This is a genomic window from Erwinia sp. L03-1, from assembly GCF_058686115.1.
Genome location: NZ_CM178762.1, coordinates 2,067,250 through 2,297,255, shown reverse-complemented (window position 1 = coordinate 2,297,255; position 230,006 = coordinate 2,067,250). Strand labels below are relative to the sequence as shown.

The window sequence follows — 230,006 nt, the reverse complement described above, 5'->3', positions numbered from 1 at the left end:
GGCTCACCGCAGCGAAGAGCTGGGCGAATTCCTCGATCACACCTGGGTCGATGGCTGGCTGCGCGAAGTGTTCAGCCAGCAGGTGGCGAAAATCGAACAGCGCCCACAGGTGAATGTCCGCACCGCCCTGCGCGAGTTTGAGTATCAGGCGCACTACCTGAATATCCTCCATATGTTGGGTCATCAGCTGGTGCTGCCCGAACTGAAAATCAGCGCCGCCACGCTACAGGAACCGGCGATTTCGGTCGATCTGATTCTGGATGTGGGTAACTCTCACACCTGTGGGATTATGGTGGAAGATCACCCTGACGATCCTCAGGGACTGAAGCATACCTACGAACTGCATCTGCGCTGCCTCAGCGCCCCGCATCAGGTCTATAACGAACTGTTCGAGAGTCGCGTGGAGTTCGCTCAGGCCAGCTTTGGCAAACAAAATTTTTCGGTGGAGAGCGGGCGCGATGACGCCTTTATCTGGCCGTCGATCACCCGTGTCGGGCGCGAAGCCAGCCATCTGGCGCTTCAGCGGCTGGGGACTGAGGGCGCTACCGGCATCTCCAGCCCACGTCGTTATCTGTGGGACGAAGAGATCTACACGCCGGGCTGGCGCTTTAGCCGCACGCCGGGCAGCGCGGCCCAGGAGCCACCGGCCACCGCCATCCCGCTGACCAGCCTGGTCAATGACGAGGGCCAGCCGCTCTATAACCAGCCGCTGGAAGATCGTCTGCCGGTCTTCTCGCCACAGTACAGCCGCAGTTCGGTAATGAGCTTTATGCTCACTGAGCTGCTGGCTCAGGCGCTGATGCAAATGAACAGCCCGGCACAGCGGCAGAAGATGCTGCATAGCAGTGCCCCACGCCAGCTGCGCAATATTATACTCACCCTGCCCTCCGCGATGCCGAAGCCCGAGCGTGAAATTTTCCGCCGCCGCATGCACGAAGCCATTGCGCTGGTGTGGAAATCCCTGGGCTGGCACCCGGCTGACGATGATTTCAGCAGCGCCGCCGATAAGGCGAAAAGCAAGGTGCCGGTGCCGGAGGTGCAGATGGAGTGGGATGAAGCCACCTGCGGGCAGATGGTCTATCTGTATAATGAAACTCAGGTGAATTTTGGCGGGCGCGCCGAGGCTTTCTTCATCAGCATGGCACGCCCTGACCGCGCGCGGGCAGCCGACGAAGCCCCAGGTAAAACGCTGCGTATCGCCTCTATTGATATCGGCGGCGGTACCACCGATCTGGCGATCACCCAGTACCGTCTGGATGACGGCGTGGGTAATAACGTAAAAATTATGCCGCGCCTGCTGTTCCGTGAGGGCTTTAAGCTGGCCGGGGACGATATCCTGCTGGACGTGATTCAGCTGTATGTGCTGCCGGCGCTGCAAACCGCGTTCAAACAGGCGGGCATGGCTAATCCGGAGGGCGTAATGACCCGGCTGTTCGGTCATGAAGGTCGTCTGGACGGTCAGTCAACGCTTCGCCAGCAGGCCACCCTGCAAATCTTTATGCCGGCGGGCCAGGCGATTCTGGAAGCCTATGAGCGCTTCGACCCGCTGGAGCTTAACGCAGAGGTTGATGCGCGCATTGGCGAGCTGCTGGCCCAGCCGCCGACGGCGAAGCTGCTGGACTATATCAATCGCGAGATCCAGCGTGAGCTGCCGGGCGAAGCGGAGGAATTTGATATCCTGCGGGTGCCGCTGGTAGTGAAACTCAGCGCGCTGCATGCGGAATTTCTCTCCCAGGGGATGAATATCACCCACAGCCTGCGCTCGATGTCCGAAGTGGTGGCGGTCTATGACTGTGACGTGCTGCTATTAACCGGCCGCCCATCGCGCTTCCCTGGGGTACAGGCACTGTTTCGCCATCTCCAGCCGCTGCCGGTCAGCCGCATTCTCTCACTGGACGGTTATCACACCAACGACTGGTACCCCTTTAATAAACAGGGGCGGATAGAGAATCCAAAATCAACCGCGGCGGTTGGTGCGATGCTCTGCCTGCTGTCGCTGGATCTGCGCCTGGCTAACTTCTGGTTCAAAGCCGGTGATTTTCAGCCTTACTCTACCATCCGCTATCTGGGCATGCTGGACGGCAGCGGCGCACTGAGCAGCGACAACGTCTGGTACGCCGATATTGACCTGGACGATGAATCCTTTACCCTCGATCCCCGTCAGCGCTTCCAGGTGCGCGGCACCCTGACGCTGGGCTTCCGCCAGCTGGATAATGACCGCTGGCCTGCGTCGCCGCTCTATTCCCTGACCATCGCCGATCCGCTGCTGGCGCGCAGCGTGGCCGGTGATAAAGTATTGAAAATCAGGCTGGCGGCAATAAAGGGGCCGGATAACGCCGCCCCTGAACGATTTGAAATCGCTGAAGCCACGCTGGATGACGGTACGCTGGTGCCGCCCGAACATCTGCGGCTGAAGTTAAATACCCTGGCAAACAGCGGTGCGGGCCTGACCCATTACTGGATTGACAGCGGGAGCGTATACAAGAAATGAAACCGTTAACGCCTAAACAGCTGGCGGCGCAGTTTGGAAAAAAACTGGATGCCATTACCCATGGAATTGACCTTTCAACTGAGTGGCTGACGCGCGCGCGCGAAATGTCTCCGCGTCTGGATATGGAGGCTGACCGGCTAAATGTCAGCCTGCGACGTCAGCATAACCGGGCCTCCGCCCTTGCCGCAGCGGCGGAGAAAGAGTGTGCGATAGGTTTTTTTGGCCTGTCACAGGCAGGCAAGTCCTGGCTGATTAACGCCCTGGCGGCCAGCGAAAAAGGTCGGCTGGAAATTGCCTTAGGGGCCGCCACGCTTGACGAAACGCTTCTCAATCCCCAGCAGCAGACCGGTACGCTGGTGACCCGCTATACCGGGCAGCAGGTGGAGGTGGATAACGGCTGGCCGGTGAAGCTGGCGTTACTCAACGAGGAGGCGCTGGTTAGCATTCTGGCCGATGCCTGGTCCCGCCGCGCAGGTGAGCAGCCGATCCGCATGGATGAAGCACAGATCGGTGAACGTCTGCAAACGCTGTCGATGTCACGACAGCCAGCAGAGACTGACGGCATGAGCCGCAATGATGTTGTTGCCCTGTGGGATCGGCTGTCGGCCAACCCGCTCTGCGTCAATAAGGCGCTGGAAACGCATTTCTGGCCGCTGGCGATTGATCTGGCTCCGATGCTGAGCGTCGACGATCGCGCGCGTCTCTTTTCGCTGCTGTGGGGCGAAGACAGCGAGCTGACCGCCCTTTACCGTCAGCTGGCGCATGTGCTGCATCACCTCTCCTGCGCGCCGGATGTCCTGGCGCCGCTCGCCGTGCTGGACGATCCTTCGGTCACTCTTCTTAACGCTCAGGGGCTGCGCTACTTTAATACCGCCAGCGATCCGGTGATTGAGGTCGTACCGCAGAAAAAGGGTCGCGCGCTGAAGCCGGTCAACGTGGCACTGTCAGAGCTGACCCTGCTGGGGCGTGAGGTGCGCCTGCCGTTCTACAGCGCACCGCGTGAAACGCTTTTCGAGCAGGTGGACCTGCTGGATTACCCCGGATTCGAAGAGCCAGCTGTTCTGCCAGACGACCGGCACCATGAGCTGGCGCTGCGCTTCCTGACCGCCAAGCGCCCTTACCTGCTGACCCGTGCCGCTGAGCACCAGGATATCTGCCTGCTGATGGTTTGCAGCGCGGTCGGACAGCGCGCGGATACGCCCAGGGTGGGCCGCATACTGGATAACTGGGTTAAGCAGACTCAGGGAGAAAATGCCCAGGCGCGCAGCGGGCGGAAACCTGGACTGATCTGGGCGCTAACGCCCTTCGATCAGCGTATTACCCACGGTCAGAACTATGACGCCGCCGTCCAGCGTTATGTCGGCAACCCCGGCGACGCCTGGGGGGCGATGCTGGCAATGGATGAGAAAGGCATCGGGCGTATGGCAGGCTGGCTGGTAACCGAAGTCCGCCGCGACAGCAAGCTGGCACGACTGCAGGCGCAGCGCGAGGAAGTTCGCCGTGAGCTGACTGACAATCTGCTCGGCCGCTGGTTCCAGGCTTCGGATAAAGAGGAGCCGGAAGCGCGTCTGCGCGTGGCGGAAACGCTGCTTAAGGCATTGCAGTCGCGCACTGGCGTACATGGCGAACTGCTGGAGCGCCTGCTGCCCGACCGCGAAACGCTGCGCCACCTTTTCCTGCAGCAGCAGCGTCCGGCCCGTCGCGCGCAGTCCGACGCGCTTATCCCCAGCGCTGACGATCCCTTTGGCATTGGCATGAGCATCGACCTGCTCAGCGACGATCCTCTGCCCGGCCTGCTTAATTCCGCAGACGTGCCGCCCGCTGATGAGCCGGAAACGGAGTTTGCCCGCCGGGTTTACCTCCACTGGATCAATCTGCTCCGCCAGCTACCCGACAGCAACCAGTTGCTGGCGCTGCTGGGGGTCAGTAAATCCACGCTGGAAATGCTGACCAGCGAGCTGATAACCGCCAGTATCAGGCTCGATATTGAAGCCTCTCTGGCTACCCTGCTCACCGATCAGGACGCATCAGGCACGCCAGCCGAGATGATAGCCGATCGTCAGGTATCCCGTGCGCTGAGCGTGCTGGGTGATTTTGTTGCCTGGCTGGGCTTTCAGCACGTCGCTGAAGCAGAACGCCCGGCGAGCCGGATCAATCGCGGGCAGAAAATTTTCGCCAAACCGGAAACCCAGACCGCCAGCCTTGGCCCCGGCCAGCGTCTGACCCGACTGGCGCTCAAGCCCAATAATCACGCGGCCTACTATATCTATGACTGGCTGGTTGGGCTGAATGAAACCATTATGCAAAATGCGGGCTGGTCTGCCGCGCGCGAAATAAGCAGCACGCACCGTGACGAGCTGGCGGCTATTTTGCAGAAGATCGGGGGTTAACAGTATCTGATAGCTTTCGATGGATAAGCGGCTAACGATATCTGATAGCTCTCGATGGATTAGCGGCTAATGATATCTGATAGCTCTCGATGGATTAGCGGCTAACGATATCTATTATCTCTGCAATGGACAGGTTGTTAACGACTGTTGTCAGCAACAGCGGCCCGCTTCGGGCCGCTTATCTCACCGCCCCCCGACGGCAATTCTGGCGGCCGCAGCCAGCACGTCCTTTCGGCTGGACGCATCCTGGCGCGGCTGGGTAAAGTAGGTCACCAGGATTAGTGGGGCGCGGTTTTCAGGCCAGATAACGGCAATATCATTGGTGCTGCCGTAGTCGCCACTGCCGGTTTTATCCCCCACCGCAAGGAATTTATCATTGTGCCTTCCTTCATGGTCATATTTTTATCCCAAACTGAAACTGAGCCTGAAACTGAAACTGAGCCTGTGCGTGCGCCTGACCTGGGATCAGGGCTTACCTGTTCTCAGCTCCAGTTCCCCTTCCAGCGCCACCTGCGCCTCACGCATGACCGCAACGGCGGCATCAAACCGGGCGGCATGCGGATGTGCAGCCAGATGGTGAAGCGTGATGCGTACGGGCAGTGCGATGCTGCCGGTCAGCGCGTCCCATAACGCATCCAGGTTAGCGCCAAAGCCCTCTTCCAGGGCAAATTTAGCGGCGAACTGACGGTAGAAGTCATTCATATCCGCAATGGTACGAAAATCAAAGCTGACGCTTTTCATCTCACTTTACCTGCTCAAAATGGCGATAATGATCGCGGGTGACGTAGATCAGCCCGTCGCTGGAATAGAGCATACGATCGCTGCCGCGACGGCCACACTGGTAGTTAACGTCGGCTTCAAACCAGCGCCGTCCCTGCCCGTCTGGCAGGCGCCCTTCGCGGTTAGAAAAGCGATCGCCCCCGATGGCCCGCCCCGGCAGTGCTTCACAGAGGTTACCTCGTGCAGGATCCCATCCCTGACGCCTGGCATCACTTTTTTTCAGGTACAAGGGCGGCAGCCGCTGGTGCCGCTGCAGGTAGTCCGCCACCCGCTGCTGCTGCGTCAGTACGCTGATGTCATCACGGAGTGACGTACTGGCTTTACTGCCCGCAGGGCGCCTCTCCTGAGAGGGGTGTGAGCCATGTTGGTTGGCGACCGGGGTTGTAGCAGGCCGGTGAAGCCCGACGGCGGTCGCTGCTATGGCTAAAATAGCCGCAATAATCAGTTTTTTATTCATTGTGAAATCTTAACCTGAGCAAATAATTGTCGTCTATATCTTTTATTCTGCGTCGGGTTTCTTCCGGTATTCCGTTAGCGGGGTAAAAACTGGCGGCTTACCCCGCCCCTTACTCCAAAAAGATGGCCTGTTTTATCCTTTCGGTGAATACGTCGCACCGACCACAGTGTATTTAACAATAAAGAAGGATGCCGTCATAAAAGCCAGTAAGCTTCACATAGTTATGTTTGGTTTATCATAAAAAAGCACCACATTATTTTACGCTAACCAGACATCAGGGATTAACTATCATTACTTACTGATGATCAATCATTACTCACTCATCACTCATCACTCATTACTCATTAATGATTAATCACTATTGACCACAAGATAGCAGTAAATATCGCCAGCCTGGCGAATCAGAGACCTTTTATTATTGAAAGAAGTTGATGTTAATTACTGTTATTTTGGCATCCTATTATAACGCCTCATTAATGGAAGAAAAAAGACGGCTAACTATAATTCAGTAACACAAATAAACTGGATAACATATTATGAATAATACCTCAAAAGCCCTCTCCGTATTGCTGCTATCCGGTTCGTTTCTCTCTGTAGCCCATGCTGTTGACAGAAATATCTTATGGGATAAAGTGCACAATCAGTGTGAGCCTCAGTATAAGGCAGACGGAAAATATACCCCCTGTAGCCTGGTGGATGAGCATGATGGCTACGTTATTTATAAAGGTGACAGCGATAAATACCAGTATCTGCTGCTGCCGACGAAGCAAATAACGGGCATTGAGGATGAACAGCTGCTTGCAGACAATCAGCCTAACTATATTTATCTTTCATGGGAGGCTCGCGATCTTGTCGCGGAAAAAACTGACAGAAAAGTCAGGGAGCAGGATATTTCACTTACCGTTAACTCGCTTAATACGCGTTCACAGGATCAGCTTCATGTCCATATTTCATGCCTGGCTCAGCCTGTACGCGAAGCGCTGGACCGCATGGATGTTAAAAATATCGACAATGACTGGCACGTCTTTCCTGAACCGCTCAAAAATTATACCTTTAATTATAAAAAACTAGCATTTTCTGAGCTAAAAAATAGAAATATTTTTAAAGATGTCAGTGACAAGGTTGCAGCGGATGGCGGTGAACTACAATATTCTACCTTCGCAGTTGTCAATCTTGATAGTGATAACTTTATGATCCTCGAAGCATCGGGTACATTAGAAAAACGCATTGGCGCAGAAAAATTGCAGGATCATACCTGCGCACTGGCGCAATAACGTCTTATCTGCCTCAGCGTCTTGCGATACTGAGGCAGATAAAACTAACCGCCGCTTCTATATCAGCCGTGCCTGGCGTAGTTCACTTTTCAGGTAGGCGTAATAGACCGGCGCGGCCACTACCCCAGCCAGCCCAAAGGCAGACTCAAAAACCAGCATCGCCAGCAGGATCTCCCAGGTTTTTGCATTGATGCGGGTGCCAAAAATGCGCGCGTTAATAAAATACTCCAGCTTATGCACCACGATCAGGAATATCAGCGCAATCAGCGCGGCCTCCAGCGAAATCGACAGGCCAATCAGGATAATCACCGTATTCGAAATCAGGTTGCCAATTATTGGCAGCAGCCCGGCCACAAAGGTTAACACCACGACCGTTTTCGCGAAGGGAAAATGCAGGCCAAACATCGGCAGTAGGCCGAAAAGGAAGCCACAGGTCAGCAGCGTATTGACCAGTGACACCTTGATTTGGGCAAAGACCACGTTATGAAACGATGCCGCTAGCAGCGTCAGACGCTCAAGGAGCGCCTGCTTGAGCGGAGCCTGATGCGCATCATCGCTACTGACCCGCAGGGAAACGATCGCCCCCAGCAGCATGCCGATCAGCATGGTGGCGAAGGTATGGGCGGCGGTACGACCAAAGGTTTGCACCACCACCAGATGTTCCCGCAGCCAGGTCACCACCTGATGCTGGAGCTCATCAATATCGGCGGGAAGATAGCGGGTAACCACCGGCGACAGCGTGCGCTGTGCGTCCTCCAGCAGCTTGCTGGCCGCTGCGTGGAAAGCCGCGGGATTCTGGAAGTCATGCAGCAGATAACCAATCAGCTTGGTGATCCCCAGCGCCAGCCCAAGCACCACCACCAGCGTGAGGGAAAAAATAATGATCCACCGCGCCAGCGGACCTTTCACCAACCTCTCCACCCAGGGGGTGAGCGCCAGCACCGTTTCATAAACGATAAATCCGGCGAGAAAACAGGGCAGCAGCCGCAGCGGAAAAATCATAAACAGCGCGATAAATACCAGGATATAGCTGGCGGCCTGACACAGCCCCCGTTTATTCAGTTGAGACATCTCCATGACGCTTCCTGTCTGAAATATTAAAAATCCGATGTAATTCAGACAGTATACAATGTCCGCTGCATTTTGCGGCCGATTTAACGACGATGCGCCAGCGAACGAACCACGCGGTCGCCAAGCATCTGCACGCCCTGCACCAGCACGATCAGCACCACTATCGTGCCGACCATCACCTGCTGGTTAAAGCGCTGGTATCCGTAGCGGATCGCCAGGTCGCCCAGACCGCCTCCCCCGATCACGCCCGCCATTGATGAGAAGCCAATCAGCATCACCAGCGTCAGCGTAATACCGGCCACTATGGCGGGCAGTGCCTCCGGCAGCAGCACCTTAGCGATCACATGCCAGTGGTTGCCTCCCATGGCGATAACCGCCTCCGTCCGTCCCTTTTCAACCTCATCCAGCGCGTTCTCAACGATACGGGCAAAAAAGGGAAAGGCGCCCAGTGCAATGGGCACCACCGCCGCCGTACTGCCCAGGGTAGTACCGACCACCAGGCGGGTAAAGGGGATCAGCGCAATAAGCAGCACGACGAAAGGTAAAGAGCGCCCAATATTAACCAGCGTGCCCAGTACGGCATGGATCCAGGGCAGCGGGTAAAGACCGTTGCGACGGCTGACAAATAGCAACACGCCGAGCGGCAGGCCGATAAGCAGAGTCAGGCCGCCCGCCAGGCCAACCATATACAGGGTTTCAAGCGTTGCCTGCCCGAGCAGAGCAAAAAAGCTGTCCCATTCCAGGCTAATACGCATAGCGTGCTTCCCTCGTCGTCCATACCTGCTCCTGACCAAACGTCAGCCCGTGGCGGCGCAGAAAAGCCTGCTCATCATGGCCACCCTGTAGCAGAGAGTCACGCAGCGCTGACCGGGGATCCATCAGCAGGTCTCGCAGCGCGCCCTCTTCCACCAGACGCCCCTTTTCAAGCAGGGCCGCGCGATCGCAGACGGCTTTCACCACTTCCAGCTGGTGGGTGATCATCACGATGGTCAGGCCAAACTGCTGATTGATCTGCTTCAGCAGGGCCTGCACGCTTTGGGTGGTTTCCGCATCGAGCGCACTGGTCGCCTCGTCGCATAACAGATAGTCGGGCCTTGCTGCCAGCGCCCGGGCAATGCCGACCCGCTGCTGCTGACCGCCGGAAAGCTGGGAGGGAAACGCACGGGCTTTTTCATTCAGCCCCACGAGGTCCAACAGCTCCGCGACGCGCGTCAGGCGCTGTCTGCGCGACATGCCCGCAATTTCCAGCGGTACCGCCACGTTGTCAGCGACGTTACGGGAATGAAGCAGATTGAAGTGCTGGAAGATCATGCTGCTGCGCTGCCGCTGTCGCCGAAGGTCCCCGGGCGTGAGCAGAGTGATATCCTGTTCGTCGAACAGGATCCGTCCTGAATCAGGTCGTTCCAGCAGGTTCAGACAGCGGATCAGCGTACTTTTTCCGGCGCCGCTGCGCCCCACAATGCCGGTAATTTCCCCCTGCCGCAGCGTCAGTGATACGTTTTGCAGCGCCGGAGTTAACGCGCCCGGATACTGTTTTGACACCCTGTCGAGTCTGATCATTGCGGCTGTCCCGTAACCGGGATCACCGATCCCTTATAGTTTTGGCGGATAAATTCGGCCACCTGCTCTGACTGCAAATCCTTTGCCAGGCGCTTGATACGCGCATCCCCTGCCAGGGCAGGCGTGGTGACCAAAATGTTGGCATAGGGATTATGCTGCGAACTTTCCAGACCGAGCGCATCTCTGGCTGGCACCAGGCCGGCCTCCAGGGCGTAATTACCGTTGATCACCGCCAGGTCAACATCGTCCAGCGCCCGGGGGATCTGCGGTGACTCCACTTCCAGGATCTTCAGATGTTTCGGGTTGCTGGCGATATCCTGCGGCGTTGCCTGATTTTTTGCCGGGTCGTCATAGCCTGGCTTCAGTTTGATCAAGCCCTCTTTTTGCAGCAGGTAGAGCGAACGGCTGAGATTGGTGACGTTATTTGGCACCGCAACGCTGGCATTATCGCGCAGTGCGCTAAGGGTTTTAATCTTGTGGGAGTAGATCCCCAGCGGCTCAATATGTACGGTCGCCGCAACGCGGAAGGTCTGTCCCAGCGCCTTCTCCTGCTCGCGCAGATAGGGAACATGCTGGAAATAGTTAGCATCCACGTCGCCGTGTGCCAGCAGTTCATTGGCGTTGACCCCGCTGGTCAGCTCAATCACTTTCAGGTTGAGGGAGGGGTCGATTTTTTTCACATAGTTCAGGATCTCCGCATGGGGAACCGGATCGGCTGCGACCCGCAGCGCCTCCTCCGCCTGAGCGGTAAAGGAGAGAGAAATTAACAGGGCGAGCCCGCTGAGGCTAACGGCGGCGTGGCGAGTCATAGAGAAGGCTCCTTATGCGATCGGTTTGACGAAGGTTGCTCAATGGGTTGATCAATTTTTTGCGTCAGCAGGTCGCCATACCAGCGGGCTGCGACGTCAGGGTGCGAACGCAGGCGGCCCTTCAGATAATTCCAGCCCACCTCCCGCAGCAGCGGATTGAGCGGATCGCTGGCCGGGCCATGCGCCAGCTGACTGAGCTGTTCGTTCAGCTGATAAACCGGTACGGCGCCGTCCAGCTGGGCACCGAGGAAAAACGCGATCGACAATCTGTCGCTACCCGTTGCGGGGGAAATAACGCGATGGACGGTAGCGCGCAGGTAGCCGTTAGTCGCCAGCTCCAGCAGTTCACCGATGTTAACCACAAACGCGCCGGGCAGCGGCAGCGCATCCACCCAGCGATTCGGCTCAACCTCCACCTGAAGCCCGCGCTGGTTATCCTGCAGGAGGAAGCTGAGAAACCCGGAGTCTTTATGTGCCCCAACGCCCTGCCCGCTCTCATCACCCGTCCTGCCGGGATAACGGATCAGCTTAACGTGTTCATTGGGCTTTTCACCATACAGTCCGTCGAAGGCGTCACCGGGCAGCGAAAGGGCTTCGGCAAAGGCGCGCAGTAGCCGCAGCGACATGCGGGTCATCTGCTGCTGCCAGGCCTGTAGCTCCCTTTGCAGCTCGGGCAGCGCTGCCGGCCAGAGATTGGGCCCCTGAAGTCGCTTCCAGCCCGCTTCGCCTGGGGCCAGCGGCAGCGCTTCCCGCTCGGCGCCAATATCAAACTGCTCGCGCCAGTCGGGCTGGCTGCGGGTGATTTCCGATCCCGCACGGTTGTAGCCGCGAAAGTGCGGGGAGTGGATCATCGCGACCCGCTCTTTTTCCTCATCTGGCAGCGCAAAAAAGCGCCGTGAGAGCTGCTGGACCCCGGCGGAGAGCGCGGGATCGACGCCATGGTTGATCAGGTAGAAAAACCCTACTTCCCGTGCGCTCTGACTCAGCCGATCGAGGAACGCCTGCTGCTGCTCCGCCGAACCGTCAAGATGGGAGAGATCCAGAATAGGTAATGACGTGACGTGTTCCACTTAACCTCCAGGAGATAAACCTGCCTGAGATGGCGACCATCGCCATTCAGCCGCTGACTGACAGGCACTATTGCGGTTTTTAACGTCGGGATGAAATATGAAATACAGCAATGATTAACTGATAGCTGAATAAGCCCAGTCAGGTGAGATTTCCCCCGCTTGACAGCGATTGAGGGCTGGCCTAAGCTTGCGGAATATTAACTAACTAACTTAGCGATCTAATCAGGCCGCATCGAAACTGAGGAAAACCATGCACCACGAGGTTAATCACGAGTCCTTGCCAAATGAAGATCCGCGTTCGATGCCCGTAGCAGGCGATACGATTGCCCAGCAGCTGCAGAGGATCGCTATTCTCACGCGTGATGCCGCCGCAGAGCTGGGCAACGCAATGGGGATCAATCAGACCGACCTGGCGCTAATGGAGCAGCTGATCGCTTCGGGGCCGCTCTCTCCCAATGAGCTTGCCCGCCGGCTTTCCCTTACTACCGCGGGAATTACGCTGGTCATTGACCGGCTGGAGCGTGCCGGGCACGTGGCGCGCGAGCGGCAGCAAAGCGATAAGCGCCGCGTGCTGGTACGCCCCATGCAGGCTTCCGTGGCACAAACTTACCGCCATCTCGTGCCAATGCTCACCGGGCTGGAGGCGCTACTGAGCACACTTTCACCTAACGATCGCACAACGATAGATCGCTTTCTTGCGCAGGTTATCGCCGTTTATCAACACAGCCTGCCAGCCCTGACAAAAAAGGAAAAACGATGAACGATACGCGCAGGATCCTGATCACCGGTGCCAGCGTTGCGGGCCCCACGCTGGCCTACTGGCTGTCGCCCGCGCGTCGGGCGACGCGCCAGATATGAGGTGGTTCAATGCGCCCGGCGAGTTATGCGTCTGCCTGCGTCCTGACAACCTGGGCACCACCCGTGCACTGCTGTCATTTCAGGAACCACCGGGTGGCTATGAAAAACTTTCAGCGCACGAGCAGAAAAGTGTGCTGCGGGAAAAGTTTGGCCATTCAGGCTGGGAGACACCGCGCGTACTGGCCGCGCTTGATGACGCAGACGATCTCTATTTTGACCAGATTTCACAGGTTAAAATGGATAGCTGGTCAAAGGGAAGAGTAGCCCTGGTCGGTGATGCCGCATATTGCGCCTCCCCCATTCGCGCGCCGGGATTGCCTTCGGCTATGCCGTACTGCGTATGGCAAACGCCCCCTTATTCAGGCCGCTGCTGGCAAAGTTTCTGACGCCCAAAGCCGATGCCATTGTGCTGCCCGACTATGATATTAACCCTACAGGGAGCGCTCAGGCACAAACCTGAACCTGACGACGCCAGGCACCGGGAGACTGGCCAAACTGACGTTTAAAACTGCGGTTAAAGGACTGCTGAGAGTCAAACCCAAATGAAATCGCCACGTCGAGGATAGGTTCCGCGCCCCGTGCAAGTCGTTCGGCTGATTTTTTCAGGCGGCGTGCGCGAATGTATTCACCCAGCGCGTAGCCGGTGTGCTGTTTAAACATCCGTTGCAGGTGCCATTTGGAGTATCCTGCACGTTCGGCAACGGTATCAAGATCCATTTTCCCTTCGATATGGGTATCGATCCACTTAACGAGATCGTTAATAAAATCATCGTGACTCATTGCTTTCCCCTTCTGGTTTTTTGTTTTCACTCATGCGTCAGAGCTGAACTCCCTCAGAGACGCGAGTAAAAGGTAACTTTAACGAATGCACTTAGTTACGGTAAAGGAGAGGTCGCCTTAATGCAAGTTTAATTGTTGCATTAAATGCGATCGGCAGCGCATGAGGATCTGACGTTTAGGGGCATGAGCTAAACCTGTTGAGAACAGACTTATTGTGTTTCACCAGCCAGACAGCCAATACCTCAAAGGCCGCACAACGTTAGCAGTGCGGCCTGGAGATGGAGAGGGAGATTGAGATGGAATGGTTGCGGAGCGGGCCTCAGATAGCGACATCTTCGGGGTTTGTCTGCAACTCGCAGCTGCCTTCAGGATGACGGCTGTCGCGCGCATGGATCTCTTTTAATGCATCCGCTACCGTCCATTTGGCGAGTACGTCAAGCGAGGCCTGTTCAGCCTCGCGCGCCAGTTCTTTAAAGAACCAGCAGGCGTTGGCACTCACCAGACAGCGGGCCGATACCTCAGGTCGTCCTGCCAGCAGGGGTTTGTCTTCCAGCACCGAGGTATAAATATCACAGAGCGAAATCGCTTCTGCGGGTCGACCCAGGCGAATAGTCCCTGAACGACCCAGCGTCGACACGATAATGCCATCGCGGGTCAGAGGCACCATCATCTTGCGCACGAAACTCGGGTTAGCCTCAAGCCCCATGGCCAGAATTTTGCTGGTGCTGCGTTTACCTTCCCGCTCTGACTGGGCCACGCAGAGCACCATTTGTAAGGCCGTAGGAAAACGAATATCAAGCATGTTCAGATCCTTGCTTTCAGCTGCCTTTGGGTAAATCGACAGCTCATCATAAAAAGCATTAAAAATCAGTCGACTATAATTAACTACTTGCTGTTAATATAACAAATATTGTTGCATTTTAGAAGACACACGCTTAGCGATTACTGCTTTCCCCGTTATCACCCTGAAAAACAAGCGGTTATAAACCCTGCGCTGATTTCTCACTGAGATACTGATAAACCACCGAGAGATCTTTTTCACCGTAGCCTGCGTCAACCGCCTCCTGCCAGACGTCAGAGATCGTATTTAGCCCCGGCAGTGCGCTTTTTTCGGCAGCCGCAAGTGCAAGCCGGGCATCCTTCAGCGCCCAGGTGAGATGCATTTGGGGTTCGTAACGGCCTTCCCTGATCATCTCCAGTTTGCTCTTAACGTAAGGTACGGCCAGCGGCCCCCCGTCCAGCACTGACCAGAAGTCATCCGGGCTAAAACCAAACTCTTTCGCCATCTGGGTACTTTCAGATAGCCCCTGCACCATGGAGATAAGCCAGGCATTCACCACCAGCTTCATTCGGGATGCCGCGCCGGCCTCGCCCAGCCATTTGGTGCCTTTCGCGATGGCGGAGAAGACGGGTTCAATGGCGGCGGCGCGCTGACGATCGCCGCTGGCCAGCACCACAATCTGTGCATTTTCGGCCGGCGTTTTAGTCCCGGATACCGGCGCGTCAAGAAACACGATATCCCGCCGCTGCTCCGCGAAGGTTGCGATCAGCCTGTCGGTGCACGCAACGCCGACAGTGCCCATCTGTACCACTATTGCACCCTGCCTGAGCGCTGGCTGTGCCTGTTCCAGCGCACTTTCTGTGGCGTCGGCGTCAGCCAGCATCACGATGACCACGTCGGCCTGCCTGACGGCTTCCTGTGGACTGTCTGCCAGCCGCAGTCCGGCGCTTTGCAGATCCTCCCCACGCGATCGGGTGCGATTCCAGCCCGAGGTGGTAAAGCCATTTTTCAGTAAATTAGCGGCGAAGGCATGGCCCATCGCGCCCAATCCCAATACCGCAACAGAGGGACGTTGATTCATCAGATGACATCCTTATGTTTGAAAAGAGGGTAACCCACGCGGCGACCCCAGTTTCCAGGGTAGCGTAATGCGCCATGAAATACCCGGTTTGCACCGAAAAACCTCCCCGGAGATTTGGTAAGCGGGTGTAAACAACAGCAGGGTAAACTTACGCTCAACAAACCCTGCGTGGGGGCAAGTGTGTTTTTATTGTTGAGGTTCGGTTAATGCCGCGCGTGGTTGAATGCGAGCATTCGTCAGACAGAGCACAACTCGTGAGCCAGAATAAATCATGACCGATCAACCGCTAACTTTGTTATCCGCACGGCCCGACCGTGGCAGCGACCTGTTTTTCTCTCTTGTTTCCGGCGGTTTTCGACCAGGAAAATCCTGGGATAAAGGCATTTTCCGTGCGAAGTTTTTATGGCGCTCCTGCTTCCACCCGGTACTGACGCTGAAGTGGCTCGATCGCATCGCCAGCGATCCGCTGATTGCCGGGCTGCTGAAGGTGCAGGATCGCCTGCCAGGTAAAATTCATCGTCCCTATCTTGCCATACAGTTTTCAGCGGCTGAGCGCTTCAGGGCGATCAACGCGCACTACACCTGGGTTAAACAGCTGCAAAATGCCGACCTGCGCCAGGCGCTGAGTACGCGCGACAGCACCCTCATGTGCAGCTTTAGCGGTAAAGAGGGTGACGCTTACAGCATTACTCTCGGCGGCGGCGTGAAATTTGACAAGGAAGGAGAAGCCACGCTGTCACTGCTGCGTGAGGGGACTGCGCTGGCCCGCATCACCTTCTCGGTGGTTGACTACGCGCAGCAGAAAACCCTGTTTATCGGTGGCCTTCAGGGGGCAGACAGCCACATTCCTCACGAGCTGATCAGGCAGGCGACGAAATCCTGCTATGGCCTGTTTCCCAAACGTCTGCTGCTGGAGGCGCTGCAGCTGATTTTTACTGCTAACGGCATTACACGCATCCTGGCCGTCAGCGATAAAGGACATATTCATCAGAGCGCCCGCTACCAGCGTAAGAAGCGAGGCGTTTTTCTGGCCAGCTACAGCGAGTTCTGGCAGTCAATTGGCGCAGAGCCGGTGACGCCCCTGCTCTTTGCCCTGCCGTTGCGGCTGGAACGCAAGCCGGAGAGCGAGATCGCCAGTAAAAAGCGCGCCGAATATCGCCGCCGCTATGACCTGCTCGATCGGCTCCAGGCCGGACTGCTCAGTTAAGGCTCTCCACGCCACAATAAACGCGGTTATCGCCCCGTTAAATAACGGACAGCGGGGGCGATAACCGACGTCTCTTTCTGTCCAACGTCCCCGCAATATACTCACTTTCTTATCGCCACCCTTCCGCCAATATCCTGCTGGTAGAATTCCAGAACCTGTCTATACTCTTTATCCTGTTGTTCTCAGCGTTTTATTCGCTATTTAAAGGCATTACGGAGGGAATACAATTCAGGAGGGCGTCAGCTTGTCCGGCACCGGGTTGTTATTCTGATTTACAAAAAAGGTAATATTTTGATGTCATCTGACAGATAAATAAAACACAATATGCGCTCTTTTTCTTGATTTCGTCACAACGAAATTAACTTTCTACCAACAAGTCGTTTACCTCAATGCAATCAATTACCGTTTCACGTAAAACGGCATGGCTACGCGTCATTATGTTAGCCATTGCTGCATTCATTTTTAATACTACCGAATTTGCTCCGGTTGGCCTGCTGTCCGATATCGCCACCAGCTTCTCAATGAAGACGGCGCAGGTGGGGCTGATGCTGACTATCTACGCCTGGGTGGTGGCGCTGATGTCGCTGCCAATGATGCTGTTGACCCGGCAAATTGAACGACGCCTGCTGCTAACCTGCATTTTCACGCTGTTCATTGCCAGCCATATTCTCTCTACCTTTGCGTGGAGCTTCAATATTCTGGTGGTATCGCGTATCGGAATCGCCTTCTCACACGCGATATTCTGGTCAATTACCGCCTCTCTGGCGATTCGCGTGGCACCGGCGGGGAAAAAGACGCAGGCGTTAAGCATGCTGGCAACAGGGACAGCGCTGGCTATGGTACTCGGACTGCCGATTGGTCGTCTGATTGGTCAGTATCTTGGCTGGCGTATCACCTTTGGGATCATCGGCATTGTTGCGCTGATCACCCTGCTGTGCCTGATTAAGCTGCTGCCGAAGCTGCCAAGCGAACATACCGGATCGCTTAAGAGCGTGCCGATGCTATTTAAGCGTCCGGCGCTGGTGGCACTCTATTTGCTGATCGCCGTAGTGGTGACCGCGCATTATACGGCCTACAGCTATATAGAGCCGTTTATTCAGGGCGTTGCCTCAATGGGGGATAATTTCACCACCTTCCTGCTGCTGATATTCGGTGCGGCGGGTATCCTGGGCAGCATATTGTTCAGCTCGCTGGGCAATAAATATCCGGCCACGTTCCTGCTGGGCGCCATCTTCCTGGTGTCGGCCTGTATGCTGAGCCTTTATCTGGCCGTGACCCACAGCGTGGCCATCTCCATTCTGTGTATCATCTGGGGCATGTCGATGATGATTATTGGCCTGGCGGTGCAGGTCAGGGTTCTGGCGCTGGCACCGGATGCAACCGATGTGGCCATGTCATTAATGTCCGGGATTTATAATCTCGGCATTGGCGGCGGTGCCCTGCTGGGTAATCAGGTCAGCCTGCATCTGGATATGGTCAATATCGGCTATGTGGGCGGCGGCATTGGCCTGCTGTCGCTGCTGTGGTGCGCGTGGAGCATGAAGCGCTACCCGCAGCTGCGCATTAACGGTTAATCCTTTCCTCTTTTGTCCGGGACAGGGTGTTACGTACCACCCTGTCCCGGTCAACTCCCCGCCTGTGCGGGCATGACTCCCCCTTAGCGTTATTTGATATCGACACCATAGAAGATATGCTTACCGAAAGGGTCAATCTGATAGCCGCTGACCTCTTTGCGCACCGGCTCAAAGATTGTCGAATGAGCAATCATTACCGCAGGGGCCTGATCGTGCATAATCTGCTGGGCCTGACGGTACAGCGCGATGCGTTTGTTATGATCGGGCTCCACGCGGGCTTCGCTAATGAGCGTATCGAAAGGCTTATAGCACCACTTTGAAGAGTTAGAGCCGCCGTTGGCCGACGTACAGCTGAACAGCGGGCCAAAGAAGTTATCGGGATCGCCCGTCGCCGTCGTCCAGCCCATCAGCGCGGCCTGATGCTCGCCATCCTTCACCCGTTTAAGATATTCACCCCATTCAAAGCTGACGATATTGGCTTTAATGCCAATTTTCGCCCAGTCTGCCTGAATCATCTCCGCCATCCGGCGGGCATTAGGATTATAAGGCCGCTGAACGGGCATCGCCCACAGATCAATCGTCGTGCCGGGCGCGATGCCCGCCTCTTTCAGCAGCGCTTTGGCCTTTTCGGGATCGTAATCATAATCCTTAAGGTCCTGGTCAGCACTCCAGACACCGGGTGGCAGCAGGTTTTTCGCTACGGTGCCGCTTCCCTGAAACACCGCATTAATAATCGCCGTTTTATCTATCGCCATCGTTAACGCCTGACGCACCTTCACATTGTCCAGCGGCGGTTTACGGGTGTTAAACGCCAGGAACCCGGTGTTCAGCCCGGCCTTCTGCATCAGGGTAATATCTTTGTTTTCGCCGATGCGTTTCAGATCTGCCGGATTGGGAAACGGCATCACCTGGCACTCATTTTTTTCCAGCCGTGCGTAGCGTACCGACGCATCCGGCGTAATGGAGAAGATCAGCCGATCCAGTTTTGCTCTGCCCTGCCAGTAGTCAGGAAACGCCCGGAAAAGAATGCGTGAGTCCTTCTGATACTGCACCAGCTCAAAAGGTCCGGTGCCGATCGGATCGCTGTCCACCTTCTCCGGCGTGCCGGCCTTTAACATCGCATCGGCGTATTCCGCCGAGAGCATTGAGGCAAAGTACCACGCCAGATCGGCAAGAAAGGGGGATTCAGCATGTGCCAGCGTAAAGCGCACGGTGTTATCGTCTACTTTCTCAATACTTTGGATCAGCGAACCCAATTCCAGGCTTTCAAAGTTGGAATAGACGCCGTTTGAGACGTTATGGTAGGGGTTTTGCGGATCTTTCTGTCGCATAAACGAGAAGATCACATCGTCGGCGTTAAAGTCGCGTGAGGGCCTGAACGCTTTGTTGCTCTGAAACTTGACCCCTTTGCGCAGGTGAAAGGTGTAGATCCTGCCATCCGGGCTGATGTCCCAGCGGTCCGCCAGGCTGGGGATAAGCTCGGTAGTGCCCGGCTTAAAATCGACCAGTCGGTTGTAAATGGGCACCGCGCTGGCATCCACGCTGGTGCCGGAGGTATAGAGCTGGGGATTGAAGTTTTCTGGTGACCCTTCTGAACAATAGACCAGCGTTTTCGCCGCAGCGCCCGAGGCAGCGGCCAGCGCCAGCGCAGCAACGGCCGCTCTCAATACCGACTTTTTCATTTATACCCTCTCGTTATGATTTTTTGTCCCTGACGCAACAACAATCCACTGACTGAGTTAATTACTGATAGAGCGGCAGCAGGCTGGCTTTGTTCAAAAGCCAGGCCGCGAGATTTACTGTACCAAAAGCGATGACGGTAACGATGATTATTTTTTCCCACCGGCTGTGCGCCACGCCCGGCGCGAATTTCTGCCGGGCCTTAATCGCCAGGAATGCGGGGATAAAAACAGCCCAGACGGTCGCCAGCAGGCCCGCATAGCCTATGGCGGCAAGGAAACCGTCGGGAAACCACAGCGAGGCCAGCAGCGGCGGTAAAAAGGTCAGCGCGCAGACCTTCAGCCGTTGCAGAAACGAGCGCCCCAGTTTTAACCGGTCGGCGATGAAATCAAACAGCCCGGAGGTGACGCCGAGAAAAGAGCAGAGAACGGCAAAATGAGAAAAAACATTCATCAGCAGCTGCAGCCCACCCGCCGGAAGGTGGTTGTGCAGCGCCTCCAGCAGGGCCTCAATATCTCCCCCCTGGGCGATAATCGCCGGAAATTCAGCGCGGGGCAAATTTCCCATCGTCGCGGTCAGCCAGAACAGGTAGATAACCAGCGCCAGCGAGGTACCAAAAATAAGGGCTTTCCCTACCTGCCTGCGATCGCCCGCGTAGTACTGATTCAGCCCCGCAATATTGCCGTGGTAGCCAAACGACGCGAGGCAGAATGGCACCACGGCTAATACGTAGGGCCAGTAAGCGGCAGAGGCCCCTTCACTGTTAAGGAGTACCGGCAGTTGTACCTGCATCAGTAAGCCGCCGAAGAGGATCACCAGCAGTACGATTTTGGCTAACAGACAGAAGGTCATCAGGCGGCTAACCTCTTTCGTTCCCAGACAGACCACCGCCCCCACGCAGCAGGTCAGCAGTATCTTCGCCTCGCCCTGGGTAACCGCCAGGCCCGCCAGGTTTAACGAGTGCTGATAGACCGGACCGCTGGCGGATATATAGGCATAAGTGAGGATACCGAGCACAAACAGAATGCTGATCGCGTTAATCGCTGCCCATCGTCGGCCCAACAGGTCGCGGGTAAGCGTGTTGTAGCCTTCACCGGGCTTGTAATAGCGGGCAGCCTTCAGAAACAGCAGACCTGAAAAAAGCATGCTTGCCCAGCTGCCCAGCAGGACTAAAACCGACCAGCCAAACCATGCCCCGGCCATCACCACCGGCAGGGTAAACATGCCCGCCCCCACTACCGTGCCGCAGATAATCATGGCACCCCACCATACTGAGGGGCGATGCGAGGAAACGGCCGAATCTGTCATATAGAAACCTTAGTGAAATTAACTCTTTGTCACCTGGTACGCAGGCAGGCGTATCCTGCCACAAAAAGGCTTTGGGGATAAGGTTTGATTCACCAGGGTATGACTGATGACGTATCGCCTGTGGCAGGGAATGACAGACTGTGAGTGCGCGAGCACAAGGGATGAAAGGCGTGTAGGCAAGATAACGTGGTGAATGACGTGAAGGGAGCTAACCCCGCCGGGACGGCGGGGAAATGAACCTGACGGGCAGTTAGTTCAGCTTATAATCCAGCGTAATTTCAGCGCTAATCAGCTGAGACACCGGACAGCCCTGCTTGGCCTGATTGATGATTTTATCAAACGTTTCGCTGTCGATACCCGGCAGTTTAACCTGGCTTTCCAGCGCAATTTTGGTAATTTTGAAGCCGTCACCGACTTTATCCAGTGAGACATCCGCCACGGTATCAATGCTTTCAGGCACATAACCTTCGTTGCCCAGCATCAGTGAAAGCGCCATGGAAAAACAGGCCGAATGAGCGGCACCAATCAGTTCTTCAGGGTTAGTACCGGGTTTGCCTTCAAAGCGAGTATTAAAACCATAAGGCTGCTCTTTCAGCGCACCGCTTTCGGTGGTGATGGTGCCTTTGCCTTTTTTAATATCGCCTTCCCAGTGTGCCTGCCCTTTCTTATGAATGGTCATGATTATCCTCCTGTGTGTTTATCAATGGGATTCAGTATAGTAGCTTCTCAGCACTTCGCTCGGGCCGGGCTTGCAAATGGCCGTTCTTTGACCATTAATTAGAGGGTGGTGACAGGAAAGCCATTGAGGTGGCCGCCGATTCGGTTAATCCGTATCACGAAGAGGGCGACTTCGGCGTGTGCTGAATTCACCTTCCCCCGTTTTCACTTTCCATTAATCCATAAGGGAGTGCCAAATGCCGCAGCGCCTGGCTGAACAGCTCACCACCCGATTTTATCGCTACCTTGCCGTCACCAGCCAGAGCAATCCCGCGGCGACGACGCTGCCGAGCACGCCCGGACAGCATGATATGGCACAGCTGCTGGCCAGCGAGCTACGGACGATGGGCCTGCGGGACGTTGTTATCGACGAATTCGCCACGGTCACCGCCGTTAAGCCCGGTAACTGCCCGTCTGCGCCGCGCATCGGCTTTATCACCCATATTGATACGGTTGACGTCGGCCTCTCGCCTCATATTCATCCGCAGACGCTGCGCTATGAGGGCAAGGATCTCTGCCTGAACGCCGGGCAGGATATCTGGCTGCGCCGGGAGGAACACCCGGAGATCGAGGCTTATCAGGGACAGGAGATTATTTTCAGCGACGGCACCAGCGTGCTGGGCGCGGACAATAAAGCGGCGGTCACGGTGGTGATGACGCTGATGGAAAATCTGCAGGATGCGCTGCATGGTGATATCGTCGTCGCCTTCGTGCCGGATGAAGAGATTGGCCTGCGCGGCGCTAAGGCGCTGGATCTGGAGCGCCGCTTTAACGTTGACTTCGCCTGGACCATTGACTGCTGCGAGCTGGGCGAAGTGGTCTATGAGAACTTCAACGCCGCATCGGCTGAACTCCTGTTTACCGGGGTAACGGCACATCCCATGTCCGGTAAAGGGGTGCTGGTTAACCCTCTGCTGATGGCCCTGGACTATATCAGCCACTTTGATCGCCACGAAACACCAGAGCATACCGAGGGGCGCGAGGGTTACGTGTGGTTCAACGAGATGACCGCCAACGCCAGTGAGGCACGGGTGAAAGCGTCGATTCGTGACTTCGACCTTCGTGCCTTTGAGCAGCGCAAGCAGACGATGGCCGACATCGCAGCACAGATTGCCGCACAGTATCCCACGGGCGAGGTCAGCCTGCATATCAGCGATACCTATAGCAATATCAGCAACGCGATCGGGGAAGATCGGCGGGCGATCGATCTGCTGCTGACGGCGCTGGAACAGCTGGATATTGTCCCTAAAATCACCCCGATGCGCGGCGGCACCGACGGGGCCGCGTTATCCGCCAAAGGTCTGCTGACCCCTAATTTCTTCACCGGCGCGCACAACTTCCACTCAAAGTTTGAGTTCTTGCCGGTGCCCTCCTTCGTCAAATCATACCTGGTCGCGGAGAAGCTCTGCCTGCTGGCTGCTCAGAATAGCCGTTGATGCCTGGACATCCCGTTGGAAACCCCGGCTTAACCCCGTCAAACCGGGTTATTTCACCGCAACATCAATGCCGGGGAAGAACGTCGCCGCCAGACGGGTAACGGTACCCTCAGCCTGCACCTTGCCGATGGCCGCATCCAGCTGCTGTTTTAGCCTGGCGTCGTCTTTGCGCAGGCCAAATCCTATGCCGACACCCAGTATCTGCGGGTCTTCCACCGGTTTACCCGCAAAGCCATAGGCCTGGCCCTGAGGCTTATCAAGAAAGCCGGACTGACCCGCGGCTGACATCACCAGCGTACCGTCCAGGCGGCCCGCGAGCAGATCGTTATAGACCTGATTCTGATCCTGATAAGCGGTTATGGTTACCCCCTGCGATTCCCAGTGTTTCCTGGCGAAGGTTTCCTGTACGGAACCCTGCAATACGCCGATCGTTTTGCCCTTTAACGTCGCAACGTCAGGCGCCAGCCCTGCCCCTTTGCGGCCGATCAGCTGGCTGGGAATACGATAGATCGGGCGGGTAAAACCAATGCTTTTTAACCGCACCTCGGTGATATTCATCGCCGAGTTGATCGCATCAAACTTCCTGGCCGCCAGCGCCGGGATCAGCGCGTCAAAGCTGCTTTCCACCCAGCTACAGGAAAAATTCCCCGCCTGGCAGACCGCTTTTCCCAGTTCAATATCAAATCCCTGTAATTCGCCCGCCGCGTTGCGACTCTCGAACGGGGGATATTCCGACTCCAGACCAAACCGCAGCGTATCCGCAGCGGCAGACATCGAGGCGAGCAGGCCCGCAACCACAAACAGTGCATTCAGCTTCTTCATCAACTTCAACTTCCCCTGATAGTTATTAGCGCGGCTTTACCTGGCACAGCGCCTGGGCGCCCGCGCGCAGTGTGGTTTCATCTTTAGCGAACGAGAGACGGATTAATTTATTATCGGTGCCGTCGGTATAAAAGGCCGAGAGTGGGATGGTCGCCACGCCGTTTTCGACAATCAGCTTTTTGACCATTTCACTGTCCGGCAGGTCACTGAATTCTGCATAGCTTGCCAGCATAAAAAAGGATCCCGCCGACGGCAGCAGGCGGAAAGGTGACGCCTTCAGCAGCGAAGCCAGCAGATCGCGCTTGTGCTGGTAAAACGCCCCCAGCCCCAGATAGTTATCAGGGTGACGAAGGTACGCTGAAAAAGCCACCTGCATGGGTGTATCCGCAGCGTACATCATAAACTGGTGCACCCTGACCAGCTCCGTCATCAGCTCGGCGGGCGCCAGGCAGTAGCCCACGCGCCAGCCGGTAACGTGAAAGGTTTTCCCGAAGGATGAGACGATAACGCTGCGCTGCGCCAGTTCGGCATGGGTTGCCATGCCCTGATGCTGGCGCCCATCGAAGAGGATATGTTCATATACCTCGTCGGAAAGCACCACGATGTCGGTATGGCGCAGGAGCCGCGCCAGCTGGTCGAGATCCTCACGGCTGAGCACCTGGGCGCTCGGATTGTGCGGCGTATTGATAATAATCATGCGGGTGCGCGGCGTGATAGCTGCCTGCACCTCATCCCAGTTAATCGTAAAATCAGGCAGATGCAGCTTCAGCCCAATCGGCGTAGCCCCCTGCAGCCGCACCACCGGGGCGTAGCTGTCGAAGGCCGGCTCGAAAAAAATCACTTCGTCTCCGGCGTGGACAAGTCCGCCGATCGCGGCGTAAAGCCCCTGACTGGCGCTGGCGGTAATCAGCACTTCGCTGTCGGTGTCGTATTGCTGCCCATAGAGAGTCTTAACCTTGTCGGCCAGCGCCTCCTTTAGCGACAGCAGCCCGGTCATCGGCGCGTACTGATTATGTCCCTGCTCCATCGCGCGGGTCACACTCTCAATCAGTGCGCGATCGCAGGGAAAATCCGGCGCGCCCTGCGAGAGATTTATCGCCTTATGCTGCGCCGAAAGCTGGCCTATCACCGAGAAGATGGTCGTACCGACGTCCGGCAGTTTCGATCGCTGAGGTACGGCTGAGAGGATAGTCATTAACGCTCCGGTCACTGAGAAAAACGCGATGCTTTATTCAACGTGAGGACTCTTGAGCCGACAAGCGAATTGTTGTCATAATAGCCATGACTTTTCGACATTGCTCAGAGACGCCCTATGCCCCGTCGTCCGCTGCCGTTAAACGCCATTCATACCTTTATTGTGACTGCACGCCATCTTAATTTGACCCACGCGGCACGGGAGCTCTGTATTACCCAGGGGGCGGTGAGCCGTAAAATAGCCGCGCTGGAGAACTGGCTGGGGTTCCCACTCTTCGAACGCCACGCCCGTGGGCTGAGGCTGACCGTGCAGGGCAGCAGCCTGCTCCCCTCTTTCAAAAGTGGATTTGAACAGATCGCCCAGGCCGCTGAGCAGGCCAGTACCCGGCATACGACCCTGCGCCTTAAGGCGCCCACCTGTGCGATGCGCTGGCTGGTACCACGGCTGGTGGCGCTGGAGCAGGCCCGTCCCGAACTCCATGTGGCGCTGACCACCACGGTTGACCACGGCTCAGGCCTGGGACATTTTGATGCTGCGATCCTTTACGGCGCACCGTCGGTGGCGGGCTACCGTCTGTTTGACGAGGTGCTGACACCGGTGATGGCCGCCAGTTTACTGCCCGCAGGCGGCCTGTCGTTCGAAGATTTAACCCGTTTTACCTTTCTGCATCCTACCGCCGATGGCCGGGACTGGGCGCTGTGGCTGGCCGGGCGGCGTCAGGCGCTGATGATGAAGCGCAACCAGCATTTCGACACCATGGATCTGGCGATCGGTGCGGCGATCCAGGGGTTTGGCGTGACGATAGCCGATATCACGCTGATCCAGTCCGATCTGGCGATGGGCCGACTGGTGGCACCCTTTCGCGAAACGGTGAAGACGGGCGCGGTCTACAGTCTGATCCAGCGCCCGGAGGAAGAGGCACCACCCCAGCTTGCGGAAGTGGTGGCGTGGCTGTGTCAACAGCCTTAGAAAGAGACCCACTCATCGGCGGCGGCCACTGACCTGGCGGCAGAGACGGGCTTCACCGGCGTGACTCTGACCGCCGGCGGCGCGAGACGGTCGTCATCCGTTCCGGCAGAAAGCCGGAATCGGGAGACGGAGAGCGTCAGCTCCTCGGTCTGGCGTTCCAGCGAGCTGGCGGCGGCAGAGACCTGTTCAACCAGCGAGGCATTCTGCTGGGTGACGCTGTCCATTTCAGTAATGGCGGTGCCGACCTGTGAGATCCCTTTGCTCTGCTCTTCCGAGGCCGAGGCGATCTGTTTCATGATCTCCGTGACTTCGGCGACTGATTTCAGCATCTCATCCATGGTACTTCCGGCCTCGCCGACCAGACGTGATCCGCTGTCGATGCGGCTCACGGAGTCTGCGATCAGCGTTTCAATCTCCTTCGCCGCACCTGCGCTGCGCTGTGCCAGATTACGTACTTCGCTGGCCACAACGGCAAAACCACGCCCCTGCTCACCGGCCCGCGCGGCTTCGACGGCGGCGTTCAGCGCGAGGATATTGGTCTGAAAGGCAATACTGTTGATCACGCTGGTGATTTCTGCGATTTTTTTCGAGCTGTCGGTGATGCCTTTCATGGTGGTGACCACATCCGCGACCAGCCTGCCACCTTTCACGGCGGTAACCGACGCGTTCTGCGCCAGTTCGCTGGCCTGGTGGGCATTATCGGCGTTGAGCTTCACCGTGGCCGTCAGCTGTTCCATGCTTGCCGCCGTCTCTTCCAGCGCCGCCGCCTGCTGTTCGGTTCTCGAGGAGAGGTCGTTATTACCGGAGGAAATTTCCGTCGCGCCGCGATAAATACTGTCGGTGCCCTGGCGAATTGCGCTAACCGCGTTACGCAGGCTCTCCTGCATCTCTCGCAGAAGGGGCACCAGTTTACCGACGCAGTTACGGCCAATATCGTCAATGGGCTGGCTCAAATCGCCTTCGGCAATCTGCCGAAAGTGCTGGCGAATGCCCTCCAGCGGACGCACCAGAATATTGACGAGGTAACGGTCAGTAAACAGCAAAATTAGCAGACCAATAATGACGGCCAGAACAATGACCGTTTTGGTTACCCTGGTCAGATGATCGACCGTGACGCGGGTGATATCCAGCTTTTCCCCGGCCGCGACGTTAAATTTGTCCACGGTTACGCCAAACCCGCGGCTCAGTGCCGGCGTGACGCTGGCAGCATGACGACGAAATTCGTCCAGAGACGGCTGCTGGGCGAGGTGCATCTGCGGCAGAACGCCCTCATCCAGCAGCTTCTGCCAGCTGGCGATCACTGTGCTGGCGCAGGCCGGGCTGAGGGGGCCTGGCGCTTCGGCTTTGAAACTGGCAAGCTGCGCCGCCATGCTGTCGAGCGCCTTCTGCGCGGAAGCCATATCTGCGGCGGCGGAGGCACTGCCAGCCTGGCGTGACTCAATGGCGCGGGTAAGGCGGGTGATAAAGCGGAAATACTGGTCGTTACCCTTACTGAGGGTGGTCATCTGGTTTACCAGCAGGCGATCGACCTCATTTCCCTTGCCTACCGAGCTGAGGGAATAGACGCTGTACAACCCGACCCCCAGCCATAACAGGCAGAACAGGCCGAGCACCCACAGCATAACGCTTCGGACGGTAAAGTCTTTTAACAGTCTCATAACTTCTCCAACGCTAAAGGAATACTGAATCCTTTGTCCCAGGCTGAGGGACGCATATCTTCTTTTATCGGCACGTCAGAGCAAAGTATGAGTTAATTTTCTATATGGGTCAGAACGTTAGCTGCCCTGATAATTTGTTAAATGACTGTAGTTAAAGTTGTTTATTCATGGAAGGTTACACTCAGCTAATGAAAACCTGTTTTAAAAAAGTGGCTGTTTTGTTAATTGATTATTCATCCAGACGCACCATTCTGCTGACCAGCAGGCGAAAGAGCTGAGTGCGCCGCCGCATAAATCGCGTCTCCAGCCGGATGACGCTGCGTCCCTGCTCACCAAAGCGCATGATCTCATCCTGCCCGGGCTGCCAGGCGGGCCAGGTCACCTCACCGGAAAGCGTCTGAGTGGAAGCGGATGCATCGCGGGCGAAGCGCAGCCAGTATTCGCTGACCTTTTGCGCGAATGCGCGGTCGGCGTCGCTAAAAGGCGGCTCCTCGCTCTGCGCTGAAAGCGGCGTGAGCGTATCCATGGTGTAGGGGATTTCATTGCCATGTGCGGTGCCGTACGGATAGATCTCCCGGGCGTTTTCTGAGACGTAGTCAAAGTAGTAGCGCCATACGGGTGCCCCCCGTCGATGCTGTGCCAGCGCGGCGATGTGTCCCATAGTGGTGAAGGTCATATCACGCGCAACCTGGCGGCCCAGTTCGCTGTCGTCACTGATGCCGCTGTAAAGCAGGCGGATCATTTTTAACCGCAGCCCAATGCGCTGCGTTTTGCGGATATCGGCAATCACCTTTGCCGGATCGAGCCCAAAATAGCTCAGTACGCTGGCTTCATCGCTGTTGCTGCCGATCATTAACGGCAGCCTGTGCTGGCGGGCGGCACTGAACACGTCCAGCATCGGCACGGGCAGCACCCGATCGCCCGCTATCGCCACCGGCCCGCTTCCCATTGCGCCGTCCAGCTGATAAAACGCTTCCGCCGGGAGCGCGCGCAGCTGCTCCGCCGTGGCATCCTTTAATTTAAAATGGGCGGCCACCGCCACGCCGTTCTTCAGCGCCTTTTCGCGAGGCATATCGGCAAGCGTGTAGGCACTTTGCGCAATTCCCTTATGGAATAACCCAGTTGTCAGCGGAGAGGCAAACAGGGTAAGCACGCTCCGCGCACCGGCAGATTCGCCAAAAACTGTGACGTTGTCACGGTTACCGCCAAAGGCCGAGATATTGCGCTGCACCCACTGGAGGGCGGCGATTTGATCGAGCAGACCGAAGTTGTTAACGTTTTCGCCCGCCTGATACTCCTTATCCAGTGCCGGATGGGCAAAAAAACCCAGATGGCCGAGTCGGTAATTGAGGGTCACCACCACCATGCCGCGCGCGGCCAGCGGCTGGCCACTGTAGGGCGGCAGCCCGCCGGAGCCGATAGCGAATCCCCCACCGTGGATCCACACCATTACCGGCAGCGCAGATGGAGGCGTCAGGTCGGGTGTCCAGACGTTTAAATAGAGACAATCCTCGCTGAGTGCACCCGGGTCCCCGCCACCGATGGCCGAGCAATAATCACGATTCTGCCAGCTGGCGTTGCCCCACTCCGTCGCATCGCGCTCGTCCTGCCAGGGCTGGACCGGCTTAGGGGGTTGCCATCGTCGGACGCCCACAGGAGGAGCAGCATAGGGTATGCCGCGAAACACAATAACATCGTCCTCCTGCTCCCCTTTCAGCCGGCCTTCCGCCGTCTCTGTCCTTATATAACGCGCGTTTTTCATTATCTCACCTGTAACAAGTCTGCCGACTAGTATTTGCAGACCCAGGACCAAAGTCCACTCAAGCGCGTTATTTGCAGATTATGCTTAAACGCCGGTACGGGCGCAGGCTGGCATTACCTTTCTGCATCCTGACTGACCGGCCGGGTAAGACCGCAGCGCCCCAGGCTCTGCTGCTCGCGCTGCTGGTACAGGGAGAGTTCATCAGCCACTGCGGCCCCCAGAGCGGCTTCAAACACCTCGCGTTCAGATCGTCCCCTAGCCTGCACGCGGGCCTGTTCACCGAGATTCGACTGGAAAATTCCGGCCGCACTGACCGGCAGAAAGTCCTCATAGACCATCGGAGTGGCAACAACCAGGCCGCGATCGATCAGTTCTTCAGGGTCTGCGTCAGCGGCTATCGCTGCGGGACTGGCCTGGCCTTTCTCGGTCAGTGCCCAGTTAAACCATGCCAGCCCCTGCTGGCGGAGCTTACGTGCATCATCTGGAAAAGCAGTGAATGCTGCGGTCAGGCGCTGTTGATGCGTGACGTTGTCACTGGAAGTGCCCGCTTCCTGCAGTAATCTGTCGTAAAGCGCCCGTCCTTTAGCGGTTAGCGCCACACCGCGCTGTTCGATCTCGCCAAAACGCGCGGTATGCGTGCCCGCGATGCGATCGGTAAAGTTAACCGGTTCATCCAGCGCTTTAAAGCTGGTCTGCCGAAGCAGCAATCCCACACGCCGTGTCGGCGGGCCTTCAATAATTGCTTTGGGGCTGATCCCCACTTCCGGCATCCGTGCCTGCACGCGATCGATATCCAGCGTGCGCGGCGTAAGGTGGTTAATGTGGCAGCCGGGGAAACAGACAACATCGGCAATTAACCGATGCTGCTGGCTCAGCGCCTCATAGGTGTCGCTATCAACGGTTGTTTGCTGATGCCAGCGGAACGTCTCCAGCGATTCGTGAATAAAGGCCCTGGCCTGCGCCTGACTGAAACCACCCTGCCGCTGGTGCAGGGCAATCAGCTCACGACAGTCAGCGGTGAAAATATCCCGGGCGGCGAGCACCTCTGTGGCTTTTGCCCGCAGATGCGGATCGTCAATCAGATCCAGACGCAGCAGCGAGGTAAATAACCTGAAGGGATTGATACTGAGCGCGCGATCGTCGATGGGCCGGAAGGCCGTTGAATGCACCGGCACGCCGGCCTGGGAGAGATCGTAATAGCCGACCGGGAACATACCCATAATGGCGAACAGTTCACGCAGCGTGGAAAGCTCCGCCGCCGTGCCGACGCGTATTGCGCCGTGGCGCTCTACGCTGAGACGGGAAAGCTCCCCGGCTGCGGCGAGCTGAGTTTTCAGCGCCGGATCCTGCTCCAGCACCTCACTATTCACCTGCGCGACCAGCTTCAGCAGCGTGCCGTACTGTGGCACCTCCCGCTGATACATGTCCGACATCGCGCTGGCGAACCCGGCGCGAATACTGTCTGCTGAAACCCATGAGTCTGCCATCGTCTGACCTTTTCTGCTGCGGGAATGCGCTCAGATTACTGGAAACTCAGCGGCGCAGAGAAAAAAATGAGCAAACTGTGATCCGGCAAGGCTAATCGCGACGATAGCCATAGCGGTATTTTGCCAGCAGCATCAGCGTGGTCAGCAGCGCCGGGAGGGCCAGACTGGTAAATACCTCGGTGATATGCCAGCCGATCGCCAGCATCTGCGCCCCAACAAAGGCGCTGAGAATGGCCCCCATGCGCCCCACTCCATGCATCCAGCTGGACCCGGTTGCCCGGGCATGGGTAGGATAGTAGCTGGCAGAGAGCGCATTCATTCCGGTATTGGCACCGTTCAGGCAAAAACCGCTGCCGAAGGCGACCAGGCTCAGCGTAAGCGTATGCGCGGGCACATAGCCAATCGCTACCGTGGCGATAGCACCGACGAAGTAGATCGCCGCCAGCGCCAGATTGGCATTGAAACGGTCCATCAACCAGCCCGCAAACAGCGAGCCAAGCGTCCCCCCAGCCTGGTATACGGCGGTCACCAGCGCCGCCTGCGTCACCGTCATTCCCATGTCTTTTATCAGCGTCGGCAGCCAGCTGCCGATCAGGTAAACCAGAAACAGCCCCATAAAGTAGCCGCACCACAGCATAGTGCTGCCAAACAGGTAAGGTCGCGTCAGTACCAGACCGACCGCGCCCCGGTCAGGCTTTTTTTCACCGCAGGCAAAGTGGCTGTCCGGCCCCGTTGTTCCCGGCGCCATCTGCTCGACAATCTGGCGGATCAGCGGCGCAGGCGCCTGGCGGGCGAGCAGGAACTGCACCGATTCCGGCAGCCACTTCAGCAAAAAAGGAACGATGGCTAACGGCAGCACGCCGCCCAAAATCAGTACCGCGTGCCAGCCAGCCGTGGGGATAAGCCAGGATGCGGCAAAGCCGCCTGCTGCCGCACCGAAGGTGAAGCCACAAAATACGACGGTGATCAGAAATGCGCGCCTGCGCGCCGGAGAGTATTCTGCGACCAGGGTGCCCACATTTGGCATGGCCGCGCCCAGGCCAAGCCCGGTAAGAAAGCGGAACAACATCATCTGCTCAGGATTGTTCGCAAACGCCGTCGCCAGCGTTAGCAGGCCAAAAAAGAGCACGCTGCTAATGATAATCACCCGGCGGCCAAAGCGATCCGCCAGCGGGCCTGCCGTCATCGCGCCCAACGCCAGCCCCACCAGCGCGGCACCAATCACCGCTCCCAGCTGTTGGGTGCTGACGCCCCATGCCGTTTTCAGCGCGGGGGCAATAAATCCCATCAGGGCGATATCCATGCCGTCCATCGCCACGACGGCAAAACTGAGCAGGATAATGCGCTGCTGATAGCGGCTTAAGCTGCTTTCATTAATCAAGGTTCGTACATCAATCGCGGCGGTGCTCTCCACGTTATCGCTCCCTCGTTCCGGCGGGTCACAATCGGCTGGCGGTGACCCCAAAAAAGTGCCGGCTATGATAACGGATTGCGCGCGATTTCTCCTGGATAAATAGGGCCATTTTGTGTGCAGTAATACTCGTCGGGAATGGAAGGCCAATCGCGCAAGAAACCACGTTAGTAAGTCAATTCTCTGATTCGTCTACAAAAAATTTAGATTTCTTTGCCATCGCTGACAGTTCAGTTTTGTCAGTTATTTCGTGTATACTCGCCATGAAGTATCTGCAAGTTTTAGGGATGAAAGGTGGAATGCTATGAAAGTGAGTGAAACTGCATTGCTGGAGTCAGGATTTAGCCATGCTGATCTTCAAAAAATCAAAAATAACGTGGAAAGTTATGGCGGAACTCTTGAAGAAGCGGTCAATGATCTCGCCCGCCGATTTAGTACGTTGCTCTGGGTCACAGGGGTATGTATTGTTGTTTTTCTATTACTGGTTGCTTTCACTTCACCCATCAGAGTAATGGCGGGAGGGCTGGCGATTATCGTTGGAATCACCATCATGTCATTTGCTCAGCCCCCGAAACTTTCATACAAATCCTGGCGTTACCGGAAAATCTTCAAAGGTTAACTATTGCCACTATCTGTCGTAAGAAGGTCGAAAATCACTTTTGCTTTCACACCGTAACCAACAATCTTCATTGTTAATTTGGGGCGGCTCATCGTTTCTACTTTGCGATAATAGTCCCGCGGCATCCATCTAAATAATCTCCATGCCCCCGGTTTTCGTGCCAGCCCCAAAATACTATAAGCACTCGCCCCCAGAGTGACCCCGTTATAAAAAGGGCTCCGTTTGGGAAACGGAAAATATTGTACGCTAGGACTAAAATTTGACCATCTCGATACGAGAGAACCGCTACCTGAGCGGCTTCTCGTATTCTGAGGGGAATCTCGATACTGCGCACCACTCAAACGATCTTAAGAAGATTATTCTGAATCTTTGATCTTAATAGTATATGTTTTATCAAATTCCCCGCCTGTCGCTACATTAGTGCCAAACAATCCGCCTGATACTCGTATGGTGACGATCCCCTGCTTTACTGGTACTCCCTGAATCCTGACGCAATTGTGAGCAGGAGAATCATTACAATACCTTAAAGTTAATCCTGTATCGGGGGGAATTATTTCACCTACGAATCTTTCTTTCCCACTAGAATCTAAAGATGATACAGCGCCACCATTTATATTTATTTCACTGGCATACGGCGTTCCTACTATAGCATAGTTAAGTGAATTACCATCAGGAGTAACATCAGCATGTAAAGTACATGCTGATACTAAAAATGAAATATAAATAACAGAAAATATCCTCATGGCTATTTTAATGGTTTGAAAACCATCCCCCCGAAGAATCTATTGATAAAAAATTGCAAATCTTTTTTCTGTTTAATCCAGTTAGCTGACCTTCCCCAGGAAAATAATTTTAAATTAACATACCCATTATCATCCTGTGTTACAGAACCATCCCATACAACCCAGTGCGTAGGTAATGTCGTGTTGTTTGTACTACCTTCAAGCAGTCCATCATTTATTAATGTCACGACTTTATGGCCTTGCTCTACATACTTATTTAAATCTCTGATTCCCTGGGCGCCTGCCTGAGTGATTCCTACATTACTGAACACCTTTTCATAACCGGCCTTTTCAAACCATTCCGTTAGTGTTTGCCACATTGTGATGCCAGCAACTGGAGAATCAAGAGCATCAAAGCTCAGCATGGTATTCTCTGAATCCCTGAGTCCAGCCAGTGTCATCCAGTCAAGCCCTAAGATCCTTGGCTGACCTCCACTTGTATAAAACATACCTGAAGGGTGTTTACACCCTTCGCCAGGGGAGATTGTCAGTGCACCTATTTTAGTCTTTCCATACCGCCATAGTTCCCTGGCAGCTTGTGCATATACATCAGGACGGTCCATTTGAACACAGTAAAAAAATGCAGCAGGTCCACATACACTTGCCCTATCCTGATAAGGGTAAGAATAATGATAAAATCTGTCGTTTATCTCAGATTCAATTTTGTTTTTTTCAAAAGGGTCTCTGGGATTACCAATGGAGTATTCTTTCGCAATAAACGGTCGTTCAGGAATGGTGATTTTTATCTGCTTTGTTTCGCCCCCCTGACTTTCAGGCTTCATTGTCCCTTTTGACTCAAAATAACGGGGGTTTTCCCGCTTCACCGGAGACCAGGCTTTGCCTGATGTAAATTCTTCCAGCGTGTACATCTTAGTGAACGGAACAGGCGTTACACAGTGCGTGTGTAACATGATTTTCCGGTAAAGCTTCATTTCCATAATATAAATGGTCGAGAGTAACTCATTTATATTTCCGGTCATGTGACTCTGTGTTTCATAATTACCCAGAAACGGCTGTTGTTTCACATCCACCAGAGGATATTTATTCCTGCTGGAGTCCATGCGATAAATGCACAGGTCATACAACAAAGAATCAGCCGGGACATTAGAGTTAATACGGGTACTGAGGTGGTAAACAGCCATCATTAATCCATTAATATATGCAGGTTAATATTTTCAGCGGATTCAGCAAAATGACACTCTGTCATCCCCTGGTTATCCGTACTCCCCGTTTCGGTGTGGCCTTCCGGGAATATCAGAACGTATCGGCAATCCACCATCAGCCTGCCGTCATCATCGGCACACTGAAAACGAAGGGTGTTACGTGAAGAAGGTTGCTGTGCCGGCTGGCTCTGTGCGCTGACAATTTTTGCCGTTGACGGATTTCCCGCCGAAGTTCGTTCCGGTCGCACATCCACAGCGTACTGGTGAACCATCGACGGTTACGGCCCGTCCTTGTGGGTTGGTCTGCCGGAGATCGCCGGAAGCAATCACTCCTGGCTGCCCGCACTTCGGGCAGAGTGACGTTTTATCGCCCACGTAGAGCTTTCGCCTTCCGTTCACCGACCAGCCCTGACTCCCGGCATAACAGACTGCCCCTGTTGACGTTTTATCACCATCAAGCCCGGAGTTTTTGCCGTGCACACCGCTCCATCTGTTGTCTGACATACATGTTTTCCTCAGTCCGTAAGAATATGCAGGCTGATATCGTCTGCCGATTCGGCATAATGCCATCCAGTAACCCCGTGCTCATCGGTAACGCCAGCTTCAGAGCGTCCGTCCGCGAACATCAGGGTATAACGGCAACCGGCCATTAGCTGCCCCCCGTCACCGGCGCACTGAAAGCGAATACAGTTCTGGGCGCTGGAGTCCTGAGCTTGCTGTGCAGTAATGGAGGTATGATGGGTATTGCGGGAGGTCAGGGTACCCGGCATCGTGCTGGTATACTGTGTGGCAGAGCCGAAAACGTAATGGTCCGGGCAATGGCATAATACTCTGTCACCCGTGGCAACATAAGCCCGCCCTTCTTCGGCCCAGTCCTGAGCCGAAGCCAGAAGTTCAAAGTAGCCATCACATTTACTGCATGATGCCTTGTCACCGGTCCGGGCTATTGCTTTATTTCCCTCAAACCAGGTCGCAGTGGCAGAAATGATTTCCCCATAACTTGTTTTGTCGCCCAGGCAGGCCAGTGCTCTTGCCATTATTAATCCCTCAATATATAAGCGGTTATACTCATCGGCATCATACAGCAATCACGACTTAACCAAAATCACTCGCTTCTGATTGTCGGTACAGCGCCTGAATGCGGCATATCTGGGAAGGGCTGTATCCCGTTGCATCCGCTGTGTCCCTGATACTGAGTTTCTTGACCTGCCGGTAGTACAGGACTTTCTGATGCCGTTCCTGATCGGCCTGTTTTCCCCGGTACTTACCCAACGTATGGGCCCGTTCGTTTCCGTTGGGCAGGCGATCCTGGATGCACGCAACGCAGGCGAAGACCCTCTGTCTGCTGTTGAACAGATATTACCGTGGGAAAATTTTGCCGCCAGCCTGGAGGAAACCCGACTCCTTGCACCTAAGGATAATTTCGGACCACTTCATCTTATTACCGAAAAATTCAGCACGCTGCGTAAATATTCTTCCCGGTTGTTATCGGCGCTGCAACTGAGGGCCACTCCGGCCGCCTTACCACTTAATAATGCCCTTGATACTATCCGTGAGATGTACCGTAAACAGCTAAGAAAGGTTCCTTCATCGGCACCGCTGGATTTCATTCCTGAGAGCTGGAAAAAGATGGTGGTCACTCCCTCAGGTATTGACCGACAATACTATGAAATTTGCGCAATGAACGAGCTCAAGGGGGCACTGCGGGCCGGTGATATATGGGTCCGGGGCTCCCGGCGCTACAAAGACTTTGATGACTATCTTATGCCTGGCGACGATTTCGAAAAGTTATTAAATAATAACCAGTTAAATTTACCTGTTGAAACAGAATGCGGGGCTTATCTTAAGGCGAGGCTGACGCTACTGGCCTCCCGGCTTGAGGAAGTTAATGCAATGGCCGCCGCCGGGGATCTTCCCGATGTGGATATTTCAGATAAAGGTGTAAAGATCACCCCGCTGGATAACAGCGTTCCTTCAACAGTCTCACCACTGGCTGACCTGATTTACAACATGTTGCCGCACCCCAAAATTACAGAAATACTGTATGAAGTTGAACGATGGACAGCCTTCACGCGTCATTTTACCCACCTGAAGAACCCGCTTACCCGCCCGCAGGATGATCGTTTGTTTCTCACCACCATCCTGGCGGATGGCATCAATCTGGGGCTGACTAAAATGGCAGAGTCCTGTCCGGGAACCACACGGGCTTCGCTGGAAAATATGCAGGCATGGTATATCCGTGATGAAACGTACTCTGCTGCACTGGCCGAACGGGTTAATGCCCAGAAGTCACGTCCGCTGGCGGTATTATGGGGAGATGGTTCAACCTCATCTTCTGACGGCCAGAATTTTCGGATTGGCAGCCACGGCCGCTATGCGGGTCAGGTTAATCTGAAGTACGGTCAGGAGCCGGGGGGTCAGTTTTATACCCATATTTCTGACCAGTACAGTCCGTTTTACACCAAAGTGATCAGCCGTGTTCGTGATTCCACCCACGTACTTGATGGCCTGCTGTATCACGAAAGTGATCTTGAAATCACGGAGCATTACACCGATACGGCAGGTTTCACGGAACATGTTTTTGCGCTGATGCATCTGCTGAGGTTCGCTTTTGCACCAAGGATCCGGGATCTTCACGACAAACGGTTATTTATTCAGGGGAAGGCTGATAAATATCCAGCTCTATAGTCTATTATTTCCACAACCCGACTGAATATCAAAGAGATAGAAACCCATTGGAATGAAATTCTGAGGCTGGCGACCTCAATCAAACAGGTAACGGTGACCGCTTCTCTGATGCTGAAAAAACTGGCCAGCTATCCGAAACAGAATGGACTTGCCAAGGCGCTGAGGGAAATTGGCCGTATTGAGCGAACTTTGTTTATGCTGGACTGGTTCCGCGATCCAGCATTGCGTCGCAGGGTTCAGGCCGGTCTGAATAAAGGAGAAGCCCGGAATGCCGTTGCCAGAGCCGTCTTCATGCATCGTCTTGGCGAAATAAGGGATCGAGGTCTGGAAAACCAGAGTTACCGGGCCAGCGGACTGACGCTGATTACCGCCGCGATCACATTGTGGAATACCGTATATATAGAAAACGCCATTAACCTGCTGAAAAAAAAGGGGCTACATCTCAATGAGCAATTGTTGTCACACTTGTCTCCGCTGGGCTGGGAGCATATTAATCTGACTGGAGACTTTATCTGGCGAAACAATAAAAAAACTGGCTGAAGGGAAGTATCGTCCTTTGCGGCCAGTTGATGTCAGTCAGTACAAAAAATCATCGTAACGTACAATATTTTCCGTTTCCCAAACGGAGTCCTAAAAAGCCAGCCCTGTTTTCGGACTGAATCCCATAAACTGGGCTGTTTGCATCACGGAATCTGCAACAATTCCCTGTGAATGTCTGTAGCCCGTCGGCTGTGTAAAATTGATTGTTTCCTTAGATAAACCGTTAATTCCGTCAACAATTAAGACCGCACCGGCCAGCATTCCTATCGGACCCATTGTGGATAACATCACAAAACCACCGAAGAGCACCACGCCTGATAGCACTACATTTACCGCCGAAATCACATACCCGACAATCTTATTATTTTCCCGGACAAACTCCACTTTGGCATAAAGTTTCGCTACTTTCGTGCGCAGCATTCGATCCTGCTCTTCAAGATTCTCGGTCTCTGCCCTAAGGTTTTTTATGCAGGCCATGCACTCTTCATCAGACTTTGCGCGTCGTACGGCGGTGAACTGCTGCTCTACAACCTCTTTTATTTCCTGGACAAATTTCATCCGGGTCAGCCCGTCTCTGAGATTGAAAGCAGACAGCGTATTAGCTGTATTGATAAGCTTTCTTGCCTCAAGATTAACCATTGTTTCGGCCCAGGCTTTATTTCTTCCGCCAGAGCGCATCATATCAAGCAATGCCGCATCCATTTTTTTTCTCCCTGTATATACATCGCTGATGATACCCCTTGTCAGACCACAGATGCGGTTAAACAAAGTGACGCCTCGTCGCCGTATGCACGTTAATAACGCTTTTCGGTGACTCTGTCGTCCTGTCAATCAGCGGCTGCGTTTAGCATGACGCTCACGATTATCCAGGCGCGCACGTTCACTTTTACGCAGCGCCACGTAGCAGGCCCCGCTTCCGCCGTGCTGAACCTGTGCACTACAGAAACTCTGGACGTTTTCAAACTGCTGCAGCCAGCGTGAGAGAAAACTGCGCACAATATTGGCATGAGAGGTCGTATTCCGGCCTTTACCATGAATAATTAACAGATTGCGAATATTGTCCTTTTCCGACTGGCACATAAATTGATAGAGCGACTGACGACAGGATTCAACCGGCTGGCGGATGAGATTCAGGCTGGCTTCAGGGCGATACTTCCCCTGGCGCAGCTTGTCCAGCACGCCCTGCTGGATCCCCTCGGCTTTATATTCCAGCGGGGTGATAAGCGGCAGCAGATCGTCCAGGCTGTCGATCAGCGGATTATCTGGCGTGTCGTCCTCGGGCGATCGCGGAGGAGTGAGCGTGGGAGCTCGTAACCAGAGAACATTTTCACCGTCACTCAGCGGCGTAACGTCGCCCATTGCCTCTCTGAACAGCGCGTTATCATCAGGATGTGTCATGGCATGCCTCCGATAGGGTCAGCGTGAGGCGGAGGGCGACTCACGCGGAAATGACTGCCGGACAAGTTTAGCAAATCTTCCCGGCGAGCGTCTTTCCCTAATCCTCTGCCGCGAGGGCAAATCTGGCGCTCTCTTCGTCCGTCACCAGGCCTGATATCCATCCCCCTTTCAGGACGGCGCGGATTGCCCGATGCTTCTCCTGCCCGCCGGCAAAAGCGATGACGCTGCGTGAGGTAGCGGAGGTCAGCCTGACGCTGGTGAGCCGCGCATCCAGATCGCTGCTGACCCGCTGTCCGTCCTCACCGATGAAATGCCCGAGCATTTCGGCGGCAACCTGCTGTTTTTCCAGCATGGCAACCTGCTCGTCGCTGATAAAACCGTCGACATTGAGCGGACAGCCTGGCGCAACCTGCCCGATCCCGACATAGAGCACATCCGCCTGCGCGGCTTTCTCGGTGACCGTACGATAGATCCGGTGGTTGCACCACAGCGCGCGATCCTGTTCGCTATCGGCGTAGAGTGGCGCGGGCAGAATAAAATAGCGTCCCTGCGTTTTCTCTGCCATCCACAGCGGCACGTCGTAGCGGGTACAGGAGCCATCGCTGGCAATCGCGCCAATCAGCGAGACGCAGCTGTGTTGCGGACGATCGAACAGCGGCAATTCATCAATGGTGGCGCGCAGCGTTCTGCCCGACCCCACGGCGATGGTCTGTGGTGTTTCGAGCTTTAATGTCTGCCCCATCACCTCCGCCCCTGCCACGGCAATCATCTGCTGCAGCCCCTCTGCCCCTGCGCCTGACGAGGGCACCACCTGACAAAAATCGAGTGTGAAGCGCGTTTTAAGGCGCCCGGCCAGCGTCATACAGTCTGCGACCGGATGCGCAATGGTGACGCTTACCAGTCCCTGCTCGCTGGCCATGGCGACCAGACGCTGCGCCACCTGGCGGGAAACACCCAGCCTGTCGGCAATCTGATGCTGGGTTTCCCCCGCAACGTAGTACAGCCAGGCGGCCCGGGCAGCCTGGTCCAGCTTCCTGTCATGCTTGCTCATGAGTGTGCTCTGCAATGTTTTTCTAAGCTTACTCTGAATAATTGCCCAGCTTCCGGGCAAAAGCAAATTGTGTGATCGGTTCCGCAGACATCAGCTCAGTTTCACAGCAGTCTATAGCATATCAGGCAAAAGCTCATGGTGAGAGCAAATGCCCAATTAACAGGAGAGTATGATGACTGCTTCAACCCATTCCGTCTGGATGCATATCGGTGCTGGCTCTTTCCATCGCGCCCACCAGGCCTGGTATCTCCACCGCCTGCGCGAACAGGGGGATAAAGCGTGGCATATCGCACTGAGTAACATTCGTGACGACGCCGTTCCGCTGTTGACATCGCTGACCGCGCAGCAAGGGGAGTATGTGCTGGAGACCGTGACGCCGGAAGGGGATCGCGCCTACGAAAAAATCAGCTCGATCAGAACCATTGTCCCCTGGGACGCTGAGCTGAAAGGGATGATTGCTCAGGGGGCCGATGCGGCAACGCGCGTGATTGCCTTTACCGTGACGGAGAGCGGCTACTATCTGGATAACGATCATCAGCTTGATGCTCAGCATCCCGATATTCAGGCTGACCTGCAGGGCGAAGCGCGTACCCTGTATGGTGCGCTGACCCGCGTGCTGCTGGCGCGTATGGCCGCGCACGGGGATCCGGTCACCCTGCTGAACTGTGACAATCTTCGCCATAACGGTGAGCGCTTCCGCCAGGGCTTTTTGACCTTCCTTTCGCTGCGCAAAGAGGAAGCGCTGTACGCCTGGGTGCGTGACCAGACCACGTCGCCCAATACTATGGTCGATCGCATCACTCCTCGCCCGACCGACGATATCGCACCGCGCGTGCTGAAGGCCACCGGCTTTCGCGACAGCGCACCGGTGATGGCCGAGTCGTTTATTCAGTGGGTAATCGAAGATGATTTCGCTGCGGGCCGCCCGGCGCTGGAAAATGTCGGCGTCGAACTGGTGGACTCGGTTCTGCCCTGGGAAGAGGCGAAAATCCGTATACTGAACGCCAGCCACAGCTGCATTGCCTGGGCAGGCACGCTGGTGGGGCAGCTCTGCATCCATCAGAGTACGCAAACCCCGGAGATCAAGGAGATGGCGTGGGAGTATGTCACGCAGGATGTTATCCCTTCGCTTCTGCCCAGCCCGCTTGACCTTGAAGAGTATCGTGATGTCGTGCTGGCCCGCTTTGCGAATCCCTGGATACGTGACACCAACCAGCGCGTGGCGGCAGACGGCCTCTCTAAAATACCGGGCTTCATCACCCCCACGCTAATGGAACGCTACGCCAGCGGCGAGACGCCGCGTGCAACCGCGGTACTGCCCGCCCTGTTCTTTCTTTTCCTCCAGCGCTGGCACGCTGAGGCACTCCCGTATGCCTATCAGGATGGTGCGCTCAATGCGCCCGAACTGCATGCCCTGCTGAGCCGGGAAGATGCGCTACAGCGTTTTGCCAGCGATGAGACGCTGTTTGGTCCCCTCGCCCATAAAGCGGAATTTGCCACCCTGCTACAGGACACCGTAACCAGCCTGACCGACTGGGCAAAACAGCCCCAGCCGGTAAGCGACGAGGGGGTCGATTATGTATCTGGGAATTGATGCCGGTACCTCGGAAATCAAGACGCTGGTGATTAACGATCGGGGCGACGTGGTTGCCACCGCCGGGGCCAGGCTGAGTGTCCAGCGCCCTCATCCGCGCTGGTCAGAACAGGATCCGGCACAGTGGTGGCAGGCGACTCAGCAGGCGATAGGTGAACTGCGGCAGAAAGTGGGCGACGAGTGGTCGCAGATACGTGCTATCGGCCTGTCGGGCCAGATGCACGGTGCCGTGCTGATGGACAGAGAGAACCGCGTGCTTCGCCCCTGTATTTTATGGAACGACACCCGCAGCGCGGCGGAGTGCGCGGAGCTGACGACGATGGCCCCTGACCTTGCGGCTGTCGCGGGCAACCTCGCCATGCCCGGGTTTACCGCGCCTAAGCTGCTCTGGGTGGCACGGCATGAACCGCAGATCTTCGCGCAGACCGCCAGCGTATTGCTGCCAAAAGACTATCTGCGCTGGAAAATGTGCGGTGAAAAAATCAGCGACATGTCCGACGCCGCAGGTACGCTGTGGCTGGATGTGGCCAGACGTGACTGGTCAGACAGCCTGCTGGCAGCCTGCGGTCTGACGCGTGACCATATGCCCCGCCTCGTCGAGGGATCGCAGCCGGCCGGTAAGCTTAAGGCTGAACTGGCTCGAAACTGGGGACTGAGCGAAGAGGTGATTATAGCCGGAGGCGGCGGTGATAACGCCGCCAGCGCGGTAGGCATTGGCGCAGTAGAACCCGGAGATGCTTTTATCTCGCTGGGAACCTCCGGCGTGCTGTTTGCCGTCAACGATCGCTTTCGGCCGAATCCCGCCTCTGCGGTCCATGCCTTTTGCCATGCTATCCCGGACCGCTGGCATCAGATGAGCGTGATGCTGACCGCCGCCAGCGCCCTGCGCTGGCTGTGTGATTTGCTGGGTGCATCTGAAACGACGCTGCTCTACGAAGTGGCGACCTTAAGCCTGTCCGAACAGCAGATCGCCCCGCTATTTCTGCCTTATCTTTCGGGCGAACGCACGCCGCATAACGATCCCGATGCCACGGGTTCTTTTCATGGCCTGACGCACAGTACGCAGCGCGCCGCGCTGGCCTATGCCGTGCTGGAGGGCGTGACCTTTGGCATGGCCGACGGCATGAAAGTGCTGAGCGAAGCGGGCACCTCGCTGGAATGCTGTTCCCTGACGGGCGGCGGCGCCCGCAGTCCCTGGTGGGCACAGCTGATGGCCGACGTGTTGGATCTTCCCATTATAACCCACCAGGGCGGTGAAGCGGGCGGCGCGCTCGGTGCCGCGCGGCTGGGCTGGCTGGCGGATGGTGGGGAACAGACCACCGTCTGCCGCAAGCCGCCGGAGCTGAAACGGTATCTGCCCGATGCGGGACGCCAGGTGGTGCTGCGCAAGCGCCTTGCTCACTTTCGCCTGCTCTACCAACAACAGCGCGAGGCCCGCGCACTCGGTTTCTAAACTCTACCCGGCCGCCATGTCCGTCCGGGCCCTGCATGCATCAGAGGAATTATTATGAAATCAGAAAAACACTGGTTCGGACTGCCGCTCTCTCTGTTCTGGGGCTATATCGCTATAGCCGTGTTTATGAGCGGCGACGGCTTTGAGATGGCCTTTCTGTCCAAACATATTACCGATATGGGCTTTACCCCGTCTCAGTCGGCGCTGGTCTTTACCCTCTATGGTGCCGCAGCCGCATTGGCGGCGTGGAGTTCCGGGGTGGTGGCTGAAATTATCACCCCGCAGCGCGCCATGCGTATCGGCTTTTTCCTGTGGGTGATCATGCATATTTTGTTTATGACCCTGGGGCTGGGAATGCGCAACTATCCGCTGATGCTGCTGTTTTACGGCATTCGCGGCCTGGCCTATCCGCTTTTTATTTACTCATTCGTCATGCTGGTCGTACAGAACGTACCGAAGCACCGGCTCTCCTCCGCGATGGGCTGGTTCTGGGCGATGTATTCTATTGGTATTGGCTGCGTCGGTAGCTATCTTCCCAGCTTTACCATTCCCTGGATGGGCGAAACGGGTACGCTGTGGTTTGCCATTGCCTGGGTGGTCGTCGGCGGCCTGATGGCGATGTTTTTGCTGCGTAACGTCGGGGGGGAAAGTGAGAAGGCTAACCTTTCCACGCGGGAAAAACTCACCGAGCTGTCGCGGGCAGTGACCATCCTGTTCACCAATCGCAATATTTTCCTTGCCTGTCTGATCCGCATCATTAACACGCTTTCGCTGTTCGGTTTTGCGGTGATTATGCCCCTGCTGTTTGTTGGCAGGCTGGGCTTTACCATGTCCGAGTGGTTGCAAATCTGGGCGGTGTTCTTCTTCATCACCATTTTCACCAATATCATGTGGGGCGTGCTGGGCGAATACATTGGCTGGATCCGCCAGGTACGCTGGTTTGGCTGCCTTGGCTGTGCGATATCGAGCCTGGCCTTCTATTATCTGCCCGTTACTTTCGGCCACAACTATTGGGTGGCGATGATACCCGCCGTGATGCTGGGCATTACCGTGGCGGCATTTGTGCCGATGACGGCCGTTTTCCCGGTGCTGGAACCAAAGCATAAAGGCGCGGCCATCTCGATTTATAATCTTTCAGCAGGTCTCAGTAATTTCCTTGCGCCAGCAATCGCTTCGCTGGTGCTGCCTTTCTTTGATATCGTCGGCGTGGTCTGGACCTATACCGGTCTCTACCTGTTTGCCGGGATTTTGACGCTGATTATCCGCGTCGAGCAGCCCGCACGCATATCGGCAAGTCAGGAGTCAAAAGGCTATGGCGAAGCCATTCCGCTACAAAACAAGTAGTCCTGCATTGAATCAGTAAGTTACGTAAAGGGATAGCCTGACTATGGGCTATCCCTTTTGCTTTATGTGGCTAAAACTGCTCTGATGAGTTCCTTTTTGTAACTAAAAAATGTTAAAATTGACCTTAGTCAATAATCAGTCGAGCGTATCACTATGATCCCTGAAAAGCGTATTATCAGCAGGCGTATTCAGTCTGGCGGGTGTGCAATTCACTGTCAGGATTGCAGCATCAGCCAGCTCTGTATCCCCTTCACGCTGAACGAACACGAGCTCGATCAGCTGGATAACATCATTGAACGCAAAAAGCCGATCCAGAAAGGCCAGACCCTGTTTAAGGCAGGCGATGAGCTGAAATCGCTTTATGCTATTCGCTCAGGGACAATCAAGAGCTATACCATCACCGAACAGGGTGACGAGCAGATCACCGGCTTTCATCTGGCGGGTGACCTGGTAGGTTTTGATGCCATTAGCATGGGCGAACACCCCAGCTTCTCTCAGGCGCTGGAAACCGCCATGGTGTGTGAGATCCCCTTTGAAACGCTCGATGACCTCTCCGGTAAGATGCCCAGCCTGCGTCAGCAGATGATGCGTCTGATGAGCGGCGAAATTAAGGGCGATCAGGAGATGATCCTGCTGTTGTCGAAGAAAAATGCCGAAGAGCGCCTCGCTGCGTTTATTTACGGCCTGTCGCGCCGCTTTGGACAGCGTGGTTTTTCGCAGCGTGAGTTCCGTCTGACCATGACCCGCGGTGATATCGGTAACTACCTGGGACTGACGGTAGAAACGATCAGCCGCCTGCTGGGCCGCTTCCAGAAGAGCGGTATGCTGGCGGTAAAGGGTAAGTACATTACGATTGAAAACCACGACCTGCTGGCAGAGCTTGCCGGCCAGAGTCGCGCTATCGCCTGAACCTTCGTCGGGCTGGCCTGCCAGCCCGACGCCCTCTTAGCCTGGCGACGCCTCAGGCTTATGATTATTTGTTATAATATTGATCCCGCTGTAACTTTTAACTTCTTCCCCTGACCTGATTAGGCTATCTTTAAGCTGACACGCTCAGTGTATGGAGAAACCGTTATGGCTAAGTATCAAAACATTCTCGTGGCTATCGATCCTCAGCAGGACGACCAGCCCGCGCTCCGACGTGCTGTCTATCTTAATCAGCGCCTGGGAGGTCGTATCACTGCCTTCCTGCCAATTTATGACTTCTCCTACGAGATGACCACGCTGCTCTCTCCTGATGAACGATCCACGATGCGCCAGGGCGTGGTAAGCCAGCGAACCGAATGGATACGTGAACAGGCCCGGGCCTATCTGGATGCCGGGGTCACGATTGATATCAAGGTCGTCTGGCATAACCGTCCCTTTGAGGCGATTATTCAGGAAGTGCTCAACGGCCATTACGATCTGGTCCTGAAAATGACACATCAGCACGACAGGCTCCAGTCGGTGGTCTTTACCCCAACCGACTGGCATCTGCTGCGTAAGTGCCCCTGCCCGGTGTGGATGGTGAAAGACCAGCCCTGGCCGGAGGGCGGTAAAGCCGTGGTTGCCGTGAACCTCGCCAGCGAGGAGCCGCATCACGACCCGCTGAATACCCGGCTGGTGAAGGAGACGCTGGAGCTGGCAGAGATGGTTAATCATACCGACGTCCATCTTATTGGCGCCTACCCCGTTACGCCGATCAATATTGCTATTGAGCTGCCCGACTTTGACCCCAGCGTATATAACGATGCCATTCGCGGCCAGCACCTGCTGGCAATGAAGGCGCTGCGCCAGCAGTTTGGCATTGATGAAAAGTTTACCCACGTTGAAAAAGGTCTGCCGGAAGATGTGATCCCCGGACTGGCAGAGCAGCTTGACGCAGGCGTAGTGGTACTGGGCACCATTGGCCGTACCGGGCTGTCAGCGGCCTTTCTCGGCAATACCGCTGAACAGGTTATCGATCACCTTCGCTGCGATCTGCTGGCAATTAAACCCGATGGCTTTGTGTCCCCTATTGAGCTGGACGACGATTCGGACGATTAAGGTACGGGAAGAGGCAGGATAAGAGCGGTGTGGAACAGATCAGACGCTTCAGATCTCAGAGGCTAATAAAAAGGGAAATGCTTAAGCATTTCCCTTTTATTTCCGGCTTAACAACCTTGTTAAGCTGCTGTGATGCGTTAATACGCAGGTAAAGTGGTTAAATGCATCCACGCCAGGTGAATGCATCCCGCACCCTGCCCGCTACAGCGCTTTCAGAATGGCTTCTACTGTGGCTTTAGCATCGCCGAACAGCATCTGCGTATTCTCTTTAAAGAATAGCGGGTTCTGCACACCGGCATAGCCGGTATTCATCGAGCGTTTAAACACCACCACATTATGCGCCTTCCACACCTCCAGCACCGGCATCCCTGCAATGGGGCTGCGAGGATCGTCCTGCGCAGCCGGGTTTACCGTGTCGTTAGCGCCAATGACCAGCACCGTGTCGGTATCGCTGAAATCGTCGTTGATCTCATCCATCTCCAGCACGATGTCGTAGGGGACGCGCGCTTCAGCCAGTAAAACGTTCATATGACCCGGAAGGCGGCCCGCTACGGGGTGAATACCAAACCGCACCTTCACGCCGAGGGCGCGCAGCTTAGCGGTGATTTCAGCTACCGGGTACTGGGCCTGCGCCACGGCCATCCCGTAGCCGGGGGTAATAATGACCGTGCTGGAGTTTTTCAACAGCTCAGCGGTGCCCTGCACGTCGATTTCACGGTATTCGCCTTGTTCGTCGCTTTCACCGGTTGAGCTGCTGTCAGTACCAAAGCCACCCGCAATCACGCTGATAAACGAACGGTTCATCGCTTTACACATAATGTAAGAGAGGATCGCCCCGCTGGAGCCTACCAGCGCCCCGGTGACAATCAGCAGGTCGTTGCTAAGCATAAAGCCTGCCGCCGCTGCCGCCCAGCCCGAGTAGGAGTTCAGCATTGACACCACTACCGGCATATCTGCGCCACCGATGGAGGCCACCAGATGCCAGCCGAAAGCCAGCGCAAGCAGGGTCATTACCACCAGCGCAAAGCCCTGCGTCGCCGTGCTGTCAGTGCGCACGAAGATAATCAGCAGGCACAGCGATACCACCAGCGCCAACAGATTGAGCTTGTGCCGGTGAGGCAGCATCAGGGGACGTGAAGAGATTTTGCCCCGTAGTTTGCCAAACGCCACGATTGAACCGGTGAAGGTTACCGCACCGATAAAGATGCCAATAAAGACTTCGGTAAGATGAATATTTTCCAGCACGGTATCCATGCCAGGGGCATGATCGAGGTAGCTGTTAAAGCCGACCAGCACCGCGGCGAGACCCACAAAGCTGTGCAAAATCGCCACCAGCTCCGGCATCTCGGTCATTTCAACCTTCTTCGCCAGACGGATCCCGAGGGTGCCGCCAATAATCATCGCGACGATGATCCAGCCCACGCTACCGCTGTCCGGCCCCAGTATGGTTGCCAGCAGCGCAATGGCCATTCCGCTGATGCCGAACAGGTTCCCCTGTTTGGACGTTTCATGTTTCGACAGCCCGGCAAGGCTGCATATAAAAAGAATTGCGGCAACAATGTATGCTGCAGTCACTAATCCGCCAGACATTGATTATCCCTTAGTTCTTACGAAACATTTTCAGCATGCGCTGAGTGACGGTGAAACCACCGAAGATATTTATGCTGGCAATCAGCACGGCGATAAAGGAGAGGAAGCTGACCCAGCCGCCGTGTCCAATTTGCAGCACCGCGCCCACCACAATAATGCCCGATATGGCATTGGTGACGGACATCAGCGGAGTGTGCAGCGCGTGGCTGACGTTCCAGACCACGTAGTAACCGACCACGCAGGAGAGCGCAAAGACGGTAAAGTGCGAGAGGAATGCCGGAGGCGCCACGTTGGCAAACCAGCCAAACAGGATAATGGCCAGGGCAAAAAGCGCATATTTACGCAGCGGAGACGCGGGCTGTGCTTCCTCCTTTTCCGGCGCGCTGGCAGCGGCAGGGGCGGCTTTCGGTGCCGCAGAGACCTGAATCGGCGGTGCAGGCCAGGTCACTTCCCCCGCGCGGATCACCGTTACACCGCGAATAACCACGTCGTCAAAATCGACGTTAATTTCGCCGTTTTTCTCTTTACAGAGCAGCTTGAGCAGATTCACCAGGTTAGTGCCATACAGCTGGGAGGACTGGGTGGGCAGACGGCTGGGCAGATCGGTATAGCCGATAATCTTCACGCCGTTGTCCGTGGTGATAACCCGATCGGCAACGGTCAGCTCACAGTTACCGCCGGTCTGGGCGGCAAGGTCGACGATAACGCTGCCGGGCTTCATCAGGGCGACCGTCTCAGCGGTGATCAGCTTTGGTGCAGGCCGGCCTGGGATCAGCGCCGTGGTGACAATAATATCCACCTCTTTTGCCTGAGCGGCGAAGAGCGCCATCTCAGCCTTAATAAAGGCTTCGGACATCACTTTGGCATAGCCATCGCCGCTGCCGGCCTCTTCCTCAAAATCGAGCTCGAGGAATTCGGCGCCCATGCTCTGGACCTGTTCTTTCACTTCCGGGCGGGTATCGAAGGCACGAACGATGGCGCCCAGGCTCCCTGCGGCGCCAATGGCGGCCAGACCGGCCACGCCTGCGCCAATAATCATGACTTTGGCGGGCGGCACCTTACCGGCGGCGGTGATCTGCCCGGTAAAGAAGCGACCAAACTCATGAGCCGCCTCGACAATGGCACGATAACCGGCAATATTCGCCATCGAGCTGAGCGCGTCCAGCGACTGCGCACGCGAGATGCGCGGCACGGCGTCCATTGCCATCACGGTGACATGACGGGCCGCCAGCTTCTCCAGCAGGGCCGGGTTCTGCGCAGGCCAGATAAAACTGACCAGCGTACTGCCCTCACGCGTTAGCAATATCTCTTCGTCGTTTGGCGCATTCACCTTAAGCACGATGTCAGCCTGCCAGGCTGCGTGCGTATCACCAAGGGTGGCACCGGCGGCAACAAAGGCAGCATCATCAAAGCTGGCCAGTTTGCCGGCCCCGTTCTCTACCACAACGCTGAAACCCAGCGCCAGCAGCTGCTCAACCGTCTTCGGCGTGGCAGCGACTCGCGCTTCGTTGGGCAATCGTTCTCTGGGTATTCCGATTAACATAATATTCCCTTTCATCAACAATGGGGATGATGGTGAGTTCGGTCAGTCATGGCCCGCAGGCCATAAAAGGAACTGTATCAAACTGTTTATAAACTACTGAAATTATGTCCCGCGATCCAGCCAGTACCCGAGGGTTTCTGATGATTTCATATAAAAATTCAGAGGCAAGTACGAAAAACGCTATTTACCGACTGAATTTACGCGTTTATAAGGCAGACTGTGCTGGCTTGCCCACGATTAGATCGTAAATTTAACGTCTAAAAAATAAGATTTAACAATGAATTAACCTGATTACCGGTAACAATTACCACTATTTGCGGTAAAGCCCGTTTGAGAAGGGGGATTTTACCTCGCGCTCTTATTATTATTTTAGAGGGAGAAGCCCGCGATGCGCTTTCGCTCAAAATGGCTGAGACAGAACGTATTATTACATGCAATAATCGGCTGCTAATCTGTTACACATCAAGAGTCCAGCACGTTTTTGTACTCATTTTTTGCGTAAGGCGAAGGATTATTTCTATGAAGCTGAAGAACACCATTCTGGCATCAGCCCTGCTGTCGCTCATATCATTAACCGCGCATGCGGCACAGGAGCTGACCCCAGAAAAGGCAGCCTCGCTGAAACCATTTGACCGTATTGCCCTGTCGGGTCGTTTTAATGCGATCAATGAAGCCAGTGCAGCCGTCTCAAAACGTGCTGATGAACTGGGCGCTGCTTCCTATTTTATTCAGGGAATTAACGATACCAACGGCAATGGCGGTAACTGGCGCGTCGTGGCGGATCTCTATCATGCAGATGCACCGGTTGCAGTTAAAAACAGAGACCGCATTATTAACGGCGTCCGTGAGCTGACCAAATCTGAAGCCTACCGGCTTGAGCCCTATGACACCGTTTCCATTAGCGGCTTCTATCGCAGCCAGCCCGATGTAAACGATGCCATTACCAAAGCAGCCACTAAAAAAGGCGCGGCCTCGTTCTTTATCGTCCGCCAGGTCGACGCGAACAGCGGTGGCAATCAGTACATAACGGCCTATATCTATAAGAAAGATGCGCCAGCCCGTCGGGTACAGTCTCCGGATGCGGTGCCAGCGGACTCTCAGGCAGGTAAAGCCGCCCTGGCAGCAGGAGGCGCAGCCGCTAAAACCGTGCAGATCCCAGGCGTTGCCTCTTCTGAAACGCCAAGTAACAAGGTTGGCCGTTTCTATGAAACCCAGTCATCTACCGGCGAACGCTATACCGTCAGAACCCCGGAAGGTAAAAGCGTACAGGAAGTGAGCGCCATTACCGCCGCACAGATGCAGCCCTATGACAGCGTCACCTTCACCGGCCACTTCGGTACCCCGACTGAAATTTCAGAAGCGGTAGGCCGTGCAGCGATCGCTAAAGGGGCGAAGTATTATCACATCACCCGCCAGTGGTCGAATCAGAGCGGGGGCAACCTCACCGTGTCGGCCGATCTGTTTAAATAATCTCATCAGGTAAAGACGGCGGCGGCGCCGTCCTTACTTTTTATTGCATAATTTTCGCATCTTTTATGCATAAAAACGCACCTTTCACCCCCGGTCTCATTGCATCTCCCCTCCTCACTCCGTAAAATCGCCAGCCAGTTTCAGATGAAAACGCCGTTTTTGCTGCGCGCAGGTCGCTCAAAATCGCAACATCAGGCTGAACATGGTTTTTTATTCTGCTATTGGGACGATTTTTTGGACAAAAAATTAGGTCTTACCGCCCTTACGGCGCTGGTGCTCAGTTCAATGCTCGGCGCTGGCGTATTCAGCCTGCCACAAAATATGGCGGCCGTAGCCAGCCCGGCCGCGCTGCTGATTGGCTGGGCGATAACCGGCGTGGGAATTATTCTGCTTTCCCTGACGCTACTGCTGCTTACTCGCATCAAACCGGAACTGGACGGCGGCATCTATACCTATGCCCGGGAGGGCTTTGGTGAGCTGGTGGGCTTCTGCTCCGCCTGGGGATACTGGCTGTGCGCGGTTATCGCCAATGTCTCCTATCTGGTGATCGTCTTTTCAGCGCTGAGCTTTTTCACCGATTCGCCGGGACACGTCGTCTTTGGCGATGGCAATACCTGGCAGGCGGTGCTGGGCGCCTCCCTGCTGCTGTGGCTGGTTCACTGGCTGGTGTTGCGCGGCGTGCAGACCGCGGCCAGCATCAATCTGGTGGCAACCCTGGGCAAACTTGTCCCGCTGGGGCTGTTTATCGTGCTGGCGGTGGTGGCGTTTAAGCTTGACTGTTTCAGGCTGGATTTTAGCGGCATTCAGCTCGGCAAGCCGGTCTGGCAGCAGGTGAAGGACACCATGCTGATTACCCTGTGGGTCTTTATCGGCGTTGAAGGGGCGGTGGTCGTTTCTGCGCGCGCGCGCAACAAAAAAGATGTGGGCCGGGCAACGCTGCTGGCGGTGACAACCGCCCTGCTGGTCTACCTGCTGGTGACACTGCTCTCTCTGGGTATTGTGCCCCGTGCCGAGCTGGCACAGATGCGTAACCCTTCGATGGCGGGCCTGATGACGCGGCTGATCGGTTCCTGGGGAGACGTGGTCATTGCCGTCGGGCTGGTGGTGTCCGTCTGCGGCGCCTACCTGAGCTGGACGATCATGGCGGCCGAAGTGCCTATGCTGGCTGCCGGACAGGGCGCCTTTCCGCGCTCGCTGGCGAAGCAAAATGCGCGTGGTGCGCCCTCTGCCTCACTCTGGCTCACCAATAGCAGCGTACAGATTTGCCTGATCCTGATCTGGCTCACCCATTCGGATTACAACACCCTGCTGAATATCGCGTCTGAAATGATTCTGGTGCCCTATCTGCTGGTGGGAATGTATCTGATAAAGGTCTCTCGATCGCTAAACAGGCCGATGGTGACCGCCATTGCCGTGGGGGCTACGGCCTATGGCATCTGGCTGCTGTATGCCTCTGGCCCGCTGCATCTGCTGCTGTCGGTCGTGCTGTACGCTCCGGGCGTATTGCTGTTTATATTCGCCCGGCGTGGCGGTCGCGCGGGGAAAAATCTTAACGGCATGGAAAGGATGGCCATCGTGCTGCTGATGGCAGGTTCAGCCCCTGCCCTGTGGACGCTGATGCATTAATGGGAAAAGGCGGGCACCCTTACCGTTAAGCAGTCATTCTGCTGGTTAAGGTTAAGCGGTTTGACGTACTCCATACGGATCGCGTCAAGCTGCTGATCGGACAGCGTATAGGGCAGCAAAATATCGAAGGCACTGATATGCTGTTGTTCAGCAAGGGTTATCAATCGGGCGATGTTAATTTCGTCACTGACCTGGGTAGAAATGATCTGTAACGCCAGGGCCTTAAGTCTTTCAGAAGGCGCCCTGGGCAGATCGGGCGAGTTTTTCGTCACCATGCCGAAGATAGGCATCACGCCATAGATGGCATCGACGAAGCTCCAGCGTTTTTTACAGGATGCGGAGAGAAAATCCGTATAATTCAGGCAGATATGGTTACCGTGCAGCGCAGAAACCTGCTCTTTATCCGACACCCTGTATGCTCCTTTCTCTGGTACGTGTTATCCGATAAGTTGTCAGAACAACCCTGCTAATATAATGGCATATTTTAAGGCGGATATACTATATATCCAGCATTATTTAGCAGCGGGTAATAGTAGTCACGGTAAACATTGGGTAATCTTACTTTCCCTCTTCAGATAAAAAAACCTATGAACAGAATAGTATTTGTTGAAGACGATCAGGACGTTGGCGAGCTGATTGCCGCTTACCTTAACCGTCATGACATCGAGGTGATTGTGGAAAGCCGGGGCGACCGCGCCGAAGCCACTATCGCCGAGGCCAACCCTGACCTGGTGATGCTGGACATCATGCTGCCGGGCAAGGATGGGATGACGCTGTGCCGCGATCTGCGTACCAGCAAGATTTGGTCAGGCCCCATTGTGCTGCTGACGTCGCTGGACAGTGATATGAACCATATTTTGTCGCTCGAAATGGGCGCCAATGACTACATTCTGAAGACCACCCCGCCCGCCGTTCTGCTGGCGCGCCTGCGGCTGCATCTGCGTCAGGCGGGTGTGTCCACCCAGAGCGACGATATTGCGCCGGCGCAAACCGGTCAAAAGGCGCTGCGCTTCGGCACGCTCTCTATTGATCCGCTAAACCGACAGGTGATGCTCGGCGGCGAGATTGTCGCCCTCTCTACCGCCGACTTTGATTTACTCTGGGAGCTGGCTACGCACGCGGGTAGTACGCTGAACCGCGACGCCCTGCTGAAAACGCTGCGCGGCGTCAGCTATGACGGTATGGATCGCAGCATTGACGTCGCCATTTCCCGCCTGCGCAAAAAGCTGCTGGACAGCGCGACGGAACCCTACCGAATCAAAACGATTCGTAATAAAGGATATCTGTTTGCACCACACGCCTGGGATGCAGAATGAAAAAGCTTTTTATCCAGTTCTATCTGCTGCTGTTCGTCTGCTTTCTGGTGATGGCGATGCTGGTTGGCCTGGTCTACAAATTTACCGCTGAGCGGGCCGGGCGCGAGTCGATGGATGATTTGATGAAAAGCTCGCTCTATCTGATGCGCAGTGAGCTGCGGGAGATCCCGCCGCGCGACTGGAACAAGACCATTGATAATCTGGAGCTGAACCTGTCGTTTAAGCTGCATATTGAGCCGATGAGCAAATATCAGCTCGACCCGACTACCCTGCGCCGCCTGCGCGCCGGTGAAATCGTGGCGCTGGATGATGAATACACCTTTTTGCAGCATATTCCGCGCAGCCATTACGTGCTGGCCGTCGGCCCGATCCCCTATCTCTTTTTCCTGCATGAGATGCGCATTCTGGATATCGTGCTGCTGGCCTTCATCGGCATTTCGCTGGCGCTGCCGGTGTTTATCTGGATGCGGCCACACTGGAAAGACATGCTGCGGCTGGAGTCGGCCGCACAGCGCTTTGGTCAGGGGCATCTGGATGAACGCATCCATTTCGACAGCGCCTCCAGCCTGTTGAGGCTGGGCGTGGCCTTTAATCAGATGGCGGATAACATCAACACGCTGGTTGCCAGTAAGAAGCAGCTGATTGACGGGATTGCCCATGAGCTGCGCACGCCGCTGGTGCGGCTGCGCTACCGGCTGGAGATGAGCGATAATCTGACCGATGCCGAGGCGTCGGCGCTAAATCGCGATATTGGCCAGCTGGAAGCGCTGATCGAGGAGCTGCTGACCTACGCGCGGCTCGATCGTCCAAAGGTGGATTTAAATTTGCAGTCGCTGGATCTCGCTGAGTGGCTGGCTGAACGTCTTGATGATATTCGATCCGTTCATCCTGAGGTGGAGATTGAGCTGGATACGCCACAGCGGCAAAACCACGGCGTGGCTGATGCCCGCCTGATGGAGCGCGTTCTGGATAACCTGGTGAATAACGCGCTGCGCTATGCCGGTCAGCGTCTGCGCGTCGGGCTGTGGTTTGACGGCAATACCGCCTGTCTGCAGGTGGAGGATGACGGTCCCGGTATTCCTCCTGACGAACGGGAGCGGGTATTTGAACCCTTTGTCCGCCTTGATCCCAGCCGCGACCGCGCGACGGGCGGCTGTGGCCTTGGGCTGGCTATCGTGCACTCGGTCGCACAGGCATTTGGCGGCTACGTGGTGATTGATGCCAGCCCACTTGGCGGCGCCAGCGTTCGCTTTTGCTGGCCCGTTGATCTACCCTTATCGCCTCCCCGCGCTGCCTGACGGCGCCTGTTGATAGCAAGGAATCCCATGTCCAGTGCCTATGAGAATCTGACAAAAACCTTTACCCGCCTCTCCCGCTTTGGCCATCTTTCTGCCATCGCCGGATGGGATATGATGACCATGATGCCGCCGGGCGGCAGTGCCCCACGCGGTGCCGCACTGGCTGAGCTAAGCGTCCTTCAGCATGAAATCCTGACCGCAAAGCAGGTGGGGCAGTGGCTGGATGAGGCCGAACAGACCCCGCTCAACGATGTCGAACAGGCCAATCTGTTTGAGATGCGCCGTGCATATCAGCAGGCCGCGCTGCTTCCCGCCTCACTGGTAGAGGCTAAATCCATCGCCGGTTCGCGCTGTGAACATGCCTGGCGTCAACAGCGTCCTGCCAATGACTGGCAGGGTTTTGCTGAAAATTTACAGGAGGTGGTCAGGCTAAGCCGCGAGGAAGCTGAAATTCGCGCTCAGGCCAACGGCTGTTCCCGCTATGATGCGCTGCTGGATATCTTTGAACCGGGTATGACCAGCGCCAAACTGGATAAAACCTTCGGCGACATCAAGAGCTGGCTGCCGGACCTGCTCCAGCGCATCGTTGAAAAACAGTCGCGGGAGCAGGTTGCGGTGCCGCCAGGCCCGTTCGCCGTCGAGTCGCAGAAGCACCTTGCTCTGGCAGTAATGAAACAGCTGGGCTTCGATTTCAACGCTGGCCGCCTGGATGTCAGTAGCCATCCCTTCTGTGGCGGCGTTCCCGAAGACGTTCGCATTACCACCCGCTACAACGAAAACGAGTTTATCAGCGCGATGATGGGCGTGATCCACGAAACCGGTCACGCACGCTACGAGCAAAATCTGCCGAAGCAGTGGGCAGGTCAGCCAGTCGCCCTCGCCCGCTCAACCGCTATCCACGAGTCGCAGAGCCTGTTTTTTGAGAAACAGCTGGGACGCAGTGCCGGGTTTCTCAGCCTGCTGCTGCCACACGTTAAGCAGCTGCTGGGTGACGGGCCTGCGCTGGAATCCGCAAACTTTATCGCCCTGAATCAGCGGGTGAAGCCGGGGTTGATTCGCGTCGATGCTGACGAGGTGAGCTATCCCGCCCACGTCATCCTGCGCTATGAGATTGAGCGCGCGCTGATTGCGGGTGAGGTTGAGGTCGGGGATATCCCGACCCTGTGGCAGGAAAAAATGCAGGCACTGCTGGGACTGGATACCACAGGGAACTACCGTGACGGCTGTATGCAGGATATTCACTGGACCGATGGCGCCTTTGGCTACTTCCCCACCTATACGCTCGGCGCAATGTACGCGGCACAATTGTTCCAGGGCGTTAAAAAAGCCCTGCCGCAGGTGAGCGAGCTGATCCGCGAGGGCAACCTCCAGCCGGTATTTGACTGGCTTTCACAAAATATCTGGCAGCACGGCAGCCGTTTCAGTACCCGGCAGCTGATTGAAAATGCCACCGGAGAAGACCTTAACCCACGGTGGTTCCGTGAGCATCTGGAAAATCGCTACCTGAACGGCCTCTGAGCCTTGAGTTAAGCGGCCACCGCAGTCGCGGTGCCGCTTTGTTCACACCTGCCGGGTTTTAAAGTGGCTGTAAACCACAGGTTTCGATACTGCTGCTGCTTCTGCAAGATGCCCAAGCGTTAATGCATCGGTCCCCTCGCACTTAATAATCTGCCTAACGTGCCTGCCAGATGCCCATAAATGGCATATATGGCGGTGTTAGGCGCAGCTATTTCGTTTGTTAGAATGTGTAATAGATGTCAGAATTAACAGATAAATTTTATCTGTCATCTACTACGCGAACTCAAATTGAGCAGGACTAACCATTTTAAGTGACGCAAAGATAAATGATTTATTAAATCGTATATCTTACACGCCAAAAGATAAAATTCACTCAATCGATTTATTAAATGAATTTCCTTCTGCTTTGCGAGTCGCCAGCCCCTCAATTTCCGCACGCCGAGACTGTAAGTGTGAATGACTTGCTATGTTGGGCATGAATTTATAATACTCCATTAGTTAACTGTTACAATGAAACTACTAAAGTATATAGATATCACTATATTTATACGAATTTCTTTCAAAAAACGCTCTAATTTACTTTACAATAAAAATGAACATTTGCAGATTATAAATGTGTTTTCCGCATCAATGCCGTAACAGACAGGATACTCTACACAGCTTTCTTGTCTTCCAAAATTTTATAAAGCATGTAACGGACAAGACTAAGTGTCTGTTGCGACACAGTTTTTCCTGTGAAGCTTCAAGCTGATGAGTGGGATCTTGCTTTCACTAACCAACGGCGGTGAAAAAATAACCGAATGAGAATAGCACTTCAACTTACCACCGCCCGTATTCTGGGAACCTTTCTGACAGATTTAACCCATACTTTTCCGTCACTCCAGCCTCGCGAAGTAGTGCATCCAAACTTTTGCCATTGCTCTTCTTTAACTTTCTGCCCCGGAACAGACAGAAATATCAGCTTTTCCCTCCTGATAAAAAATAAGGCTTTCTGGACAAATAATCTTTTTATAAAAGCATACTAAAGATTTATATGTGACAGTGGCAATTTCTTCATTATTCCTTCTTCATACTGCAAAGGACGTTTCCCATGCCCATTAATAGACCCAACCTAAAGCTAAGCTTCCCTCCTTTGAATGTTGTTTCTGTTTATAGTGGTGAGCAGATACTCTCTACAAATGAACATCTAAAAAATAATTTTAATTCCTTGCACAACCAACTGCAGAAGATGCCGATATCCTACTTTAAAGAGGCGCTGGATGTGCCTGACTATACATGGATGCGCCAGAGTGGTTTCTTTGCTATGAACCAGGGGTTTCGGCTGAATAACGATAGTGACGATGTTTTCATCCATGCTCGCCGGGAATCTCCACAGTCTCAGGGCGAATTTGCCGGTGACAAGTTCCACATCAGTGTGCTGAGGGATAGGGTGCCACAAGCATTTCAGGCGCTGTCCGGATTGCTGTTTTCTGAAGACAGTCCGGTAGATAAGTGGAAAGTGACCGATATGGAGAAGGTAGATCTTCAAGCCCGTGTGAGCCTGGGCGCTCAGTTCACGTTGTATATAAAACCAGATCAGGGGAACTCGCAGTATAGTGCGTTCTCTCTCCACAACATACGGCAATTTATAAATTGTCTTGAATCCAGACTATCCGAAAAGGAGTTTATTCCAGGACAGCGCCCTGAATCAGACGTTTATTCTGAAAATTGGAAATATCTCAGTTATCGTAATGAACAACGAAGTGAGCGCAATGGTGGTGAAATGCAAAGTCAGGCTTTACGTGACGAGCCGTTTTATCGTTTGATAACAGAGTAAGTGCCGCTTTGGTTCATAGTGGTAACATGCTCATCAACAACGTAATCGGGCCCGCTATGCGGCCATGGCGTCGGAAAAAATATATTGCACGCATGCCACAGCAAAGAAAGCTGGCCGTACTCACCGCATTCGTTAGCTCAGGAGACAGTAACGCTGGATGAAGCGGTTGATATGCTCGATATGTTGATACTGGGCATCACCGCGAGGCGAAGAAAACGGGGCAGAAAAAACGGCTCAGGGCGCATCAGTGGGATGAGATGATGCGAACCGCAGGTTCACTGAAGCTGGGTACCATTCACGCTTCAGAATGCATTCGCTCACTGCTGAAAAGCTCACGGCCGTCAGGGTTGGCGCAGGCCATCATGGAGGCCGGGCGGCCCAACAAGACGCTGTATCTTATTAATTATAGTAATGATGAGGATTATCGTTCTCGGACCCTGATGCAACGCAATCGTGGAGAGGGCCGCCACGCCGTAGCGCGGGCCATTTGTTACGGTCAGCGCGGAGAGATTAGAAAGCGCTATCGTGAAGGGCAGGAAGATAAACTGGGCGCACTGGGGCTGATTACTCACACAGTGGTACTGTGGAACACACTTTATATGCAGGAAGCACTGAGCTGGATGCGCAGTCATGGAGAAGAAACAACGTATGAGGTCATGGCCCGATTATCCCCACTGATGCACGGGCATATCAATATGCTGGGGCCTGCCCCTACGCTGCCCTGGTACAATGCGTACAAGCCCGTTGTACAATCCGTTACACGCCGATACCAATCACTCACTGAAAGCCTTCGTCCCTTCTCATATAGTTCTCCTACCGGCCCCGCAGTGGGCTGACATGTGAACTAACATTTGAGGGTTTTGCAATGAAAAAATTATTTGCTCTGGTTGTAGCCGCTGCAATGGGTATGTCTTCAGTTGCTTTCGCTGCTGAAACCACAACTGCTGCACCAGCCAGCACCACTACAACTGCTGCTGCAACGCCTGCTGCAACTACCGCTGCACCGGCTAAAACGACCACCACGACTAAGCATCATAAAAAACATAAAAAAGCGGCTAAGAAAGCTGTAGCGCAGAAAGCTCAGGCTGCCAAAAAAGTTCACCACAAGAAAGTCGCTAAGAAAGCTGTAGCGCAGAAAGCTCAGGCTGCTAAAAAAGTGCACCACAAAAAAGTGGCTAAAAAATCTGTAGCGCAGAAAGCTCAGGCCGCTAAAAAAGTGCACCACAAAAAAGCGGCTCACAAAGCTGTAGCGCAGAAAGCTCAGGCTGCTAAAAAAGTTCACCACAAAAAAGCAGCTCACAAAGCTGTAGCGCAGAAAGCTCAGGCTGCTAAAAAAGTGCACCACAAAAAAGTGGCTCACAAAGCTGTAGCACAGAAAGCTCAGGCTGCTAAAAAAGTGCACCACAAAAAAGTCGCTAAAAAAGCGTAATTTGTCGTGCGGGAGCCCGCTCCCACTCAATACTGACTCACTAAAACACCCGGATCCTCCGGGTGTTTCTTTCTGGAGTATCGGATGATGATTCGTCGCTACTTATTCGAAATTATCCTGCTGACGATGATTGCCTGCGGTGTTGTTGCCGCCAGCTTCTATCTCTGACTCCTGTAGCGTGCTGATATTCCAAATTAATTTCCCTTTTAAGCCACTATCCGTCTATAGTTACTACTGTTACGTGGTACTAACCTCACAATAATTCTCCATTCAGAGAGAGACATGCGCCTAACTGCTGCCTTTTTAATCGGATGTTTCGCCTTTTCGCTCTATGCCCACGCAGACGATGATGACGGGCTTAATGAAGCTGACGTCAAAACCCTCTTCTTCGGTAAAGACGATCGTAAACCCGTTGATAACGCTGCAAGCCAGCCGTGGGAAGCCATCGGCCAGCTCGAAACCGCCAGCGGTAATCTCTGTAGCGCCACCCTTATTTCTGCCCACCTGGCCCTGACGGCCGGCCACTGTCTGCTGGCCCCGCCCGGTAAAATCGACAAAGCCGTCGCCCTGCGCTTTATTGCCAATGGCAAAGGCGGCTGGCGTTATGAGATCCACGATATTGAGGCGCGTGTCGATCCCGCCCTGGGTAAGAAACTGAAAGCGGATGGCGACGGCTGGATTGTTCCCTCTTCTGCCGCCCCCTACGACTTCGGGCTGATTATCCTGCATAATCCACCGTCCGGAATCACGCCGATTCCCCTCTTTGACGGCAGCCGTAGCGACCTGACTGCCGCCCTGAAGCAGGATGAGCGTAAGGTGACGCAGGCAGGCTACCCCGAGGATCATCTCGATGCGCTTTATGCCCATACCGACTGCGCAGTCACCGGCTGGGCGCAGAAAAGCGTTCTCTCGCATCAGTGCGATACTCTGCCGGGGGATAGTGGCTCCCCGCTGTTGCTGAAGGTGAATAATGCCTGGCAGCTGATTGCCGTGCAGAGCTCTGCACCCGCGGCAAAAGACCGCTATCTTGCCGACAACCGCGCAATTGCCGTCACCGCTTTCCGCGACAGCCTTGAAGCGCTGGCCCAGTAGTGTGCATCAATAAAAAAACCTCTCACATGAGAGGTTTTTTTTGCCTGCGGCTCTCTTTAACGGCGTTTCGCCGTCTTTTGCTGAAGCTAAGCTTACGTTTACGGCGGGTGCCTGATGCGTTAGCTAGCCGCCAAATACCAGTCTGGCGCTCTGCGCACCGGCATATTCTGTCGTAAACTGTTTCGCCTCCTGCGCGGTTTTCACCACATAAGCGTAATTAGAGGAAGGCGTCCACTTGCTCGGCGGCGACGTTTTATTCGGCAGCGCGGGATAACTTCCGCTGTCGGTAAAGGTTCCGGTGCCTTTATCATCAAGCATGCCATTTTTTTCACTACCGGCACCAAAGTAATTCGCTTCGGAAACAATTTTTGCCCCCGTAGCAATAGTGAACCCCAGCGCGAAGTTATTAATATAGTTATTGTAAAAATGATAGTAACCGTACCTGGCCAGGCCGGGCGCACGGGTATAAACATTTTCAAAATGGCAGTGGCAGACGGTCAAATGCGGAAAGCCGTCATAACCCGTCTGGTCATCAGCCGGCCAGCCAAAAATCAAGCCATAGCGATGATTCTTAAACAGGCAGTTACTGACGGTAGCCCAGTCCGCTTTCGCGCCAATATACAGCAGCTTATCCGTGCTGTGGTCACTGTCGGCCCACTCATGACCTTCCCAGGTAACGTGGTCGATCCAGTATTTATTACCATGGCAGAGATAGAGCTGAATATCATCGTTTTGGTTAATCTCACGGCTGTGCTGCAATACCAGATTCTGAAAAATAATATTCCCGGAGGCTTCCGTGCTGCGGAAATGAATATTATTAAGCGTGCGGTTTTCATACGAGCCAACGAGGGTTTTATTTGCCCCCAGATAAACTTTTGTCAGGCTGTCTGCCCGAATATTACGGTTTAACACCACCACGCGCGGCGTTGTATCCTCCAGCGCCTTCTGTAACTGATCCAGTGTTTCAACATAGACTACTGAACCTGCCCATCCACCGGTCACACCTTGTGCTTTAGCAAAACCGCTAATCCCCGCTAATTTGCTATCCGGATAACTCATATTACTCTCCTTTCATTAATGGCCCCTAAGGGGATCTCCCTTAAAGTTATAGCCCTAACGGTAGAGAGCAGGCCAGTTATTTCTCGCTTAATTGATTAATTTGACTTAACTAATTAAAGGCAACCCCGCAGGGTTGCCGATCAGGATGAAATGTCATCCATCGCCTGCTGGATACGCTTCTCCGAGACCGGATACGGCGTTCCCAGCTGCTGAGCAAAGTAGCTTACGCGCAGCTCTTCTATCATCCAGCGGACGTCTTTCACTTCCTCATCATCGCGCCGGACTTCAGGTAATTTGTTGTACCAGCTGCTCCAGGCCTGCTGAATTTTTTCAACCTTCAGCATTCTGGCGCGATCGCTGTGGGGATCCACCGGCAGCTTTTCGAGACGTCGCTCGATGGCGTGCAGATATCTCAGCGTATCAGAGAGCCTTTTCCAGCCATTTTGCGTCACGAAACCGCGGTAGACCAGGCCGCCCATCTGCGCCTTGATATCCGAGAGCGCCAGCGCCATGGTCATATCCACCCTCCCCTTAAGCTTTTTGTTAATGGTAAAGACGGAGGTCAGGATCTGTTCAACCTTGCTGGCGATATCCACCACTGTATCATTCAGCCCGGCGCGCACCCGCTCATGAAGCTGGCTGAAGGCCTCTTCCTGCCAGGTCGGACCGCCGAACTCCGCAATCAGCCGGTCAACGCCGCAGGAAATGCAGTCGTCAATCAGCTCCAGTACTTTACCGTAGGGGTTGAAGTAGAGTCCCAGCTTGGCTTTGTTGGGCAGTTTCTCATGCAGGTATTTCACCGGCGAAGGGATATTGAGCAGCAGCAGCCTGCGCTGACCTCGCCACATCGCCTTCTGCTGGGCATGCTGGCTGTCAAAAAGACGAATGCCGACGCTCTCCTTTTCATCCACCAGCGCTGGCCAGGCTTTCACACTGTAGCTGCCGCGTTTCTGCTCGAAGTGGTCCGGCAGGTTGCCGAAGCTCCAGCTTTGCAAACCGCTCTGCTCCAGTCCGTCATCCGCCACGTCCGCCAGCGTTTCCTGGACCTTGCCCTTCAGCGCATCCTTAAGCTGCGTCAGGCTTCGCCCTTCACCCAGCTTACGATTTTTTTCATCGACCACCCGGAAGGTGATTTTCAGATGATCGGGTACCTGGTCCCACTGCCAGGCCTCACGATCGATGGTTATACCGCTCATGCGGCGAAATTCGCGCTCCAGCGATTCCAGCAGCGGTAACGCCTGCGGGGTGGCACGTCCCATAAACGCATCGGCGTAGTTAGGGGCAGGAACAAAATTTCGCCGCACCGGTTTCGGGAGCGACTTGATCAGCGCCACCACCAGCTCGCGTCGCAGACCGGGGATCTGCCACTCGAAGCCCGCCTCTGTGACCTGATTAAGCAGCGGCAGCGGAATATGCACCGTCACGCCGTCGGCCTCCTGGCCTGGCTCAAACTGATAGGTCAGCCGCAGGCGAAGATCACCCTGCTGCCAGATATCGGGATAGTCCAGCTGGCTGACGCCGTCGGCGCCCTCCTTCACCAGCATCTCCCTGACGAAATTTAGCCGCTCGGGTTCTTCCCGGCTGGCCTGCTTCCACCAGCTGTCGAAGTGGCGCGCAGAGACAATATCATGGGGGATACGGCCGTCGTAAAACGCATAGAGCGTTTCATCATCTACCAGAATATCGCGGCGACGCGATTTGTGTTCCAGCTCTTCCACCTCCTCGCGCAGCCGCAGATTAGCCCGGAAGAAAGTATGGCGCGTCTGCCAGTCGCCCTCGACCAGCGCATGGCGAATAAACAGCTCACGCGACAGCACGGGATCGATCGGGCCATAGTTGACCTTGCGCGCGGCAACAATCGGCAGTCCGTAAAGGGTAACCTTTTCGCTGGCCATCACCGCGCCCTGAGCCTTCTCCCAGTGCGGCTCGCTGTAGCTGCGTTTGATCAGATGCCCGGCGACCGGCTCAATCCACTCCGGCTCAATGCGCGCCGCAATGCGTCCCCACAGGCGGCTGGTCTCAACCAGTTCTGCCACCATGGTCCACTTGGGCGGTTTTTTAAATAATCCCGACCCCGGGAAGATGGCAAAGCGGGCGTTACGCGCGCCGGTATACTCCTGTTTGTCTGCATCCTTCTGCCCCAGATGCGAGAGCAGCCCGGTGAGTAGTGCGGTGTGAACGCTGCGAAAATCACCCGGCTCGGTATTGAGCGGGATCCCCTGCTCGCGCACAACCTGACGCAGCTGGGTATAGATATCCTGCCATTCACGTACGCGCAGGTAGTTGAGATAGTCGGTCTTGCACAGGCGTCGGAACTGGCTGGAACCCAGCGCCTTTTGCTGCTCCTGAAGGTAGTCCCACAGGTTTACAAAGGAGAGGAAGTCAGAATCCTTGTCGGCAAAGCGGCGGTGTTTTTCATCGGAGGCCTGCTGCTTATCAACCGGCCTTTCGCGCGGATCCTGAATGGATAACGCCGAGGCGATGATCATCACTTCGCGGGTACAGCCGTAGCGCTGCGCTTCCAGCACCATTTTTGCCAGCCGGGGATCGACCGGTAGCTGCGCCAGTGAGCGGCCTGATGAGGTCAGCTTATAGTGCTGATTTTCGTTCTGGGTAATTGCCCCCAGCTCTTCAAGCAGTTTGACGCCATCCTGAATATTGCGTTTGTCGGGCGCTTCCACAAACGGGAAGGCGCCGATATCGCCAAGCCCGAGCGCGGTCATTTGCAAAATAACGGATGCCAGGTTGGTGCGCAAAATTTCCGGGTCGGTAAAAGCCGGACGGCTGAGGAAATCATCTTCCGAATAGAGCCGGATGCAGACCCCTTCCGACACGCGCCCGCAGCGGCCCATACGCTGGTTTGCCGAGGCCTGCGAAACCGGCTCAATCGGCAGCCGCTGTACTTTCGTGCGAAAGCTGTAGCGACTGATGCGTGCAGTACCGGGATCGATAACGTATTTGATCCCCGGTACGGTCAGCGAGGTTTCAGCGACGTTGGTCGCCAGTACGATCCGCCGTCCGGTGTGCGACTGAAAGACCCGGTTCTGCTCGGCGTTAGATAAGCGGGCAAAAAGCGGCAGAATTTCCGTATGCGGCAGATCGCGCCGGTTCAACGCCTCCGCCGTGTCGCGAATTTCACGCTCGCCGCTCATAAAGATCAGAATATCTCCACGGCTGAGCTGGCCCAGTTCATCGACGGCATCAAAAATCGCCTGTAGCTGGTCACGCTCGGTGTCTTCTGCGTCCTCAACGATGGGCCGGTAGCGCACCTCAACCGGCCAGGTGCGGCCCGTAACCTCGATTACCGGTGCATTATGGAAGTGTCGCGAGAAGCGCTGAGGATCGATGGTGGCCGAGGTGATGATGACTTTCAGATCCGGACGCTTAGGCAGTAATTCGCGCAGGTAGCCCAGCAGGAAGTCAATATTCAGGCTGCGCTCGTGCGCCTCATCAATAATGATGGTGTCATATTGCATCAGCAGCCGGTCCTGCTGTATTTCCGCCAGCAGGATCCCGTCGGTCATCAGCTTGACCTGAGTCGTGTCGCTGACCTTGTCGTTAAAACGGACCTTATACCCAATACAGCCGCCCAGCGTGGTTTCCAGCTCGTCGGCAATACGGTCGGCGACGGTACGTGCCGCCAGGCGACGCGGCTGAGTATGACCAATCAGGCCGGTGATGCCCCTGCCCAGTTCCATACAGATTTTGGGGAGCTGGGTGGTTTTACCCGATCCCGTTTCACCCGCGACAATCACTACCTGATGATGACGGATGGCTTCTGCAATTTCGTCCTTTTTCTGACTGACCGGCAGATCTTCCGGGTAGCGAATAGCAGGCGTCGCCGCGCGTCGCTGGGCGATTTTCTGTTCAGCCTGGGTAATTTCAGCATCCAGCGCGTCGGCTAAGGCTTGCTGAGCGCTGGCCTCTTTCATTTTTTTTGCGCCGTTGAAGCGCTTTTGCAGACGCTGGCGATCGCGCAGCATTAGCGAATCGAGTCGCGGCAGCAGAAGTGCCAGCGCTGACTGAGGATTTTCTGACATAGGATTTACACGCTCATTCTGTTGCCGTTGAACCGGTCAACAGCGGACTAATCAGGTTAAAAATTTTGCGTAGTGTAGCACAGACAGGCACTTAGCCATTGTCCGTACGTGGTTTGCTTGTTCAGTAATTTCGAACGTTGACCTCAGAATATTGCACTATCCCTGAGGGAGGTTTGTCCATAGAGTGTATGTCATTGAGCGGAAGGTGTTCCGCGTATCACACAGGAAATTATCATGAGCAATGTATTAGTACTGAAATCCAGTATTCTCGCCGGTTATTCTCAGTCTAACCAGTTGGCCGATCATTTCGTTGAAGAGTGGAAAGCCGCGCACGGTAGCGACACTGTCACCATTCGCGACCTTGCTGCGAATCCAATCCCGGTGCTGGATGGCGAGCTGGTCGGTGCGCTGCGTCCTTCCGATGCTGCACTGACCCCGCGCCAGCAGGAAGCGCTGTCTTTGTCTGACGAGTTGATTGCCGAGCTGAAAGCGCATGACACCATTGTTATTGCGGCACCGATGTATAATTTCAATATTCCTACTCAGTTAAAAAACTATTTCGACCTGGTTGCCCGCGCGGGCGTGACGTTCCGCTACAGCGAGAATGGTCCTGAAGGCCTGGTGACAGGTAAGAAGGTGGTGGTTATTTCCAGCCGTGGCGGCATCCACAAGGATACCCCTAGCGATTTGCTTACGCCTTATCTGAAGCTGTTCCTTGGTTTCCTGGGCATGTCCGACGTGAAGTTTGTTTTCGCCGAGGGGATTGCATATGGTCCGGAAGTGGCAACTAAAGCCACGACTGACGCGAAAGCCGTGCTGGAAGAGCTGGTGACCGCATAATTTTTGTTTATGCTGTTGCGGTGACCGATATAGCCCGGTGGACAATTCCCATGTCCACCGGGCTTTTTCTTTAGGGGTAGTCTTCTGTTCGGCTGGGGGCATGTCAGTTGTGCAGGCTGGAATTTCTGCTGTGTCGGTGGATAATCCCTGTGGTTAACGTTGGGTTGTGGCGGCTGGAATTCCTGCTGTGCCGGTGGATAATCCCTGCGGTTAACGTTGGGTTGTGGCGGCTGGAATTTCTGCTGTGTCGGTGGATAATCCCTGCGGTTAACGTTGGGTTGTGGCGGCTGGAATTCCTGCTGTGCCGGTGGATAATCCCTGCGGTTAACGTTGGGTTGTGGCGGCTGGAATTCCTGCTGTGCCGGTGGATAATCCCTGCGGTTAACGTTGGGTTGTGGCGGCTGGAATTTCTGCTGTGTCGGTGGATAATCCCTGCGGTTGCCGGTGGGTTGTGCAGGCTGGAATTTCTGCTGTGTCGGTGGATAATCCCTGTGGTTAACGTTGGGTTGTGGCGGCTGGAATTCCTGCTGTGCCGGTGGATAATCCCTGCGGTTGCCGGGCGTCGCAGCTACAGGCTCCGCGTGGTGCCTTTGGCTCCGACTCCGGGCCGGACGGCCTGGTCGCGAGCGGGCATCCCTGCCCGCCGCTCCCTGAGTGCAGCATCCCTGCTGCCCTCGCCTGGCCCTCCGTCTTCGCCGCAGCGCTGCGGATTGCCCGTCACCCGCAGGGATTATCCACCTCTCAGGCTGCTGAGCTGCTTTCAGTAAAACTGCTTGTCTGTCCGCAGGCTTCTGGGCTGCTTCCAGTAAAAACTTTTAGCTCTCCGCCTGTACGTGAGTGCTTTCAATAAAACCGCTTGTCTATCCGCAGTTATCATCAGCACGACGTCCAGTTAAGCCCTAATAACATTCAGGCTTTTGAGCTGTAGCAATGCTCATCCATTTTCTTATTTGCAGAGTTCTTTCTTTTAAAACTTGCCGAAAGATCTTGTGTAACCCCCGAAACCGCCGTTACCCGCAGCCAACACAATGTAAATGGAGCCGGCGGGTGGGGCCCGGTGACAGGCATCCCGCAGCGCTGAGCGCAGAGAGGAAGACCCGGATGGGCCAGCAGGGAGGCTGGCACAAGGGCATGTCGGGACAGGGATGTCACGTCATGCCCGGTCCGAAAGGTCGACGAGCGGAGCGAAGGAACCATGCGAAGCGCGGCGCGAGGACCGCCAGGCACCGGGCCCCATCCGTTGGCGACTACACCAGGCCTTTAGCCAGCCAGGCAACACCCGTAGGCGACAACACTGAGCCTTTAGCGCACTGTGCACAACCCTCAGGCTATGGCCCTGAGGCTTTGGCAAGGAGGTTGTCTTATTTGCAGAGTTCTCTTTGCTTTAAACCTGCCAAAGAATCGCCTGTAACCCCCGAAACCGCCGTTACCCGCAGCCAACACAATGTAAATGGAGCCGGCGGGTGGGGCCCGGTGACAGGCATTCCGCAGCGCTGAGCGCAGAGAGGAAGACCCGGATGGGCCAGCAGGGATGCTGGCACAAGGGCATGTCGGGACAGGGATGTCACGTCATGCCCGGTCCGAAAGGTCGACGAACGAAGCGAAGGAACCGCGCAACGCGCGGCGCGAGGACCGCCAGGCACCGGGCACCATCCGTTGGCGACGGCACCAGACTTTAGCCAGCCGGACACCACCCTAGGCGATATGCTCCAGTCACCACCGGAATGGCACACGATTAAGGTGTTTTCTGTAGCCACTGCCCGTTAATCCCACGAACATATTCGCCCGCAGCGGCCCTGTCGACCAGCTTCATCCCGGCAATACGGGCAACCTCTTCCGTCGTCAGACCGTTTTGCCGGGCCAGCATCAGATATTGCTGACTGCGTCCCTGATTAATACGCTCAACCAGTGCCAGCGTATCCGCATCCTGAGCTCGCGGTGCGATATAGCCGGACAGCGTCTCACCTACCCGACCCTGCTGACGCCCCTCGCTCAACGTCAGTGCCATAGCCGCCGTCGGCAGCAATAGCAGGCAAATCAGCATAGTTCTTAACCTGCCCATCATGCCCCCCTCAAAACAAATCACTCTGATTTTTTAACAGTGCCTCAACGTCTTTATCCACCTTGATATGGATCTCATGCTCAATTTTGACGTTCATATTGATGGTAATCGGCTCTTTTGGCGCAGCGATCTCAATACGGGGCGTACAGCCGCTGAGCAGTAGCGCAGCGGCGGGCATCAGCAGGCTAATGCGTTTCATCAGATTTTTCCTTGTGCTTCGGCAGTGTGGCGTTATCTTCCAGCCATGACTGCACGTTATCGCCAAAGCGCAAACTGCGCCAGAGCTGAAACAGGTTTTCCTGCTGCGTATAGTTAAGCGACACGCGCTGATTTTTATCGCTAAAACGACTGGTACCGTTAACCTGCGCCCTGAAGGTCATCATCCCGAGGTTATCCAGATCCAGCGTGGCCCAGCTGCGTGAAATTTCCATATAACGTAACCAGTTCATCGCCGCCCCTGCCGCAATATTGTTGTTGGAAATCGTATCCGCAAAGTCCTTATCCATCCGGACCGTCAGCGGACCGCTATTGGCAATCCAGCCGTCCTTAATCAGCCAGCGGGGATGACTCAGCCACAGCGGCAGCGCGCCATTAATATGCCCGGACATCGCAATCTGTTTCGGCTTTATCGCCGTGACCAGCTCGCTGACGCTGATATTTTTAATGCGCAGCGTCGCGGCTTCATGCTGCGGCATCTGCAAACTCTCCATGCGCAGCGTCCCCCCCAGAATATCCATGCCGACGTTACTCAGGCGCAGCGGCTGTTCTTCGCTCCAGGGGTAGCCGCCCTGGAGATCGGCAGTGATATTTTGCAGGGTAAACTGATTTTTAATCGCTTTGATACGAAGAGAGACCGGTCCTTTTGCGCCGAAATACCAGCGATCGACCTTCAGCCTGAACGGCAGGGAGAAATCGACGCCGCTGATGTCGTTATCCGGCAGTGAAACGCTCCCGTTGCTCACCACCCAGTGACCGCCCGCCTCAAGGCCGCTATCGCTGGCAGCAGAAAAGGCCACCTGCGCCCTGAGGGTGCCGGAGCGGATCTTCATTTTCAGGTCGTTACTCAGCAGCGGCTGGAAGACCGCAAGAGGCTGCGTTGGCCACCAGGCCTGACCGCGCAGATGGGCACCATCCCAGCGGCCCTGCAAGCGCACCGGGCCAATTGCCTGCGCCTGAAGCGTGCCGCGATAGAGAAAAGAGGCCGGATCGCGCCCGCTGACGTTAAGCGCCAGCGTGGCGGGCGGCAGGTAACCGCCGCTACCAAACAGCGTCTGCCGGGCGCTCAGACTGAGCGCACCAGCAAAAGAGGGTTTAGCCCGATCCCAGCGCAGCGGCGAGGTTAAGGTTAGTCTGGGTGCGTGAACGTTGACGCCGCCATAACGGATCCGATCGAAGCCGGTGGAGAGTGACGTCAGTTCAATCAGCGTCTCCTGCCAGCGCCCATTTCCGTTCACATCCCAACTGGCCGACAGCGGTACCATTTTTCCGTTGCCCCAGTAGCGCCACTGCCACAGGCCTTTATCCGGCCAGAAGTCCGTCGCGCGGCCATCCAGATGCAGTCTGAACCGCCCCATTTGCGGATCGTGGGCGCTAAGGATCGCCTGTAAACGCCCATCAACTCCCGCTGAAGATAGGGTGACCCCGGCCAGCGGCCAGCGTGCCTCGTCAACCTCCAGCGTCGGGAGTAGCCGCCCTCGCATGCGCAGCAGCGCCCCCGGGCTGAGCCAGAGTGCGGGATCCAGCAGCGGGCCACGCACTTCACCCGGAAGACCTGCATAAAATTGCAGCTGGGCCAGCTTGCTTTCGCCAGTTATCCTGAAGGATAACGCGCTGTTAACGAGGTCGAGGTGGCCCGGCCCGAGCGTCAGTACCACGTTGCCCTTCCCTCCGCGTCCCTGAGTCAGGACGTTCAGACGCCCGGTAATTTCCGTTGCCGCCAGCCCCTGTTGCCAGTGATTCAGGCTCAGGGCCACGCCGCCGGAAAGCGGCTGGGAAGCCCAGGGCCAGCGCCACTGTCCGTGAGTTATCTGCACGCTGTCGGCGGAAACCTGCCAGGGTAAGCTGACCAGCGGCGTCTGGTTATCCTTCGCCGTGACCAGCAATTCACCCTGCTGCTGCTGCCAGTTCAGCCTGACTGTCAGGGGATCCGGCACGCCCTGTAGCGTCAGGTTAGCGCCAAGCTGCCCCTCCTCTGGCAACGTATTGGGGATGACAGGAAGATGCAGAGTGCCGGAAAGCTGTACCGGTTCAGGAATGCCGGGGGCCTGAAAGGTCAGCGCATCGACATTCAGGCGGTTGCCTTCCAGCCTCGCCTTAAGGGACAGCGCGTCACCGCTGTATGTGATTTGCTGGCGATCGCCATCCAGGCTAAGGCGCAACGCGCCAGCCAGATTTTGCCACGGGGCGATCGAGAAATGATCAACAGAAACCTGCGCCGAAGGCAGCATCGCCTGCCAGGCCACCAGCGTTCGCGGCGCGGCGTCGGATTTTCCGTTGGGTAACCGATCGAAACATGCGCTGTCGATATTGACGTCGGCGGCATCGAGCAGCCAGCGACCCTTTCGCTTGCTCAGCGAAACATCACGCACGTTAGCCAGCACGCACTGCCCGGCCAGATAGCGTATACCCGGCAGGGAAAGCGCGCCCTTATGCCAGCCTGGCCGTCCGTCCAGCGCCACGGACGTTCCTGCCGGAAGCCAGACTCCCGCCAGCCGCGGCAGCCAGTGCGTAATGGTCAGCATCAGTCCTGCCAGCAGCAAAACGACACTCATTACTGCTGCGGTTAAAATTTTCCAGCCCCGGGTCATGGCAATATAAAGTCCGTTTATTTCGACAGGTTAAGTGAGCTAAATGATGGCACGTTAAGCCCGGATGGAGAAGTTTTTCCCCGAAAACAGGCCAGGCAGCCGTGATATTTACCGCAGCTCTGGTAAGGGTCGCAGCCTGATATCAAATCTTGTTAAGATGTCGGTTGATGAAATCCCTTCGGCATAGCAGGAGAGCAATCGTGAAAATAGCGGTGTACAGTACCAAACAGTACGACAGGAAGTATCTGGAGCAGGTCAATAAAAGCTATGGCTATGAACTGGAGTTTTTTGACTTCCTGCTCACCGAACGTACTGCTAAAAATGCCACGGGCTGCGATGGCGTTTGCATCTTTGTCAATGACGATGGGAGCCGCGCCGTGCTTGAGGAACTGGCCGGGCTGGGCGTGAAATTCGTCGCGCTGCGCTGTGCGGGCTACAATAATGTCGATCTCGACGCCGCCAACGCGCTGGGTCTGCACGTGGTTCGCGTTCCCGCTTATTCCCCGGAAGCCGTTGCAGAACACGCGGTAGGAATGATGATGACGCTTAACCGCCGTATTCATCGTGCTTATCAGCGAACCCGCGACGCTAATTTCTCACTCGAAGGGCTGATTGGCTTTAATATGCATGGCCGTACCGCCGGCGTTATCGGCACGGGTAAGATTGGCCTTGCCACGCTGCGTATTCTTAAAGGCTTTGGTATGCGCCTGCTGGCGTCCGATCCCTGGCCAAATCCGCTGGCGCTGGAGATGGGCGTAGAGTACGTGGATAACGCCACCCTGTTCCGTGAAGCAGACGTTATTTCGCTCCACTGTCCGCTAACCCCAGAAAACCACCATTTGCTGAATATGTCGGCATTTGAAAAAATGAAAGATGGCGTGATGATCATTAACACCAGCCGGGGCGGGCTGATTGATTCCCAGGCGGCGATTGATGCACTGAAATTGCAGAAGATAGGCGCATTAGGTATGGATGTGTACGAAAACGAACGCGACCTGTTTTTTGAGGATAAATCGAACGACGTTATTCAGGACGATATTTTCCGCCGTCTGTCAGCCTGCCATAACGTGCTGTTCACAGGCCATCAGGCATTCCTGACGGCGGAGGCCCTGACCGGCATCTCGCAAACGACGCTGCAAAATATCAGTCAGCTGGCCGCAGGGGAGTCCTGCCCGAACGCGGTAACGGCATAAATCATTCGGCCAGCGCCTAATGGATTATCCGCTCCGCCTGCTCCATCCCGGCTCATCGCCCCGCTTAACGCGCGCAGGTTCCGCCAGCCAGTGCGCTTTCATTACAGCGTCGTCCATTTGCCAGCTGGCACATGGCGACGGCAGAGCCATCAAGCTGACGCGAAAGAGCCAGCGTGCCACCCGCACTGGAGCAGGTGCTGGCAGCCAGATCGGACATCACGACTTTAGTGGGGACATGGGCGCTGGTTGCCTGCTGTGGCGGTTCATCATTGCTGTCGCTGCTACAGCCTGAGAGCACGAGAGATGCCCCCAGCAGCAGTAAAGTCGCTGCTTTCATTATCCACTCCGGGTTGGTATTTATGCGGTTTGCCAGCATAAGCCAGGATCGTATGTGGGTCGATAGCTGTCACGAATATTTACCATTTAATAATCACAATAATAGCAATAGCCTGCGTTCTTATTTTATAAAAAAAGGCGTGTAACAATGAAAGATGACAATAAATCAGAAGGATAGCCTGTGTTAATGGATCTGTTATTACGTATCGCGCTGGCCGGTGCACTGGGTGGATTAATTGGGCTGGAGCGCCAGCTGCGGGCTAAAGAAGCGGGTCTGCGGACGCATATTTTAGTGGGTATCGGTAGCGCCATGTTTATGATCGTTTCTAAATATGGCTTTGATGACATAATTATGCAGGCGCATATTGGTCTGGATCCCAGCCGTATTGCCGCTCAGGTCGTCAGCGGAATGGGTTTTTTGGGCGCCGGGACTATTATTATTCAGAAGCAGATCGTTAAGGGGCTGACGACTGCCGCCGGTCTGTGGGTCACCGCCGCGATTGGACTGGTCATTGGGAGTGGTCTGTACGAAATCGGTATCTATGGCACGCTGCTGGCACTGGTGGTGCTGGAAACGTTCCGCAGAATTAGCCACTGGCTTATCGGCCGCCATCACACGCTGGTGTTTCATCTTAAACCGAAAAGCGTTCCAATGGTGCTGATTGTACTTGAGAAAGAGCGCGTCAGGACCGGTCAGGTGTCCATTGTGAACCGGGATATCGAGACCGGACTCTGTGAGATGACGATTGACGTGACCCTGTCACGAAAAATTGCCCCACACCAGATTTATAATTCACTACTGGAAATTAAAGGCGTGCATTCGGTTGAAATGCATTAGCCGTGACGTAAAAGGGATTATCATGGCCGTTTAGTCCGGCCAAATTTGCAAGCAAACGTATGGAGAACAGAATGAGCGATAAAAATATTCTTGTTGTAGCAAAATTCACTGCCAAACCGGGCAAGGCTGATGAGCTGAAGAAAGTCCTGACGCACGGAGTGAAACCTGCCCGGGCAGAAGCGGGATGCGTTCATTACGATCTTTACCGCAGCGTTGAGGACGGTAACGTCTTCCTTTTCCACGAAACCTGGAAGAACGAAGAGGCCGTCAAAACCCACGGTGAACAGCCGCATTTCAAAACCCTGATGGCCGATGCTGAACCGCTGCTGTCAACGCCACCTGCCGTACACCGCGTGTAAAAGGCATTCTGAACGCGGCCAGTCGTTCATCCGGCTGGCCGCAATAAAAATCAGAAGGCGGACTTCAGCAGCACGGCACGACAGGATTTACCTTTGATCTTCACCTGCTGGAGCTGCTTCATCGCCTGTCGTGCACTGTCATGACGAATAGCCACATAGGCGTGGGTAGCGGCGATATCAATTTTTCCTATCACTTCACTCTTCAGGCCCGCATCACCCGTCAACGCGCCCAGGATATCTCCTGGACGTATTTTGGCTTTACGCCCGCCGTCCAGGCACAGGGTAGCCATTTCGGCTGGCAGCGGCTGTGAAGCGACGGCTTTGAGTTCAGCAACGCCCTTCCAGCTCAGCTTCTGCTGTAAAAAATCCTCGAGCGCATGGGCGCGGATCATCTCATCCGCAGCCACAAAGCTAATGGCGCTGCCCTGCTCGCCCGCACGGGCGGTACGACCAATACGGTGAACATGAACTTCCGGGTCAAAGGAGAGTTGATAGTTCACCACCATTTCCAGTGATTTGATATCCAGACCGCGCGCGGCCACATCGGTTGCGACCAGCACGCGACAGCTGGCGTTAGCAAAGCGGATCAGCACCCGGTCGCGGTCGCGCTGTTCAAGATCGCCATGCAGGGCCAGAGCGCTAATCTCTTTGCTCTCCAGCGCGTGAGCAATGTCATCGCACTCGCGTTTGGTATTGCAGAACACGACGCAGGAACGCGGCTTTTTATCGCTTAACAGGCCAATGAGCGCGGGCAGTTTCTCGCGCGGGCCTGCCTCGTAAAATACCTGTTCGATAGCCGGTAGATCGGAGACCACATCGGTTTCGACGGCCAGCGGATCGCGCTGGATACTCTGGCTGATTTTCGCCATGTCCTGCGGCCAGGTGGCTGAAAATAACAGCGTCTGGCGCTCAGTTGGGCAATAGCGGATTATCGTATCGATATCCTCGCGAAACCCCATCTCCAGCATCCTGTCCCCCTCATCCAGCACCAGCGTGGTGACCTGCCCCAGCTTGAGCGTTTCACGCTTAAGATGATCGAGGATACGTCCGGGCGTTCCCACCACAATGTGTGGCGCGTGCACCAGCGAATCGCGCTGGGCACCCATCGGCTGCCCCCCGCAGAGCGTGAGGATTTTAATATTTGCGGTAAAACGCGCCAGACGGCGCAGCTCTTTAGCGACCTGATCGGCCAGTTCGCGCGTAGGACATAGCACCAGTGACTGGGTAGTAAATTGCGTCACGTCTATACGGTGCATCACACCCAGGCCAAACGCAGCGGTCTTACCACTGCCGGTCCTCGCCTGGGCGCGCACGTCGCGCCCCGCCAGGATCGCCGGCAGCGACGCGGCCTGGATAGGTGTCATGCTGTGATAGCCAAGCTCGGTCAGATTATCGATCTGGCTGGCTGGCAGGGAAGTCAGGGTTGAAAAAGCAGTCACAAGTTACTCTCTGATAGAAACCGACGGGCGTATTGCCGCAGAGTGTACCAGAGAACGGACGATGGCGGTTACTGGCGGATGCACTAACGCGCAGCAGGCGATAAGCGACAGGATGCGCCGTGAATTAACGATGCAGGGACGGTAAAAGTAAATAATTGGCGCTGGCTTTCGCCGCTGTAATCCGTACCATACTCGCCACAACGACGCATGCCGGAACCGATGAACTCTAACGAAAAGATTTCATTGCTGAGAGAAACTGGCAAAATAAGCGTAATGCCCCCCATTTTGAATCTGAGCCGCTAAATTATGCACCAACATCAAGACAATACTAAGAAAGAGCAATACAACCTTAATAAGTTGCAAAAGCGTCTGCGCCGCAACGTTGGGGAAGCGATTGCCGATTACAATATGATTGAAGAAGGCGACCGCATTATGGTGTGCCTGTCGGGGGGTAAAGACAGCTATACGATGCTGGAAATACTGCGCAATCTCCAGCAAAGCGCGCCGGTCTCTTTTTCCCTGGTAGCCGTTAACCTCGATCAGAAGCAGCCAGGTTTCCCGGAACATATCCTGCCTGAGTATCTCGACAAGCTCGGCGTGGAGTATAAGATCGTCGAAGAGAATACTTACGCCATCGTGAAGGATAAAATTCCCGAAGGCAAAACCACCTGCTCACTCTGCTCGCGCCTGCGACGCGGCATTCTCTACCGCACCGCCACCGAGCTGGGCTGTACCAAAATCGCCCTGGGCCATCATCGCGACGATATTTTACAAACGCTGTTTTTGAATATGTTTTACGGCGGAAAAATGAAGGGTATGCCGCCTAAGCTGATGAGCGATGATGGGAAGCATATCGTTATACGCCCGCTGGCTTACTGCCGTGAAAAAGACATTGAGCGTTTCGCCATTGCCCGCGAATACCCGATTATCCCCTGTAATCTGTGCGGCTCCCAGCCTAACCTCCAGCGTCAGGTGATTGGCGATATGCTGCGCGACTGGGATAAACGCTATCCCGGACGCATCGAAACCATGTTCAGCGCGATGCAGGACATTGTGCCTTCGCATATGGCCGATACGTCGCTATTCGATTTTAAAGGGATTCAGCACGGTTCAGAAGTGGTGGACGGCGGCGATCTGGCATTCGACCGCGAGCCTGTGCCACTCAGGCCTGCCGGCTGGCAGCCGGAGGATGAAGAGGACGCCCCGGTTCGTCTCGATGTCATGCAGATCGGATAAGGCAGTCAGGCGCTGGTTATGCTAACGGCCGTTGAGCAGCCTGATGCTGCTCAACGGCCAGTCCCCGGTTACATATGCGGGGGTGGGTCCAGAATCGGATCGGGATCGCCCGGGGGTGGATCAGGCATCGGCTGAGGCGTCGGGAACGGCTCAGGGATGGGCACAGGGTCGGTAGGGATAGGGTCAGATGCGTGCGGAGTGTCCATAACGTTTGCAGTTAACATGTCTTCCTCCTCAGTCTTGGCTTGAATACTAAGCATAGGCACCATCTGACACAGTAGCAAACGGTCAAAAAAAAGCCGACTATGCGTCGGCTGTTATGAATCAAATGTGCTATGCAGTAATTCAAATTTGGAAGTAGTACAATATGGAGCGCAGCGCCCATCGCTTGACGCTGCATTCACCTGCGAAACAGAGTTTGCCTCCGCTGAACCGATTTTGTATTGATATGGATCAGGTTTATTTTCGCTTTAGCGACCTTTACGCCCCCTTCCCTACAGCCATTTACGCTGGCGTAACCACACAGCAACACCCAACACCAGCAACACTAACAACAGGCAAAACGCGCCGAAACCGTAATGCCAGCCACCGCCGGGGATACCGCCAAGATTGACACCGAACAGCCCGGTCAGGAACGTGGTAGGCAGGAACACCATCGCCAGCAGCGACATGGTATAGGTTCGGCGGTTCATCGACTCAGCCATCACCGTACTGATTTCATCAGAGAGCACCGCCGTACGCGCCAGGCTGGCGTCCAAATCATCCAGCCCCCTACCCAGCCTGTCTGCGATATCCTGCATCCTGCGGCGATCGTCGTCGCTCATCCACGGCAGCCGCTCACTGGCAATACGCGAGAACACATCACGCTGCGGAGCCATGTAGCGACGCATGATAATTAACTGTTTGCGGATGAGCGCCAGTTCGCCGCGCGGCGGTACCTGCTGATCCACTACTGCATCTTCCAGATCGATAATCTTATCGTGCAGCTGTTCAATAAACTCGCTGGTATGATCGTTAAGCGCGTCGCAGACCTCAACCAGCCAGCTTCCGCCATTCACCGGTCCGTTACCGTTCTGGAGATCGGTCAGCACCTCGTCGATGGCATAGACCTTGCGCTGCCGGGTTGAGACAATAAGTCTCTCATTGATAAATACCCGGATCACCACCAGCTGATCGGGGCGAGACTCGCTGTTCAGATTAACACTGCGCAGGGTAATCATCGTGCCATCGCCAAGCCGGCTGACGCGAGGGCGCATGCTGTCGCCACCCAGCGCATCGCGGACGGAATCCGGCAGCAGCGGCGTGGACAACAGCCAGTCGGCACTTTCCCGGTGGGTGTAATTCAGGTGTAACCAGCAGGGGCGATCGCTTGCTAATACGTCTTTATTATCGATGGGGATCAGCCCACCTTTGCCGTCCAGCTGACACGCAATAATTGCGTCCGTAACCTGTAATGACTTACCTGCAATAACGTCCACGGCGGCTCCATTTTAAGGACAATCAGTGCGGTACAGTCTAGCCTGCCGCCGGGTCGTTGCAAAATGGTTAAGGTTACTCAGCCGTTAGAAACCGTGTCATTCTGCAAACCCGCCCTGCGCCAGGTTAACCCTGTTGACTGGCTGCATCGTTCAGCCTGAATTGCGCGACGGCATAGTCAGCGATCGCCCGATCCTGCTCACTGGTCCCGCCGCTGATACCAATCGCCCCCACCACCTGTTCGTTGACGATTAACGGATTCCCGCCTGCAAAGACGATGACTCTGCCATTCAGGGTATTATTCACACCGTACAGCTCGCCGCCCGGCTCAGCATCTTTTTTCAGCTCCTGGGTCGCTTTACCAAACAGTGCGCTGGTGTAGGCCTTGTTAATGGCATGTTCAATACTGGGTAGCTGCGCGCCATCCATTCGCATATGGGAGATTAAAAAACCTGAGGCATCTACGATGGCAATATTGCTCGGTGACGCAATGTCTTTCGCCTTATCTATCGCGATATCCGTCAGGCGCCGGGCCTCGTTTAAATCAATGTTATTTTTTACAATCATGTCATTCCCCCTGGTGGTCGTGAAAAATCATACTGCACAGTATGAAACAGCTTTTAGCCTGGTAGAAACCGCGTGCTAATTCAAGCAGATGGCTGGGATATTTATCTCTCTAACTAAGCGTAGATATATTAATAAGTGGAATAAGGATGCAGCAAGAGTTATTGCGGTGACGAGCATATTCAGAAAGGATGATATTTACAACGCGGTAAAAAACGCTGGCACATTATGCCAGCGCTGCCGTTATTAGCGAGAAATTTCACTAAAGTGGTGTTCATCATAGGGTTCGGTAAGAAACGTATTAACCACATCGTTAAAGGCAATCCAGTGTGGTGTTTTCTGATGCTCACTCAGTACATCTTTACCTGACCAGAGTTCAATTAATGCATAGTGGTTTTTATTATTTTCATTGTTCCACAGCTGATAAAAATGGCAGCCCTCTTCTTTGTTAGACTCGACGACCATATTATTCAGTACGGCAAGAAATTCCTGCTTATTTTCCGGCTTAACTTTAAAGAATACATTAAGTGTAATCATAGTAATTTTCCCTTGTGCAAGTGAATATGGCTGATTTCTTGTGAAGCAGAGAAGGTTACTTGACCCAGTGAATTCCTTAAAGTAACTTGTTTTCAATAGATCGTTTCACTAAATGGAAAACCTATGAAACTTCGTTCGGCTGAGGCCTTTTGTCGCGTGGTCGAGCTGGGAGGGATAGTGCCTGCGGCCGAGGCAATGTTCTGTGTCCCCTCAAATATCACCAAAATGATAAAAGAACTTGAAAGCGAGCTCCGGGAGCCGCTGTTTGATCGTTATAAAGGCAGACTCAGCGTCACCCCTTTTGGCAAGCAGTACTATCAGGATGTCAGTCAGCTGCTTGAACTCTCTGATAAAATCCACAAAAAGCATCAAAAAGGCGCTGACGTGTCTACGCTGACCATTGGCGCAATAGATGTGGCTATCGACTTCTGGTTACCCAGGCGGGTTGTGGGTTTTATGCAGGAAAACAGCCATATTCGGGTCAACCTGATCAACGCCTACTCGCGAGTGCTGGAAGAGAAGCTGATCAATCGTCAGCTGGATATGATCTTCTCTGACGGACCGATTCTCAGTCCTGAAGTCACCAGCGCGCTGGCATTCGAAGAGCGGCTGGTACTGGTTGGACACCCGGAAAGGGTCAACGCTTCCCCCATCCCGCTATACAGTTTTGGCAAAGAGTGCCTTTACAGCGATATGGTCGAACGCTGGCATGCCGAACAGCCAGCGGGCAAATACCAGATGACGCAGATGGAAAGCTATCAGACGATGCTTTTACTGGCGGAGAACAATTTTGGCATCGGCTTTATTCCCGAGCGCGTATTGGGGGAGCGTGCAGCGGAGAAGGAGCAATATCAGCAGGCATGTATTTCCTGTAATGTCTATCTCGCGTGGCACCGGTTTATAAAGCACAAATCCGTGGCCACTATGCTCGATTATTTACAGGTGGAATATTGAACACTTTGTGATAACGCCCACTAATTTAACCTGCGCCACGCGGATGGTCAGTGCTGAGGTCTTAGAAAAGGCATCCTGGTGACGCTCGTTATCGCCTGCTTAGCGGATAGAGAAAGGTCCGATTTGATTCAGAATCACAAAAATTTTTTTAGTCGTTTTTTGCAAGAAAATTATATACGGATATGATTATATTTAAAATCACCAAACAATTTATAATTTAAGGGAGTTGAGTTATGGGCTTATCACCTAACAGATCTTTTCTGCATGCTTTCTATATTAATAGGTATGGATCCCCATCAGAAAGCAATGCATTAAATGGTAATAAAAACCACAAAACAGCAGATTTTTCCTCCCGTTGTATATCGGTCGTTCAGAGATCTGATATCTCCTTTATTAGTAAAACTGAAGGCCAACACGTTGACAATCGTCATGAAGGGATTAGAAGAGGTGCAATCCAGCAGGAATTAGATAAATTTCCTCAAAATGCTACAAAGGAAGAGATTAAAGAATTGATTACAAGAGGGTTACCTTCTCGCAGACATTTCATTTTCTAATCAATAATTACCCCTGAGCATCAGAATGCACTGATGCTGATGTAGTAGCGTATTCATCTGCATGCTCTGGCGTATGTGCTTATTACAGAGCACATATCATCAAAATCGCTGATTTAACTTATACTGCTTAACTTCGCGATCTCTTGTCTTTCCCTGGTTTCTCATCGGTATCGTCCCTGTTTGGGATGATACCTGGATTGCCTGCTACACATCTTTTATAGATGCTGCGTACCAGCCGATCATATTCACCAGAATACGCAGGAATCGCAGTTTACACTCTTAAGATGGGGAAGCCGCCGCTCCTTTTATGCATAAACGGGCGGCGGCTGGCTGACAGGCGATCGTTCGGATAATCAACCATCAATACTAATCGTGTTGATGTGTTTGATACTCAAAGGGGAAATTGGACCTTCAACTTGCACCTCATCTACAGCGAGATAGTTGGAATGTATCGCATCTTTAGCTAACGCCAGAGCTTCATCCTGTGGAATACCCAATTCTCGAATAGCTAAATAACTGCGCTTAATAGTAGATCACTGAAGGGAACTCAATCCGGTTTGAGCGATCTGATCAATCGCCAAACATCACAAATCATCACAACCGGACTGAGTTATGCCGATCATAGCACCGATACCCAATAATGAAAGACGCCAGATGGAAAAAATTGTCCATAAAACAACAGATAAAAACCATTCCAGACGCCTTATGGCCATGCTGATGTTGCATCGTGGTGAATCGCTCAGTTATGTCGCTAAAACCCTGTGTGCAGCGCGTTCCTCTGTCGGTCGCTGGATTAACTGGTTCACATTATTTGGTATCGAAGGTCTAAAAAGTCTTCCGGCCGGACGTCAAAAAAAGTGGCCAGTGGAAGCGATGTTGCGCATGCTTGATTTACTGATTCAGCGCTCTCCTCAGGACTTCGGGTATCTGCGGTCACGGTGGAGCACCGAGATGTTAACGATTGAACTTAATAAGTTATTTAACTCAACGTTGCATCCTGGCTCAGTTCGCCGTTGGTTACCCGGGGCGGGAATTGTCTGGCGAAGAGCGGCTCCGACACTGCATATTCGCGATCCTCACAAAGAGGAAAAACTGGCAGCGATTGATGAAGCATTAGAAAAAAACTGCGCTGACCATCCGGTCTTTTACGAGGATGAAGTGGATATCGATTTGAATCCCAAAATCGGCGCTGACTGGCAGAAAAAAGGGCAGCAAAAACGTATACCTACGCCGGGAAAAAATGAAAAGCATTACCTTGCAGGAGCCCTTCATGCGGGAACAGGCCGGGTGGACTACGTCAGCGCGACAAGTAAGAACTCAGGTTTATTTATCAATATTTTACGTAAGTTGAAAAGCACATACCGCAGTGCAAAAACAATTACGCTAATCGTTGATAATTACATCATTCACAAGAGCAAAAAAACGTTGAAATGGTTGAAGGATAATCCGAAATTTATTGTTATTTATCAGCCAATTTACTCTCCGTGGATAAACAAAATAGAGCTCTTATGGTTGGCCTTGCACGAAACCGTCACGCGCAATCATCGCTGCAAAACAATGTGGCAATTATTGAATAATGTCAGACAATTTATGGAAGTCGCTTCACCTTTCCCTGGCAACAAACACGGGCTAACGAAAGTGAAGCGGTATTAAGCGCAGTTATTTAGAAACGAATGATGTGATTTTTCCTGAAAGCATATTAAACCTTGTCCTTTGATAGAGGTACTACCTTTATATATCTTTCAGCGGCCAAAGATATAAGAAACCGCCTCTTTATATGCTGCTTTTGGGAACGATTGGTTTTCATCTCTGCAAGAAAGAACCACAGTTCCCCGCATGCAAGAGAGGATGTTACCAGCTGGCGACATACGAGTGTTGAATGGCTACCAGTAGGCGCGCATTTTACCAGCGATCAGCAGGCAACATTTAGGAAACGAATGCCGCAGTTTTGGTGGCGGCTGTTATCGCGTAAGCTGCTTCTTTGAAATAAAAGTACGCTTCCACGATCTGCTGCCAGATTTCTGTTTCTGCGAGCCGTTTTTCTACAGACTGAAAATCGGTATTGCTCAGAATCACCTCGTTTCGCTCACCCGGAGACTCCAGTACATAACCGTCAGGGATTCGACGGTCTGCTGAACCTGCTACCCGGGCAGATGCCCGGTAAAAAGTTTTGATACACGCGCCCTTTTGTGCAGGGCAGACAGGATAACCTGTTCCGGGATCCGCATATTTATTCCTTATGGTTACGAGAAAGCGTCCGGTAGACCGTTGGCCGCGAGACTGAAAATAACTCAGCCAAATCGCTAATCGAGTACTGCCCGGTTTCATGCATCCGGCACAGCTCTTTCTGTTGTTTCTCAGACAGTTTGGGTTTCTTCCCCCGCAGTTTTCCTTTAGCCTGCGCAATAGCCATACCTTCCCGGGTTCGCAGGCGTATCAGATCGCCCTCGAACTCAGCAAACGTCGCCAACACGTTAAAAAACATTTTCCCCATCGGGTCTTCCGGATCGTAGAGGCAGGCTCCCAGCGCCAGCTTCACGCCCCTGGCCTGTAATGCATCCGCAATTTCACGCGCATCAGGTACCGAGCGCGCCAGACGGTCAAGTTTCGGTACAACCAGGGTGTCACCACGGCGCACCGCGGCCAGCGCCTGATCCAGCCCAGGTCTTTGCCGGTTTGACCCTGTCAGTCCTTTGTGGGGTTTGACGGTCAATGATGTAAAAAACCACGTTAGTGAAGTAACTACCTGATATGGAAGAAACTTTCAACCATCAACCCATGTGAACATTTTATTGTTCTAAGCCAACGTTAAAGTCACCATGTCAGAATAAAATGCGGAATTTACCATTCTAAAAAGGATATACAGATGCCAATTCCTGCTTACATGTGGCTTAAAGATGATGGTGGCGCAGATATTAAAGGTTCTGTTGATGTACAGGATCGTGATGGAAGTATTGAGATAATAGGATTATCGCACGGTCTGTCGCTGCCGGTTGATCCGGCTAACGGAAAAATTACGGGACCGCGTCAGCATTCTTCCATGTTAGTGGAAAAGGAAATTGACAGTTCATCGCCTTATCTGCAACGCGCCGTAGCAACAGGACAGACACTAAAAAGCGCCGAAATTCGCTTCTATCAGATCAATCATGCCGGTCAGGAAGTCTGTTATTACATCATCGCACTGGAAAATGTGAAGGTGACGGGGGTTAATACCTCCGTACCAAATGTAAAAACATCCAGCTCACAGCTCAATCACATCGAAAATGTCAGCCTTCAGTATGAGAAAATCACCTGGCGGTATGTCGATGGTAATGTGCAGTTTTCTGATGCATGGAATGAAAGGCCTACCGCATAGTAAAATGCGCAATACGTCGCTTTCAGGGGCGCATTTTCTTATCAAAACGAAGCTGTTTCCTGATGAGAAAAAATACTTTTGATAGAAACAAATACAGCAATACAGTTAATACCAGTGTTGTTGAAAAATTAAGGTAAAAGTAAACGTTATCAATATCTTCAGCAGAAGCGCTTTTTCATGGGTAATGTCCTCATCGTTCAATGATAAACATTACTAGCATGGCGATGGATTAACCAGAGGGAGCAGGTCAACATCTCATCAGCATTTCTGCTGCTGCAACCCTTTAAGCTGTGCCAGACGCTGGCTGGCATGTTTTTGCGCAAGGCTTTTTGCGACGCCATTGCCAATGCCAAAATCCCCAATAAAGCCCAGCACCGTCAATCCGTTAAACTCGCCCGTTTTATTAATTTCCGCCTGAACCTGCTCCTGTTTGGCAAGCTGATCCTCTGTACCCTGACAATCAAGGGTGGTTGCCTGAACATTGCTGACCGGCGGTGACGACGGATACTGCTTAAGGGCACAGCCGGAAAGCAATAACAAAGCACATAGCAGAGCGGTATTACGGGCCATAGATCACCTGAAGGGAGCGGGAGGATGTGATAGCAACGGCTTTATTATCTGCTGGTTCCGGCAGCATGATGCGGTGAACAGTTCATCAATTCACCGCTAATTGTCACCATAGGCCTGCGCATGGCTTCCTGAGTCTAAGGCCACCCTGCCGTCAGCGGCCATACGACGCAATGTTCACCGTGCTTAGTGCTTAGTGCTTAGTGCTTAGTGCTTAGTGCTTAGTGCTTAGTGCTTAGTGCTTAGTGCTTAAGAATATAGAGTTCGCGGCTATAGGCCACATCTTCAGGATTATTAACAGGATAACCTTTCACCCAGGGCTTAATCAGGCGGCCATTGGTGTACTGATAGATCGGCGCAATGGGGGCCTGGTCCGCAATAATTTGCTCCGCCCGATTATAGTCACTGCTGCGGGCCTCGGCGCGCGTCTCCTGGCTGGCCTTATCCAGCACCGCGTCGTACTGCTTATCGGAAAATTTAGCAATATTTCCACTGTGGCTGGAGGTCAGCAGGCTGAGGAAGCTCGAAGGTTCATTATAGTCCCCCACCCATGAGGCCCGGATAACATCAAAATTGCCGCTGTTACGGCTGTCAATATAGGTTTTCCACTCCTGATTTTGCAGCTTGACGCTGACGCCCAGGTTTTTCTTCCACATTGACGCCACGGCGATGGCAATTTTCTGGTGGTTTTCGGAGGTGTTATAGAGCAGCGTCAGATTCAGTGGATGAGTGGGGCCATAGCCCGCGGCTGCCAGGAGCGCCCTCGCCTGCATATTCAGTTCAGCCTGAGTATGCTGCTGCAAAAATCCCGGAACGGGTTTAAATCCGGCGGTCACGTCCGGCGTAAAATGCCAGGCGGGTTTCTCGCCGGTGCCTAATACCTTTTCAGCAATAATGGTGCGGTCGATGGTCCATGACAGCGCCTTGCGCACGCGCGGATCTGCGGTCGGTCCTTTGGTGGTGTTAAACGCGTAGTAGTAAGTTCCCAGCTGATCGGGCGTATAGACCTCATTGGGGATCTCTTTTTTCAGCAGGCCATACATATTTTTAGGAAAGGATTCGGTGATATCAATATCATTCGCCCGGTAGCGCTTGGTGGCGCTTGACTCTTCATTAATCGGCAGGAATGTCACTTTCGTCAGCAGCGAGTGCGCGTTATCCCAGTAGCTGTCATTACGTACCAGCACCAGCTTTTCATTCACTACCCGCTGCTGAAGCTTGTAGGCACCGTTGCCAACCAGATTTTCTGGCCGCGTCCAGTTTGCCCCGGCCTTTTCAATCACCTTCTGCGGCACCGGGAAGAGGCTGACGCTGGCGGCCAGGCTGGGGAACCAGGGAACCGGCCTGTCCAGCGTCACTTTCAGACGATGGTTGTCCAGCGCGGTTACGCCAAGCTTATCCGGTGAAAGCTGGCCTTTAGCAATTGCCCCGGCATTTTCAATACCCGCCAGTCCGGCAAACCAGGCAGAGTCGGAGGCAACAGCCGGATCAACCAGCCGCCGCCAGCTGTAAACAAAATCCTCTGCCGTGACAGGGTCACCGTTAGACCAGCGCGCGTCATTCCTGAGCGTGAATATCCAGCTTTTATTGTCGGTGGTATGCCACTGTTCTGCGACACCGGGAACAATCTTCCCCGACGCATCCTGATTGGTGAGGCCTTCGAAAAGATCGCGGATAACCTGTATTTCAGGCAGGCCGACGGCTTTCGCCGGATCCAGCGAGGCCGGTTCATCTTTGATATGACGCACAATCTCCTGTCGTTCTGCCAGCACCGATCCGGGCGGCACGACCGCCGCACAGAGAGAGAGATTAACGGCCAGCGCAGCGGCAGCGAGGGTGAAGCGGGAAAGTTTCCTCATCAGAGCACCTTTAAACGATCGGGGTCGATTCGACAGGACGGGCGTATGACAGCACTTTAACGCAAATAGCTGATTGAAAAACAGCATTTTTCGCACCCCCGATCGCGGCAGAGGGCGTCGCCGCGTACAGCGCTTTTGTTCGCCCGGTTTTTGCGCTAGTTTGAGGGAAATTATTCCGGAGCCAATACTATGTCTTTGAAACATCCACGACCACGGCGCGGCAAGCTGGATGCTGAGTATAAGATTTATGGCACCTCAGTGCTGGGTGCCCCGCTGCTCTGGTTTCCCGCTCCCGCTGCGGATAGCGCCAGCGGGCTGATTCTGGCCGGCACGCATGGCGATGAAAACGCCGCAGTGGCCACGCTGTCCTGCGCGATGCGGACGCTGCAGGAGACGCATCGCCGACACCATGTGGTGCTGGCGGTGAACCCGGACGGCTGCCAGCTGGGGCTGCGTGCGAATTCACGCGGGGTGGATCTGAATCGTAATTTCCCCGCCGCTAACTGGCAGCCGGGCGAGACGGTTTATCGCTGGAACAGCGTGGCAGAAGAGCGCGATGTCCTGTTGTCAACCGGCGACCATCCGGCTTCAGAACCTGAAACGCAGGCCCTGTGCGACCTGATTCACGCACTTAACCCGGCATGGATTGTCACGCTGCACGAGCCGCTGGCCTGCATTGAGGATCCTCACACCAGCCTGCTCGGACACTGGCTGTCAGAACGAATGGCGCTGCCGCTGGTTACCACCGTTGGCTACGCCACCCCCGGTTCGTTCGGCAGCTGGTGCGCCGACCTGAATCTGCCGGTGATAACCGCCGAACTCCCGGCAATATCCGTTGATGAAGCCACGGAAAAATACCTCGACGCGATGGTGGATCTGCTAAGCTGGCGTTCCTGACAACGTAATGCGCCCGCAGCTGAATTGCAGGGCTGGCTCCGCATCCGCGGCCAGCCAGGTAGGGCCATCGAAATCAACGTAGCGGGCGGACAGGACCAGCGGCAGCGCGGCGTTGATTGCCCGTGAGGTGCAGAGCATACAGCCGAGCATAATCTCAAATCCTTCCGCCTTTGCGGCCTCTGTCAGCGCCAGCGCCTCGGTCAGGCCACCGCTTTTATCCAGCTTGATATTGACCATTTCGTAGCGCCCTCTGAGCGCGGGCAGGCTCTCACGCGAGTGACAGCTTTCATCGGCGCAGATGGGTAGCGGATGGATAAAGTTTTCCAGTAGCGCATCTTCGCCAGCGGGGAGCGGCTGCTCCAGCATCACCACGCCGAGGTCGGCCAGCAGCTGACAGCGTGCCGCCAGGCCCTCTGCATGCCAGGATTCATTGGCATCGACGATAAGCATCGCATCCGGCACGGCCGTGCGCACCGCTACCAGCCTTTCGGTGATCAGCTGGTTATCCATTTTGATTTTTAACAGTTTTGCCCCGTTCTGCCACAGCGCCAGCGCACCGCTGGCCATCATCTGCGGCGTATCAATGCTGACGGTCTGCGCCATGGCGACCTGCTGCGGCATCTCTGTACCGGTAAGCTGCCAGAGTGACCGCTGCTGCTGGTTTACCTGTAAATCCCACAGCGCCGAGTCAATAGCATTGCGCGCCGCGCCCGGCGGCAATACCTGCTGGAGCGCTTCACGCGTCATCCCCTGGGCCAGTGCGTCCGTCAATCCGACGATCTGCGCCAGCACGGAGGCTTCGGTTTCGCCGTAGCGTGGATAGGGCGTACATTCACCGATCCCCCTGACGCCCCCCTCCTCCAGCTCAACCACCACCACCCCTGCCTCACTGCGCGCGCCACGGGCAATCACGAACGGCGTATGTAATGGCCAGCTTTCTGGATATACCCTGACTGTTCTCATAGACGGATCCTTGAAGGGAGTGAAATTCCCTGTTATGCCAGTGTGTGGCAAAACACCGCTCACAGGCCGGTTATGCACCGGCCTCGTTTTTACTGCGGGGGCGCGTTACCCGCATCTTGTTTGGACGTTGCATCCTCCTCGCCACCCGCTCTTTTCTGGCTCAGACCATATTCACGAAGTTTATTCGCTATCGCAGTGTGGGACACGCCGAGCCGTTTCGCCAGTTTACGCGTGCTGGGATAATTGAGATAAAGGCGGGTCAGCACTGAACGCTCAAACCGGCTGGTGATCTCATCCAGCGACCCCTCGATGGCCTCATCCCCCAGCGGCATATCCAGGGCAAATTCAGGCAGCATGATATCCTGTGGCCGCAGCTCATCCCCTTCCAGCTGCGTCAGGGCGCGGTAAAGCACATTTTTTAGCTGGCGAACGTTGCCAGGCCAGGTATAACGGCTGAGAAAGGCGCTTAGCTGTGGGGAAAGCGTCGGTCTGGCTACGCCCTGTTCGTCCGCAAAGCGGGCGACAAACAGATCGGTTAACGGCAGAATATCCTGCGCGCGCTCGCGCAGCGGCGGCAAATTGAGCGTCAGCACGTTCAGGCGGTAGTAGAGATCTTCCCGGAATTCGCCGCGCTGTACCATTTCCGTCAGGTTCTTCTGCGTGGCGCAGATTACCCTGACGTCAACGTGAACTTCGTGCTCTTCACCGACGCGGCGGAAGGTGCCATCGTTCAGAAAACGCAGCAGCTTGGTCTGCATCCGGGGCGTCATTTCGCCGATCTCATCCAGCAGCACTGAACCGCCGCTGGCCTGTTCAAAGAAGCCCTTCTTGCCTTCAAGCGCATTCAGATAGGCCCCGGCGGCATGGCCAAAGAGTTCGCTTTCGGCCACATCATCCGGCAGGGAGGCGCAGTTGAGGGCCAGGAAAGGCTTTTTGCCCCGTGCACTGCGCAGATGGCAGGCCCGGGCCAGCATGTCCTTACCGGTGCCGGTATCGCCAACGATCAGCAGGGGCGCATCCAGCATCGCCAGCTTGCGGGCCTGATCGATGACCTGCCGCATTTTCGGGTTTACCGCCACAATATGCTGAAAATCGGTATCGTCATTGACCTTCAGGTTCTGCAGCTGCTGGCCCATTCTCGCCGTAGACTTGAGCATCACCACAGCGCCAGCAGGCTGGCCCGCGTGGTTATTATCTTCAGCGGCATAAATGGGCGTGATCTCCATCAGGAAGTCTCGTCCCTGGATCACCACATGCAGCGCCTGCGGCTTGTCGCTTTCATTTTCCAGCCAGCGCTGGAAGTTAAAACCCGGGATCAGCGCACCCGCGCCTAAACTGCGCATTTTCGCTTCGTTAAGGGCGAACAGCCTTTCAGCCGCCGGGTTAACCCGTTCGATTTTGCTTTTCAGGTCGATAGAAAAAACCGGTTCCGGCATCGCAATCAGCAGTGCGCTGAGCGCACGGTGCTCGCGTTCAGACGGCAGAAACGCCACCGTCTTCACGTCGGTTACGCTCGGAATGCGACGGATTTCAGCCATCAGCTGGCTGAAGGACTCAAAATCGACCGGGGAGAAATTAAGGTATATGCGCCCGATAGAGGCTATTTCGATACCGCGAAGATCAATGTTGCGATCCACAAGCAGATCGAGCAGCTCGCGGGTCAGACCCAGCCGGTCCTGACAAAAAACTTCCAGACGCATGCGTGATAACCTTTATTTATAATGGGGCATTCCAGGTGGCGTAGTGCCGATAATACCTTATGATCCTTAACGTCAGAAGTGTCTGGAAGGAAAAGTTGACAGGTTGCAGGTTATTTTTCCGGATTTTTCCGCAGCGTCTCTTTCAGTTCGGTAATCAGATCGCGTCGGAAGTCGCCGAGCCGTGGCTTATCCCCCGCCATCCAGGGCAGCGGCCGACAGAGCTCCATGGTTTTAATGCCCAGCCTGGCGGTCAGCAGGCCCGCACCAATCCCCTGGGCGGCCCGGGCAGAAAAGCGGGCGGCAAGATCCTGTGACATCCAGTCCATCCCGACTTCTCTCACCAGCTCTGACGCGCCGGCAAAAGCAATGTTGAGCATTACCAGCCGGAACAGACGCAGCCGGCTGAAGTAGCCCAGCTCAATGCCATACAGCGTGGCAATGCGATTAACCAGCCGCAGGTTGCGCCAGGCAATAAAGGCCATATCGACTAACGCCAGCGGGCTGACGGCAATCATCAGCGTTGATTCGGCCGCGCTGCGGCCAATTTCCCTGCGCGCCTGGCGATCCAGCTCGGGCTGGACCATGCGGGCATAAAGCCCGACGATTTCGCGGTCGTTATTGGTTTCATGCAGGGCACCCCGCCAGCGTTGCAGCGCGGGATGCTGACGGGTCAGGCCCGCCTGGCGCGCCAGTCTCTCGCAGAATTCACGCCCTTTACCCATGCCGTGGCTGGCCAGCAGGCCGCGCGCGACATCCCTTTCCTCCGCGCGTTCACGCAGCCGGTAAAGCCGACGCCATTCGGTCACCAGCGATCCAATGCCCGCCAGCACAATCATTCCCCCCGCCACGCAGCCGCCCATCGCCACCCACTCCTGCTGGAGCCATGCGGTATGAGCCCACTGCGCCCCCTGAGCCACCAGGCTGACGGCGAATATTCCCAGCCCAACCCGCACCATTTTTCGCCACAGGCTGCGTCGCGGGCGGAGTGCGGCCTCCACCACCTGCTCACCCGCGCTCTCCTCTTCGGGTTCGGAAAGGGGATCCTGCACGGTGAAGGTGGAAATCCCCGGCTCAAATGCCCGGGCGGGTTGCAGCACAGAGGCCCTGTCAGCGGCTGAGACATCCGGCTGGAACCCGCACGCGGGATCCTGTTCCGCCCCTGTCGTGGGTGTAAAATCAATACGCGGTTTGAGCGGGGTGGTCATCGCAGCTTATCTCCCAGTAGAAATTCCAAAGCAGAGTCCATACGGATATGCGGCAGCGGGCGGTCCCTGTCGATCGACTGAGGCCGGAACTGTTCGAAATGAAAGCCCTGCTGCTGCCAAAAAGCCTCGCCCGGCAGGCGCGGCGGCACCTCGCCCGGAAAAACCGTGAGCGGCGCGTTATCGTTTAGCCGGTGACCCCGCAGCGCCGGAAAGCTCTCTCCCTGATGATCAACCAGGCCACTTTCGGTTGCCTGCACGGCGGCCAGCGCCACACAGTCGATGTCAATGCCTTCAAAGGCTGCATTTTGCCGTGCGTCCTGCACCAGCTGCTCCAGCAGCGAAACCAGATTGGCATGCTGGCTGGTGGTGACATGGTCAGATTTGGTCGCGGCAAACAGCAGTTTATCAATAACCGGTGAGAACAGGCGGCGAAACAGCGTACGCTGACCATATGAGAAGCTTTGCATCAGCTGGGTCATTGCCAGCCGCATATCGTTAAAGGCTTCGGGACCGCTGTTCAGCGGCTGCAGGCAATCCACCAGCACGATCTGCCGGTCAAAGCGCAGAAAATGATTTTTGTAGAATCCCTTCACCACATGCTGACAGTAGTAGTGAAAGCGGGCTTTCAGCATGGCGTAGTTACTGCCCGCCCCGGCCTGTGTCAGGGTGGAGTCATCCGCGGCATCCGCCTGCGGCCAGGGGAAGAACTGTAGCGCGGGCGCACCCGCCATCTCTCCCGGCAGCACAAATCTGCCCGGCTGGATAAAGTGCAATCCTTCCTGCTTGCATCGCAGCAGATAATCTGTCCAGGCGGCGGCGATTTCTGCCAGGCGGTTTTCGTCAGCGGGGGCCAGCGGATCAAGATCGGCACACAGCGCGCGCCATCGCGCTGACCACGCCGCCCGCGACCCGGTAAGCATGTCGTTCATCTGCCGCGACCAGCTGAGATAATCCTGCGCCAGCATGGGCAGATCCAGCAGCCATTCGCCGGGATAGTCGACGATTTCCAAAGTGAGCGTTGCAGTGTCGGCAAAATGGCGCAGGAGTGACGCGCGGGAACGGTAGCGCAGCGCCAGACGCACTTCGCTGACGCCTCGCGTTGGCGTTGGCCAGTTGGGCGGCGTGCCATAAAGCTGCGCCAGGCCTTCATCATAGGTAAAACGCGGGATGCCCATATCCCGCTGCGTGATGCGTTTGACTCCCTGTAGGCGCCCTTCCCGCACGGCGGTAAAGAATGGCAGTCGCGCACCGGCGTTAACGTTAAGCAACTGATTAATCAGAGACGTAATAAAAGCCGTTTTTCCGCTGCGGCTCAGGCCGGTAACCGCAAGGCGCAGGTGGCGATCCGTTCCCCGACTCACCAGCGAAAGTAATTCACTTTGCAGTCGTTTCATCCAGGTGTAAGGACCTCTGTTAACGGGTGTATTGGCGTGATTGCGTCACCCAGTGTAGCAATTTATGGCGGGTTCATGCCCTCAGGGTTTATTCCAGCGCGCCGTGGCGTGACGCATCATCCGGCGCAGGAGAGGTTCCAGTGCCCAGGCCAGCACGATTTTTAGCGGGCGGCGCGCAACAGATTTGACCGCCCAGCCGGCCAGGCCCGCAGGGCCGTAGCTCATCGCACCGAGCAGCATAAATTTACCAGCCTGCTTTAAAACGGGTCTGGCGTGACGGTTAAAAGTCTGATGAACATTACGCAAAGGGTGTCTCCAGAATTATATCGGGCCCGGATGCGAGCCCGCGTGAACAACGGGATTAAAGCTGACGAAACCGACTGCGAACGCTAAAGGTTTCTGAGGTCACATAGCGTTCCATTTCGCGTAGCGGTAGCTCGACGCCGCGCAGTTCGTTCTGCAAATCATCGAGCAGTTCGCGCGCGCAAGGCCGGGGTTGCGCGCCAGTCGCCGCGCTGTCCGGCTTTTCATCAAGCAGGAAGGCCAGCGCAAAATAAGCGATAGCGGTGAAGATAAAAACACCGAAGAAAAGCGACAGCACCACCATCACCCGCACCAGCTGCACCGGTATATCCAGAAATTCAGCCAGGCCCGCGCAGACGCCCTTGATCTTACCTCTGGCCGGAATGCGGTACAGCCTGCGGCCTTTAAACGTCAGGTTAATCATGGCTGCCTCCAGTTAGGATGCTCCGCGTTAAGGATCTCTTCCAGCGTCTGAATGCGCTCGCGCATCCTTTTGGCATCAGCCGTGAGCTGCTGTAGCCGCTGGACCTCGCTCTGGGACAGTTCAGCACCGCCATTCTGACGGTTACTGTAGTGCAGCCATAACCAGACCGGTGCCACAAACAGCATAAAAATGGTTAAAGGTATGGCCAGAAATAACGCGCTCATTCACTCTCCTTGAAACAGTTATCCGATAGCTGACGTGGGCACCCACAGGGGTGCCATTCAAAGACTTATTCGCCGCGGTTCATTTTCGCTTTCAGCGCGGCCAGCTGCTCGCTGATTTCGTCATCGGCGTGCAGGTCGGCAAACCGCTGGTCGAGCGTCTGCTGCTTGCCAAAGCTCTGGCTTTCGGCTTCCGCTTCCATATGGTCGATGCGGCGTTCAAACGACTCAAACCGCGCCATCGCCTGATCGATTTTACCGCTGTCCAGCTGGCGACGCACATCGCGAGAGGACGAAGCCGCCTGGTGACGCAGAGTCAGCGCTTTTTGACGCGCGCGCGTTTCGCTCAGCTTCTTCTCCAGCTCGCCGATCTCGCCCTTCAGACGTACCAGCGTCTCATCAACCTGCTCCGCTTCCCGGCTCAGCGTCGTGACCAGCTCTGTCAGCTTCTGCTTTTCGATCAGCGCCGCGCGGGCCAGATCGTCTTTCTCTTTGCGCAGAGCCAGCTCGGCTTTGTCCTGCCAGTCGGCCTGCTGTGTTTCCGCCTGCTCGATACGACGCGAGAGCTGTTTCTTTTCTGCCAGCGCACGGGCAGAAGTGGAACGGACTTCAATCAGCGTGTCTTCCATTTCCTGAATCATCAGGCGAACCAGCTTCTGCGGATCTTCCGCTTTTTCCAGCAGAGAGTTAATGTTGGCATTCACGATGTCAGCAAAGCGAGAAAAAATACCCATAATTACACTCCTCATTAATCTGTTTATCAGGCGCGGTGCGCTCTGTTATCTAATTCAATTCCCGTGCCAACTTTTATCTTACTGATTTACCACAAAAAGATTACTTTACACCCTGGTAAGGTAAGTTTAAGGTGGTGTAAATCACTAACAGATGGTGAATTTCATGAGCGAATTTAACGATACCCTGCTGGGCGAGTCGAACAACTTTCTTGAAGTGCTGGAACAGGTTTCGCGTCTTGCCCCGCTGAACAAGCCGGTGCTGGTGACCGGGGAGCGCGGAACCGGCAAGGAGCTGATCGCCAGCCGCCTGCACTACCTCTCTGACCGCTGGCAGGGGCCATTTATTTCGCTAAACTGCGCGGCGCTGAACGAAAACCTGCTCGACTCCGAGCTGTTTGGTCATGAGGCGGGCGCCTTTACCGGTGCGCAAAAGCGCCATCTGGGCCGCTTTGAGCGCGCAGACGGAGGAACGCTGTTTCTGGATGAGCTGGCAACGGCCCCGATGCTGGTTCAGGAGAAGCTCTTGCGGGTGATTGAGTACGGACAGCTGGAGCGGGTCGGTGGAAGTCAGCCGCTACAGGTCAGCGTCAGGCTGGTCTGTGCTACTAATGACGACCTGCCCCTGCTGGCGCAGCAGGGAAAATTCCGCGCGGATTTGCTCGATCGCCTCGCCTTCGATGTGGTACAACTGCCCCCGCTGCGCGAACGCCGCAGCGATATTCTGGTCATGGCAAACCATTTCGCCATACAGATGTGTCGGGAACTGGGACTGATGCTTTTTGCCGGATTCACTCAGCACGCACAGCAGACGCTGCTGGCGTATCACTGGCCCGGTAATATTCGTGAGCTAAAAAACGTGGTTGAACGCTCAGTATACCGCCATGCAGAACCCGACCAGCCCCTGGATGATATTATCCTCGATCCTTTTCAGCGGCGTTCCTCCGCGCTCACGGCACAATCAACACCGGCGGCTGCGCCGCAGCTACCCACCCTGCCCGTGGATTTGCGCCGCTGGCAGAATGAACAGGAAAAAGCGCTGCTGGAAAAAGCCCTGGTGGAGTCCCGCTTTAACCAGCGCCGGGCGGCTGTGTTGCTGGGGGTAACCTATCATCAGCTGCGCGCGATGATGAAAAAGCACGATATAAATGGCGAGAAACAGGCCGTTGTTCAACCTTAACCCAGAGAAACACCGATGAACCTGAAGTTAATTCCACCCGTTATTATCCTCGTTGCGGCCGTCGCTTTTATGTCGTGGTTTTTAGCCAGCGGCGCTTTTGCACCTGGAAGCTAAAGTTCCATACCCCGCGCGCGGCGCTGAGGTCATTTCTAAAATGCATAACGTGCTTATTTTTGCGCCATTTTAAGACAATGATATCTATTTTGTTTTAACCCTGTAGGCTGTGGTCATCAGTAAGCGAGGGATTGGTACTGAGTGAATTTTGGATAACCCCTTTTGTAATGCTTGCTGCCCGGTAACGCGGGCCTTTTTACATTAACCCCGAATTGAACAAGCGGGATACTCCTACTATCCTGCAAGTGGAAATAAGCCCGCCTCGTGCGGGTTTTTTTTCGTCCTCCGGCATCAAATGACAGCAAAAAAAAGCCCGCTCAAGGCGGGCTGAAGTATTACTGGAAGCAATGTGAGCAATGTCGTGCTCTTCTTCAGTAGAGCCACCGTCGAAGCGCATTTGAATAGTAATCATTCTCACTACTGTCTGTAAAGCATTTTGTTGAGAATTTTTCTCATTACCATAGCAACCCTGGGCGTATTGGCAGCCACCCGCCGGGCGTTGGGTTAGGCGTTTAGGCTCAGGGAGGTTGAAAAAGCGCCAGTTACGAAAGCAAACTTTGGGCGATACGGGAGAGTGCGATACACTCTGATTATTGCCTGATTTTCAGATGACCTATGCGCACACTCATCCCGACCCTACTGACCGGACTGGCTCTGCTGGCCTCCGCCTCTGCCTGCTCCGCCCCGCCGGGCGATATTCGCCAGAGCGGATTTGTCTACTGCGTCAACGGCGCGGTAACCACGTTCAACCCGCAGCTGGCCAGCGGCGGACTGGTCGTGGATACGCTGGCCGCCCAGATGTATGACCGCCTGCTGGATGTCGACCCCTATACTTACCGGCTGATCCCCGAGCTGGCGGAAAGCTGGGAGATACGGGATAACGGTGCCACCTACCGTTTTCATCTGCGCCATAACGTCCCGTTTCAGAAAACCGCCTGGTTCACGCCCACGCGCGCTATGGACGCTGACGACGTGGTTTTCAGCTTTCAGCGTATATTCGATCGCCGTTCGCCCTGGCATAACGTTAACGGGGGCAGCTATCCCTATTTTGACAGCCTGCAATTTGCCGATGCGGTTAAAAGCGTGAAAAAGCTCGATCGGAACACCGTTGAAATCCAGTTAAAAAATCCTGACGCCTCTTTTCTCTGGCATATGGCCACCCACTACGCCCCGGTGCTGTCGGCAGAGTATGCGGAACAACTGACGCGCGCAGACCATCAGGAGCAGATGGACCGTCAGCCGGTGGGCACCGGGCCTTTTATGCTCAGTGATTATCGTACCGGACAATATATTCGCCTGGCGCGCAATCCTGATTACTGGAAGGGGCTGCCGCGCATGGCGCAGGTGGTGATTGATATGGGCGCGGGGGGCACCGGACGGCTGTCGAAGCTGCTTACCGGCGAGTGCGACGTGCTGGCTTACCCGGCGGCCAGTCAGATTTCCGTGCTGCGCGACGATCCCCGCCTGCGGCTTACGCTGCGACCGGGGATGAATATCGCCTATCTGGCCTTTAACACCCGCAAAGCGCCGCTGGACCGCCCGGACGTACGTCAGGCGCTGGCGCTGGCGATAAATAATGAACGCCTGATGGAATCGATCTATTACGGTACGGCGGAAACCGCCGCCTCAATCCTGCCGCGCGCCTCCTGGGCCTATAATAATGATTCGCGGGTGACGGAATACAATCCCGGTAAGGCGCGCGAGTTGCTGAAAGCACAGGGCGTGGAAGACCTGCATCTCACGCTGTGGGTGCCCTCGGCTTCTCAGGCGTGGAATCCCAGTCCGTTAAAGACCGCCGAGCTGATTCAGGCCGACCTGGCGCAGGTTGGCGTGACGGTGACTATCGTCCCCGTTGAAGGCCGTTTTCAGGAAGCCCGTCTGATGGAGATGAACCACGATTTGACGCTGGCGGGCTGGGCAACCGACAGCAACGATCCGGACAGTTTTTTTCGCCCGCTGCTGAGCTGTGCGGCTATAGGATCGCAGACGAATTATGCGCACTGGTGCGATGCCGCGCTGGATGACGTGCTGCATAAGGCCCTGCTCTCCCAGCATCTTTCATCGCGCATCGACTACTACGCTCAGGCGCAAAGCATGCTGGCAAAATCTTTACCGGTGCTGCCGCTGGCTTATTCTCTCCGTCTGCAGGCCTACCGGGCCGATATTCACGGTCTGATACTGAGTCCCTTTGGTAATGCGTCGTTTGCCGGCGTTCATCGCGATAAGGCTGGGGAGAAATAATATGGTAATTTACACTCTGCGAAGGCTGGTGCTGTGGCTGGTGACGCTATTTATGCTGACGCTGGTGGGCTTTAGCCTGAGTTATTATACCCCGCATGCCCCGCTACAGGGCGCCTCATTTAGCGATGCTTTTGTGTTCTGGTATAAAGGGCTTTTCCAGCTCGATTTCGGCGTGTCGAGTATCAACGGCGAACCAATAGGCCCGCAGATACGGGAAGTGTTTCCGGCCACGCTTGAGCTCTGCCTGCTGGCTTTTTCACTGGCCATGCTGATTGGTATTCCACTGGGCATCGCCGCAGGCGTCATGCGCAATAAATGGCAGGATAAGCTTATCAGCGCGATTGCACTGCTCGGATTCTCCCTGCCGGTGTTCTGGCTGGCGCTGCTGCTGACGCTCTATTTCTCGCTGAATCTCGGCTGGCTGCCCGTTTCAGGGCGGTTTGACCTGCTTTACCCGGTCAAAAATATCACCGGCTTTGCGCTGATTGACGCCTGGCTTAGCCACTCCCCCTGGCGGCATGAAATGATGATCAGCGCGCTGATGCACGCCATTCTGCCGGTGACGGCGCTGGCCGTCGCGCCAACTACCGAGGTGATCCGACTGCTGCGCATCAGTACGCGTGAGGTGATGGAGAAAAACTATATTAAGGCCGCCGCCACCCGGGGGCTGTCGCTGATGACCATTATCCGGCGTCACGTGCTGCATAACGCGCTGCCACCGGTTATACCCCGCCTGGGACTGCAATTTTCAACCATGCTGACGCTGGCAATGATCACCGAAGTGGTATTTAGCTGGCCAGGTCTGGGCCGCTGGCTGGTGGATGCCATTCGCCAGCAGGATTACGCGGCTATCTCTGCGGGCGTAATGACGGTGGGTGGACTGGTGATCACCGTTAACGTTCTGGCGGATATTCTCGGTGCTCTCACCACGCCACTTAAGCATAAGGAGTGGTATGCCCTCAGATAACATTTACGACGAGAAGCGGTTACCCAGTCCGCTTCGCCACACCTGGGGCCTGTTTTACCGGGATACCACCGCAATGATCGGCTTTTATACCTTTATTGCGCTGCTGCTGGTGTGCATCTTTGGCCGCCTGCTGGCTCCTTACGGTCTCGACCAGCAGTTTCTGGGCTATCAGCTGATGCCGCCCTCCTGGTCGCGCTATGGCGATGTCTCATTCTTTCTCGGCACCGACGATTTGGGTCGTGACGTGCTGAGCCGTCTGCTGAGCGGTGCCGCCCCCACCGTGGGGTCGGCGATTCTGGTGACCCTGCTTGCCGCCGTCTGCGCCATGGTGCTGGGAGTGATGGCCGGCCTGACCCGCGGGCTGCGATCCGCCCTGCTTAATCACGTGCTGGATACGCTGCTCTCGCTGCCCTCCCTGCTGCTGGCAATTATCGTGGTGGCCTTTATGGGACCACGGCTTGAACATGCGCTGCTGGCGGTGTTTCTGGCGATACTGCCCCGGCTGGTTCGCGCCATCTATACGGCGGTGCATGACGAGCTTGAGAAGGACTATGTGGTCGCGGCCAGGCTGGACGGGGCCACCAGCATGAATATTCTTCGCCATGCGATTTTCCCCAATATCCTTGGACTGCTGGTGAGTGAATTTACCCGCGCGCTGTCGATGGCGATCCTGGACATTGCCGCACTGGGTTTTCTCGATTTAGGTGCGCAGTTGCCCTCACCTGAATGGGGCGCGATGCTGGGTGATGCGCTGGAGTTGATTTACGTGGCCCCCTGGACAGTGATGCTGCCCGGCGGCGCCATTATGCTGAGCGTACTGATCGTCAATTTGCTGGGTGACGGCATCCGCCGCGCCATTGTATCGGGAGTTGAATAGATGCCGCTGCTCGATATTCGTAATCTGACCATTGAATTTATCACCGCTGACGGACCGGTGAAGGCCGTGGATCGCGTCAGTATGACGCTAAGCGCGGGCGAGGTTCGCGGGCTGGTGGGCGAGTCCGGTTCCGGTAAGAGCCTGATAGCTAAGGCGATTTGCGGCGTAACCCGCGATAACTGGCGCGTAACCGCCGATCGTATGCGCTTTGATGATATCGATCTCCTGCATCTTTCTCCGCGCGAGCGTCGCAAAATCATCGGCCACAATATTTCGATGATTTTTCAGGAGCCGCAGTCCTGCCTGGATCCCTCTGCAAGCGTTGGACGTCAGCTGGTGCAGGCCATCCCCGGCTGGACGTGGAAAGGCCGCTGGTATCAGCGCTTTCGCTGGCGGCAGCGCCGGGCCGTTGAGCTGCTTCACCGCGTGGGGATTAAAGACCATAGCGAGATTATGAGCAGTTTCCCCTATGAGCTGACCGAGGGCGAGTGTCAGAAGGTGATGATTGCCATCGCGCTGGCGAACCAGCCGCGGCTGCTGATTGCGGATGAGCCAACCAATGCTATGGAACCGACCACCCAGGCGCAAATTTTTCGGCTGCTGTCGCGGCTTAATCAGAACAATAACACCACGATACTGCTGATCAGCCACGATCTTCAGATGCTGAGCCACTGGGCTAACCGCATCAATGTGATGTACTGCGGCCAGACGGTGGAAACTGCGTTGAGTCCCGATCTGCTCGATACGCCGCACCATCCTTATACCCAGGCGCTGATCCGCGCCATGCCGGACTTTGGCCGCGCGCTGCCGCATAAAAGTCGGCTGAATACGCTTCCCGGCGCGATCCCTTCGCTTGAACATCTGCCGATCGGCTGTCGGCTGGGTCCTCGCTGCCCCTATGCCCAGAAGACCTGCATTCAGACGCCGAGGCTAACCGGGACGAAAAGCCACCTGTACGCCTGCCACTTCCCGCTCAATATGGAGAGTCCGTAATGGTGGATACGCTGCTTGAAGTGCGCGCGCTGAGCAAAACTTACCGCTACCGTACGGGCCTGTTCCGGCGTCAGCACGTTGAGGCGGTAAAATCCGTCAGTTTTACCCTGTCTGAGGGGCAGACGCTGGCGATTATCGGTGAGAACGGCTCGGGGAAGTCCACTCTGGCGAAAATGCTCAGCGGCATGATTGCGCCGACCGCTGGCGATATTATTATCGATGACCGGCCGCTGGAATACGGCGACTATGGCTATCGCAGCCAGCGTATTCGCATGATATTTCAGGATCCCTCTACATCCCTAAACCCGCGTCAGCGCATCAGTCAGATTCTGGACTTTCCCCTCAGGCTCAATACCGATCTCTCAGCCGAAGCGCGCGAAGAGCGCATTATCGCTACGCTGCGCCAGGTGGGCCTGCTCAGAGATCATGCTGCCTACTACCCCCATATGCTGGCGCCCGGGCAGCGGCAGCGCGTGGGCCTGGCGCGCGCGCTTATCCTTCAGCCGAAGGTCATTGTCGCCGATGAGGCGCTGGCCTCGCTGGATATGTCGATGCGTTCACAGCTGGTTAATCTGATGCTGGAGCTACAGGATAAGCACGGCATCGCCTATATCTATGTGACCCAGCATTTGGGGATGATGAAGCATATCAGCGACAAGGTGCTGGTCATGCATCAGGGAGAAGTGGTGGAGCGCGGCAGCACCGCGGATGTGATGGCCAGCCCGCTGCACGACCTGACCCGACGCCTGATTAGCAGTCACTTTGGCGAAGCCCTGACCGCCGACGCCTGGCGCAAGGATCGCTAACCTCATTATACCTTTACGCTATTAATTAGCACCGATTGGTCTTTGGTTCACTTCTCCCGTTGCGCCAGGATGATTCTGTTCTTCAGGCCCGGTCAACGCGTTTTGCCGCCTTTCACCCTTTCGCCGGGCCGGCTAACTTGAAAAGGAATGACCATGGAACAGCGCCGTTTTTCCGGCAACAGTCACTGGTATCATGAAACACAGTCCACGCTCACGTCGCAGGCTGCCCCGCTGGTGCCTGAAGCGGCCGATATCGAAGACAGATTTTTGCTAGGCCTGGCATCAGCCTGCACGGGTGAATTACAGGAGACGCTGTTCCTGGCGCAGCCTGCTCTGCTCGCTTCCCGTGAAATGTACGATGTGCTGCTTCCCCGACAGGTCACGACCAGCCTGACGCACACCCTGACGCTGTATGACCGGCTGAGCACCGCGCTGACCGTCGCGCAGGTTACCGGTATTCAGCGTCTGTGTAATCACTACGCTGCGCGGCTTAATCCGCTGCCTGGCCCGGACTCCTCGCGCGAAAGTAATCATCGCCTGACGCAAATAACGGAATATGCCCGCCAGCTGGCCAGCCAGCCCACGCTGATCACCCCCGCTACGCTTATGCGCCTGGATGAGGTTGGCCTGACGGCACCGGATATTATCACCTTCAGCCAGATAATCGGCTTCGTCAGCTACCAGGCTCGCGTGGTGGCCGGTATTCACGCGCTGCTGGCGCGGCCAGTTTGCTGGATCCCCGGCGTGAACATACCCGCGGATGCGGACCCCTTTTTACCCGGCGACCGCTGGCAGCCGCAGCTGTCGCCTGTCGAGCTGCGCTATGCGTCCGCGCGGCAGCTGGAAGCGTTGACCTTTTGCCAGCCACAGGCGGTGCTGAAGGAGAGCGCATGGCTTTTAGCGCATGACGCGTCGGCACTTTATGGCTGGGGCAGGTTGTTTGGCGCGCTGGAAGCGTCGCTTGATACGCCGGAAGGCGCGCTGGCGGCGGCCGTGGCGGCGAGGATTAACGGCAGTGCAGCCTGTTTCTACCGCTATCCGTCAGGCGCGCTGCGTGATGCGTTGCAGCAGGGAACGGATCGGGCAATATCGGCAGCAAACGACGAAGAGCGGGCCATCATTCAGGCGGCGGCTCAGCTCACCCGCTCGCCCGAGCGCTTGAACGCCGCTCAGATCCAGCCGCTTAAGGCGCAGGGGTTCACGCCTGGCCTGATGCTGAACATTTTTATGAGTACGGCGCTGGCCAGCTGGAACAACCGCCTGATGCAGTCACTGGGCACGACCGCCTGACCAGCCGCGTACCTCATCAAAAAAGTGCTGTGACAGCGGTGTCGCCCTGCCCGGCTCCGCAATCACCACTGCGGCCTGACGGGCCATCGGCTCTATAACCAGCCTGCGTCGTTGCAGCTCGGGGGTCATTTCCGCAAGCAGGTGTCCGCAGGGTGAAATCAGCGCGCCCAGGCCAACCTGGGTGGCCTGAACCAGCTGAAAAACCGAGGTGGTTTCCAGTATCACCCGCAGGCGGACGTCGGCTTCGCGAAAGTGGCTATCCAGATAGCGCCGAAAATAGCGCGTCTGCTCGGCAAGGCAGAGGGGGATTCCGGTCAGTTCGCCGAGCATCAGCGCCTCGTCACCCACCAGCTGCGGGAAGTGTTGCGGGTGGAAGACCACTTCCACGCCTTCATCCTGTAATGAGATGGCCTGAAAATGCAGCTCACGCAGGGTCGCAGGCTCAAAAAAGCCAATGCCGACATCAACGGTGTGGCTGTTAAGCGCATCCAGCAGCTGATCGGCACTCAGCACCGCCACCCGGTAATCAAGATCGGGATAGCGGTCGCCAATGACTTTCAGCATCAGCGGCAGCGAGAGGCTGCACTGCGGCACCACGCCAATACGCAGCGTACCGTTTACCCCGTGCTTAAGGGATTCCACCTCCAGTTTAAGCCCCTGGTAAACCGACACGATCTCCCGCGCCCAGACCAGCACCCGCTCGCCTTCGGCGGTGAAGCCATCAAAGTTGTTGCTGCGGTTAATCAGCGACAGTTCCAGCTCCCGCTCAAGGTTTTTCAGGCGCATCGAAAGCGTGGGCTGACTGACAAAACTGGCCTCTGCGGCGCGGCCAAAGTGCCTTTCGCGCTCAAGGTTGACCAGGTAAATAAGCTGTTTTATATCCATTATTTTTTAATATCACGTCATTAGGTACAGTCAGCGGGGTAATCATGTTGACGCTGAGCCGGATGCGGGAAGTCCTATACTGACACAGCGTCCCATGTTTCAATGGTGTAAACAACCGCACTCTTTTCCTGGTTTCAGATCCATTCAGGTGACGCCGAGTGCTGTTTTGACCTCGTTGGCGATGTTCTCAACCTGCGGACCGTAAACAACCTGTACGTCATGATCGCTGACGCGCTTTACGCCGTTTGCCCCGGTCGTTAGCAGGGTTTTGTCATCCACCTCCTGCATCGCTTTAACCCTCACCCGCAGTCGGGTAAAGCAGCAATCAATATCCTCTATATTGGCTTCGCCGCCCAGCCCGCTGATAATGATCCGCGTGCGCTCTCCGGCATCGGAGATAGCGGATTGTTTATCCTCCTCTTCCGACTCTCTGCCGGGGGTTTCGACCCGCATGCGCAGAATAATAAAGCGGAAACCGTAGTAATATACCGGTATATAGAGCGCGCCCAGCACCAGCGTCCACCACCACTGCGTTTTGCTGCCGCCCAGCACCCCAAAGACCATCAGATCGATGGCACCGCCCTGTACGTTGCCAATCATCAGGTGCAGCACTGACATCAGCATAAAAGAGAGGCCGCTGAGCAGCGCGTGTAGCAGGTACAGCACCGGGGAGACGAAGATAAAACAGAACTCCAGCGGTTCGGTAATGCCGGTGGTAAACGAGGTCAGCGCGCCTGCCAGCATCAGGGCCTTTACCCGCTGTTTGTGTTCAGGGCGGGCGCAGTGATACATCGCCAGCGCGGCCGCGGGCAGTCCGAACATCATGACCGGAATTTTGCCCTGCGCCAGAAAGCGGGTGGCGCTGCGTATCGCGTCATCGCTGAGGCTTTGCGGATGCGTAAGGGAGTAATTAAAGATATTCAAAGCCCCTACCAGCGTCTGATTATCTACCTGAGCGATACCGCCTATAGGCGTGAAACGCACGGTTTCATTAAGAATGTGGTGAAGCCCGGTGGGGATCAGCAGCCGCTCGCTGCTGCCATACAGAAATGCGCCGTACTGACCGCTTCGGCCAATCAGTGCGCCAATCCAGGCTATCCCGGAACCTATTGTCGGCCAGATCCCAGCCAGCAGCACCCCTGCCAGTGGCAGAACCAGCACGGTAACGATGGGCACCAGCCGCCTGCCGCCAAAGAAACCGATGGCCATCGGAAGCTGCGTGGTATAGAAGCGGTTATGGAGCGCCGCCGTCAGCAAACCGGCGATCACCCCGCCGAGCACGCTCATATTATAGGTAAAGATGCCCAGCGTTTCGGTGTACTCCGCCGAGGTCATCAGCGCTTCGGTCTGCGTCATCCCCTTTGCCTGAAGGGCTGCGGCCGTGGTGGTCGCGGCGGTCAGCCCCTGCGCCGCCAGTGTGGCACTGATGCCAACGTGCATAGCAATAAAACCGATCACCGCGGCGAACGCGGCGGTGGGCTTTTCGGCTTTCGCCAGACCAATGGCGCTGGCCACGGCAAAAAAGAGCGGCAGGTTAGCAAATAGTGCGCCCGCCACCTTACGAATAAAGCCGATCAGCAGTTGAGGGAGGGGCCAGCTGGCAAAGGTTTCGTCGGTTACGGCCGGATTTTGCAGGGCAGCCGCCAGGCCGAGGAAAATACCGGCGGCCGCAATCACGGAGATGGGCATCATCAGCGCCTTCCCGAAGGCGTGGATTTTGCTGGCAAATTCTTTCATAGGTCCCTCAACGCGTCGGTGAGAAAGCCTAATTATTAGCCAATTCGCCGGGCGGGAACGGTTTGCTCATAGTTTTATGGCGCAATGTTTGAGTCCCATCACGCTTTCGCGATAAACATTAGCTATCGCACCATTAAACCAATCAATTAGACAATTTTTTTACCTGAATGCAGACTTATCCCATAAAAGAAGCAATAGTTTATTAACATCCTAAAAACATAAATTAAACCTGCGAAGCCATATGAAATTTAAAACTGCAATCAAGCCCTATGAGGCAGCTGCCGGCGGTTGGGGATCTCTTGAAGCCACCACCCGTTTCGTCTTCGACAGCAAACAAGTTCTGAAAAACATGCGCAACCTGATGCGCATGAACAAAGCGAAAGGCTTTGACTGCCCGGGCTGTGCCTGGGGTGACGATAACAAAAGTACCTTCAGCTTCTGTGAAAACGGTGCCAAAGCGGTAACCTGGGAAGCCACGCGTCGCTTCATTGATGCCCGTTTTTTCGCCCAGTACAGCGTTTCCGCCCTCTATCAGCAGAGCGACTACTTCCTGGAGTACCAGGGTCGCCTGACCGAACCGCTGCGCTATAATCGTCAAACCGATCATTACGAACCCATTAGCTGGGATGCGGCCTTTGCGCTGATTGCCAAACATATTCATGCGATGGACAATCCCGATCAGATGGAGCTTTATACCTCCGGTCGCGCCAGCAATGAAGCCTCATGGCTGTATCAGCTCTTTGGGCGCCTGCACGGCAGTAACAACTTCCCTGACTGCTCCAATATGTGCCATGAGGCCAGCGGTACCGGCCTGAAGCGCAGCATTGGCGTGGGTAAAGGCACCATCCTGCTTGATGATTTTGACCATGCCGACGCGATTTTTGTCTTTGGTCAGAACCCCGGCACCAACCATCCGCGTATGCTGCACAGCCTGCGTCATGCGGCCGATCACGGGGCAAAAATCGTCACCTTTAATACCCTGCGCGAGCGCGGCCTTGAGCGTTTTGCCGACCCGCAAAAACCGCTGGAAGTGGTGACCAGCAAAGCCGGATCCATTAGCTCCACCTATTACCAGCCGAATCTCGGCGGCGATATGGCGGCCATACGCGGCATGGTCAAAGCGCTGAACGAAACCCATAAGGCACTGATTGCCACTGGCGCAAAAGGGCTGTTTGACGATGTGTTTATCAACGCCAAAACCGAAGGTATGGAAGAGTATCTGGCGGTGGTTGAGTCGACCGAATGGACACAGATAGAGAAGCAGTCCGGGCTGACTGAGCAGCAGCTGCGTGAAGCGGCAGCCATTTATCAGAGTGCCGATCGGGTTATTTGTACCTGGGCGATGGGGATCACCCAGCATAAACACTCGGTTGATACCGTTCGCGAAATCGTTAACCTGCAGTTGTTATTTGGTCAGCTGGGTAAAAAAGGCGCAGGCCTCTGCCCGGTTCGCGGTCACAGTAACGTGCAGGGCAACCGCACGATGGGGATCGATGAGAAACCCTCTCAGGCTTTCCTGGACAGTATGGCAAAGCACTTTGATTTTGAGCCACCTCGCGACGCTGGCCACAATACGGTTGAAGCGCTGGAAGCTATGCTGCGCGGCGAAGTGAAAGTGCTTATCGCCCTCGGCGGAAACCTTGCGGCCGCCGCGCCGGACAGCCCGCGTACCGAAGAGGCGATTCGCCGCTGCGGCCTGACCGTACAGATCAGCACCAAGCTCAATCGCAGCCACCTCTGCCCCGGTTCCGAAGATGCACTGATCCTGCCGACGCTGGGTCGTACCGAACAGGATATTCAGGCGACCGGCCCCCAGTTTATTACCGTGGAAGATTCATTCAGCATGGTTCACGCTTCCGAAGGCGTGGGTAAACCTCTGGCAGACACCCAGCGTTCTGAAACCTGGATTGTCGCCGGTATCGCGCAGGCGGTGCTCGGCAGTGAAAAAGTTGACTGGCAGGCGCTGGCGGGCAATTACAACCTGATCCGCGACCATATCGCCGCCACCATTCCGGGTTTCGATGATTTTAACGCGAAGTGCGACATCAAAGGCGGATTCTATCTGGGCAATGCCGCTGCTGAGTTCCGCTTTAATACGCTGCACAACAAAGCGCAGTTCAGCCCTGCCAGGCTGCCGGACTCACTGTTCCCACAGCTGGACGGCGTTGAGGTGCCTTTTACCCTGCAAACGCTGCGGTCGCACGATCAGTACAACACCACTATCTACGGGCTGGATGACCGCTATCGCGGCGTTTACGGTCAGCGTGAGGTGCTGTTTATCCATCCGGATGATTTGGCGGCGCAGGGACTGTCGGCAGGCGACAACGTCGATATCGAAACGCTGTGGAATGACGGCATTACCCGTCGCGTCAGCGGCTTTAAGCTGGTGCCTTACAATATTCCGCGTGGCAACCTGGCGGCCTACTATCCGGAAACCAATCCGCTGGTCCCTCTCTCCAGCTTTGGTGACGACAGCGGCACGCCGACCTCGAAATCAGTGCCGGTCAAAATCAGCCTTTCCGTGGTGAAAGACGCGCTGCGTATCGCCTGATCCCTGCCCCATCCTTCATCAATCTAAGCCGGGTCTCCCGGCTTTTTACTTGCCGCGAGCCGGTTAATCGCGTAAAACTGTCTGCCGCTCTTAGGCCACGAAAACTGTTGAGATTATGTTCCAGGATAACCCGCTGCTCGCGCAGCTCAAAGAGAAACTCCACTCCCAGACGCCGCGTGTTGAAGGGGTGGTAAAAGGCACGGAAAAAGGCTTCGGCTTTCTCGAAGTAGACGCACAGAAGAGTTACTTTATTCCGCCGCCTTTTATGAAAAAGGTGATGCATGGCGACCGCATCAGCGCGGTGATCCAGACCGATAAGGATCGTGAAGTTGCCGATCCCGAAACGCTGATAGAGCCATTCCTGACCCGTTTTGTTGGCCGCGTACAGAAGAAAGACGATCGGCTTTCCATCATACCTGACCATCCACTGTTAAAAGACGCCATTCAGTGCCGCGCGGATCGCAGCGTCCAGCATGATTTTCAGCAGGGCGACTGGGCCGTGGCCGAAATGCGCCGCCACCCGCTGAAGGGCGACCGTACCTTTTACGCCGAGCTGACGGGCTTTATCACCACCGCCGACGATCATCTCGCCCCCTGGTGGGTCACCCTGTCACGCCACAATCTGGAACGCGAGGCGCCCGAGGCGACCGCTGGCGAAATGCTGGATGAGCAGCCTGAGCGCGACGATCTGACCGCGCTGGAGTTTGTCACCATCGACAGCGCCAGCACCGAAGACATGGATGATGCGCTCTACGTGCAGGAAACGCCGGAAGGTGAGCTGCTGCTGACCATCGCCATTGCCGATCCGACCGCTTATGTGGCTGCCGACAGTGAACTGGATACTATCGCCGCACAGCGCGCATTCACCAACTACCTGCCGGGCTTTAATATTCCGATGCTGCCGCGTCAGCTCTCTGACGATATCTGCTCGCTGCGCCCGCATGAACGCCGTCCGGTTCTGGCCTGCCGCGTTCGCGTTGCCGCAGATGGCTCGCTGGGTGCGGATATTCACTTCTTCGCCGCCTGGATCGAGTCCAAAGCCAAACTGGCCTATGACAATGTCTCTGACTGGCTGGAAAATATCGGTGACTGGCAGCCAGAAACGGATGAGATCGCGCATCAAATTCGTCTGCTGCACCGCCTCTGCCTGGCACGCGCCGAATGGCGTCAGACCCATGCGCTGGTGTTTAAAGATCGCCCTGATTTCCGCTTCCTGCTGGGTGAGAAAGGCGAAGTGCTGGATATCATCGCTGAACACCGCCGTATTGCTAACCGTATTGTCGAAGAAGCGATGATCACCGCCAATATCTGTGCGGCGACCGTACTGCGCGATAAGCTGGGCTTCGGCGTTTATAACGTCCATCAGGGCTTTGATGCAGCCGGTGCTGAGCTGGCGGCCAACGTGCTCGATAACCACGGCGTGAAGGTTGACCCACTGGCCATCGCTACGCTGGAAGGTTTCCGCGCCCTGCGCCGCGATCTGGATGCGCAGCCGACGCAGTTCCTCGACAGCCGTATCCGCCGTTTTCAGTCGTTTGCTGAGGTCAGTATCGAACCCGGTCCCCATTTTGGCCTGGGCCTTGAGGCCTATGCCACCTGGACCTCACCTATCCGTAAATATGGCGATATGATCAACCATCGCCTGCTGAAGGCGATTATCAAAGGCGAAAGCGCCCCACGCCCTCAGGACGCGATAACGGTGAGAATGGCCGAGCGTCGGCGTCAGAACCGCATGGCTGAGCGCGATGTCGGAGACTGGTTATACTCGCGTTTCCTGCAAAGCGCTGCCGGTACCGATCAACGCTTTAGTGCGGAGATTATTGATGTGTCACGCGGCGGTATGCGCGTGCGGCTGACCGACAACGGCGCGGTTGCCTTTATCCCTGCCCCCTTTATTCACGCGGTGCGTGATGAGATGGTATGCAGCCAGGAGAACGGCACCGTTCAGATCAAAGGTGAAGTTGTTTACCGCGTCACGGACGTGATTGCAGTGACGATCGCTGAAGTGCGTATGGAAACGCGCAGCGTCGTGGCCCGCCCCGTCGCATAACCTCCTTCAGGTGGGATAGCTTCTTATCCCACCTGGCTCACCCGCTGACGTAAAAACCTGCCTCATCACCCGGATGCCCATCTGATAACGTAAAAACTTCCTCATCACCCAGATGCCATCTGATGACGAAAAAAACCTCCCCTCCTCACACTTCTCCGCCGATTCACTTTCATTAACAAACAATTACATTACCTTAAGATTCTGTGCCCCCTTCTTATGGTTGCTGCAAGGAGTTATGTGATGAGAAACGTCAAAACCGGCGTGATATGGAGTACGGTGGCGGTGATCGGCGCTGGCGCGTTTGCCATGCTGGCATTAAGCCGTGGTGAACATGTGAACGCACTGTGGCTGGTGGTGGCCTCGGTGGCCTGCTATAGCATCGCCTGGCGATTTTATAGCCTTTTTATCGCCAGGGATATTTTTGAACTGGATGACCGCAGACGGACGCCTGCCGAGCGCCATAACGACGGTCTGGACTATGTGCCCACCAATAAATGGGTACTGTTCGGTCATCACTTCGCCGCGATTGCCGGGGCCGGGCCGCTGGTTGGTCCGATTCTGGCAGCACAAATGGGCTTTCTCCCTGGGACCCTTTGGATCCTGGTCGGCGTGATGCTGGCCGGTGCGGTGCAGGACTTTCTGATCCTGTTTATCTCAACCCGGCGCGATGGCCGCTCACTGGGTGAAATGGCTAAGCAGGAGCTGGGGGCCTTTGCGGGCGTGGTGACCATGCTGGGCGCGCTGGGCGTGATGATTATTATTCTTTCCGCGCTGGCGCTGGTCGTGGTGAAGGCGCTGGCGAACAGCCCCTGGGGGCTGTTTACCATTGCCGCCACGCTGCCGATCGCACTGCTTATGGGCATCTATATGCGCTATATCCGACCGGGTAAAATCGCAGAGGTGTCACTGATTGGCTTTGTGCTGATGATGGCCGCGATTATTTATGGCGGCGATGTCGCGCGGCACCCTACCCTTGGCCCCTTCTTTACCCTCGAGGGGACCACCCTGACCTGGGTGCTGGTAATCTATGGCTTTATCGCGTCCGTTCTTCCCGTCTGGCTGCTGCTGGCGCCGCGTGACTATCTGTCAACCTTCCTTAAAATTGGGGTGATTGTCGGGCTGGCGGTGGGGATTGTTTTCGCCATGCCCGAAATGAAAATGCCCGCCCTGACGCAATTTACCGATGGCAGCGGGCCGGTATTTTCAGGCAGCCTGTTTCCCTTCCTGTTTATTACCATCGCCTGTGGCGCCATTTCTGGGTTCCACGCGCTGGTTTCCAGCGGCACCACACCGAAGCTGGTCGAGCGTGAAAGTCATATCCGCTTCATTGGTTATGGTGCAATGCTGATGGAGTCATTTGTGGCGATTATGGCGCTGATTTGTGCCTCCGTTATCGAACCCGGCGTCTATTTCGCCATGAACTCGCCGTCAGCGCTGATTGGCACCACGGTGGAAACGGCCTCGCAGGCGATCAACGGCTGGGGCTTTGTCGTCACGCCAGAAGTGCTGAATGGCATCGCCCGCGATGTGGGTGAAGGCTCGATACTTTCACGGGCAGGTGGCGCACCGACCTTTGCCGTCGGTATGGCGCATATTATCACCGAAGTATTCAACAGCCGGGCAATGATGGCGTTCTGGTATCACTTCGCTATTCTCTTTGAAGCACTGTTTATTCTCACCGCCGTCGATGCCGGTACCCGGGCCTGTCGTTTTATGGTGCAGGACCTGATTGGTACGGTAGTCCCCGCCCTCGGTAATAATCGCTCATGGCTCGGTAACATTGCAGGCACCAGCGTTGCCGTTGCCGGATGGGGCTTCTTTGTTTATCAGGGCGTTAAAGACCCACTGGGCGGGATAAACACACTCTGGCCGCTGTTTGGTATTGGCAATCAGATGCTGGCCTCCATGGCGCTTATCCTCGGCACCGTGGTGCTGTTTAAAATGAAGAAACAGCGCTATGCGTGGGTGACCCTTCTGCCAACGGCCTGGCTGCTGATCACCTCAATGACCGCGGGCTGGCAGAAAATTTTCCATCCCCTGCCTAATATTGGTTTTCTGGCGCAGGCGCGTAAATTCTCAGCGGGCATTGAGAATGGCACGGTTATCGCTCCGGCGAAAACGTTAGCGGATATGCAGACGATTGTGTTAAGTAACCAGATTAACGCGGCGCTTTGCGCCTTCTTTATGCTGGTGGCGGTGACGATGCTGATTGCCGCCTTTTTTGTGATCCGCCGTGCACTCAACAATGCCCACCCGACCGTTCACGAGAGCGATACAACACGACGAAATGAGGCCAGCCATGTCTGACAATACTACGCGTCTTACTGCCGGGCTGTTTATATCCCGGCTGACACAGACCTTCAGATTGATGGTCGGGGTACGGGACTATGGGGGGTATCTGCGTCATATGCAGCAGCAGCACCCTGATTTAACGCCTATGACCGAGAAAGCCTTTCACCGCTACTGCATTGATGCCCGCTATCCGGGTAAAGGCGGCGGTTCCGGCAGGTGTCCCTGCTAACGTTGCCCCGGCATTTCACCCGGTGCATACAGGTGCGTCCCCCGAGCGTCGGCTCGGGGGTTAACCTTGTGATTTCCCTGTCCGGTAGTACCATCATGACCTCGCATTTTTAAGATGCCCTTGCGCGCAATCCAGCGGGCCATATTAGTTTCGTCGTTCATCTTCACTTAAGAAATATATTCATTATTCAGCTTGTGATTGTGCAGGTTGACGAATACTGTTGCTAAAATAATAAGATACAGCTGCATGGCATGCTTTAAGGAGATGATTAAATGACCGATGATTACGGGCAGTCGTTATTCTATACCCGGTTTGGTACTACAAGCCCTCATTGGCGTTTAACTTCCGACAGCGATGCGCTCAATTTCGCCGAAGACGAAACCTCTTCCACTCACATCGCTGTGGCGCTCACGCCGGTTCAGGCCAGGCTGCTGCGAGGAATGACCGTGATAACCTCCAGCGTGAATCTGACCCTTTCTCTCTATGGCGAAGAGATCCCGATGCATCTGGTGGGCCGCAAGGTTAACCGCTCGGAGTGGGCGGGGAGCGCATCGGCATGGGGTGATACCTCTGCCGTGGCGCGCGACCTGTCGTTAGGACTCTCCTTCGCCGAGCAGGTCGTCTCTGAAGCAAACTCGGTGATTGTTATCCTCGATCAGCGTGGAAATATTCAGCGCTTTAACCGCATGAGTGAGGAGTATACCGGCCTGAAAGAGCAGGAAGTGATTGGCTGCAATGTCTTCCAGCTGTTTATGACCCGCCAGGAAGCCGCAGCGTCAAGACGTAACATCAGCGGATTTTTCCGGGACGGTAGCTCCTATGAGGTAGAGCGTTGGGTTAAGACCAAAAAGGGCCAGCGACTGTTTCTGTTCCGCAATAAGTTTGTTCATAGCGGCAGCGGCAAGAACGAAATCTATCTTATCTGTTCCGGGACGGATATTACCGAAGAGCGCCGTGCACAGGAGCGTCTGCAGGTGCTGGCCAATACGGATACCATTACCGGCCTGCCCAATCGCAATGCTATCCATCTTGCTATCGGCGACGCGGTAGAGCAGCGTGGCAACAGTCAGGTGGGCATTGTTTATCTGGACCTGGACAACTTTAAGAAGGTCAATGATGCCTATGGGCATATGTTTGGCGATCGGCTGTTACAGGCCGTCTCCCTTGCCATCCTCGGCTGTCTGGAGACCGATCAGACGCTGGCCCGTCTCGGTGGCGATGAATTTATTGTGCTGGCGCTTAACTCAAGCCAGTGCGCGCTGGAGGCGATGTCAGAACGCATTCTTGAGCGCCTCAAGCTGCCGTTCCGTATTGGGCTGATTGAAGTCTATTCCGGCTGTTCAATCGGGGTGGCGGTCAGTCCGCAGCACGGCGACGACCGCGAGAGTCTGATACGCAATGCCGATACCGCCATGTATACCGCCAAAGAGAGCGGGCGCGGCAAGTTTTGCATCTTCTCCACGGAGATGAACCAGCGGGTGTTTGAATATCTCTGGCTGGATACCAATTTGCGAAAAGCTCTCGAGCAGGATCAGCTTATCCTTCACTATCAGCCAAAGCTCGACGCGAATGGCCGGGTCTCAAGCGTGGAGGCGCTGGTGCGCTGGCAGTCACCAGAGCGAGGCCTGGTACCGCCAGGCAGTTTCATCTCCTATGCCGAAGAGTCAGGGCTGATTGTCCCCTTAGGCCGCTGGGTGATGTTGAGTGCGCTGGCACAGACGCTCCGCTGGCGGGAACAGGGCATTCATCTGCGCGTTGCGGTGAACGTTTCGCCTCGTCAGCTGGCCGATCAAAGCATCCTGGTCGATTTCAAACAGGCGCTGGAACAGGCGGGGTTGAGTCAAAGCCCGATCGATATTGAACTGACCGAAAGCTGCCTGATCGAAAATGAAGAGAAAGCGCTGTCGCTGATGGCACAGTTTAAAGCGCTGGGCGCAGAGGTACATCTGGATGATTTTGGCACCGGCTATTCGTCGCTTTCACAGCTGGCGCGCGTGCCGATTAACGCAATTAAACTCGATCAGAGCTTTATTCGCGATGTGAACCATCAGCCGGTGTCGCAGTCGCTGGTTAAAGCCATCGTCGCCGTTGCCAGGGCGCTGGATCTCAGCGTGATTGCCGAAGGGATTGAAACAAAAGAGGAAGAGGAGTTTGTTATTGCCAGTGGAGTGGATGGGCGTCAGGGCTTTCTTTACGCTAAGCCAATGCCCGCTAACGAACTCGAGCACTGGCTTAAAGCGCATCTAAATAATTAGCTTACCTTTCTCAATGCCTGGGCGCTGTGGCGATTTTGTATCAGGACCAGACGTTCCATATAGGCAAGGTCTTTGGGCTCCATGGTGAAGGCAAAATCGACCCAGTCTTCGGTGATGTCCATCAGCTCAGCACGCGATAATTGCAGTACGCGCTGGCGGGCTTTCAGCATCGCCCTCACCCCGTTAAGTTTTGGCCGCAGGACGTCAATAAAGGTGCGGGTAGCCTGGTAGCCTTCCCCGGGTTGAAAAACTTTATCGACCAGCCCGCGCTCTGCAAACCACTCGGCGCTGTGGGACTCTCCCTCGCAGATTAACTCCTCCGCCAGCTTCATGCCGGAGCGGCGCGCCACCAGTGAATATCCCCCCATTCCCGGGAAGAGGTTGAAGGCAATTTCAGGAAAGCCCATCCGCGCGGTGTCCTGTGCGAGGATGAAGTGGTGCGCCAGCGCGGCTTCAAAGCCGCCGCCCAGCGCGCTACCCTCAATCATTGCGATACTGACTGCGCCGGTATCGAACCCCCTCGCGGCGGCATGGATACAGTCTACGCAGGCCCTGGCATAGGCGCGCAGGGCTTCACGGCGTCCGTTTTTAATGCACTGGGCGAAGAAGTTGAGATCGCCGCCCGCATTAAACATGGTCGGCACCAGCGAGCCGGTAACCCAAAAATCGATCGGCAAACCTGAACGCTGGGCGGCATAGCTGAGATTCATTATCTCTTCAATAAGCTCATGGTTAAAACTTGGACGCGGCTGCGCCCGTAGCATCATCCACATCGTACGGCGGCCTTCTTCGTAGTACGCGGAAAGCTGGGTGGTTTGTCCAACTTCACTAAACAGCCTGCAGGTAGTTTGATTAATAACGGTCATGGTATTTCCTCTGTTTATGGGTGTGCTCAAATGCGGTTCAAGCGTAATCCAGAGGGACTGTTCTCTAAACGGGTATCTGATTTTTAAGATAAAACAGAGGGGGCATGACGCAGGCTGTCAGCCGCGTGCGTGACCAGCGGTGACAGCAATTTTAGGGGGGGGGGGAATGCGAATGTTACTTAAGCATCGTTGAAAGAATTACTTTTTCTGACCATAGGTGGCATTACTACCGTGCTTGCGCAGATAGTGGCGATCCAGAAGAGGCTGCGGCATTGCCGGGAGTTCAGGCGAAAGCTGCTGGCTGTAAATACCCATATAAGCGACCTCTTCCAGGACCACCGCAGAGTGAACCGCCTCCTCCGCCGTTTTACCCCAACAGAACGGCCCGTGCGAGTTAATCAACACGGCGGGGATGGCCAGTGGATCGAGCTGCCTCTCCCTGAATGTTTCAACGATCACCTGCCCGGTTTCCCACTCATAGCGCCCCTGAATTTCGCTGGTGTGCATCTGTCGGGTACAGGGAACCGCGCCGTAGAAGTCGTCGGCATGCGTGGTGCCCCATGCGGGAATATCCCGTCCCGACTGGGCCCAGATGGTGGCATGACGTGAATGCGTATGGACAATTCCTCCAATTTGTGGCCAGGCCTGATAGAGCGCCCGATGCGTGTCCGTATCTGAAGATGGCCGTTTGCTCCCCTCGATGACTTCGCCCGTCAGTATGTTAACCACCACCATATCGTCCTGGGTCATTGCACCATAGCTAACGCCCGAGGGCTTAATCACCATCAGCCCGGATTCACGGTCTACGGCGCTTACATTCCCCCAGGTGAATACCACCAGGTTATGACGCGGAAGGTCGAGATTCGCCTCCAGCACCTGCTGCTTGAGTTGTTCTAACACTTTCTTCTCCCATCGCGTTTCTTTTTATTTTCATTGTTCCCGGCGATGACGGGTATGGAGGTAACGGCTGGATGTGCGGCAGAAACTGGCTGTCGATCTCTAATTGTGATAATTCAGTTAAAAATGTAGCGCCGAAGGAGCGGCTGGCAGGGTCGCGTGGTGCTAAATAAGATTTTTTACCTTTCGCCCCGCCCCCGCCGGGTTATAATTAATGTCAGCAATAGAACCAGGAGTGATAGTTAGCTATCTAATCTTTTAGATGCAGGCACTGCCCCTCGCTTACTGCTCGTAAAACAGTGAGAAGTTGATTATGCGGTTTGTTTCTTTTTAGGAAGATAAATCGCTAATAATTATGCTGAGAGCGGGCCAGAAACGCAGGTTGAACGCTATACTTAAGCAGAGTTCCCTGTAGTAGCAATTTTGGAGAAGTAATTATGTCTATGACCGCAAAACGCATTTCCGCCGCCGTGCTGGCCGCCACGTTAGTCCTGTCACTGAGCGCCTGCTCACACTGGTCAAAGCGCGATCGAAATACAGCACTTGGGGCGGGTGCAGGCGCAATTGGCGGTTCTGTTCTTTCCAATGGTAGCGGTTTAGGTACCCTTGGCGGGGCCGCAGTAGGTGGGGTTATCGGCCATCAGATTAGCCGTTAATTTCGATACTAATAAATAAGACTATAGCAGCACATCCCTGCCAGGGCCGCAAATACTCGCGGCCCTGACTTTTGACATCAGCCACCCACCAGCTTTACCCTCATTCCCTTTGCTTCCAGCAGCGTTTTTATCAGGTCACGCTTATCGCCCTGGATTTCAATAATGCCGTCCTTAACCGCACCACCGCAGCCACATTTTTTCTTTAGCTCCGCGGCCAGCTTATCCAGATCGCTATCCGTTAAATCCAGCCCGCTTATCATGCAAACGCCCTTCCCCTTTCTGCCGCTGGTCTGCCGCTGAATGCGGACAGTACCGTCGCCCTTAGGGCGCTGGGGAGCCGCTTTCGGCGCATCAATGCGGCCCGTTTCGGTTGAATAAACCAGCCTGTTTTCGTTATCAGCCATTATGCCTCCTGTAATGAAGCCTGAATCGCGGCAAGGGTGGCCGCCGGATCCGGGGATTGCGTGACGGGGCGGCCGATGACCATATAATCAACACCTGCCTGCTGTGCCTGCTGGGGCGTCATAATACGGCGCTGGTCGCCCGCTGCGCTGCCCGCCGGTCTGATACCTGGCGTCACCAGCTTAAAGGCGCTCCCCAGCGTCTGTTTAAGGCGAACCGCTTCGTGCGCAGAACAGACTACGCCATCAAGGCCACACTGTTGCGTCAGACGCGCCAGCCGTTCGGCATGTTCAGCGGGCGACAGCGTGATACCCAGCTCCCTGAGATCTTCCGTGTCCATGCTGGTGAGCACGGTAACGGCAATCAGCATGGGGGCATCTTTGCCGAAAGGAACCAATGCTTCGCGGGCTGCCGTCATCATACGCGCCCCACCGCTGGCGTGTACGTTTACCATCCAAACGCCAAGCTCGGCGGCGGCGGCCACCGCGTGCGCCGTGGTGTTGGGGATATCATGAAACTTGAGATCGAGGAAGATCTCAAAGCCGCGCTGCTGAAGGTCCCGCACCAGTTGTGGTCCAAACAGGGTAAACATCTCTTTGCCTACCTTCAGGCGACAGCTTTTGGGGTCAATCTGGTCAACGAAAGCCATCGCGCTGTCAAGACACGCGTAGTCTAATGCCAGCAAAATCGGAGAACCCGCTATCTGAGGTGAATGCATGGATATACCCTTTTAAGTAAAGCACCAGCGGTGCAGGCGAGAAACGGCATGCATTCTACCTGTGGCGCCGGAAAATTCACAGTTCCCTGCTCAGTTTTCCCTTTTCTCCCCTGCCAGACTGGGCAAACGCCGGGGGTTCTGAAACCCCTGATGGCAAACTTTCAGTATGTTGTAACTAAAATACGGTGCGGATCCGGGCCGGTAACGCGGGCTGCGTTACTGGCCGTCAAGACCGCGAATAGGCTTAACCGAAGACCAGGCACGGCAGGATGGGCAGTGCCAGTAAAGTGCATGGGCGGTAAAACCGCATTTATGACAGCGATAGCGTGGCTTGGTGCGGATTTGCTCTCCGACCATATCGCGCAGTACCATCAGGCTCTCTTTCGCCCTGCCGTCTTCCGCTTCGTGCAGGTGATAATCCATCAGCCGGTGGAAGCCCCGCATGGTCGGATGCCGTTGTAGCTGCCGATTGATATAAAGCTGCGCGACCTCTCCCCCTTCATCTTTCTCAATAACATCGGAAAGGTAGAGTTCGGCAGCGGCCCCGGTATTCTCTTCTACGCAGCGCTTAAGGTAGTCAACCCAGTCATTCTGCTTATCCAGATGCTGGTAGCAGGTTTGCAGCATCTCCAGCGTTTCGCTGACCAGCTCTTTATCCTGCTCGATCACACGCTGCAAATGGCCTACCGCTTTCGCATATTCGCCCCTGGCCATATGGATGCGGGCCATCATTATCGACACGCGCGCGCACTCGCGATCGGCCGACTCTCCTTTACGCAACAGCGTCATCGCCCGGTCGAGATCGTCACTGCCCATTGCCTGCAGCGCAAGCTCACAGTAAAAGTGGGCGATCTCCAGACGTTGCTTATCTTTCCCCAACTTAACCAGCCGCTCTGCCACCTCAATGGCTTTGCTCCAGTCGCTGGTCGCCTGGTGGATAAGCAGCAGCTGCTGAAGTGCACCAACGCGAAAATCGGTTTCATCCACCAGATGACTGAACATCTCCTCGGCACGATCGTAGAAGCCGGCCGCCATATAATCACGCCCAAGCTGCTGAATGGCCAGTAGTCGCTGGTCGTAAGTCAGGGAAGCGCTTTCCATTAGCGACTGGTGAATGCGTATGGCCTTATCCACCTCGCCGCGAGAGCGAAACAAATTGCCCAGCGTAAGGTGGGCTTCAACCGCTCCGCTATCCTCTTTAAGCATGTCCAGAAAGAGATCGACGGCTTTGTCCTGCTGATTTGATAACAGAAAGTTTACGCCCGTAACGTAATCTCGCGACAGGCGGCTGGCTTCCTGTTGTTTATCCTGCTGCGCACTCCTGCGCCCCATATACCAGCCATAAGCGGCGGCAACGGGTAATAACAGAAACAGCAGTTCCAACATAAAAAATTATTCCTTAACAGCGGGGACGGGTGACACTGTCACGATTTCTTCTGCCTGACCCAGCTGCTGCTGCAGACGTTTAACTTTACGCTGAGAGTGAGCCAGTGACACGCGTACCCGCAGCCAGAAAAGACCGCATATTGCCCAGCCCAAAATAAAACCGGCGGCAAACAACGTCGCTAACAGCGTGGATACCCGATATTGACCCTGCGCTAACAGATAGTTAAAGGTCACCGTCTGATCGTTGTGAGCACCCAGGGTAATGGAGATGATAAAAATCACCAGTACCAGTAAAAAAATCAGCAAATATTTCACAGTCCGTCCTTTAAGCTGGTGTTATCCAGCTGAATTATGCCAAAAAAAATGCCCTGTTGCTTGTCTGATGCGTCGGGAACCGCATTGACCATGAAAACAGGCCCTCAGCATGCTGTAGATATGGGGCCTGCCGGGGTAAACTCAATTACTGTCTACTGTCGCTCGCGCTTTGCGATCTCTTTTTGCTCATGCACCGGCACGGTTAGCGGGCCACAAAAGCGCTGCACCAGCCACGTGGCCAGCATCACCAGCAGCCAGCTGATTACCGTTGAGGTGATAAGATCGCGCGGCCAGTGCATTCCCAGCGCCAGCCTGCTGCCCATTACGCCCACCGCCCAGAGGATAATCACCGCGACGGTTACCCTGTGCCGCCTGGGCCACAGCAGCCCTACCGCCAGTAAGGCCCATGTGGCAGCAAACATCGTATGCCCTGACGGAAAAGCATAGCCCGTTTCAAACGCCCAGTGTCGCTTAAGCCACTCCGGGAGCCGTGTATTCTGGCGCATTGCCTCGGTCACTACCGCGCTGCGCTGCCTGCGCGTTTGCTCGTAGAAGGTTTTTTCATTCAGGCCCTGACTCTTCTCCAGCCACAGCACGTAGGGGCGAGGCTCCTGAATCTCCCGCTTAATAAAGGTCTTGGCGTACTGCCCTACCAGAAGCGAGGCAGCAACGATCAGTAACAGCACCACTGCCGGTTTAAGGCGAAACCGTAAGCACCAGAGAAACCATCCACAGAGCAGGAGGCTGGTCAGCGTTCCCCAGGGGCTGGTGACGGTTTCCGTAAGCCCGAATAGCAGCTTGTAGCCTGAGCCCATTTCTACCGGCTGCCACCGCCAGCTCGAAAGCCATACGCCAACCGGCATAATCAGTAATAACAGCGCACCCAGGGTGATGCGTTTGGCGATACTAAACATAGATTCCCTTAATCGTTGCGGGGCTTACACTACTTTCTGCTGAGAATATGATGAAAAATAATAACATACTGGGCCGGAACCTGATAATTGTGCGGTATAACAGCGATCGCATTAACTCATTCACTTTACCGACACTGATTGTGGCAAAATAGCGAGATTAATGAGTGTCAGACTGCTGACAGCACGCTACCATGATGATAGCGCAACACCTGAAGATTCTGGAGAATCACATGCAGCTTAAGAGGGTGGCAGAGGCCAAACTGCCCACGCCATGGGGGGATTTCCTTATGGTAGGTTTTGAAGAACTGGCAACGGGCCATGACCACGTTGCTCTGGTTTATGGCGACATTACCGATGGCGAAGCGGTACTGGCCCGCGTTCACTCCGAGTGTCTGACCGGCGATGCGCTGTTCAGCCTGCGCTGTGACTGTGGTTTTCAGCTGGAAGCCGCGCTGAATCACATTGCGGAAGAGGGGCGCGGCGTACTGCTGTATCACCGCCAGGAAGGGCGTAATATCGGTTTGCTGAATAAAATCCGCGCCTATGCCCTACAGGACAAGGGTTACGATACGGTTGAAGCGAACCACCAGCTGGGGTTTGCCGCCGACGAGCGCGATTTCACGCTGTGTGCAGATATGTTCAAACTGCTTGGCGTGCGGGAAGTGCATTTGCTGACCAATAATCCCCGTAAGGTTGAGATCCTGAGTGAAGCCGGGATTAATATTGTTGAGCGTGTCCCTTTAATCGTGGGACGCAACCCCGAGAACGCCCACTACCTTGATACCAAAGCCGCTAAAATGGGGCATCTGCTGTCAAAAGAGTAATTAATGCATATTGAGATGCCCTTATAAAGGCGCAGGCAGGTACGGGTTTCCATACTGCCGGCTATTACCACTGCACAGCACCCCTGTACGGCGTCAGAAGCGGGTATACACCCGCTCCTTACCGGTTCCAGCATCGCTCTGCGAGGCCCCCTCTCTGTCAGTATCCGCCGGCCTGCTTAAGCCCCGACCCAATACCCTGGAGCGGACCGTCGCCGTCAGTTGAGCATATTGCGGATCACGTAGTGCAGGATACCGTCATTCTGATAGTAGGTCAGTTCGTTACCCGTATCAATGCGACAGCGCGCGTCAAGCGTCTCCTGGGTACCGTCGGCGCGGGTTAGCGTGACACTCACCTGCCCGCCCGGTTTAAGGGCGCTCAGATTTGCCACATCAATCTGTTCGTCTCCGGTCAGGCCCAGCGTTTTGCGCGTCACCCCCTGCGGAAACTCCAGCGGTAAAATTCCCATACCGATAAGGTTAGAGCGGTGAATACGCTCAAATGACTCAGCGATAACCACTCTAACGCCCAGCAGACGCGGCCCTTTAGCTGCCCAGTCCCGGCTTGAACCCGAGCCGTACTCTTTACCGGCAATGACGGCCAGGGGCGTTCCCTGTTGCTGATACTTCATCGCCGCATCGTAAATTGACAGCTGCTCGTCACCCGGCACCAGACGCGTCACGCCGCCTTCGACTCCCGGAACCATCTCATTACGGATGCGGATATTGGCGAAGGTGCCGCGCATCATCACTTCATGATTACCACGACGGGATCCGTAGGAGTTGAAATCGGTGCGTTCTACGCCGTGCTGCTGCAGATAGCGCCCTGCCGGGCTCTCCGCTTTGATGCTACCGGCCGGGGAGATATGGTCAGTCGTCACCGAATCACCCAGCATGGCAAGGATTCTGGCGCCCCGAATGTCTTTGACCGGCTCTGGTTCCTTGCCCATCTCATCGAAAAATGGCGACAGTCGAATATAGGTTGAGCCTTCATCCCAGTCATAGGTTGCCGCCTCGCTGACCTTAATCTCCTGCCATTCGGGCGTCCCTTCAAAAACTTCGGCGTATTCTTTATGGAACATGGCGGTGGATACCTGCCCGACCGCCTCTGCAATCTCCTCGGGCGATGGCCATATATCCTTCAGGAACACCGGCTTACCCGTTGTATCCTCCCCGATGGGATCCGTTTGCAGATTGATTTTCATATTCCCCGCCAGCGCGTAAGCAACGACCAGCGGTGGCGATGCCAGCCAGTTGGTTTTCACATAGGGATGAATGCGACCTTCAAAATTACGGTTTCCGGACAATACCGCACCCACGGTCAGATCCCCTGCCCTGATGGCATTTTCCACCGCATCAGGCAGCGGGCCGGAGTTGCCGATGCAGGTCGTGCAGCCGTAGCCGACAAGGTTAAAACCAAGCTTATCGAGATAAGGCGTCAGTCGGGCAGCCGCCAGATAATCTGATACCACTTTCGATCCGGGCGCGAGCGAGGCCTTCACCCACGGCTTTCGTTTCAGTCCGAGGGTAACCGCCTTTTTAGCCAGCAGGCCGGCTGCCATCAATACGCTGGGATTCGAGGTATTGGTACAGGATGTGATAGCAGAGATCACCACCGCCCCATCATCCAGCTGATGCTCTCTGCCGGTCTGGCTGTCGGTATAGGTCACGGGCTGGTGTTTTTTCACCGCCTGATTGACTTCCAGCTCATTGCTGGCATTAAACGCCTCGGGTACATCACCAAGCGATACCCGGTCCTGGGGGCGTTTAGGGCCGGCCACGCTGGCCTCAACCTCATTCATATCCAGCGCCAGCGAACTGGTAAATACCGGCTCATCGCCCCTGTTACGCCACAGGCCCTGAGCTTTAGCATAGGCTTCAACCAGATCCACCTGATCGGCGCTGCGCCCGGTCAGGGTCATATAGGCGAGAGTGACATCATCTACCGGGAAAAACCCGCAGGTTGCTCCATATTCCGGGGCCATATTGGCAATGGTGGCACGATCCGCCAGCGGCAGATCGTCCAGCCCGTCGCCATAGAATTCAACAAATTTGCCGACCACGCCGTGCTTGCGCAGCAGCTGGGTTACTGTGAGCACCAGATCGGTAGCGGTAATGCCAGGCCTGAGCTTACCGGACAATTTAAAACCGACGACATCGGGGATAAGCATCGAAACCGGCTGTCCGAGCATGGCGGCTTCTGCTTCAATACCGCCCACGCCCCACCCCAGCACACCCAGCGCATTAATCATGGTGGTATGGGAATCCGTCCCCACCAGCGTATCCGGCCAGGCAAACTCTTCGCCGTCCTGCGTTTCATGCCAGACGGCCTGCCCTAGATACTCCAGATTTACCTGATGGCAGATACCCGTTCCGGGTGGAACCACGCTAAACTTATTGAACGCCTTTTGCCCCCAGCGTAAAAACACATAGCGCTCGTGATTACGTTCCATTTCCAGCCGGACGTTTTCCTCAAAGGCATCATCATCACCAAAGCGATCGACCGTGACCGAGTGATCGATGACCAGATCCACCGGCGTTAGCGGATTCACCTTCGCCACATCACCGCCCAGGCGGTTAACAGCCTCACGCATGGCGGCAAGGTCGACGACGGCGGGAACACCGGTAAAATCCTGCATTAACACGCGCGCGGGACGATAAGCAATCTCACGGTCCGCATGTGCATTTTTAAGCCAGCCAGCCAGCGCGGCGATATCGTCAGCGGTCACGGACTGGCCGTCCTGCCAGCGCAGCAGATTCTCTAACAAAACCTTGAGGGATTTGGGCAGACGCGAAAGGTCGCCAAGCTCTTCAGCAGCCCGGCTGAGGCTGTAGTAATGGTAACGCTGGCCTTTTACATCCAGCTGATCCTTACTTATTTGGTGTAGGGTAGACGACATCACTCCTCCTTTGTTTCACTCTGACTATAACCCGAGTATTTACAGGGTCAGATTTAAACATAGTACATACATCAGGTAACGTTCTGATAACAACACCAAATGACAAGCACTGAAACAATCTGAAGAAACAAAAACGCCCCGCGGACAAAGTCAGCGAGGCGTTTCTATTAAAGAGGGCGGAGCAATTAGCGCGTACTAGCGCATTATCATTCCCATCCAGACGAGGCTCGTCCAGAATAAGGCGGAAAAGGTCCAGGTGGTAAACCAGGTCATTTGCGTTAAATTCATATTTGCCTCACTCAGGTCGGAAAATGCCAGTCAGTTTGAGCTTAAAAAAAGTTGCCGGTAAAATGTCATTTAGATGATTTGCTTACGCATCCCGGCAGCACGGCATCACTCTGTCATAATAGATGCTTACCGCTGACGTTGAGGCTAACTCTCTGTATTAAAAAAATGAGTTAAAAAATAAAAAATGAGACGGTTTATTATTTGTTTTCGTTGTCCATCATCATTTCAATAAACTGACGCTGCGTATCCGTCATCTGCCATGATTCAGGAATAATAACCTGATCGAGTGAAGGGGCTTTGCAATAGGTTTCGTTTACCTTTCTGCTCTGCTGCGGATGGTGGTTCGCTGACCGTAGCTGCATGGTTATCCCCAAATACGCCAAATCATGAATACTACAGCGATCCAAAATACCGCTGATCCCGCAAAAATCGCCAACCAGGCCTTGCGCTTCAGATTGCTGTTACGCTGAACCTTGAGGGTCTTATGCCCGAATTCGGGTTGTACAGATAATCTCGTAGCCATAGTTTTTGATAATCACTCTCATTGAAACGATTGTTTGGACCAATCAGAAATTAGGATGAATCCTAAACATTTTACGGAATGAAATCCAGTAATTTTTATTGAACAAAACGATTAACGGGATTTATCAAAAAACACCGGGTTTCATCGTTGCCTTTAATGAAACTAAAGTAAATTAATTAACGCTTAAGCCAAATAAATCGTCTTAAGTGATAATTTAGATCCATTTATTACTATAAAAAATTTTGTTTTTTCTTTTTAAGTGCCATCTGACGCCATTCCTGACAAAAAGTATGATAATCAACATGGCCTTTCGCAAAGGCAGTTAACAGAAAATGTGTTCTGTTTCTCATTTAATGAATAACAATGAAAAAACATGTGAACCATGTTTTGTTTATGGAAAATAATAAAAAGGTTTCAGCGATGTTAACAATAGTTGAAGGTTATCGAAGGGATCAGGCCCATTACGTGGGCCTTGACATAACACAAATTATGGCGTTGGGGATCACCTGGCGGGGAGTTTAATGTCTTTGAACATGGCTTCAATGTCTTCATTCGAGCGCAAACCGACGGCAGTATCGACCACATCTCGCGTCAGATGAGGGGCAAAACGCTGAATAAAATCATACATATAGCTTCTCAGGAAGGTGCTTCTTCGAAAGCCTATCTTTGTTGTACTGTATGTAAAGACATCGGTTGCCTCAATGCGAATGAGGTCAGGGTCTGATACGGGATCTACCGCCATGCTGGCGATGACCCCTACGCCCAGTCCCAGTCTGACATAAGTTTTTATTACGTCAGCATCGGTCGCAGTAAAGACGATACGCGGCACCAGCCCTGCCCGATTGAATGCGGTGTCCAGTTCTGATCGGCCCGTAAATCCGAAGGTATAAGTGACCAGCGGGTATTCGGCCAGTTCCTCAATGGAGATTTTCGTTTTACCCGCCAGAGGGTGATCGGGGGTAACGACGATTGCGCGATTCCAGTGATAGCAAGGCAGCATGATTAAATCGTCATACAGGTGCAGGGCTTCGGTGGCGATGGCGAAATCCGCATTGCCTTTCGACACGGCCTCTGCAATCTGTGTGGGCGATCCCTGATGCATATGTAATGAGACGCGTGGGTAGCGTTCGATAAACCCTTTGATCACATTGGGCAGCGCGTAACGAGCCTGTGTGTGGGTGGTCGCGACATAGAGTGACCCTTTATCCGGCCAGGTGTGCTCACCCGCCACGGCCTTAATCGCATCCACTTTTGACAGGACTTCCCGGGCAATACGAATAATTTCCTGTCCTGCCGGGGTGACCTGAGTCAGATGCTTGCCGCTGCGGGCGAAAATCTGGATGCCAAGTTCGTCCTCTAACATGCGAACCTGCTTACTGATACCGGGCTGGGAGGTGTATAGACCCTCAGCCGTTGAAGATACATTGAGGTTGTGATTAACCACCTCAACGATATAACGCAGCTGCTGCAATTTCATTTGTTATTCCATCCAGGGTTGAAGCCCGCGCGCCGGACACAGGTAGAGGTTGTAGCGCAATGGGCTACAGCCAGCTGATGCCGGTCTAATGCTTTATAATAATAAGAAAGGCGTTATCTATAACAACTATATCAAATATGGTCAGGATGTATAGCGCAGGAGAGGGGTAGTAGATGGGCCAGCAGCGTGCTGGCCCAGATCGGATTACTTCTTACTGGCGGTCGTCTTCGCTGATTTTACATCAGTTTTGGCCGACGTTTTCGCAGTTGTTTTAACTGCAGCTTTTGCCGTCGCTTTGATAGCCGGTTTGGCCGTCGCTTTCGCTGCGGCTTTTGTGGCTGCCTTAGCGGGGGCTTTGGACGTTTTCGCAGCTGTTTTTGCCGCAGCCTTCTCAGCCACTTGCCATTTGCCGTCTACATAGAATGCAGACCAGCCCGTGGCTTTGCCGTCTACGTCCGTGCTGACATACTGCTGCTTCGTTTTGCGGCTAAAGCGCACCACGGACTTATTGCCATCGTCGTCCGCGACGGGCGCATCGGCCAGATAACGTAATTTCTCCGGCAGGCGGTCACGAAACCGCTGAAGCTCTTCAACCTGCGGCGCGCGCGTTTCCCGTGATTTAGGGAAGGTGTTCGCCGCAAGGAATACGCCAGCCGCTCCGTCGCGCAGCACGAAATAGGCATCCGACTTCTCGCACTCCAGCTCCGGCAGAGGAACGGGATCCTCTTTCGGTGGCGCCACATCACCATTTCGCAGGATTTTACGGGTGTTTTTACATTCGTCATTCGTGCAGCCCATGTACTTACCGAAACGCCCCATTTTAAGGTGCATTTCAGAACCACATTTCTCGCACTCAACCACCGGACCATCATAGCCCTTGATGCGGAATTCGCCCTGCTCGATTTCATATCCGTCGCAGCCTGGGTTATTTCCGCAGACGTGCAGTTTCCGATGATTATCAATCAGATAGCTGTCCATTGCCGTTCCGCACTTCTCACAGCGACGACGGGCGCGCAGCGCATTGGTTTCAGCATCATCACCCTCGAGAATATTCAGGACTTCATTCTCAGGGATCAGGTTAATGGTCTGCTTGCAGCGCTCTTTTGGCGGCAGGGCATAGCCCGAGCAGCCCAGGAATACGCCGGTGCTGGCCGTGCGGATCCCCATTTTACGTCCGCAGGTCGGGCAGTCGATTGAGGTCAGGACCATCTGATTCGGCTGCATGCCGCCCTCTTCCGGATCCTTATCGGCCTTTTCCAACTGTTGAGTAAAGTCGGCAAAGAAGGTATCCAGTACGCCCTTCCACTGCGCTTCATTATTCGCGACCTGGTCCAGGCTGTCTTCCATATGCGCGGTGAAGTCATAGTTCATCAGCTCGCGGAAGTTCTCCTCCAGTCGGTCGGTAACGATTTCGCCCATTTTTTCCGCATAAAAGCGGCGGCTTTCAGCGCGAACATAGCCACGATCCTGGATGGTGGAGATGATGGAGGCGTAGGTTGAAGGACGGCCAATACCGCGCTTCTCCAGCTCGCGTACCAGGGATGCTTCGCTGAAACGTGCCGGTGGCTTGGTAAAGTGCTGAGCAGGCTTAAGCGTCTTCAGGTTCAGCGCTTCACCAGGTTCAACCGGCGGTAACGTCCGCTCTTCGTCACCTTTACGCAGAGCGGGCATGACGCGAGTCCAGCCATCGAAACGCAGGGTGCGGCCACGCGCTTTAAGCTTAAAATCGCCAGCAGTAACGGTCAGTGTGGTGGAGTCGTATTGCGCAGGCATCATCTGACAGGCAACGAACTGGCGCCAGATGAGCTGGTAAAGACGCTGTGCATCAGGCTCCATATCTTTCAGCTGTTCGGAGTGAATGCTAACGTCTGAGGGGCGAATCGCTTCGTGCGCTTCCTGTGAGTTATCTTTGCTGGTATAGGTATTCGCCGCTTTCGGCAGATAACGGTCGCCAAACTCACTTTCAACGTAGCCACGCACCATGCTTATCGCATCCTGGCTCAGGTTGGTGGAGTCCGTACGCATATAGGTAATGTGACCCGCTTCATACAAACGCTGCGCCATCATCATAGTCTTTTTCACGCCGAAGCTCAGGCGGGTACTCGCAGCCTGCTGCAGCGTAGAGGTAATAAAGGGCGCACCGGGTTTGCTGCTGGTCGGTTTATCCTCGCGATCGGCGACAACATAGCGCGCTTTTTCCAGCAGGCTAACTGCCGCCTGCGTCTGCTCGCCGTTCACCGGTCGGAACGGTTTATCATGCTGATGGGTAACTTCCATCAACAGATCTGTGCCTTTTGGGGTGCTGAGATCGGCATGCAGCTCCCAGTACTCTTCCGGGACGAAGGCTTTAATCTCGCGCTCGCGCTCCACCACCAGACGGACCGCCACGGACTGTACGCGTCCGGCTGACAGACCGCGAGCCACTTTTTTCCACAGCAGTGGAGACACCATATAGCCCACGACGCGGTCCATAAACCGGCGGGCCTGCTGGGCGTTAACGCGGCTGATATTCAGTTCGCCCGGCTTTTCAAATGCCTGACGAATCGCATTTTTTGTAATTTCGTTAAACACCACGCGGCTGAAGCGTGAGTCATCGCCACCAATCACTTCCCGCAGGTGCCATGCTATGGCCTCCCCTTCGCGGTCAAGGTCAGTTGCGAGGTAGATATGGTCAGCGTTTTCCGCAAGGGATTTCAGTTCAGAAACCACCTTCTCTTTACCCGGCAGGATTTGATAATTCGCTTCCCAGCCGTGGTAAGGATCGACGCCCATACGGCTTACCAGGGCCGTTTTTTCGTCCTTTTTGACCTTCTTAGCCGGTTTACTGGTTGTAGAGTCAGCGCTCTTTTTAACCGTTGAGCCACTGGTCGGCAAATCACGGATGTGACCAACGCTGGATTTCACCACGTAGTCATTGCCGAGATATTTATTGATCGTTTTGGCTTTTGCCGGGGACTCAACTATTACGAGAGCTTTGCCCATATTTACCTTTACCTGTTTAAAACATCCGAGTGTAGACGGTGCCGTGTGCCCATAGGCAATAGCATTGCGTTAAGGTCGGGTAGAATCAAGGCTACCCCGTGAGTATTTGTTCCTTCACCTCTTCCTGTTCAGGCTTCCAACCTGCTGATTAACGACACCTTTTACAACCTGTTAAGCGCATTCCTAACAAAGCGTAAAGTCTCATTTACGCCCGGAACCTGAAACGCCCACACTGTACCTGATAAAATTTGATACGCAACTTAATTAGCATCTGCCCGCCATTTACGCCAGGAACCAGGGAAAAAAGCACAACATTGCGCAGACTCTGTCCTGATCTTGCGGTAGAGGTCATACCGGACGTAAACTAATCTCTGTGAGCGTGACTATAAAGGAGAGAACTCGATGAAACAGACTGAATCAATCGATCGTGTCCCACTGCTACAGTTGGCAAACCAGATGATTGCCGACCATGAGAATTATTTTCCGGGTATGGAAGCAACGGACGTTGAACAAAATGGTGATTTGCTTATTTTTCGCGGGGACTACTTCCTGGATGAACAGGGATTGCCTTCTCAAAAGAGTACGGCAGTGTTTAACGTCTTCAAATTGCTGGCGGTAACGCTTTCTCCGCGCTATCACCTGAGTACCTGACGCCCGCAGCGCGGGCGTCTCCGTTCTTACAGCAGCGGCCTGTTGCCACGCTGCCACAGACGCAGCAAAAGACGCTCGGTGCTGCTGGCCGCGCTTTGCGTGAAACGGTCCATCATTTTTTTGCGCCGCGTGAAGCGTACATTAATTACTTTGTGGCTCTCCAGGCGATCGATGATCAAATCATCGCTGGTGCCGATGGCGTCAATTAACCCATTCTCCAGCGCCTGGGTGCCGAACCAGTGTTCGCCCGTCGCAACCCTGTCGATATCCAGTGAAGGACGCATCTGATGAACAAACTGTTTAAACAGCAGATGCGTTTCATTGAGATCCTCCTGAAACTTCTCGCGCCCCTGCTCGGTATTCTCACCGAAAAGGGTCAGCGTACGCTTATACTCGCCCGCCGTATGCAGCTCCACGTCAATCTCGTTACGCTTTAGCAAACGGTTGAAATTGGGGATCTGCGCGACAACGCCGATTGAGCCAATGATGGAAAAGGGAGCCGCCACAATGCGATCCGCCACGCAGGCCATCATATAGCCGCCGCTGGCGGCGACCTTGTCAACCGCGACCGTCAGGCGAATGCCCTTTGCGCGCAGGCGTTGCAGCTGTGAGGCAGCAAGACCGTATCCATGCACGACGCCGCCCGGGCTTTCCAGCCGAAGCAACACTTCGTCCTGCTCTTTGGCGACCGCCATTACTGCCGAAAGCTCTTCACGCAGGGAGCTAACCTCATGTGCATCCATACTGCCTTTAAAGTCAACCACATACAGGGTGGGTTTGGCCTCTGTCACTGCCTGGCCCGCGCCTGCCCGCTGTTTAGCTGCTTTCGCCTCCTGCTTGTCCTTCTTTTTTTGCGCCTTGTGCCATAGCTTTTGCTCATGAGGCTCCATCCCCGCCAGCATCATTTCATCCTTCATTTGCCGATAGTTTTCATCCAGGTGTACTATCTTTAGCTGGCCGCTTTGCGCGCGCTTGCGCATCATCAGGTTAGTGATAATAATGGCAATAGCGGCAATCGCCACCACCACGGTGACCGTTTTGGCCAGAAAAAGCCCATAGTAAGAGAGTAATTCCACTCATTCCGCCTTGTTTAACATCATATTTAATCAATCGCTAGTGTAGCTGAGACACACTCCGTCGTCGCCAAAATCCTGGTATTAACGCACGCATTCGTTGCTGCTATCGTTGAACCTAAGGGGGTTTTAAGGCATAAAACACATTCATATCCAGGTGGAGAATTCACTTTTTACTTTCCGCCGCCTTATTTTCGCCAGAGGAATTTTCATGGACTACCACCCCAGCGCCAGGTTGCTAACCGATCGTATCATTCTTGTTACCGGCGCCAGCGACGGCATTGGCCGCGAAGCGGCAATCACCTACGCCCGACATGGTGCACAGGTTCTACTACTGGGACGTAATCCACAAAAGCTTGAGGCCGTCGCCGGGGAGATTGCCGCACTTGGCCAGGCCCCCGCCAGCCTGTATGTCCTTGATTTAGATAAGGCTACACCAGGATCCTGCCAGCGGGTTGCCAGCGAAATCAGCCAGCGCTACTCCCGACTGGATGGTGTACTGCACAATGCTGGCCTGCTGGGCGATATCGTCCCGATGGATAAACAGGATCCGCAGGTCTGGCAGCAGGTGATGCGGGTGAACGTTGACGCCACCTTTTTTCTGACTCAGGCACTGCTGCCCCTGTTGTTAGTCTCCCCAGGTGCTTCCCTGGTGTTTACCTCCTCCAGCGTGGGACGTCAGGGCCGTGCAGGATGGGGTGCCTATGCCGTATCAAAGTTTGCCACCGAGGGCATGATGCAGGTGATGGCCGAGGAGTACGCGCCTGAGCAGCTGCGAATTAACTGTATTAATCCGGGTGGGACGCGTACCGCAATGCGTGCCAGCGCCTTCCCTCAGGAGAATGCCGGTAAGCTGAAAACACCCGCAGATATTATGCCGCTCTATCTTTATCTGATGGGCGATGACAGTAAAGGCGAAACCGGCATTAGCTTCGATGCTCAGCCGGGCCGCAAACCTGGCGCGGCTGAGTGATGGCTGAGGATCGCCATCAGCAGCGTCAGCAAAAGCTAAAGGAGAAGGTAGATGCCCGGATAGCGGCAGCTACGAAGGCGCACGGTATTCTGATGGTTTTCACCGGAAACGGTAAAGGCAAAACCACGGCCGCTTTTGGCACAGCCTGTCGGGCAGCCGGTCACGGCCTGCGCGTAGGGGTTATCCAGTTTATTAAAGGTGAATGGCCAAACGGCGAACGTAACCTGCTGGAGCCACACGGCGTGGAGTTTCAGGTGATGGCAACCGGATTTACCTGGGATACACAGAACCGAACCACAGATACCCTCGCCTGCCAGCAGGTTTGGCAGCATGCAAAACGGATGCTTCAGGATGAGACGCTGGATCTGGTGGTTCTGGATGAGCTTACCTATATGGTGAGTCTGAGCTATCTCTCCGCAGAGGAGGTGGTGGCTGCGCTGCAAGGGCGGCCTTCCCAGCAGAATGTCATTGTTACCGGCAGAGGCTGTCACCGTGAAATCCTTGATGTCGCGGATACCGTGTCCGAAATGCGACCGGTCAAACACGCCTTCGATGCAGGTGTTCAGGCTCAGCAGGGGATTGACTGGTAAACAGCATCTTTGCGCGGTGTTGCAACATCTGGGATGTCGCCTACGGATGGGGCCTGGTGTTGCAACAGTCCGGGGTGTCGCCTACGGGTGGGGCCCGGTGCCTGGCGGTCCTCGCGCCGCGCGTGGCGCGGTCCCTTCGCTCCGCTCGTCGACCTTTCGGACCGGGCATGACGGGACATCCCTGTCCCGACATACCCTTGTGCCAGCATCCCTGCTGGCCCATCCGGGTCTTCCTCCCTGCGCTCAGCGCTGCGGATTGCCTGTCACCGGCCCCCACCCGCCTGCTCCTTTTATACTGTGTTGGCTGTAGATAAACGAGGTTCAGGGATTACAGAAAACCTTGAAGGCAGGCAAGCCCTGCGATTGTAAGAATTATCTTCACATTAAGAGTAAATGGAGAGAAGGAAGCGGCGACCGTTTTAACTAAAAGTAAGCCAGGGCCCTATACGGAAAAATGGTTTTATTCATAAAAGCGACTGTAAAGCCTGGCAGGTGGACAATCCCAGCGGGTGACGGGCAATCCGCAGCGCTACGGCGAGGACGAAGGGCCAGGCGAGGGCAGCAGGGATGCTGCACTCAGGGAGCGGCGGGCAAGGATGCCCGCTCGCGACCGGGCCGTCCGGCCTGGAGTCGGAGCCAAAGGCACCAGGCAAAGCCTGGCGTGAGGACGCCCGGCACCCGCAGGGATTGTCCACCGCAACAGCAGATATCGCCGCCCGGCACCCGCTGGGATTGCCCACCGCAACAGCAAATATCGCCGCCAGACAACCGCTGGGATTGTCCACCGGCATAGCAAATATCGCAGTCTGCACATCTGACCGATAAATACTGAGTTTGCTGACTGGCACAGCGGATATCGCAGTCTGCACAACCGACCCGCGTATCCGCTCTTAAAGAGAGTCGAAGCCAGCACGCAGCGCGTGAGCGCGCGCGGCGCACCGACACAGCGGATATCGTATCGACTTAGCGGCTGTTATTTCTGGTGCTACTCTTCGCCGGCTTACCAGCAGGACGACGGCTACCGCTGACCTGGGTATGACGCTTAACCGCGCGGCGAATCTGATTAGCCTTAGTGCGACGACGATCCTTTTCTACCGCTACCTTGCTGTTAATTTCCGGAGGCAGACCGACCAGCTCACGCAGATAGTTAGTGGGAGCCAAATCCAGCTCCGTCCATCCACCGCGGGGCAGCCCTTTAGGTAAATTGATATCACCGTAGCGGGTGCGAATTAATCGGCTCACCTGAACGCCGACGGACTCCCACAGACGACGAACCTCACGGTTACGGCCTTCGGTCAGCGTCACGTTATACCACTGGTTGATACCTTCCCCACCGGAAAACTTAAGAGTCTTAAAGGCGGCAGGACCATCCTCCAGCTGAATACCACGACTAAGCTGCTTGATCTTGTCATCATCGATCTGACCGAACACGCGTACCGCATATTCCCTTTCCACTTCACGACTTGGATGCATCAGGCGGTTAGCCAGCTCACCATCTGTAGTGAACAGCAGCAGGCCACAGGTATTCACATCCAGACGCCCTACAGCTATCCAGCGTGCGCCGCGCAGCTTTGGTAAACGGTCGAAAACGGTGGGACGTCCTTCAGGATCGTTACGTGTACAGAGTTCGCCTTCTGGCTTGTAGTAAGCCAGCACGCGGCACACTTCGGTAGCAGACTCGGCTAATGACAGCAGGTGCCCGTCAATACGCACCTTAAGGGCCTGAGACGGCTCAACGCGATCACCCAGCGTCGCCATTTTGCCGTCCACGCTGACGCGTCCAGCTGAGATCATTGATTCGATTTCGCGGCGGGAACCGTGGCCGGCACGCGCTAAAACTTTTTGTAACTTTTCGCTCATGGAGCACCCTCTTTGTCGCCTTCCCAGGCGTCATGATATATCGCTAAACAACAGGCACGGTGTAAGCTACTTAATCTGTTGTATTATATGTACTTTATAGATGGCAAGGCTTGCGCACAAAGCCACCCACAAGGATTCGTGGCCGCACATACTACATGATTTTACCGATAAAGGATTCTGTTAATTAATCACGCGGCAGTAAAGGACGACAGGCATTTCGGCCATTATCTGGCGCAGCGCCTGCCCAGTAGCTGCTGTCACGCCGCCATTCAATTCCGCATACCCCCTGGCGTCGTGAGTTGATTTCATTACCAGGCCGGGCACAAGCAAGATATTTCTAAATAACCACTCTTTGACCAAATGCTGTAATAGGCTTAGCCTTTCGAAGAGTAATTTGGCTTAATTCAGCTTTGGGAACGCTTTTTTTAACCACGCCTTTGATTTGGCTTAAAATAACCTACCCGTTAAGGATTAATTAATAATTAAGTTCTGCGTATGATACTTTGCGGCCTATTGCTGTGATAAGCACCTTCTTTATTTCGTCCCCAAAAAGGGGCTATTTACCCTCAGTTTGGCTTATAATACCCGCAGAGGATGTAAAAGGTGTTTCCAGTTGTAATAACCACTACAGCAATCATAGGCGACACTTTAATCTGCAAAATAGCCATTCCTTTAGCGTTTACTGTTGCACAAAGGAAACCAGCCAGCTTAACTACGCTGTAGATTAGCTTAATTCCTGTTTAAACCTTTTTTCGTTTCGTGCCGCCATTAATTAGTTTGCCTGATGAATAAGAGTGTGTAGAATTCATTCAGGCGGACAAAGTGCCGTCGGATTAAAATGTTAAAATAATATTATAATTTAGTTCTAAGTCGTAAACATAAATATATAAAACTTTATAAACTTTTTATTTAAATATACGGGAAGCCTTGGCTTCTCACCTCTTGCTGACCTGACGTCAGCATCGGCTTTCACGTCAATTATCTTCACCAGGGATATTCTGACGTGTCCGACTCGGTAAGTGAACGATGAAAAAGATAATGATGATTGCGGCGTTAGCCTCGCTGACGCTGACCGGATGCTCCGTGGGGAAATATCAGTACAGCAGCGAAGCAATGAAGCGTGTTGATATGAATTTCACCGGCATTCCTACCGTCCTCGGTATCGGTGCGCTGGGCACCAGTATCCCGCTGACGCCTGAATACAGCCTCACCGCAGCACACGTCGCTAAGTTCTCCGTACAGCGCGTTAAGGCTTACCACCCGTATTGCGACCTGGCGATCATTTACCATAAAAATGATGCCGCTACGCTCGCAAAATTCCGCAGCGCGGAAATTGGTGCACCCGTTAAAATGTATGGCTACAGCTTTATCTCTGCCATGCCGGTTGAATCTTCGGGCGTGAACCTGGCGCTAACCGGGATAAGAAATGAATGGAATAAACGTCCATGCGTAGCTATGGCGTCAAATGCCGGCGTGGTAAAAGGCATGTCAGGTGGCGCGGCTTATAACAGTGATGGCACGATCGGCGGGGTGATTGTGGGCTTCACCAGTGAAGTCAAAAATCACAGGAATGCGGCAACACCGCTGAAAAATGTTTCACTCTATATCCCTTATCAGGATTTCAAAGAGTGGCTGGCGAAGTCCACAACCTGAACCAGGTTAATTGCCCTCTCAGAAATGGACAGACATGCGCAACGATCAATAGCTGCCCTGCGGATAGGATATCCCGCCGGGCAGCCAGCATGACTACAGGAATGGCTGTACGTCTCCAACCCCTTCCCTGACAACCTCCGGCGTATTCTCCGTAAGATCAATAACCGTAGTCGGTTGCTGTCCCAGATAGCCGCCATGAATAATCAAATCCACCAGCTTGCCTATTTCATCCTGAATGGCTTCCGGATCGGACTCCGTAAAATCATTGCCGGGCAGCATTAGCGACGTTGACATCATTGGCTCGTTCAGCGCTTCCAGCAGCGCCAGCGCAATCGGATTAGACGGCACGCGCAGGCCAATGGTTTTTCGTTTATCGCTCATCAATCGACGCGGTACTTCCTTCGTCGCCTTAAGGATAAACGTGTAGTTGCCGGGCGTATTATTTTTAATCAGCCTGAACGCCGTATTGTCGACATAAGCATAGGTCGACAATTCTGAAAGATCGCGGCACATCAGCGTGAAGTTATGGTTACCGTCGAGCTTGCGAATGCGGCAGATACGCTCCATGGCGGTTTTATCTTCCAGCTTGCAGCCCAGCGCGTAGCCCGAATCCGTAGGATATACGATCACGCTGCCTTTATTCAGTAGCTCAACGGCCTGTTTAATCAGGCGCGGCTGCGGGTTTTCCGGGTGAATATAGAAAAATTGACTCATTAAAAAAAACCTCTCGTTTGCCGCACGGCTGGCGGAACAAACCTACTCTATTTCAGGGAAGCGCTGCCACACGGCCTCGACGCCCCCCGGAAGCCATAATTTTTTACCAAGCTCAATCCACGGGCAGGGCTGATGAAAATCAGAGCCCTGCGAAGCGGCCAGCCGATAGTCCTGCGCGTAGCGCGCCAGCTGAGTCCGTTCATGTGGCGCCTGCTGACACTGCGCCACTTCCATCGCGTCACCGCCCTCCTCACTGAAGTGTGAGATCAGGCGCTTAAGCCACTTGGCCGACAGCCCGTAGCGGCCCGGATGTGCCAGTACGGTTCGACCGCCAGAATGATGAATAGCATCAATGGCTTGTTTAATTGTACACCACTGTGGCGGCGCGTAGCCGGTTTTCCCCCGGGCGAGGTAGTTTTTAAATACCTGCGCCATATTATCCGCCTTTCCCTGGGCAATCAGGAAGCGGGCAAAATGGCCACGGGTAATCGCGCCTCCCTCCGCCAGCGCCATTGCGCCTGCCAGCGCGCCAGGGATACGTGCTTTCTCCAGTCGCTCGGCAATAATTTCAGCCCGGGCATGGCGACGCGCGGTCTGCGCGTTCAGAAACTCGACCAGCACCGGATGAGTGCAGTCGACGCCAAGCCCAACAATATGGATCTCATGGTTCTCCCACAGCGTGGAGACTTCCACCCCCGCTATCAGTCTTAGCGGTAGCTGATGCTTAGCAATCGCCTCACGCGCCGGCTGCACGCCTTCAGTGGTGTCGTGGTCGGTGATGGCCAGCACGCCCACGCGATGTTCCACGGCTCTCAGCACCAACGCCTCCGGGGTCAGAAACCCGTCGGAAGCGCGCGTATGGCTGTGAAGATCGTATATGGGAAAAGAACTAAGAAGGGTGGGTTCGCTCAAAACGGCTCCGGCATCGGCGGAATAAATGGAGCAACATGATAACCAGAATTATCAGCGGAGAGAAAAAGAGTATTGACTTTTTTGCCGCGAACCAGTTAACTAGTACACAAGTTCACATGCAAGGGTATCTGAAAAATGAAAACATTCACGTTAGTTATGACCGGCTGGTGGCGTACTTCTCCCTGAACGGGCGGAGGAGTCATACACGTCATCAGACGCTGTGCAGATACCCGAGCCCGCCCAGAGCGGGCTTTTTTTTTAGCAAAATTCAGAGAACTGACCTCATGCAAAACGCCAGACCTACAGTGAAGTTGATAACCGGCAATGCGCCCTACCGCGAAGATCCGGCATCCGTGTTTCATCAGCTCTGCGGTGCCCGTCCCTCAACGCTGCTGCTTGAGTCGGCTGATATCGACAGCAAGCGCAACCTGAAAAGCCTGCTGATTGTCGACAGCGCGCTGCGCATCAGTGCGCTAAGCGGCGTGGTCAGCATTCAGGCGCTTTCGGAGAATGGCCGGGCCATATTGCCGCTGCTTGATGCCGCCCTGCCCGAGGACGTAAGCAACAGCCTGCGTCCCGACGGTCGTGAACTCAGGTTCTCAAAGAATAATGACGTTCAGGACGAGGATTCCCGTCTTAAGGCAACCTCCGTTTTTGACGCGCTGCGTCTGATCCCTCAGCTAGTTAACAGCCCGCAGGAGGAGCGCGAGGCCGTGCTGCTTGGCGGCCTGTTTGCCTATGATCTGGTCGCCGGGTTTGAGGACCTGCCTCCCCTGAGCAACGATCAGCGCTGTCCTGACTATTGCTTCTACCTGGCAGAAACTCTGCTGGTTATCGACCATCAGAGCCAGACCGCCCGACTGCAGGCCAGCCTGTTTAGCCCGGCACCCGCCGAATTCCTGCGCCTGCAAAGCCGTATTGAACAACTGCATGCACAGATGCTCCAGCCAGCAGCGCCGCTGCCGGTGCAGCCGGTCGAATCTATGGTGCTGAGCGGCAACCAGAGCGACGAAGAGTACTGCAGCGTGGTGCGTGAGATGCAGAAGGCAATTCGGGCGGGTGAAATTTTCCAGGTGGTACCTTCACGGCGCTTCTCTCTGCCCTGTCCTTCTCCGCTGGCGGCGTATGAGACGCTTAAAAACAGCAACCCCAGCCCCTATATGTTTTTTATGCAGGATCGCGACTTCAGCCTGTTCGGTGCCTCTCCGGAAAGCTCGCTGAAATATGACGCCGCCAGCCGGCAGATTGAAATCTATCCCATCGCCGGGACCCGCCCGCGCGGCAGACACGCCGACGGCACGCTGGACCGGGATTTGGACAGCCGCATTGAGCTGGAAATGCGCACCGACCATAAAGAGCTTGCGGAGCACCTGATGCTGGTTGATCTGGCGCGCAACGATCTGGCCCGCATCTGCGAGCCGGGCAGCCGCTATGTTGCCGACCTGACCAAAGTCGATCGCTACTCTTTTGTCATGCACCTGGTATCCCGCGTGGTGGGCCAGCTGCGTGGCGATCTGGACGTGCTGCACGCCTACAGCGCCTGCATGAATATGGGTACGCTGAGCGGCGCGCCTAAGGTGCGCGCCATGCAGCTGATTGCTAAAGCCGAAGCCACCCGGCGCGGCAGCTACGGCGGCGCGGTGGGCTATTTTACCGCTAACGGCTTTCTGGATACCTGTATCGTGATTCGATCGGCATACGTTGAGGATGGCATCGCAACCGTACAGGCGGGCGCGGGCGTCGTACTGGATTCCATACCGCAGGCCGAAGCGGATGAGTGCCGCAACAAAGCCCGCGCGGTTCTTCGCGCCATTGCCACCGCTCATCACTGCAAGGAGATATTCTGATGGCCGATATTCTACTGCTCGATAACTTTGACTCCTTCACCTATAACCTTGTCGACCAGCTGCGGGCCTTTGGACATAACGTAGTGGTTTATCGCAACAGCGTCCCTGCGCAGACGCTGATTGAGCGCCTCCAGGCGATGGAAAAACCGGTGCTGATGCTCTCCCCCGGTCCCGGCGCGCCGGCAGACGCGGGCTGTATGCCTGAACTGCTGCGACGCCTGCGGGGTCATCTGCCGATTATCGGTATCTGCCTTGGCCACCAGGCCATTGTGGAAGCCTGGGGCGGCCACGTCGGCCAGGCCGGTGAGATCCTGCATGGCAAGGCTTCGGGGATCGCCCATGACGGCGAGGGAATGTTTGCCGGACTCAGCAACCCCCTGCCGGTGGCGCGTTACCACTCGCTGGTCGGGAGCAATATTCCGGATGAACTGACGGTTAATGCCACCTTCAACGGCATGGTGATGGCCGTCCGTCACGATAACGATCGCGTTTGCGGCTTCCAGTTTCATCCGGAATCCATTCTGACCACGCAGGGCGCGCGCCTGCTGGAACAAACCCTCGCCTGGGCGCTGGCGTAAGATAAGGAGAGAATGATGAACGCTATTCTGGAAAAACTATACCAGGCGAATTCCCTGACGCAGGCCGAGAGCCACCAGCTGTTTACCGCCATTATTACCGGGCAGCTGGAACCGACACAGCTGGCGGCTGCGCTGATTGCGATGAAAGTACGCGGTGAGCGTCCGGAAGAGATTGCCGGAGCGGCAACCGCGCTGCTGGAAGATGCAAAGCCCTTCCCGCGCCCGGATTACCCGTTTGCAGATATTGTCGGCACCGGTGGCGACGGCAGCAACAGCATCAATATTTCCACCGCCAGCGCCTTCGTCGCCTCGGCATGCGGACTGAAAGTCGCCAAGCACGGCAACCGCAGCGTTTCCAGTAAGTCGGGATCGTCCGATCTGCTCGCCGCCTTTGGTATCAGCCTCGATCTGCCTGCGGATGAGGCGCGCAAAGCGCTGGATGAGCTTAACGTCTGCTTTTTATTTGCCCCTCAGTATCACACCGGTTTCCGTCATGCGATGCCGGTACGTCAGCAGTTGAAAACACGCACGCTGTTTAACGTGCTCGGCCCGCTGATTAACCCGGCTCGCCCGCCGCTGGCGGTGATCGGCGTCTACAGCCCGGAGCTGGTGCTGCCGGTGGCGCAGACCCTGAAAATGCTCGGCTACCAGCGTGCTGCCGTGGTCCACGGCGGCGGTATGGATGAAGTGGCGGTGCACAGCGCGACCCATATTGCAGAACTGCGCGAGGGCGAAATTACCCATTATCAGCTGACGCCGGAGGACTTCGGCCTGAGCTTCCACCCGCAGGAGGCACTGGCAGGTGGCCTGCCTGAAGAAAATCGTGACATTTTAACGCGATTGCTCCAGGGTAAAGGCGAGCGCGCGCACGAAGATGCCGTGGCAATCAACGTCGCTCTTCTGTTAAAAGTTTTCGGACATGAAGATCTGCGTGAGAACGCGCAGCAGGCACTGAACGTCATTCGCAGTGGCAAAGCTTACGAGCGCGTTGTGGCACTGGCAGCAAGAGGATAATCATGCAGGATACCGTACTCGCTAAAATTGTGCAGGACAAAGCGCTGTGGCTGACCGCGCGTCAGCAACAGCAGCCGCTGGCCTCCTTCCAGAACGACATCGTCCCAGCCACCCGCAGCTTTTATGATGCGCTGAAAGGGGCCAGAACGGTGTTTATTCTGGAGTGTAAGAAAGCCTCTCCGTCGAAAGGGCTGATCCGCGAGGATTTTGACCCGGCTGCTATCGCCGGTGTTTACAAGGATTACGCCTCGGCCGTATCGGTGCTAACCGATGAGAAATATTTCCAGGGGCAGTTCGAGTTTTTATCCATTGTCAGCGCGGCCATTACCCAGCCGGTGTTGTGCAAAGACTTTATCATCGACCCTTATCAGATCTATCTGGCACGTTACTATCAGGCCGATGCCATTTTGCTGATGCTGTCGGTGCTGAATGATGAACAGTATCGTCAGCTGGCGGCCGTCGCACACAGCCTGAATATGGGCGTGCTGACCGAAGCCATCAGTGATGAAGAACTGGCGCGCGCCACGGCGCTGGGCGCCAAAGTGGTCGGCATCAATAACCGCGATCTGCGCGATCTGTCGATTGACCTGGATCGCACACGTCGCCTTGCGCCAAAGGTGGCCCACGGCGTGACCGTGATCAGCGAGTCAGGTATCAACAGCTACGCCCAGGTGCGTGCACTCAGTCATTTTGCCAACGGTTTCCTGATTGGCTCGGCGCTGATGTCCGAAGAGGATCTGGCCGCCGCCGTGCGTCGGGTTATCATGGGTGATAATAAAATTTGTGGATTGACCCGTCCTGAAGATGCCCGAAGCGCGCTGGATGCAGGCGCTATCTACGGCGGTCTGATTTTTGTTGAGGGATCCCCGCGCTGCGTGAACATCGACACCGCGCGTACCTTAACGCATGCCGCTAAACTTAAGTTCGTCGGCGTGTTTCGCGACAGCCCTGTCAGTGACATTGTCACTACCGCCGAAGCACTTAGCCTGCATGCGGTGCAGCTGCATGGCGATGAGGATCGTGATTTCGTCAATACGCTGCGGGTACAGCTGCCGGATGGCGTGCAGATTTGGAAGGCGTTCAGCATTGTGAACACCCTCCCCGTTCGCGACTGGACGGGCGTTGATCGCTACGTCTTCGATAATGGTAACGGCGGCAGCGGTAAGAATTTCGACTGGTCGCTGCTGGAAGGCCAGACGCTGGATAATGTCCTGCTGGCAGGCGGTCTGGGGGCAGATAACTGCGTACAGGCTGCACAGCTGGGCTGCGCGGGCTTAGATTTTAACTCCGGCGTTGAAAGCCAGCCCGGCGTTAAAGACGCCGCCAAAATTGCCTCGGTGTTTCAAACCCTGAAGGCTTACTGATGCCGTTTGGGCTGGCCCCGTCCAGCCCGACAAACGAAAAGAGAAGCAATATGACTTTATTGAATCCCTACTTTGGTGAATTTGGCGGTATGTACGTGCCGCAGATTCTGATGCCCGCACTGAATCAGCTGGAAGAAGCCTTTGTCAGCGCGCAGCGCGATCCGGAATTCCAGGCTGAATTTAACGATTTGCTGAAAAACTATGCCGGTCGCCCAACCGCGCTCACCCTGTGTAAAAACCTGACCAAAGGCACCCGCACCCGTCTTTATCTGAAGCGCGAAGATCTGCTGCACGGCGGCGCGCATAAGACGAACCAGGTTCTGGGCCAGGCGCTGCTGGCTAAGCGGATGGGCAAATCTGAAATTATTGCTGAAACCGGCGCGGGTCAGCACGGCGTCGCCTCTGCCCTCGCCTGTGCCCTGCTGGGCCTCAAGTGCCGTATTTACATGGGTGCCAAGGATATCGAGCGCCAGTCACCGAACGTATTCAGAATGCGTCTGATGGGGGCAGAAGTGATCCCGGTACATAGCGGCTCGGCGACGCTGAAAGATGCCTGCAACGAGGCGCTGCGCGACTGGTCCGGCAGCTATGAGACAGCCCACTATATGCTCGGCACTGCGGCAGGCCCTCACCCCTTCCCGACGATTGTCCGCGAGTTCCAGCGCATGATTGGCGAAGAGACGAAAGCGCAAATCCTCGAAAGAGAAGGCCGCCTGCCGGATGCGCTTATCGCCTGCGTCGGCGGCGGCTCTAACGCCATCGGCATGTTTGCGGACTTTATTGATGAGCCCTCCGTCAACCTGATTGGCGTTGAGCCTGCCGGCCACGGCATCGAAAGCGGCGAGCACGGTGCACCGCTGAAGCACGGACGCGTGGGGATCTATTTTGGTATGAAAGCCCCCATGATGCAGACCGAAGACGGGCAGATAGAGGAGTCCTACTCTATTTCCGCCGGTCTGGATTTCCCGTCAGTCGGCCCACAGCATGCCCACCTGAACAGCTCAGGTCGTGCTGATTATGTCTCTGTTACCGACGATGAGGCGCTGGATGCGTTTAAGCTGCTTTGCCGAAGCGAAGGGATCATTCCGGCGCTGGAGTCCTCACACGCGCTGGCTCACGCCCTGCGGATGATGCGCGATGCGCCTGAGAAAGAGCAGCTCCTGGTGGTTAACCTGTCGGGACGGGGCGATAAAGATATATTTACCGTGCACGATATTCTGACCGCGAAGGGAGAGATCTGATGGAACGTTACGACGAGCTATTTAAACAGTTGAAGGCGCGGAAAGAAGGTGCCTTTGTCCCCTTCGTGACGCTGGGCGATCCCACGCCCGAGCTGTCGCTAAAGATAATCGACGCGCTGGTTGAAGGCGGTGCTGATGCGCTGGAGCTGGGTATTCCCTTCTCCGATCCGCTGGCTGACGGTCCGACTATTCAGAACGCCACGCTGCGCGCGTTCGCGGCCGGCGTCACGCCTGGCGTCTGCTTCGAGATGCTGGCAACCATTCGTCAGAAATACCCCACTCTTCCCATTGGGTTGCTGATGTATGCAAACCTGGTGTTTTCAAATGGCATTGATAATTTCTTTGCCCGCTGCCAGCAGGTCGGCGTGGATTCGGTGCTGGTGGCGGATGTCCCCATTGAGGAATCGGCCCCCTTCCGTCAGTCCGCCATGCGGCACAACGTAGCGCCGATATTTATCTGCCCGCCAAATGCCAGCGACGATCTGCTGCGGGAGATCGCCTCGTGGGGCCGGGGCTATACCTATTTGCTGTCGCGTGCGGGCGTCACCGGTGCCGAGACGCGCGCCGCGCTGCCGCTGGGCCACCTGGTGGATAAGCTTCGTGAGTATCATGCCGCGCCCCCGCTACAGGGCTTTGGCATCTCTGAGCCCTCTCAGGTGAAAGAGGCGCTGGCGGCAGGCGCAGCCGGTGCCATTTCAGGTTCCGCTATTGTAAAAATTATTGAAAAAAATCACGCCAATCCCCCGGTGATGCTGGCCGAGCTGACGTCGTTTGTCAGCAGCCTGAAAGCTGCGACGCGTTAATATTGCGACTAACGCCCTGCCTGACCGGGTAAGGCGTTATTTCAACACTATTTTAAGCGCCCATATTTGATAATTTCCATTTCGTGGCTAACACTAGATAGGCTACAGAGCGTTTCTGTAAATACGGCTTATGCCAATCAAAGATGACAGGGAGATCGATAATGAAGTTGTTTAAAATGCTGACGGGTATGGTTGTTGCAGCAGTAGTGGCTATTACAGTCAGCGCATGCGCGCCAACCCCGACTAAAGAAGGCACCGGTGGTTATCTTGATGACACGGTAGTAACGACCAAAGTTAAAACCGAACTGCTGAAGGATGACTCACTGAAGTCTACGGAAATTAACGTTGAAACCTTTAAAGGTCGCGTTCAGCTGAGCGGCTTTGTCTCCACCCCGCAGATGGCCAACCGTGCGGTGCAAATCACCCGTACCGTGAAAGGCGTAACGGCGGTAACCAACAATATGCAGATTAAATAAATCGGCTTTGCCAGATTACAGAGGCGCACTGAGTGCGCCTTTTTTTCGCCTGAAATCAGAAGCGATAACCTGCACCGAAGAAGAAGACGAATGGATTGATATGGGTGTCAATGCTCTGACGGTCGCTGCCCGCATCAAACCGGACTTTGGTATCAATATCCATATACCAGAGCGAGGCGTTCAGCATCCAGTTCGGCGTCAGCTGGTAATCCAGCCCCACCTGTCCGGCGATGCCCCAGGTGTTTTTCACGCTCAGATTACTCAGTCCCGTATCGCGGCCGGTCTGGTTGAAATCAGTGTCGTAGAACATGGTGTAGTTAATACCGATGCCGGCGTAAGGCTGCCATTTGCTGGTATTACCCATAAAATACCACTGCGCCATCAGGGTTGGCGGCAGCTGGTGTACGGTAGCCAGCGTGCCGGTGGCTGCCAGACCCACCTTGTGGCGGAATGGCGTGGCCCCCAGCAGCTCGATACCGATATTGTCGGTGGCCATATAGGTAAACGTCAGGCCAAGCTGGGTGTTGTTGCTGACGTCAAACTCGCCCAACCCCAGCACGTTGTCCGAACCGCCCGTAGGGCGCACGGTCGCTGAGCCTGCCCGTATAAAGAAATCGCCTGCCTGATGTGCAGACGCCACCGCGGGCAGCAGCGTTACCAGAGCCAGGGCCAGTGCTTTCAGTTTCATCATCACTCCTTTGCAATTTCAAAAGCGCGCAATACACGCCGTCATTTTTATTGGCGACATATTTACATTGATTAACGGGAAAGATCACCCCTAATCAATTCTTTTAAACTCCTTAAAAAACAACGATTTGATTTAGATCAATTTACGCACCTCACAGGCGCAATAAATAGCCCTTGCGGGAACATATCCGGCGGCTTATGTTGCTTATCTCCTTCCATGTGATTTTGGTTCGACGCCTGAGGGCGGGGTAATCGAATGAGCGATAGCATTAACCCCTGCATGACCTGTGGTGCCTGCTGCGCCCATTTTCGCGTCTCTTTTTACTGGGCAGAAGCCGACGACGGCGGCGGCACCGTCCCTGCTGACCTGACCGAGCCGTTGAATCTGTTCCTGCGCAATATGCGCGGCACCAACGCGGCGGCCCCTCGCTGCGTGGCGCTGGAGGGCGAACCTGGCGGCTGTGTCTCCTGCGGAATTTATCAGCAGCGACCCACCCCCTGCCGGGAGTTTGCCCGTTCCGGCGAGGATGGCGTGGCGAATGAGGCCTGTGACCGGGCAAGGGCACGCTATGGATTGCCGCCGCTGTTTTATCCGATAACACCTTCTTTAAATGAAAGTTATGTAAGTCAGGGTGCCAGGTTCGCCCCAGACCATGTACAATCCCCGGATCGTTAATGCAGGCTTGAAAGGAGAGTACATGTCAATCACGGCTGGCTCGTTATACCGTGACACGGGGAATTTTTTACGTCATCAGCTGGTTACCATCGTGCTGATGTCGCTGCTAACCTCATTTATCACCGTTCTGATCGGCCACGCGTTGACGCCCGGGGCCGACCAACTCTCCATGCTGACCGACGGCAGCCGTGGCTCGGGTATGAGCCTGCTGGAAATGGTTCAGAATATGTCGCCCGATCAGCAGCGTATTCTGCTTCGCGCTTCAGCAGCCGGTACTTTTGCTTCGCTGGTGGGAAATACCCTGCTGCTCGGCGGCATGCTCAGCCTGATCCCAATGGTGTCAGCCGGTCAGCGCGTCAGCGCGCTACGTGCTATCGGTACCTCGGCACCCTCGCTGCCGCGCCTGCTGCTGCTGGTGTTTATTATGACCCTGGTGGTGCAGCTCGGCTTTATGGTACTGGTCGTGCCGGGTGTATTGCTGGCCGTGGTTCTTGCGCTGGCTCCTATCGTACTGAGCACGGAGAAAGTGGGTATTTTTGCCTCGATGCGACTCAGCGTGCGCCTGGTATGGGGACACCTTAAGCTGGTTGCACCGGCGGTGGCACTCTGGCTGCTGGCCAAAATCGTTGTGCTGCTGCTGGCATCCTCGCTGACCGTCCTGCCCGCCAACGTCGCCTCGGTCGTGCTCAATGCCCTGAGTAATCTGATTTCGGCGATAATGATTATCTATCTCTATCGTCTCTATATGCTGTTACGTTAGTCATAACCGGGTGCTCTGCCACAGGGCACCCGCGAGATTATGATTGTTCGCCTGAGTCTGTTATCCGGAAACCCTTATGAAGCAGCTACTTGATTTCCTCCCTCTCGTTGTCTTTTTCATTTTCTATAAGCTGTATGACATCTTCGTCGCCTCAGGTGCGCTGATTGCAGCAACGGCGCTGGCGCTGGTCGCCAGCTGGGTGCTCTATCGCAAGCTGGAAAAGATGACCATTATCACCTTTGTGCTGGTCGCCGTTTTCGGCACCCTGACGCTGGTGTTTCACAATGATGAGTTCATCAAATGGAAAGTGACGGTGATTTACACCCTGTTTGCCGTTGCGCTGGTGTTCAGTCAGTTCTGGATGAAACAGCCCCTGATCCAGAGCATGCTCGGCAAAGAGCTGACGCTGCCGGCCGCGGCCTGGCGCAGACTAAATATTGCCTGGGCGCTCTTTTTCTTTGCCTGCGGTCTGGCAAATATTTATGTCGCATTTTGGCTGCCGCAGGAACTTTGGGTTAACTTTAAAGTGTTCGGTCTGACCGGCCTCACCCTGGTTTTCACCGTTATCAGTGGGCTTTATATCTACCGCATCATGCCCCAGGAAGAAAAATAATTTTTACGCCCGGAAACCCTTCCGGGCATTTCAGCACTTTTTATTGAGAAGCCTATTAATGAGCGATGACACTAATCGCGTTCCGCAGGGCGAAATGGTTCTGCGAACGCTGGCTATGCCTGCTGATACGAATGCCAACGGCGATATTTTTGGCGGCTGGCTGATGTCACAAATGGATATGGGCGGCGCAATTCTGGCAAAGGAGATTGCCGGTGGGCGTGTCGTCACCGTTCGCGCCGATGGCATGACTTTCCTGAAGCCGGTGGCAGTAGGAGACGTGGTGAGCTGCCATGCCCGGTGCATTCGCACCGGTACCAGTTCAATCACGATTAACATTGAAGTGTGGATAAAAAAAGTGTCTTCTGAACCTATCGGTCAGCGATACTGCACTACCGAAGCGGTATTCATCTATGTCGCCGTGGACGGCCAGGGGAAATCCCGACCGCTGCCGGCGGGAAAAGGTCATTTTGACCTCAACGATCGGGACTGACTCCCCCCTTACTGAGCAGCAGAGCCCGTAACAGAGGCTCCACCATCATTGCCCTGCATGGGCGCTTTGCTGATGCACTGCGCCCCTCCGGCAGAACATTTATTCAATACTTGAGCCGCCATTGATGCGAAACATGACATTCATCTTGATGTCCTTACCCGGCTTATTCGGCTCATAACGCCACTTCTTCATTGCCTGCCTCACATCACGCTCGAACATATTGCGCGGCTCGGCGGAAAGAATGCGAATATTCCCCACCTGGCCGGAGTTGTCAACGTCGAACTGTACGCGAACCCGCCCTTCTATCCTCAGTGCAAAAGCGCGTGTTGGATAGCCAGGTTTACCGATGCTGAGTGCCTTCGGCCCGCTGGCAACGGATGATGTGGAAGGCGTCGGCGAGCTCTTCGGTGCCGTCGATGGCGCGGTCGATGGCGCCGGATGTTCATTAAATGGCGAAGCGTGCCGGGGTTCTTCCTGCGGTTTCACCTGCTTCTTCGGCTTTACCACCTCTTTCCTGACCGGTTTGGGCTTAGGTTTAGGCTTAGGTAGCGGTTTAGGAATGGCAACGGGCACAGGTTTTGGCGGTTCGGGTTCGGGAACCGGTTCTGGCTCAGGTTCCGGTACGGTTTCCTGCGGCGGCGCAGGCTGGGAAGCCGGCTGTGGCACGGGCTGTACCACCGGTGCGACCAGTGACACGCTGATTGGCTGAGACGCTTTAGGTAGTTCAACACTCCGGTGAAATGAAGCATAGAGGATCCCGCCAATCGCTGCCGCATGCAGCGCAATGGAGAGCAGCATGGGCAGGGAAAAACGGCGGGGTAATGATATTTCGGTCAGCGTCGTCATAATCTTTCTGCTGTAAATGTGAAGCACTAAGTGTAAATGCAAATAGCAATCAGTTTCAATAACATCAGGCGGCCATGTGTGCGATTTGTCAGAAACTGACTTTTGGCTGACCTTAATCAAGCGCGAGTGGGCTTTTCATTTGCACAATAGTGAACGATGACATAACGTGATGACCAAAATCTTGTCGATTCCACAGGAGTTGTAACGTGCTCTACGTAATTTATGCAGAAGATAATGCCGATTCACTGGAAAAGCGCTCGGCCGTGCGCCCTGCCCATCTGGCACGTTTGCAGCTTTTACAGGATGAAGGACGGTTGATTGTGGCCGGGCCGATGCCAGCCGTGGACAGTAACGAACCGGGCGTGGCAGGTTTTAGCGGTTCAACCATCATTGCCGAATTCCCGTCGCTTGAGGTGGCGCAGGCCTGGGCGCAGGATGACCCGTACATTGCCGCGGGCGTCTATAAACAGGTCGCCGTAAAACCCTTCAGGCGGGTCTTTTAACCTGGAGGACTGCCTGCGATGGCGCAGGCAGTCCTCACTACGCCGGGAGCGTTCAGAGTAGCGGGTTAATAAACAGTATCGAACGGCGCTGCTGCTGACTCAACTGGTGGCGGATGGCATGCATACGGCCATAGCGTCTCGACTGCCCTTCCAGCCAGCGCGCCCGGCGGCGTTTAACCTGACGCGACATGCGCCAGCGCGCCACTTCATTCTTACTCCGTCTCATTTCGACTCCCGGCAAAAAAACACGCGGCGCATTATAGACCTTTATCGCCCTCACCCAGGTCCGATGACTTAAAAACATTAAAGGTTTCGCCCGCTCCCATCTGCACGTAAACTCCCCTTACTTAGCGTGAACGGAATTTCCACTGACATGACGACTTTTTATACTTTACTCAGCTGGCTTCTTATTTTTGGCTACTGGCTGCTGATAGCAGGTGTGACGCTACGCATTCTGATGAAGCGCCGTGCCGTGCCTTCGGCTATGGCCTGGCTGCTGGTTATCTATATTCTGCCGCTGGTGGGTATTATCGCCTATTTGTCTTTCGGCGAACTGCATCTGGGCAAGCGCCGCGCCGAGCGCGCGCGCACCATGTGGCCCTCAACGGCCAGATGGCTTAACGATTTGAAGTCCTGTCACCAGATTTTTGCCCATGACAACAGCGACGTCGCGCGTTCACTGTTCCAGCTGTGTGAAAACCGACAGGGGATTGCCGGCGTCAAGGGCAACCAGCTGCAGCTGCTCACCTCCACAGAAGAGACCATGACCGCGCTCATCCGTGATATTCAGCTGGCGCGGCATAATATCGAGATGGTGTTTTATATCTGGCAGCCAGGCGGGATGGCCGATGAGGTGGCGGAATCACTTATGGCGGCGGCGCGGCGCGGCGTACACTGCCGACTGATGCTGGATTCCGCAGGCAGCGTGCAGTTTTTCCGCAGCCCCTGGCCTGCAATGATGCGCAATGCGGGTGTGGATGTGGTGGAGTCGCTAAAAGTCAGCCTGCTGCGCGTCTTTCTGCGCCGGATGGACCTGCGTCAGCATCGTAAAGTGGTGCTGATTGATAACTATATTGCCTATACCGGCAGCATGAACCTCGTTGATCCGCGCTATTTCAAACAGGATGCCGGCGTCGGGCAGTGGATTGATCTGATGGCGAGGATGGAAGGCCCGGTCTCCACCACCATGGGGATAATCTACTCCTGTGACTGGGAGATCGAAACGGGCAAGCGCATTTTACCGCCGCCACCCGACACCAATATCATGCCCTTTGAACAGGAGAGCGGTCATACTATTCAGGTGATTGCGTCCGGCCCCGGTTTCCCGGAAGACCTGATCCATCAGGCACTGCTGACGGCGGTTTACTCCGCGCGTGAGCAGCTGATTATGACCACCCCCTACTTTGTACCCAGTGACGATCTGCTGCATGCCATCTGTACCGCAGCGCAGCGCGGGGTGGATGTCAGCATCATTGTGCCGCGCCATAACGATTCCTTGCTGGTTGGCTGGGCCAGCCGGGCTTTCTTCGCCGAACTGCTGGAAGCGGGCGTGAAGATTTATCAGTTTGAAGATGGCCTGCTGCACACCAAAAGCGTGCTGGTCGATGGTCAGCTAAGCCTGGTCGGGACGGTGAACCTTGATATGCGCAGCCTGTGGCTGAATTTTGAAATTACGCTGGTGATTGATGATGACGGATTCGGCAGCGATCTGGCGACCGTCCAGGACGATTACATCGCCCGCTCACGGCTGGTCGACGGCAAGCGCTGGGCGCGTCGCGCCTACTGGCAGCGTATTGTTGAACGACTGTTTTACTTCTTCAGCCCGTTGCTGTAAAACGAGCGAAATTGCACAGCGCCCAATGGGCATGATGGGAAATGATATGGATTTGAATAATCGTCTTACCGAAGATGAAACGCTGGAACAGGCCTACGACATTTTTCTTGAGCTGGCCGTCGATAATCTCGATCCGGCCGATGTCATCCTGTTCAATCTGCAGTTTGAAGAGCGCGGCGGCGCCGAGCTGTTTGACCCGTCTGACGACTGGGCCGAACATGTGGACTTCGATCTCAACCCGGACTTTTTCGCCGAGGTGGTCATTGGTCTGGGTGATGCCGATGGCGAACCGATCAACGACGTTTTCGCCCGCGTGCTGCTGTGCCGTGAGAAAGACCACAAGCTGTGTCATATTTTATGGCGTGAGTAAGCAAGACGGTCAACAGAGCTGAGGCCTGATACGGCCACCGGTTACGGCATCAGTAACGTCCGCGGCTCAGTTCGAGCCTGATGCGGCACCCCGTTTATGTGCGACGGCGCATAAGCGGGGTGCCGTTTTTATTTACAGGGGATCAACCTTCAGGCAGGAAACCGCGTGGCGGAAGCTCCCCTCCAGCAGCGGGCGGGTTTTCGCACATTCGGGACCGGCAATCGGGCAGCGTGTACGGAAAACGCAGCCGGACGGCGGGTTGATCGGCGACGGCAGTTCCCCTTCCAGCAGCTGAATCACCTTGTTTTTCTCGCGATCCGGATCGGGGATAGGCACCGCTGACATCAGCGCCCGGGTGTAAGGATGCTGCGGATTCTGATAGACCTCATCATAGGTCCCCAGCTCTACGGCATGGCCCAGATACATCACCAGCACGCGATCGGAAATATGCTTCACCACCGCCAGGTCATGAGCGATAAAGATTAGCGACAGCCCCATCTCCCTTTGCAGCTTTTGCAGCAGGTTAACCACCTGTGCCTGAATCGACACGTCCAGCGCGGAAACCGGTTCGTCGCAGATGATCAGCTTCGGCTCCAGGATCAGCGCACGGGCAATACCGATGCGCTGGCACTGGCCGCCTGAGAACTCATGCGGGTAGCGGTTAATCAGGTTAGGCAGCAGCCCGACCTTCATCATCATCGTTTTAACCCGCTCTTTCACCTCAGCCTTTGCCATTTTGGGATGATAGGTACGCAGCGGCTCGGCAATAATATCGCCAATGGTCATGCGCGGGTTCAGCGAGGCGAGCGGATCCTGGAAGATCATCTGAATATCGCTGCGTGCCCTGCGCCACTCCTCTTCACTCTGCCCCAGCAGGTCGCGTCCCAGCCAGGCCACGCGGCCATCGGTCGCTTTCACCAGGCCAATAATGGCGCGAGCCAGCGTGGATTTTCCACAGCCCGACTCGCCGACCACGCCCAGGGTCTCCCCTTCGTAAAGTCGCAGGCTGACGCCGTCAACCGCCTTCAGAGTTTTGGAAGGCTGCCAGAACCACTGCTTACCGTCCTTGATATCGAAATGCACTTTGAGATCGGCGATCTCCAGCAAAACTTTCTTTTCAGCGACCGCACTCATACCAGTTCCTCCGCGGGTTTAAAGCAGGCACGTAAACGCCCTTCGCCGAATGGCGTCAGCGGCGGTGCGGTAGAGCAGATTTCCATCGCGTGGGGGCAGCGAGGCTGGAACGGGCAGCCTTTCGGCAGACGCAGCAGATTAGGCGGGTTGCCCGGAATAGTGGTAAGCGATTCGCCCTCCGCATCCAGACGCGGCACGGCATTAAGCAGCCCAATGGAATAAGGATGCGTAGGCTGATAGAACACGTCGCGCGCGCGGCCATACTCCATGGTGCGGCCTGCGTACATCACCAGCACCTGGTCACAGATGCCCGCCACCACGCCGAGGTCGTGGGTGATCATAATAATCGCCGTATTGAATTCCCTTTTCAGGTCATTCAGCAGCGTCATAATCTGCGCCTGTACCGTCACATCCAGCGCAGTGGTGGGCTCATCGGCAATTAGCAGTTTAGGCCGACACATCAACGCCATCGCAATCATGACCCGCTGACGCATGCCGCCCGAAAACTCATGGGGATACATTTTCATGCGCTTGCGCGCCTCAGGCATTTTGACGGCATCCAGCATGCGTACCGACTCTTCAAACGCCTGCGCGCTGCTCATCCCCTTGTGCAGCCTGAGCACTTCCATCAGCTGCTCGCCCACCTTCATATAGGGGTTAAGGGAGGTCATCGGGTCCTGGAAGATCATCGCAATCTGCTCGGCCCGCAGCCTGTTAAGCTGCTTTTCCGGCAGGTTGAGGATCTCTTTACCGTTAAACAGCGCCGAGCCGCCAATTCGGCCATTGCTGGCCAGCAGCCCCATCAGGGCAAAGGCGGTCTGTGACTTACCTGAACCGGATTCGCCCACAATGCCCAGCGTTTCACCGGCGCGCAGGCTAAAATTGAGGTCGTTTACGGCGGTAACATCCCCGTCAGGCGTTCCAAAGGTCACGCGCAGATCCTTTACGTCAAGCAGCTTGCTTCCCGTCAGGCTGGCCATCGCTGGCTGTTGTTCAATTATGCTCATCGGGAAACTCCTTAACGATCTTTCGGGTCGAGGGCATCACGCAGGCCATCGCCGATAAAGTTGAAACAAAACAGGGTGACCACCAGGAAGCCCGCCGGAAACAGCAGTAGCCACGGCGACACTTCCATTGAGTTAGCGCCATCGCTCAGCAGTGCCCCCCAGCTGCTCAGAGGCTCCTGCGTGCCGAGACCAAGGAAACTGAGAAAGGATTCAAACAGGATCATGCTCGGCACCAGCAGCGAGGCATAAACCACCACCACGCCCAGCACGTTCGGCACGATATGGCGAACCACGATATGCGGCGTGGAAACCCCGCCGACGTGGGCCGCTTCAATAAACTCCTTGCGCTTCAGGCTCAGGGTCTGACCGCGCACGATACGCGCCATATCAAGCCAGGAGACCAGCCCAATCGCCACGAAGATCAGCAGAATATTACGGCCAAAGAAGGTCACCAGCAGAATGACAAAGAACATAAAGGGAAAGGAGTTGAGGATCTCCAGCAGGCGCATCATGACCGAGTCGGTTTTGCCCCCGAGATAGCCCGCCAGCGAACCATAAAGCGTGCCGACCAGCACCGCCACCAGCGCCGACGCCACGCCGACCATCAGCGAAATTCTACCGCCAATCGCCACGCGCACCAGCAGATCGCGCCCGGAGGAGTCGGTGCCGAAATAGTGTTTCGACACCAGATCCGGCGCGGCGGACATCATGCCCCAGTCGGTATCGTCATAGGTAAACGACGACAGCATGGGGGCGAAAATGACAAACAGCGCAATCAGTACCAGCACAATCAGGCTGCCCAGCGCGGCACGGTTATGAATAAAACGACGGCGTGCGTCCTGCCACAGGCTGCGTCCTTCGACCTCCAGTTTTTCACTGAAGGCATCAAGAGCGGCGCTATTTTTCTTACTTAACATCATCGCGAGCTCCGGATTTAGTAACGAATTTTGGGATCAATAACCGCATAGAGCACGTCAACGATCGCATTAAACAGGATGGTCAGCACCCCCACCAGAATGGTCAGGCTCAGCACCAGCGAATAGTCGCGGTTAAGCGCGCCGTTAACAAACAGCTGACCAATGCCCGGCAGGCCGTAGATGGTTTCAATCACCATTGAGCCGGTAATGATGCCGACAAAAGCCGGACCGAGATAGGAGAGTACCGGCAGCATCGCGGGTTTCAGCGCATGCCGCAACACGATGCGGTGCATTGGCAGCCCCTTGGCACGAGCGGTGCGGATAAAGTTGGAGTGCAGCACCTCAATCATTGAGCCGCGCATAATACGCGCGATGCTGGCGATATAAGCCAGCGACAGGGCCACCATCGGCAGGATCATAAATTTCGCCTCACCGCCGTTCCAGCCGCCACCCGGCAGCCACTTCAGTGCAATGGCGAAGACCAGCACCAGCAGCGGTGCCACCACAAAGCTCGGTATTACCACGCCGGTCATTGCCACCCCCATCACCATGAAGTCCCATTTGCTGTTTTGCTTCAGCGCGGCCACGACCCCGGCGGTCACCCCGAGGATAATGGCCAGCAAAAAGGCCGCCAGGCCCAGCTTAGCGGAGACCGGGAAGGCGTGGCCTACCAGGTAGTTAACCGAATAGTCTTTATATTTGAACGACGGACCGAAATCCCCATGCCCCAGCTGGATCAGGTAGTTGCCGTACTGCTTCCAGATGGGATCGTTCAGATGGTATTTGGCTTCAATGTTTGCCATAACTTCCGGCGACAGCGTGCGCTCGCCGGTAAAGGGGCTGCCTGGTGCAAGGCGCATCATAAAAAAGGAGATGGTAATCAGAATGAGTAACGTCGGGATCGCTTCCAGAACGCGACGAAATATAAACTTTAACATTGCCCGTACCTGCTGGCTTGTGCCTTAGCACTGCTTAAAATGAGACACGCAGGAGGAGGTGACCCTCCCCCTGTTGTTGCCATTAATGTTTGATGATGTAGAGATCTTTGTCGTACACGTAGTTCAGCGGATCTTTACCGGTATAGCCGCCGACGTAAGGCTTAACCAGGCGGGTATTGGCATAGTAAAAGACCGGCACAATGGTCGAATCCTTATCTAAAGTCTCTTCCGCCTGGGTGTAGGCTGCGCTGCGCTCTTTTTCGTTACTGGACGTGGACGCGGCAGCAATCGCCTTGTCAAAATCTGCTGATTTATAATGAGAGGTGTTATTGCTGCTGCCGGAAGTCATGGTATTCAGGAATGACGTCGGCTCGTTGTAATCCGCGCACCAGGCGGCACGGGCAACATCAAATGTTCCCTGGTGACGCGTATCAAGGAAGGTTTTCCACTCCTGGTTGGTCAGTTTGACGTTCACACCTAAATTTTTCTTCCAGATGGATGCCGCCGCGATAGCCAGCTTTTTATGCAAATCGGAGGTGTTGTAAAGCAGTTCGAAAGTCAGCGGTTTGTCGGCGGTATAGCCCGCCTCGGCAAGCAGCTTTTTCGCTTCAGCATTACGCTGATCCTGCGTTTCGCTAAACCACGCGGGTTTCGTCACATTGGCACCGTCAATCGCAGGCGGCGTGTAGCTGTAGGCGGGCTGCTGCCCCTGCGCCAGGACTTTATTCACCATGATGTCACGATCCAGGCCCAGCTTCAGTGCTTCACGGACGCGGGAGTCAGTGAAAGGTGCTTTCTGGTTATTGAGTTCGTAGTAGTAAGTACAAAGATAGGGATCAACGTGCAGCTCTTTTGGATTATCACGCTGTAGCTTTTTAAACAGTTCAATCGGCAGGTTGGTATAGGTCATGTCACTGCCGTTACTGCTGAAATAGCGGTTAACGTCGCTGACCTCCGAAGGGATGGGCAGGAAGGTGACCTTATCCAGTTTGGTATGGGCATTATCCCAGTACTGGGGATTGCGCACCACGACAATACGCTCATTGATGATGTGCGATTCAAGCTTGTAGGCACCGTTACCCACCCAGTTCTCCGGTTGAGTCCACTTTTCGCCAAACTTGTCGATAGCAGGCTTATAAACCGGGGACATGGAGGGGTGAATAAGCAGCTTGTAGAAATAGGGAACGGACTCGGTGAGGGTGACCTGGAGCGTATGCGCATCTATGGCCTTTACGCCCAGCTGATCGGGGCTTTTCTTACCGGCAATAATGTCGTCAACGTTTTCAAGATGGCCGTACTGGAGATAGCTGGCGTACGGGGAAGCGGTTTTAGGGTCAGCCAGGCGCTGCCAGCTGTAGACGAAATCCTGAGCGGTTACCGGCTCGCCGTTTGACCATTTCGCGTCTTTGCGCAGATGGAAGGTCCAGATTTTACCGTCTTTGTTCTCCCAGCTTTCAGCCACGCCCGGGATTGGGTGTCCGGAAAGATCGTTGATGACCAGCCCTTCCAGCAGATCGTAACTGACGTTCGCTTCAGGCACGCCCTCAATTTTATGCGGATCGAGAGACTGCACCTCATCGCCATTACCCTTTACCAGCTCCTGCTTTGCCGCCAGCTCAACGCCTGCCGGTACGGTAGCCGCGATTGCCATATTTCCCGCCAGCGCAGCAAACACCCCAAGCGCAATCAGACTTTTTTTCGTGATATTGGTCATTATCTACTCCAGTTTTTATTATTGCTGATGTGGTCTTAACACCAGCTTCCCCCGTTAAACGGGCTATCGGCTCAGGCTTCCGGAACGACGGCATCCCGAGCCGTGAATGCGTTACCCTGATTTATTACGGTATTCGCCCGTCACGAATAACCCGTAGTCCTTAATGCTTTACGATGTAGAAATATTTAATATCGGTCAGATCCTGTGGGTCTTTACCGGTAAACCCACCGACCCAGGGTTTCACCAGCCTTGCGCTGACCCGGTAGTAAACCGGCACAATGGCCGAGTCTTTATCGAGCTGTGCTTCCGCCTGCTGATAGATGTCTGCGCGCTGCTCATCCGATACCGTCAGTGTTTTAGCCATCAGGGCGTCAAAGGCCTGACTTTTATAGAACGCCGTGTTAGTGGATGAATCACTCAGCATGGCATTCAGAAAGGTAGAGGGTTCGTTATAGTCGGCGCACCAGGTGGCGCGCGCGACGTCGAAATTCCCCTGGTGTCGGGTATCCAGCATGGTTTTCCACTCCTGGTTATCCAGCTTCACCCCGGCGCCCAGATTCTTTGTCCACATTGAAGCCGCGGCGATGGCCTGCTTTTTATTCACGTCGGAGGTGTTATAGAGCAGCGTGAAGCGGAGGGGTTTCTCAGCGTTGTATCCGGCCTCTGCCAGTAGCGCTTTGGCTTTTGCATTGCGTTCTGCCTGCGTCAGCCTCATCCATGCAGGCTGCGTCAGGTGTGCGCCATCAATAAAGGTTGGCGTGAAGCCCCCAGCCGGTATCTGCCCCTGCCCCATAATTTTGTTGGCGATGATATCGCGGTCGAGGGTGAGCTTAACCGCAGCTCTTACCCGGGGGTCGTCAAAGGGCGGTCGTTTGTTGTTCAGCTCGTAGTAAAAGGTGCAGAGCAGCGGATTGATATGCACCTGACTGCCCAGGGTTTCCTTCAACACAGGAAAGAGATCGGGCGGCAGCGCGCTGTTGGTCATATCAATTTCACCGCTGCGATAGCGGTTCACGTCGCTGCCCTCGGCGGTAATCGGCAGGAAGGTGGCTGTTTCAATAACCGTGCGGGCGTTATTCCAGTAAAGTGGATTACGCTTCACGACGATTTTTTCATTGATCACCCACTCACTCAGCGTATACGCACCGTTGCCGATAAAGTGGGCGGGCTGCGTCCACTGGTCACCCCATTTTTCCACCGCCTGGCGGTTAACGGGTCGGAGCGCGGTATTGGCGGCCAGCGCCACAAAATAGGGCACGGGTTCGCTGAGGGTGATCTGCACATGCGCGTCGTCAAGCGCTCTGATGCCCAGCGCCGACGGGGGCTTTTTACCCGCCAGAATATCATCGATATTGTCGATATGGGCAAATTGCAAATAGCTGGCGTAGGGTGAAGCCGTTTTCGGATCCACCAGTCGCTGCCAGCTATAAACAAAATCGGCCGCGGTCACCGGTTGACCATTGCTCCAGCGGGCATCCTTACGCAGCGTAAACGTCCAGATTCTGCTCTGCTGATGACTCCAGCTTTCTGCCACGCCAGGCACAATGTGGCCGTTATTATCCGTGGTGACTAACCCTTCAAGCAGATTGCCGACAACGTTACTTTCAGGCACCCCTTCAATCTTTTGCGGGTCCAGTGAAGAGACTTCGCTGCCATTATTAATCGTGATGGTCTGGCTGGCGGCGAGCGATACGCCTGCGGGTACCGTAGCAGCTGACGAAACGCCGGAGTAAAGACCTAAAACAACCATCATCGCCTGGCTAAAACACGGGCGGCGGTACGAAAGATATTTCATTAAGCGTAGTTAACCTGTGTTTTTGGATCTGTTATCAGATCGGTTAAAGCCGATCTTATTTGCACATCCAATGCCAATTATGAAGACGATTTCCGAAAACTATCAGAACGCTGATTTCGACGCCAAACCTAAATAACAAAAATGTTAACTTATTCTCTTTTATCACGAAACGATCACAAGAAGAAGTGTTATTTAACAAAGCAAATTAAGTAACAGAGGGCTATTTATCAACAGGTTAACCCGGTTCAGGCCTGGAGTGTGCCGATCGCGCCTTTTTTTGAGGTTTGCCGCAGGGAGATGAGTGAGAATCCACACTTTACCGGCGTCTTTGCCCAGAATGCAGGGCATGATTAGCATTTTATTCCAGCATCAAGCCATTCTATCGGATTTTAGTCGTGAAATTTTAATAACATTTTCAGGTTAGCTTCTGATAAGAATGCAATTTTCAGTAATTACATTAATAATGGAGCGCGGATATTAAGCAGCAGGAATAAATGCACCATAAAGGGGCGATAAACGCGCGCAATGCATTATTTTGGTGCGGAAGGAGCCCTGCGATGGAAAATAAGCGCAGATTATGCGCTTTATATCAGGCTCTTCAGGCAGGAGCCGTTTAGTGCGCCAGACCGGGAAAGAGCACTTTGATACCGGTAACAATAAATTCGATCCCCAGCGCCATAAGCAGCAGTCCCATTATGCGGGTAATGACGTTGATGCCGGTCTGTCCCAATACCCTGACCATGAGCGGTGCCGCACGAAACAGCAGCCAGCAGCAAAACGCAAACAGCGCAATGGCGAGGCTAAAGCCCAGCAGATTTTGCCAGTTGTGATACCGCGTGCTCCAGACGATGGTGGAACTGATCGCGCCCGGTCCGGCCATTAACGGCAGCGCCAGCGGCACTACGCCGATACTCTCCCTGATTTCCGTCTCTGATTTTTCCTGTTTATTTTGCTTATCTTCACCCAGCTTACCGCTGATCATCGACATCGCGATGGTCACCACGAGGATGCCGCCCGCGATACGAAAGGAGTCGATTGATATGCCGAACAGTTGCAGAATGGCATCGCCCAGAAACAGGGAAGTCAGGAGAATGATCGCCACCGAGAGGTTGGCTGTCATATTGGTTTTATTGCGCGCGGCGGGAACCTGATAGCGGGTCATACTGATAAAGACAGGGATGATCCCAACCGGATTAACCAGGGCGAATAAACCCACAAAAAATTTAATATAGCCTGAGAAATCTAAAATTACCGGGTTCACACTGTACTCCTGAAAGGGCCTGTTCAACGTGCGGTAATTTAATGCAAAAGCAATGCGCATACCATCCCGCCGGGGCAAAATTTCCGCCTGTATTTTCCCCAAAAAACCAGGATAAAAACCTAAAGTTACATAATTACTCCCGATTACTCTCTGCCATTCGGCGTTTGCCGCTCGACATCTGCCGCCAGGCGCCAATTATGTGAGCTGAAAGGTATCAGCCGAGATTATCGGTGATCCAGATCAAATCTGGTGTACCTCATTATGAGTAAGCTTTGTTTTATCAGAGCAGGTCTAAACGGACCTCCCTCTGAATGAGAGGCCTGATCTGCCAGACAAAACAGGCGATTCAGTTCGATGATGACATCAGGAGGGAGACTCTTTCAGTAAACACAGACGTTTTTTTTGTAAAACCTTTGGGCCTGTCACATAAATAAAACAATAAGTTAACGCCTGATTACTACAATTAAAGGTTCTGATTCGTTTACTAATAGAGTTTAACTTTCATCAGGAGAGCATTATGGCCGTTACTAATGTTGCTGAACTTAACGCACTGGTTGAGCGTGTTAAAAAAGCACAGCGTGAGTATGCTAATTTCACCCAGGAGCAGGTAGATAAAATTTTCCGCGCAGCCGCGCTGGCCGCAGCAGACGCGCGCATCCCCCTGGCTAAGATGGCCGTTGCTGAGTCGGGTATGGGGATTGTCGAAGACAAGGTGATCAAAAACCATTTCGCTTCCGAATATATTTACAACGCTTACAAAGATGAAAAAACCTGCGGCATTCTCGAGACCGATGAGACCTTCGGTACCATCACCATTGCTGAACCCACCGGGCTGATCTGCGGGATCGTGCCAACCACTAACCCTACCTCTACCGCTATCTTTAAGGCACTGATTAGCCTTAAAACCCGAAACGGTATTATTTTCTCACCCCATCCACGTGCTAAAGATGCTACCAATAAAGCAGCGGATATTGTGCTACAGGCTGCCATTGCCGCCGGCGCACCTAAAGATATTATCGGCTGGATCGATGTCCCCTCCGTCGAACTTTCCAATCAGCTAATGCACCATCCGGACATTAATCTGATCCTCGCCACCGGCGGACCCGGCATGGTTAAGGCTGCCTACAGTTCAGGGAAACCGGCCATCGGCGTTGGCGCAGGTAATACCCCGGTTGTTATTGATGAAACGGCGGACGTCAAACGTGCCGTAGCGTCAATTCTGATGTCAAAAACCTTTGATAACGGCGTTATCTGTGCGTCAGAGCAGTCCGTTATCGTGGTTGATGCTATTTATGATGCGGTCCGTGAGCGCTTCGCCAGCCACGGTGGCTACATGCTTCAGGGCCAGGAGCTGAAGGCCGTTCAGGACATCATTTTGAAAAATGGCGGCCTGAATGCCGCTATCGTCGGGCAGCCTGCGGTAAAAATTGCCGAGATGGCCGGGATTAGCGTACCGGGTAACACCAAAATTCTCATTGGCGAAGTGGAAAGGGTTGATGAGTCAGAACCTTTCGCACATGAAAAGCTCTCCCCTACTCTTGCGATGTACCGGGCAAAAGATTTTGAAGATGCCGTGGTTAAGGCTGAAAAACTGGTTGCGATGGGCGGTATCGGGCACACCTCATGCCTCTATACCGATCAGGATAACGAGCGTGAACGCGTCAATTTCTTCGGCGACAAGATGAAAACGGCACGTATCCTGATTAATACTCCGGCGTCACAGGGGGGCATTGGCGACCTGTATAACTTCAAGCTGGCCCCTTCGCTGACGCTGGGCTGTGGCTCATGGGGGGGGAACTCCATTTCTGAAAACGTCGGACCTAAGCATCTGATCAACAAGAAAACCGTGGCCAAGCGAGCAGAAAACATGTTGTGGCATAAACTTCCCAAATCTATCTATTTCCGCCGCGGGTCCCTGCCTATTGCCATGGAAGAAGTGGCGACGGATGGAGCCAAACGCGCCTTTATTGTGACCGACCGTTATCTGTTCAACAACGGCTATGCCGATCAGATCATTACCGTACTGAAATCTCACGGTATTGAAACGGAAGTGTTCTTTGAGGTCGAAGCGGATCCGACGCTGAGCGTGGTACGTAAAGGCGCAGAACAGATGCACTCCTTTAAGCCCGACGTGATTATTGCGCTTGGCGGCGGATCGCCAATGGATGCGGCCAAAATCATGTGGGTGATGTACGAACATCCTGAAACGCACTTTGAAGAGCTGGCACTGCGCTTTATGGATATTCGTAAACGCATCTACAAGTTCCCTAAGATGGGCGTGAAGGCAAAAATGATTGCCATTACCACCACCTCCGGTACCGGTTCTGAAGTCACACCTTTCGCCGTGGTGACTGATGATGCGACCGGTCAGAAATATCCGCTGGCAGATTATGCGCTGACGCCGGATATGGCCATCGTAGACGCCAACCTGGTGATGAACATGCCGAAATCCCTGTGCGCCTTTGGCGGCCTGGATGCGGTGGTACATTCTCTGGAAGCCTACGTTTCCGTGCTGGCAAATGAATACTCTGACGGCCAGGCGCTACAGGCATTAAAACTGCTTCAGGAGAACCTGCCTGCCAGCTACAGTGAAGGGGCCAGGAATCCTGTGGCCCGTGAGCGCGTGCATAATGCGGCGACCATCGCGGGTATCGCTTTCGCTAACGCCTTCCTCGGCGTCTGCCACTCTATGGCGCATAAGCTGGGTTCAGAGTTTCATATTCCACACGGTCTGGCGAACGCCCTGCTTATCGCTAACGTTATTCGCTATAACGCCAACGATAACCCAACCAAACAGGCTGCATTCAGTCAGTATGACCGCCCGCAGGCCCGCCGCCGCTATGCTGAGGTTGCTGACCACCTGCGACTGACAGCGCCTGGCGATCGCACCGCACAGAAGATTGAGAAGCTGCTTAGCTGGCTGGAAGAGATGAAGAGTCAGCTTGGCATTCCGAAATCTATTCGTGAAGCTGGCGTACAGGAAGCAGACTTCCTGGCGAAAGTTGACCAGCTGGCGGATGATGCCTTCGACGACCAGTGTACCGGTGCCAACCCACGTTATCCGCTGATTGCCGAACTGAAACAGATCATGCTGGATAGTTTCTACGGCCGCGAATTTACCGAACCCTTTAGCAACATGGCAGAGGCCATTGTTTCACAGTCGGTTGAAATAAATACGCCTGTGAGAAAAAGCAAAAAAGTAAAATAGTAAAACAGTAAAATTTGTGTAAAAAAAAACCCGCCAGTGGCGGGTTTCTTCCAGTAATGTTCAATAAAACTAATAGACGACAGAAATAAGAAGCAGGCTATTTATATGCCTGCCTACCAGAATAGCCCGGATCAGCTACTTCCCTTATTGCCGGTTTTACCGTGAATAGCCTGTAGACAACCCTGTTCAATTGCCGCGTTATAATGCTTACGACAGACGGAAACATAGCGCTCATTTCCACCAATGACGACCTGTTCTCCCTCTTTAAAGGGTGCCCCATTTTGGTCCAGCCTTAATACCATTCCAGCTTTACGCCCGCAGTGGCAAACGGTTTTTAATTCAACCAGCTTATCTGACCAGGCAAGTAAGTAGTGGCTGCCGGTAAATAACTCTCCCCGGAAATCTGTACGTAAGCCATAGCACAGTACAGGTATATCAAGATTATCCACTACCCTGGAAAGCGCCTTAACCTGATCGCGGGTCAGGAACTGACATTCATCTACCAGCACGCAGTTAACGGGTTCAATACTCTGCTCAGCGTTAATTTCATCAAACAATGCAGTCTCGTTATTATACAATTTTGCAGGAGATGAAAGTCCAATTCTGGAACTGACCTTACCCACCCCGAAACGGTTATCTATTTCGGCGGTATAGACCAGCGTGCGCATACCGCGCTCCTGGTAGTTGTAAGATGACTGCAACAGGGCAGTTGATTTACCTGCATTCATAGCAGAATAGTAAAAATATAGCTGAGCCATTTTGCTCGACTCCGGAAACAGGGTTCGTGTTAGGCCGTAAAGTGTATCACAAGCCCTCCGGGCGGCGTACCGCTACCCAGTAGCCGGGGTTAATAATCCACATAAGATGTTTGTGTCTCTGCGACAGGCGGTCAGGCCGGTACTTTACGCTGCGCTAAACATGTCCTCCTTAACAATTTCCCGGCAATAGCTTAGTAATAAATGGGATGCATGCTGTGATTATCCACTGACTTTTCTAAAAGTTAGCCGGAATACCCCCACTGAAAAAGTGATCTCATATGCTGTCACAAATAGGCAATTTACAGGCTGTGTATCTACTAAATGGCGGCTGTCAGCGTGGTGGGTTGCAGGGTGATATTGCCTTTCCATTTACTTTCTCACTGCATTATTAAGAGCAGGAAATGCAGGAATGACTTGTTATTCTGAATTCCTTACAAAATTATCTATTGCAGTTCGGATTAACGCCCTCTATTATTATCAGGCAAAACAGCCCCCCACTTTTTTATAATTTTGAGATTTAGACAATGAGCGAAGCACTTAAAATTCTGAACAACATTCGTAGCCTGCGTGCGCAAGCCAGAGAATGTACGCTGGAAACTCTGGAAGAGATGCTGGAAAAGTTAGAAGTTGTTGTTACCGAGCGCCGCGAAGAAGAGAGCCATGCTCAGGCAGAGAATGAAGAACGCAGCCGCAAACTGCAGCAATACCGTGAAATGCTGATTGCAGACGGTATTGATCCTAACGAATTACTGTCAACGCTGGCTGCTGTTAAAGCACCGGGTAAAACGAAGCGCGCTGCGCGCCCGGCTAAATATAAATATATTGATGAGAATGGCGAATCCAAAACCTGGACCGGCCAGGGCCGTACGCCCGCTGTAATCAAGAAAGCCCTTGATGACGGCAAATCTCTCGATGATTTCCTGCTGTAAATTGAAGTCTGACGGCATTTAAACGTGTCTACGTTACAGGCCACATTTGAATGGTGTCAAGGTTCTACCCTCTGTGGTGTTTCTGATAGCCACAAAAAAAGGAAGCCATAAGCTTCCTTTTTTATTTACCGCCTGCTGTTAAACCTTATAAAACTCACGATACCAGCTAACAAACCGCGCGACGCCGGACTCCACCCCCGTCTGAGGCTTGAAATCAATCGCATCGAAGAGTGCTGCGGTATCCGCACTGGTTTCTAATACGTCGCCGGGCTGCATAGGCATCATATTTTTGTCAGCTTTGATATCCAGTGCTTTTTCTAACGCCTCAATATAGGCCATTAGCGTAACCGGCTGGCTGTTCCCGATGTTATAAACACGGTAAGGCGCTGAGCTACTCGCAGGATTGCCCTCTTCTACCGTCCAGTCCCGATCGGGCTGCGGGATAACGTCCTGCAGGCGAAATATGGCTTCAGCAATATCATCGATATAGGTGAAATCACGTCGCATCTGACCGTTGTTATAGACGTCAATCTTCTCACCGGCGAGCATGGCACGCGTAAATTTAAACAGTGCCATATCCGGACGCCCCCACGGCCCATAGACGGTAAAAAATCTCAGGCCGGTTGTTGGGATGCCATACAGGTGGGAGTAGGAGTGGGACATAAGCTCATTAGCTTTCTTCGTCGCCGCATACAGCGAAACGGGATGGTCCACGCTGTCATCCGTTGAGAATGGCAGCTTGCGGTTAAGACCATATACCGAGCTTGAAGAGGCGTACAGCAGATGCCCCACCTGATGATGACGACATCCCTCAAGGATATTCAGATGCCCTATCAGATTAGCGTCAGCATAAGCCAGAGGATTCTCGAGCGAATAACGTACACCAGCCTGTGCTCCCAGATGGATAACGCGGTCAAATCCTTCATTACGGAACAGCTGGGCAATGCCCTCGCGGTCAGCAAGATCGCATTTGATAAAGGTAAAGTGAGAGGATTGAATTAACGCCAGGCGGGCCAGCTTGAGGTTTACATCATAATAGTCATTCAGGTTGTCGATACCGACAACCTGGTGACCGGCAGCGAGCAGGCGTTGTGCGACGTGATACCCTATAAAGCCTGCTGCGCCGGTAACCAGATATTTCATACTGCCCTCGTTAATTATGCAATTTGTATTGAAGCACCGCGGCCGATTGCATAATAAACAAACCCGCGCTTGCTGACTCTTTCAGGATCATACAGGTTACGACCATCAAAAATCACCGCTTCTTTCAGGGCATTTTTGATAACATCGAAATCTGGCGCGCGGAAGCTCTGCCATTCGGTACAGATAACCAGACCGTCAGCACCCTGCAGGGCCGCTTCTTTGGTTCCCATCAGCTTAAGGTCGCTGCGGTGGCCATAAATACGCTGCGCTTCGTCCATCGCTTCCGGGTCAAACGCCTGCACGGATGCACCCGCCTGCCAGAGAGATTCCATCAGCACGCGGCTGGAAGCCTCACGCATATCGTCGGTGTTAGGCTTAAAGGACAGACCCCAAAGCGCGAAGGTTTTACCCTCCAGATTCTCACCGAAGTGACGCTTGATGAAGGCTGGCAGCTTGGTTTTCTGCGAGTCATTCACGTCTTCAACCGCCTGTAGCAGGCGCGGCTTATAACCAATCTGTTCTGCGGTTCTGATCAGGGCCTGTACGTCTTTCGGGAAGCACGAACCGCCATAACCGCAGCCTGGGTAAATAAACGAGTAGCCAATACGGGAATCTGAACCAATGCCCTGACGAACTTTCTCTACGTCTGCACCCAAACGCTCTGCCAGGTTGGAAATTTCATTCATAAAGCTGATTTTGGTGGCCAGCATGCAGTTAGCCGCATACTTGGTCAGCTCAGCGCTACGGATATCCATCAGGATCATGCGATCATGGTTACGGTTGAACGGCTCATAAAGCTCGCGCAGCAGATCCACCACCTCATCATTATCCGTACCCACCACGATACGCTCAGGACGCATGCAGTCGTTTACCGCTGCACCTTCCTTCAGAAATTCCGGGTTAGATACCACGTCAAACGCGAACTCAGCACCACGGGTTTTCAGCGTTTCTTCCATTACTGCACGCACTCTGTCAGCGGTACCCACGGGCACTGTTGACTTATCAATCACCACTTTGTGGCCATTCATATGCTGCGCGATGGTGCGCGCCACGGCAGTAACGTATTTCAGATCGGCAGAGCCGTCTTCATCCGGTGGTGTACCCACGGCAATAAACTGCATAACGCCGTGGTTAACGCCCTCTTCCGCGTTAGTGGTGAACTTAAGGCGCCCTGCCTCATAGTTCTGCATAACCAGCGGCGTCAGGCCTGGCTCAAAGATTGGAATGATCCCTTTCTTCAGATTTTCGACTTTATTTTCGTCGACATCGATGCAAAGAACGTCATGTCCGACTTCGGCCAGAACCGCAGCCTGAACCAGACCAACATAGCCGATACCAAATACGGTGACTTTCATTGAATTGTCCCGGTTAGAAATTAAACTTATTTTTTATTACCAACAGTGCTTTCAAGCCACTCTTTAAAGTCGCTGCCCAGCGTATTATGACGTACGCCGTATTCTACGAAAGCCTGCATATAGCCCAGTTTGTTACCACAGTCATGGCTAATGCCTTTCAGGTGATAGGCTTCAACCGTCTCTTTATCCATCAGCATGGCAATGGAGTCGGTAAGCTGAATTTCGTCACCCGCACCCGGAGGGGTTTTAGCCAGCAGAGGCCAGATATCCGCAGACAGCACATAACGACCCACAACGGCCAGGTTAGAGGGTGCTTTATCCGCTTTTGGTTTCTCAACGACGCCAACCATAGGCGCACTTTCACCCGCGTTAAGCTCTGCACCCTGGCAGTCAACAACGCCGTAGGCGGTTACGTCTGCCACTGGCTCAACCATGATCTGGCTGTGACCCGTTTCGTCAAAGCGACGCATCATATCGGCCAGGTTATCCTTCGCCAGATCGGATTCGTATTCGTCAATGATCACGTCCGGCAGAATAACGGCCACAGGCTCATTACCGACAACCGGATAGGCGCACATGACCGCATGGCCCAGACCCTTCGCCAGACCCTGACGCACCTGCATAATGGTGACGTGTGGAGGGCAGATAGACTGGATCTCTTCCAGCAGCTGGCGCTTAACGCGTTTTTCCAGCATGGCTTCCAGCTCAAAGCTGGTATCAAAATGGTTTTCAATCGAGTTTTTAGAGGAGTGCGTGACCAGCACAATCTCTGTGATTCCAGCTGCGATGCACTCATTAACGACATACTGAATTAACGGCTTATCAACCAGCGGCAACATCTCTTTAGGAATTGCTTTGGTTGCTGGCAGCATACGCGTACCCAAACCTGCAACAGGGATTACCGCTTTTTTTACTTTAGACTTATAGGCAGACATCAAAGTACCTCTCTTTAGGCCGTTCAAGTTATTACTTGATATGTCGAGTTTAAAAACGAGATGAGTATACCAGTTGTATACGGGTGGATTTATCCTGGTTAAACCATTTCAGCGCAAATTAAGATTATTACCCAAGTGTAAAGCCAATTTTTGGTCCTGCTAATCCGGCACAGCGCAAAATAATGCCTTAAACGGTTATTCCGTCGTCAACATCAGGCGCAGTCTGCCGCCCGCGCCCCATACCTGGCACTGCCATGTGTCACACCGCTGGCTTATTTGGTTAAGATGCGTACTGCCCAGCGTGCCAAGGGGAATACCATTACTCAGCTGAATTTGATGGGTATTAACGTTGAGCGTGGCGTTTAAACCCGCGGAAACTAAAACCAGATTTTTTAAACCCTGATGATAGTAACCAACGAGTAAAGGAAATTGCCCCTTCAGATTGGCCTGCCGAAGCAGCAGATTAACCTGTTTTAGCAGGCCGTTTAATTCAGGCAGACGCGGAGCCTGGCCCGATAATTGATCCTGGAGTAGCCCGTTGAATAACGCCCGCAGCAGAAGCGCAGCTAACACGCCGTTATCCCCGGCGCGCGTGACGTCAAGACAGTAGAAAGCCAAATCTTTTTCCGACAGGGCTGCCACATCCAGGACCAGACCCGGCTGCTCGGCCATCGTTAGCTGGCGGTAATTAATACGGCAGTTGGCGATAACCTGCTGTACCGGCGGCTGTAGCTGCTTGAGCAGTTTGGCAGCGGCCTGTGGGTCGCGTACCAGCGCATCCCAGTCCTGAAACAGCTGTTCGTCCTCTTCAACTTTCGATGTAAACATAGAGGGATAGAGACATTCGTAAACCGCCTCCCGCAGGCGGTCCAGGTCTTTGAGCGGCTTCAGCAGCACGTCCTGCACGCCAAGACGTAGTACGCGTGCAATATCCGCCATGTTTTCGGTCGCGGAGATAACCAGAATAGGCACTGCACTGCCCTTACTGCGCAGATGTTCTACCAGTTTAAGCCCGTTCATTCTGGGCATGGCAAGATCGCAGATAATCAGGTCGGGGTTGAGCTGGTTCATTTTTTCCAGCGCCTGCAGGCCATCATCTGCCAGTATGTTTGTCGCGCCAAGCGCAGTAAGAAAATTGTCCAACAGAGAGCGGAAAACGACCTCGTCTTCAACAATCAGAATCTGTTTTCCCGTTAATGGTTTGTCCATTATCCCCCCTCACACAGCAGATAACTCAATAGCGGCTCATAATCAACATCCGTGCCCGTCAGAATTACCTTTCGTATTCTCATTCAAACATCCGGCAGCGCATTCTGGTGGGCCAGGGGAAGGAGTTCATCCATGTTCTTCTCAACGGCCAGCCTGCCGGCTTCAATTGCCTCTTCCGCGCGGTGGAAATCCAGCGTGGAGATTTGCGGGCAAAAGGGTTGTATCAGTATATCCGGTGGATCGCCAGCCATGCGGTTCCGCTTAAGGCGATTTTCCAGCACCTGGATTGAAGTGGTCATTATTTCCATTGCGCCTGGGCTTTGGTTAACCTTGCGCTGCACCTTTTTCGCCAGACTTTGTCGCAGCCTCCCTCCCCAGCTATGGACCGACTGGCTGGCCTCTTCTTCATTTCTGGGCGTAACGGACAGCAGATCCTGCTGCATCAGATGCGCATCATGCTGCAGGTCAACGGCGATGACGATATCCGCCCCCAGCGCACGGGTCAGAGAGATGGGCACCGGGTTGACGACCGCGCCATCCACCAGCCAGTAACCATTCCAGCTAACGGGTGCAAGCAGACCTGGCATACTGCAGGAGGCTCGAACGGCCTGGTGCAGATCGCCTTCAGTAAGCCATAGCTCACGGCCGGTGCTAAGATTCGTTGCGACCGCGCCAAAAGGCAGGGCGCACTGTTCGATTTTGTCGTGATGAACCAGCCGCCTGACGTGATTGAAAACGCGTTCGCCTCTGAGCAACCCACCTCGACGCCATGAGAAATCCATCAGACGGATAACATCCCAGTAGCTGAACGACCGCACCCAGGTCTCCATCAGCGGCAGCCGATGGCTGGCATAAGCCGCACCCACCAGCGCGCCGACGGAACAGCCCGCAACGACATCGATTTTTATACCTGCCCGTTCCAGCGCATGTATAACGCCTATATGAGCCCATCCTTTGGCAGCGCCTGAACCTAGCGCCAGTCCGATTTTAACCTTTCTCATCCCACCTCTGGCGTTGACTTGAGTTACAAATAGCATCATCCCTGCTGCTCGGTTACCATGGTGCCCTGGTTTTAAATCAGCATCTTAATTTTTTTATCGGAGTCAATGTGTCAGATCCTTGCCCCTGCTGTAGCGGATTGGAGTATAGCCTATGTTGCCACCCCTATCTAAACGATATGGCACTAGCCCCAACGCCTGAAACGCTGATGCGTTCGCGCTATACCGCTTATGCGATGCAAAACGCAGATTATTTGATCGCGACCTGGCACCCTTCCTGCGGCGCACAGGGCTTTCGCCCGGCGCTTGAAGCGAGCTTTGCCACTACCCGGTGGTTAAGTTTACATATTATTGAAGCAAAAAAACCACGGGATTCTTCTGAAGGGTTTGTTACATTTTTTGCCAGATTCTCTGAAAATCAGCGTCATAGCTTTATAAGTGAACGTTCGCGCTTTCTTCGTGAGGAACAACGCTGGTACTATATCGACGGAACATTCCCTGAAATGGGACGAAATGACCGCTGCCCCTGCGGCTCAGGTAAAAAATTTAAGAAATGCTGCGGCCAGTAGCGTTCGCCATTAACACAAGAATTGCTTCGACAGGACCCCCATCGCAATGCACCCGCAAACACTGCAACGAAAAGTTTTAAGAACAATCTGCCCGGATGCCAAAGGGCTGATCGCAAAAATCACCAATATTTGCTACAAGCACGAGCTGAACATTGTGCAGAACAATGAGTTCGTCGATCACCGTACCGGGCGTTTCTTTATGCGTACCGAGCTGGAAGGCATTTTCAATGACGCAACGCTGCTGGCCGATTTAGACAGCGCGCTGCCAGAGGGTTCGATACGTGAGCTGAATTCAGCCGGACGTCGCCGCATCGTTATCCTGGTGACCAGGGAAGCGCACTGCCTGGGCGATCTGCTGATGAAAAGCGCATACGGTGGACTGGATGTTGAGATCGCAGCCGTCATTGGCAACCATGAAACCCTGCGCACGCTGGTCGAGCGCTTTGATATACCGTTTATTTTCCAGAGCCACGAAGGCCTGACCCGCGACCAGCACGATAACAATATGGCTGCGGAAATTGATCGTTTTCAGCCCGATTACGTGGTGCTGGCAAAATATATGCGCGTACTGACGCCAGCCTTTGTTCAGCGCTACCCCAATCGAATCATCAATATCCACCACTCGTTTCTGCCTGCTTTTATCGGTGCCCGCCCTTATCACCAGGCTTATGAACGCGGCGTGAAAATTATTGGCGCTACGGCGCACTACGTGAATGACAATCTTGATGAGGGTCCTATCATTATCCAGGAAGTGATCCACGTAGATCATAATTATACGGCCGAGGATATGATGCGTGCCGGCCGCGACGTTGAAAAAAATGCGTTGAGTCGCGCACTTTATCAGGTGCTTGCCCAGCGCGTTTTCGTTTATGGCAACCGCACGATTATCCTGTAATGCCCCGGTCTGTCATGGCATAAAAGGCTTTTTTGACTGACAATGCAGCAGTCAGGGCAAAAAAGCGGCAAACGATTGATATTCGGGGTGCGCGGGGTTTACACCCGTATTTCATCTGATATGATGCGCCCCGCTTGAGTGAACAGAGCGAGCAAGGCCAGTGGTGGGGTTCCCGAGCGGCCAAAGGGAGCAGACTGTAAATCTGCCGTCATCGACTTCGAAGGTTCGAATCCTTCCCCCACCACCATTCGCACCAGCCGTATTGTTAGCGCTTTTCAGGCCGTCCCGTCACCGCAAGGTAAAGGATGAGAAACTCAGATTTGATATTGTAATACGCTTCCCCTGGTGGGGTTCCCGAGCGGCCAAAGGGAGCAGACTGTAAATCTGCCGTCATCGACTTCGAAGGTTCGAATCCTTCCCCCACCACCATTACGACCTCCCCCAGCTTAATCCAGATTTGCATCTTCACCCATACCTATGCCGCACCTTACCCCTCTCTACAGTTGCCCCTACACCTTAATAGCGGTTGCTGATAGCGATGCAGGTGGAGCCATGTAGGGGTTTTTGCTGGGAAATATTCAGTATCGATGAAATGTCGCAGGCTTTACGGTGCATCGGCGCCAGTATGGCCCGTTTTTCCCGTTCATGGACCATCTGGCGCCAGCCAAAGTCACGCGCATCCTGCCTGAGGACCGCGAGTCGGGAAAGGGTATCGTCGCGTTCAATCAGTTTGTCCAGACCGGCAATAGTTGCATCATCAAGCTGTTCCGTCAAAATACGTCCCAGCCGTTGCCTTTCATCAGAAAGAACCTTCCTTACCAGCTCCTGGAGAGTGGTGTAACCGGGCCGGATAATTTTATGCGCGTTGAGCCAGATAATCAGCTCGGTGGCGACAAAACCGGGAGTTACATCGCGGTGAACAATGTGGGCAGCCTGTTGCTCAAGTTGTGAAGACAGCGAAGATGCCCACGGCCGGTAACCATATAGTGCGCAGATTTTTTCCCGCTGCGCATAGCGTTCATGCTTAGTAGGAGATTGGTTCGGAAGTGACCCACCATGAAAATAACGGCTCAGGATAACCATACAGCGCTTCCTGCTCAGCACTGTTTAAAACCGCCAGTCGTTAACTTTTGCCTGTTGCTGTATCACGAGTTGTCATCCTGACCTCGATTAATCGTGTCCGTAAGAGGATCGTTCAACGGACAGTAAAATAAATTTTGGTGTTTCAGATAAAATCACTGATGACGTTGTCTCATATAACTGGTAAGGCATCAATCTCTTTCATGGCCCCTTAAACGTACATATTTATGACAGAAATACGGATCGGCTATGCACGATGTTCGACCGACAAGCAAGATTTGACTGCTCAGCAGGAAGCGCTGGTGAAACTCGGTGTCTCCCTGGACAGAATTTACATCGATAAAGGGTTGACCGGTTCAAATCGCCTGCGGCCTGGACCAGGCGCTGGCCGCCGTTCGTAGTGGCGACACACTGGTTGTTCCCAAGCTTGACCGTCTGGCCCGTTCAGTACCAGACGCAAGAGAAATTGCTGATGCCCTTCAGGCCCGTGGCGTGAAGCTGGCTCTGGGCTGCAGTATCTACGATCCTGCGGACCCGATGGGGAAGATGTTCTTTAATGTGCTGGCTACCTTTGCAGAGTTTGAAGGTGACCTGATACGGCTGCGTACCCGCGAAGGTATGGCCATCGCACGAGCAAAAGGGAAACTGCGAGGGAAACAACCAAAATTGTCTGATAAGCAGCAAAAAGAGCTTTGCAGGATGCACGGAAGCGGCGGGTACTCAATCAGCGATTTGGCTGAATTATTTTCCGTTTCGCGTCCGACTGTTTACCGGACGCTTTCCCGTGGGAAAAAATGAACAATTGGACTTACTGAAAATTAGCAAGGAGCGGCTATGTACAACAACGATGAAGTCATCAATTACCTTCAGGCCAATAAAATCCTCGCATTAAAACTAGATCATGCCGTTTCAGCTGTCGGTCAACAGGTCACAAATCAAGTTGAAACATTAGGAAAGGGCGCTAGTGCCCATCGTCTACACGTCCAATACCCAGCCTATTACTCTGCGCTTTACATGCAACAACTGGAAATGATGTATTTCCTGATTGAACCGGTATTCGAGCGTGCGGGCGCACTTGAAGCACAATGGTCGTCTGATTCCGGTATAGCAAACATCATCACCCGGATGATCCGATAACCATGATTCAATCACTAAAGAAATTTATACTGTGGCAACTCAGGTTTTTATCATCGCTGTACGGGCCTGTGATTCTCACAATTATTTTCGCACTGCTTCAGGGGTATTTTTTCCCTGATAGCCCTGTCTGGCCTATAGGCGTATTCGCCATAGTTATGATTGTTATTTTTACGCGTTACTTTAAATGTTGACAGCGTGAACATCACAGTTATTTAAATTATCACTGATAAGGAAATTATATGTCTACTCCCGCTCATTTATGGCTTGAAGATGAAAACGGATCGCCGATTGTTGGCAGTTGTTTAATGCCCCTGCGTTTGGGTTCCATCGAATTAAAATCATTTTCTCATGGTGTAACCATTCCAGTAGATCCCAGCAGGGGCAAACTTACCGGAACGCGCGTTCATAGCCCGATCACGATAGTGAAAGAATTTGACCAAACGACACCTATTCTGTATCGCGCCGTGTGTGAAGGCCGCACACTGAAAAAAGCAACGATCAAGATGTACCGAATACTGGAATCGGGCATTGAGTCTGATATTTCAATATCATCCTGGAAAACATCAAAAACACGACGGTTTCCCCTTACCTTGCCCCTAATGGCATGAGCAGCACCCATCTTGAAACACTCGAATTGCGTTATGAGGCGATTACCTGGAAGTATACGGAAGGAAATATTATCTATCGTGATTCATGGAACGATCGTTGTTGTGCCTGATAACGAAGGAAATCAGAGGAGGTAGATACCTCCTCTGACACTACTGAGGAGAGAATAGGGTCGATTTAACCGCAGAACAGCGACAGTTGGCGAAGATAGTTCATGATTATGCCTACCGGTTTCCCCTGACAGAAAATGGCGATGCTCAGTTATTGCAAGGCTGTTATGACTATATGGATGCCTTTAAACGGGTGATGGACAGCGCTTCAAAAGTCCAGATGGACTACATTTGCCTGCAATACCCTGGATATTTTCGCTTCGCAAAATGGATGGAAAGGCTGGCTCAAGGAATTGCGGATGGCGTCATTGAGGTGCCGAAAGATCACTAAAAACCACGGGTCGGAAATTTCGGCGGTTCCGGCGTAGAACCCCATGTAGATAAGCCGATGACCGGGCGCAGGCTGAGCATGACGGATGACATATACCGCCAGACTCTGCTACCATCCGGGCTTATTCCTTCGTAAAGACAGCCTCCGCCATGAAATTTGTTTCTTTTAATATCAATGGGCTGCGCGCCCGTCCTCACCAGCTGGCCGCCATTATTGAGCAGCATCAGCCTGACGTCATCGGCCTGCAGGAAACCAAGGTTCACGACGATATGTTTCCGCTTGATGAGGTCGCCAGCCACGGCTACCACGTCTTTTATCATGGGCAAAAAGGTCACTACGGCGTCGCCCTGCTGACAAAAGCCGAGCCTCTCACCGTCAGACGGGGTTTTCCAGGAGATGAAGAAGACGCCCAGCGCCGCCTGATCATGGCCGAGATCCCCAGTCCCGCAGGAAATATTTTGGTGATTAACGGCTATTTCCCGCAGGGGGAGAGTCGTGACCACCCCACCAAATTCCCGGCGAAGGAAAAATTCTATCGCGATCTGCAGAACTTCCTCGAGACGGAGCAAAAGCCCGGGAATCAGGTGCTGATCATGGGTGATATGAATATCAGTTCCGCCGATACCGATATTGGTATCGGGGAGGACAGCCGTAAGCGCTGGCTGCGGACCGGCAAGTGTTCTTTTCTGCCTGAAGAGCGGGAATGGATGGACAGGCTGATGGGCTGGGGCCTGGTAGATACCTGGCGGGCGCAGAACGCTGAGGTCAGCGATCGCTTCTCGTGGTTCGATTACCGCTCAAAAGGCTTTGACGATAATCGCGGCCTGCGTATCGATTTGCTGCTGGCCAGCAGGCCACTGGCCGAACGCTGCGTCGCAACCGGTATTGACTATGACATTCGCAGAATGGAAAAACCCTCCGACCATGCGCCAGTCTGGGCGCAGTTTAGTTTTGAATAATCCGTTAATCTGACCGGGCGAATGCCCGGTTAATCGTTAATTCTGATGTAGCGTTTGCCAGGTCAGGTTGTTAGTGCCGACCGAGCGTTCGTCGCGGCGGCACTGCAAAAGTACCCCTTCCATTTTCACCACCGATCCTTCGGTATAGCTGCGATTCTCCCAGGTACAGCAGCGCAGACACGGCGGCTGATTGCTGTTTTGCCCCTGCATCCACGCCTCTGGCGGCATATCCACCACCACGCCGGTATTGTTTCTGCCTGCTGGCACATAGCCGCCGCCTGACCCGTATCCACTGCTCACATCACTGCCCTGCCCGCCGCCAACGTGCAGGCTCTGACTGGTTGCCGCTGCCTGACCGCTTAACAGCAGCGCAGCAAACAGCATCACTACGGCATTTTTTCTCATTACTCAGTTTCCTTCGCTTTGGACGCCCTGCGACGCGCCGGTTTTTTACGATTTTCTGCCGCAGGAAGGCCACGGAATGCATGCGCGGCGGGCTGCTGCCGGGCCTGCGAGATCAGATTATGCAGCGTCTCTACCAGCGGCATCATAAAATCCTGATAGCGGCACTGCTTTTCACTGATTTTAGTCAGCGTGGACTCCCACTGGGCAGTCATATCCGGTCTGGCTGCCATCTCTGGCAGCGAGTGGATCAGCGCTCGCCCGGCGGGACTGGCATGAATATAGCGCCCTTTTTTAAACAAAAAAGCCCGTTTGAAGAGCAACTCAATAATCCCGGCGCGCGTAGCTTCTGTCCCTAAACCATCGGTCGCACGCAGCACTTTCTTTAGATCTTTATCCTGGACGAAGCGCGCAATACCGGTCATCGCTGAGAGCAGCGTGGCATCGGTAAAGGGTCTGGGCGGCTGTGTCTGCTTCGCCACCACTTCTCCGCGCTCGCAGAGGAGCTCATCCCCTTTTGCCACCACCGGTAGCGGCGTGCCGTCATTTTCCTCATCCCGCTCTTTACTGCCGAGCAGCGCACGCCAGCCCGCTTCGGCCAAAAATCGGGCCTTCGCCATAAATTTCCCGCCGTTGATATCAAGTTCGATCACGCATTTGCGGTAGACGGCATCGGGGCAAAACTGCATCAGATACTGGGTGGCGATCAGCCGGTAGATACTGCTTTCATTTTCACTCAGGCGCAGGGTGCCACCGCGTGCCGTCGGGATAATTGCATGGTGCGCATCCACTTTTTTATCGTCCCAGCAGCGGTTCTTGCGGTCACTGTCAAAATCGGCAGGCGTTTGCAGATCGGGCTGGTGCACACCTATCGCATTGAGAACGGCATGACGCCCGGCGAAGTGCTCATCCGGCAGGTAACGGCTGTCCGAACGAGGGTAGGTGATCAGCTTGTGGGTTTCGTAGAGCTTCTGGCAGGTATCCAGCACGGTCTGCGCGCTAAGGCCGAAGCGCTTCGCCGCTTCAATTTGCAGCGTGGAAAGGGAAAAAGGCAGCGGCGCCGTGTCGTTTTCCCGCCTGTCGTTATAGCTGGTGACGTGGGCAGGCTGACCGCCAATACGCGCCACCACATGGTCTGCCAGCGGGCGATGCAGCAAACGCCCCTCCTCATCCTGCCAGGATTCGCAGGCATCGCTGGGCTGCCATAGCGCGACAAATCGCTCATCAGCGGGCGTGACGATATGCGCCTTAACTTCGTAAAAATCTTTTGGCACGAAGCCTTCTATATCTTCATCCCGCCGCACCACCAGCCCCAGTACCGGCGTTTGTACCCGACCTACGGACAGCAGGCCGTCGTAGCCAGCGTTGCGCCCCAGCAGCGTGTAGGCACGGGTCATATTGATGCCGTAAAGCCAGTCGGCCCGCGCCCGCGCCAGCGCAGAGACGCACAGCGGGATAAATTCGCGATTTTCACGCAGCCGCCCCACCGCCCGCTCAACCGCCTGGGGGTTGAGATCGTTAATCAGGCAGCGCTGCACCTTTTCGCGCTTACCTGCCGGCAGCGCCAGATAATCCAGCACCTCGTCCACCAGCAGCTGCCCTTCCCTGTCCGGGTCCCCGGCGTGGATCACTTCTGTCGCCTGTTCCAGCAGCGTCTTGATCACATTGAGCTGTTTTGCTACCGAAGGCCGCGGCTGTAGCTGCCATTTTTCCGGGACAATCGGCAGATCGGCCAGCGACCAGCGCGCATAGCGGCTGTTATAGCTGTCTGGCTGCGCCTGTTCCAGCAGGTGCCCGACGCACCACGTCACCATATTATCCGGCCCGCAGGCAATGTAGCCCTCGCCCCGGCGGTGCGGCTTTGGTAACACATCCGCTATCGCGCGGGCAAGGCTGGGTTTTTCGGCAATAAACAAACGCATGCGAAATGACATCCTGCTTAACTTACAATTTCTGTTACTGAACGCCCGGCGTACAGCGGCATCAGTTCACCCGGTGTCGCCAGAATACTGTGGCGTACACCTCAACTGACCCGCGACGCGGGCGCGGGTATCATGGTCCGCAATGGTAACCTGTCAGGCTAAGCGTGGTAAGTCCGGGCGCATAATTGCCGCTCCGTTTGCTTATTATCGCGACAAATTGCAGGGCGGGTCACAAGCCTGCGGGGATTGTGACCCGCTGTCACTCAGAAATAACTGACAAATGGCGCGGTGTTGGGCGGAAGAACGGTAGTGGAAGATTTGAGCTGGGGCGTACCAAGGTACAGAAAACCCACCAGGCTATCCTGCTCGCGGCACCCAAACGCCTCGCGCACCGCCTGATGCTCAGTCCAGGCACCGGTACGCCAGACGCCGTTAAACCCCTGCGCCAGCGCAGCCATCTGCATTGCCATCACCGCACAGCCTGCGGAAACCACCTGCTCCCAGCGCGGGACCTTCGGATGATCTTCGCATCGCGCTACAACGGTGATGATCATCGGCGCGCGAAACGGAGACTGTTTTGCCTTTTCAATGGCCTTTAAATCCATATCATCCTGACGGGCCGTCGTTTCCAGCAGCTGGCTGAAGCGTTCGCGTCCTGCGCCTTCGATAATGCTAAAGCGCCACGGCTGGAGCGTGCCGTGGTCGGGCGCGCGCATACCGGCACGAAGGATATTCTCCAGGGCTTCCCCCGCAGGCGCCGGTTCACTGAGCCGCGAGGCAGAACGACGGTTAACCACTAAATCCAGCGCATCCATAAATTTCTCCTGATAATGATTCTGATTTAGCAGAAACTAGCACAGGATGATGATTTGTTACAGCATGGCGCTTTTTCCTGCTGACAATAGCGCCCTGGCTAATTAGGATGTCACCATCCTGCTCCGGTTTCGCCGTTAGTGCGTTTTTGCACCCGGTGAAACGGGCTTTTTTACCGCGATTATGGAGATAATATGCGCACTTTGTGGCGAGCAATCGCTGGTTTTTTTAAATGGACATGGCGACTGCTGAATTTCGTCCGTGAGTTCATTCTTAATCTGTTTCTGGTGGTATTGATTCTGATCTGTATTGGAATTTATGTTCAGTTCAGCCGCCCTGCCACACCCGAACAATCTCCGAAAGGCGCACTGATTGTTGATCTTAGCGGCACGGTGGTCGATAAGCCCTCCGTCAGCAATAAGCTCAGCAAACTTGGTCGCCAGCTGCTGGGTACCAATAGCAACCGCCTGAAGGAGAATTCGCTGTTTGACGTAGTGGATGCCATCCGCCAGGCGAAAGGTGATGCCAATATTACTGGTATGGTGCTCGATCTGCGCGATTTCGCCGGTGCCGATCAGCCCTCGCTTCAGTATATGGGTAAGGCCCTGCGCGAATTTCGCGACAGCGGTAAACAGATTTACGCCACGGGTGACAGCTACAGTCAGGCACAGTACTACCTTGCCAGCTTTGCCAATAAAATTTATCTCTCCCCGCAGGGTACGGTGGATATCCACGGTTTTGCCACTAACGGACTCTACTATAAGACACTGCTGGATAAGCTGAAGGTCTCTTCACACGTCTTCCGCGTGGGGACCTACAAGTCGGCGGTTGAGCCGTTCCTGCGTGATGATATGTCTCCGGCAGCGCGCGAGGCGGACAGCCGCTGGATGGGCGAGCTGTGGCAAAACTATCTCAATACCCTGGCGGCCAACCGTCAGATCACCCCGGATCAGGTTTTCCCGGGTGCGCAGGGCCTGCTCGATGCACTACAGAAAACCGGCGGCGACACGGCTGAATACGCCAAAAATGCCCGGCTGGTGGATGAGTTAGCCTCGCGGTCGGCGGTTGATCAGCAGCTGACGAAAGTTTTCGGCTGGGATAAAGAAGCAAAAGATTTCAACGGTACCAGCATCTACGACTATCAGGTCAAAGATAAGCAGTCAGCCGACGGCAATATCGCGGTGATTATGGCTAACGGTGCGATCATGGATGGCGACGAGACGGCGGGCAACGTGGGGGGTGATACCACCGCGATGGAAATTCGTCAGGCACGTCTGGATCCGAAGATTAAAGCCATTGTATTTCGCGTTAACAGTCCCGGCGGCAGCGTAACGGCCTCCGAAACCATTCGCGAAGAGCTGGCGGCGGCGAAAGCCGCAGGTAAACCGGTGGTCGTCTCCATGGGCGGCCTGGCGGCATCGGGCGGCTACTGGGTCTCCACCCCGGCCAACTACATCATTGCCAGCCCGAATACCCTGACCGGCTCGATTGGGATTTTCGGCGTGATTAATACCGTCGAAAACTCACTCGGTGCGATCGGCGTTCATACGGATGGCGTGTCTACCTCGCCGCTGGCCGATGTGGCCACCACCAGGGCGCTCCCGCCTGAAGTTCAGCAGATGATGCAGCTGAGCATTGAGAACGGTTATAAAAACTTCCTCAATCTGGTGGCACAGGCCCGTAATAAAACGCCGGAGCAGATCGACCAGATCGCGCAGGGTCACGTCTGGACAGGCAGCGATGCTAAAGCAAACGGACTGGTTGACGCGCTGGGCGACTTTGACGATGCCGTTGCCAAAGCGACCGAGCTGGCTAAGCTGAAACAGCCCCAGCTAAACTGGTATCAGGACGATCCGGGCATGCTTGATATGCTGTTCAGTCAGATGGATGTCTCAATTCGCGCCGCGCTGCCTGACGTCCTGAAGGTGTGGCTGCCCGCGCCGGTTATGGACACCATGGCGGCAATGAGAAATCAGCCCGGCCTGTTTGATAATCTTAACGATCCGCAAAATCGCTATGCCATCTGCCTGACCTGTGGTCAGGTGAAATAACCCGGCGGCAGCCCGGCATCATGTCGGGCTGCTTTTACCCCTATTCCTGTCATGCGCCTGTACGACAGGCCAGAGCTTAAACATGCAAAAGAAATCTATCTACGTGGCCTATACGGGTGGAACCATAGGCATGCAGCGTTCTTCCCAGGGCTATATTCCGGTGTCGGGGCATCTGCAGACCCAGCTGGCAAATATGCCCGAGTTTCATCGCGCCGAAATGCCTGACTTTACCATCCATGAGTATCAGCCACTGATTGACTCATCGGATATGACCCCGCAGGACTGGCAGATTATCGCCGATGATATTCGTCAGAACTACCATCGCTATGACGGTTTTGTGATCCTGCACGGCACCGATACCATGGCCTTCACCGCGTCGGCGCTCTCATTTATGCTGGAAAATCTCGCCAAGCCGGTAATTGTGACAGGGTCACAGATTCCGCTTGAGGAACTCCGCTCCGACGGACAGCAGAATCTGTTGAATGCACTCTTTGTGGCGGCGAACTTCCCGATAAATGAAGTCTCTCTGTTTTTTAACAATACGCTTTATCGCGGTAACCGCACGACCAAGGCACACGCCGACGGTTTCAATGCGTTCGCCTCACCCAATCTGGCCCCGCTGCTTGAAGCCGGGATTCATATCCGCCGTCTGAACACCCCGCCTGCTCCCCACGGCGAGGGTGAGCTGATCGTGCATCCGATTACCCCGCAGCCGGTTGGCGTGGTGACGATATATCCCGGTATCTCAGCCGATGTGGTCAGTAATTTTCTCCTGCAGCCGGTAAAGGCGCTGATTCTGCGCTCCTACGGGGTAGGTAATGCCCCCCAAAACCCTGCCTTCCTGAAGGAGCTTAAAGAGGCTTCCTCGCGCGGGATAGTGGTTATCAATCTGACTCAGTGTATGTCCGGTAAGGTCAATATGGGCGGTTATGCCACCGGCAACGCGCTCGCGCTTGCAGGGGTGATCAGCGGTTACGATCTGACCGTCGAGGCGACGCTAACCAAGCTCCATTTTTTACTGTCGCAGGGTCTTTCGAGCGACAGGGTACGTCAGCTGATGCAGGTTAATCTGCGCGGCGAACTGACGCCAGACGAGAAATAAGGAACCATAATGAAAACGCAGCAGGCACTGTTACTGATTGATTTACAAAATGACTTTTGTCCCGGTGGCGCACTGGCTGTCGACGAAGGTGATGCGGTTATTGCCGTAGCAAATCAGGTTGCGATGCGTTTTCATCAGCGTGGTCAGCCGGTGGTCGCCACGCTCGACTGGCACCCGCATCACCACGGCAGCTTTGCCTCAAATGCCGGAGAAGAGCCCTGGACCATGGGGGAGCTGGATGGGCTGCCCCAGGTCTGGTGGCCCGATCACTGCGTTCAGGGGAGTAAGGGGGCAGAGCTGCACCCTAAGCTTAATCGCAGCGTGCTCGTCAAGCAGATCTATAAGGGAACGGATCCCCGCACAGATAGCTACAGCGCCTTTTTTGACAATGGCCAGCGCAGCCAGACCGGCCTGGACAGCTGGTTAAAATCGCAGGGGGTGACGGCGCTAACGGTGATGGGCCTGGCGACCGATTACTGCGTGAAATATAGCGTGCTGGACGCGCTAAGGCTGGGCTATCGCGTCAGCGTGATTGTCGCAGGGTGTCGGGGTGTGAATCTGGAAGCGGGTGACGGTGAGCGGGCGCTGGCGGAAATGGCGGCCAGCGGCGCGCTGCTTATCAATGCTGAGGGGGCGGAAGGAACGCTCAGGTAAAACCTGCTGCCGGGATTTAACCGGGGATCGTGGCGTGAACCAGCGACAATTATTCCTCCAGGAATAATTTATTGCAGCTTAATGCGGGTGACGTTGTCATCCACAATGCCAAACGCTTCCTTAAGCTCTCTTTTGCTTTTTGTCACCATCTCGCCACCCTTGCCAATGCTCATATGCTGCGGCTGCTCATTATATTTCGCCTGCCATATCATCACCAGCTGCAGGCTGTTCTCTTTCTGCGCGTCAGTCAGCGCGACGCCGTCGGCCCATTTACCCGTTTCAACGGCGGTCAGCAGACGCTGGTAAACATCCGGCGTCATGGCATTAATCATCTCATCCAACACCATTGCCGCTATCCTTTAATGTTGTTGCCTTCTTCGTCAGAAAAGCTTAACGAAGCGGAATTGACGCAGTAGCGCTCGCCCGTAGGCTGAGGACCATCCGGAAATACGTGCCCCAGGTGGGCATCACAGCTGCCGCAGCGAATTTCGATACGCTGCATACCGTGAGTGTCATCTTCAATATAACGAATAGCATCATCGCTGACGGGCTGGTAAAAACTGGGCCAGCCGCAGCCGGAGTCGTACTTGGTTTCCGACAGGAACAGCGGCGAATTGCACACGAGGCAGTGATACAGCCCTTCGCCTTTGTTATGCAGCAGCTTGCCGGTAAAGGGTCTCTCGGTACCGCGCTCTTGGGTCACATAACGCTGTACTTCGTTCAAATCGGTTTCTGGGTTCAGATGTTTGTTAGCCATATCGATACTCTCTGGCGGTGTGTTCTGGATAATGTCTATCATTCTAACAAATACATAACAACGTCTGGGGATTTTTTCGCTTACAGAGATATCTGAAAGTAAAAGCAGACGATTATGTGATTCAGATCACCCTTTGATACCCCTGCCCCTTTATATTCGTGCAGGAAGGCCCAAGATTAGGTTCTAACGGGTGCCGCGAATCATGCTTTCAGATAAATTATTCCTGCTCGCTGGTTTGATTTGTCGCAACAATTGAAGCGATTCCGCTTGACGCCTGGTAAGGTTTTTGTAATTTTACAGCCAACCTTTTATTCACTAACCAATAGCTGGTGGAATATATGACTATCAAAGTAGGTATCAATGGTTTTGGCCGTATCGGTCGCATCGTTTTCCGTGCTGCTCAGCAGCGTTCTGATGTAGAAATCGTTGCAATCAACGATCTGCTGGACGCCGAGTACATGGCTTACATGCTGAAGTACGACTCTACCCATGGCCGTTTCGACGGTACTGTAGAAGTCAAAGACGGCCATCTGGTTGTTAACGGCAAAACCATTCGTGTTACCGCTGAAAGAGATCCAGCTAACCTGAAATGGGGCGAAATCGGCGTTGACGTTGTTGCTGAAGCAACCGGTATCTTCCTGACCGACGAAACCGCACGTAAGCACATTCAGGCTGGCGCGAAGAAAGTCGTACTGACCGGTCCTTCTAAAGACAACACCCCAATGTTCGTTATGGGCGTGAACCACAAGTCTTACGACGGCCAGGACATCGTTTCTAACGCATCCTGCACCACTAACTGCCTGGCACCGCTGGCAAAAGTGATCAACGACAAGTTCGGCATCGTTGAAGCACTGATGACCACCGTGCATGCGACTACTGCTACGCAGAAAACCGTTGATGGCCCGTCTCACAAAGACTGGCGTGGCGGTCGTGGCGCATCTCAGAACATCATCCCTTCTTCTACCGGCGCAGCGAAAGCCGTAGGTAAAGTGATCCCTGAGCTGAACGGCAAACTGACCGGTATGTCTTTCCGCGTCCCTACGCCAAACGTCTCCGTGGTTGACCTGACTGCACGTCTGGCTAAGCCTGCCTCTTACAAAGAAATTTGTGATGCAATCAAAGCGGCTTCCGAAGGCGAACTGAAAGGCGTTCTGGGCTACACCGAAGATGACGTGGTTTCTACTGATTTCAACGGCGAAGTTCTGACTTCTGTATTTGATGCCAAAGCAGGTATCGCCCTGAGCGACACCTTCGTCAAACTGGTTGCCTGGTATGACAACGAAACGGGCTATTCAAACAAAGTTCTGGACCTGATCTCTCACATTGCTAAATAAGCAGTTGAAAGACTAATGAGGGCGACTCCGGTCGCCCTTTTTTTATCGGTTTGAAAAAGGTTTCCTCATGAGCGAAAAACTCTTTTCCCTGGCGGTTACTGACCAGATCACCCCCTATATTTCGCAGAGAAAAATGGGCGACCTGCCCCTTTTAACCATCGTTCATCCAAAAGTCAGGGCAGCCATCACCTTACAGGGCGCGCATCTGATCGCCTGGCAGCCTGGTGGTGAAAAGCCCGTTATCTGGCTGAGCGAGAAGACAGCCTTTTCCGCAGGGAAAGCCATACGGGGCGGCGTGCCTGTCTGCTGGCCGTGGTTTGGTCCGGCAGGTGAACCCGCTCATGGCTTTGCCCGTACTCTGCCCTGGACGCTCTCAGCACACGATGAGAATGAAGAGAGCGTGATGCTGACCTTCGTGCTGGAAAGTGACGAGCGCACAAAAAAGCTCTGGCCGCATGATTTCACCCTGATTGCGCGCTTCCGCTTCAGGGATCGCCTTGAAATCGAACTGGAGGCGCACGGAGACTTTGAGGCAACGGCCGCACTGCACAGCTACTTTAACGTTGCCGACATCGCCGGTGTTGAAGTGAGCGGGTTGGGCCACCCCTATATTGATAAGGTCAGTGACGGGGCTGAGGGAAACTCTGCATCCGGCAGGCAAACCTATCCCGATCGGGTCGATCGCGTGTATACCCAACCTGAAGACTGTAGCGTTATCACCGATACTGTCGGTCAGCGTACCATCGAAGTGTACCACCATCATCACAGTGACGTTGTCACGTGGAACCCTGGCCCTGCGCTGTCATGCAGCATGGGAGACATGGCCAATGAGGGTTATAAAACGATGGTGTGCGTGGAAACGGCGCGTATTTCATCCGCAATGAAGAGTTCGGGCGAGAGCCCCTCCCGGCTGGCTACCACCATTAAAGTGCGTAAAAACGCCTGACGATACGCAGTGAGGCGGTAAAAAAGTTACCGCCTGACCAGGCTTTAATCCCTTACTGCCTTACCTTGCACCCGATCGGGTTTGAATGCCGCCAGGCGCGACCCTGCACTGGCCTGGCTTAGACGACGTCGAGCGCGACCTTCCCGACGGGCGGTGGAAAGGCCTGGTCCATCAGCGCCAGCTCCTCACTGTTCAGCACCACCTTCAACGCAGCCGCATTCTCGTCAACGTGTTGCACCGATCCTGCTTTGGGAATAGCCATGACGCCCTGCTGGCGAATAACCCAGGCCAGCAGCAGCTGGGCTACACTGATGCGCTTTTGCCGGGCAATGTCCGCCAGCACGCCGTTATTCATCAAATCGTGACGCAGACGCCCCGCCTGCGCCAGCGGGCAGTAGGCCATCACCGGAATGCCACGCTGCTGGCACGCAGGCAGAAGGTCGTACTCAATTCCGCGCGAGGCCAGGTGGTAAAGCACCTGGTTAGCCGCACAGCCCGCTCCCCCTTCTTGCGTCAGCAGGTCCTGTAGATCACTCTTGTCGAAATTGGATACGCCCCAGTGCCGGATTTTACCCGCCTGCTGGAGTTGCTGCATGGCGGTGATGGTTTCCTCAAGCGGGATGCTGCCCGGCCAGTGAAGAAGATAGAGGTCGAGATAATCCGTTTTCAGCCGACGCAGGCTACGATCGCAGGCTTCAATGGCACTCCCGGCCCCGGCATTCCAGGGGTAAACTTTTGAGACCAGCCAGGCCTTGTCCCTTCTTCCCTGCAATGCTTCGCCGACCACTTCCTCTGCCCCGCCGTCTGCGTACATTTCAGCCGTGTCGATTACGCTCAGACCCAGTTCGAGTCCGTGCTGCAGGGCAGCGACCTCAGATTTACGCTGGCCACTATTTTCCCCCATATACCAGCTTCCCTGGCCGATGGAAGGCAGGGTTATCTCTTTTGAAAAGTTTACGGATGAGCTCATGCATTCCTCCTGCACTCTTTTGGGGTGACTATCATGCAAAAGGGCGCAGAGCGCCCTTTTTTGATGCGAGAACTGGCGATCAGAACGTGTAGCTAACGCCCGTCCACAGCATGACCTGGGCGTTATTGTCGACCATTGGGCTGTCTTTTACTTCGCTGCTCAGGCGGGTATAGCGGCCTGAAAGCGATGCGTTCCAGCTCTGATTAATCGCATATGCGGCGGTCAGCTCCAGATAGGGGCTCCAGCTATCGTCGGCGTCATAGCTGCTAAGTCCGCTGCGACGCGACTCGCGTTTGGAGACGCCATAGTAGTAGTCATTTTGATTTTCACTGCTGTACAGCGCACCAATACCCGGCGTCAGGCTTAGATCGCCAATCTGGAAGCGATAAAGATAGGCCAGATCCCAGATAATGCCATTACTGTTATCCAGCAGATCGCCCGCGACCACGGTGCGTACGATGCCCCAGTCACTGGTGTGACGGTACGCAAGCCCGCCCATCGCAGTCATATGGCGGTTATCCAGTTTTTTCAGCTGCTTATTATTGGTGTCGCTGGTTTTGAAATTCTCCGGTGAACCCAGTACGGTCAGCGACAGCTGATCCTGTTTGTCATTCCAAAGATAGTACCCGGCCTGAAAGCTGCGAACGTAGAAGCTGTCACCTTCATAATTGATGATCGGTAAAGGGTAATAGCGGTTCTGCCCTCCTTTATACGGGCTCTGACTATAGATGACGGAAGCACCGAGAGTTAAAGGATTGGCCTGAGCAAGGGATGCTGCCAGAGATGAGGATAAAATGACTGCCACAGCGCTAACTTTGAAATAGTTCACAATTAATTCGTTCCATAAATATAACAATCGAGTACGGTAGTTTAACAATCTCTGCCGCGTAAGTTAAAATCCTAATACAACCTGTAGCACTCAGAATCAATTTTTGCCAGGAATCAGCAGGAATCAATTGCAGAGGCTTATTTACAAATTCCCGACAGACCGCACCAGTTCAGGTTGTCGCTAAGTTGCATTATAACTTTGTTATTGAAATATCATTGAAAAGCTTTGCGGTATCAGGACATTTTTCGAATGCCAACTACGCTTTAATAGATGACGCTAAGTTTTAATGAGCAGAGTGACCCCAGGATTTGTGTATCCCGATAAAAAAATGTCTGGTTGGCATAAGGGTTGCTGTACTCATTCATCAGTTCCTTCAGGGGCTAACCACACTTAGGCTCCTGGTTCCTGTGCTAAAAATGAAAGGACGGGCATCGCTATGAATATATTCGATCACTATCGTCAGCGTTATGAAGCTGCCAAGGACGAAGAGTTCACTCTGCAGGAGTTCCTGACCGTTTGTCGGCAGGATCGCAGTGCATACGCCAACGCGGCAGAACGACTGTTAATGGCTATTGGTGAGCCAGTAATGGTGGATACTGCCCTGGAGCCACGCCTTTCCCGCCTGTTTTCTAACCGTGTCGTTGCGCGCTATCCCGCTTTTGAAGAATTTTATGGCATGGAAGAAGCGATTGAACAGATCGTCTCTTACCTGAAGCATGCCGCGCAGGGGCTGGAAGAGAAGAAACAGATCCTCTATCTGCTGGGTCCGGTAGGCGGCGGGAAATCCTCCCTGGCCGAGCGGCTTAAGTCGCTAATGCAGCGCGTGCCTATCTATGTGCTAAGCGCCGATGGCGAAAGAAGCCCGGTTAACGACCATCCACTCTGCCTGTTCAATCCGCAGGAGGACGCCCATATTCTTGAGAAAGAATACGGCGTCCCGCGCCGCTATCTCGGCACCATTATGTCTCCGTGGGCGGCGAAGCGCCTGCACGAATTCGGCGGCGACATCTCCCGCTTCAGAGTCGTTAAGGTCTGGCCTTCTATCCTTGAACAGCTGGCCATTGCGAAAACCGAGCCGGGTGATGAAAACAATCAGGATATCTCGGCGCTGGTCGGTAAAGTGGATATCCGTAAGCTGGAGAACCATGCGCAGAACGACCCTGATGCTTATGGTTATTCCGGTGCGCTCTGTCGGGCAAACCAGGGGATTATGGAGTTCGTCGAGATGTTTAAAGCGCCGATCAAGGTGCTGCATCCCCTGCTGACGGCCACCCAGGAGGGCAACTATAACGGCACCGAGGGTATCTCGGCCCTGCCATTCAACGGTATCATTCTTGCGCACTCGAATGAGTCAGAGTGGGTGACCTTCCGTAATAACAAGAATAATGAAGCCTTCCTTGACCGCGTTTACATCGTTAAAGTGCCGTACTGCCTGCGCGTCTCTGAAGAGATCAAAATTTATGACAAGCTGCTTAACCACAGTGAGCTGAGCCATGCTCCCTGCGCGCCCGGCACGCTGGAGACGCTGGCCAGATTCAGTATCCTGTCGCGCCTGAAAGAGCCGGAGAACTCCAGCACGCACTCTAAAATGCGGGTTTATGATGGGGAAAGCCTGAAGGATACCGATCCTAAAGCTAAATCCTATCAGGAGTACCGTGACTACGCGGGCGTCGACGAAGGCATGAACGGTCTCTCGACCCGTTTCGCCTTTAAGATCCTCTCGCGCGTGTTTAACTTTGACCACGCAGAAGTGGCGGCTAACCCGGTACATCTTTTCTACGTGCTGGAACAGCAGATAGAACGTGAACAGTTTCCGCAGGATGTTGCCGAGAAATACCTCGAGCACCTGAAAGGCTATCTGATCCCGAAATATGCTGAGTTTATCGGTAAGGAGATCCAGACAGCTTATCTGGAATCCTATTCTGAATATGGTCAAAATATTTTTGATCGTTACGTGACCTATGCAGACTTCTGGATTCAGGACCAGGAATACCGCGATCCGGATACCGGGCAGCTGTTTGACCGCGAGTCATTAAACGCTGAACTGGAGAAAATCGAGAAACCCGCCGGGATCAGTAATCCAAAAGATTTCCGCAACGAGATTGTTAACTTTGTCCTGCGCGCCCGCGCGCACAATAGTGGCCGGAATCCAAACTGGACCAGCTATGAAAAACTCCGCACGGTTATTGAGAAAAAAATGTTCTCCAATACCGAGGAGCTGCTGCCGGTCATCTCCTTTAATGCCAAAACGTCCACGGATGAGCAGAAAAAACATGACGACTTTGTCGACCGAATGATGGAAAAAGGCTATACCCGCAAGCAGGTTCGCCTGCTGTGCGAATGGTATTTGCGGGTCAGAAAATCGTCCTGATAGTAGCAGAGTGCATTAATCGGGCCGGAATCATCCGGCCCAGCTTGCAACATTGTTTGGGGGAGCTATGGCCTATTTTATCGATCGGCGTCTTAACGGCAAAAATAAGAGCGCGGTGAATCGCCAGCGCTTTTTACGCCGCTACAAGTCGCAAATCAAACAGTCGATCTCCGAGGCCATTAATAAGCGTTCGGTAACCGACGTTGATAGCGGCGAATCCGTTTCCATTCCCGTGGGTGATATCAACGAACCTATTTTCCATCAGGGCCGGGGCGGGCAGCGTCATCGCGTGCACCCTGGTAACGATCACTTTGTGCAGAATGACCGCGTTGAGCGCCCGCAGGGGGGCGGTGGCGGTGGCAGCGGTCAGGGCAAGGCGGGTCAGGATGGTGAGGGCGAGGACGACTTTGTTTTCAATATTTCAAAGGATGAGTACCTCGACCTGCTGTTTGAAGATTTGGCCCTGCCGAATCTGAAGAAAAATCAGCATCGCCAGCTCAACGAGTACAAGGTTCATCGTGCGGGCTATACGTCCAACGGTGTACCCGCCAATATCAGCGTCGTGCGCTCGCTGCAAAACTCGCTGGCGCGCCGTACGGCCATGACCGCCGGTAAGCGTCGCATGCTCGGCGAGCTTGAAGCCAGTCTGGAGCTGATTGAGAATGCTGAACCTGCTCAGCTGCTGGAAGAGGAGCGCCTGCGCAATGAGATTGCCGAACTGCGCGCGCGTATTAAGCGGGTGCCTTTTATTGACACCTTCGATCTCCGCTTTAAGAATTTCGAGAAGCGTCCGGAACCTTCCAGCCAGGCGGTGATGTTCTGCCTGATGGATGTCTCCGGTTCAATGGATCAGGCGACGAAGGATATGGCCAAGCGCTTTTATATTCTGCTCTATCTGTTCCTGAGCCGTACCTATAAAAACGTGGACGTGGTCTATATACGGCATCATACCCAGGCTAAAGAGGTTGATGAACAGGAGTTCTTCTACTCACAGGAAACCGGGGGCACCATCGTTTCCAGCGCGCTGAAGATGATGGATGAGGTGGTGAAAGAGCGCTACGATCCGGCGCAGTGGAACATTTACGCCGCGCAGGCATCGGATGGTGACAACTGGGCAGACGATTCACCCCTGTGCCATGAAATCCTGGCCAAAAACATTTTGCCTGTCGTGCGCTACTACAGTTATATCGAGATAACCCGACGGGCGCACCAAACCCTGTGGCGCGAATACGAGCAGCTCCAGGCCCGATTTGATAACTTCGCCATTCAGCATATTCGTGAACCTGAGGATATTTACCCGGTATTTCGGGAGCTTTTCCACAAACAGGCGGAAGAAAACTACTAAATTCAGTCCTGATCTTTCCAGCCAGTACCGGTTTACTGGCTGTTCACTCTCCCCACATGACAGTATCGGCAGCAAAAATCGTCCTCCTGGCGCTTTTTTTTGTCCAATTCCGTAAATACAACACTAATCATACGCACTCAGCGTCATTTGTAATGGCAAAATGTATGCTATTTTATCCTTCTCTGTAGTTTCCGCTTTTTTCAATCGGCGGACCCTCAGAAATTTTGACAGCTGGAGTCGTTTTACAACACACTGTTAAAACACATCTTTACCCACACAGGAGAATTGCCTTTTGGAAGCCAGCGCTATCTACAGTCTGTTTATTATTGGTTCCGTGCTGGTCGCCGCAAGCATTTTGCTGAGTTCGTTTTCGTCAAAGCTTGGCATTCCCATTCTGGTCATTTTCCTTGCGCTCGGCATGCTGGCGGGCGTTGATGGAATCGGCGGCATTGCCTTTGACAATTACCCCGCAGCTTATCTGATCAGTAATCTGGCGCTGGCGGTCATCCTGCTGGATGGCGGCATGCGCACCCAGGCCAGCTCATTCAAAGTTGCACTTGGCCCCGCGCTCTCGCTGGCAACGGTCGGCGTGCTGATTACCGCTGGCCTGACCGGTATGGCTGCCGCCTGGCTGTTTAATCTGAATATGATTGAAGGCTTTCTGGTCGGTGCCATTATCGGTTCGACGGATGCCGCCGCCGTTTTCTCCCTGCTGGGCGGAAAAGGGCTGAACGAGCGCGTCAGCGCCACGCTGGAAATCGAGTCCGGCAGCAATGATCCCATGGCCGTGTTTCTGACTATCACGCTTATCGAGATGATACAGCAGGGGCAAACCGGGCTGAGCTGGATGTTTGTGGTCCATCTGATCCAGCAGTTTGGGCTGGGCATCGTACTGGGACTGGGCGGCGGCTGGGCGCTGCAACAGCTGATCAACCGAGTGTCGCTGGCAAGCGGCCTCTATCCGCTGTTAGCGGTCAGCGGCGGCATCCTGGTCTTCGCCCTGACGACCATGCTGGAAGGAAGCGGTATTCTTGCGGTCTATCTGTGCGGCTTTTTACTGGGCAACCGCCCTATCCGCAACCGTCACGGCATTTTGCAGACGTTTGATGGTATGGCCTGGCTGAGCCAGATTGGTATGTTCCTGGTGCTCGGCCTGCTGGTTAACCCTAAGGATCTGTGGAATATTGCGCTGCCGGCTATGCTGCTTTCGCTGTGGCTTATCCTGTTCGCCAGACCGCTTTCCATCTTTGTCGGGCTGCTGCCGTTCCGGGGCTTCACGACCCGTGAACGCTTTTTTATCAGCTGGGTCGGGCTGCGCGGTGCCGTACCTATTATTCTCGCCGTCTTCCCGATGATGGCGGGGCTGCCTCACGCCTCCCTGTTCTTTAATATCGCCTTCTTTGTGGTGCTGGTCTCCCTGATGGTTCAGGGCACGTCGCTGGGCTATGCGGCCCGGAAAGCCCGCGTGGTGGTGCCACCTACCGCCTCCCCCATTTCTCGCGTCGGTCTGGATATTCACCCTGAGAACCCCTGGGAACAATTTGTTTACCAGCTGGGGGCGGATAAATGGTGCGTGGGCGCTGCGCTGCGCGATCTGAAACTGCCGCGCGAAACGCGCATTGCCGCCCTGTTTCGCGACAATTTACTGCTGCACCCCACCAGCAGTACCCGGCTGAAAGAGGGCGATGTGCTCTGTGTGATCGGTCGCGAGCGCGATCTGCCTGCCCTGGGTAAACTTTTCAGTCAGTCGCCACCGGTTGCCCTGGACCAGCGCTTCTTCGGCGACTTTATTTTGCAGGCTGACGCCCGCCTTCAGGACATCGCTGAAATCTACGGGATTGAACTAACGGATGAAATCAATCTTCAGCAGTCACTGGGGCATCTGATAGCCGGTATGATTGGCGGCGCACCGGTGGTCGGCGATCAGGTCGAGTGGAAAAACATGATCTGGACCGTGGCTGAAAAAGAAGCCAATGAGATAAGCCGCGTGGGCGTCAGGGTGGCGGAAGATAAAGAATAGTCCTGATCCGATCCCTTTTGAGACGGATAGCGTCTACGCTTAAAGTTCGTTTCTGTCAAAAGGGAGGATTACCATGGGTCACGTCGTTAAAATTGGTCGCTATGAGATTGTTGATGCCGATATGGATACGGAAAATATTGATACGGTCAGCATTCCCTGCAACACCAACCCCGGTCTGAGCTACCAGCTGGATGGTTGGGACACTGAAACCAGCGTACCGGCCTGGATTGATGGCGAGCCGGTTGATCTTGCCATTTGTCACTATGACAAAGAAAACGACCGCTGGGTTTTAAAAAAGCCTGCCTGATTCTACCCGCCCCTTCACCGTAGCGGCTATTCGCTGCGGTGGATTTTTTAAAATCGGTCGTTAATTGTTATTTTAATGTCATAAGAAAAAGCGATAATAACCCGCCCGCGTTTCGTTTAAATAAATTCACCCCTGATTTACCGCGCCAGCAGTAGCATTTTTTTAGGAATTTCCCGTATTAACTAACGCAAATATCTGCTGCATACTCTCACTACTGTTTCAGGTTGAAACAGCGTGAAGATGTCTGCTGCCTTATTAAAACTGGTTTTAGCAGCAGCCGTTCGCAAGGATAAAATAGTTAATTTCAAGGTGTTAATTCCCGTATCATCGCCCCTGAACGCGTGCTTGTTCCTCGTCAGGTTACTGATTCCTCATGATGAATAGAGAGCAGCTATTATGGCTAGTACTCTGGTGCTTAATAACGGTCGTCGGGTTTTTAGCGGTACTCAAAAAAATATTATTGCTAAGGCGGCGCTCAGCCTTTCAGATTTAATTTCCATTAATCTGGCTTTGTTTTTAGCCGCTGCTACCGTGCAGGGTATTTGGGGTAATTTAGATCTATTCATTCCCCCTCAGCAGCTTGAAATTCGCTTTATTACCCAGCTGGTTATGTCGGTAGTGTGTATCGCGGGTTTCTGGATGCGTCTGCGCCATTATACCTACCGCAAACCCTTCTGGTTTGAGCTGAACGAAATCATTAAAATGCTGGTGGTATTCTCTCTCCTCGATCTGGCGCTGATCGCGTTCTCCAGATGGGACTTTTCCCGCACCCTGTGGAGCTTCACCTGGATTTACGCGCTGATACTGCTCCCCCTGCTGCGCGCGTGCGCCAAGAGAGCGCTCATCCACGCGGGTCAGTGGCAAAAACAGACTATTATCATCGGCTCCGGAAAAAATGCGCGGGAAGCCTATGCAGCCCTGCAAAGTGAGGAACTGCTGGGCTATGACGTTATCGCCTTTGTCGCCAGCCAGGGACACACCGGTGCTGAGAAGCTCAATGGCGTGCCGGTGATCACCGCTAAAGACATGGTCTGGGACCGGGTTGATTTGGAAAATACCCAGTTTGTGGTGGCAATGGAGTACGAACAGCAGGTGATGCGCGATGACTGGCTGAAACTACTGTCGAAAAAACGCTGCCGGTCAGTCTCGGTTATCCCTACCCTGCGCGGTGTGCCGCTCTATGGCACCGATATGTCCTACATCTTCAGCCATGAGGTGATTATTCTCCGGGTCAGTAATAATCTGGCTAAACGCTCGTCACGCTTCCTTAAGCGGACCTTTGATATCCTGGTCGCCTCGCTGCTACTGCTGTTTCTTGCGCCCGCTTTTGCGCTTATCTGCTGGATGGTTGGCCGTGATGGCGGCGCCCGCATTTACGGCCATGAACGCGTCGGTCAGCATGGTAAGAAGTTCAAATGCCTTAAGTTCCGCTCTATGGTCACTAACTCGAAAGACGTGCTTGATGCCCTGTTAGCGAGCAGTGAAGAAGCCCGGGCGGAGTGGGACAAAGACTTCAAGCTTAAAAATGATCCACGCATCACCAAAATCGGTGCCTTTCTGCGTAAAACCAGTCTGGACGAGCTGCCGCAGCTGTGGAATGTCATTCGCGGTGAAATGAGCCTGGTGGGACCACGCCCGGTGATCGAAGCAGAACTGGCGCGTTATGCGGGGGATGTGGACTATTACCTGATGGCTAAACCGGGCATGACCGGCATCTGGCAGGTAAGCGGCCGTAATGACGTTGATTATGACACCCGGGTTTACTTCGATTCCTGGTACGTAAAAAACTGGGCGCTGTGGACGGATGTGGCCATCATGTTCAAAACGGCAGGCGTTGTTTTACGGCGGGATGGTGCCTACTAAGCGGCACCGGCCACACAGGTTTAAGCCCGGCCTGCGCCAAACTGTTTATGCCGACCTTTGTCATTTAGCTCAGGTCGGCATGAGCCAAAGGGTTTAATGGGCCTCTGCCAGAGGATTAATATTTATCAGCCTCCCCCTTTCCTTTTCCTGTCGTAATCTCTACCCTGTGCGGCTGGCTTTCAAACGGATGTCGCCTCGTACGATGCAAAAATTCACCCTGATTCTTCTTAGCCTGGTCCTGCTGGCCCCGCTGGGTATCGATCTCTATTTACCCACCCTGCCTGATATTGCTCAGGGCCTGAACACGCCGGTGAGTACCCTGCAGACCACCATTCCCCTCTTTTTACTGGTCATGGGCCTCGGGCAGATTGTCGCCGGGCCGCTGGTCGACAACTTTGGCCGAAAGCCGATTGCCCTGATCGGTCTGCTGCTTTACCTGCTTGGCAGCATTCTGGCTGCCACCGCCGCCGGCTGGCCGCAGTTTCTCACCGCCCGTGTCGTGCAGGGCTGCGCAGTATGCTGTACGGCCGTGGTCGCGTTCAGCGGCGTGCGCGATCGCCTGGATGGCGATGATGCCGCCAAAGCCTATGGCTTTCTTAACGGGGCGCTGAATATTGTTCCGGCCCTGGCACCGATGCTTGGCGGCTTTCTGGCTGAATCTTTTGGCTGGCGCGCGCCTTTCTGGTTTTTAGCCTGCTATGCGCTGGCGGTGGGCGTGCTGGTGCTGTTCTTTCTGCCGGAGACCCGCCCCGCCGGCACGCTGCCGGTCAAAGGACTGCCGCTCAAACAATATGCTCAGATCCTGCGTCAGCCGCGCTTTTTGGCCTTTGCCTTCGCCAATGCCGGTGCGCTGGGAATGGTGCTTACCTATGTTTCTCTCGCCCCACAGGTGCTGATGAACGAGGGGAAACTTTCCGCGCTACAGTTCTCGGTCGCCTTTGGCGCTAATGGCTTCTGGATCATGCTGGTCAGCGTGCTGGTCAACAAGATGATCCGCAAAGTGGGCCGCCCGGTATGCCTGATGATCGGCAGCATGGCGATGGCACTCGGGGCACTTCTGCTGTTTGCCGGGGTCGCCCTTTTCCCCGCGGGTTGGCAAAGTCACTGGGCGCTCTATATGCTGCCGGTGGCCGTTGCGGTAGCCGGCCTCGCTTTCACCGTCGGCCCGGCCACCAGCTACGCGCTGGAGCCTTATCGGCAGCAGGCTGGCGTTGCCTCTGCGCTGGCGGGTTTTATTCAAATGGCGGGCGGTGCGAGCGGCGGCCTGTTGGTGATGGCGCTACCGATTGCTGAGAAATCCGCCCTCGGGGTGATGATGCTGGCAGGGGCGGTGCTAATCGCACTGGCGTGGATCTACAGTAAAAAAGTGCGCGGTACGCTGACCGCGCTGTAACTTCAGATAACCGTGACCGGCACGCGCGGCGCAAGTGCGCACATTAGCTCATAGCCTACCGTGCCGGCAGCATAAGCCACCTCATCAATTTTAACGTTGTTACCCCACAGTTCTACCCGACTGCCTATCCCCGCCTGCGGGCAGGGCGTCAGGTCCAGAGTCAGCATATCCATTGAGATGGCCCCCACCGTGTGGGTCATCACGCCGTCAACCCATACCGGTGTCCCGCTCGGTGCATGACGCGGATAGCCGTCCGCATAGCCGCAGGCCACCACGCCGATACGCTGTTCTCCAGCCGCACGATAGCGTGCGCCATAGCCCACGCCGTCGCCACTTTTTAACGTCTGAATGCCGATAATCTCACTGCTTAAGGTCATCGCAGGCCGCAGGCCGCTGCTGGCTATGTCATGCCACCGACCACTGGGAGAGGCGCCGTAAAGCACAATGCCCGGTCGCACCCAGTTAAAGTGCGTTTCGGGATGCCAGAGCGTGGCGGCGGAGTTCGCCAGCGAGCGGGGGCAGTCCAGCCCTTCCGCTGCCGCATTGATACGCCGCATCGGTTCGACTATCCCCTCGCGACTTTCCGCTTCGGCAAAATGCGCCATCAGCGTCAGCTCACCGACATTTTGCAGCGCCCGCAGCGACTGCCACGTCTGGTTGACCTGGCCGGGCTGAAAGCCGAGCCGGTTCATGCCGCTGTTCATCTTGAGGTAAATATCCAGCGGCGCTGACAGCCTCGCCTTCGCCAGCGCCTGAATCTGCCAGTTGCTGTGAATACTGGTGGTTAACCGGTAACGATCGAGGATCTCAAGCTCGCTGGCATGAAAGAACCCTTCCAGCAGCAGGATAGGTTTTTTCCAGCCACGCTCGCGCAGCAGAATCGCCTCATTAAGATCTAACAGGGCAAATCCATCTGTTTCGTTCAGACTTTCCCTGACGCGATCGATACCGTGTCCGTAAGCGTTGGCTTTCACCACCGACCAGAGACGGGCATGAGGGGCAGCCTGGCGGACAACCGCCAGGTTATGTCGCAGCGCGCTGGTGTCGATAGCGGCGACAATCGGACGAGACATAACTTCTCCTGAATCAGATACGATAACGATCAGCGGCTGGCACCATGCAACGTCTGGCCAACGGTCGGGTAGAATCCTGGCAGATAACGCATTACCGACAGGTCATCAGCGGCAATGGCGGGGATCCTTCGCGAAATGATATCAGAAAGCAGCTGCCCCGAACCGCATGCCATTGTCCAACCGAGCGTTCCATGACCAGTATTGAGATAAAGATTACTCAGCGGGGTTCGCCCCACAATGGGCGTCCCGTCAGGCGTCATGGGTCGCAGCCCGCTCCAGAATGACGCCTGGGCAATTTCCCCTCCGCCAGGAAAAAGGTCGCCAACCACCATTTCCAGCGTTTCACGTCGCGCGGGACGAAGGGACAGGTCATAACCGACAATTTCAGCCATCCCCCCAACTCGAATGCGGTTGTCGAAGCGGGTGACGGCCACCTTATAGCTTTCATCCAGTACGGTAGAGACAGGTGCGGCCTGCGGATCCCTGACCGGAAGGGTCAGTGAGTACCCCTTAAGGGGGTAAACCGGCACGCTGACCGTCTGTTCCAGCAGTCCCCGGGACCAGGACCCCAGTGCCACAACGTATGCATCGGCCTCAACCGTTTCCGCGCCGCACTTCACGCCCGTAATCCGGTTCCCCTCCTGTAACAGAGCATCGATCGGGGTGTTGAAACGAAAGGTCACGCCAGCAGCAGCGGCCATAGCAGCCAGCCGCTGGGTGAAGAGCTGGCAGTCACCGGTTTCATCGTTGGGCAGACGCAGACCGCCAGTCAGTTTGTGCTGGCTGGCCGTGAGTGCAGGCTCGACGTCAACCAGCTGAGCAGCCTCAAGCAGTTGATAAGGCACGCCCGCTTCCCGCAGTACCGCGATATCTTTGGTGGCGCTTTCGAACTGCTGCGCGGTGCGAAACAGCTGCAGCGTACCGCCCTGCCTGCCCTCATAGGCAATGCCCGTCTGCTGGCGCAGCGTTTTCAGACAGTCGCGGCTGTACTCAGCGATGCGTACCATGCGGCTTTTGTTCTGCTGGTAGTGGTCAAGATTACAATTTTTAAGCATTTGCCACATCCAGGCCAGCTGGAAGCGGCTGCCGTCAGGACGAAATGCCAGCGGCGCGTGGCGCTGGAACATCCATTTGATTGCCTTTAACGGCACGCCCGGCGCGGCCCAGGGCGCCGCGTAGCCGGGTGAAATCTGTCCGGCATTTGCCGCGCTGGTTTCCTGTGCCACGCCGGCCTGCCGATCGATAATCGTAACCTCATGCCCGGCCTGTGCCAGATACCAGGCGCTGGCCACGCCAACCACTCCGCCTCCCAGAATGACAACTCGCATAACTCTCCACCGCCGTTTAAAAAAGAGGATTAAACTGCCTTCACGCAACTGCTGCGAACGATTACGCTACGTCACTTTATCTAACATTACGCTGACACATTTCACATCTTTTTTACTCTAAGCGGTAATAAAAAGAGTTAGCGCGATGAAATACGGAGTTTAATTCCGCAGGTTAGCCATTATCAGCAGCAAATTATCGAGGATTAGGGTTTTTTGCGCTTTCCCAGCAGAATATGATTTGCTCATAACATTCCCTTATAAACAGCATATAATTTCATCTATTCCATATGAACCTTTATTTACTGCTGCCTCAAAATGATATTTCGTCATCCGCTCTATTTTGTCCTAAATAATTCATTTGGATTCGTCAGAAGGATCGCCGGGAGTGAACTATCATTGAGCTATTGGCTTGCGTTCCGGTTTTGCAGGAGTATCTCTATGCTCTGGCAGCCGGGTGGAAAACGGATCTTTTGTCGCTACAGGTTGTAACGTCGAAAACCGGTTTTTTAAAAGGGGTACGCTATGACGACTATCTTTGACGATCCGATTAAGGACAGCAAACGACTCAGTGATGGACCCGACTGGACTTTTGACCTGCTGGATGACTATCTGGCAGAGATTGACCGCGTAGCCAAACTCTACCGGCTTGAAACCTATCCGCATCAAATTGAAGTGATTACTTCTGAGCAGATGATGGATGCCTATTCCAGCGTCGGCATGCCCATAAACTATGCTCACTGGTCATTCGGTAAAAAGTTTATTGAAACCGAGCAGCGCTATAAACACGGCCAGCAGGGCCTGGCGTATGAAATTGTTATCAATTCGAATCCCTGTATTGCCTATCTGATGGAGGAGAATACCATCACCATGCAGGCGCTGGTCATTGCCCACGCCTGCTACGGACACAACTCCTTCTTCAAAAATAACTATCTTTTCCGCAGCTGGACCGATGCCAGCTCGATTGTCGACTACCTTATTTTTGCCAGAAACTACATCAGCCAGTGTGAAGAGCGCCACGGCGTGGAAGAAGTCGAGAAGCTCCTTGATTCCTGTCATGCCCTGATGAACTACGGCGTTGACCGCTACAAGCGCCCGCAAAAAATCTCCCTGCAGGAGGAGACGGCAAGACAGCAAAGCCGCGAGGAGTATCTGCAAAGTCAGGTCAATATGCTCTGGCGCACCCTGCCGCGTCGCGAGCGGGAAGAATCCCAGCAGGCGGCGACTCGCTACCCCTCCGAGCCGCAGGAAAATCTGCTCTACTTTATGGAGAAAAATGCCCCCCTGCTGGAATCATGGCAGCGCGAGGTGCTGCGTATCGTGCGTAAAGTCAGTCAGTATTTCTACCCGCAGAAGCAGACGCAGGTGATGAATGAGGGCTGGGCAACGTTTTGGCACTACACCATCCTTAACCACCTTTACGATGAAGGTAAGGTATCAGAACGCTTTATGCTGGAGTTTTTGCATAGCCATACCAATGTCATTTATCAGCCCCCCTATAACAGCCAGTGGTATAACGGTATCAACCCCTATGCGCTGGGGTTCGCGATGTTCCAGGATATTAAGCGTATCTGTCAGGAGCCAACGGAGGAAGATCGCTACTGGTTCCCGGATATTGCCGGCAGCGACTGGCTGGAAACCCTGCATTTTGCCATGCGTGAATTTAAAGACGAAAGTTTTATCAGTCAGTTCCTGTCACCGAAGGTAATGCGCGACTTCCGTTTATTTACGGTAATGGATGACGATCGTAACAATTTCCTGGAGATCGCCGCCATTCATGATGAAGCCGGTTATCGGGCCATTCGTCAGCAGCTGTCAGCACAGTATAATCTGAGTAATCTGGAGCCAAATATCCAGGTGTATGATGTGAATCTGCGCGGTGACCGCTCCCTGACGCTGCGCTATGTGCCACACAGCCGCGCGCCGCTGGATAAAAGCCGCCGCGAGGTGCTTAAGCACGTGCACCGTCTGTGGGGCTTTGATATTCATCTTGAGCAGCAGAACGACGACGGCAGCACTGAAATCCTCGATCGCTGCCCGCCGCGCACTTCCCCGCTTTAACCCCGTCAGAACATAAAAAAAGCGGAGTCAGTCATCTGACTCCGCTGCGGATCGCCCTGAGGGTGAACGACGGCGTAAAAGAGGCTTATCTGCCTCTGATTACCGACGCTGTGGGGGAAGATCCGTCGGCATGCTGGTCTGCATGTTATGCCAAATCTCACCGCTGCGGCGGCCATAGTCGCGCACAGTATCCACAATAATATCGTACTGCTGCTGCTGGCAGATAACGTTCAGCTTCTGGTAGAAATCCTGGGCCAGCTTACGCGCTTCAGGATTAGAAAAATAGTGACGCCCAACGCGGGTATACAGCCCTTTCAGGCCGTTCAGGATCAACCCATAGATGGGATTGCCAGAGGCGAAGGCCAGACCACGGAAGATGCTGTAATCAAGATCGGTATAGGCTTCGGCTTTATCATCAACGCCCCTGGCCGTTTCCAGCACCTCCAGCGCTTTATCCGGATAGGTACGAATCGCGCGAAGAATGAATATCGAGGAGATATTGGTACGAACCGCCAGCAGGTTATCTATCAGCTGTGGAACGCTGTCGTGATCCAGACGTGCCAGCGTTTCAAGAATGCTTAAGCCGGACGTTTCCCAGAAATTATTCACCCGGGTCGGTTTGCCATGCTGAATGGTCAGCCAACCATCGCGGGCAAGTCGCTGTAACACTTCCCGTAATGTCGTACGGGTGACGCCAATCAGTTCCGAAAGCTCTCTTTCCGCCGGCAGAATTGAGCCAGGCGGGAAGCGACTATTCCAGATGCTTTCAATAATATACTCTTCAGCGAAACCGGCAGGGCTCTGCGCCTTAATGACCATAGCGTTTTGTTTCCATTGCGTTCATGACTGCAAAATTGTGCTCATCATACCAGATGCTCCCGGCATCACATAGACGGGCAGGCTGCGAAAACGCTGAGGCGCTAACAAAACATAAAAAAAGTTGCTGGCAGGTCACTCCCACTTTCGCACCTCTGTCATCAGCAGGCTCTGAAAGCTCTGAGATAGCACTCTCCGGAAAGAATGAATCCCACTCAGGTCAATTTCTCGGTGAAATTCTACGCTAACATGCTGGTGAACCGGCGCTTTTGGTTTACACTGCCGGTTCAACACCTATTACATGGATTGACTATGTTGAGATATTTGAATAGCTGCTCCCGCGGGCGCGGCGCATGGCTTTTGATGGCCTTTATTGCTTTTGCTCTGGAAATGGTCGCACTCTGGTTTCAACACGTCATGATGCTGAAACCGTGCGTTATGTGTATTTATGAACGCTGCGCCCTTTTCGGGATAATGGCGGCAGGACTTGTCGGCGTCATCGCTCCAGCAACGCCGCTGCGCCTGGCAGCGATCGCTATCTGGATTTATAGCGCCTGGGAGGGCGTCCGGCTGGCCTGGGAACATACGATGATTCAGCTTCATCCCAATCCGTTTGTGACCTGTGATTTTGCCGCCCGCTTTCCACAGTGGCTGCCGCTGGACAAAATCCTGCCTTCCGTTTTTGTGGCCAGCGGTGACTGTTCGCAGAATCAGTGGTCCCTGCTTACGCTTGGAATGCCGCAGTGGCTGATTGGGATTTTTGCGGCCTTTCTGCTGGTCGGTATTCTCGTGCTGCTGGGTCAGCCGTTAAAACCGAAAAGACGCGATCTGTTTTCTCGCTAGCTCTGCCGCTACTCAACCCACCGCCGGTGGGTTTTTTATCGCCTGTTAACCTCCATCGCTCCCTGGCAAAGACCAGGGTTGAAGGACTGACTCACGGCGACTACGCTTAGATGACACGTCTGTTCGAAGAGGAATATTATGAAAAACATCGCGTTAATGCTGGTTCTGTCCTTCTCCGCCGCCGCCCTTTCCGGCTGTGCGTGGTGGGGAGGAGAAAATACCCACAGTGCCCCACCGGCTCCCCCCAGCGGCCAGCAGCCCCCCGGCGCGCCAGGCGGCAGCGGCCCGGTTGGTCAGCCTCAGTCCTGACAGAAACGGTGTCATTACCAACGCCAGCGGGTGATTCCGCTGGCATTATCCCTGCAGGTATCAGGAACCCATGCTTTTATGCACGATCCCCAGCACGCTGCTTAAATCCTCCAGAGCAACCTGACCGGATGCAGAGGCTTCACCGACCATGGCGAACGTCAGTGCCGATCCGGTCAGCTCTCCGCTCATCCGCGTCAGTACCCCCAGGTCGCCCATAGACATCGTCAGAACCGGACGTTGGGCGTAATGCTGATGCATTTCCCAGGTTGCCGTTAGCAGCGTCAGGACATCACCCGCGTTGGCAGGCATCGCAGCCAGCTTAAGGATATCCGCCCCGCGCGCCTGCTGTTCGCGCAGTCGCGAGACGATCTCCTCTTTCGCCGGAGTGGACTTTAGCTCATGGTTAGACAATATCACCTTAACCCCCCGCTGCTGAGCCAGGGCGATAAGCGGATCGGTTTTGGTCCGATCGCGATACATTTCAACGTCAATCAGGTCAGCAGTGCCTTCGGCCAGCAGCTGTTGATACATCTGCACGTACTGCTCGTCGCTAACCGCTTTTTTGCCTCCTTCGTCTTTAGTACGAAACGTCAGCAGCAGCAGCTTGTTCCCGAGCCGGTCGCGTACCTGGTGCGTTAGCGCGGCTATCGCGTTCGCGTCCAGGGCGTTCTCCAGCATATCCAGACGGAGTTCCAGCACGTGAAAATCCTGGCTGGATGCGACTTTATCGACAAAGGTCAGAACATCCGCCGGGTGGCTGGCAGTGGTCGGCACGATAACCTTCGGACTGCCCTGTCCGATGGTGATGTCGCGGAGCCTGAGCTGTGGCGGTTTACCTGTCGCAGCAGGCAATGGCTGCCCGGTGGGCTGACTCCTGGCCGCAGAGGGCGTTATCAGGGATAGGGCGAGCATGGCACCGCTGGCGCCGAGGAATTCTCTGCGTTGAATCACGTAACTTATCCTTTTTACCTGCAAAACATAAGGATAAGCATAGCAAAGATTCGGACAGCCTGACGGCGGGCGGCCTCAGCCCCTGCCCGGTTTATTGATGATATGATCTTCCCAGTCTGTCACTTCGCTCTCCCTGACCGCGATATGCCGCACGGAGATGCGCCCGGCGTGCATCGCCGCTTTGGACCCGGTACGCAGGGGGTGCCAGAGAGGAAGATTTTTCCCTTCTGCCAGCATACGATAGGCACAGCTGGGGGGGAGCCATGAAAAAGTGGGCAGATTGTCGCGCGTCAGTTTGATGCAATCCTCTTCATATTCGAAGCGGCGCTCGTAATTGCGACACTGGCAGGTTTTGATGTTCAGCTGGTTGCAGGCAACGTTAGTGAAGTAAATCTCATCGGTGTCGGCGTCCTGCAGCTTATTCAGACAGCACTGACCGCATCCATCACAGAGGGATTCCCACTCTTCATTGCTCATTTGTTCCAGCGTTTTACGCTGCCAGAAAGGGGTGTCAGTCATCGTGGTATCCGTTTAAGTAAAAAGCCCGCACCTTATAAACAGTTCGGGCTTCAGTTGCAAGCCTTACAGCACCCGCGTCGCGATGCCGTGGCCGCCGAGTGAGACTTCAAGTCGGTCGCCTGAAACCATCGGGCCCACGCCCTCAGGCGTACCAGTGAGGATCACATCCCCGGCACGCAGCGTAAAATAGCGGCTCATAAAGGCGATAAGCGGCAGAATGGGGTGGATCATATCAGAGCTATTCCCCTGCTGGCGCACCTCGCCATTGACCACCAGCCGCAGATCGACGTTTTGCGGGTCGGCATCAAATTCGTTTACCGGAATAAAGCCGGACAGCGGGCAGGAATTATCGAATCCCTTGGCTTTTTCCCAGGGCTGACCGGCCTTTTTACAGCCCGCCTGGATATCGCGCAGGGTCAGGTCAAGCGCCACGCCGTAGCCGGCAATGGCTTTTGCGACGTGCTGTTCCGAAGCCTGCTTAAGGGTAGAGCCAATCAACACGGCCAGCTCCACTTCATGATGTACGGCACCTGAATCTTTCGGAATAGACAGCGGCTGACGGATGTCGCAGATCGCCGTTTCCGGCTTAATGAACAGTACCGGTTCGGTCGGTGTGGCACTGCCCATCTCTTTAATGTGCTTAGCGTAGTTGCTCCCTACGCAAACGACTTTGCTTACCGGAAAGTCTAATAACGCGCCCTGCCAGTTATGATGCTGATACATATCCTTCCCCTGTCTGATTGAATGAGGTAAAGCCCATAGCGGGCATCCGTTCAGTTACTGAGACATCGCATCGGCCATCATGCCAATGCTGATAGCAAAATACCAGGCGCGATTTCAGCGCAGCAGGGTACGGAAATTGTCATACACCATAAATGCCCTGACGAAAGAAAGTGGCCGCTGGTGGCAGCAGATCCGGCTGAAACTGATGATGGCAGCGCAGGAGCCGCAGATGCCTGCGTGGGGGCCGCGCTGTTTTTACTGGCGCATCCCGCCAGCGCAAGCGCGAGAATAATTGTGCTGAGCGAGGGAGTCTTCATGCGGCATCCTTTTTGATTCGGACACCGCCATAAATTAAATCTAAACGACGAAACCGGTAGCGGTGAATAATTGCAGACGATTCTTAATCAGGCTTCTTCGCCGTTTCCAGATGACTCTTAAGCAAACTTTCCAGCGGCGGCGGAACCTGTAAATAATAACCCTGCTCTTGCAGGCTGGCTTTTACCTTATCAATGCTGGCATTGACCAGACGCTTACTGCCATCAAGCGGCAGCATCATCGCCATTTGCGGCTTACCAAAGCCCCTGAGCAGCTCTTCCGGCACGCGGGAGAAATCGTCCTTTTTTTCAACATAAAGATAAGTCTGGTCACGCTTTGGACTTCTGTAGATCACACAAAACATATTTTTTACTCGAATTAACCTGGCTGGCACCTTGCCTGAATATAGTAGTAACTATAACATGCTTGCAGAACTTCGGAATATTTCCCCATTACGATTAAATGCCGGTTCAGCTGGCCTGATTGGGGAATTTGAATAACAGGACTGAGCCGGGCCAGATGTCACAAACGCCAATTGAGTTAAAAGGCAGCAGTTTTACTCTGTCAGTTGTTCACCTGCACCATGCCGATCCGGGCGTGGTTCGTCAGGCGATTCAGGATAAAGTCAATCAGGCGCCAGCCTTTTTGAAAAATGCGCCGGTTGTGTTGAACGTGGCTTCATTAACCCGCGACGTCAACTGGCGACAGATGCAGGAGGCGATTACCTCCGCCGGATTGCATATCGTTGGCGTCAGCGGCTGCAAAGACGAGTCGTTAAAACGTGTTATCAGCCGGGCAGGCCTGCCGCTGCTGTCGGAAGGTAAAGATCAGCCGAGAAACGTGGAAGCTATCCAGCCTCCTGCCCCCCAGCTTGTAGCTGAACCTGCCCCCGTCAGAACCCGATTAATCAATACGCCGGTCCGATCGGGTCAGCAAATTTACGCTAAAAACAGCGATCTGATTGTGACCAGCAGCGTTAGCGCCGGGGCGGAACTGATTGCTGATGGCAATATACACATCTATGGCATGATGCGTGGCCGCGCCCTTGCCGGTGCGAGTGGCGATCGTGAATGCCAGATTTTTTGTACCAGCTTATCAGCCGAGCTGGTTTCCATCGCCGGTGAATACTGGATTATGGACCAGATCCCTGCTGAATTTTTTGCAAAAGCCTCGCGTCTTTGTTTAAAAGACGGCGAGCTGACTATACAGACACTGAACTGAGCCAGGCTCACGAGCCCTTTCTTTTCTTAAGGAAATTATTATATGGCACGCATTATTGTAGTGACTTCGGGTAAAGGAGGCGTGGGAAAAACCACGTCCAGCGCGGCCATCGCTACCGGTTTAGCCCAGAAAGGTAAAAAAACCGTGGTGATCGATTTTGATATCGGCCTGCGTAATCTCGATCTGATTATGGGCTGTGAGCGCCGCGTAGTGTACGACTTTGTGAACGTAATACAGGGCGACGCTACGCTGAATCAGGCTCTGATTAAGGATAAGCGTACCGAAAAACTCTTTATTCTGCCTGCTTCGCAGACCCGTGATAAAGACGCGCTAACGCGTGAAGGCGTTGAGAAGGTGCTGGATGACCTCGGGAAAATGGACTTCGACTTTATCGTCTGTGACTCCCCGGCCGGGATCGAAACCGGTGCGCTGATGGCGCTTTACTTCGCCGATGAGGCCATCATCACCACCAACCCTGAAGTCTCCTCCGTGCGTGACTCCGACCGCATCCTGGGCATCCTCTCGTCGAAATCCCGTCGGGCAGAAAACGGCCAGGATCCGATTAAAGAACATCTGCTGTTAACCCGTTACAATCCGGGCCGCGTTAACCGTGGTGATATGCTGAGCATGGAAGACGTGCTGGAGATCCTGCGTATTCCACTGGCGGGCGTTATCCCGGAAGATCAGTCCGTGCTGCGTGCCTCCAACCAGGGCGAGCCGGTCATTCTTGACGCTGAATCCGATGCGGGCAAAGCCTATGCCGATACCGTTGACCGTATTCTCGGTGAAGAACGCCCCTTCCGCTTCATTGAAGAAGAGAAGAAGGGTTTCCTGAAACGCCTGTTTGGGGGATAAACCATGGCCTTACTCGATTTCTTTTTATCCCGTAAAAAGAGCACAGCCAATATAGCCAAGGAGCGGCTGCAGATTATCGTGGCAGAACGCAGGAGGGGCGATAGTGAGCCCCACTATCTGCCACAGCTGAAGAGGGATATTCTGGAAGTCATCTGCAGGTATGTGAAGATCGATCCAGAGATGCTTAGCGTGAAGCTGGATCAGAAAGACGACGACATTTCGATTCTGGAGCTGAACGTGACGCTCCCGGAGGCAGAAGACGCCCCGAAATGAGCCGCATCAGCGTATGGCTTTCCCCTGCGGGTTGCAGGGGAAACCATCAGGCGTATTCAGCCCGCAGCAGCGCCATGATGTCGTTGCCTAACAGCTGTCCCCGCCAGCCATCAATCAGCTCTGGTCTGATTTCCTGCGGCTTTATTTTCCAGTACCAGCTTAACAGCTGATTAATCTGACGACGTGAAGCCAGCAGTTCCTGGCTGACGCCATGCTGCTCCGCGGCCGCCGCTACGAGCGATTTTAGCGCCTTGAATGCCGCTTTATAGGCAGGATTGTCAATCAGGTTGACGATCGGCTCGGGTAGCTCGCTGTCATCAAAGGCATTTGCCTGCGCCACCATGCCCACCAGCGCCCTGCCGTGAAAACGGATCTCCTGACCGGCCAGACCGAGGTGATCGAGTTCGCCCAGCGATCCCGGCATAAAGCGCGCCACCTTCCACAGGTTCTCTTCGCGCACAACAAAGTTAACCGCCATATCCTTTTCGCGAGCCATTTCGAGCCGCCAGGCCGCCATCAAACGCAGCGCCGCCAGCTGGCGTGGACGCAGCTGCCAGGCATTAGTGATGTCACGGTAGGCCTCTTCGGGCGCAACCACCACCCTTCGACGTCGGCACAGCAGCCCACACTCATCAAGCGCAGCGTCCAGCTTACCGGCGGCCCCGGCCTCGGCCATCAGCTTGTGGGCGATGGGCAGCAGATAGAACACATCGGCGGCGGCATACTGGCACTGCTTTTCCGTCAGCGGTCGCGCAATCCAGTCGGTGCGGGATTCACTTTTATCCAGCGCGATGCCGGTAAAGGATTCAACAAGCGTGGCGAAGCCGCAGGACATCGGGCGTCCGGTAAAGGCAGCAAGAATTTGGGTATCAATCATCGGCGTGGGCAGAACGCCATACTCGTGCAGAAAGACTTCCAGGTCTTCGCTGCCAGCATGCAGGAACTTGATGACACCCTCGTCAAGCAGCAGGTCGCGAAACGGTGCCCACTCGGTAATAGGGAGAGGGTCAATAAGGGCGATGTGTTCCCCGTCATACAGTTGAATCAGCCCCAGCCGGGGATAATAGGTGCGGGTACGGACGAATTCGGTATCCAGCGCCAGCGCGGGAAAATGACGGGCAGTCTGACAAAGTTCAGCCAGCGCCTCGTTGGTGGTTATCATGGTGTAATTCAAAACGATCCTCTCGCTGCGGCATTCTGCGCCTCAGTGTCATCACAAAAAAACGCCGGGAAACCCGGCGTGATAGCGTTTATCGGCGGTGTTGTCACCTCGTCAGGATGCTTTCGCTATCCTGATTGCCTCATCGCGGAGTTCGCGCCGCAGGATTTTCCCCACGTTACTCTTGGGCAGCTCAGTGCGAAATTCGACGATTTTGGGAATTTTATACCCGGTAAGATGTTCTTTGCAGTGGATAATCAGTTCCTCCTGGGTAAGAGAGGGATCTTTTTTTACCACACAAATTTTTACCGTTTCACCCGCGGCCTCATTGGGCACGCCGACGGCGGCGGCTTCCCTGACCTTTGGATGCAGCATCAGCACATCTTCGATTTCATTAGGATAAACGTTAAACCCTGAAACCAGAATCATATCTTTCTTGCGATCGACGATGCGGATAAAACCTTCGGCGTCAACGGTAACAATATCTCCGCTGTGAAGCCATCCATTTTTGAGCACCTCATCGGTGGCCTCCGGCTTCTGCCAGTATCCCCGCATCACCTGGGGGCCTTTGATGCACAGTTCGCCTGCTTCACCTGCGGCGACTTCATTACCCTGTTCATCCACCAGGCGAATGTCCGTTGACGGCACCGGCAGCCCGATGCTGCCGCTGTGGTAGCGAATATCGTAGGGGTTGACGGAGACCAGCGGCGCGCATTCGGTCAGGCCGTATCCCTCAAGCAAATAGTGTCCGGTCAGTTTCTCCCAGCGCTCGGCGACCGCCTTCTGCACTGACATTCCCCCACCTGCCGACAAACTCAGGCTGGAGAAATCCAGCTTTTGGAAATCACTGTCGTTCAATAACGCATTAAACAGCGTATTCACCCCGGTTATGGCGGTGAAGCGCGTTTTAGCCAGCTCCCGCACCAGTCCGGGAATATCCCGGGGATTGGTGATTAACAGGTTTGCACCGCCCAGCTCGATAAACAACAGGCAGTTCACCGTAAGCGCAAAAATATGGTAAAGCGGCAGCGCGGTCACGACCGTTTCCTTACCGTCCTTCAGCAGAGAACCATAGGTTGCCCGGGTTTGCTCCAGATTCGCCTGCATATTGCGGTGGCTCAGCATCGCCCCTTTGGCAACGCCGGTGGTGCCGCCGGTATATTGCAGAAAGGCCAGATCGTCGTTAACGATGTCCGGTCGTACATACTGCATCCGGTAACCTTTATGCAGCGCACTGCGAAATGAGATAGCGTCCGGCAGATGATACTTAGGCACCAGGCGCTTGATGTATTTGACCACAAAATTAACCAGCGTCCCTTTGGCGGGCGAAAGCTGATCGCCCAGGCGGGTGAGGATCACATGTTTAACCTGGGTTTCCTCAACCACTTTTTCCAGCGTATGGGCAAAGTTCGACACAATGACAATAGCGCTGGCACCGCTGTCGTTAAGCTGGTGCTCAAGCTCGCGCGGCGTGTAGAGGGGATTGACGTTGACCACCACCATCCCTGCACGCAGGATGCCAAACAGGGCAATCGGATATTGCAGCAGGTTAGGCATCATCAGCGCCACCCTGTCACCCTGTTTCAGCCCCAGTCCTTCCTGTAGCCAGGCGGCGAAAGCCCGGCTGCGCTCCTCGAGCTTACGAAAGGTCATTACCTGACCCATATTGATAAAGGCGGGCTGATCGGCGTAACGTTTTACCGCCTGTTCAAAGAGGTCAATCAGGGATGTATAGCGATCGGCACTGATCTCCGCAGGCACATCAGCGGGATAGCGTTTTAACCAAATCTTGTTCAAATAAGTTCCTCCTGAACACGTGATATTTTCCATCGCACCCTCAGCTCGTCGCGTTTGTTAACATTATTTTAACTCAGCGTACCAGTTTGATTACTTCTCCGTTATGAGGTTGCGAAGCCCATCACTAAAAACATTTTCATTCAGAAAAAATATAAAAAAATGACCCGCCAGCGGAAAGACAGCCAGCGGGTCACGTTGATTATTTTCTACCGGTCTACTCAGTCAGGATGGTCTGTACCTGCGCCGGGCCCTGATTGAAGTAGCCGAACGGCGGCGGTCCCCAGTAGCCACCGGAGTGACGTCCTCGTGGCGGGCCATACCAGATCCACGGATCAAGCGGCTGCGGCGGTGAGACCACCTGCTGCGTCAGGTGCCAGCGCTGGTAGCCGGTTACGCTCACCACCACGAAGTTATAGGCCGCCTGCCCAATCACACCCTTTTCGGTTCCCTTAATCGGACCGACAACGGTGACCATTTGATTATTAAAATCAACCGGATCGACAAAGCCGCTGATATCCGCATAAATACGCCCAACAGAGGCACTGCCTAATATCGGCCGGGCGGTATCATCCAGCCGCATAGCGGCAATTTCCAGCCGGGTGCTGCCGTTTTGGTTTATCACCTTCACCACCCGGCCGCCAAAGCGTGACTCCTGACCGACAAACAGCTGAGGCGCACTCATCACGCGCGTTAAATCCTGCTGGGGCGTAGCCGACGTGCCTTTTACTGAGTCCGGTATGCTTACGCAGCCGAAAAGCAGCATACTGACAAGTAATATACTGCCCGTCTGTACCAAAAATCGTTTACGCATAGTGTTCTCCGAGATACCGTTCCTTTTGACTCCGGGCGCGTTAATTAGTTGCCAACTCACTCACGGCCCGGCAACTTTTTCCATGCGACTTCATTACGCAGGTAGGTGGGTTCCGCCAGCTCAACCGCCACGGTCCTGCCCTGCTTAAGCGCCAGCGCGGCCAGGGGCAGCATATCCTCCGCCTGCGGAAGCTCGACCCCGGTCATCTCTAAATCAAGATGAGCACTTTCTGCCAGCTGCGGCCAGGCCTTCCAGCCTGTCCCCACCAGCGCCCAGCACCCGGTGAGCCGGGACATTCTCTCCTGCGCCGCCTCGGGGTTTAGCACCGCTTCGCTGTCGTCTCCCTGCCAGATACCCTGCTCATCCCGCTGATATTCTGCCCAGTAGACCTCGCCCATTCTGGCATCAATCGCGGCCAGGACGCGGGTGGCGCCCTGGCGGCGCCATGCACCTTCCGCCATGGTTTTCAGCGTCGACACGCCAATCATCGGCAGTTCCGCGCCCAGTGCCAGCCCCTGGGCGATGCCAATGCCGATGCGCACGCCGGTGAAACTACCCGGCCCCTGACCAAATGCCAGTGCATCCAGTTCGGTCAGCGCCGTATTGCCCTGCTGGAGGATCGCCTGCACCATCGGCAGTATGCGCTGGGTGTGTTCGCGGGCGCAAAGCTCAAACTGGGCGGTGACCTTCTGGTCGTTAAGCAGCGCCACGGAGCAGGCCTCCGTGGCCGTATCAATGGCTAAAATTCGCGTGGACATACTCACCTCTGGCGGGGGAAATTTTCGGCGCGCAGCATAGCATACTGCGCAATAATTTACTGCCGGACTTCCGGCTTAAATCAGGTCTTTGCCGACGTTATAACAATGCGTCCAGCTTAAGGACGCTGTGGCTAAGCGTCCGGCTTAAGAAAGGCCACCGCCTGCTGAATATCACGCGTGCGCGGCGTCGGCGGCAGGCTGTTAAGGAACACCGCCCCGTAGGGGCGCATAACCAGCCGGTTATCACAGATAACCAGTACTCCGCGATCGTCAACGTCACGGATCAGGCGGCCCACGCCCTGCTTAAGAGTGATCACTGCATCTGGCAGCTGGACGTCGTCAAAGGGTTCGCCGCCCCGCAGTTTACAATCTTCCATTCTCGCCTTAAGCAGCGGATCGTCGGGCGAGGTAAACGGCAGTTTATCAATGATCACCAGCGACAGCACATCCCCGCGCACGTCGACGCCCTCCCAGAAGCTGCTGGTGGCCACCAGCAGCGCATTCCCCGCCGCGATAAACTGTTTCAGCAGTTGCCCTTTGCTGGTTTCCCCCTGTAACAGAACCGGCAGCGTCAGCAGCGCTCGGAACTGCGCCGCCAAATCGCGCATCATTTTATGGGAAGTACAAAGAAAAAAGCAGCGTCCGTTATTGGCTTCAATCAGCGGCAGCAGCATTCGCGCCATTCGGCTGGCGCTGTCAGGCTGATTAGGCGACGGCAGATTTCTCGGCACGCAGAGCAGTGCCTGACTGGCGAAATCAAACGGGCTGGTAAGGATCAGCGTCTCGGCCTGGCTGACGCCCAGCCTTTCCACGAAGTGGGTCATCTGCTCATTTACCGCCAGCGTCGCCGAGGTAAATATCCAGGTCGCCGGGCGCTCGTCCATCACTTCGCGAAAGCGATCGGAGACGGAGAGCGGCGTCAGCGCCAGCACAAAGTGACGGGAGTTGCACTCATACCAGTAGCTAAAGCCGGGCTGTGAGACATCTTTCAGCCGCTTAAGACGGCCGCGATAGAGTGCCGCACGCTCGAAAGCCGCATCCAGCAGCGCCGAACGGCCGAGCGACATTTTCGCCACGTCATAGCAGAGTTCGAGCGCATCATCGAGCAGCGTCAGGGCGCGCTGGATACCGGCATCGCTGAGCAGATCGCGCAGGTTGCCGCGAAAGCCCGGATCGCCAAGCGCCAGACGGAAATCCTGTGCGCACTGCGCCAGACGGTCCGCCGATTTTTGCAGCTGCTGCGCATCACGGACCTCGGTGCGGTAAGCAATGCTGATGTCTTTAGCCAGGTCGAGCAGCTGCTTGCTCGAGAGCTGCTGCCCAAAATACTGGCTGGCGATATCCGGCACCTGATGCGCTTCGTCGAAGATCATGACGTCAGCATCGGGAATAAGCTCGGCAAATCCGCTCTCTTTTACCACCATGTCAGCGAGGAAGAGATGATGGTTTACCACCACGATATCCGCATCCATCGCTTTGCGGCGCGCCTTCACCACAAAGCACTCCTGATACAGCGGGCAGTCGCTGCCCAGGCAGTTATCATTGGTGCTGGTCACCAGCGGCCATACCGTGCTGTCCTCGGCCACGCCGCCGCAGGTGCTGATATCACCGTCCAGGGTTTCTGACGACCAGCCGCGCAGGTGGACCAGGTCGCTCATCGCCTGCGCCACCAGCTCACCGCCCGCCATCGACTGCTGCTCAAGGCGCTCCAGGCAGAGATAGTTTGAGCGCCCCTTAAGCAGCGCGAGGGAGCCTTTATACTTAAGCGCCCGTGCAACGGTGGGAAGATCGCGACTGTAGAGCTGATCCTGCAGCGCCTTTGAGCCGGTTGAGATAATCACCTTTTTGCCGGAGCGGAGCGCCGGTGCCAGATAGGCAAACGTTTTACCCGTACCGGTTCCCGCTTCTACCACCAGCTCGCGCTTATTTTCGATAGCCTGAGCCACCGCTTCTGCCATCTGGCGCTGCGGTTCACGCGGTTTAAAACCCGGAATAGCCAGCGCCAGCGCGCCGTCTGCTGCAAAATCGTCTGCCACACACCCTCACTACCTGTAAGAAAACACTGTAATTATGTCAGTATCCGCCCTGCCACTCCACCCTTTAGGTGACAGCAGCAATAAAACTGTGGCAGGCTGGCTGCAAATTTTTACTGCTATAAATGAGGGAAGTCATGAGCATTGAACGTCTGGATCCAGAACACCGCATGTCGGAAGCGGTAATCCATAACGATACTATCTACTACACCAGCGTACCGGAGAACCTTGATGAGGATGCGCACGCGCAAACGGCCAACGCGCTGGCGGTAATTGACCGGGTACTGGCCCGCGTAGGGTCGGATAAGAGCCGCATTCTGGATGCGACTATTTTTCTGGTGGAAAAAGAAGATTTCGCCGCGATGAATCGCGCATGGGATGCCTGGGTTTCACCGGGGAATGCGCCGGTTCGCTGCACCGTTCAGGCCAACCTGATGAACCCTAAATATCGGGTCGAGATAAAAATCATCGCCGCAAAATAATCGTTATTAGCCGATCCCTGGCGCTGGACGTTGCAGTCGGCGCGTTCCGGGTGGCGTAACGCGTCGCCACCCTCTGTCAACAACGACGTAACGCCAAAATAAACGTTATCACCTCTCAGAAAGCAGAATTACTCCTCATACTCCTCTTCGTCGTCGTCCTGATGGTCCTCTTCCTGATTGCTTTCCTCTTCATCTTCGTCATCTTCGTCATCAAAACGGGCCGTTATCATATCGCCCGTATGATTTTCACGGATCTCAGCCGCTACCAGCTGTATCGCCTGCCCGCTGCTCATCCCCTCTGACATCAGTTGCTGAATGCGCTCTACCGCCTGCTGCTGCTGGTCGTACGTAAGCGCTGGTAATCCCGTAATCATATCCACTCCAGTAATAATCGTGTAGCCCGTCTGCGCGTAACAAACAGATGTCAGCATTAAAAAAATATGTCAGGCTTGTACTCTGTCCTGGTCAAGGCCTGCTAAATTATCATGCCAGTTGTTTATCATTCTTTGAAGTATACGCCTGAAGCGCTTCTGAATCTGTTTAACTGTGTGGCCCAGCAGCCCTGGTCGATGCTGCTACACTCCGGCTTTGCCGATCATCATGATAATCGCTTTGATATTATGGTGTCCGATCCGCGCATTACCCTGACGACGCGTGGCGAAGTGACCACCATTGAGAGCGATGATGCGTCAGAGCAGAGTAAAGACGATCCCCTGACGCTGCTGGACCGGGTCATGGCGCAAACCGGCCTGAGTGCGCCTTCGCATCCTGACCTGCCCTTCCAGGGTGGCGCGCTCGGTCTGTTTGGCTACGATCTTGGCCGCAGATTTGAATCGATCCCCCAGCAGGCAGAGCAGGACTTAACCACGCCCGATATGGCATCAGGCCTCTATGACTGGGCGCTGATTGCCGATCATCATCTCAAGGCACTGACGCTGGTGGTTCAGGGCGATGCTGATAAGCGCCTGGCGTGGCTTAACGCCCTGACGCCGCCCGGCATCGATCCGTTCCGGTTAACCCGCCGCTGGCAGTCAAATATGACACGCGAAGCCTACGGTGAAAAGTTTCGCCGCGTGCAGCAGTGGATCCAGGCTGGAGACTGTTATCAGGTTAATCTCGCCCAGCGTTTTAGCGCCCGCTACACGGGTGACGAGTGGCAGGCATTCAGGCAGCTAAGCCGGGGAAATCGCGCGCCCTTCAGCGCATTTATCCGCCTGCCTGAAAGCGCGATTATCAGCCTCTCTCCTGAACGCTTTCTTAAAATCGTCGGCCGTGAGATCGAAACCCGTCCTATTAAAGGCACGCTTCCTCGCCTGAGCGATCCCGTCGCCGATCGCCTGCAGGCAGAAAAGCTGGCGGCATCGACAAAAGACCGGGCGGAAAACCTGATGATTGTCGATTTGCTGCGTAACGACATTGGGCGCGTAGCCGTTCCGGGTAGCGTACGCGTTCCCGAGCTGTTTGTGGTTGAGCCATTCCCGGCGGTGCACCACCTGGTCAGTACGGTTACCGCGGAGCTGAAGACGCCGCTGACGCCCTGCGACCTGCTGCGGGCCTGCTTTCCCGGCGGCTCCATCACCGGCGCGCCAAAAGTCCGTGCGATGGAGATTATTGATGAGCTGGAGCCGCACCGTCGCAATGCCTGGTGCGGCACTATTGGCTATATCAGCTTCTGCGGGAGGATGGATACCAGCATAACCATCCGCACGCTGACTGCTGAGCAGGGGCAGATTCACTGTACCGCCGGTGGCGGTATCGTCGCCGACAGCGAAGAGCAGGCGGAGTATCAGGAAACCTTTGATAAGGTCAGCCGGATCCTGCCATGCCTGGACACCGCCAATGTCTGACGGTCCACTGACGCTTGAGCAGTTTATCAGCCGCTTTGTGCTGCAACCCCCACAGCCTGATGCGGGGCCGCTGCCGCTGCGCCGGGCGGCGGTGCTGGTGCCGATTATTGCGCATCCCCACCCCTCATTACTCCTGACGCGGCGGGCCGCGACATTGCGTAAACATGCGGGTCAGGTAGCCTTTCCCGGCGGCATGGTGGATGAGGAGGATAGCTCCCTTATTTTTACCGCGCTGCGTGAAGCATACGAAGAAGTGGCGATCCCCCCCGCTGCCGTGCGGGTAGTGGGCGTTCTCCCCGCCGTGACCAGCAGTACGGGCTTTCAGGTCACACCGGTGGTGGGGATCCTGCCCGATACGCTAAAGTGGTGTCCAAATGAGGATGAGGTTGAATCGGTATTTGAAATGCCGCTACAGGAGGCCCTGCGTTTAGGGCGCTATACGCCGCTGGATATCCATCGTCGGGGCGTGCAGCACCGCGTATGGCTCTCCTGGTTTGAGGAGTATTTTATTTGGGGGATGACCGCAGGGATTTTACGTCAGCTCAGCCTGCAGGTATCGGCAGAGCGACCACACTCGGCTTTACCGACAGAAAACCTGCCTGGAGCACATCCGTCCCTATTTTAAACCAACTTTTTACCGTTTCTTCCGGTCAAATCACTTCACAAATGCCCTGAATCATTTATATTGCAGCGCCAGACAGCAGTAGTCAGCCTCATCAGCATTCCGTTCCGACGGCCTGCGGCCCTCAAGGAGTTTTTGTGATTAGCGTTTTCGATATGTTTAAAATCGGCATTGGCCCTTCCAGTTCGCACACCGTCGGTCCAATGAAAGCCGGGAAACAGTTTGTCGACGATCTGGTGAGCAGCGGCAGGCTGAATGACGTGACCCGTATTGCCGTTGACGTTTACGGCTCGCTCTCCCTGACCGGCAAAGGCCATCATACCGATATTGCCATCGTAATGGGTCTGGCGGGTGCCGCTCCGGATAGCGTAGATATTGATGCCATTCCCGGCTTTATTCGCGATGTCGAACAGCGGCAGCGCCTGCTGCTGGCTAACGGCGCGCATGAGGTGGATTTCCCGCGCGAGGGAGGGATGGTTTTCCGCAGCGACACCCTCTCTCTGCATGAGAATGGCATGCGCATTCACGCCTTCGCGGGCGAGACGGTGATTTACAGCAAGACCTATTATTCCGTCGGCGGCGGATTTATTGTCGATGAAGAGCATTTCGGCCAGACCACGCTGGAAGAGGTCGAGGTCCCCTATCCGTTCAACTCGGCAACGGAGATGCTGGCCCACTGTCATCAGACGGGCCTGTCGCTCTCCGGGATGATCATGAAAAATGAGCTGGCGCTGCATCATAAGCAGGAGATTGAGAAGTATTTCTCTGATATCTGGCAGAGTATGCGCGACTGTATCGATCGCGGGTTGAATACCGAGGGCGTACTGCCCGGCCCACTGCGCGTTCCCCGTCGCGCCTCCGCGCTTCGCCGCCTGCTGGTTTCCTCTGATAAGCTCTCCAGCGATCCGATGAACGTCATCGACTGGGTCAATATGTTTGCCCTGGCGGTAAATGAAGAGAACGCAGCCGGTGGCCGAGTGGTCACCGCCCCCACCAACGGCGCCTGCGGCATCGTTCCCGCCGTGCTGGCCTATTACGACCACTTTATCGAGTCGGTCAGCCCGGACATTTTTATCCGCTATTTTCTGGCCTCCGGTGCGGTGGGCATTCTCTATAAAATGAATGCCTCAATTTCCGGCGCTGAGGTGGGGTGTCAGGGCGAGGTCGGGGTTGCCTGCTCCATGGCGGCGGCCGGGCTGGCCGAGCTGCTGGGTGCCAGCCCGGAGCAGGTATGCGTAGCGGCGGAGATCGGCATGGAACACAATCTGGGGCTCACCTGCGACCCGGTCGCCGGTCAGGTACAGGTGCCCTGCATTGAGCGCAATGCTATCGCCTCGGTTAAGGCCATCAATGCTGCCCGAATGGCGATGCGGCGCACCAGCGCAGCCCGGGTTTCGCTCGATAAGGTCATTGAAACCATGTACGAAACCGGAAAAGACATGAACGCCAAGTACCGGGAAACCTCACGTGGTGGCCTGGCCATCAAGGTCCAGTGCGACTAGCCCTGCGGGTGACTATTGTCTTTCCTCACCCCCTCGCTTAAGGTGGGCCAGTGCAGATACCTGTTTAGGTAACACAGCACGGGTCTGCCCTCATCCTGAACGAGAATTACGTCGCGGCAGAGCCAGATAACCCACTGTTTTAGTTAATCATGCTTTTCTCTTCTGCGTGGCTAAACTTAATGACTGGCAGGCCGATAACAGGTGCTCAGTCTCTGTATAGGCGTCTTGATTTAGGGTGGTTACTGATGCAAATGTCCCAGGAAGTATTCGGACAGTTTCGGCGCAAGCGATTATTTATCGCCATTATTGTTGCCGCGTTAGTGCTCATCCTTACGTTAGCCTTCCGCTTTATGGAAGAGAAAAATCGCATTGAACAGCAGTCCCATATTTTCGCCAATAACGCTATTCAGCGCTTCGACCGTTTGTTTTCCCCCCTTGACGTTGCGGCCAATAATACGCTGGGGCTGGTAGGGCTCTCCTGCGAGCAGGTGCGTTTTCCGCTGATTGAAAAGCTGGCGTCACTGCAGACCGTGCGAACCATTATTCTGGTAAATAACGACACCCTGTACTGTTCCAGCCTGTCCGGTGCCGGTGATCTCAGTTTCAGTAACATCTACCCTGAACTGGCAGTGAATAACCAGCGCATGATGCTCAGTTCGGACCAGCAGCTCCTTAAGGGCTCGCCTGTTCTGCTGTTCTGGACGCCGCAGGATACCGATAATCACTCCGGTATTTTGCAGGTCATTAATATCGAAATGATGAGTAACTATCTGCTGGAACCGACCCTGCCATGGGTTGAGCGCGCCATTTTCAACGTGGGTGATAAAAGCCTGGAATACGGTAATCCGATGGTAGAAAAGGCTCTGCCCTCAGAAGATGAAGTCACCTGGCAGGAGGCTTCACTGCGTTATCCTTTCTCTATCACGCTGTTTGGTCCGGCCCCGACCCGGCTGGCGCTGATGACCATGCCCTCGCAGCTGCCGTTAGCGCTATTGCTAAGCCTGCTGATGGGCTATATCGTCTGGCTGGCAACCGCCAATCGCATGAGTCTCTCCTGGCAAATCAGCTATGGCATTAATGCCCGCGAATTTATGGTCTACTGCCAGCCGCTGATTAATTCACGCAGCGGCGACTGCGACGGTATTGAACTGCTGCTGCGCTGGCATACCCCCCGACAGGGCTGGATACCGCCGGATGTCTTTATTCCCCTGGCCGAGCGCCAGGATCTGATTGCGCCACTCACGCGTTTTGTTTTAAGTGAAGTCGTGCGCCATCTGCCTCTGCTGCCCACCTGCCCAACGTTTCATATTGCAATTAACGTCGCGGCCAGCCATTTTCATCAGCACCAGATTATCGACGATCTCCAGCGCCTGTGGTGGCCGGCAAATCCGGTTCCGCAGCTGATTGTCGAGCTTACCGAACGCGACTCGCTGCCGGAGGTCGATCAGCGCGTGGTGGCCTATCTGCACACGTTAGGGGTGAAGCTGGCCATAGATGATTTCGGTACGGGCCACAGTTCCCTCTCGTACCTGAAAACGCTCAGCCCGGACGTGCTGAAAATTGATAAGGTCTTTACGGCGGCCATCGGGACGGATGCGATTAACGCCACGGTAACGGATATGGTGATTTCACTGGCCCAGCGTCTGAATATCAGCCTGGTGGCGGAAGGTGTGGAAACGGAAGAGCAGGCTACCTACCTGCGGGATAAAGGCGTCGATGTATTACAGGGTTATTTCTATGCGCGGCCCATGCCGCTGGGGGATTTCCCAGACTGGCTGAGTAACCATAAAACCCTGCTGTTTGCCTGAGACGCCTGCTGCGGCAGCTGACGACGTGATGCGCTGGCCGCTAAGAGACACGCGCTTGCCCACGAGTGAGAGACAATCGCCCTCAGCTCAACACTCACGCATGGCGGCAGACTTTTCGCTGTCCGCCGCCAGTTGCGGTCAAGGCTTTTCGGCGCTGAAATTAACCTTCTTCTTCCTCATTATCCTGGCGCTGGCGCGTGACGCGAACCAGGTCAATACGGTATTCGGTCGCTTCGAGGATCTGGAACGTTAGCGGCGGCAGCTCAATGATCTCACCCATCTGGGGCAGCTGCCCCTTCTGGGCAATCAGCAGCCCGGCCAGCGAAGCATGATCCCTGTCCGCCGTGACCAGCACCTGCGTGTCCAGCAACTGCTGTAGCGAGTGCAGGTCGGTGCCGCCCTTAACCCGCCATCCTTCGCCGTCGGCGATGATATCCGGGGTTTCATCTTCATCCGGGAACTCACCGGCAATCGCTTCCAGCACGTCCAGCGGGGTAATCAGCCCCTGCACTACGCCAAACTCATTGGTGACCACCACAAAGCTTCCTTTGGCACGACGCAGCACGCCAAGCAGGTTAAGCGGTTCCAGCGTATCGGGTACAATTATCGGCGGAGTGGCAGAGGCAAAGGTTGCCACATCGATGCCGTGGTCCAGCGCAACCAGCAGCTCTTTCGCCCGCACCACCCCGATAACTTCATCCAGCTCGCCACGACACACCGGGAACAGGCTGTGAGGCGTATCCAGCAGCTGGAGGCGAACCTCATCAGCCGGACGCTCTGCATTGACCCAGGAGATGTCACCGCGCGGCGTCATAATACTGCGCACCGAGCGCGAGGCCAGCGTCAGCACGCCATTGATCATATAGCGTTCCTCATCCTTGAAGGTTTCGCGCGGCCTGTCATTCATCTCACTCTGTTCACTGCTGCCGGTCGCCGGGCCACGGCGCCCCCCCATCAGACGGACAATCGCTTCGGCGGTTCGCTCGCGCATCGGCCTTCTGGCCTGATGGCGCATAAAGTTCACCCGTGCAATCTGATTAAACAGCTCAATCAGGATTGAGAAGCCGATGGCGGCGTACAGGTATCCTTTAGGAATATGGAAGCCAAAACCTTCGGCAACCAGACTCAGGCCAATCATCAGCAGGAAGCTCAGACAGAGTACGACAACGGTCGGATGCGCATTGACGAATCGGGTCAGCGGCTTCGAGGCCAGCAGCATAATGCCCATCGCAATGACCACGGCAGTCATCATTATCGCCAGGTTGTTCACCATGCCCACGGCGGTAATCACGGCATCGAGTGAAAATACCGCATCCAGCACCACAATCTGAATAACGACCGCCCAGAAGCTGGCATAGCCCTTGTTGCCCTCGCCGTTATGATCGCGGTTTTCCAGCCGTTCATGCAGCTCCATGGTGGCTTTGAACAGCAGAAACAGCCCCCCCACCAGCAGGATCAGATCGCGGCCGGAAAAGCTGAATTCGCCCACGCTGAACAGCGGTCGCGTGAGCGTCACCATCCAGGAGATCAAAGACAGCAGCCCCAGACGCATCACCAGCGCCAGAGAAAGGCCAATGAGTCTGGCTTTATCGCGCTGCTTTGGTGGAAGCTTATCGGCAAGAATGGCAATAAAAACCAGGTTATCAATCCCCAGCACGATTTCAAGAACGATAAGCGTCAGCAGACCGGCCCAGATTGAGGGGTCTAAAATAAATTCCATTACAGACTCCAGATACGTGAAGGTGAAAACGCAGCGGGCGACGAGAAACTCGCGCGGGCTGAATAATCGCAAAGGGGTTGAAGCGGGTCGTCTGAAGAGGTGACGAAGATAAAACTGGTCGAAGGTACCAGGGGCTGAGTGAAGCGACGTCGATGACAGTCCATAGGGTGGGCTGAGGCCCGTTACTCCTGTGTTAAAAAAGGATCCCTACTGTAAACAGCCGTGACCATTACGTCAAAAATATTTTCTTACACTTACACTCTAAGCTGGCTTAAATGCTAATCATTCTTACAACAGACCCTAATGAGTGAAACAAGGGTCTAAATAGCTGAGCACGGTCACATAATTTATTTTTTCGCACATTAAAATAAATCGCGTCTTAAGGGGAAACGTTTACACAGTTTGATGAAATAATTATTCGTCCCCTGTCACGTCATGTTTTATACACAGCATCATAAAGGCTAAGAACCTTTGATGACTACACGCGCGGCTCAGAAGTGTTTGTGGGCCGCTGGATAGAGTAAACGGAGGTAGCAAGTGACCATTGCTATTGTGATCGGCACGCACGGTTGGGCTGCTGAGCAGCTCATTAAAACGGCCGAAATGCTTCTCGGAGAACAGCAAAATATCGCGTGGATAGATTTTGTCCCGGGTGAAAATGCAGAAACTCTGATCGAGAAATATCAGGCGCGGCTGACCAATTTAGATACCCACCAGGGTGTCCTGTTTCTGGTTGACACCTGGGGAGGCAGTCCCTTTAATGCCGCCAGTCGTATTGTGGTTGATAAAGAAAATTATGAGGTCATCGCCGGGGTCAATATTCCCATGCTGGTGGAAACGCTGATGGCGCGCGATGACGACCCCAGCTTTGCTGAGCTGGTGGCCGTTGCCGTGGAAACGGGGCGTGAAGGGGTTAAGGCACTTAAAGCCAAAGCGCCTGAACCTGCCCCTGCACCTGCCCCCGCAGCGGTCAACGCCCCTGCAGCCCCCCAGAAACCTCTGGGACCTGAGGATCATATGAAAATCGGGCTGGCGCGTATTGATGACCGGTTAATCCATGGTCAGGTTGCCACTCGCTGGACGAAAGAAACCAATGTGAACCGTATTATCGTCGTCAGCGATGAAGTCGCCGCCGACACCGTGCGTAAAACGCTGCTTACCCAGGTGGCCCCGCCGGGTGTAACGGCGCACGTCGTCGACGTCGCGAAAATGATACGGGTATGGAATAACCCAAAATATGCCCGGGACCGCGTCATGCTGCTGTTTACCAATCCTACCGACGTCGAACGTTTGGTTCAGGAAGGGGTGAAAATAACCAGCGTGAACATTGGCGGCATGGCATTTCGTCAGGGAAAAATTCAGGTTAATAACGCCGTGTCCGTTGATGACAAAGATATTGCGGCATTCAAAAAGCTTAACGAGCGCGGTATCGAACTGGAGGTGCGTAAGGTCTCCTCCGACCAGCGGTTAAAAATGATGGACCTGATCACCAAAATGAATAAATAGCAAAAGTTCGCATTATTGCCTGAACGCACAGGCTTAACTCAGTTCATGACTTTTAGAGGAGAAGTGCAATGGAGATTACCACTCTTCAAATTGTACTAATATTTATCGTTGCCTGTATTGCAGGCATGGGATCAATTCTTGATGAATTCCAGTTCCACCGGCCGCTGGTGGCCTGTACCCTGATTGGTTTTGTCCTCGGTGATGTTAAAACCGGCATCATTATCGGTGGTACGCTGGAAATGATCGCCCTTGGCTGGATGAACATTGGTGCCGCCGTGGCACCTGATGCCGCCCTCGCCTCCATCATTTCAACTATCCTGGTTATCGCCGGTGGGCAAAGCGTTGGGGCCGGTATCGCTCTGGCTATTCCGCTGGCGGCCGCCGGTCAGGTGCTGACCATCATTGTTCGAACCATTACCGTCGCCTTCCAGCATGCAGCCGATAAGGCCGCAGAAAAGGGCAACCTGACCGCAATTTCGTGGCTCCATGTTTCCGCACTGATCTTGCAGGCAATGCGTATCGCGATCCCGGCAGCCATCGTTGCCGTCTCCGTAGGAACCAACGTTGTCCAGGGGCTGCTGGATTCCATCCCTGAGGTGGTGACTAACGGTCTTAACATCGCGGGCGGCATGATTGTCGTTGTCGGTTACGCCATGGTCATCAACATGATGCGCGCCGGATATCTGATGCCTTTCTTTTATCTGGGTTTCGTCACGGCGGCCTTTACCAGTTTCAACCTGGTTGCCCTGGGCGTCATCGGCGTGGTGATGGCGGTGCTCTATATCCAGCTGGCGCCAAAATATAATCGCGTGGCAGGTGCGCAGGCTTCAGGGCCAGCCGCTAATGACCTCGATAACGAATTAGATTAGGGAAAAGGTGAGCAAAATGGTTGATACCACTTCTACAACCACAGCAACGACTGTGCAAAAGAAACTGACGCCGGGTGACGTGCGTGGCGTGTTCCTGCGGTCAAACCTGTTTCAGGGGTCATGGAACTTCGAACGCATGCAGGCCCTGGGCTTCTGCTTCTCTATGGTGCCGGTTATCCGTCGGCTCTATCCTGAAAATAATGACGCCCGCAAGCAGGCCATTAAACGCCATCTGGAGTTTTTTAATACCCACCCTTATGTCGCGGCACCGGTACTCGGCGTCACCATGGCCATGGAGGAGCAGCGTGCGAACGGCGCAGCAATCGACGATGCGGCCATTAACGGCATCAAAGTCGGCCTGATGGGTCCGCTGGCTGGCGTGGGCGACCCGATATTCTGGGGCACCGTTCGCCCGGTTTTTGCTGCACTGGGTGCGGGCATCGCCATGACCGGCAGCCTGCTGGGGCCAGTTCTGTTCTTTGTCCTGTTTAACCTTGTCCGTCTGCTGGTGCGCTACTACGGCGTAGCCTATGGTTACCGTAAGGGCGTCGATATCGTAGGGGATATGGGCGGCGGCTTCCTGCAAAAGCTGACCGAGGGGGCGTCGATTCTTGGCCTCTTTGTGATGGGGGCGCTGGTCAATAAGTGGACGCACGTGGATGTGCCGCTGGTGGTATCCCGTATTACCGACCATACCGGAAAAACCACGGTAACCACCGTCCAGTCGATCCTGGATCAGCTTATGCCAGGCATGATACCGCTGCTGCTGACCTTCGGCTGTATGTGGCTGCTCCGTCGTAAAGTCAATGCGCTGTGGATTATCATGGGCTTCTTTGTCATTGGTATTTTTGGCTACTGGATTGGCCTGCTTGGCGTGTAACGCGTCGCCGGGGTAACCCGGCGAACTTAAAAGGTCGGCCGGAACCCGGGTTTATCATTCCGGTCGGCCTTTTGTGGGGATATTAAAAGATGTCACTGACTGATTATTTCATCGTGCTTTTTATCGCACTGTTTATGATGTATGCGATTTATGATGAGCTGATTACGGCTCGAAGACGGGGTGACACCCGGCTGAGGGTTCCCCTCAAGCGTCGCAATGGACTGGACAGCGCTATTTTTACCGGGCTGATTGCCATCCTCATCTACAGGAATATCACCAGCCAGGGGACGCAGGTCACCACCACCTTACTGATGGTGCTGGCCTTTTTTTCTGTCTATCTGTTCTGGCTGCGCCAGCCTAAACTGCTGTTTAAGGCAGAAGGTTTTTTCTACGGCCCGGTATTTATTGCATATCAGCGCATTCAGAGCATGAATCTTTCTGAGGACGGGGTGTTGGTTATCCAGCTTGAGCAGCGCCCACTCCACGTCCACGTCAGTAAGCTCGACGACCTGGAAAGCATTTACCATTTTATGGTCCGGCAGCACCTGGCAGATACCTGAAAGACGCCGCTATCCGTCAGACTACGGCAGAGTGGCTATTGCGCTGCCACAGGCGCAGCGTAAAGTCGGTTTCACACTCAAACTCAGGCGTGGTAGCCAGTACGCCCCACACTTCCGGACGCGCGCGCCATGCAAGCGGCGTCATTTGCAGCAGGGCGGCGGACTCTTCGCTGTTAAGCCGCATCGGGTAGTTAAGAGAGTGTTGTTCCACCAGTTCGAACCCTTCCATCTGCTCCGGGGTGTCGTCATGCAGCCGCACATCCTG

General features: G+C 54.7%; 205 protein-coding genes, 2 tRNA genes, 15 pseudogenes and 1 other annotated feature (2 of these 223 only partly in view). Of the genes and pseudogenes, 109 read left to right on the top strand and 113 right to left on the bottom strand.

Annotated elements, in window-relative coordinates; translation table 11 throughout:
• Together AC4PCC_RS10710 and AC4PCC_RS10705 are read left to right on the top strand one after the other, a co-directional pair.
• On the top strand, positions 1 to 2,491 hold the 3' portion of the coding sequence (locus tag AC4PCC_RS10710) for a virulence factor SrfB (RefSeq protein WP_492127494.1). It extends 494 nt beyond the left edge of the window; only the last 2,491 of its 2,985 coding nucleotides appear in the window; its start codon lies off the left edge, out of view; its stop codon occupies positions 2,489 to 2,491.
• Positions 2,488 to 4,881 (top strand): virulence factor SrfC family protein, encoded by a 2,394-nt coding sequence (locus tag AC4PCC_RS10705; protein ID WP_492127358.1) that lies wholly within the window; start codon positions 2,488 to 2,490, stop codon positions 4,879 to 4,881. Before AC4PCC_RS10710 ends, AC4PCC_RS10705 begins: the two co-directional genes overlap by 4 nt.
• Before the next feature lie 183 nt (positions 4,882 to 5,064).
• Here the strand turns inward: AC4PCC_RS10705 and AC4PCC_RS10700 are convergent.
• The 3 genes and pseudogenes from AC4PCC_RS10700 to AC4PCC_RS10690 all read right to left on the bottom strand — a co-directional run.
• Positions 5,065 to 5,241 (bottom strand): annotated as a pseudogene (locus AC4PCC_RS10700) (serine hydrolase); the annotation flags it as partial.
• Between the two features lie 105 nt (positions 5,242 to 5,346).
• Positions 5,347 to 5,622: a barstar family protein gene (locus AC4PCC_RS10695; RefSeq protein WP_345827527.1), complete on the bottom strand. Its 276-nt coding sequence runs from the start codon at positions 5,620 to 5,622 to the stop codon at positions 5,347 to 5,349.
• Between the two features lies 1 nt (position 5,623).
• Entirely contained in the window at positions 5,624 to 6,118 is a 495-nt protein-coding gene (locus AC4PCC_RS10690) for a ribonuclease domain-containing protein (protein ID WP_492127357.1), read from the bottom strand.
• Between the two features lie 536 nt (positions 6,119 to 6,654).
• Here AC4PCC_RS10690 and AC4PCC_RS10685 point away from each other — a divergent pair.
• Positions 6,655 to 7,392 carry a CDP-diacylglycerol diphosphatase gene (locus AC4PCC_RS10685; protein WP_492127356.1) on the top strand — a complete coding sequence of 246 codons (738 nt, stop codon included), beginning with the start codon at positions 6,655 to 6,657 and terminating at the stop codon, positions 7,390 to 7,392.
• A gap of 57 nt (positions 7,393 to 7,449) precedes the next feature.
• Here AC4PCC_RS10685 and AC4PCC_RS10680 read toward each other — a convergent pair whose 3' ends face one another.
• From AC4PCC_RS10680 to AC4PCC_RS10660, 5 genes are all read right to left on the bottom strand, one after another.
• Entirely contained in the window at positions 7,450 to 8,463 is a 1,014-nt protein-coding gene (locus AC4PCC_RS10680) for an AI-2E family transporter (RefSeq protein ID WP_492127493.1), read from the bottom strand.
• Between the two features lie 83 nt (positions 8,464 to 8,546).
• On the bottom strand, positions 8,547 to 9,218 hold the full coding sequence (locus tag AC4PCC_RS10675) for a methionine ABC transporter permease (RefSeq protein ID WP_492127355.1): 672 nt from the start codon (positions 9,216 to 9,218) through the stop codon (positions 8,547 to 8,549).
• On the bottom strand, positions 9,208 to 10,023 hold the full coding sequence (locus AC4PCC_RS10670; protein WP_492127354.1) for a methionine ABC transporter ATP-binding protein: 816 nt from the start codon (positions 10,021 to 10,023) through the stop codon (positions 9,208 to 9,210). Before AC4PCC_RS10670 ends, AC4PCC_RS10675 begins: the two co-directional genes overlap by 11 nt.
• On the bottom strand, positions 10,020 to 10,832 hold the full coding sequence (locus AC4PCC_RS10665) for a MetQ/NlpA family ABC transporter substrate-binding protein (protein WP_067701809.1): 813 nt from the start codon (positions 10,830 to 10,832) through the stop codon (positions 10,020 to 10,022). The genes AC4PCC_RS10670 and AC4PCC_RS10665 overlap by 4 nt, the downstream gene beginning before the upstream one ends.
• Positions 10,829 to 11,902 (bottom strand): isopenicillin N synthase family dioxygenase, encoded by a 1,074-nt coding sequence (locus AC4PCC_RS10660; RefSeq protein ID WP_492127353.1) that lies wholly within the window; start codon positions 11,900 to 11,902, stop codon positions 10,829 to 10,831. The genes AC4PCC_RS10665 and AC4PCC_RS10660 overlap by 4 nt, the downstream gene beginning before the upstream one ends.
• A 250-nt stretch (positions 11,903 to 12,152) precedes the next feature.
• Here AC4PCC_RS10660 and AC4PCC_RS10655 point away from each other — a divergent pair, with 250 nt between their 5' ends.
• Both AC4PCC_RS10655 and AC4PCC_RS10650 read left to right on the top strand, forming a co-directional pair.
• Positions 12,153 to 12,662 carry a MarR family winged helix-turn-helix transcriptional regulator gene (locus tag AC4PCC_RS10655; protein WP_492127352.1) on the top strand — a complete coding sequence of 170 codons (510 nt, stop codon included), beginning with the start codon at positions 12,153 to 12,155 and terminating at the stop codon, positions 12,660 to 12,662.
• 94 nt (positions 12,663 to 12,756) lie between these two features.
• Positions 12,757 to 13,146, top strand: a complete 390-nt coding sequence (locus tag AC4PCC_RS10650; RefSeq protein WP_492127351.1) for a hypothetical protein — start codon at positions 12,757 to 12,759, stop codon at positions 13,144 to 13,146.
• Between the two features lie 58 nt (positions 13,147 to 13,204).
• Here AC4PCC_RS10650 and AC4PCC_RS10645 read toward each other — a convergent pair whose 3' ends face one another.
• The 3 genes from AC4PCC_RS10645 to AC4PCC_RS10635 all read right to left on the bottom strand — a co-directional run bounded on the left by AC4PCC_RS10645 (position 13,205) and on the right by AC4PCC_RS10635 (position 15,402).
• Positions 13,205 to 13,540, bottom strand: a complete 336-nt coding sequence (locus AC4PCC_RS10645; protein WP_067701801.1) for a helix-turn-helix domain-containing protein — start codon at positions 13,538 to 13,540, stop codon at positions 13,205 to 13,207.
• Positions 13,541 to 13,859: 319 nt separating this feature from the next.
• The gene (locus AC4PCC_RS10640; protein ID WP_492127350.1) at positions 13,860 to 14,342 is read right to left on the bottom strand and encodes an RrF2 family transcriptional regulator; all 483 of its coding nucleotides are present in this window, start codon (positions 14,340 to 14,342) and stop codon (positions 13,860 to 13,862) included.
• Between the two features lie 178 nt (positions 14,343 to 14,520).
• Entirely contained in the window at positions 14,521 to 15,402 is an 882-nt protein-coding gene (locus tag AC4PCC_RS10635; RefSeq protein ID WP_492127349.1) for an NAD(P)-dependent oxidoreductase, read from the bottom strand.
• A gap of 271 nt (positions 15,403 to 15,673) precedes the next feature.
• Here AC4PCC_RS10635 and AC4PCC_RS10630 point away from each other — a divergent pair, with 271 nt between their 5' ends.
• Positions 15,674 to 16,609 carry a VirK/YbjX family protein gene (locus AC4PCC_RS10630; RefSeq protein ID WP_492127348.1) on the top strand — a complete coding sequence of 312 codons (936 nt, stop codon included), beginning with the start codon at positions 15,674 to 15,676 and terminating at the stop codon, positions 16,607 to 16,609.
• Positions 16,610 to 16,998: 389 nt separating this feature from the next.
• The gene (locus AC4PCC_RS10625) at positions 16,999 to 18,183 is read left to right on the top strand and encodes a sugar transporter (RefSeq protein ID WP_067701790.1); all 1,185 of its coding nucleotides are present in this window, start codon (positions 16,999 to 17,001) and stop codon (positions 18,181 to 18,183) included.
• Between the two features lie 89 nt (positions 18,184 to 18,272).
• Here the strand turns inward: AC4PCC_RS10625 and AC4PCC_RS10620 are convergent, their stop codons facing one another.
• The 3 genes from AC4PCC_RS10620 to AC4PCC_RS10610 form a co-directional block, all read right to left on the bottom strand.
• Positions 18,273 to 19,865, bottom strand: coding sequence for an ABC transporter substrate-binding protein (locus AC4PCC_RS10620; protein ID WP_492127347.1), 1,593 nt, complete (start codon positions 19,863 to 19,865; stop codon positions 18,273 to 18,275).
• Between the two features lie 61 nt (positions 19,866 to 19,926).
• On the bottom strand, positions 19,927 to 21,171 hold the full coding sequence (locus AC4PCC_RS10615) for an aromatic amino acid transporter (protein WP_492127346.1): 1,245 nt from the start codon (positions 21,169 to 21,171) through the stop codon (positions 19,927 to 19,929).
• Positions 21,172 to 21,421: 250 nt separating this feature from the next.
• A complete protein-coding gene (locus tag AC4PCC_RS10610) occupies positions 21,422 to 21,850 on the bottom strand; it encodes an OsmC family protein (protein WP_067701772.1) in 429 nt (142 codons plus the stop codon).
• Between the two features lie 235 nt (positions 21,851 to 22,085).
• Between AC4PCC_RS10610 and pepT the strand changes: the two genes are divergently transcribed.
• Positions 22,086 to 23,324: a peptidase T gene (gene pepT / locus AC4PCC_RS10605; protein WP_492127345.1), complete on the top strand. Its 1,239-nt coding sequence runs from the start codon at positions 22,086 to 22,088 to the stop codon at positions 23,322 to 23,324.
• A gap of 48 nt (positions 23,325 to 23,372) precedes the next feature.
• Here pepT and AC4PCC_RS10600 read toward each other — a convergent pair whose 3' ends face one another.
• Together AC4PCC_RS10600 and AC4PCC_RS10595 are read right to left on the bottom strand one after the other, a co-directional pair.
• A complete protein-coding gene (locus AC4PCC_RS10600) occupies positions 23,373 to 24,146 on the bottom strand; it encodes a transporter substrate-binding domain-containing protein (RefSeq protein WP_492127344.1) in 774 nt (257 codons plus the stop codon).
• A gap of 25 nt (positions 24,147 to 24,171) precedes the next feature.
• Positions 24,172 to 25,341 carry a methionine aminotransferase gene (locus AC4PCC_RS10595; protein WP_492127343.1) on the bottom strand — a complete coding sequence of 390 codons (1,170 nt, stop codon included), beginning with the start codon at positions 25,339 to 25,341 and terminating at the stop codon, positions 24,172 to 24,174.
• 117 nt (positions 25,342 to 25,458) lie between these two features.
• On the opposite strand from AC4PCC_RS10595, the gene AC4PCC_RS10590 reads away from it, so the two are divergent.
• A complete protein-coding gene (locus AC4PCC_RS10590) occupies positions 25,459 to 26,310 on the top strand; it encodes a LysR substrate-binding domain-containing protein (protein ID WP_067701760.1) in 852 nt (283 codons plus the stop codon).
• On the opposite strand, the gene AC4PCC_RS10585 is transcribed toward AC4PCC_RS10590, so the two are convergent.
• The 4 genes from AC4PCC_RS10585 to AC4PCC_RS10570 all read right to left on the bottom strand — a co-directional run bounded on the left by AC4PCC_RS10585 (position 26,307) and on the right by AC4PCC_RS10570 (position 32,631).
• Positions 26,307 to 27,968 carry a methyl-accepting chemotaxis protein gene (locus AC4PCC_RS10585; protein WP_492127342.1) on the bottom strand — a complete coding sequence of 554 codons (1,662 nt, stop codon included), beginning with the start codon at positions 27,966 to 27,968 and terminating at the stop codon, positions 26,307 to 26,309. The genes AC4PCC_RS10590 and AC4PCC_RS10585 overlap by 4 nt on opposite strands.
• Before the next feature lie 229 nt (positions 27,969 to 28,197).
• Complete coding sequence (locus AC4PCC_RS10580; RefSeq protein ID WP_492127341.1) at positions 28,198 to 29,730, bottom strand: carboxylesterase/lipase family protein; 1,533 nt, start codon at positions 29,728 to 29,730, stop codon at positions 28,198 to 28,200.
• Between the two features lie 113 nt (positions 29,731 to 29,843).
• Positions 29,844 to 31,217: a 2-oxoadipate dioxygenase/decarboxylase HglS gene (gene hglS, locus AC4PCC_RS10575; protein WP_492127340.1), complete on the bottom strand. Its 1,374-nt coding sequence runs from the start codon at positions 31,215 to 31,217 to the stop codon at positions 29,844 to 29,846.
• A gap of 91 nt (positions 31,218 to 31,308) precedes the next feature.
• Complete coding sequence (locus tag AC4PCC_RS10570; RefSeq protein WP_492127339.1) at positions 31,309 to 32,631, bottom strand: MFS transporter; 1,323 nt, start codon at positions 32,629 to 32,631, stop codon at positions 31,309 to 31,311.
• Between the two features lie 301 nt (positions 32,632 to 32,932).
• On the opposite strand from AC4PCC_RS10570, the gene AC4PCC_RS10565 reads away from it, so the two are divergent.
• Positions 32,933 to 33,247, top strand: coding sequence for a hypothetical protein (locus tag AC4PCC_RS10565; protein ID WP_067701742.1), 315 nt, complete (start codon positions 32,933 to 32,935; stop codon positions 33,245 to 33,247).
• Here AC4PCC_RS10565 and AC4PCC_RS10560 read toward each other — a convergent pair.
• The 6 genes and pseudogenes from AC4PCC_RS10560 to AC4PCC_RS10535 form a co-directional block, all read right to left on the bottom strand.
• Positions 33,244 to 33,459: pseudogene (locus AC4PCC_RS10560) on the bottom strand (DUF4225 domain-containing protein); the annotation flags it as partial. The gene AC4PCC_RS10565 and the pseudogene AC4PCC_RS10560 sit on opposite strands and share 4 nt — an antisense overlap.
• 144 nt (positions 33,460 to 33,603) lie before the next feature.
• Positions 33,604 to 33,990 (bottom strand): hypothetical protein, encoded by a 387-nt coding sequence (locus AC4PCC_RS10555; RefSeq protein WP_492127338.1) that lies wholly within the window; start codon positions 33,988 to 33,990, stop codon positions 33,604 to 33,606.
• Between the two features lie 2 nt (positions 33,991 to 33,992).
• Positions 33,993 to 35,171, bottom strand: coding sequence for a hypothetical protein (locus AC4PCC_RS10550; protein WP_492127492.1), 1,179 nt, complete (start codon positions 35,169 to 35,171; stop codon positions 33,993 to 33,995).
• Between the two features lie 177 nt (positions 35,172 to 35,348).
• Positions 35,349 to 35,696: a PAAR domain-containing protein gene (locus tag AC4PCC_RS10545; RefSeq protein ID WP_492127337.1), complete on the bottom strand. Its 348-nt coding sequence runs from the start codon at positions 35,694 to 35,696 to the stop codon at positions 35,349 to 35,351.
• Positions 35,697 to 35,707: 11 nt separating this feature from the next.
• The gene (locus AC4PCC_RS10540; protein ID WP_492127336.1) at positions 35,708 to 36,229 is read right to left on the bottom strand and encodes a PAAR domain-containing protein; all 522 of its coding nucleotides are present in this window, start codon (positions 36,227 to 36,229) and stop codon (positions 35,708 to 35,710) included.
• Positions 36,230 to 36,287: 58 nt separating this feature from the next.
• Positions 36,288 to 36,488 (bottom strand): annotated as a pseudogene (locus AC4PCC_RS10535) (helix-turn-helix domain-containing protein); the annotation flags it as partial.
• Between AC4PCC_RS10535 and AC4PCC_RS10530 the strand changes: the two are divergent.
• Positions 36,480 to 38,478, top strand: a pseudogene (locus AC4PCC_RS10530) (Tn3 family transposase); the annotation flags it as partial. The pseudogenes AC4PCC_RS10535 and AC4PCC_RS10530 overlap by 9 nt on opposite strands.
• 38 nt (positions 38,479 to 38,516) lie before the next feature.
• Here the strand turns inward: AC4PCC_RS10530 and AC4PCC_RS10525 are convergent.
• The 3 genes and pseudogenes from AC4PCC_RS10525 to AC4PCC_RS10515 form a co-directional block, all read right to left on the bottom strand.
• Positions 38,517 to 39,122 (bottom strand): annotated as a pseudogene (locus AC4PCC_RS10525) (DUF4225 domain-containing protein); the annotation flags it as partial.
• 129 nt (positions 39,123 to 39,251) lie between these two features.
• Complete coding sequence (gene smrA / locus AC4PCC_RS10520; RefSeq protein ID WP_492127335.1) at positions 39,252 to 39,818, bottom strand: DNA endonuclease SmrA; 567 nt, start codon at positions 39,816 to 39,818, stop codon at positions 39,252 to 39,254.
• Between the two features lie 97 nt (positions 39,819 to 39,915).
• On the bottom strand, positions 39,916 to 40,869 hold the full coding sequence (locus AC4PCC_RS10515; RefSeq protein ID WP_492127334.1) for a sugar-binding transcriptional regulator: 954 nt from the start codon (positions 40,867 to 40,869) through the stop codon (positions 39,916 to 39,918).
• A gap of 172 nt (positions 40,870 to 41,041) precedes the next feature.
• Here AC4PCC_RS10515 and dalD point away from each other — a divergent pair, with 172 nt between their 5' ends.
• From dalD to uspE, 5 genes are all read left to right on the top strand, one after another.
• On the top strand, positions 41,042 to 42,463 hold the full coding sequence (dalD, locus tag AC4PCC_RS10510; RefSeq protein ID WP_492127491.1) for a D-arabinitol 4-dehydrogenase: 1,422 nt from the start codon (positions 41,042 to 41,044) through the stop codon (positions 42,461 to 42,463).
• On the top strand, positions 42,447 to 43,916 hold the full coding sequence (gene xylB / locus AC4PCC_RS10505) for a xylulokinase (protein WP_492127333.1): 1,470 nt from the start codon (positions 42,447 to 42,449) through the stop codon (positions 43,914 to 43,916). The genes dalD and xylB overlap by 17 nt, the downstream gene beginning before the upstream one ends.
• Positions 43,917 to 43,970: 54 nt before the next feature.
• Positions 43,971 to 45,260, top strand: a complete 1,290-nt coding sequence (locus tag AC4PCC_RS10500; protein WP_492127332.1) for an MFS transporter — start codon at positions 43,971 to 43,973, stop codon at positions 45,258 to 45,260.
• 153 nt (positions 45,261 to 45,413) lie between these two features.
• Positions 45,414 to 46,169: a fumarate/nitrate reduction transcriptional regulator Fnr gene (gene fnr, locus AC4PCC_RS10495; protein WP_067701719.1), complete on the top strand. Its 756-nt coding sequence runs from the start codon at positions 45,414 to 45,416 to the stop codon at positions 46,167 to 46,169.
• 165 nt (positions 46,170 to 46,334) lie between these two features.
• Positions 46,335 to 47,285: a universal stress protein UspE gene (gene uspE, locus AC4PCC_RS10490; protein WP_067701718.1), complete on the top strand. Its 951-nt coding sequence runs from the start codon at positions 46,335 to 46,337 to the stop codon at positions 47,283 to 47,285.
• 201 nt (positions 47,286 to 47,486) lie between these two features.
• On the opposite strand, the gene pntB is transcribed toward uspE, so the two are convergent.
• Entirely contained in the window at positions 47,487 to 48,875 is a 1,389-nt protein-coding gene (gene pntB, locus AC4PCC_RS10485; protein WP_492127331.1) for a Re/Si-specific NAD(P)(+) transhydrogenase subunit beta, read from the bottom strand.
• 10 nt (positions 48,876 to 48,885) lie between these two features.
• Complete coding sequence (gene pntA, locus AC4PCC_RS10480; protein WP_492127330.1) at positions 48,886 to 50,418, bottom strand: Re/Si-specific NAD(P)(+) transhydrogenase subunit alpha; 1,533 nt, start codon at positions 50,416 to 50,418, stop codon at positions 48,886 to 48,888.
• Between the two features lie 519 nt (positions 50,419 to 50,937).
• On the opposite strand from pntA, the gene ydgH reads away from it, so the two are divergent.
• Together ydgH and AC4PCC_RS10470 are read left to right on the top strand one after the other, a co-directional pair.
• On the top strand, positions 50,938 to 51,888 hold the full coding sequence (gene ydgH, locus AC4PCC_RS10475) for a DUF1471 family protein YdgH (protein WP_492127329.1): 951 nt from the start codon (positions 50,938 to 50,940) through the stop codon (positions 51,886 to 51,888).
• A 234-nt stretch (positions 51,889 to 52,122) separates the two neighbouring features.
• A complete protein-coding gene (locus AC4PCC_RS10470; RefSeq protein WP_492127328.1) occupies positions 52,123 to 53,514 on the top strand; it encodes a basic amino acid/polyamine antiporter in 1,392 nt (463 codons plus the stop codon).
• On the opposite strand, the gene AC4PCC_RS10465 is transcribed toward AC4PCC_RS10470, so the two are convergent.
• Positions 53,511 to 53,924 (bottom strand): hypothetical protein, encoded by a 414-nt coding sequence (locus tag AC4PCC_RS10465; RefSeq protein ID WP_492127327.1) that lies wholly within the window; start codon positions 53,922 to 53,924, stop codon positions 53,511 to 53,513. The two genes, AC4PCC_RS10470 and AC4PCC_RS10465, sit on opposite strands and share 4 nt — an antisense overlap.
• A gap of 177 nt (positions 53,925 to 54,101) precedes the next feature.
• Here AC4PCC_RS10465 and rstA point away from each other — a divergent pair, with 177 nt between their 5' ends.
• From rstA to AC4PCC_RS10450, 3 genes are read left to right on the top strand one after another with little or no spacing between them, the layout of a single operon-like run.
• Positions 54,102 to 54,830, top strand: a complete 729-nt coding sequence (gene rstA / locus AC4PCC_RS10460; RefSeq protein ID WP_067701706.1) for a two-component system response regulator RstA — start codon at positions 54,102 to 54,104, stop codon at positions 54,828 to 54,830.
• Positions 54,827 to 56,128: a two-component system sensor histidine kinase RstB gene (rstB, locus tag AC4PCC_RS10455; RefSeq protein ID WP_067701703.1), complete on the top strand. Its 1,302-nt coding sequence runs from the start codon at positions 54,827 to 54,829 to the stop codon at positions 56,126 to 56,128. The genes rstA and rstB overlap by 4 nt, the downstream gene beginning before the upstream one ends.
• A 27-nt stretch (positions 56,129 to 56,155) precedes the next feature.
• The gene (locus tag AC4PCC_RS10450) at positions 56,156 to 57,646 is read left to right on the top strand and encodes a carboxypeptidase M32 (protein WP_492127326.1); all 1,491 of its coding nucleotides are present in this window, start codon (positions 56,156 to 56,158) and stop codon (positions 57,644 to 57,646) included.
• Between the two features lie 42 nt (positions 57,647 to 57,688).
• On the opposite strand, the gene AC4PCC_RS10445 is transcribed toward AC4PCC_RS10450, so the two are convergent.
• Complete coding sequence (locus tag AC4PCC_RS10445; RefSeq protein WP_492127490.1) at positions 57,689 to 57,793, bottom strand: TetR family transcriptional regulator; 105 nt, start codon at positions 57,791 to 57,793, stop codon at positions 57,689 to 57,691.
• Between the two features lie 602 nt (positions 57,794 to 58,395).
• Between AC4PCC_RS10445 and AC4PCC_RS10440 the strand changes: the two are divergent.
• The 6 genes and pseudogenes from AC4PCC_RS10440 to AC4PCC_RS10415 all read left to right on the top strand — a co-directional run.
• A pseudogene (locus tag AC4PCC_RS10440) lies at positions 58,396 to 58,530 on the top strand (DUF4158 domain-containing protein); the annotation flags it as partial.
• A gap of 206 nt (positions 58,531 to 58,736) precedes the next feature.
• On the top strand, positions 58,737 to 59,462 hold the full coding sequence (locus AC4PCC_RS10435) for a type III secretion system effector phosphothreonine lyase (protein ID WP_492127325.1): 726 nt from the start codon (positions 58,737 to 58,739) through the stop codon (positions 59,460 to 59,462).
• A 245-nt stretch (positions 59,463 to 59,707) separates the two neighbouring features.
• A pseudogene (locus AC4PCC_RS10430) lies at positions 59,708 to 60,166 on the top strand (Tn3 family transposase); the annotation flags it as partial.
• A 161-nt stretch (positions 60,167 to 60,327) separates the two neighbouring features.
• Positions 60,328 to 60,891, top strand: coding sequence for an acid resistance repetitive basic protein Asr (asr, locus tag AC4PCC_RS10425; protein ID WP_492127324.1), 564 nt, complete (start codon positions 60,328 to 60,330; stop codon positions 60,889 to 60,891).
• Positions 60,892 to 60,975: 84 nt separating this feature from the next.
• Positions 60,976 to 61,059 carry a small membrane protein YdgU gene (ydgU, locus tag AC4PCC_RS10420; RefSeq protein ID WP_492127489.1) on the top strand — a complete coding sequence of 28 codons (84 nt, stop codon included), beginning with the start codon at positions 60,976 to 60,978 and terminating at the stop codon, positions 61,057 to 61,059.
• A 114-nt stretch (positions 61,060 to 61,173) separates the two neighbouring features.
• The gene (locus AC4PCC_RS10415; RefSeq protein WP_492127323.1) at positions 61,174 to 61,983 is read left to right on the top strand and encodes a trypsin-like serine peptidase; all 810 of its coding nucleotides are present in this window, start codon (positions 61,174 to 61,176) and stop codon (positions 61,981 to 61,983) included.
• A gap of 123 nt (positions 61,984 to 62,106) precedes the next feature.
• Here the strand turns inward: AC4PCC_RS10415 and AC4PCC_RS10410 are convergent, their stop codons facing one another.
• A complete protein-coding gene (locus tag AC4PCC_RS10410) occupies positions 62,107 to 63,042 on the bottom strand; it encodes a pectate lyase family protein (RefSeq protein ID WP_492127322.1) in 936 nt (311 codons plus the stop codon).
• 140 nt (positions 63,043 to 63,182) lie between these two features.
• Entirely contained in the window at positions 63,183 to 67,082 is a 3,900-nt protein-coding gene (hrpA, locus tag AC4PCC_RS10405; protein ID WP_492127321.1) for an ATP-dependent RNA helicase HrpA, read from the bottom strand.
• 234 nt (positions 67,083 to 67,316) lie between these two features.
• Between hrpA and AC4PCC_RS10400 the strand changes: the two genes are divergently transcribed.
• A complete protein-coding gene (locus AC4PCC_RS10400; RefSeq protein ID WP_492127320.1) occupies positions 67,317 to 67,922 on the top strand; it encodes an FMN-dependent NADH-azoreductase in 606 nt (201 codons plus the stop codon).
• Between the two features lie 149 nt (positions 67,923 to 68,071).
• Positions 68,072 to 68,689 carry a hypothetical protein gene (locus AC4PCC_RS10395; protein WP_492127319.1) on the top strand — a complete coding sequence of 206 codons (618 nt, stop codon included), beginning with the start codon at positions 68,072 to 68,074 and terminating at the stop codon, positions 68,687 to 68,689.
• Between the two features lie 968 nt (positions 68,690 to 69,657).
• Here AC4PCC_RS10395 and AC4PCC_RS10390 read toward each other — a convergent pair.
• Genes AC4PCC_RS10390 through AC4PCC_RS10380 form a run of 3 tightly spaced genes read right to left on the bottom strand, consistent with a single transcriptional unit; the run spans position 69,658 to position 72,791 of the window.
• Positions 69,658 to 69,966: a YdbL family probable chaperone protein gene (locus AC4PCC_RS10390; protein WP_492127318.1), complete on the bottom strand. Its 309-nt coding sequence runs from the start codon at positions 69,964 to 69,966 to the stop codon at positions 69,658 to 69,660.
• Between the two features lie 28 nt (positions 69,967 to 69,994).
• Positions 69,995 to 70,183, bottom strand: a complete 189-nt coding sequence (locus tag AC4PCC_RS10385; RefSeq protein WP_067701663.1) for a YnbE family lipoprotein — start codon at positions 70,181 to 70,183, stop codon at positions 69,995 to 69,997.
• Positions 70,170 to 72,791 (bottom strand): YdbH family protein, encoded by a 2,622-nt coding sequence (locus tag AC4PCC_RS10380; RefSeq protein WP_492127317.1) that lies wholly within the window; start codon positions 72,789 to 72,791, stop codon positions 70,170 to 70,172. Before AC4PCC_RS10380 ends, AC4PCC_RS10385 begins: the two co-directional genes overlap by 14 nt.
• A 200-nt stretch (positions 72,792 to 72,991) precedes the next feature.
• On the opposite strand from AC4PCC_RS10380, the gene AC4PCC_RS10375 reads away from it, so the two are divergent.
• A complete protein-coding gene (locus AC4PCC_RS10375; RefSeq protein ID WP_345827594.1) occupies positions 72,992 to 73,984 on the top strand; it encodes a 2-hydroxyacid dehydrogenase in 993 nt (330 codons plus the stop codon).
• Positions 73,985 to 74,048: 64 nt separating this feature from the next.
• Here the strand turns inward: AC4PCC_RS10375 and AC4PCC_RS10370 are convergent, their stop codons facing one another.
• On the bottom strand, positions 74,049 to 74,321 hold the full coding sequence (locus tag AC4PCC_RS10370) for a putative hemolysin (protein ID WP_492127316.1): 273 nt from the start codon (positions 74,319 to 74,321) through the stop codon (positions 74,049 to 74,051).
• Between the two features lie 180 nt (positions 74,322 to 74,501).
• Between AC4PCC_RS10370 and AC4PCC_RS10365 the strand changes: the two genes are divergently transcribed.
• Together AC4PCC_RS10365 and AC4PCC_RS10360 are read left to right on the top strand one after the other, a co-directional pair.
• On the top strand, positions 74,502 to 75,158 hold the full coding sequence (locus tag AC4PCC_RS10365) for an MgtC/SapB family protein (protein WP_492127315.1): 657 nt from the start codon (positions 74,502 to 74,504) through the stop codon (positions 75,156 to 75,158).
• A gap of 71 nt (positions 75,159 to 75,229) precedes the next feature.
• Positions 75,230 to 75,517 (top strand): putative quinol monooxygenase, encoded by a 288-nt coding sequence (locus AC4PCC_RS10360; protein ID WP_067701646.1) that lies wholly within the window; start codon positions 75,230 to 75,232, stop codon positions 75,515 to 75,517.
• Positions 75,518 to 75,567: 50 nt separating this feature from the next.
• Here AC4PCC_RS10360 and dbpA read toward each other — a convergent pair whose 3' ends face one another.
• Positions 75,568 to 76,956, bottom strand: a complete 1,389-nt coding sequence (dbpA, locus tag AC4PCC_RS10355) for an ATP-dependent RNA helicase DbpA (protein ID WP_492127314.1) — start codon at positions 76,954 to 76,956, stop codon at positions 75,568 to 75,570.
• A gap of 306 nt (positions 76,957 to 77,262) precedes the next feature.
• Here dbpA and ttcA point away from each other — a divergent pair, with 306 nt between their 5' ends.
• Positions 77,263 to 78,192: a tRNA 2-thiocytidine(32) synthetase TtcA gene (ttcA, locus tag AC4PCC_RS10350; RefSeq protein ID WP_067701642.1), complete on the top strand. Its 930-nt coding sequence runs from the start codon at positions 77,263 to 77,265 to the stop codon at positions 78,190 to 78,192.
• Between the two features lie 68 nt (positions 78,193 to 78,260).
• Here the strand turns inward: ttcA and ynaL are convergent, their stop codons facing one another.
• The 4 genes from ynaL to AC4PCC_RS10330 form a co-directional block, all read right to left on the bottom strand.
• The gene (ynaL, locus tag AC4PCC_RS10345; protein WP_492127488.1) at positions 78,261 to 78,416 is read right to left on the bottom strand and encodes a proline-rich small protein YnaL; all 156 of its coding nucleotides are present in this window, start codon (positions 78,414 to 78,416) and stop codon (positions 78,261 to 78,263) included.
• Positions 78,417 to 78,686: 270 nt separating this feature from the next.
• Entirely contained in the window at positions 78,687 to 79,670 is a 984-nt protein-coding gene (zntB, locus tag AC4PCC_RS10340) for a zinc transporter ZntB (RefSeq protein ID WP_067701634.1), read from the bottom strand.
• A gap of 124 nt (positions 79,671 to 79,794) precedes the next feature.
• Positions 79,795 to 80,235 carry a GlcG/HbpS family heme-binding protein gene (locus AC4PCC_RS10335; protein WP_067701632.1) on the bottom strand — a complete coding sequence of 147 codons (441 nt, stop codon included), beginning with the start codon at positions 80,233 to 80,235 and terminating at the stop codon, positions 79,795 to 79,797.
• Positions 80,236 to 80,478: 243 nt separating this feature from the next.
• The gene (locus tag AC4PCC_RS10330; protein ID WP_492127313.1) at positions 80,479 to 80,769 is read right to left on the bottom strand and encodes a putative quinol monooxygenase; all 291 of its coding nucleotides are present in this window, start codon (positions 80,767 to 80,769) and stop codon (positions 80,479 to 80,481) included.
• 123 nt (positions 80,770 to 80,892) lie between these two features.
• Between AC4PCC_RS10330 and AC4PCC_RS10325 the strand changes: the two genes are divergently transcribed.
• The 3 genes from AC4PCC_RS10325 (at position 80,893) to AC4PCC_RS10315 (ending at position 83,930) form a co-directional block, all read left to right on the top strand.
• The gene (locus tag AC4PCC_RS10325; RefSeq protein WP_492127312.1) at positions 80,893 to 81,723 is read left to right on the top strand and encodes a LysR family transcriptional regulator; all 831 of its coding nucleotides are present in this window, start codon (positions 80,893 to 80,895) and stop codon (positions 81,721 to 81,723) included.
• Positions 81,724 to 81,956: 233 nt separating this feature from the next.
• Positions 81,957 to 82,277 (top strand): hypothetical protein, encoded by a 321-nt coding sequence (locus tag AC4PCC_RS10320; protein ID WP_492127311.1) that lies wholly within the window; start codon positions 81,957 to 81,959, stop codon positions 82,275 to 82,277.
• Between the two features lie 612 nt (positions 82,278 to 82,889).
• On the top strand, positions 82,890 to 83,930 hold the full coding sequence (locus AC4PCC_RS10315; RefSeq protein ID WP_492127310.1) for an IS630 family transposase: 1,041 nt from the start codon (positions 82,890 to 82,892) through the stop codon (positions 83,928 to 83,930).
• 577 nt (positions 83,931 to 84,507) lie between these two features.
• On the opposite strand, the pseudogene AC4PCC_RS10310 reads toward AC4PCC_RS10315, so the two are convergent.
• A pseudogene (locus AC4PCC_RS10310) lies at positions 84,508 to 84,972 on the bottom strand (recombinase family protein); the annotation flags it as partial.
• A gap of 171 nt (positions 84,973 to 85,143) precedes the next feature.
• Between AC4PCC_RS10310 and AC4PCC_RS10305 the strand changes: the two are divergent.
• Positions 85,144 to 85,632: an Hcp family type VI secretion system effector gene (locus tag AC4PCC_RS10305; RefSeq protein WP_492127309.1), complete on the top strand. Its 489-nt coding sequence runs from the start codon at positions 85,144 to 85,146 to the stop codon at positions 85,630 to 85,632.
• A gap of 258 nt (positions 85,633 to 85,890) precedes the next feature.
• Here AC4PCC_RS10305 and AC4PCC_RS10300 read toward each other — a convergent pair whose 3' ends face one another.
• Positions 85,891 to 86,202: a hypothetical protein gene (locus tag AC4PCC_RS10300; RefSeq protein ID WP_492127308.1), complete on the bottom strand. Its 312-nt coding sequence runs from the start codon at positions 86,200 to 86,202 to the stop codon at positions 85,891 to 85,893.
• 239 nt (positions 86,203 to 86,441) lie between these two features.
• Positions 86,442 to 88,058 (bottom strand): peptide ABC transporter substrate-binding protein, encoded by a 1,617-nt coding sequence (locus tag AC4PCC_RS10295; protein ID WP_067701608.1) that lies wholly within the window; start codon positions 88,056 to 88,058, stop codon positions 86,442 to 86,444.
• A 189-nt stretch (positions 88,059 to 88,247) separates the two neighbouring features.
• On the opposite strand from AC4PCC_RS10295, the gene mpaA reads away from it, so the two are divergent.
• Positions 88,248 to 88,955: a murein tripeptide amidase MpaA gene (gene mpaA, locus AC4PCC_RS10290; protein ID WP_492127307.1), complete on the top strand. Its 708-nt coding sequence runs from the start codon at positions 88,248 to 88,250 to the stop codon at positions 88,953 to 88,955.
• On the opposite strand, the gene ycjG is transcribed toward mpaA, so the two are convergent.
• The 8 genes from ycjG to pspA form a co-directional block, all read right to left on the bottom strand.
• Positions 88,938 to 89,918, bottom strand: a complete 981-nt coding sequence (gene ycjG, locus AC4PCC_RS10285) for an L-Ala-D/L-Glu epimerase (RefSeq protein WP_492127306.1) — start codon at positions 89,916 to 89,918, stop codon at positions 88,938 to 88,940. The genes mpaA and ycjG overlap by 18 nt on opposite strands.
• 89 nt (positions 89,919 to 90,007) lie before the next feature.
• Entirely contained in the window at positions 90,008 to 91,618 is a 1,611-nt protein-coding gene (gene tyrR / locus AC4PCC_RS10280; RefSeq protein ID WP_492127305.1) for a transcriptional regulator TyrR, read from the bottom strand.
• Between the two features lie 110 nt (positions 91,619 to 91,728).
• Complete coding sequence (locus tag AC4PCC_RS10275) at positions 91,729 to 92,823, bottom strand: TIGR01620 family protein (RefSeq protein ID WP_492127304.1); 1,095 nt, start codon at positions 92,821 to 92,823, stop codon at positions 91,729 to 91,731.
• Complete coding sequence (locus AC4PCC_RS10270; RefSeq protein ID WP_492127303.1) at positions 92,820 to 94,217, bottom strand: YcjX family GTP-binding protein; 1,398 nt, start codon at positions 94,215 to 94,217, stop codon at positions 92,820 to 92,822. Before AC4PCC_RS10270 ends, AC4PCC_RS10275 begins: the two co-directional genes overlap by 4 nt.
• Before the next feature lie 81 nt (positions 94,218 to 94,298).
• Positions 94,299 to 94,523, bottom strand: a complete 225-nt coding sequence (gene pspD, locus AC4PCC_RS10265) for a phage shock protein PspD (RefSeq protein WP_073980943.1) — start codon at positions 94,521 to 94,523, stop codon at positions 94,299 to 94,301.
• A gap of 55 nt (positions 94,524 to 94,578) precedes the next feature.
• Positions 94,579 to 94,944, bottom strand: a complete 366-nt coding sequence (gene pspC / locus AC4PCC_RS10260) for an envelope stress response membrane protein PspC (RefSeq protein ID WP_492127302.1) — start codon at positions 94,942 to 94,944, stop codon at positions 94,579 to 94,581.
• Positions 94,941 to 95,168: an envelope stress response membrane protein PspB gene (gene pspB, locus AC4PCC_RS10255; protein WP_067701587.1), complete on the bottom strand. Its 228-nt coding sequence runs from the start codon at positions 95,166 to 95,168 to the stop codon at positions 94,941 to 94,943. The genes pspC and pspB overlap by 4 nt, the downstream gene beginning before the upstream one ends.
• A gap of 65 nt (positions 95,169 to 95,233) precedes the next feature.
• Positions 95,234 to 95,899 (bottom strand): phage shock protein PspA, encoded by a 666-nt coding sequence (pspA, locus tag AC4PCC_RS10250; protein WP_067701585.1) that lies wholly within the window; start codon positions 95,897 to 95,899, stop codon positions 95,234 to 95,236.
• Positions 95,900 to 96,062: 163 nt separating this feature from the next.
• Between pspA and pspF the strand changes: the two genes are divergently transcribed.
• From pspF to AC4PCC_RS10210, 8 genes are all read left to right on the top strand, one after another.
• On the top strand, positions 96,063 to 97,076 hold the full coding sequence (gene pspF, locus AC4PCC_RS10245) for a phage shock protein operon transcriptional activator (RefSeq protein WP_492127301.1): 1,014 nt from the start codon (positions 96,063 to 96,065) through the stop codon (positions 97,074 to 97,076).
• Positions 97,077 to 97,091: 15 nt separating this feature from the next.
• On the top strand, positions 97,092 to 97,190 hold the full coding sequence (locus tag AC4PCC_RS10240; protein ID WP_156484926.1) for a YoaK family small membrane protein: 99 nt from the start codon (positions 97,092 to 97,094) through the stop codon (positions 97,188 to 97,190).
• Positions 97,191 to 97,805: 615 nt separating this feature from the next.
• Positions 97,806 to 99,431, top strand: a complete 1,626-nt coding sequence (gene sapA / locus AC4PCC_RS10235; RefSeq protein ID WP_492127300.1) for an ABC transporter substrate-binding protein SapA — start codon at positions 97,806 to 97,808, stop codon at positions 99,429 to 99,431.
• Position 99,432: 1 nt separating this feature from the next.
• Positions 99,433 to 100,398, top strand: a complete 966-nt coding sequence (gene sapB, locus AC4PCC_RS10230; protein WP_492127299.1) for a putrescine export ABC transporter permease SapB — start codon at positions 99,433 to 99,435, stop codon at positions 100,396 to 100,398.
• Positions 100,385 to 101,275: a putrescine export ABC transporter permease SapC gene (gene sapC, locus AC4PCC_RS10225; RefSeq protein ID WP_492127298.1), complete on the top strand. Its 891-nt coding sequence runs from the start codon at positions 100,385 to 100,387 to the stop codon at positions 101,273 to 101,275. Before sapB ends, sapC begins: the two co-directional genes overlap by 14 nt.
• The gene (gene sapD, locus AC4PCC_RS10220) at positions 101,276 to 102,268 is read left to right on the top strand and encodes a putrescine export ABC transporter ATP-binding protein SapD (RefSeq protein ID WP_492127297.1); all 993 of its coding nucleotides are present in this window, start codon (positions 101,276 to 101,278) and stop codon (positions 102,266 to 102,268) included.
• A complete protein-coding gene (gene sapF, locus AC4PCC_RS10215) occupies positions 102,268 to 103,074 on the top strand; it encodes a putrescine export ABC transporter ATP-binding protein SapF (protein ID WP_067701565.1) in 807 nt (268 codons plus the stop codon). The genes sapD and sapF overlap by 1 nt, the downstream gene beginning before the upstream one ends.
• Before the next feature lie 153 nt (positions 103,075 to 103,227).
• Positions 103,228 to 104,364 carry a CMD domain-containing protein gene (locus AC4PCC_RS10210; protein WP_492127296.1) on the top strand — a complete coding sequence of 379 codons (1,137 nt, stop codon included), beginning with the start codon at positions 103,228 to 103,230 and terminating at the stop codon, positions 104,362 to 104,364.
• On the opposite strand, the gene AC4PCC_RS10205 is transcribed toward AC4PCC_RS10210, so the two are convergent.
• Both AC4PCC_RS10205 and AC4PCC_RS10200 read right to left on the bottom strand, forming a co-directional pair.
• The gene (locus tag AC4PCC_RS10205) at positions 104,344 to 105,249 is read right to left on the bottom strand and encodes a LysR family transcriptional regulator (protein WP_492127295.1); all 906 of its coding nucleotides are present in this window, start codon (positions 105,247 to 105,249) and stop codon (positions 104,344 to 104,346) included. The genes AC4PCC_RS10210 and AC4PCC_RS10205 overlap by 21 nt on opposite strands.
• A gap of 144 nt (positions 105,250 to 105,393) precedes the next feature.
• The gene (locus AC4PCC_RS10200; protein WP_492127294.1) at positions 105,394 to 106,986 is read right to left on the bottom strand and encodes a PTS transporter subunit EIIC; all 1,593 of its coding nucleotides are present in this window, start codon (positions 106,984 to 106,986) and stop codon (positions 105,394 to 105,396) included.
• 241 nt (positions 106,987 to 107,227) lie between these two features.
• On the opposite strand from AC4PCC_RS10200, the gene AC4PCC_RS10195 reads away from it, so the two are divergent.
• The 5 genes from AC4PCC_RS10195 (at position 107,228) to pdeR (ending at position 116,363) form a co-directional block, all read left to right on the top strand.
• Positions 107,228 to 109,537, top strand: coding sequence for an FdhF/YdeP family oxidoreductase (locus tag AC4PCC_RS10195; protein WP_492127293.1), 2,310 nt, complete (start codon positions 107,228 to 107,230; stop codon positions 109,535 to 109,537).
• A gap of 115 nt (positions 109,538 to 109,652) precedes the next feature.
• Entirely contained in the window at positions 109,653 to 111,587 is a 1,935-nt protein-coding gene (locus AC4PCC_RS10190; RefSeq protein ID WP_492127292.1) for an exoribonuclease II, read from the top strand.
• Positions 111,588 to 111,827: 240 nt separating this feature from the next.
• Entirely contained in the window at positions 111,828 to 113,894 is a 2,067-nt protein-coding gene (locus AC4PCC_RS10185; protein WP_492127291.1) for a carbon starvation CstA family protein, read from the top strand.
• Positions 113,875 to 114,108 (top strand): YbdD/YjiX family protein, encoded by a 234-nt coding sequence (locus AC4PCC_RS10180; protein ID WP_492127290.1) that lies wholly within the window; start codon positions 113,875 to 113,877, stop codon positions 114,106 to 114,108. Before AC4PCC_RS10185 ends, AC4PCC_RS10180 begins: the two co-directional genes overlap by 20 nt.
• A gap of 272 nt (positions 114,109 to 114,380) precedes the next feature.
• Positions 114,381 to 116,363: a cyclic di-GMP phosphodiesterase gene (gene pdeR, locus AC4PCC_RS10175; protein WP_492127289.1), complete on the top strand. Its 1,983-nt coding sequence runs from the start codon at positions 114,381 to 114,383 to the stop codon at positions 116,361 to 116,363.
• Here the strand turns inward: pdeR and AC4PCC_RS10170 are convergent.
• Both AC4PCC_RS10170 and araD read right to left on the bottom strand, forming a co-directional pair.
• Complete coding sequence (locus tag AC4PCC_RS10170) at positions 116,360 to 117,229, bottom strand: crotonase/enoyl-CoA hydratase family protein (protein WP_067701534.1); 870 nt, start codon at positions 117,227 to 117,229, stop codon at positions 116,360 to 116,362. The genes pdeR and AC4PCC_RS10170 overlap by 4 nt on opposite strands.
• Positions 117,230 to 117,427: 198 nt before the next feature.
• Positions 117,428 to 118,129, bottom strand: coding sequence for an L-ribulose-5-phosphate 4-epimerase (gene araD, locus AC4PCC_RS10165; protein ID WP_492127288.1), 702 nt, complete (start codon positions 118,127 to 118,129; stop codon positions 117,428 to 117,430).
• Between the two features lie 434 nt (positions 118,130 to 118,563).
• On the opposite strand from araD, the gene osmB reads away from it, so the two are divergent.
• Positions 118,564 to 118,782: an osmotically-inducible lipoprotein OsmB gene (osmB, locus tag AC4PCC_RS10160; RefSeq protein ID WP_067701521.1), complete on the top strand. Its 219-nt coding sequence runs from the start codon at positions 118,564 to 118,566 to the stop codon at positions 118,780 to 118,782.
• Positions 118,783 to 118,859: 77 nt separating this feature from the next.
• Here osmB and yciH read toward each other — a convergent pair whose 3' ends face one another.
• The 5 genes from yciH to pgpB form a co-directional block, all read right to left on the bottom strand.
• On the bottom strand, positions 118,860 to 119,186 hold the full coding sequence (gene yciH / locus AC4PCC_RS10155) for a stress response translation initiation inhibitor YciH (protein ID WP_492127287.1): 327 nt from the start codon (positions 119,184 to 119,186) through the stop codon (positions 118,860 to 118,862).
• Positions 119,186 to 119,902 carry an orotidine-5'-phosphate decarboxylase gene (gene pyrF / locus AC4PCC_RS10150; protein ID WP_492127286.1) on the bottom strand — a complete coding sequence of 239 codons (717 nt, stop codon included), beginning with the start codon at positions 119,900 to 119,902 and terminating at the stop codon, positions 119,186 to 119,188. The genes yciH and pyrF overlap by 1 nt, the downstream gene beginning before the upstream one ends.
• A gap of 216 nt (positions 119,903 to 120,118) precedes the next feature.
• The gene (gene lapB, locus AC4PCC_RS10145; RefSeq protein ID WP_492127285.1) at positions 120,119 to 121,288 is read right to left on the bottom strand and encodes a lipopolysaccharide assembly protein LapB; all 1,170 of its coding nucleotides are present in this window, start codon (positions 121,286 to 121,288) and stop codon (positions 120,119 to 120,121) included.
• Positions 121,289 to 121,294: 6 nt separating this feature from the next.
• Positions 121,295 to 121,603 (bottom strand): LapA family protein, encoded by a 309-nt coding sequence (locus AC4PCC_RS10140; RefSeq protein WP_067701509.1) that lies wholly within the window; start codon positions 121,601 to 121,603, stop codon positions 121,295 to 121,297.
• A 152-nt stretch (positions 121,604 to 121,755) separates the two neighbouring features.
• A complete protein-coding gene (gene pgpB, locus AC4PCC_RS10135) occupies positions 121,756 to 122,517 on the bottom strand; it encodes a phosphatidylglycerophosphatase B (protein ID WP_492127284.1) in 762 nt (253 codons plus the stop codon).
• A 230-nt stretch (positions 122,518 to 122,747) separates the two neighbouring features.
• Between pgpB and ribA the strand changes: the two genes are divergently transcribed.
• Positions 122,748 to 123,341 carry a GTP cyclohydrolase II gene (gene ribA, locus AC4PCC_RS10130; protein WP_492127283.1) on the top strand — a complete coding sequence of 198 codons (594 nt, stop codon included), beginning with the start codon at positions 122,748 to 122,750 and terminating at the stop codon, positions 123,339 to 123,341.
• A gap of 215 nt (positions 123,342 to 123,556) precedes the next feature.
• On the opposite strand, the gene acnA is transcribed toward ribA, so the two are convergent.
• The 5 genes and pseudogenes from acnA to topA form a co-directional block, all read right to left on the bottom strand.
• On the bottom strand, positions 123,557 to 126,238 hold the full coding sequence (acnA, locus tag AC4PCC_RS10125) for an aconitate hydratase AcnA (protein ID WP_492127282.1): 2,682 nt from the start codon (positions 126,236 to 126,238) through the stop codon (positions 123,557 to 123,559).
• A 485-nt stretch (positions 126,239 to 126,723) separates the two neighbouring features.
• On the bottom strand, positions 126,724 to 126,888 hold the full coding sequence (locus AC4PCC_RS10120; protein ID WP_492127281.1) for a YciX family protein: 165 nt from the start codon (positions 126,886 to 126,888) through the stop codon (positions 126,724 to 126,726).
• A 2-nt stretch (positions 126,889 to 126,890) separates the two neighbouring features.
• Positions 126,891 to 127,049 (bottom strand): YmiA family putative membrane protein, encoded by a 159-nt coding sequence (locus AC4PCC_RS10115; protein WP_416248632.1) that lies wholly within the window; start codon positions 127,047 to 127,049, stop codon positions 126,891 to 126,893.
• Positions 127,050 to 127,551: 502 nt separating this feature from the next.
• A complete protein-coding gene (gene cysB, locus AC4PCC_RS10110) occupies positions 127,552 to 128,526 on the bottom strand; it encodes an HTH-type transcriptional regulator CysB (RefSeq protein ID WP_067701497.1) in 975 nt (324 codons plus the stop codon).
• Positions 128,527 to 128,913: 387 nt separating this feature from the next.
• A pseudogene (gene topA, locus AC4PCC_RS10105) lies at positions 128,914 to 131,508 on the bottom strand (type I DNA topoisomerase); the annotation flags it as partial.
• Positions 131,509 to 131,910: 402 nt separating this feature from the next.
• Between topA and AC4PCC_RS10100 the strand changes: the two are divergent.
• On the top strand, positions 131,911 to 132,159 hold the full coding sequence (locus AC4PCC_RS10100; protein WP_067701494.1) for a DUF2498 family protein: 249 nt from the start codon (positions 131,911 to 131,913) through the stop codon (positions 132,157 to 132,159).
• A 26-nt stretch (positions 132,160 to 132,185) separates the two neighbouring features.
• Here the strand turns inward: AC4PCC_RS10100 and sohB are convergent, their stop codons facing one another.
• A complete protein-coding gene (sohB, locus tag AC4PCC_RS10095) occupies positions 132,186 to 133,235 on the bottom strand; it encodes a protease SohB (RefSeq protein ID WP_492127280.1) in 1,050 nt (349 codons plus the stop codon).
• 208 nt (positions 133,236 to 133,443) lie between these two features.
• Here sohB and AC4PCC_RS10090 point away from each other — a divergent pair, with 208 nt between their 5' ends.
• From AC4PCC_RS10090 to AC4PCC_RS10080, 3 genes are all read left to right on the top strand, one after another.
• Positions 133,444 to 134,205: a YciK family oxidoreductase gene (locus AC4PCC_RS10090; protein ID WP_492127279.1), complete on the top strand. Its 762-nt coding sequence runs from the start codon at positions 133,444 to 133,446 to the stop codon at positions 134,203 to 134,205.
• The gene (gene cobO / locus AC4PCC_RS10085; RefSeq protein WP_492127278.1) at positions 134,205 to 134,795 is read left to right on the top strand and encodes a cob(I)yrinic acid a,c-diamide adenosyltransferase; all 591 of its coding nucleotides are present in this window, start codon (positions 134,205 to 134,207) and stop codon (positions 134,793 to 134,795) included. The genes AC4PCC_RS10090 and cobO overlap by 1 nt, the downstream gene beginning before the upstream one ends.
• 567 nt (positions 134,796 to 135,362) lie before the next feature.
• A complete protein-coding gene (locus AC4PCC_RS10080; protein ID WP_492127277.1) occupies positions 135,363 to 135,620 on the top strand; it encodes a hypothetical protein in 258 nt (85 codons plus the stop codon).
• A 138-nt stretch (positions 135,621 to 135,758) separates the two neighbouring features.
• On the opposite strand, the gene rluB is transcribed toward AC4PCC_RS10080, so the two are convergent.
• A complete protein-coding gene (gene rluB / locus AC4PCC_RS10075; RefSeq protein ID WP_067701480.1) occupies positions 135,759 to 136,655 on the bottom strand; it encodes a 23S rRNA pseudouridine(2605) synthase RluB in 897 nt (298 codons plus the stop codon).
• 1,026 nt (positions 136,656 to 137,681) lie between these two features.
• Between rluB and AC4PCC_RS10070 the strand changes: the two genes are divergently transcribed.
• On the top strand, positions 137,682 to 138,308 hold the full coding sequence (locus AC4PCC_RS10070; RefSeq protein WP_492127276.1) for a S1 family serine peptidase: 627 nt from the start codon (positions 137,682 to 137,684) through the stop codon (positions 138,306 to 138,308).
• Positions 138,309 to 138,401: 93 nt separating this feature from the next.
• On the opposite strand, the gene AC4PCC_RS10065 is transcribed toward AC4PCC_RS10070, so the two are convergent.
• Together AC4PCC_RS10065 and rnm are read right to left on the bottom strand one after the other, a co-directional pair.
• The gene (locus tag AC4PCC_RS10065; RefSeq protein WP_067701474.1) at positions 138,402 to 139,022 is read right to left on the bottom strand and encodes an L-threonylcarbamoyladenylate synthase; all 621 of its coding nucleotides are present in this window, start codon (positions 139,020 to 139,022) and stop codon (positions 138,402 to 138,404) included.
• A gap of 42 nt (positions 139,023 to 139,064) precedes the next feature.
• Positions 139,065 to 139,934, bottom strand: coding sequence for an RNase RNM (gene rnm / locus AC4PCC_RS10060; RefSeq protein WP_492127275.1), 870 nt, complete (start codon positions 139,932 to 139,934; stop codon positions 139,065 to 139,067).
• Between the two features lie 159 nt (positions 139,935 to 140,093).
• Positions 140,094 to 140,193, top strand: a sequence feature (Trp leader region).
• A 25-nt stretch (positions 140,194 to 140,218) separates the two neighbouring features.
• Here rnm and AC4PCC_RS10055 point away from each other — a divergent pair.
• From AC4PCC_RS10055 to AC4PCC_RS10030, 6 genes and pseudogenes are all read left to right on the top strand, one after another.
• Positions 140,219 to 141,781 (top strand): anthranilate synthase component 1, encoded by a 1,563-nt coding sequence (locus AC4PCC_RS10055; protein ID WP_492127274.1) that lies wholly within the window; start codon positions 140,219 to 140,221, stop codon positions 141,779 to 141,781.
• Positions 141,781 to 143,373: pseudogene (gene trpD, locus AC4PCC_RS10050) on the top strand (bifunctional anthranilate synthase glutamate amidotransferase component TrpG/anthranilate phosphoribosyltransferase TrpD). The gene AC4PCC_RS10055 and the pseudogene trpD overlap by 1 nt, the downstream one beginning before the upstream one ends.
• A 2-nt stretch (positions 143,374 to 143,375) precedes the next feature.
• Positions 143,376 to 144,737 carry a bifunctional indole-3-glycerol-phosphate synthase TrpC/phosphoribosylanthranilate isomerase TrpF gene (gene trpCF, locus AC4PCC_RS10045; RefSeq protein ID WP_492127273.1) on the top strand — a complete coding sequence of 454 codons (1,362 nt, stop codon included), beginning with the start codon at positions 143,376 to 143,378 and terminating at the stop codon, positions 144,735 to 144,737.
• A 50-nt stretch (positions 144,738 to 144,787) separates the two neighbouring features.
• On the top strand, positions 144,788 to 145,978 hold the full coding sequence (gene trpB, locus AC4PCC_RS10040) for a tryptophan synthase subunit beta (RefSeq protein ID WP_067702205.1): 1,191 nt from the start codon (positions 144,788 to 144,790) through the stop codon (positions 145,976 to 145,978).
• A complete protein-coding gene (gene trpA, locus AC4PCC_RS10035) occupies positions 145,978 to 146,781 on the top strand; it encodes a tryptophan synthase subunit alpha (RefSeq protein ID WP_492127272.1) in 804 nt (267 codons plus the stop codon). The genes trpB and trpA overlap by 1 nt, the downstream gene beginning before the upstream one ends.
• Before the next feature lie 161 nt (positions 146,782 to 146,942).
• Positions 146,943 to 147,257, top strand: coding sequence for a BON domain-containing protein (locus AC4PCC_RS10030; protein ID WP_067701463.1), 315 nt, complete (start codon positions 146,943 to 146,945; stop codon positions 147,255 to 147,257).
• A gap of 55 nt (positions 147,258 to 147,312) precedes the next feature.
• Here AC4PCC_RS10030 and ompW read toward each other — a convergent pair whose 3' ends face one another.
• The gene (ompW, locus tag AC4PCC_RS10025) at positions 147,313 to 147,945 is read right to left on the bottom strand and encodes an outer membrane protein OmpW (RefSeq protein WP_492127487.1); all 633 of its coding nucleotides are present in this window, start codon (positions 147,943 to 147,945) and stop codon (positions 147,313 to 147,315) included.
• Between the two features lie 255 nt (positions 147,946 to 148,200).
• Here ompW and AC4PCC_RS10020 point away from each other — a divergent pair, with 255 nt between their 5' ends.
• The 4 genes from AC4PCC_RS10020 to yciA all read left to right on the top strand — a co-directional run bounded on the left by AC4PCC_RS10020 (position 148,201) and on the right by yciA (position 150,483).
• Positions 148,201 to 148,620, top strand: a complete 420-nt coding sequence (locus AC4PCC_RS10020; protein WP_492127271.1) for a YkgJ family cysteine cluster protein — start codon at positions 148,201 to 148,203, stop codon at positions 148,618 to 148,620.
• Positions 148,621 to 148,642: 22 nt separating this feature from the next.
• Positions 148,643 to 149,380 (top strand): YciC family protein, encoded by a 738-nt coding sequence (locus AC4PCC_RS10015; protein ID WP_067701456.1) that lies wholly within the window; start codon positions 148,643 to 148,645, stop codon positions 149,378 to 149,380.
• Between the two features lie 76 nt (positions 149,381 to 149,456).
• Entirely contained in the window at positions 149,457 to 149,993 is a 537-nt protein-coding gene (locus AC4PCC_RS10010) for a septation protein A (RefSeq protein ID WP_492127270.1), read from the top strand.
• A 58-nt stretch (positions 149,994 to 150,051) separates the two neighbouring features.
• On the top strand, positions 150,052 to 150,483 hold the full coding sequence (gene yciA / locus AC4PCC_RS10005; protein ID WP_492127269.1) for an acyl-CoA thioester hydrolase YciA: 432 nt from the start codon (positions 150,052 to 150,054) through the stop codon (positions 150,481 to 150,483).
• A 99-nt stretch (positions 150,484 to 150,582) separates the two neighbouring features.
• On the opposite strand, the gene tonB is transcribed toward yciA, so the two are convergent.
• Positions 150,583 to 151,329, bottom strand: a complete 747-nt coding sequence (tonB, locus tag AC4PCC_RS10000; RefSeq protein ID WP_492127268.1) for a TonB system transport protein TonB — start codon at positions 151,327 to 151,329, stop codon at positions 150,583 to 150,585.
• Positions 151,330 to 151,535: 206 nt separating this feature from the next.
• Between tonB and AC4PCC_RS09995 the strand changes: the two genes are divergently transcribed.
• Positions 151,536 to 151,832 (top strand): YciI family protein, encoded by a 297-nt coding sequence (locus AC4PCC_RS09995; RefSeq protein ID WP_067701447.1) that lies wholly within the window; start codon positions 151,536 to 151,538, stop codon positions 151,830 to 151,832.
• A 52-nt stretch (positions 151,833 to 151,884) separates the two neighbouring features.
• Here the strand turns inward: AC4PCC_RS09995 and AC4PCC_RS09990 are convergent, their stop codons facing one another.
• A complete protein-coding gene (locus AC4PCC_RS09990; protein ID WP_492127267.1) occupies positions 151,885 to 152,058 on the bottom strand; it encodes a YciY family protein in 174 nt (57 codons plus the stop codon).
• A gap of 147 nt (positions 152,059 to 152,205) precedes the next feature.
• Between AC4PCC_RS09990 and cls the strand changes: the two genes are divergently transcribed.
• Together cls and AC4PCC_RS09980 are read left to right on the top strand one after the other, a co-directional pair.
• The gene (cls, locus tag AC4PCC_RS09985; RefSeq protein WP_492127266.1) at positions 152,206 to 153,666 is read left to right on the top strand and encodes a cardiolipin synthase; all 1,461 of its coding nucleotides are present in this window, start codon (positions 152,206 to 152,208) and stop codon (positions 153,664 to 153,666) included.
• A 46-nt stretch (positions 153,667 to 153,712) separates the two neighbouring features.
• Positions 153,713 to 154,036 carry an HI1450 family dsDNA-mimic protein gene (locus AC4PCC_RS09980; RefSeq protein ID WP_067701441.1) on the top strand — a complete coding sequence of 108 codons (324 nt, stop codon included), beginning with the start codon at positions 153,713 to 153,715 and terminating at the stop codon, positions 154,034 to 154,036.
• A gap of 132 nt (positions 154,037 to 154,168) precedes the next feature.
• Here AC4PCC_RS09980 and oppF read toward each other — a convergent pair whose 3' ends face one another.
• The 7 genes from oppF to AC4PCC_RS09945 form a co-directional block, all read right to left on the bottom strand.
• On the bottom strand, positions 154,169 to 155,170 hold the full coding sequence (gene oppF / locus AC4PCC_RS09975) for a murein tripeptide/oligopeptide ABC transporter ATP binding protein OppF (protein ID WP_067701438.1): 1,002 nt from the start codon (positions 155,168 to 155,170) through the stop codon (positions 154,169 to 154,171).
• The gene (locus tag AC4PCC_RS09970) at positions 155,167 to 156,177 is read right to left on the bottom strand and encodes an ABC transporter ATP-binding protein (protein WP_345827686.1); all 1,011 of its coding nucleotides are present in this window, start codon (positions 156,175 to 156,177) and stop codon (positions 155,167 to 155,169) included. Before AC4PCC_RS09970 ends, oppF begins: the two co-directional genes overlap by 4 nt.
• 11 nt (positions 156,178 to 156,188) lie before the next feature.
• A complete protein-coding gene (oppC, locus tag AC4PCC_RS09965) occupies positions 156,189 to 157,097 on the bottom strand; it encodes an oligopeptide ABC transporter permease OppC (protein ID WP_067701432.1) in 909 nt (302 codons plus the stop codon).
• Positions 157,098 to 157,111: 14 nt separating this feature from the next.
• Entirely contained in the window at positions 157,112 to 158,032 is a 921-nt protein-coding gene (gene oppB, locus AC4PCC_RS09960; RefSeq protein ID WP_492127265.1) for an oligopeptide ABC transporter permease OppB, read from the bottom strand.
• Positions 158,033 to 158,114: 82 nt separating this feature from the next.
• Positions 158,115 to 159,746 (bottom strand): oligopeptide ABC transporter substrate-binding protein OppA, encoded by a 1,632-nt coding sequence (gene oppA / locus AC4PCC_RS09955; RefSeq protein WP_492127264.1) that lies wholly within the window; start codon positions 159,744 to 159,746, stop codon positions 158,115 to 158,117.
• Between the two features lie 160 nt (positions 159,747 to 159,906).
• Positions 159,907 to 161,499 carry an ABC transporter substrate-binding protein gene (locus AC4PCC_RS09950; RefSeq protein ID WP_492127486.1) on the bottom strand — a complete coding sequence of 531 codons (1,593 nt, stop codon included), beginning with the start codon at positions 161,497 to 161,499 and terminating at the stop codon, positions 159,907 to 159,909.
• A gap of 655 nt (positions 161,500 to 162,154) precedes the next feature.
• Positions 162,155 to 162,802: a YchE family NAAT transporter gene (locus AC4PCC_RS09945; protein ID WP_492127263.1), complete on the bottom strand. Its 648-nt coding sequence runs from the start codon at positions 162,800 to 162,802 to the stop codon at positions 162,155 to 162,157.
• A 517-nt stretch (positions 162,803 to 163,319) separates the two neighbouring features.
• Here AC4PCC_RS09945 and adhE point away from each other — a divergent pair.
• Entirely contained in the window at positions 163,320 to 166,010 is a 2,691-nt protein-coding gene (gene adhE, locus AC4PCC_RS09940) for a bifunctional acetaldehyde-CoA/alcohol dehydrogenase (protein WP_492127262.1), read from the top strand.
• Between the two features lie 131 nt (positions 166,011 to 166,141).
• On the opposite strand, the gene tdk is transcribed toward adhE, so the two are convergent.
• Positions 166,142 to 166,768: a thymidine kinase gene (gene tdk / locus AC4PCC_RS09935; RefSeq protein ID WP_067701410.1), complete on the bottom strand. Its 627-nt coding sequence runs from the start codon at positions 166,766 to 166,768 to the stop codon at positions 166,142 to 166,144.
• 524 nt (positions 166,769 to 167,292) lie between these two features.
• Here tdk and hns point away from each other — a divergent pair.
• Positions 167,293 to 167,697: a histone-like nucleoid-structuring protein H-NS gene (gene hns / locus AC4PCC_RS09930; protein ID WP_492127261.1), complete on the top strand. Its 405-nt coding sequence runs from the start codon at positions 167,293 to 167,295 to the stop codon at positions 167,695 to 167,697.
• Positions 167,698 to 167,835: 138 nt separating this feature from the next.
• Here hns and AC4PCC_RS09925 read toward each other — a convergent pair whose 3' ends face one another.
• From AC4PCC_RS09925 to rssA, 5 genes are all read right to left on the bottom strand, one after another.
• Positions 167,836 to 168,840, bottom strand: a complete 1,005-nt coding sequence (locus tag AC4PCC_RS09925; RefSeq protein ID WP_492127260.1) for an NAD-dependent epimerase — start codon at positions 168,838 to 168,840, stop codon at positions 167,836 to 167,838.
• A gap of 14 nt (positions 168,841 to 168,854) precedes the next feature.
• Positions 168,855 to 170,195 (bottom strand): UDP-glucose dehydrogenase family protein, encoded by a 1,341-nt coding sequence (locus tag AC4PCC_RS09920; RefSeq protein WP_492127259.1) that lies wholly within the window; start codon positions 170,193 to 170,195, stop codon positions 168,855 to 168,857.
• A gap of 26 nt (positions 170,196 to 170,221) precedes the next feature.
• On the bottom strand, positions 170,222 to 171,130 hold the full coding sequence (gene galU, locus AC4PCC_RS09915; protein ID WP_416248600.1) for a UTP--glucose-1-phosphate uridylyltransferase GalU: 909 nt from the start codon (positions 171,128 to 171,130) through the stop codon (positions 170,222 to 170,224).
• A gap of 195 nt (positions 171,131 to 171,325) precedes the next feature.
• The gene (gene rssB / locus AC4PCC_RS09910) at positions 171,326 to 172,339 is read right to left on the bottom strand and encodes a two-component system response regulator RssB (protein ID WP_492127258.1); all 1,014 of its coding nucleotides are present in this window, start codon (positions 172,337 to 172,339) and stop codon (positions 171,326 to 171,328) included.
• Positions 172,340 to 172,422: 83 nt separating this feature from the next.
• A complete protein-coding gene (gene rssA, locus AC4PCC_RS09905) occupies positions 172,423 to 173,340 on the bottom strand; it encodes a patatin-like phospholipase RssA (protein WP_492127257.1) in 918 nt (305 codons plus the stop codon).
• 107 nt (positions 173,341 to 173,447) lie between these two features.
• Between rssA and AC4PCC_RS09900 the strand changes: the two genes are divergently transcribed.
• The 4 genes from AC4PCC_RS09900 (at position 173,448) to AC4PCC_RS09885 (ending at position 175,230) form a co-directional block, all read left to right on the top strand.
• Positions 173,448 to 173,906 carry a YchJ family protein gene (locus AC4PCC_RS09900; protein ID WP_492127256.1) on the top strand — a complete coding sequence of 153 codons (459 nt, stop codon included), beginning with the start codon at positions 173,448 to 173,450 and terminating at the stop codon, positions 173,904 to 173,906.
• 46 nt (positions 173,907 to 173,952) lie between these two features.
• Positions 173,953 to 174,801, top strand: a complete 849-nt coding sequence (purU, locus tag AC4PCC_RS09895) for a formyltetrahydrofolate deformylase (RefSeq protein WP_067701387.1) — start codon at positions 173,953 to 173,955, stop codon at positions 174,799 to 174,801.
• 162 nt (positions 174,802 to 174,963) lie between these two features.
• A tRNA-Tyr gene (locus tag AC4PCC_RS09890) sits at positions 174,964 to 175,048 on the top strand.
• Between the two features lie 97 nt (positions 175,049 to 175,145).
• Positions 175,146 to 175,230: transfer RNA gene (locus AC4PCC_RS09885), tRNA-Tyr, on the top strand.
• A 123-nt stretch (positions 175,231 to 175,353) separates the two neighbouring features.
• Here the strand turns inward: AC4PCC_RS09885 and AC4PCC_RS09880 are convergent.
• Positions 175,354 to 175,887: pseudogene (locus AC4PCC_RS09880) on the bottom strand (DUF4158 domain-containing protein); the annotation flags it as partial.
• 221 nt (positions 175,888 to 176,108) lie between these two features.
• Between AC4PCC_RS09880 and AC4PCC_RS09875 the strand changes: the two are divergent.
• From AC4PCC_RS09875 to xthA, 5 genes and pseudogenes are all read left to right on the top strand, one after another.
• Positions 176,109 to 176,679 (top strand): annotated as a pseudogene (locus tag AC4PCC_RS09875) (recombinase family protein).
• A 36-nt stretch (positions 176,680 to 176,715) separates the two neighbouring features.
• A complete protein-coding gene (locus AC4PCC_RS09870) occupies positions 176,716 to 177,018 on the top strand; it encodes a hypothetical protein (RefSeq protein WP_492127619.1) in 303 nt (100 codons plus the stop codon).
• A gap of 239 nt (positions 177,019 to 177,257) precedes the next feature.
• A pseudogene (locus AC4PCC_RS09865) lies at positions 177,258 to 177,736 on the top strand (Hcp family type VI secretion system effector).
• Positions 177,737 to 177,822: 86 nt separating this feature from the next.
• Positions 177,823 to 178,065 carry an arylsulfatase regulator gene (locus tag AC4PCC_RS09860; RefSeq protein ID WP_492127255.1) on the top strand — a complete coding sequence of 81 codons (243 nt, stop codon included), beginning with the start codon at positions 177,823 to 177,825 and terminating at the stop codon, positions 178,063 to 178,065.
• A gap of 149 nt (positions 178,066 to 178,214) precedes the next feature.
• A complete protein-coding gene (gene xthA, locus AC4PCC_RS09855) occupies positions 178,215 to 179,024 on the top strand; it encodes an exodeoxyribonuclease III (protein WP_492127254.1) in 810 nt (269 codons plus the stop codon).
• A gap of 36 nt (positions 179,025 to 179,060) precedes the next feature.
• Here the strand turns inward: xthA and AC4PCC_RS09850 are convergent, their stop codons facing one another.
• The 3 genes from AC4PCC_RS09850 to AC4PCC_RS09840 all read right to left on the bottom strand — a co-directional run bounded on the left by AC4PCC_RS09850 (position 179,061) and on the right by AC4PCC_RS09840 (position 182,163).
• Positions 179,061 to 179,429, bottom strand: coding sequence for a DUF1496 domain-containing protein (locus AC4PCC_RS09850; protein WP_492127253.1), 369 nt, complete (start codon positions 179,427 to 179,429; stop codon positions 179,061 to 179,063).
• Entirely contained in the window at positions 179,429 to 181,348 is a 1,920-nt protein-coding gene (locus AC4PCC_RS09845) for a DNA topoisomerase III (RefSeq protein WP_067701377.1), read from the bottom strand. The genes AC4PCC_RS09850 and AC4PCC_RS09845 overlap by 1 nt, the downstream gene beginning before the upstream one ends.
• Positions 181,349 to 181,611: 263 nt before the next feature.
• Entirely contained in the window at positions 181,612 to 182,163 is a 552-nt protein-coding gene (locus tag AC4PCC_RS09840; RefSeq protein WP_492127252.1) for an NAD(P)H nitroreductase, read from the bottom strand.
• A gap of 192 nt (positions 182,164 to 182,355) precedes the next feature.
• Between AC4PCC_RS09840 and sppA the strand changes: the two genes are divergently transcribed.
• The 3 genes from sppA (at position 182,356) to pncA (ending at position 185,968) form a co-directional block, all read left to right on the top strand.
• On the top strand, positions 182,356 to 184,212 hold the full coding sequence (sppA, locus tag AC4PCC_RS09835) for a signal peptide peptidase SppA (RefSeq protein WP_492127251.1): 1,857 nt from the start codon (positions 182,356 to 182,358) through the stop codon (positions 184,210 to 184,212).
• An 82-nt stretch (positions 184,213 to 184,294) separates the two neighbouring features.
• Positions 184,295 to 185,314, top strand: coding sequence for an asparaginase (ansA, locus tag AC4PCC_RS09830; protein WP_345827710.1), 1,020 nt, complete (start codon positions 184,295 to 184,297; stop codon positions 185,312 to 185,314).
• 9 nt (positions 185,315 to 185,323) lie between these two features.
• Complete coding sequence (pncA, locus tag AC4PCC_RS09825; protein ID WP_492127250.1) at positions 185,324 to 185,968, top strand: bifunctional nicotinamidase/pyrazinamidase; 645 nt, start codon at positions 185,324 to 185,326, stop codon at positions 185,966 to 185,968.
• Positions 185,969 to 186,036: 68 nt separating this feature from the next.
• On the opposite strand, the gene AC4PCC_RS09820 is transcribed toward pncA, so the two are convergent.
• Positions 186,037 to 186,315, bottom strand: a complete 279-nt coding sequence (locus AC4PCC_RS09820; RefSeq protein WP_492127249.1) for a YeaC family protein — start codon at positions 186,313 to 186,315, stop codon at positions 186,037 to 186,039.
• Positions 186,316 to 186,320: 5 nt separating this feature from the next.
• Positions 186,321 to 186,725, bottom strand: a complete 405-nt coding sequence (gene msrB, locus AC4PCC_RS09815; RefSeq protein WP_067701359.1) for a peptide-methionine (R)-S-oxide reductase MsrB — start codon at positions 186,723 to 186,725, stop codon at positions 186,321 to 186,323.
• Between the two features lie 338 nt (positions 186,726 to 187,063).
• Between msrB and gapA the strand changes: the two genes are divergently transcribed.
• Both gapA and AC4PCC_RS09805 read left to right on the top strand, forming a co-directional pair.
• A complete protein-coding gene (gapA, locus tag AC4PCC_RS09810) occupies positions 187,064 to 188,059 on the top strand; it encodes a glyceraldehyde-3-phosphate dehydrogenase (RefSeq protein ID WP_345827716.1) in 996 nt (331 codons plus the stop codon).
• A gap of 67 nt (positions 188,060 to 188,126) precedes the next feature.
• On the top strand, positions 188,127 to 189,005 hold the full coding sequence (locus AC4PCC_RS09805; protein ID WP_492127248.1) for a D-hexose-6-phosphate mutarotase: 879 nt from the start codon (positions 188,127 to 188,129) through the stop codon (positions 189,003 to 189,005).
• Between the two features lie 118 nt (positions 189,006 to 189,123).
• Here the strand turns inward: AC4PCC_RS09805 and AC4PCC_RS09800 are convergent, their stop codons facing one another.
• On the bottom strand, positions 189,124 to 189,975 hold the full coding sequence (locus AC4PCC_RS09800; protein WP_492127247.1) for an aldo/keto reductase: 852 nt from the start codon (positions 189,973 to 189,975) through the stop codon (positions 189,124 to 189,126).
• 79 nt (positions 189,976 to 190,054) lie between these two features.
• Positions 190,055 to 190,804 (bottom strand): MipA/OmpV family protein, encoded by a 750-nt coding sequence (locus AC4PCC_RS09795; protein ID WP_492127246.1) that lies wholly within the window; start codon positions 190,802 to 190,804, stop codon positions 190,055 to 190,057.
• 436 nt (positions 190,805 to 191,240) lie between these two features.
• Here AC4PCC_RS09795 and yeaG point away from each other — a divergent pair, with 436 nt between their 5' ends.
• The 6 genes and pseudogenes from yeaG to AC4PCC_RS09765 all read left to right on the top strand — a co-directional run bounded on the left by yeaG (position 191,241) and on the right by AC4PCC_RS09765 (position 200,103).
• Positions 191,241 to 193,175, top strand: coding sequence for a protein kinase YeaG (gene yeaG / locus AC4PCC_RS09790; RefSeq protein WP_067701343.1), 1,935 nt, complete (start codon positions 191,241 to 191,243; stop codon positions 193,173 to 193,175).
• A 67-nt stretch (positions 193,176 to 193,242) separates the two neighbouring features.
• Complete coding sequence (locus AC4PCC_RS09785) at positions 193,243 to 194,520, top strand: YeaH/YhbH family protein (protein WP_492127245.1); 1,278 nt, start codon at positions 193,243 to 193,245, stop codon at positions 194,518 to 194,520.
• 334 nt (positions 194,521 to 194,854) lie between these two features.
• A pseudogene (locus AC4PCC_RS09780) lies at positions 194,855 to 196,474 on the top strand (potassium/proton antiporter); the annotation flags it as partial.
• A gap of 139 nt (positions 196,475 to 196,613) precedes the next feature.
• Positions 196,614 to 196,847, top strand: coding sequence for a DUF1480 family protein (locus tag AC4PCC_RS09775; protein ID WP_067701334.1), 234 nt, complete (start codon positions 196,614 to 196,616; stop codon positions 196,845 to 196,847).
• A gap of 396 nt (positions 196,848 to 197,243) precedes the next feature.
• Positions 197,244 to 198,710: an undecaprenyl-phosphate galactose phosphotransferase WbaP gene (wbaP, locus tag AC4PCC_RS09770; RefSeq protein ID WP_492127244.1), complete on the top strand. Its 1,467-nt coding sequence runs from the start codon at positions 197,244 to 197,246 to the stop codon at positions 198,708 to 198,710.
• A gap of 202 nt (positions 198,711 to 198,912) precedes the next feature.
• Complete coding sequence (locus tag AC4PCC_RS09765) at positions 198,913 to 200,103, top strand: multidrug effflux MFS transporter (protein ID WP_067701328.1); 1,191 nt, start codon at positions 198,913 to 198,915, stop codon at positions 200,101 to 200,103.
• A 2-nt stretch (positions 200,104 to 200,105) separates the two neighbouring features.
• Here the strand turns inward: AC4PCC_RS09765 and dadX are convergent, their stop codons facing one another.
• A complete protein-coding gene (gene dadX / locus AC4PCC_RS09760) occupies positions 200,106 to 201,176 on the bottom strand; it encodes a catabolic alanine racemase DadX (protein ID WP_492127243.1) in 1,071 nt (356 codons plus the stop codon).
• Positions 201,177 to 201,205: 29 nt separating this feature from the next.
• Entirely contained in the window at positions 201,206 to 202,504 is a 1,299-nt protein-coding gene (locus AC4PCC_RS09755; protein ID WP_492127242.1) for a D-amino acid dehydrogenase, read from the bottom strand.
• A 522-nt stretch (positions 202,505 to 203,026) separates the two neighbouring features.
• Between AC4PCC_RS09755 and AC4PCC_RS09750 the strand changes: the two genes are divergently transcribed.
• Positions 203,027 to 204,562: a SpoVR family protein gene (locus AC4PCC_RS09750; RefSeq protein ID WP_345827724.1), complete on the top strand. Its 1,536-nt coding sequence runs from the start codon at positions 203,027 to 203,029 to the stop codon at positions 204,560 to 204,562.
• 99 nt (positions 204,563 to 204,661) lie between these two features.
• Here the strand turns inward: AC4PCC_RS09750 and fadR are convergent, their stop codons facing one another.
• On the bottom strand, positions 204,662 to 205,381 hold the full coding sequence (fadR, locus tag AC4PCC_RS09745; RefSeq protein ID WP_067701317.1) for a fatty acid metabolism transcriptional regulator FadR: 720 nt from the start codon (positions 205,379 to 205,381) through the stop codon (positions 204,662 to 204,664).
• A 309-nt stretch (positions 205,382 to 205,690) separates the two neighbouring features.
• Between fadR and dsbB the strand changes: the two genes are divergently transcribed.
• Complete coding sequence (gene dsbB, locus AC4PCC_RS09740; RefSeq protein ID WP_492127241.1) at positions 205,691 to 206,221, top strand: disulfide bond formation protein DsbB; 531 nt, start codon at positions 205,691 to 205,693, stop codon at positions 206,219 to 206,221.
• 138 nt (positions 206,222 to 206,359) lie between these two features.
• A complete protein-coding gene (locus tag AC4PCC_RS09735; RefSeq protein ID WP_156484920.1) occupies positions 206,360 to 206,530 on the top strand; it encodes a hypothetical protein in 171 nt (56 codons plus the stop codon).
• Positions 206,531 to 206,590: 60 nt separating this feature from the next.
• Here AC4PCC_RS09735 and aroD read toward each other — a convergent pair whose 3' ends face one another.
• The 4 genes and pseudogenes from aroD to AC4PCC_RS09715 form a co-directional block, all read right to left on the bottom strand.
• The gene (gene aroD, locus AC4PCC_RS09730) at positions 206,591 to 207,481 is read right to left on the bottom strand and encodes a type I 3-dehydroquinate dehydratase (RefSeq protein ID WP_492127240.1); all 891 of its coding nucleotides are present in this window, start codon (positions 207,479 to 207,481) and stop codon (positions 206,591 to 206,593) included.
• A gap of 75 nt (positions 207,482 to 207,556) precedes the next feature.
• Positions 207,557 to 208,000 (bottom strand): cysteine cluster protein YcgN, encoded by a 444-nt coding sequence (gene ycgN / locus AC4PCC_RS09725; protein WP_492127239.1) that lies wholly within the window; start codon positions 207,998 to 208,000, stop codon positions 207,557 to 207,559.
• A 63-nt stretch (positions 208,001 to 208,063) separates the two neighbouring features.
• The gene (locus AC4PCC_RS09720) at positions 208,064 to 208,723 is read right to left on the bottom strand and encodes a fumarylacetoacetate hydrolase family protein (RefSeq protein ID WP_492127238.1); all 660 of its coding nucleotides are present in this window, start codon (positions 208,721 to 208,723) and stop codon (positions 208,064 to 208,066) included.
• Between the two features lie 54 nt (positions 208,724 to 208,777).
• Positions 208,778 to 208,882, bottom strand: a pseudogene (locus AC4PCC_RS09715) (lytic murein transglycosylase); the annotation flags it as partial.
• On the opposite strand from AC4PCC_RS09715, the gene AC4PCC_RS09710 reads away from it, so the two are divergent.
• Positions 208,860 to 209,015 (top strand): hypothetical protein, encoded by a 156-nt coding sequence (locus AC4PCC_RS09710; RefSeq protein WP_492127618.1) that lies wholly within the window; start codon positions 208,860 to 208,862, stop codon positions 209,013 to 209,015. The pseudogene AC4PCC_RS09715 and the gene AC4PCC_RS09710 sit on opposite strands and share 23 nt — an antisense overlap.
• Positions 209,016 to 209,123: 108 nt before the next feature.
• Here AC4PCC_RS09710 and AC4PCC_RS09705 read toward each other — a convergent pair whose 3' ends face one another.
• A complete protein-coding gene (locus AC4PCC_RS09705) occupies positions 209,124 to 209,402 on the bottom strand; it encodes a YcgL domain-containing protein (protein ID WP_492127237.1) in 279 nt (92 codons plus the stop codon).
• Positions 209,403 to 209,557: 155 nt separating this feature from the next.
• Here AC4PCC_RS09705 and minC point away from each other — a divergent pair, with 155 nt between their 5' ends.
• Genes minC through minE form a run of 3 tightly spaced genes read left to right on the top strand, consistent with a single transcriptional unit; the run spans position 209,558 to position 211,387 of the window.
• Positions 209,558 to 210,259, top strand: a complete 702-nt coding sequence (gene minC, locus AC4PCC_RS09700; RefSeq protein WP_492127236.1) for a septum site-determining protein MinC — start codon at positions 209,558 to 209,560, stop codon at positions 210,257 to 210,259.
• Positions 210,260 to 210,301: 42 nt separating this feature from the next.
• Entirely contained in the window at positions 210,302 to 211,114 is an 813-nt protein-coding gene (minD, locus tag AC4PCC_RS09695) for a septum site-determining protein MinD (RefSeq protein ID WP_067701297.1), read from the top strand.
• Positions 211,115 to 211,117: 3 nt separating this feature from the next.
• Positions 211,118 to 211,387: a cell division topological specificity factor MinE gene (gene minE / locus AC4PCC_RS09690; RefSeq protein ID WP_067701294.1), complete on the top strand. Its 270-nt coding sequence runs from the start codon at positions 211,118 to 211,120 to the stop codon at positions 211,385 to 211,387.
• A 46-nt stretch (positions 211,388 to 211,433) separates the two neighbouring features.
• On the opposite strand, the gene rnd is transcribed toward minE, so the two are convergent.
• The 5 genes from rnd to yoaA form a co-directional block, all read right to left on the bottom strand.
• Entirely contained in the window at positions 211,434 to 212,549 is a 1,116-nt protein-coding gene (gene rnd, locus AC4PCC_RS09685; RefSeq protein WP_492127485.1) for a ribonuclease D, read from the bottom strand.
• 111 nt (positions 212,550 to 212,660) lie between these two features.
• Positions 212,661 to 214,343: a long-chain-fatty-acid--CoA ligase FadD gene (gene fadD / locus AC4PCC_RS09680; protein ID WP_492127235.1), complete on the bottom strand. Its 1,683-nt coding sequence runs from the start codon at positions 214,341 to 214,343 to the stop codon at positions 212,661 to 212,663.
• Between the two features lie 214 nt (positions 214,344 to 214,557).
• The gene (locus tag AC4PCC_RS09675; RefSeq protein ID WP_345827733.1) at positions 214,558 to 215,154 is read right to left on the bottom strand and encodes a Slp family lipoprotein; all 597 of its coding nucleotides are present in this window, start codon (positions 215,152 to 215,154) and stop codon (positions 214,558 to 214,560) included.
• Positions 215,155 to 215,210: 56 nt separating this feature from the next.
• Positions 215,211 to 215,912: a tRNA (adenosine(37)-N6)-threonylcarbamoyltransferase complex dimerization subunit type 1 TsaB gene (gene tsaB, locus AC4PCC_RS09670; RefSeq protein ID WP_492127234.1), complete on the bottom strand. Its 702-nt coding sequence runs from the start codon at positions 215,910 to 215,912 to the stop codon at positions 215,211 to 215,213.
• Between the two features lie 131 nt (positions 215,913 to 216,043).
• Entirely contained in the window at positions 216,044 to 217,948 is a 1,905-nt protein-coding gene (gene yoaA, locus AC4PCC_RS09665; protein WP_492127233.1) for a DNA repair helicase YoaA, read from the bottom strand.
• A 134-nt stretch (positions 217,949 to 218,082) separates the two neighbouring features.
• Here yoaA and AC4PCC_RS09660 point away from each other — a divergent pair, with 134 nt between their 5' ends.
• The gene (locus tag AC4PCC_RS09660; RefSeq protein ID WP_067701281.1) at positions 218,083 to 218,427 is read left to right on the top strand and encodes a RidA family protein; all 345 of its coding nucleotides are present in this window, start codon (positions 218,083 to 218,085) and stop codon (positions 218,425 to 218,427) included.
• A gap of 128 nt (positions 218,428 to 218,555) precedes the next feature.
• Here the strand turns inward: AC4PCC_RS09660 and AC4PCC_RS09655 are convergent, their stop codons facing one another.
• Positions 218,556 to 218,801 carry a YoaH family protein gene (locus tag AC4PCC_RS09655; protein WP_492127232.1) on the bottom strand — a complete coding sequence of 82 codons (246 nt, stop codon included), beginning with the start codon at positions 218,799 to 218,801 and terminating at the stop codon, positions 218,556 to 218,558.
• 111 nt (positions 218,802 to 218,912) lie between these two features.
• Here AC4PCC_RS09655 and pabB point away from each other — a divergent pair, with 111 nt between their 5' ends.
• The 4 genes from pabB to AC4PCC_RS09635 all read left to right on the top strand — a co-directional run bounded on the left by pabB (position 218,913) and on the right by AC4PCC_RS09635 (position 224,206).
• On the top strand, positions 218,913 to 220,274 hold the full coding sequence (gene pabB / locus AC4PCC_RS09650) for an aminodeoxychorismate synthase component 1 (protein ID WP_492127231.1): 1,362 nt from the start codon (positions 218,913 to 218,915) through the stop codon (positions 220,272 to 220,274).
• Complete coding sequence (locus AC4PCC_RS09645; protein ID WP_492127230.1) at positions 220,267 to 220,899, top strand: CoA pyrophosphatase; 633 nt, start codon at positions 220,267 to 220,269, stop codon at positions 220,897 to 220,899. Before pabB ends, AC4PCC_RS09645 begins: the two co-directional genes overlap by 8 nt.
• A gap of 134 nt (positions 220,900 to 221,033) precedes the next feature.
• Positions 221,034 to 222,398, top strand: coding sequence for an L-serine ammonia-lyase (sdaA, locus tag AC4PCC_RS09640; protein WP_492127229.1), 1,365 nt, complete (start codon positions 221,034 to 221,036; stop codon positions 222,396 to 222,398).
• Positions 222,399 to 222,643: 245 nt separating this feature from the next.
• Positions 222,644 to 224,206, top strand: a complete 1,563-nt coding sequence (locus AC4PCC_RS09635; RefSeq protein WP_492127228.1) for an EAL domain-containing protein — start codon at positions 222,644 to 222,646, stop codon at positions 224,204 to 224,206.
• A gap of 160 nt (positions 224,207 to 224,366) precedes the next feature.
• On the opposite strand, the gene AC4PCC_RS09630 is transcribed toward AC4PCC_RS09635, so the two are convergent.
• The gene (locus AC4PCC_RS09630) at positions 224,367 to 225,926 is read right to left on the bottom strand and encodes a TerC family protein (protein WP_492127227.1); all 1,560 of its coding nucleotides are present in this window, start codon (positions 225,924 to 225,926) and stop codon (positions 224,367 to 224,369) included.
• A 537-nt stretch (positions 225,927 to 226,463) separates the two neighbouring features.
• On the opposite strand from AC4PCC_RS09630, the gene manX reads away from it, so the two are divergent.
• The 4 genes from manX to AC4PCC_RS09610 all read left to right on the top strand — a co-directional run bounded on the left by manX (position 226,464) and on the right by AC4PCC_RS09610 (position 229,741).
• Positions 226,464 to 227,432, top strand: a complete 969-nt coding sequence (manX, locus tag AC4PCC_RS09625; protein ID WP_492127226.1) for a PTS mannose transporter subunit IIAB — start codon at positions 226,464 to 226,466, stop codon at positions 227,430 to 227,432.
• Positions 227,433 to 227,500: 68 nt separating this feature from the next.
• The gene (locus AC4PCC_RS09620; protein ID WP_492127225.1) at positions 227,501 to 228,301 is read left to right on the top strand and encodes a PTS mannose/fructose/sorbose transporter subunit IIC; all 801 of its coding nucleotides are present in this window, start codon (positions 227,501 to 227,503) and stop codon (positions 228,299 to 228,301) included.
• Positions 228,302 to 228,317: 16 nt separating this feature from the next.
• Entirely contained in the window at positions 228,318 to 229,181 is an 864-nt protein-coding gene (locus tag AC4PCC_RS09615; RefSeq protein ID WP_067701255.1) for a PTS mannose transporter subunit IID, read from the top strand.
• 89 nt (positions 229,182 to 229,270) lie between these two features.
• A complete protein-coding gene (locus tag AC4PCC_RS09610) occupies positions 229,271 to 229,741 on the top strand; it encodes a DUF986 family protein (RefSeq protein WP_492127224.1) in 471 nt (156 codons plus the stop codon).
• Positions 229,742 to 229,757: 16 nt separating this feature from the next.
• Here the strand turns inward: AC4PCC_RS09610 and rlmA are convergent, their stop codons facing one another.
• Positions 229,758 to 230,006 carry the 3' end of a 23S rRNA (guanine(745)-N(1))-methyltransferase gene (gene rlmA / locus AC4PCC_RS09605; protein WP_492127223.1) on the bottom strand. It continues 585 nt past the right edge of the window, so only the last 249 of its 834 coding nucleotides appear in the window; its start codon lies off the right edge, out of view; it ends in the stop codon at positions 229,758 to 229,760.

Bases quoted from the DNA above. Each gene is read 5' to 3' on its own strand.
- AC4PCC_RS10020 (WP_492127271.1), top strand. From the start codon at position 148,201: ATGAGCGATAGCATTAACCCCTGCATGACCTGTGGTGCCTGCTGCGCC.
- AC4PCC_RS10200 (WP_492127294.1), bottom strand. From the start codon at position 106,986: ATGAAAGAATTTGCCAGCAAAATCCACGCCTTCGGGAAGGCGCTGATG.
- AC4PCC_RS09970 (WP_345827686.1), bottom strand. From the start codon at position 156,177: ATGAGCATAATTGAACAACAGCCAGCGATGGCCAGCCTGACGGGAAGC.
- sapA (WP_492127300.1), top strand. From the start codon at position 97,806: ATGCGCACACTCATCCCGACCCTACTGACCGGACTGGCTCTGCTGGCC.
- ycgN (WP_492127239.1), bottom strand. From the start codon at position 208,000: ATGACTGACACCCCTTTCTGGCAGCGTAAAACGCTGGAACAAATGAGC.
- AC4PCC_RS10705 (WP_492127358.1), top strand. From the start codon at position 2,488: ATGAAACCGTTAACGCCTAAACAGCTGGCGGCGCAGTTTGGAAAAAAA.
- AC4PCC_RS10555 (WP_492127338.1), bottom strand. From the start codon at position 33,990: ATGAGGATATTTTCTGTTATTTATATTTCATTTTTAGTATCAGCATGT.
- trpA (WP_492127272.1), top strand. From the start codon at position 145,978: ATGGAACGTTACGACGAGCTATTTAAACAGTTGAAGGCGCGGAAAGAA.
- xylB (WP_492127333.1), top strand. From the start codon at position 42,447: ATGTATCTGGGAATTGATGCCGGTACCTCGGAAATCAAGACGCTGGTG.
- AC4PCC_RS10585 (WP_492127342.1), bottom strand. From the start codon at position 27,968: ATGAGACTGTTAAAAGACTTTACCGTCCGAAGCGTTATGCTGTGGGTG.
- AC4PCC_RS10205 (WP_492127295.1), bottom strand. From the start codon at position 105,249: ATGGATATAAAACAGCTTATTTACCTGGTCAACCTTGAGCGCGAAAGG.
- pntB (WP_492127331.1), bottom strand. From the start codon at position 48,875: ATGTCTGGCGGATTAGTGACTGCAGCATACATTGTTGCCGCAATTCTT.
- AC4PCC_RS10010 (WP_492127270.1), top strand. From the start codon at position 149,457: ATGAAGCAGCTACTTGATTTCCTCCCTCTCGTTGTCTTTTTCATTTTC.
- AC4PCC_RS10450 (WP_492127326.1), top strand. From the start codon at position 56,156: ATGTCCAGTGCCTATGAGAATCTGACAAAAACCTTTACCCGCCTCTCC.
- yeaG (WP_067701343.1), top strand. From the start codon at position 191,241: ATGAATATATTCGATCACTATCGTCAGCGTTATGAAGCTGCCAAGGAC.
- AC4PCC_RS10540 (WP_492127336.1), bottom strand. From the start codon at position 36,229: ATGGCAAGAGCACTGGCCTGCCTGGGCGACAAAACAAGTTATGGGGAA.
- trpCF (WP_492127273.1), top strand. From the start codon at position 143,376: ATGCAGGATACCGTACTCGCTAAAATTGTGCAGGACAAAGCGCTGTGG.
- ydgU (WP_492127489.1), top strand. From the start codon at position 60,976: ATGATGATTCGTCGCTACTTATTCGAAATTATCCTGCTGACGATGATT.
- tonB (WP_492127268.1), bottom strand. From the start codon at position 151,329: ATGACGACGCTGACCGAAATATCATTACCCCGCCGTTTTTCCCTGCCC.
- acnA (WP_492127282.1), bottom strand. From the start codon at position 126,238: ATGTCGTCTACCCTACACCAAATAAGTAAGGATCAGCTGGATGTAAAA.
- AC4PCC_RS10030 (WP_067701463.1), top strand. From the start codon at position 146,943: ATGAAGTTGTTTAAAATGCTGACGGGTATGGTTGTTGCAGCAGTAGTG.
- AC4PCC_RS10115 (WP_416248632.1), bottom strand. From the start codon at position 127,049: ATGGCTACGAGATTATCTGTACAACCCGAATTCGGGCATAAGACCCTC.
- oppF (WP_067701438.1), bottom strand. From the start codon at position 155,170: ATGAGTGCGGTCGCTGAAAAGAAAGTTTTGCTGGAGATCGCCGATCTC.
- AC4PCC_RS10515 (WP_492127334.1), bottom strand. From the start codon at position 40,869: ATGAGCAAGCATGACAGGAAGCTGGACCAGGCTGCCCGGGCCGCCTGG.
- AC4PCC_RS09755 (WP_492127242.1), bottom strand. From the start codon at position 202,504: ATGCGAGTTGTCATTCTGGGAGGCGGAGTGGTTGGCGTGGCCAGCGCC.
- AC4PCC_RS10240 (WP_156484926.1), top strand. From the start codon at position 97,092: ATGAACCTGAAGTTAATTCCACCCGTTATTATCCTCGTTGCGGCCGTC.
- pdeR (WP_492127289.1), top strand. From the start codon at position 114,381: ATGACCGATGATTACGGGCAGTCGTTATTCTATACCCGGTTTGGTACT.
- asr (WP_492127324.1), top strand. From the start codon at position 60,328: ATGAAAAAATTATTTGCTCTGGTTGTAGCCGCTGCAATGGGTATGTCT.
- ansA (WP_345827710.1), top strand. From the start codon at position 184,295: ATGCAAAAGAAATCTATCTACGTGGCCTATACGGGTGGAACCATAGGC.
- ycjG (WP_492127306.1), bottom strand. From the start codon at position 89,918: ATGAGAACAGTCAGGGTATATCCAGAAAGCTGGCCATTACATACGCCG.
- pncA (WP_492127250.1), top strand. From the start codon at position 185,324: ATGAAAACGCAGCAGGCACTGTTACTGATTGATTTACAAAATGACTTT.
- sppA (WP_492127251.1), top strand. From the start codon at position 182,356: ATGCGCACTTTGTGGCGAGCAATCGCTGGTTTTTTTAAATGGACATGG.
- AC4PCC_RS10065 (WP_067701474.1), bottom strand. From the start codon at position 139,022: ATGAGTCAATTTTTCTATATTCACCCGGAAAACCCGCAGCCGCGCCTG.
- AC4PCC_RS10600 (WP_492127344.1), bottom strand. From the start codon at position 24,146: ATGAAGAAGCTGAATGCACTGTTTGTGGTTGCGGGCCTGCTCGCCTCG.
- pyrF (WP_492127286.1), bottom strand. From the start codon at position 119,902: ATGCATTCACCTCAGATAGCGGGTTCTCCGATTTTGCTGGCATTAGAC.
- rssB (WP_492127258.1), bottom strand. From the start codon at position 172,339: ATGGACAAACCATTAACGGGAAAACAGATTCTGATTGTTGAAGACGAG.
- cobO (WP_492127278.1), top strand. From the start codon at position 134,205: ATGGCTGAGGATCGCCATCAGCAGCGTCAGCAAAAGCTAAAGGAGAAG.
- AC4PCC_RS10615 (WP_492127346.1), bottom strand. From the start codon at position 21,171: ATGACAGATTCGGCCGTTTCCTCGCATCGCCCCTCAGTATGGTGGGGT.
- yciH (WP_492127287.1), bottom strand. From the start codon at position 119,186: ATGGCTGATAACGAAAACAGGCTGGTTTATTCAACCGAAACGGGCCGC.
- ydgH (WP_492127329.1), top strand. From the start codon at position 50,938: ATGAAGCTGAAGAACACCATTCTGGCATCAGCCCTGCTGTCGCTCATA.
- AC4PCC_RS10195 (WP_492127293.1), top strand. From the start codon at position 107,228: ATGAAATTTAAAACTGCAATCAAGCCCTATGAGGCAGCTGCCGGCGGT.
- sapB (WP_492127299.1), top strand. From the start codon at position 99,433: ATGGTAATTTACACTCTGCGAAGGCTGGTGCTGTGGCTGGTGACGCTA.
- pgpB (WP_492127284.1), bottom strand. From the start codon at position 122,517: ATGTTTAGTATCGCCAAACGCATCACCCTGGGTGCGCTGTTATTACTG.
- oppC (WP_067701432.1), bottom strand. From the start codon at position 157,097: ATGATGTTAAGTAAGAAAAATAGCGCCGCTCTTGATGCCTTCAGTGAA.
- AC4PCC_RS09870 (WP_492127619.1), top strand. From the start codon at position 176,716: ATGTACAACAACGATGAAGTCATCAATTACCTTCAGGCCAATAAAATC.
- msrB (WP_067701359.1), bottom strand. From the start codon at position 186,725: ATGGCTAACAAACATCTGAACCCAGAAACCGATTTGAACGAAGTACAG.
- rssA (WP_492127257.1), bottom strand. From the start codon at position 173,340: ATGAGAAAGGTTAAAATCGGACTGGCGCTAGGTTCAGGCGCTGCCAAA.
- AC4PCC_RS10295 (WP_067701608.1), bottom strand. From the start codon at position 88,058: ATGAGGAAACTTTCCCGCTTCACCCTCGCTGCCGCTGCGCTGGCCGTT.
- osmB (WP_067701521.1), top strand. From the start codon at position 118,564: ATGTCTATGACCGCAAAACGCATTTCCGCCGCCGTGCTGGCCGCCACG.
- AC4PCC_RS10210 (WP_492127296.1), top strand. From the start codon at position 103,228: ATGGAACAGCGCCGTTTTTCCGGCAACAGTCACTGGTATCATGAAACA.
- AC4PCC_RS10625 (WP_067701790.1), top strand. From the start codon at position 16,999: ATGCAATCAATTACCGTTTCACGTAAAACGGCATGGCTACGCGTCATT.
- xthA (WP_492127254.1), top strand. From the start codon at position 178,215: ATGAAATTTGTTTCTTTTAATATCAATGGGCTGCGCGCCCGTCCTCAC.
- AC4PCC_RS09630 (WP_492127227.1), bottom strand. From the start codon at position 225,926: ATGGAATTTATTTTAGACCCCTCAATCTGGGCCGGTCTGCTGACGCTT.
- AC4PCC_RS09620 (WP_492127225.1), top strand. From the start codon at position 227,501: ATGGAGATTACCACTCTTCAAATTGTACTAATATTTATCGTTGCCTGT.
- uspE (WP_067701718.1), top strand. From the start codon at position 46,335: ATGGCTAAGTATCAAAACATTCTCGTGGCTATCGATCCTCAGCAGGAC.
- lapB (WP_492127285.1), bottom strand. From the start codon at position 121,288: ATGTTGGAACTGCTGTTTCTGTTATTACCCGTTGCCGCCGCTTATGGC.
- AC4PCC_RS09920 (WP_492127259.1), bottom strand. From the start codon at position 170,195: ATGAAAGTCACCGTATTTGGTATCGGCTATGTTGGTCTGGTTCAGGCT.
- fnr (WP_067701719.1), top strand. From the start codon at position 45,414: ATGATCCCTGAAAAGCGTATTATCAGCAGGCGTATTCAGTCTGGCGGG.
- AC4PCC_RS09655 (WP_492127232.1), bottom strand. From the start codon at position 218,801: ATGATTACGGGATTACCAGCGCTTACGTACGACCAGCAGCAGCAGGCG.
- AC4PCC_RS10610 (WP_067701772.1), bottom strand. From the start codon at position 21,850: ATGACCATTCATAAGAAAGGGCAGGCACACTGGGAAGGCGATATTAAA.
- AC4PCC_RS09735 (WP_156484920.1), top strand. From the start codon at position 206,360: ATGAAAAACATCGCGTTAATGCTGGTTCTGTCCTTCTCCGCCGCCGCC.
- dadX (WP_492127243.1), bottom strand. From the start codon at position 201,176: ATGTCTCGTCCGATTGTCGCCGCTATCGACACCAGCGCGCTGCGACAT.
- cls (WP_492127266.1), top strand. From the start codon at position 152,206: ATGACGACTTTTTATACTTTACTCAGCTGGCTTCTTATTTTTGGCTAC.
- AC4PCC_RS10015 (WP_067701456.1), top strand. From the start codon at position 148,643: ATGTCAATCACGGCTGGCTCGTTATACCGTGACACGGGGAATTTTTTA.
- AC4PCC_RS10325 (WP_492127312.1), top strand. From the start codon at position 80,893: ATGAAACTTCGTTCGGCTGAGGCCTTTTGTCGCGTGGTCGAGCTGGGA.
- rluB (WP_067701480.1), bottom strand. From the start codon at position 136,655: ATGAGCGAAAAGTTACAAAAAGTTTTAGCGCGTGCCGGCCACGGTTCC.
- AC4PCC_RS10665 (WP_067701809.1), bottom strand. From the start codon at position 10,832: ATGACTCGCCACGCCGCCGTTAGCCTCAGCGGGCTCGCCCTGTTAATT.
- AC4PCC_RS10300 (WP_492127308.1), bottom strand. From the start codon at position 86,202: ATGGCCCGTAATACCGCTCTGCTATGTGCTTTGTTATTGCTTTCCGGC.
- cysB (WP_067701497.1), bottom strand. From the start codon at position 128,526: ATGAAATTGCAGCAGCTGCGTTATATCGTTGAGGTGGTTAATCACAAC.
- pepT (WP_492127345.1), top strand. From the start codon at position 22,086: ATGCCGCAGCGCCTGGCTGAACAGCTCACCACCCGATTTTATCGCTAC.
- pspB (WP_067701587.1), bottom strand. From the start codon at position 95,168: ATGAGCGCGTTATTTCTGGCCATACCTTTAACCATTTTTATGCTGTTT.
- AC4PCC_RS10100 (WP_067701494.1), top strand. From the start codon at position 131,911: ATGAAACAGACTGAATCAATCGATCGTGTCCCACTGCTACAGTTGGCA.
- pabB (WP_492127231.1), top strand. From the start codon at position 218,913: ATGCCAGTTGTTTATCATTCTTTGAAGTATACGCCTGAAGCGCTTCTG.
- AC4PCC_RS10275 (WP_492127304.1), bottom strand. From the start codon at position 92,823: ATGACCACCCCGCTCAAACCGCGTATTGATTTTACACCCACGACAGGG.
- AC4PCC_RS10630 (WP_492127348.1), top strand. From the start codon at position 15,674: ATGACCGATCAACCGCTAACTTTGTTATCCGCACGGCCCGACCGTGGC.
- rstA (WP_067701706.1), top strand. From the start codon at position 54,102: ATGAACAGAATAGTATTTGTTGAAGACGATCAGGACGTTGGCGAGCTG.
- AC4PCC_RS10335 (WP_067701632.1), bottom strand. From the start codon at position 80,235: ATGATTGTAAAAAATAACATTGATTTAAACGAGGCCCGGCGCCTGACG.
- AC4PCC_RS09805 (WP_492127248.1), top strand. From the start codon at position 188,127: ATGAGCGAAAAACTCTTTTCCCTGGCGGTTACTGACCAGATCACCCCC.
- AC4PCC_RS10090 (WP_492127279.1), top strand. From the start codon at position 133,444: ATGGACTACCACCCCAGCGCCAGGTTGCTAACCGATCGTATCATTCTT.
- pspF (WP_492127301.1), top strand. From the start codon at position 96,063: ATGAGCGAATTTAACGATACCCTGCTGGGCGAGTCGAACAACTTTCTT.
- hrpA (WP_492127321.1), bottom strand. From the start codon at position 67,082: ATGTCAGAAAATCCTCAGTCAGCGCTGGCACTTCTGCTGCCGCGACTC.
- galU (WP_416248600.1), bottom strand. From the start codon at position 171,130: ATGTCTGCCTATAAGTCTAAAGTAAAAAAAGCGGTAATCCCTGTTGCA.
- AC4PCC_RS10690 (WP_492127357.1), bottom strand. From the start codon at position 6,118: ATGAATAAAAAACTGATTATTGCGGCTATTTTAGCCATAGCAGCGACC.
- pspC (WP_492127302.1), bottom strand. From the start codon at position 94,944: ATGATTAACCTGACGTTTAAAGGCCGCAGGCTGTACCGCATTCCGGCC.
- AC4PCC_RS09845 (WP_067701377.1), bottom strand. From the start codon at position 181,348: ATGCGTTTGTTTATTGCCGAAAAACCCAGCCTTGCCCGCGCGATAGCG.
- AC4PCC_RS10400 (WP_492127320.1), top strand. From the start codon at position 67,317: ATGAGCAATGTATTAGTACTGAAATCCAGTATTCTCGCCGGTTATTCT.
- AC4PCC_RS10695 (WP_345827527.1), bottom strand. From the start codon at position 5,622: ATGAAAAGCGTCAGCTTTGATTTTCGTACCATTGCGGATATGAATGAC.
- AC4PCC_RS10415 (WP_492127323.1), top strand. From the start codon at position 61,174: ATGCGCCTAACTGCTGCCTTTTTAATCGGATGTTTCGCCTTTTCGCTC.
- adhE (WP_492127262.1), top strand. From the start codon at position 163,320: ATGGCCGTTACTAATGTTGCTGAACTTAACGCACTGGTTGAGCGTGTT.
- AC4PCC_RS09840 (WP_492127252.1), bottom strand. From the start codon at position 182,163: ATGGATGCGCTGGATTTAGTGGTTAACCGTCGTTCTGCCTCGCGGCTC.
- pspA (WP_067701585.1), bottom strand. From the start codon at position 95,899: ATGGGTATTTTTTCTCGCTTTGCTGACATCGTGAATGCCAACATTAAC.
- AC4PCC_RS10595 (WP_492127343.1), bottom strand. From the start codon at position 25,341: ATGACTATCCTCTCAGCCGTACCTCAGCGATCGAAACTGCCGGACGTC.
- AC4PCC_RS10670 (WP_492127354.1), bottom strand. From the start codon at position 10,023: ATGATCAGACTCGACAGGGTGTCAAAACAGTATCCGGGCGCGTTAACT.
- ttcA (WP_067701642.1), top strand. From the start codon at position 77,263: ATGCACCAACATCAAGACAATACTAAGAAAGAGCAATACAACCTTAAT.
- AC4PCC_RS10370 (WP_492127316.1), bottom strand. From the start codon at position 74,321: ATGAAAGCAGCGACTTTACTGCTGCTGGGGGCATCTCTCGTGCTCTCA.
- rnd (WP_492127485.1), bottom strand. From the start codon at position 212,549: ATGATAACCACCAACGAGGCGCTGGCTGAACTTTGTCAGACTGCCCGT.
- AC4PCC_RS09610 (WP_492127224.1), top strand. From the start codon at position 229,271: ATGTCACTGACTGATTATTTCATCGTGCTTTTTATCGCACTGTTTATG.
- trpB (WP_067702205.1), top strand. From the start codon at position 144,788: ATGACTTTATTGAATCCCTACTTTGGTGAATTTGGCGGTATGTACGTG.
- sapC (WP_492127298.1), top strand. From the start codon at position 100,385: ATGCCCTCAGATAACATTTACGACGAGAAGCGGTTACCCAGTCCGCTT.
- AC4PCC_RS10360 (WP_067701646.1), top strand. From the start codon at position 75,230: ATGAGCGATAAAAATATTCTTGTTGTAGCAAAATTCACTGCCAAACCG.
- AC4PCC_RS10590 (WP_067701760.1), top strand. From the start codon at position 25,459: ATGCCCCGTCGTCCGCTGCCGTTAAACGCCATTCATACCTTTATTGTG.
- AC4PCC_RS10080 (WP_492127277.1), top strand. From the start codon at position 135,363: ATGCTGCACTCAGGGAGCGGCGGGCAAGGATGCCCGCTCGCGACCGGG.
- AC4PCC_RS10315 (WP_492127310.1), top strand. From the start codon at position 82,890: ATGCCGATCATAGCACCGATACCCAATAATGAAAGACGCCAGATGGAA.
- AC4PCC_RS10650 (WP_492127351.1), top strand. From the start codon at position 12,757: ATGAGGTGGTTCAATGCGCCCGGCGAGTTATGCGTCTGCCTGCGTCCT.
- AC4PCC_RS10550 (WP_492127492.1), bottom strand. From the start codon at position 35,171: ATGGCTGTTTACCACCTCAGTACCCGTATTAACTCTAATGTCCCGGCT.
- pntA (WP_492127330.1), bottom strand. From the start codon at position 50,418: ATGTTAATCGGAATACCCAGAGAACGATTGCCCAACGAAGCGCGAGTC.
- AC4PCC_RS09660 (WP_067701281.1), top strand. From the start codon at position 218,083: ATGAGCATTGAACGTCTGGATCCAGAACACCGCATGTCGGAAGCGGTA.
- smrA (WP_492127335.1), bottom strand. From the start codon at position 39,818: ATGACACATCCTGATGATAACGCGCTGTTCAGAGAGGCAATGGGCGAC.
- AC4PCC_RS09785 (WP_492127245.1), top strand. From the start codon at position 193,243: ATGGCCTATTTTATCGATCGGCGTCTTAACGGCAAAAATAAGAGCGCG.
- AC4PCC_RS09635 (WP_492127228.1), top strand. From the start codon at position 222,644: ATGCAAATGTCCCAGGAAGTATTCGGACAGTTTCGGCGCAAGCGATTA.
- sapD (WP_492127297.1), top strand. From the start codon at position 101,276: ATGCCGCTGCTCGATATTCGTAATCTGACCATTGAATTTATCACCGCT.
- AC4PCC_RS09645 (WP_492127230.1), top strand. From the start codon at position 220,267: ATGTCTGACGGTCCACTGACGCTTGAGCAGTTTATCAGCCGCTTTGTG.
- AC4PCC_RS10070 (WP_492127276.1), top strand. From the start codon at position 137,682: ATGAAAAAGATAATGATGATTGCGGCGTTAGCCTCGCTGACGCTGACC.
- AC4PCC_RS10305 (WP_492127309.1), top strand. From the start codon at position 85,144: ATGCCAATTCCTGCTTACATGTGGCTTAAAGATGATGGTGGCGCAGAT.
- AC4PCC_RS10190 (WP_492127292.1), top strand. From the start codon at position 109,653: ATGTTCCAGGATAACCCGCTGCTCGCGCAGCTCAAAGAGAAACTCCAC.
- yciA (WP_492127269.1), top strand. From the start codon at position 150,052: ATGAGCGATGACACTAATCGCGTTCCGCAGGGCGAAATGGTTCTGCGA.
- AC4PCC_RS10410 (WP_492127322.1), bottom strand. From the start codon at position 63,042: ATGAGTTATCCGGATAGCAAATTAGCGGGGATTAGCGGTTTTGCTAAA.
- AC4PCC_RS09775 (WP_067701334.1), top strand. From the start codon at position 196,614: ATGGGTCACGTCGTTAAAATTGGTCGCTATGAGATTGTTGATGCCGAT.
- AC4PCC_RS10330 (WP_492127313.1), bottom strand. From the start codon at position 80,769: ATGATTACACTTAATGTATTCTTTAAAGTTAAGCCGGAAAATAAGCAG.
- minC (WP_492127236.1), top strand. From the start codon at position 209,558: ATGTCACAAACGCCAATTGAGTTAAAAGGCAGCAGTTTTACTCTGTCA.
- AC4PCC_RS10645 (WP_067701801.1), bottom strand. From the start codon at position 13,540: ATGAGTCACGATGATTTTATTAACGATCTCGTTAAGTGGATCGATACC.
- ynaL (WP_492127488.1), bottom strand. From the start codon at position 78,416: ATGTTAACTGCAAACGTTATGGACACTCCGCACGCATCTGACCCTATC.
- ribA (WP_492127283.1), top strand. From the start codon at position 122,748: ATGCAGCTTAAGAGGGTGGCAGAGGCCAAACTGCCCACGCCATGGGGG.
- oppA (WP_492127264.1), bottom strand. From the start codon at position 159,746: ATGACCAATATCACGAAAAAAAGTCTGATTGCGCTTGGGGTGTTTGCT.
- AC4PCC_RS10580 (WP_492127341.1), bottom strand. From the start codon at position 29,730: ATGAAAAACGCGCGTTATATAAGGACAGAGACGGCGGAAGGCCGGCTG.
- tsaB (WP_492127234.1), bottom strand. From the start codon at position 215,912: ATGTCCACGCGAATTTTAGCCATTGATACGGCCACGGAGGCCTGCTCC.
- AC4PCC_RS09850 (WP_492127253.1), bottom strand. From the start codon at position 179,429: ATGAGAAAAAATGCCGTAGTGATGCTGTTTGCTGCGCTGCTGTTAAGC.
- ompW (WP_492127487.1), bottom strand. From the start codon at position 147,945: ATGAAACTGAAAGCACTGGCCCTGGCTCTGGTAACGCTGCTGCCCGCG.
- mpaA (WP_492127307.1), top strand. From the start codon at position 88,248: ATGTCTTTGAAACATCCACGACCACGGCGCGGCAAGCTGGATGCTGAG.
- minD (WP_067701297.1), top strand. From the start codon at position 210,302: ATGGCACGCATTATTGTAGTGACTTCGGGTAAAGGAGGCGTGGGAAAA.
- AC4PCC_RS09750 (WP_345827724.1), top strand. From the start codon at position 203,027: ATGACGACTATCTTTGACGATCCGATTAAGGACAGCAAACGACTCAGT.
- tdk (WP_067701410.1), bottom strand. From the start codon at position 166,768: ATGGCTCAGCTATATTTTTACTATTCTGCTATGAATGCAGGTAAATCA.
- tyrR (WP_492127305.1), bottom strand. From the start codon at position 91,618: ATGCGTCTGGAAGTTTTTTGTCAGGACCGGCTGGGTCTGACCCGCGAG.
- AC4PCC_RS10390 (WP_492127318.1), bottom strand. From the start codon at position 69,966: ATGCTGATTTGCCTGCTATTGCTGCCGACGGCGGCTATGGCACTGACG.
- AC4PCC_RS10380 (WP_492127317.1), bottom strand. From the start codon at position 72,791: ATGACCCGGGGCTGGAAAATTTTAACCGCAGCAGTAATGAGTGTCGTT.
- purU (WP_067701387.1), top strand. From the start codon at position 173,953: ATGCACCCGCAAACACTGCAACGAAAAGTTTTAAGAACAATCTGCCCG.
- hns (WP_492127261.1), top strand. From the start codon at position 167,293: ATGAGCGAAGCACTTAAAATTCTGAACAACATTCGTAGCCTGCGTGCG.
- AC4PCC_RS10170 (WP_067701534.1), bottom strand. From the start codon at position 117,229: ATGACCGTTATTAATCAAACTACCTGCAGGCTGTTTAGTGAAGTTGGA.
- AC4PCC_RS09950 (WP_492127486.1), bottom strand. From the start codon at position 161,499: ATGATGGTTGTTTTAGGTCTTTACTCCGGCGTTTCGTCAGCTGCTACG.
- AC4PCC_RS10120 (WP_492127281.1), bottom strand. From the start codon at position 126,888: ATGCAGCTACGGTCAGCGAACCACCATCCGCAGCAGAGCAGAAAGGTA.
- AC4PCC_RS10545 (WP_492127337.1), bottom strand. From the start codon at position 35,696: ATGTCAGACAACAGATGGAGCGGTGTGCACGGCAAAAACTCCGGGCTT.
- fadR (WP_067701317.1), bottom strand. From the start codon at position 205,381: ATGGTCATTAAGGCGCAGAGCCCTGCCGGTTTCGCTGAAGAGTATATT.
- dalD (WP_492127491.1), top strand. From the start codon at position 41,042: ATGACTGCTTCAACCCATTCCGTCTGGATGCATATCGGTGCTGGCTCT.
- AC4PCC_RS10640 (WP_492127350.1), bottom strand. From the start codon at position 14,342: ATGCTTGATATTCGTTTTCCTACGGCCTTACAAATGGTGCTCTGCGTG.
- AC4PCC_RS09720 (WP_492127238.1), bottom strand. From the start codon at position 208,723: ATGTATCAGCATCATAACTGGCAGGGCGCGTTATTAGACTTTCCGGTA.
- AC4PCC_RS10680 (WP_492127493.1), bottom strand. From the start codon at position 8,463: ATGTCTCAACTGAATAAACGGGGGCTGTGTCAGGCCGCCAGCTATATC.
- AC4PCC_RS09925 (WP_492127260.1), bottom strand. From the start codon at position 168,840: ATGAAATATCTGGTTACCGGCGCAGCAGGCTTTATAGGGTATCACGTC.
- AC4PCC_RS09765 (WP_067701328.1), top strand. From the start codon at position 198,913: ATGCAAAAATTCACCCTGATTCTTCTTAGCCTGGTCCTGCTGGCCCCG.
- AC4PCC_RS09615 (WP_067701255.1), top strand. From the start codon at position 228,318: ATGGTTGATACCACTTCTACAACCACAGCAACGACTGTGCAAAAGAAA.
- AC4PCC_RS10385 (WP_067701663.1), bottom strand. From the start codon at position 70,183: ATGAAACGCATTAGCCTGCTGATGCCCGCCGCTGCGCTACTGCTCAGC.
- AC4PCC_RS10620 (WP_492127347.1), bottom strand. From the start codon at position 19,865: ATGAAAAAGTCGGTATTGAGAGCGGCCGTTGCTGCGCTGGCGCTGGCC.
- AC4PCC_RS10655 (WP_492127352.1), top strand. From the start codon at position 12,153: ATGCACCACGAGGTTAATCACGAGTCCTTGCCAAATGAAGATCCGCGT.
- hglS (WP_492127340.1), bottom strand. From the start codon at position 31,217: ATGGCAGACTCATGGGTTTCAGCAGACAGTATTCGCGCCGGGTTCGCC.
- AC4PCC_RS10320 (WP_492127311.1), top strand. From the start codon at position 81,957: ATGGGCTTATCACCTAACAGATCTTTTCTGCATGCTTTCTATATTAAT.
- AC4PCC_RS09705 (WP_492127237.1), bottom strand. From the start codon at position 209,402: ATGTTTTGTGTGATCTACAGAAGTCCAAAGCGTGACCAGACTTATCTT.
- AC4PCC_RS10685 (WP_492127356.1), top strand. From the start codon at position 6,655: ATGAATAATACCTCAAAAGCCCTCTCCGTATTGCTGCTATCCGGTTCG.
- minE (WP_067701294.1), top strand. From the start codon at position 211,118: ATGGCCTTACTCGATTTCTTTTTATCCCGTAAAAAGAGCACAGCCAAT.
- AC4PCC_RS10500 (WP_492127332.1), top strand. From the start codon at position 43,971: ATGAAATCAGAAAAACACTGGTTCGGACTGCCGCTCTCTCTGTTCTGG.
- AC4PCC_RS10675 (WP_492127355.1), bottom strand. From the start codon at position 9,218: ATGCGTATTAGCCTGGAATGGGACAGCTTTTTTGCTCTGCTCGGGCAG.
- gapA (WP_345827716.1), top strand. From the start codon at position 187,064: ATGACTATCAAAGTAGGTATCAATGGTTTTGGCCGTATCGGTCGCATC.
- wbaP (WP_492127244.1), top strand. From the start codon at position 197,244: ATGGCTAGTACTCTGGTGCTTAATAACGGTCGTCGGGTTTTTAGCGGT.
- oppB (WP_492127265.1), bottom strand. From the start codon at position 158,032: ATGTTAAAGTTTATATTTCGTCGCGTTCTGGAAGCGATCCCGACGTTA.
- AC4PCC_RS10565 (WP_067701742.1), top strand. From the start codon at position 32,933: ATGAAAGTGAGTGAAACTGCATTGCTGGAGTCAGGATTTAGCCATGCT.
- AC4PCC_RS10180 (WP_492127290.1), top strand. From the start codon at position 113,875: ATGAGGCCAGCCATGTCTGACAATACTACGCGTCTTACTGCCGGGCTG.
- AC4PCC_RS09990 (WP_492127267.1), bottom strand. From the start codon at position 152,058: ATGAGACGGAGTAAGAATGAAGTGGCGCGCTGGCGCATGTCGCGTCAG.
- AC4PCC_RS10185 (WP_492127291.1), top strand. From the start codon at position 111,828: ATGAGAAACGTCAAAACCGGCGTGATATGGAGTACGGTGGCGGTGATC.
- AC4PCC_RS10435 (WP_492127325.1), top strand. From the start codon at position 58,737: ATGCCCATTAATAGACCCAACCTAAAGCTAAGCTTCCCTCCTTTGAAT.
- AC4PCC_RS09800 (WP_492127247.1), bottom strand. From the start codon at position 189,975: ATGAGCTCATCCGTAAACTTTTCAAAAGAGATAACCCTGCCTTCCATC.
- rstB (WP_067701703.1), top strand. From the start codon at position 54,827: ATGAAAAAGCTTTTTATCCAGTTCTATCTGCTGCTGTTCGTCTGCTTT.
- AC4PCC_RS10635 (WP_492127349.1), bottom strand. From the start codon at position 15,402: ATGAATCAACGTCCCTCTGTTGCGGTATTGGGATTGGGCGCGATGGGC.
- AC4PCC_RS09820 (WP_492127249.1), bottom strand. From the start codon at position 186,315: ATGGTGTTGGATGAGATGATTAATGCCATGACGCCGGATGTTTACCAG.
- AC4PCC_RS10270 (WP_492127303.1), bottom strand. From the start codon at position 94,217: ATGAAACGACTGCAAAGTGAATTACTTTCGCTGGTGAGTCGGGGAACG.
- dsbB (WP_492127241.1), top strand. From the start codon at position 205,691: ATGTTGAGATATTTGAATAGCTGCTCCCGCGGGCGCGGCGCATGGCTT.
- AC4PCC_RS09980 (WP_067701441.1), top strand. From the start codon at position 153,713: ATGGATTTGAATAATCGTCTTACCGAAGATGAAACGCTGGAACAGGCC.
- AC4PCC_RS10055 (WP_492127274.1), top strand. From the start codon at position 140,219: ATGCAAAACGCCAGACCTACAGTGAAGTTGATAACCGGCAATGCGCCC.
- AC4PCC_RS09675 (WP_345827733.1), bottom strand. From the start codon at position 215,154: ATGCGTAAACGATTTTTGGTACAGACGGGCAGTATATTACTTGTCAGT.
- sapF (WP_067701565.1), top strand. From the start codon at position 102,268: ATGGTGGATACGCTGCTTGAAGTGCGCGCGCTGAGCAAAACTTACCGC.